This is a genomic window from Variovorax sp. VNK109 (assembly GCF_049445855.1).
In the GTDB taxonomy this organism is placed as follows: domain Bacteria; phylum Pseudomonadota; class Gammaproteobacteria; order Burkholderiales; family Burkholderiaceae_C; genus JAGOCV01.
The window spans coordinates 55,410-280,846 of record NZ_JBMSDV010000004.1 but is presented as its reverse complement, the minus strand read 5'-3'; the positions used below and the strand labels follow the sequence as shown (position 1 = coordinate 280,846).

The 225,437-nt window shown below is 65.5% G+C and carries 203 protein-coding genes, 1 pseudogene and 1 riboswitch (2 of these 205 cut by a window edge); of the genes and pseudogenes, 83 read left to right on the top strand and 121 right to left on the bottom strand.

The window, feature by feature from the left end; all coding sequences use genetic code 11:
• On the bottom strand, nucleotides 1–1,307 hold the 5' portion of the coding sequence (gene pyk, locus ACO2Q9_RS15675) for a pyruvate kinase (RefSeq protein WP_423312737.1). The gene continues 127 nt to the left of window position 1, outside the view; the window shows 1,307 of its 1,434 coding nt (coding positions 1–1,307); its start codon is at nucleotides 1,305–1,307; its stop codon lies off the left edge, out of view.
• 163 nt (nucleotides 1,308–1,470) lie between these two features.
• Between pyk and ACO2Q9_RS15670 the strand changes: the two genes are divergently transcribed.
• A complete protein-coding gene (locus tag ACO2Q9_RS15670) occupies nucleotides 1,471–2,598 on the top strand; it encodes a fatty acid desaturase (RefSeq protein ID WP_423312736.1) in 1,128 nt (375 codons plus the stop codon).
• Nucleotides 2,599–2,601: 3 nt separating this feature from the next.
• Here the strand turns inward: ACO2Q9_RS15670 and ACO2Q9_RS15665 are convergent, their stop codons facing one another.
• From ACO2Q9_RS15665 to def, 6 genes are read right to left on the bottom strand one after another with little or no spacing between them, the layout of a single operon-like run.
• Nucleotides 2,602–3,795: a phosphoglycerate kinase gene (locus tag ACO2Q9_RS15665; RefSeq protein ID WP_423312735.1), complete on the bottom strand. Its 1,194-nt coding sequence runs from the start codon at nucleotides 3,793–3,795 to the stop codon at nucleotides 2,602–2,604.
• A gap of 37 nt (nucleotides 3,796–3,832) precedes the next feature.
• Complete coding sequence (locus ACO2Q9_RS15660) at nucleotides 3,833–4,168, bottom strand: AzlD domain-containing protein (protein WP_423312734.1); 336 nt, start codon at nucleotides 4,166–4,168, stop codon at nucleotides 3,833–3,835.
• On the bottom strand, nucleotides 4,165–4,896 hold the full coding sequence (locus ACO2Q9_RS15655; RefSeq protein ID WP_423312733.1) for an AzlC family ABC transporter permease: 732 nt from the start codon (nucleotides 4,894–4,896) through the stop codon (nucleotides 4,165–4,167). The genes ACO2Q9_RS15660 and ACO2Q9_RS15655 overlap by 4 nt, the downstream gene beginning before the upstream one ends.
• A 3-nt stretch (nucleotides 4,897–4,899) precedes the next feature.
• Nucleotides 4,900–5,859 (bottom strand): methionyl-tRNA formyltransferase, encoded by a 960-nt coding sequence (gene fmt, locus ACO2Q9_RS15650; RefSeq protein ID WP_423312732.1) that lies wholly within the window; start codon nucleotides 5,857–5,859, stop codon nucleotides 4,900–4,902.
• A gap of 32 nt (nucleotides 5,860–5,891) precedes the next feature.
• Nucleotides 5,892–6,386 carry a hypothetical protein gene (locus ACO2Q9_RS15645; protein ID WP_423312731.1) on the bottom strand — a complete coding sequence of 165 codons (495 nt, stop codon included), beginning with the start codon at nucleotides 6,384–6,386 and terminating at the stop codon, nucleotides 5,892–5,894.
• A 1-nt stretch (nucleotide 6,387) separates the two neighbouring features.
• Complete coding sequence (gene def / locus ACO2Q9_RS15640) at nucleotides 6,388–6,897, bottom strand: peptide deformylase (protein WP_423312730.1); 510 nt, start codon at nucleotides 6,895–6,897, stop codon at nucleotides 6,388–6,390.
• A gap of 190 nt (nucleotides 6,898–7,087) precedes the next feature.
• On the opposite strand from def, the gene ACO2Q9_RS15635 reads away from it, so the two are divergent.
• From ACO2Q9_RS15635 to ACO2Q9_RS15625, 3 genes are all read left to right on the top strand, one after another.
• A complete protein-coding gene (locus tag ACO2Q9_RS15635) occupies nucleotides 7,088–8,287 on the top strand; it encodes a LysM peptidoglycan-binding domain-containing protein (protein WP_423312729.1) in 1,200 nt (399 codons plus the stop codon).
• An 83-nt stretch (nucleotides 8,288–8,370) separates the two neighbouring features.
• Entirely contained in the window at nucleotides 8,371–9,519 is a 1,149-nt protein-coding gene (gene dprA / locus ACO2Q9_RS15630) for a DNA-processing protein DprA (protein WP_423312884.1), read from the top strand.
• Between the two features lie 82 nt (nucleotides 9,520–9,601).
• A complete protein-coding gene (locus ACO2Q9_RS15625; RefSeq protein WP_423312728.1) occupies nucleotides 9,602–10,090 on the top strand; it encodes a DUF494 family protein in 489 nt (162 codons plus the stop codon).
• Nucleotides 10,091–10,137: 47 nt separating this feature from the next.
• Here ACO2Q9_RS15625 and ACO2Q9_RS15620 read toward each other — a convergent pair whose 3' ends face one another.
• The 5 genes from ACO2Q9_RS15620 to ACO2Q9_RS15600 form a co-directional block, all read right to left on the bottom strand.
• Nucleotides 10,138–12,489: a DUF1631 domain-containing protein gene (locus ACO2Q9_RS15620; protein ID WP_423312727.1), complete on the bottom strand. Its 2,352-nt coding sequence runs from the start codon at nucleotides 12,487–12,489 to the stop codon at nucleotides 10,138–10,140.
• An 18-nt stretch (nucleotides 12,490–12,507) separates the two neighbouring features.
• A complete protein-coding gene (gene secF / locus ACO2Q9_RS15615; protein ID WP_423312726.1) occupies nucleotides 12,508–13,461 on the bottom strand; it encodes a protein translocase subunit SecF in 954 nt (317 codons plus the stop codon).
• Nucleotides 13,462–13,472: 11 nt separating this feature from the next.
• The gene (secD, locus tag ACO2Q9_RS15610; protein ID WP_423312725.1) at nucleotides 13,473–15,350 is read right to left on the bottom strand and encodes a protein translocase subunit SecD; all 1,878 of its coding nucleotides are present in this window, start codon (nucleotides 15,348–15,350) and stop codon (nucleotides 13,473–13,475) included.
• 25 nt (nucleotides 15,351–15,375) lie between these two features.
• Nucleotides 15,376–15,711: a preprotein translocase subunit YajC gene (yajC, locus tag ACO2Q9_RS15605; protein WP_423312724.1), complete on the bottom strand. Its 336-nt coding sequence runs from the start codon at nucleotides 15,709–15,711 to the stop codon at nucleotides 15,376–15,378.
• A gap of 205 nt (nucleotides 15,712–15,916) precedes the next feature.
• Nucleotides 15,917–19,543, bottom strand: coding sequence for an indolepyruvate ferredoxin oxidoreductase family protein (locus ACO2Q9_RS15600; RefSeq protein ID WP_423312723.1), 3,627 nt, complete (start codon nucleotides 19,541–19,543; stop codon nucleotides 15,917–15,919).
• Between the two features lie 217 nt (nucleotides 19,544–19,760).
• On the opposite strand from ACO2Q9_RS15600, the gene ACO2Q9_RS15595 reads away from it, so the two are divergent.
• From ACO2Q9_RS15595 to ACO2Q9_RS15585, 3 genes are read left to right on the top strand one after another with little or no spacing between them, the layout of a single operon-like run.
• Nucleotides 19,761–20,246, top strand: coding sequence for an Lrp/AsnC family transcriptional regulator (locus ACO2Q9_RS15595; protein WP_423312722.1), 486 nt, complete (start codon nucleotides 19,761–19,763; stop codon nucleotides 20,244–20,246).
• A gap of 26 nt (nucleotides 20,247–20,272) precedes the next feature.
• On the top strand, nucleotides 20,273–20,911 hold the full coding sequence (locus ACO2Q9_RS15590; protein ID WP_423312721.1) for a hypothetical protein: 639 nt from the start codon (nucleotides 20,273–20,275) through the stop codon (nucleotides 20,909–20,911).
• A gap of 27 nt (nucleotides 20,912–20,938) precedes the next feature.
• Nucleotides 20,939–22,555, top strand: a complete 1,617-nt coding sequence (locus ACO2Q9_RS15585) for an MFS transporter (protein ID WP_423312720.1) — start codon at nucleotides 20,939–20,941, stop codon at nucleotides 22,553–22,555.
• A gap of 22 nt (nucleotides 22,556–22,577) precedes the next feature.
• Here the strand turns inward: ACO2Q9_RS15585 and ACO2Q9_RS15580 are convergent, their stop codons facing one another.
• A complete protein-coding gene (locus ACO2Q9_RS15580) occupies nucleotides 22,578–23,810 on the bottom strand; it encodes a murein transglycosylase A (RefSeq protein ID WP_423312719.1) in 1,233 nt (410 codons plus the stop codon).
• Between ACO2Q9_RS15580 and ACO2Q9_RS15575 the strand changes: the two genes are divergently transcribed.
• Together ACO2Q9_RS15575 and ACO2Q9_RS15570 are read left to right on the top strand one after the other, a co-directional pair.
• The gene (locus ACO2Q9_RS15575; RefSeq protein ID WP_423312718.1) at nucleotides 23,758–23,901 is read left to right on the top strand and encodes a hypothetical protein; all 144 of its coding nucleotides are present in this window, start codon (nucleotides 23,758–23,760) and stop codon (nucleotides 23,899–23,901) included. The genes ACO2Q9_RS15580 and ACO2Q9_RS15575 overlap by 53 nt on opposite strands.
• Nucleotides 23,902–24,046: 145 nt before the next feature.
• Nucleotides 24,047–24,691: an OmpA family protein gene (locus ACO2Q9_RS15570; protein ID WP_423312717.1), complete on the top strand. Its 645-nt coding sequence runs from the start codon at nucleotides 24,047–24,049 to the stop codon at nucleotides 24,689–24,691.
• Between the two features lie 13 nt (nucleotides 24,692–24,704).
• Here ACO2Q9_RS15570 and ACO2Q9_RS15565 read toward each other — a convergent pair whose 3' ends face one another.
• Genes ACO2Q9_RS15565 through ACO2Q9_RS15550 form a run of 4 tightly spaced genes read right to left on the bottom strand, consistent with a single transcriptional unit; the run spans nucleotide 24,705 to nucleotide 32,387 of the window.
• A complete protein-coding gene (locus ACO2Q9_RS15565; protein ID WP_423312716.1) occupies nucleotides 24,705–25,343 on the bottom strand; it encodes a response regulator transcription factor in 639 nt (212 codons plus the stop codon).
• A 13-nt stretch (nucleotides 25,344–25,356) separates the two neighbouring features.
• A complete protein-coding gene (locus ACO2Q9_RS15560; protein WP_423312715.1) occupies nucleotides 25,357–27,390 on the bottom strand; it encodes a sensor histidine kinase in 2,034 nt (677 codons plus the stop codon).
• A gap of 33 nt (nucleotides 27,391–27,423) precedes the next feature.
• Nucleotides 27,424–28,239 (bottom strand): carbon-nitrogen hydrolase family protein, encoded by an 816-nt coding sequence (locus ACO2Q9_RS15555; protein ID WP_423312714.1) that lies wholly within the window; start codon nucleotides 28,237–28,239, stop codon nucleotides 27,424–27,426.
• Nucleotides 28,236–32,387, bottom strand: a complete 4,152-nt coding sequence (locus ACO2Q9_RS15550; RefSeq protein WP_423312713.1) for a YhdP family protein — start codon at nucleotides 32,385–32,387, stop codon at nucleotides 28,236–28,238. The genes ACO2Q9_RS15555 and ACO2Q9_RS15550 overlap by 4 nt, the downstream gene beginning before the upstream one ends.
• Before the next feature lie 25 nt (nucleotides 32,388–32,412).
• Between ACO2Q9_RS15550 and glnE the strand changes: the two genes are divergently transcribed.
• The 4 genes from glnE to ACO2Q9_RS15530 all read left to right on the top strand — a co-directional run bounded on the left by glnE (nucleotide 32,413) and on the right by ACO2Q9_RS15530 (nucleotide 41,036).
• Nucleotides 32,413–35,208: a bifunctional [glutamate--ammonia ligase]-adenylyl-L-tyrosine phosphorylase/[glutamate--ammonia-ligase] adenylyltransferase gene (gene glnE / locus ACO2Q9_RS15545; RefSeq protein WP_423312712.1), complete on the top strand. Its 2,796-nt coding sequence runs from the start codon at nucleotides 32,413–32,415 to the stop codon at nucleotides 35,206–35,208.
• A gap of 125 nt (nucleotides 35,209–35,333) precedes the next feature.
• A complete protein-coding gene (locus ACO2Q9_RS15540; protein ID WP_423312711.1) occupies nucleotides 35,334–36,746 on the top strand; it encodes an efflux transporter outer membrane subunit in 1,413 nt (470 codons plus the stop codon).
• Between the two features lie 32 nt (nucleotides 36,747–36,778).
• The gene (locus ACO2Q9_RS15535; protein WP_423312883.1) at nucleotides 36,779–37,930 is read left to right on the top strand and encodes an efflux RND transporter periplasmic adaptor subunit; all 1,152 of its coding nucleotides are present in this window, start codon (nucleotides 36,779–36,781) and stop codon (nucleotides 37,928–37,930) included.
• Between the two features lie 13 nt (nucleotides 37,931–37,943).
• Entirely contained in the window at nucleotides 37,944–41,036 is a 3,093-nt protein-coding gene (locus ACO2Q9_RS15530) for an efflux RND transporter permease subunit (protein ID WP_423312882.1), read from the top strand.
• Here ACO2Q9_RS15530 and ACO2Q9_RS15525 read toward each other — a convergent pair.
• From ACO2Q9_RS15525 to ACO2Q9_RS15460, 14 genes are all read right to left on the bottom strand, one after another.
• Nucleotides 40,942–42,168 (bottom strand): acyltransferase family protein, encoded by a 1,227-nt coding sequence (locus tag ACO2Q9_RS15525; protein ID WP_423312710.1) that lies wholly within the window; start codon nucleotides 42,166–42,168, stop codon nucleotides 40,942–40,944. The two genes, ACO2Q9_RS15530 and ACO2Q9_RS15525, sit on opposite strands and share 95 nt — an antisense overlap.
• A complete protein-coding gene (locus ACO2Q9_RS15520; protein ID WP_423312709.1) occupies nucleotides 42,116–44,470 on the bottom strand; it encodes a VirB4 family type IV secretion/conjugal transfer ATPase in 2,355 nt (784 codons plus the stop codon). The genes ACO2Q9_RS15525 and ACO2Q9_RS15520 overlap by 53 nt, the downstream gene beginning before the upstream one ends.
• Before the next feature lie 48 nt (nucleotides 44,471–44,518).
• Entirely contained in the window at nucleotides 44,519–45,580 is a 1,062-nt protein-coding gene (gene virB11 / locus ACO2Q9_RS15515; protein WP_423312708.1) for a P-type DNA transfer ATPase VirB11, read from the bottom strand.
• A 7-nt stretch (nucleotides 45,581–45,587) separates the two neighbouring features.
• Nucleotides 45,588–46,793, bottom strand: a complete 1,206-nt coding sequence (gene virB10 / locus ACO2Q9_RS15510; protein ID WP_423312707.1) for a type IV secretion system protein VirB10 — start codon at nucleotides 46,791–46,793, stop codon at nucleotides 45,588–45,590.
• Nucleotides 46,794–46,824: 31 nt separating this feature from the next.
• Nucleotides 46,825–47,664, bottom strand: a complete 840-nt coding sequence (locus tag ACO2Q9_RS15505; protein ID WP_423312706.1) for a TrbG/VirB9 family P-type conjugative transfer protein — start codon at nucleotides 47,662–47,664, stop codon at nucleotides 46,825–46,827.
• Nucleotides 47,661–48,404, bottom strand: a complete 744-nt coding sequence (locus tag ACO2Q9_RS15500; protein ID WP_423312705.1) for a virB8 family protein — start codon at nucleotides 48,402–48,404, stop codon at nucleotides 47,661–47,663. The genes ACO2Q9_RS15505 and ACO2Q9_RS15500 overlap by 4 nt, the downstream gene beginning before the upstream one ends.
• 16 nt (nucleotides 48,405–48,420) lie before the next feature.
• The gene (locus tag ACO2Q9_RS15495) at nucleotides 48,421–49,281 is read right to left on the bottom strand and encodes a type IV secretion system protein (RefSeq protein WP_423312704.1); all 861 of its coding nucleotides are present in this window, start codon (nucleotides 49,279–49,281) and stop codon (nucleotides 48,421–48,423) included.
• Nucleotides 49,282–49,283: 2 nt separating this feature from the next.
• Nucleotides 49,284–49,643 carry a type IV secretion system protein VirB3 gene (locus tag ACO2Q9_RS15490; protein WP_423312703.1) on the bottom strand — a complete coding sequence of 120 codons (360 nt, stop codon included), beginning with the start codon at nucleotides 49,641–49,643 and terminating at the stop codon, nucleotides 49,284–49,286.
• A gap of 10 nt (nucleotides 49,644–49,653) precedes the next feature.
• Nucleotides 49,654–49,806: a hypothetical protein gene (locus ACO2Q9_RS15485; protein WP_423312702.1), complete on the bottom strand. Its 153-nt coding sequence runs from the start codon at nucleotides 49,804–49,806 to the stop codon at nucleotides 49,654–49,656.
• Between the two features lie 10 nt (nucleotides 49,807–49,816).
• The gene (locus tag ACO2Q9_RS15480; RefSeq protein WP_423312701.1) at nucleotides 49,817–50,206 is read right to left on the bottom strand and encodes a TrbC/VirB2 family protein; all 390 of its coding nucleotides are present in this window, start codon (nucleotides 50,204–50,206) and stop codon (nucleotides 49,817–49,819) included.
• Nucleotides 50,207–50,246: 40 nt separating this feature from the next.
• Nucleotides 50,247–51,068 (bottom strand): hypothetical protein, encoded by an 822-nt coding sequence (locus tag ACO2Q9_RS15475; RefSeq protein ID WP_423312700.1) that lies wholly within the window; start codon nucleotides 51,066–51,068, stop codon nucleotides 50,247–50,249.
• Nucleotides 51,069–51,106: 38 nt separating this feature from the next.
• A complete protein-coding gene (locus ACO2Q9_RS15470) occupies nucleotides 51,107–51,766 on the bottom strand; it encodes a lytic transglycosylase domain-containing protein (protein ID WP_423312699.1) in 660 nt (219 codons plus the stop codon).
• A gap of 201 nt (nucleotides 51,767–51,967) precedes the next feature.
• Nucleotides 51,968–52,909, bottom strand: a complete 942-nt coding sequence (locus ACO2Q9_RS15465; RefSeq protein WP_423312698.1) for a LysR substrate-binding domain-containing protein — start codon at nucleotides 52,907–52,909, stop codon at nucleotides 51,968–51,970.
• A gap of 129 nt (nucleotides 52,910–53,038) precedes the next feature.
• Nucleotides 53,039–53,896, bottom strand: coding sequence for a ferritin-like domain-containing protein (locus ACO2Q9_RS15460; RefSeq protein WP_423312697.1), 858 nt, complete (start codon nucleotides 53,894–53,896; stop codon nucleotides 53,039–53,041).
• Between the two features lie 104 nt (nucleotides 53,897–54,000).
• On the opposite strand from ACO2Q9_RS15460, the gene ACO2Q9_RS15455 reads away from it, so the two are divergent.
• The 7 genes from ACO2Q9_RS15455 (at nucleotide 54,001) to ACO2Q9_RS15425 (ending at nucleotide 60,932) form a co-directional block, all read left to right on the top strand.
• The gene (locus ACO2Q9_RS15455; RefSeq protein ID WP_423312696.1) at nucleotides 54,001–54,624 is read left to right on the top strand and encodes a glutathione peroxidase; all 624 of its coding nucleotides are present in this window, start codon (nucleotides 54,001–54,003) and stop codon (nucleotides 54,622–54,624) included.
• A gap of 287 nt (nucleotides 54,625–54,911) precedes the next feature.
• On the top strand, nucleotides 54,912–56,231 hold the full coding sequence (locus ACO2Q9_RS15450) for an NAD(P)/FAD-dependent oxidoreductase (protein WP_423312695.1): 1,320 nt from the start codon (nucleotides 54,912–54,914) through the stop codon (nucleotides 56,229–56,231).
• 11 nt (nucleotides 56,232–56,242) lie between these two features.
• Nucleotides 56,243–57,076: a DUF1365 domain-containing protein gene (locus tag ACO2Q9_RS15445; protein ID WP_423312881.1), complete on the top strand. Its 834-nt coding sequence runs from the start codon at nucleotides 56,243–56,245 to the stop codon at nucleotides 57,074–57,076.
• A 10-nt stretch (nucleotides 57,077–57,086) separates the two neighbouring features.
• Nucleotides 57,087–58,319, top strand: a complete 1,233-nt coding sequence (locus ACO2Q9_RS15440) for a class I SAM-dependent methyltransferase (RefSeq protein ID WP_423312694.1) — start codon at nucleotides 57,087–57,089, stop codon at nucleotides 58,317–58,319.
• A 7-nt stretch (nucleotides 58,320–58,326) separates the two neighbouring features.
• Complete coding sequence (locus ACO2Q9_RS15435) at nucleotides 58,327–58,887, top strand: chalcone isomerase family protein (protein WP_423312693.1); 561 nt, start codon at nucleotides 58,327–58,329, stop codon at nucleotides 58,885–58,887.
• 6 nt (nucleotides 58,888–58,893) lie between these two features.
• Entirely contained in the window at nucleotides 58,894–60,165 is a 1,272-nt protein-coding gene (locus ACO2Q9_RS15430) for an MFS transporter (protein WP_423312692.1), read from the top strand.
• The gene (locus ACO2Q9_RS15425) at nucleotides 60,162–60,932 is read left to right on the top strand and encodes an SDR family NAD(P)-dependent oxidoreductase (RefSeq protein WP_423312691.1); all 771 of its coding nucleotides are present in this window, start codon (nucleotides 60,162–60,164) and stop codon (nucleotides 60,930–60,932) included. The genes ACO2Q9_RS15430 and ACO2Q9_RS15425 overlap by 4 nt, the downstream gene beginning before the upstream one ends.
• A gap of 43 nt (nucleotides 60,933–60,975) precedes the next feature.
• Here the strand turns inward: ACO2Q9_RS15425 and ACO2Q9_RS15420 are convergent, their stop codons facing one another.
• On the bottom strand, nucleotides 60,976–61,590 hold the full coding sequence (locus tag ACO2Q9_RS15420; protein ID WP_423312690.1) for a glutathione S-transferase N-terminal domain-containing protein: 615 nt from the start codon (nucleotides 61,588–61,590) through the stop codon (nucleotides 60,976–60,978).
• An 82-nt stretch (nucleotides 61,591–61,672) separates the two neighbouring features.
• On the opposite strand from ACO2Q9_RS15420, the gene purB reads away from it, so the two are divergent.
• Together purB and ACO2Q9_RS15410 are read left to right on the top strand one after the other, a co-directional pair.
• Nucleotides 61,673–63,052 carry an adenylosuccinate lyase gene (gene purB, locus ACO2Q9_RS15415; protein ID WP_423312689.1) on the top strand — a complete coding sequence of 460 codons (1,380 nt, stop codon included), beginning with the start codon at nucleotides 61,673–61,675 and terminating at the stop codon, nucleotides 63,050–63,052.
• A gap of 19 nt (nucleotides 63,053–63,071) precedes the next feature.
• Entirely contained in the window at nucleotides 63,072–63,632 is a 561-nt protein-coding gene (locus ACO2Q9_RS15410) for a YaeQ family protein (protein ID WP_423312688.1), read from the top strand.
• Nucleotides 63,633–63,654: 22 nt separating this feature from the next.
• Here ACO2Q9_RS15410 and ACO2Q9_RS15405 read toward each other — a convergent pair whose 3' ends face one another.
• Together ACO2Q9_RS15405 and ACO2Q9_RS15400 are read right to left on the bottom strand one after the other, a co-directional pair.
• On the bottom strand, nucleotides 63,655–63,957 hold the full coding sequence (locus ACO2Q9_RS15405) for a DUF2007 domain-containing protein (RefSeq protein ID WP_423312687.1): 303 nt from the start codon (nucleotides 63,955–63,957) through the stop codon (nucleotides 63,655–63,657).
• Nucleotides 63,958–64,051: 94 nt separating this feature from the next.
• Nucleotides 64,052–64,495, bottom strand: a complete 444-nt coding sequence (locus ACO2Q9_RS15400) for a DUF3717 domain-containing protein (RefSeq protein WP_423312880.1) — start codon at nucleotides 64,493–64,495, stop codon at nucleotides 64,052–64,054.
• 513 nt (nucleotides 64,496–65,008) lie between these two features.
• On the opposite strand from ACO2Q9_RS15400, the gene ACO2Q9_RS15395 reads away from it, so the two are divergent.
• From ACO2Q9_RS15395 to ACO2Q9_RS15385, 3 genes are read left to right on the top strand one after another with little or no spacing between them, the layout of a single operon-like run.
• Nucleotides 65,009–65,725, top strand: coding sequence for a TerC family protein (locus tag ACO2Q9_RS15395; protein ID WP_423312686.1), 717 nt, complete (start codon nucleotides 65,009–65,011; stop codon nucleotides 65,723–65,725).
• Nucleotides 65,726–65,770: 45 nt separating this feature from the next.
• Nucleotides 65,771–66,226: a hypothetical protein gene (locus tag ACO2Q9_RS15390; RefSeq protein ID WP_423312685.1), complete on the top strand. Its 456-nt coding sequence runs from the start codon at nucleotides 65,771–65,773 to the stop codon at nucleotides 66,224–66,226.
• Between the two features lie 59 nt (nucleotides 66,227–66,285).
• Nucleotides 66,286–66,642, top strand: a complete 357-nt coding sequence (locus tag ACO2Q9_RS15385; RefSeq protein ID WP_423312684.1) for a phage holin family protein — start codon at nucleotides 66,286–66,288, stop codon at nucleotides 66,640–66,642.
• Here ACO2Q9_RS15385 and ACO2Q9_RS15380 read toward each other — a convergent pair.
• Both ACO2Q9_RS15380 and tfpZ read right to left on the bottom strand, forming a co-directional pair.
• Nucleotides 66,610–68,064 (bottom strand): M48 family metalloprotease, encoded by a 1,455-nt coding sequence (locus ACO2Q9_RS15380; protein ID WP_423312683.1) that lies wholly within the window; start codon nucleotides 68,062–68,064, stop codon nucleotides 66,610–66,612. The genes ACO2Q9_RS15385 and ACO2Q9_RS15380 overlap by 33 nt on opposite strands.
• Before the next feature lie 71 nt (nucleotides 68,065–68,135).
• Entirely contained in the window at nucleotides 68,136–68,894 is a 759-nt protein-coding gene (gene tfpZ / locus ACO2Q9_RS15375) for a TfpX/TfpZ family type IV pilin accessory protein (protein WP_423312682.1), read from the bottom strand.
• A gap of 39 nt (nucleotides 68,895–68,933) precedes the next feature.
• Here tfpZ and moaC point away from each other — a divergent pair, with 39 nt between their 5' ends.
• Complete coding sequence (gene moaC, locus ACO2Q9_RS15370) at nucleotides 68,934–69,428, top strand: cyclic pyranopterin monophosphate synthase MoaC (RefSeq protein ID WP_423312681.1); 495 nt, start codon at nucleotides 68,934–68,936, stop codon at nucleotides 69,426–69,428.
• A gap of 17 nt (nucleotides 69,429–69,445) precedes the next feature.
• On the opposite strand, the gene ACO2Q9_RS15365 is transcribed toward moaC, so the two are convergent.
• The 11 genes from ACO2Q9_RS15365 to sucC form a co-directional block, all read right to left on the bottom strand.
• On the bottom strand, nucleotides 69,446–70,999 hold the full coding sequence (locus ACO2Q9_RS15365) for a Wzy polymerase domain-containing protein (RefSeq protein WP_423312680.1): 1,554 nt from the start codon (nucleotides 70,997–70,999) through the stop codon (nucleotides 69,446–69,448).
• A 274-nt stretch (nucleotides 71,000–71,273) separates the two neighbouring features.
• Nucleotides 71,274–71,735 (bottom strand): pilin, encoded by a 462-nt coding sequence (locus tag ACO2Q9_RS15360; protein ID WP_423312679.1) that lies wholly within the window; start codon nucleotides 71,733–71,735, stop codon nucleotides 71,274–71,276.
• Between the two features lie 173 nt (nucleotides 71,736–71,908).
• On the bottom strand, nucleotides 71,909–74,344 hold the full coding sequence (locus ACO2Q9_RS15355; RefSeq protein ID WP_423312678.1) for an ATPase, T2SS/T4P/T4SS family: 2,436 nt from the start codon (nucleotides 74,342–74,344) through the stop codon (nucleotides 71,909–71,911).
• Nucleotides 74,341–75,132 carry a 3',5'-cyclic-nucleotide phosphodiesterase gene (locus tag ACO2Q9_RS15350; RefSeq protein ID WP_423312677.1) on the bottom strand — a complete coding sequence of 264 codons (792 nt, stop codon included), beginning with the start codon at nucleotides 75,130–75,132 and terminating at the stop codon, nucleotides 74,341–74,343. The genes ACO2Q9_RS15355 and ACO2Q9_RS15350 overlap by 4 nt, the downstream gene beginning before the upstream one ends.
• Nucleotides 75,133–75,141: 9 nt before the next feature.
• Nucleotides 75,142–77,391 (bottom strand): CHASE2 domain-containing protein, encoded by a 2,250-nt coding sequence (locus ACO2Q9_RS15345; RefSeq protein WP_423312676.1) that lies wholly within the window; start codon nucleotides 77,389–77,391, stop codon nucleotides 75,142–75,144.
• Between the two features lie 11 nt (nucleotides 77,392–77,402).
• Nucleotides 77,403–78,044: an FHA domain-containing protein gene (locus ACO2Q9_RS15340; protein ID WP_423312675.1), complete on the bottom strand. Its 642-nt coding sequence runs from the start codon at nucleotides 78,042–78,044 to the stop codon at nucleotides 77,403–77,405.
• Nucleotides 78,045–78,091: 47 nt separating this feature from the next.
• A complete protein-coding gene (locus tag ACO2Q9_RS15335; protein WP_423312674.1) occupies nucleotides 78,092–78,877 on the bottom strand; it encodes a Stp1/IreP family PP2C-type Ser/Thr phosphatase in 786 nt (261 codons plus the stop codon).
• A gap of 16 nt (nucleotides 78,878–78,893) precedes the next feature.
• On the bottom strand, nucleotides 78,894–81,704 hold the full coding sequence (locus tag ACO2Q9_RS15330) for a CHASE2 domain-containing serine/threonine-protein kinase (RefSeq protein ID WP_423312673.1): 2,811 nt from the start codon (nucleotides 81,702–81,704) through the stop codon (nucleotides 78,894–78,896).
• Nucleotides 81,705–81,960: 256 nt separating this feature from the next.
• A complete protein-coding gene (locus tag ACO2Q9_RS15325) occupies nucleotides 81,961–82,650 on the bottom strand; it encodes a TerC family protein (protein ID WP_423312672.1) in 690 nt (229 codons plus the stop codon).
• 144 nt (nucleotides 82,651–82,794) lie between these two features.
• Entirely contained in the window at nucleotides 82,795–83,688 is an 894-nt protein-coding gene (gene sucD / locus ACO2Q9_RS15320; RefSeq protein ID WP_423312671.1) for a succinate--CoA ligase subunit alpha, read from the bottom strand.
• 13 nt (nucleotides 83,689–83,701) lie between these two features.
• Entirely contained in the window at nucleotides 83,702–84,868 is a 1,167-nt protein-coding gene (gene sucC / locus ACO2Q9_RS15315; RefSeq protein ID WP_423312670.1) for an ADP-forming succinate--CoA ligase subunit beta, read from the bottom strand.
• A 167-nt stretch (nucleotides 84,869–85,035) separates the two neighbouring features.
• Between sucC and argC the strand changes: the two genes are divergently transcribed.
• Nucleotides 85,036–85,959 carry an N-acetyl-gamma-glutamyl-phosphate reductase gene (argC, locus tag ACO2Q9_RS15310; protein ID WP_423312669.1) on the top strand — a complete coding sequence of 308 codons (924 nt, stop codon included), beginning with the start codon at nucleotides 85,036–85,038 and terminating at the stop codon, nucleotides 85,957–85,959.
• Nucleotides 85,960–85,983: 24 nt separating this feature from the next.
• Here argC and recX read toward each other — a convergent pair whose 3' ends face one another.
• Nucleotides 85,984–86,481, bottom strand: coding sequence for a recombination regulator RecX (recX, locus tag ACO2Q9_RS15305; RefSeq protein ID WP_423312668.1), 498 nt, complete (start codon nucleotides 86,479–86,481; stop codon nucleotides 85,984–85,986).
• Nucleotides 86,478–87,527: a recombinase RecA gene (gene recA / locus ACO2Q9_RS15300; protein WP_423312667.1), complete on the bottom strand. Its 1,050-nt coding sequence runs from the start codon at nucleotides 87,525–87,527 to the stop codon at nucleotides 86,478–86,480. The genes recX and recA overlap by 4 nt, the downstream gene beginning before the upstream one ends.
• Before the next feature lie 141 nt (nucleotides 87,528–87,668).
• Between recA and ACO2Q9_RS15295 the strand changes: the two genes are divergently transcribed.
• The 6 genes from ACO2Q9_RS15295 to ACO2Q9_RS15270 all read left to right on the top strand — a co-directional run bounded on the left by ACO2Q9_RS15295 (nucleotide 87,669) and on the right by ACO2Q9_RS15270 (nucleotide 93,772).
• Complete coding sequence (locus tag ACO2Q9_RS15295) at nucleotides 87,669–88,184, top strand: MarR family winged helix-turn-helix transcriptional regulator (RefSeq protein ID WP_423312666.1); 516 nt, start codon at nucleotides 87,669–87,671, stop codon at nucleotides 88,182–88,184.
• Nucleotides 88,185–88,421: 237 nt separating this feature from the next.
• On the top strand, nucleotides 88,422–89,207 hold the full coding sequence (locus tag ACO2Q9_RS15290; RefSeq protein WP_423312665.1) for a lipopolysaccharide kinase InaA family protein: 786 nt from the start codon (nucleotides 88,422–88,424) through the stop codon (nucleotides 89,205–89,207).
• Between the two features lie 17 nt (nucleotides 89,208–89,224).
• Nucleotides 89,225–90,205, top strand: coding sequence for a VWA domain-containing protein (locus ACO2Q9_RS15285; RefSeq protein ID WP_423312664.1), 981 nt, complete (start codon nucleotides 89,225–89,227; stop codon nucleotides 90,203–90,205).
• 37 nt (nucleotides 90,206–90,242) lie between these two features.
• Nucleotides 90,243–91,595, top strand: coding sequence for an adenylosuccinate synthetase (locus ACO2Q9_RS15280; RefSeq protein ID WP_423312663.1), 1,353 nt, complete (start codon nucleotides 90,243–90,245; stop codon nucleotides 91,593–91,595).
• Between the two features lie 42 nt (nucleotides 91,596–91,637).
• Complete coding sequence (locus ACO2Q9_RS15275) at nucleotides 91,638–92,312, top strand: response regulator (protein ID WP_423312662.1); 675 nt, start codon at nucleotides 91,638–91,640, stop codon at nucleotides 92,310–92,312.
• Nucleotides 92,309–93,772 carry a sensor histidine kinase N-terminal domain-containing protein gene (locus ACO2Q9_RS15270; protein ID WP_423312661.1) on the top strand — a complete coding sequence of 488 codons (1,464 nt, stop codon included), beginning with the start codon at nucleotides 92,309–92,311 and terminating at the stop codon, nucleotides 93,770–93,772. The genes ACO2Q9_RS15275 and ACO2Q9_RS15270 overlap by 4 nt, the downstream gene beginning before the upstream one ends.
• A 17-nt stretch (nucleotides 93,773–93,789) precedes the next feature.
• Here the strand turns inward: ACO2Q9_RS15270 and ACO2Q9_RS15265 are convergent, their stop codons facing one another.
• The 4 genes and pseudogenes from ACO2Q9_RS15265 to ACO2Q9_RS15250 all read right to left on the bottom strand — a co-directional run.
• A complete protein-coding gene (locus ACO2Q9_RS15265) occupies nucleotides 93,790–94,458 on the bottom strand; it encodes a glutathione S-transferase family protein (RefSeq protein ID WP_423312660.1) in 669 nt (222 codons plus the stop codon).
• Between the two features lie 36 nt (nucleotides 94,459–94,494).
• Nucleotides 94,495–95,136, bottom strand: coding sequence for an SPOR domain-containing protein (locus ACO2Q9_RS15260; RefSeq protein WP_423312659.1), 642 nt, complete (start codon nucleotides 95,134–95,136; stop codon nucleotides 94,495–94,497).
• 3 nt (nucleotides 95,137–95,139) lie between these two features.
• Nucleotides 95,140–95,937 (bottom strand): biotin--[acetyl-CoA-carboxylase] ligase, encoded by a 798-nt coding sequence (locus ACO2Q9_RS15255; protein WP_423312658.1) that lies wholly within the window; start codon nucleotides 95,935–95,937, stop codon nucleotides 95,140–95,142.
• 15 nt (nucleotides 95,938–95,952) lie between these two features.
• Nucleotides 95,953–96,432: pseudogene (locus ACO2Q9_RS15250) on the bottom strand (SET domain-containing protein); the annotation flags it as partial.
• Between the two features lie 114 nt (nucleotides 96,433–96,546).
• Here ACO2Q9_RS15250 and ACO2Q9_RS15245 point away from each other — a divergent pair.
• Nucleotides 96,547–99,480 (top strand): DNA topoisomerase III, encoded by a 2,934-nt coding sequence (locus tag ACO2Q9_RS15245; RefSeq protein ID WP_423312657.1) that lies wholly within the window; start codon nucleotides 96,547–96,549, stop codon nucleotides 99,478–99,480.
• 24 nt (nucleotides 99,481–99,504) lie between these two features.
• Here ACO2Q9_RS15245 and ACO2Q9_RS15240 read toward each other — a convergent pair whose 3' ends face one another.
• The gene (locus ACO2Q9_RS15240; RefSeq protein ID WP_423312656.1) at nucleotides 99,505–99,771 is read right to left on the bottom strand and encodes a hypothetical protein; all 267 of its coding nucleotides are present in this window, start codon (nucleotides 99,769–99,771) and stop codon (nucleotides 99,505–99,507) included.
• Nucleotides 99,772–99,883: 112 nt separating this feature from the next.
• Nucleotides 99,884–101,203 carry a retron Ec67 family RNA-directed DNA polymerase/endonuclease gene (locus tag ACO2Q9_RS15235; protein WP_423312655.1) on the bottom strand — a complete coding sequence of 440 codons (1,320 nt, stop codon included), beginning with the start codon at nucleotides 101,201–101,203 and terminating at the stop codon, nucleotides 99,884–99,886.
• Between the two features lie 277 nt (nucleotides 101,204–101,480).
• On the opposite strand from ACO2Q9_RS15235, the gene ACO2Q9_RS15230 reads away from it, so the two are divergent.
• Nucleotides 101,481–101,918 carry a YciI family protein gene (locus tag ACO2Q9_RS15230; RefSeq protein WP_423312654.1) on the top strand — a complete coding sequence of 146 codons (438 nt, stop codon included), beginning with the start codon at nucleotides 101,481–101,483 and terminating at the stop codon, nucleotides 101,916–101,918.
• 13 nt (nucleotides 101,919–101,931) lie between these two features.
• Here ACO2Q9_RS15230 and ACO2Q9_RS15225 read toward each other — a convergent pair whose 3' ends face one another.
• Nucleotides 101,932–102,993 (bottom strand): LysR substrate-binding domain-containing protein, encoded by a 1,062-nt coding sequence (locus tag ACO2Q9_RS15225; RefSeq protein WP_423312653.1) that lies wholly within the window; start codon nucleotides 102,991–102,993, stop codon nucleotides 101,932–101,934.
• A gap of 124 nt (nucleotides 102,994–103,117) precedes the next feature.
• Here ACO2Q9_RS15225 and ACO2Q9_RS15220 point away from each other — a divergent pair, with 124 nt between their 5' ends.
• The 9 genes from ACO2Q9_RS15220 to gloA all read left to right on the top strand — a co-directional run bounded on the left by ACO2Q9_RS15220 (nucleotide 103,118) and on the right by gloA (nucleotide 111,981).
• Nucleotides 103,118–103,591 (top strand): (2Fe-2S)-binding protein, encoded by a 474-nt coding sequence (locus ACO2Q9_RS15220; protein ID WP_423312652.1) that lies wholly within the window; start codon nucleotides 103,118–103,120, stop codon nucleotides 103,589–103,591.
• The gene (locus ACO2Q9_RS15215; protein WP_423312651.1) at nucleotides 103,588–106,992 is read left to right on the top strand and encodes a molybdopterin cofactor-binding domain-containing protein; all 3,405 of its coding nucleotides are present in this window, start codon (nucleotides 103,588–103,590) and stop codon (nucleotides 106,990–106,992) included. The genes ACO2Q9_RS15220 and ACO2Q9_RS15215 overlap by 4 nt, the downstream gene beginning before the upstream one ends.
• 50 nt (nucleotides 106,993–107,042) lie before the next feature.
• Nucleotides 107,043–108,128, top strand: a complete 1,086-nt coding sequence (locus ACO2Q9_RS15210) for an ABC transporter substrate-binding protein (protein WP_423312650.1) — start codon at nucleotides 107,043–107,045, stop codon at nucleotides 108,126–108,128.
• Nucleotides 108,125–108,907: an ABC transporter ATP-binding protein gene (locus tag ACO2Q9_RS15205; protein ID WP_423312649.1), complete on the top strand. Its 783-nt coding sequence runs from the start codon at nucleotides 108,125–108,127 to the stop codon at nucleotides 108,905–108,907. The genes ACO2Q9_RS15210 and ACO2Q9_RS15205 overlap by 4 nt, the downstream gene beginning before the upstream one ends.
• Entirely contained in the window at nucleotides 108,904–109,698 is a 795-nt protein-coding gene (locus ACO2Q9_RS15200; protein WP_423312648.1) for an ABC transporter permease, read from the top strand. The genes ACO2Q9_RS15205 and ACO2Q9_RS15200 overlap by 4 nt, the downstream gene beginning before the upstream one ends.
• 2 nt (nucleotides 109,699–109,700) lie before the next feature.
• A complete protein-coding gene (locus ACO2Q9_RS15195; RefSeq protein ID WP_423312879.1) occupies nucleotides 109,701–110,024 on the top strand; it encodes a 2Fe-2S iron-sulfur cluster-binding protein in 324 nt (107 codons plus the stop codon).
• Nucleotides 110,025–110,056: 32 nt separating this feature from the next.
• Nucleotides 110,057–111,073: a Rieske 2Fe-2S domain-containing protein gene (locus ACO2Q9_RS15190; protein WP_423312647.1), complete on the top strand. Its 1,017-nt coding sequence runs from the start codon at nucleotides 110,057–110,059 to the stop codon at nucleotides 111,071–111,073.
• A gap of 51 nt (nucleotides 111,074–111,124) precedes the next feature.
• A complete protein-coding gene (locus tag ACO2Q9_RS15185) occupies nucleotides 111,125–111,511 on the top strand; it encodes a RidA family protein (protein WP_423312646.1) in 387 nt (128 codons plus the stop codon).
• Nucleotides 111,512–111,573: 62 nt separating this feature from the next.
• Nucleotides 111,574–111,981 carry a lactoylglutathione lyase gene (gene gloA / locus ACO2Q9_RS15180; protein WP_423312878.1) on the top strand — a complete coding sequence of 136 codons (408 nt, stop codon included), beginning with the start codon at nucleotides 111,574–111,576 and terminating at the stop codon, nucleotides 111,979–111,981.
• Here the strand turns inward: gloA and ACO2Q9_RS15175 are convergent.
• Genes ACO2Q9_RS15175 through cyoA form a run of 8 tightly spaced genes read right to left on the bottom strand, consistent with a single transcriptional unit; the run spans nucleotide 111,969 to nucleotide 119,382 of the window.
• On the bottom strand, nucleotides 111,969–112,496 hold the full coding sequence (locus ACO2Q9_RS15175; protein ID WP_423312645.1) for a nucleoside 2-deoxyribosyltransferase: 528 nt from the start codon (nucleotides 112,494–112,496) through the stop codon (nucleotides 111,969–111,971). The genes gloA and ACO2Q9_RS15175 overlap by 13 nt on opposite strands.
• 33 nt (nucleotides 112,497–112,529) lie before the next feature.
• The gene (locus tag ACO2Q9_RS15170) at nucleotides 112,530–113,087 is read right to left on the bottom strand and encodes a response regulator transcription factor (RefSeq protein WP_423312644.1); all 558 of its coding nucleotides are present in this window, start codon (nucleotides 113,085–113,087) and stop codon (nucleotides 112,530–112,532) included.
• Nucleotides 113,088–113,094: 7 nt separating this feature from the next.
• On the bottom strand, nucleotides 113,095–114,429 hold the full coding sequence (locus tag ACO2Q9_RS15165; protein ID WP_423312643.1) for an ATP-binding protein: 1,335 nt from the start codon (nucleotides 114,427–114,429) through the stop codon (nucleotides 113,095–113,097).
• Between the two features lie 13 nt (nucleotides 114,430–114,442).
• Complete coding sequence (locus ACO2Q9_RS15160; protein WP_423312642.1) at nucleotides 114,443–115,231, bottom strand: SURF1 family protein; 789 nt, start codon at nucleotides 115,229–115,231, stop codon at nucleotides 114,443–114,445.
• Nucleotides 115,228–115,671: a cytochrome o ubiquinol oxidase subunit IV gene (gene cyoD, locus ACO2Q9_RS15155; RefSeq protein WP_423312641.1), complete on the bottom strand. Its 444-nt coding sequence runs from the start codon at nucleotides 115,669–115,671 to the stop codon at nucleotides 115,228–115,230. The genes ACO2Q9_RS15160 and cyoD overlap by 4 nt, the downstream gene beginning before the upstream one ends.
• The gene (gene cyoC, locus ACO2Q9_RS15150) at nucleotides 115,671–116,300 is read right to left on the bottom strand and encodes a cytochrome o ubiquinol oxidase subunit III (protein ID WP_423312640.1); all 630 of its coding nucleotides are present in this window, start codon (nucleotides 116,298–116,300) and stop codon (nucleotides 115,671–115,673) included. The genes cyoD and cyoC overlap by 1 nt, the downstream gene beginning before the upstream one ends.
• A gap of 21 nt (nucleotides 116,301–116,321) precedes the next feature.
• Complete coding sequence (gene cyoB, locus ACO2Q9_RS15145; protein WP_423312639.1) at nucleotides 116,322–118,322, bottom strand: cytochrome o ubiquinol oxidase subunit I; 2,001 nt, start codon at nucleotides 118,320–118,322, stop codon at nucleotides 116,322–116,324.
• Between the two features lie 10 nt (nucleotides 118,323–118,332).
• Entirely contained in the window at nucleotides 118,333–119,382 is a 1,050-nt protein-coding gene (cyoA, locus tag ACO2Q9_RS15140) for a ubiquinol oxidase subunit II (RefSeq protein WP_423312638.1), read from the bottom strand.
• Between the two features lie 174 nt (nucleotides 119,383–119,556).
• Here cyoA and ACO2Q9_RS15135 point away from each other — a divergent pair, with 174 nt between their 5' ends.
• A complete protein-coding gene (locus ACO2Q9_RS15135; RefSeq protein WP_423312637.1) occupies nucleotides 119,557–120,909 on the top strand; it encodes an MFS transporter in 1,353 nt (450 codons plus the stop codon).
• A gap of 7 nt (nucleotides 120,910–120,916) precedes the next feature.
• Here ACO2Q9_RS15135 and ACO2Q9_RS15130 read toward each other — a convergent pair whose 3' ends face one another.
• Together ACO2Q9_RS15130 and ACO2Q9_RS15125 are read right to left on the bottom strand one after the other, a co-directional pair.
• Nucleotides 120,917–121,333 (bottom strand): YchJ family protein, encoded by a 417-nt coding sequence (locus tag ACO2Q9_RS15130; protein ID WP_423312636.1) that lies wholly within the window; start codon nucleotides 121,331–121,333, stop codon nucleotides 120,917–120,919.
• Nucleotides 121,330–122,313, bottom strand: coding sequence for a DMT family transporter (locus ACO2Q9_RS15125; RefSeq protein WP_423312635.1), 984 nt, complete (start codon nucleotides 122,311–122,313; stop codon nucleotides 121,330–121,332). Before ACO2Q9_RS15125 ends, ACO2Q9_RS15130 begins: the two co-directional genes overlap by 4 nt.
• A 102-nt stretch (nucleotides 122,314–122,415) precedes the next feature.
• Here ACO2Q9_RS15125 and ACO2Q9_RS15120 point away from each other — a divergent pair, with 102 nt between their 5' ends.
• A complete protein-coding gene (locus ACO2Q9_RS15120; protein ID WP_423312634.1) occupies nucleotides 122,416–122,862 on the top strand; it encodes a hypothetical protein in 447 nt (148 codons plus the stop codon).
• 111 nt (nucleotides 122,863–122,973) lie between these two features.
• On the opposite strand, the gene ACO2Q9_RS15115 is transcribed toward ACO2Q9_RS15120, so the two are convergent.
• Genes ACO2Q9_RS15115 through ACO2Q9_RS15090 form a run of 6 tightly spaced genes read right to left on the bottom strand, consistent with a single transcriptional unit; the run spans nucleotide 122,974 to nucleotide 129,458 of the window.
• Complete coding sequence (locus ACO2Q9_RS15115; RefSeq protein ID WP_423312633.1) at nucleotides 122,974–123,636, bottom strand: HAD family hydrolase; 663 nt, start codon at nucleotides 123,634–123,636, stop codon at nucleotides 122,974–122,976.
• The gene (locus tag ACO2Q9_RS15110; protein ID WP_423312632.1) at nucleotides 123,633–124,469 is read right to left on the bottom strand and encodes a gamma-glutamyl-gamma-aminobutyrate hydrolase family protein; all 837 of its coding nucleotides are present in this window, start codon (nucleotides 124,467–124,469) and stop codon (nucleotides 123,633–123,635) included. The genes ACO2Q9_RS15115 and ACO2Q9_RS15110 overlap by 4 nt, the downstream gene beginning before the upstream one ends.
• Before the next feature lie 32 nt (nucleotides 124,470–124,501).
• The gene (locus ACO2Q9_RS15105; protein WP_423312631.1) at nucleotides 124,502–125,617 is read right to left on the bottom strand and encodes a 2-aminoethylphosphonate--pyruvate transaminase; all 1,116 of its coding nucleotides are present in this window, start codon (nucleotides 125,615–125,617) and stop codon (nucleotides 124,502–124,504) included.
• Between the two features lie 13 nt (nucleotides 125,618–125,630).
• A complete protein-coding gene (locus ACO2Q9_RS15100; RefSeq protein ID WP_423312630.1) occupies nucleotides 125,631–127,349 on the bottom strand; it encodes a putative 2-aminoethylphosphonate ABC transporter permease subunit in 1,719 nt (572 codons plus the stop codon).
• Entirely contained in the window at nucleotides 127,349–128,413 is a 1,065-nt protein-coding gene (locus tag ACO2Q9_RS15095; protein WP_423312629.1) for a putative 2-aminoethylphosphonate ABC transporter ATP-binding protein, read from the bottom strand. Before ACO2Q9_RS15095 ends, ACO2Q9_RS15100 begins: the two co-directional genes overlap by 1 nt.
• A 7-nt stretch (nucleotides 128,414–128,420) precedes the next feature.
• Nucleotides 128,421–129,458 carry a putative 2-aminoethylphosphonate ABC transporter substrate-binding protein gene (locus ACO2Q9_RS15090; protein ID WP_423312628.1) on the bottom strand — a complete coding sequence of 346 codons (1,038 nt, stop codon included), beginning with the start codon at nucleotides 129,456–129,458 and terminating at the stop codon, nucleotides 128,421–128,423.
• A gap of 215 nt (nucleotides 129,459–129,673) precedes the next feature.
• Between ACO2Q9_RS15090 and ACO2Q9_RS15085 the strand changes: the two genes are divergently transcribed.
• Genes ACO2Q9_RS15085 through ACO2Q9_RS15060 form a run of 6 tightly spaced genes read left to right on the top strand, consistent with a single transcriptional unit; the run spans nucleotide 129,674 to nucleotide 137,013 of the window.
• Nucleotides 129,674–130,441, top strand: coding sequence for a phosphonate utilization associated transcriptional regulator (locus ACO2Q9_RS15085; RefSeq protein ID WP_423312627.1), 768 nt, complete (start codon nucleotides 129,674–129,676; stop codon nucleotides 130,439–130,441).
• Between the two features lies 1 nt (nucleotide 130,442).
• The gene (gene phnA, locus ACO2Q9_RS15080) at nucleotides 130,443–131,666 is read left to right on the top strand and encodes a phosphonoacetate hydrolase (protein WP_423312626.1); all 1,224 of its coding nucleotides are present in this window, start codon (nucleotides 130,443–130,445) and stop codon (nucleotides 131,664–131,666) included.
• A 34-nt stretch (nucleotides 131,667–131,700) separates the two neighbouring features.
• Nucleotides 131,701–133,152, top strand: coding sequence for a phosphonoacetaldehyde dehydrogenase (phnY, locus tag ACO2Q9_RS15075; RefSeq protein ID WP_423312625.1), 1,452 nt, complete (start codon nucleotides 131,701–131,703; stop codon nucleotides 133,150–133,152).
• Between the two features lie 4 nt (nucleotides 133,153–133,156).
• The gene (locus tag ACO2Q9_RS15070; protein WP_423312624.1) at nucleotides 133,157–133,705 is read left to right on the top strand and encodes a phosphonate degradation HD-domain oxygenase; all 549 of its coding nucleotides are present in this window, start codon (nucleotides 133,157–133,159) and stop codon (nucleotides 133,703–133,705) included.
• The gene (locus tag ACO2Q9_RS15065; RefSeq protein ID WP_423312623.1) at nucleotides 133,702–134,559 is read left to right on the top strand and encodes an EamA family transporter; all 858 of its coding nucleotides are present in this window, start codon (nucleotides 133,702–133,704) and stop codon (nucleotides 134,557–134,559) included. Before ACO2Q9_RS15070 ends, ACO2Q9_RS15065 begins: the two co-directional genes overlap by 4 nt.
• A 9-nt stretch (nucleotides 134,560–134,568) precedes the next feature.
• Nucleotides 134,569–137,013, top strand: a complete 2,445-nt coding sequence (locus tag ACO2Q9_RS15060) for a GcvT family protein (RefSeq protein ID WP_423312622.1) — start codon at nucleotides 134,569–134,571, stop codon at nucleotides 137,011–137,013.
• A 3-nt stretch (nucleotides 137,014–137,016) separates the two neighbouring features.
• Here the strand turns inward: ACO2Q9_RS15060 and ACO2Q9_RS15055 are convergent, their stop codons facing one another.
• Complete coding sequence (locus ACO2Q9_RS15055; protein ID WP_423312621.1) at nucleotides 137,017–137,625, bottom strand: FecR domain-containing protein; 609 nt, start codon at nucleotides 137,623–137,625, stop codon at nucleotides 137,017–137,019.
• A 34-nt stretch (nucleotides 137,626–137,659) separates the two neighbouring features.
• Nucleotides 137,660–138,352: a TetR/AcrR family transcriptional regulator gene (locus ACO2Q9_RS15050; RefSeq protein WP_423312620.1), complete on the bottom strand. Its 693-nt coding sequence runs from the start codon at nucleotides 138,350–138,352 to the stop codon at nucleotides 137,660–137,662.
• A gap of 77 nt (nucleotides 138,353–138,429) precedes the next feature.
• Between ACO2Q9_RS15050 and ACO2Q9_RS15045 the strand changes: the two genes are divergently transcribed.
• The 9 genes from ACO2Q9_RS15045 to ACO2Q9_RS15005 all read left to right on the top strand — a co-directional run bounded on the left by ACO2Q9_RS15045 (nucleotide 138,430) and on the right by ACO2Q9_RS15005 (nucleotide 147,889).
• A complete protein-coding gene (locus ACO2Q9_RS15045) occupies nucleotides 138,430–138,864 on the top strand; it encodes a VOC family protein (RefSeq protein WP_423312619.1) in 435 nt (144 codons plus the stop codon).
• Nucleotides 138,861–139,346 carry a DUF1579 domain-containing protein gene (locus ACO2Q9_RS15040; protein WP_423312618.1) on the top strand — a complete coding sequence of 162 codons (486 nt, stop codon included), beginning with the start codon at nucleotides 138,861–138,863 and terminating at the stop codon, nucleotides 139,344–139,346. Before ACO2Q9_RS15045 ends, ACO2Q9_RS15040 begins: the two co-directional genes overlap by 4 nt.
• 27 nt (nucleotides 139,347–139,373) lie before the next feature.
• A complete protein-coding gene (locus tag ACO2Q9_RS15035) occupies nucleotides 139,374–140,813 on the top strand; it encodes a DHA2 family efflux MFS transporter permease subunit (RefSeq protein ID WP_423312617.1) in 1,440 nt (479 codons plus the stop codon).
• Between the two features lie 228 nt (nucleotides 140,814–141,041).
• Nucleotides 141,042–142,745: an esterase/lipase family protein gene (locus ACO2Q9_RS15030; protein WP_423312616.1), complete on the top strand. Its 1,704-nt coding sequence runs from the start codon at nucleotides 141,042–141,044 to the stop codon at nucleotides 142,743–142,745.
• A gap of 19 nt (nucleotides 142,746–142,764) precedes the next feature.
• Entirely contained in the window at nucleotides 142,765–143,943 is a 1,179-nt protein-coding gene (locus ACO2Q9_RS15025) for a T6SS immunity protein Tli4 family protein (RefSeq protein WP_423312615.1), read from the top strand.
• A gap of 110 nt (nucleotides 143,944–144,053) precedes the next feature.
• Nucleotides 144,054–145,091: a T6SS immunity protein Tli4 family protein gene (locus ACO2Q9_RS15020; protein ID WP_423312614.1), complete on the top strand. Its 1,038-nt coding sequence runs from the start codon at nucleotides 144,054–144,056 to the stop codon at nucleotides 145,089–145,091.
• 47 nt (nucleotides 145,092–145,138) lie between these two features.
• Entirely contained in the window at nucleotides 145,139–146,257 is a 1,119-nt protein-coding gene (locus tag ACO2Q9_RS15015) for a T6SS immunity protein Tli4 family protein (protein WP_423312613.1), read from the top strand.
• Nucleotides 146,258–146,330: 73 nt separating this feature from the next.
• A complete protein-coding gene (locus ACO2Q9_RS15010; RefSeq protein ID WP_423312612.1) occupies nucleotides 146,331–147,416 on the top strand; it encodes a pirin family protein in 1,086 nt (361 codons plus the stop codon).
• On the top strand, nucleotides 147,413–147,889 hold the full coding sequence (locus ACO2Q9_RS15005) for an FKBP-type peptidyl-prolyl cis-trans isomerase (RefSeq protein ID WP_423312611.1): 477 nt from the start codon (nucleotides 147,413–147,415) through the stop codon (nucleotides 147,887–147,889). Before ACO2Q9_RS15010 ends, ACO2Q9_RS15005 begins: the two co-directional genes overlap by 4 nt.
• 68 nt (nucleotides 147,890–147,957) lie before the next feature.
• Here ACO2Q9_RS15005 and gap read toward each other — a convergent pair whose 3' ends face one another.
• The gene (gap, locus tag ACO2Q9_RS15000; RefSeq protein WP_423312610.1) at nucleotides 147,958–148,959 is read right to left on the bottom strand and encodes a type I glyceraldehyde-3-phosphate dehydrogenase; all 1,002 of its coding nucleotides are present in this window, start codon (nucleotides 148,957–148,959) and stop codon (nucleotides 147,958–147,960) included.
• A gap of 43 nt (nucleotides 148,960–149,002) precedes the next feature.
• Nucleotides 149,003–151,033, bottom strand: coding sequence for a transketolase (gene tkt / locus ACO2Q9_RS14995; protein ID WP_423312609.1), 2,031 nt, complete (start codon nucleotides 151,031–151,033; stop codon nucleotides 149,003–149,005).
• A 188-nt stretch (nucleotides 151,034–151,221) separates the two neighbouring features.
• Here tkt and speD point away from each other — a divergent pair, with 188 nt between their 5' ends.
• Genes speD through ACO2Q9_RS14980 form a run of 3 tightly spaced genes read left to right on the top strand, consistent with a single transcriptional unit; the run spans nucleotide 151,222 to nucleotide 153,828 of the window.
• Nucleotides 151,222–151,617 carry an adenosylmethionine decarboxylase gene (gene speD, locus ACO2Q9_RS14990; protein WP_423312608.1) on the top strand — a complete coding sequence of 132 codons (396 nt, stop codon included), beginning with the start codon at nucleotides 151,222–151,224 and terminating at the stop codon, nucleotides 151,615–151,617.
• Nucleotides 151,614–152,378: a nucleotidyltransferase family protein gene (locus ACO2Q9_RS14985; RefSeq protein ID WP_423312607.1), complete on the top strand. Its 765-nt coding sequence runs from the start codon at nucleotides 151,614–151,616 to the stop codon at nucleotides 152,376–152,378. Before speD ends, ACO2Q9_RS14985 begins: the two co-directional genes overlap by 4 nt.
• 16 nt (nucleotides 152,379–152,394) lie before the next feature.
• Nucleotides 152,395–153,828, top strand: a complete 1,434-nt coding sequence (locus tag ACO2Q9_RS14980) for an aminopeptidase P N-terminal domain-containing protein (protein WP_423312606.1) — start codon at nucleotides 152,395–152,397, stop codon at nucleotides 153,826–153,828.
• 63 nt (nucleotides 153,829–153,891) lie between these two features.
• On the opposite strand, the gene ACO2Q9_RS14975 is transcribed toward ACO2Q9_RS14980, so the two are convergent.
• The 6 genes from ACO2Q9_RS14975 to ACO2Q9_RS14950 form a co-directional block, all read right to left on the bottom strand.
• Complete coding sequence (locus ACO2Q9_RS14975) at nucleotides 153,892–155,268, bottom strand: esterase-like activity of phytase family protein (RefSeq protein ID WP_423312605.1); 1,377 nt, start codon at nucleotides 155,266–155,268, stop codon at nucleotides 153,892–153,894.
• Nucleotides 155,269–155,365: 97 nt separating this feature from the next.
• Entirely contained in the window at nucleotides 155,366–156,970 is a 1,605-nt protein-coding gene (locus tag ACO2Q9_RS14970; protein ID WP_423312604.1) for an FAD-dependent oxidoreductase, read from the bottom strand.
• Between the two features lie 4 nt (nucleotides 156,971–156,974).
• The gene (locus ACO2Q9_RS14965) at nucleotides 156,975–158,501 is read right to left on the bottom strand and encodes a polyamine aminopropyltransferase (RefSeq protein WP_423312877.1); all 1,527 of its coding nucleotides are present in this window, start codon (nucleotides 158,499–158,501) and stop codon (nucleotides 156,975–156,977) included.
• 57 nt (nucleotides 158,502–158,558) lie between these two features.
• Nucleotides 158,559–158,780: a DUF350 domain-containing protein gene (locus ACO2Q9_RS14960; RefSeq protein WP_423312603.1), complete on the bottom strand. Its 222-nt coding sequence runs from the start codon at nucleotides 158,778–158,780 to the stop codon at nucleotides 158,559–158,561.
• A gap of 35 nt (nucleotides 158,781–158,815) precedes the next feature.
• The gene (locus ACO2Q9_RS14955; protein WP_423312602.1) at nucleotides 158,816–160,312 is read right to left on the bottom strand and encodes a DUF4178 domain-containing protein; all 1,497 of its coding nucleotides are present in this window, start codon (nucleotides 160,310–160,312) and stop codon (nucleotides 158,816–158,818) included.
• Between the two features lie 20 nt (nucleotides 160,313–160,332).
• Nucleotides 160,333–161,388 (bottom strand): SPFH domain-containing protein, encoded by a 1,056-nt coding sequence (locus ACO2Q9_RS14950; protein WP_423312601.1) that lies wholly within the window; start codon nucleotides 161,386–161,388, stop codon nucleotides 160,333–160,335.
• Between the two features lie 165 nt (nucleotides 161,389–161,553).
• Here ACO2Q9_RS14950 and ACO2Q9_RS14945 point away from each other — a divergent pair, with 165 nt between their 5' ends.
• From ACO2Q9_RS14945 to ACO2Q9_RS14925, 5 genes are all read left to right on the top strand, one after another.
• Nucleotides 161,554–162,279 carry a response regulator gene (locus ACO2Q9_RS14945; RefSeq protein WP_423312600.1) on the top strand — a complete coding sequence of 242 codons (726 nt, stop codon included), beginning with the start codon at nucleotides 161,554–161,556 and terminating at the stop codon, nucleotides 162,277–162,279.
• A 73-nt stretch (nucleotides 162,280–162,352) separates the two neighbouring features.
• Nucleotides 162,353–164,212, top strand: coding sequence for a 7TM diverse intracellular signaling domain-containing protein (locus ACO2Q9_RS14940; protein ID WP_423312599.1), 1,860 nt, complete (start codon nucleotides 162,353–162,355; stop codon nucleotides 164,210–164,212).
• 169 nt (nucleotides 164,213–164,381) lie between these two features.
• A complete protein-coding gene (locus ACO2Q9_RS14935) occupies nucleotides 164,382–166,688 on the top strand; it encodes an NADP-dependent malic enzyme (protein WP_423312598.1) in 2,307 nt (768 codons plus the stop codon).
• A 156-nt stretch (nucleotides 166,689–166,844) separates the two neighbouring features.
• Nucleotides 166,845–167,249, top strand: a complete 405-nt coding sequence (locus ACO2Q9_RS14930) for a ribonuclease domain-containing protein (RefSeq protein WP_423312597.1) — start codon at nucleotides 166,845–166,847, stop codon at nucleotides 167,247–167,249.
• A 53-nt stretch (nucleotides 167,250–167,302) separates the two neighbouring features.
• Entirely contained in the window at nucleotides 167,303–167,728 is a 426-nt protein-coding gene (locus ACO2Q9_RS14925) for a barstar family protein (RefSeq protein WP_423312596.1), read from the top strand.
• A gap of 252 nt (nucleotides 167,729–167,980) precedes the next feature.
• Here ACO2Q9_RS14925 and rsmA read toward each other — a convergent pair whose 3' ends face one another.
• The 3 genes from rsmA to ACO2Q9_RS14910 form a co-directional block, all read right to left on the bottom strand.
• Nucleotides 167,981–168,778 carry a 16S rRNA (adenine(1518)-N(6)/adenine(1519)-N(6))-dimethyltransferase RsmA gene (gene rsmA / locus ACO2Q9_RS14920; protein ID WP_423312595.1) on the bottom strand — a complete coding sequence of 266 codons (798 nt, stop codon included), beginning with the start codon at nucleotides 168,776–168,778 and terminating at the stop codon, nucleotides 167,981–167,983.
• A gap of 70 nt (nucleotides 168,779–168,848) precedes the next feature.
• Nucleotides 168,849–170,237, bottom strand: a complete 1,389-nt coding sequence (locus tag ACO2Q9_RS14915) for a peptidylprolyl isomerase (RefSeq protein ID WP_423312594.1) — start codon at nucleotides 170,235–170,237, stop codon at nucleotides 168,849–168,851.
• 5 nt (nucleotides 170,238–170,242) lie between these two features.
• Nucleotides 170,243–172,669, bottom strand: a complete 2,427-nt coding sequence (locus ACO2Q9_RS14910; protein WP_423312593.1) for an LPS-assembly protein LptD — start codon at nucleotides 172,667–172,669, stop codon at nucleotides 170,243–170,245.
• 87 nt (nucleotides 172,670–172,756) lie between these two features.
• Here ACO2Q9_RS14910 and ACO2Q9_RS14905 point away from each other — a divergent pair, with 87 nt between their 5' ends.
• Genes ACO2Q9_RS14905 through ACO2Q9_RS14895 form a run of 3 tightly spaced genes read left to right on the top strand, consistent with a single transcriptional unit; the run spans nucleotide 172,757 to nucleotide 175,840 of the window.
• Entirely contained in the window at nucleotides 172,757–173,896 is a 1,140-nt protein-coding gene (locus ACO2Q9_RS14905; RefSeq protein ID WP_423312592.1) for an aminoglycoside phosphotransferase family protein, read from the top strand.
• A 6-nt stretch (nucleotides 173,897–173,902) separates the two neighbouring features.
• The gene (locus tag ACO2Q9_RS14900; RefSeq protein ID WP_423312591.1) at nucleotides 173,903–174,625 is read left to right on the top strand and encodes a 16S rRNA (uracil(1498)-N(3))-methyltransferase; all 723 of its coding nucleotides are present in this window, start codon (nucleotides 173,903–173,905) and stop codon (nucleotides 174,623–174,625) included.
• A 45-nt stretch (nucleotides 174,626–174,670) separates the two neighbouring features.
• The gene (locus ACO2Q9_RS14895) at nucleotides 174,671–175,840 is read left to right on the top strand and encodes an MFS transporter (RefSeq protein ID WP_423312590.1); all 1,170 of its coding nucleotides are present in this window, start codon (nucleotides 174,671–174,673) and stop codon (nucleotides 175,838–175,840) included.
• Here the strand turns inward: ACO2Q9_RS14895 and ACO2Q9_RS14890 are convergent.
• From ACO2Q9_RS14890 to ACO2Q9_RS14865, 6 genes are all read right to left on the bottom strand, one after another.
• On the bottom strand, nucleotides 175,806–176,645 hold the full coding sequence (locus ACO2Q9_RS14890) for a lysophospholipase (RefSeq protein ID WP_423312589.1): 840 nt from the start codon (nucleotides 176,643–176,645) through the stop codon (nucleotides 175,806–175,808). The two genes, ACO2Q9_RS14895 and ACO2Q9_RS14890, sit on opposite strands and share 35 nt — an antisense overlap.
• Before the next feature lie 7 nt (nucleotides 176,646–176,652).
• Nucleotides 176,653–178,161: a M20 family metallopeptidase gene (locus ACO2Q9_RS14885; RefSeq protein ID WP_423312588.1), complete on the bottom strand. Its 1,509-nt coding sequence runs from the start codon at nucleotides 178,159–178,161 to the stop codon at nucleotides 176,653–176,655.
• A 108-nt stretch (nucleotides 178,162–178,269) separates the two neighbouring features.
• Entirely contained in the window at nucleotides 178,270–179,100 is an 831-nt protein-coding gene (otnI, locus tag ACO2Q9_RS14880; protein WP_423312587.1) for a 2-oxo-tetronate isomerase, read from the bottom strand.
• A gap of 47 nt (nucleotides 179,101–179,147) precedes the next feature.
• Complete coding sequence (gene metW / locus ACO2Q9_RS14875) at nucleotides 179,148–179,729, bottom strand: methionine biosynthesis protein MetW (protein WP_423312586.1); 582 nt, start codon at nucleotides 179,727–179,729, stop codon at nucleotides 179,148–179,150.
• Nucleotides 179,726–180,850: a homoserine O-succinyltransferase MetX gene (gene metX, locus ACO2Q9_RS14870; protein WP_423312585.1), complete on the bottom strand. Its 1,125-nt coding sequence runs from the start codon at nucleotides 180,848–180,850 to the stop codon at nucleotides 179,726–179,728. Before metX ends, metW begins: the two co-directional genes overlap by 4 nt.
• A gap of 107 nt (nucleotides 180,851–180,957) precedes the next feature.
• Complete coding sequence (locus tag ACO2Q9_RS14865) at nucleotides 180,958–181,521, bottom strand: TMEM165/GDT1 family protein (RefSeq protein WP_423312584.1); 564 nt, start codon at nucleotides 181,519–181,521, stop codon at nucleotides 180,958–180,960.
• A gap of 17 nt (nucleotides 181,522–181,538) precedes the next feature.
• Nucleotides 181,539–181,730, bottom strand: a riboswitch (yybP-ykoY riboswitch).
• Between the two features lie 283 nt (nucleotides 181,731–182,013).
• On the opposite strand from ACO2Q9_RS14865, the gene ACO2Q9_RS14860 reads away from it, so the two are divergent.
• The gene (locus tag ACO2Q9_RS14860) at nucleotides 182,014–182,487 is read left to right on the top strand and encodes an RNA recognition motif domain-containing protein (protein WP_423312583.1); all 474 of its coding nucleotides are present in this window, start codon (nucleotides 182,014–182,016) and stop codon (nucleotides 182,485–182,487) included.
• Nucleotides 182,488–182,556: 69 nt separating this feature from the next.
• Here the strand turns inward: ACO2Q9_RS14860 and ACO2Q9_RS14855 are convergent, their stop codons facing one another.
• The 4 genes from ACO2Q9_RS14855 to ACO2Q9_RS14840 are packed head-to-tail and all read right to left on the bottom strand — an operon-like array spanning nucleotide 182,557 to nucleotide 185,600.
• Nucleotides 182,557–183,366: an SDR family oxidoreductase gene (locus ACO2Q9_RS14855; protein WP_423312582.1), complete on the bottom strand. Its 810-nt coding sequence runs from the start codon at nucleotides 183,364–183,366 to the stop codon at nucleotides 182,557–182,559.
• A 13-nt stretch (nucleotides 183,367–183,379) separates the two neighbouring features.
• The gene (gene lptC / locus ACO2Q9_RS14850) at nucleotides 183,380–184,009 is read right to left on the bottom strand and encodes an LPS export ABC transporter periplasmic protein LptC (protein ID WP_423312581.1); all 630 of its coding nucleotides are present in this window, start codon (nucleotides 184,007–184,009) and stop codon (nucleotides 183,380–183,382) included.
• The gene (locus ACO2Q9_RS14845) at nucleotides 184,006–184,620 is read right to left on the bottom strand and encodes a KdsC family phosphatase (RefSeq protein ID WP_423312580.1); all 615 of its coding nucleotides are present in this window, start codon (nucleotides 184,618–184,620) and stop codon (nucleotides 184,006–184,008) included. The genes lptC and ACO2Q9_RS14845 overlap by 4 nt, the downstream gene beginning before the upstream one ends.
• 2 nt (nucleotides 184,621–184,622) lie before the next feature.
• Entirely contained in the window at nucleotides 184,623–185,600 is a 978-nt protein-coding gene (locus tag ACO2Q9_RS14840) for a KpsF/GutQ family sugar-phosphate isomerase (RefSeq protein WP_423312579.1), read from the bottom strand.
• Nucleotides 185,601–185,667: 67 nt separating this feature from the next.
• On the opposite strand from ACO2Q9_RS14840, the gene ACO2Q9_RS14835 reads away from it, so the two are divergent.
• From ACO2Q9_RS14835 to ACO2Q9_RS14825, 3 genes are read left to right on the top strand one after another with little or no spacing between them, the layout of a single operon-like run.
• Nucleotides 185,668–187,653 carry a monovalent cation:proton antiporter-2 (CPA2) family protein gene (locus ACO2Q9_RS14835; protein WP_423312578.1) on the top strand — a complete coding sequence of 662 codons (1,986 nt, stop codon included), beginning with the start codon at nucleotides 185,668–185,670 and terminating at the stop codon, nucleotides 187,651–187,653.
• 29 nt (nucleotides 187,654–187,682) lie between these two features.
• On the top strand, nucleotides 187,683–188,240 hold the full coding sequence (locus ACO2Q9_RS14830) for a histidine phosphatase family protein (RefSeq protein ID WP_423312577.1): 558 nt from the start codon (nucleotides 187,683–187,685) through the stop codon (nucleotides 188,238–188,240).
• Between the two features lie 4 nt (nucleotides 188,241–188,244).
• Nucleotides 188,245–188,799: an adenine phosphoribosyltransferase gene (locus ACO2Q9_RS14825; RefSeq protein ID WP_423312576.1), complete on the top strand. Its 555-nt coding sequence runs from the start codon at nucleotides 188,245–188,247 to the stop codon at nucleotides 188,797–188,799.
• A gap of 35 nt (nucleotides 188,800–188,834) precedes the next feature.
• Here the strand turns inward: ACO2Q9_RS14825 and ACO2Q9_RS14820 are convergent, their stop codons facing one another.
• The 9 genes from ACO2Q9_RS14820 to rpmH form a co-directional block, all read right to left on the bottom strand.
• Nucleotides 188,835–189,695, bottom strand: coding sequence for a hypothetical protein (locus tag ACO2Q9_RS14820; RefSeq protein WP_423312575.1), 861 nt, complete (start codon nucleotides 189,693–189,695; stop codon nucleotides 188,835–188,837).
• 243 nt (nucleotides 189,696–189,938) lie between these two features.
• Complete coding sequence (locus ACO2Q9_RS14815) at nucleotides 189,939–191,153, bottom strand: hypothetical protein (RefSeq protein WP_423312574.1); 1,215 nt, start codon at nucleotides 191,151–191,153, stop codon at nucleotides 189,939–189,941.
• A gap of 66 nt (nucleotides 191,154–191,219) precedes the next feature.
• Complete coding sequence (locus ACO2Q9_RS14810) at nucleotides 191,220–191,783, bottom strand: hypothetical protein (protein ID WP_423312573.1); 564 nt, start codon at nucleotides 191,781–191,783, stop codon at nucleotides 191,220–191,222.
• A 417-nt stretch (nucleotides 191,784–192,200) separates the two neighbouring features.
• Nucleotides 192,201–192,683 (bottom strand): Crp/Fnr family transcriptional regulator, encoded by a 483-nt coding sequence (locus tag ACO2Q9_RS14805; RefSeq protein ID WP_423312572.1) that lies wholly within the window; start codon nucleotides 192,681–192,683, stop codon nucleotides 192,201–192,203.
• A gap of 159 nt (nucleotides 192,684–192,842) precedes the next feature.
• Nucleotides 192,843–194,219, bottom strand: coding sequence for a tRNA uridine-5-carboxymethylaminomethyl(34) synthesis GTPase MnmE (mnmE, locus tag ACO2Q9_RS14800; protein WP_423312571.1), 1,377 nt, complete (start codon nucleotides 194,217–194,219; stop codon nucleotides 192,843–192,845).
• Nucleotides 194,220–194,318: 99 nt separating this feature from the next.
• Nucleotides 194,319–196,061, bottom strand: a complete 1,743-nt coding sequence (yidC, locus tag ACO2Q9_RS14795) for a membrane protein insertase YidC (RefSeq protein WP_423312570.1) — start codon at nucleotides 196,059–196,061, stop codon at nucleotides 194,319–194,321.
• A gap of 6 nt (nucleotides 196,062–196,067) precedes the next feature.
• Nucleotides 196,068–196,322 carry a membrane protein insertion efficiency factor YidD gene (yidD, locus tag ACO2Q9_RS14790; RefSeq protein WP_423312569.1) on the bottom strand — a complete coding sequence of 85 codons (255 nt, stop codon included), beginning with the start codon at nucleotides 196,320–196,322 and terminating at the stop codon, nucleotides 196,068–196,070.
• Entirely contained in the window at nucleotides 196,319–196,780 is a 462-nt protein-coding gene (locus ACO2Q9_RS14785; protein ID WP_423312568.1) for a ribonuclease P protein component, read from the bottom strand. Before ACO2Q9_RS14785 ends, yidD begins: the two co-directional genes overlap by 4 nt.
• Before the next feature lie 16 nt (nucleotides 196,781–196,796).
• Nucleotides 196,797–196,931, bottom strand: a complete 135-nt coding sequence (rpmH, locus tag ACO2Q9_RS14780; protein WP_007834827.1) for a 50S ribosomal protein L34 — start codon at nucleotides 196,929–196,931, stop codon at nucleotides 196,797–196,799.
• Between the two features lie 196 nt (nucleotides 196,932–197,127).
• Here rpmH and dnaA point away from each other — a divergent pair, with 196 nt between their 5' ends.
• The 5 genes from dnaA (at nucleotide 197,128) to ACO2Q9_RS14755 (ending at nucleotide 204,176) form a co-directional block, all read left to right on the top strand.
• A complete protein-coding gene (gene dnaA, locus ACO2Q9_RS14775; RefSeq protein ID WP_423312567.1) occupies nucleotides 197,128–198,540 on the top strand; it encodes a chromosomal replication initiator protein DnaA in 1,413 nt (470 codons plus the stop codon).
• A gap of 241 nt (nucleotides 198,541–198,781) precedes the next feature.
• Nucleotides 198,782–199,888: a DNA polymerase III subunit beta gene (gene dnaN / locus ACO2Q9_RS14770; protein ID WP_423312566.1), complete on the top strand. Its 1,107-nt coding sequence runs from the start codon at nucleotides 198,782–198,784 to the stop codon at nucleotides 199,886–199,888.
• A 124-nt stretch (nucleotides 199,889–200,012) separates the two neighbouring features.
• Nucleotides 200,013–202,619, top strand: coding sequence for a DNA topoisomerase (ATP-hydrolyzing) subunit B (gene gyrB, locus ACO2Q9_RS14765; RefSeq protein ID WP_423312565.1), 2,607 nt, complete (start codon nucleotides 200,013–200,015; stop codon nucleotides 202,617–202,619).
• 244 nt (nucleotides 202,620–202,863) lie between these two features.
• A complete protein-coding gene (locus ACO2Q9_RS14760; RefSeq protein ID WP_423312564.1) occupies nucleotides 202,864–203,355 on the top strand; it encodes a hypothetical protein in 492 nt (163 codons plus the stop codon).
• Between the two features lie 185 nt (nucleotides 203,356–203,540).
• Nucleotides 203,541–204,176, top strand: coding sequence for an acyloxyacyl hydrolase (locus ACO2Q9_RS14755; protein ID WP_423312563.1), 636 nt, complete (start codon nucleotides 203,541–203,543; stop codon nucleotides 204,174–204,176).
• Here the strand turns inward: ACO2Q9_RS14755 and ACO2Q9_RS14750 are convergent.
• Genes ACO2Q9_RS14750 through ACO2Q9_RS14740 form a run of 3 tightly spaced genes read right to left on the bottom strand, consistent with a single transcriptional unit; the run spans nucleotide 204,118 to nucleotide 207,219 of the window.
• On the bottom strand, nucleotides 204,118–205,137 hold the full coding sequence (locus ACO2Q9_RS14750) for a lysylphosphatidylglycerol synthase domain-containing protein (RefSeq protein ID WP_423312562.1): 1,020 nt from the start codon (nucleotides 205,135–205,137) through the stop codon (nucleotides 204,118–204,120). The genes ACO2Q9_RS14755 and ACO2Q9_RS14750 overlap by 59 nt on opposite strands.
• Entirely contained in the window at nucleotides 205,137–206,384 is a 1,248-nt protein-coding gene (gene clsB, locus ACO2Q9_RS14745; protein ID WP_423312561.1) for a cardiolipin synthase ClsB, read from the bottom strand. Before clsB ends, ACO2Q9_RS14750 begins: the two co-directional genes overlap by 1 nt.
• A 43-nt stretch (nucleotides 206,385–206,427) precedes the next feature.
• Nucleotides 206,428–207,219, bottom strand: coding sequence for an endonuclease/exonuclease/phosphatase family protein (locus ACO2Q9_RS14740; RefSeq protein WP_423312876.1), 792 nt, complete (start codon nucleotides 207,217–207,219; stop codon nucleotides 206,428–206,430).
• Between the two features lie 283 nt (nucleotides 207,220–207,502).
• Between ACO2Q9_RS14740 and ACO2Q9_RS14735 the strand changes: the two genes are divergently transcribed.
• Nucleotides 207,503–207,922, top strand: a complete 420-nt coding sequence (locus ACO2Q9_RS14735; protein WP_423312560.1) for a hypothetical protein — start codon at nucleotides 207,503–207,505, stop codon at nucleotides 207,920–207,922.
• A 151-nt stretch (nucleotides 207,923–208,073) separates the two neighbouring features.
• Here ACO2Q9_RS14735 and ACO2Q9_RS14730 read toward each other — a convergent pair whose 3' ends face one another.
• From ACO2Q9_RS14730 to ACO2Q9_RS14665, 14 genes are all read right to left on the bottom strand, one after another.
• Nucleotides 208,074–208,646 carry a Spy/CpxP family protein refolding chaperone gene (locus ACO2Q9_RS14730; protein ID WP_423312559.1) on the bottom strand — a complete coding sequence of 191 codons (573 nt, stop codon included), beginning with the start codon at nucleotides 208,644–208,646 and terminating at the stop codon, nucleotides 208,074–208,076.
• A gap of 154 nt (nucleotides 208,647–208,800) precedes the next feature.
• Nucleotides 208,801–209,556 (bottom strand): aspartate/glutamate racemase family protein, encoded by a 756-nt coding sequence (locus ACO2Q9_RS14725; protein WP_423312875.1) that lies wholly within the window; start codon nucleotides 209,554–209,556, stop codon nucleotides 208,801–208,803.
• 55 nt (nucleotides 209,557–209,611) lie between these two features.
• Entirely contained in the window at nucleotides 209,612–210,937 is a 1,326-nt protein-coding gene (locus tag ACO2Q9_RS14720; RefSeq protein ID WP_423312558.1) for a biosynthetic peptidoglycan transglycosylase, read from the bottom strand.
• A 2-nt stretch (nucleotides 210,938–210,939) separates the two neighbouring features.
• On the bottom strand, nucleotides 210,940–211,530 hold the full coding sequence (locus tag ACO2Q9_RS14715) for a hypothetical protein (RefSeq protein WP_423312557.1): 591 nt from the start codon (nucleotides 211,528–211,530) through the stop codon (nucleotides 210,940–210,942).
• Nucleotides 211,517–212,404 carry an exosortase Q gene (xrtQ, locus tag ACO2Q9_RS14710; protein WP_423312556.1) on the bottom strand — a complete coding sequence of 296 codons (888 nt, stop codon included), beginning with the start codon at nucleotides 212,402–212,404 and terminating at the stop codon, nucleotides 211,517–211,519. The genes ACO2Q9_RS14715 and xrtQ overlap by 14 nt, the downstream gene beginning before the upstream one ends.
• Nucleotides 212,405–212,422: 18 nt before the next feature.
• Nucleotides 212,423–214,567, bottom strand: coding sequence for a VIT and vWA domain-containing protein (locus ACO2Q9_RS14705; protein ID WP_423312555.1), 2,145 nt, complete (start codon nucleotides 214,565–214,567; stop codon nucleotides 212,423–212,425).
• 157 nt (nucleotides 214,568–214,724) lie between these two features.
• Nucleotides 214,725–215,426 carry a substrate-binding domain-containing protein gene (locus ACO2Q9_RS14700; protein ID WP_423312554.1) on the bottom strand — a complete coding sequence of 234 codons (702 nt, stop codon included), beginning with the start codon at nucleotides 215,424–215,426 and terminating at the stop codon, nucleotides 214,725–214,727.
• Between the two features lie 46 nt (nucleotides 215,427–215,472).
• Nucleotides 215,473–216,654, bottom strand: a complete 1,182-nt coding sequence (locus ACO2Q9_RS14695) for a methyltransferase (RefSeq protein WP_423312553.1) — start codon at nucleotides 216,652–216,654, stop codon at nucleotides 215,473–215,475.
• Nucleotides 216,655–216,695: 41 nt separating this feature from the next.
• Nucleotides 216,696–217,874, bottom strand: coding sequence for an MFS transporter (locus tag ACO2Q9_RS14690; RefSeq protein ID WP_423312552.1), 1,179 nt, complete (start codon nucleotides 217,872–217,874; stop codon nucleotides 216,696–216,698).
• A gap of 142 nt (nucleotides 217,875–218,016) precedes the next feature.
• Nucleotides 218,017–219,483, bottom strand: coding sequence for a two-component system sensor histidine kinase CreC (creC, locus tag ACO2Q9_RS14685; protein ID WP_423312551.1), 1,467 nt, complete (start codon nucleotides 219,481–219,483; stop codon nucleotides 218,017–218,019).
• Nucleotides 219,484–219,507: 24 nt separating this feature from the next.
• A complete protein-coding gene (gene creB, locus ACO2Q9_RS14680; protein WP_423312550.1) occupies nucleotides 219,508–220,269 on the bottom strand; it encodes a two-component system response regulator CreB in 762 nt (253 codons plus the stop codon).
• Between the two features lie 10 nt (nucleotides 220,270–220,279).
• Nucleotides 220,280–222,562: an FUSC family membrane protein gene (locus tag ACO2Q9_RS14675; RefSeq protein WP_423312549.1), complete on the bottom strand. Its 2,283-nt coding sequence runs from the start codon at nucleotides 222,560–222,562 to the stop codon at nucleotides 220,280–220,282.
• Between the two features lie 17 nt (nucleotides 222,563–222,579).
• On the bottom strand, nucleotides 222,580–223,899 hold the full coding sequence (locus ACO2Q9_RS14670) for a sulfatase family protein (protein ID WP_423312548.1): 1,320 nt from the start codon (nucleotides 223,897–223,899) through the stop codon (nucleotides 222,580–222,582).
• A gap of 3 nt (nucleotides 223,900–223,902) precedes the next feature.
• Nucleotides 223,903–224,934, bottom strand: coding sequence for a Bug family tripartite tricarboxylate transporter substrate binding protein (locus ACO2Q9_RS14665; protein ID WP_423312547.1), 1,032 nt, complete (start codon nucleotides 224,932–224,934; stop codon nucleotides 223,903–223,905).
• A 135-nt stretch (nucleotides 224,935–225,069) separates the two neighbouring features.
• Between ACO2Q9_RS14665 and ACO2Q9_RS14660 the strand changes: the two genes are divergently transcribed.
• Nucleotides 225,070–225,437 carry the 5' portion of a MarR family winged helix-turn-helix transcriptional regulator gene (locus ACO2Q9_RS14660; RefSeq protein WP_423312546.1) on the top strand. It continues 157 nt past the right edge of the window, so 368 of the gene's 525 nt are visible here — the first part of the coding sequence; it begins with the start codon at nucleotides 225,070–225,072; the stop codon falls past the right edge of the window.

Sequence of the window (225,437 nt, the reverse complement as noted above, 5' to 3'; positions counted from 1 at the left end):
CTGAGCGCGGTGTCGCGGTCCACGCTCTGGTCCATGAGCAGCGGGCGCACGTTGCGATAGAGCGCCATCTTTCGCTGGGTCGCCAGCTTGGGCGTGAGCGCGTAGATCGGGATGTGGATGCGGTGGCGGCTCATCCACAGCGCGGTCGAGCCCGAGTCGGTCAGCGCCACGATGGCCTTCGCGCCCAGATGATGGGCAGTGAACAGCGCGCCCATGGCGATGGACTGGTCGATGCGGCCGAAAGTCTTGCCGGTGAAGTCAGCGTCCAGCTCCACGTCTTCCGCGGCTTCTGCGGCGCTGCAGATCTGCGCCATCTCGATCACCGTTTCCAGCGGATAGCGGCCGGCCGCCGTCTCGGCGCTCAGCATCACCGCATCGGTGCCGTCGAGCACGGCGTTGGCCACATCGCTGACCTCGGCGCGCGTGGGGACGGGGTTGGTGATCATGCTCTCCATCATCTGCGTGGCGGTGATGACGACCTTGTCGTTGTCGCGCGCGAGCTTGATCATGCGCTTTTGCAGCGCAGGCACGGCGGCGTTGCCGACCTCGACGGCCAGGTCGCCGCGCGCCACCATGATGCCGTCGCTGGCCATGAGGATTTCCTCCAGCCGGGGGATCGCCTCGGCGCGCTCGATCTTGGCGATCAGCGCGGGCCGGTGCCGGTATTCTGCTGCGGCCACATTGGCCAGCTGGCGGGCCATTTCCATGTCGGTCGCGTTCTTGGGAAAACTCACGGCCAGATAGTCGGCCTGGAAGCTCATCGCAGTCTTGATGTCGTCCATGTCCTTGGCGGTGAGCGCCGGCGCCGTAAGACCGCCGCCCTGCTTGTTGATGCCCTTGTTGTTGGACAGCTCGCCGCCCAGGCGCACCACGGTGTGCACCTGCTCGCCACGCACGGCTTCCACGGCCAGCACGATCAGCCCGTCGTTCAGCAGCAGGATGTCGCCCGCCTTCACGTCACGCGGCAGTTCCTTGTAGTCCAGGCCCACGCCGTGGATGTCGCCGGGCTCGGTGCGCGACGCATCCAGCACGAAGGGCGCGCCCGAGACCAGCATCACCTTGCCTTCGGCGAACTTGCCGACGCGGATCTTGGGCCCCTGCAGGTCGGCCATGATGGCCACCTCGCGGCCGGCACGCTGCGCGGCCTCGCGGACCAGCGTCGCCCGGTCGATGTGGTCCTGCGCCTTGCCGTGGCTGAAGTTCAGGCGCACGACGTTCACGCCGGCGCGGATCATCTGTTCCAGCAGGGCTGGGTCGCTGGAAGCGGGGCCGAGGGTGGCCACGATCTTGGTTGCACGGCTGACCATGTCTGTCTCCTGGGGGCTCTGGTTCGATGGCGCATTCTCACATGGCGCAATTGCTCCGGTAGTTGCCCGGGTTCCGACCCCGTTACATTCCTGGCGCCCCCAATTCCCCTACAGGTTGATCCCAGTCAGCGGGCTGTCACTGCGACTGTTTATCATCCGCGCCATGAATCAAACGCCCGAACTGACCTCCAGGCAGCCGTCCGACGGCCATCTGCCTGCCGCGCCGCTGTCTCCGGCCGAACCGCTTCCGCACCGCAAGATCCTGCGCGAATGGCTGATGCCGCTGTCCGAACGCAACACGCTGCGCGCTTTCCTGCTGCTCGCCTTCGACTACGCGTTGCTGCTGGGCCTGTACACCGCCGCCGTGCTGTTCGACCCGTGGTGGGCCAAGACGCTGTGCGGCCTGGCCGCCGGTTTCGTGATCGGCCGCCTGTTCATCATCGGCCATGACGCCTGCCACCAGAGCCTGACCGAGCACCGCAAACTCAACAAGTGGCTGGGCCGCATCGCCTTCCTGCCCTCGCTCACGCCCTACAGCCTGTGGGACGTCGGCCACAACGTGGTGCACCACGGCTTCACCAACCTCAAGGGCGTGGATTTCGTGTGGGCGCCGCTCACGCCCGAGGAATACGCCGCACTGCCCCTGCGCCAGCGCCTGATGCAACGCGTCTACCGCAGCGGCTGGGCGCCGGGCCTGTATTACATGATCGAGATCTGGTGGAACAAGATGTTCTTCCCGAGCCGTGAAGCCATGCCCACGCGCCGCGCCGCGTTCGTCTGGGACGGCGTGCTGGTGACCGCGTTCGCGGCCCTGTGGGCTGGCGCGCTGTGGGCCGCCGCGTACTTCACCGACCAGTCGGTGCTGACGCTGCTGGTCACGGCCGGTCTCGTGCCCTTCCTGTTCTGGTGCGCCATGATCGGCTTCGTGGTGTACGTGCACCACACGCACGTCAAGGTGTCCTGGCACGACGACAAGGCCAAGTGGCAACGCGCCCAGCCTTTCGTGTCTACCACCGTGCACCTGACCTTCCCGTGGCGCATCGGCTCGCTGATGCACCACATCATGGAGCACACGGCGCACCACGTGGACATGAGCGTGCCGCTCTACCGCCTGAAGAACGCGCAGAAGATGCTGGAAGACATGCTGCCCGGCCGCATCGTGATCCAGCGCTTCTCGTGGCGCTGGTATTTCGACACGGCGCGCCGTTGCAAGCTGTACGACTTCACGCAGCGCTGCTGGACCGACTTCAAGGGCCGCGCGACGAGCGAGCCCTCGCCGCAGCCGGCCTGACCCTCAACCCGCCGCGCGTTTCGAGAGAATCTCGAACGCCGGCAGCGTCTTGCCTTCCAGCACCTCGAGGAAGGCGCCGCCGCCGGTGGAGATGTAGCCCACGTCCTTCTCGATGCCGTACTTGGCAATGGCGGCCAGCGTGTCGCCGCCACCCGCGATGCTGAACGCGTCGCTGTCGGCAATCGCACGTGCGATTGCTTCGGTGCCCTTGGCGAACGCGTCGAACTCGAACACGCCGACGGGGCCGTTCCAGACGATGGTGCCGGCGGACTTGAGCGTCTGTGCCAGCTTTGCGGCCGTCTTCGGGCCGATGTCCAGGATCAGGTCATCCGCCGCCACGTCGGTCGCGGCCTTCACGGTCGCAGGCGCGTCGGCCGCGAAGGTCTTGGCCGTCACCACATCTTCGGGAATCGGCACCTGCGCGCCGCGCGCGGCCATGGCGTCGATCACCGCCTTCGCCTGATCCACGAGGTCCGGTTCGGCCAGGCTCTTGCCGATGGGCAGGCCAGCGGCCAGCATGAAGGTGTTGGCGATGCCGCCGCCGACGATGAGGCCGTCCACGTTGGCCGACAGGCTCTCGAGGATGGTGAGTTTGGTCGACACCTTGCTGCCCGCCACGATGGCGACCAGCGGCCGCTTCGGGTTGGCGAGCGCCTTGCCGATCGCGTCGATTTCGGCCGCGAGCAGCGGGCCGGCGGAGGCGATCCTGGCGAACTGTGCGATTCCGTAGGTGGACGCTTCCGCACGGTGCGCTGTGCCGAAGGCGTCGTGCACGAAGATGTCGCACAGCGCTGCGAGCTTGCGCGCCAATTCTTCGCTGTTCTTCTTCTCGCCCTTGTTCAGGCGGCAGTTCTCCAGCAGCACGACTTCGCCCGGCTTCACGTCGACACCGTCGACCCAGTCGGAAACCAGCTTCACCTCGCGGCCCAGCAGTTCGCCCAGGCGCTTCGCGACGGGCGCAAGCGAATCTTCGGGTTTGAATTCACCTTCGGTGGGGCGGCCGAGGTGGCTCGTGACCATGACTGCAGCGCCGGCTTTCAGCGCCATCGCGATGCAGGGCACCGAGGCGCGGATGCGCGTGTCTTCGGTGATGTTGCCGGCATCGTCCTGCGGGACGTTGAGGTCGGCCCGGATGAACACGCGCTGGCCGCTGGCCTTGCCCTGCGCGCACAGGTCGGAGAATCGGATGACATTCATAGGACACCGATTGTAGGGAAGCGACTCCCTGTTCCGGCTACCAGCCCAGCCCGATGTGCAAGGGCAGGTACACCGCCATGCCCACGATGATGGTGAGCAGCACATCACGCCGCCAGTAGTAGGCGGCAACGCCGGCCAGCGCACCGAACACGCGGGCATCGGCCAGGCTGCCGATCAGCACGCCTTGCGTGGCGATGACTTCGGGCGCCACCACCGCAGCCAGGGCGGCGATCGGTGCGTACTGCAGGCCACGCTCGGCCCAGTGCGGCAGCTTCCAGGCCTTGTTCGAGATCAGGAAGAAAGACCTCGCCAGCACGGTCACGCACCCCAGACCGACGATGACGAGCAACGTCCAGAGGTCCGTACCGCTCATGGCCCCGCCCTTTCCGCTGGCCGCAGTTTTTCCATGCCCAGGCACAGCAGCACGGCCGCGCCGATGGCAGCCACGATGTTCAGCCGCAATGGCAGCGAGTACGCGGCGATCGCCACGACGGCGGCCACACCTGCGGCAGCAATCCGCAGCCGCGTGGTCGCCAGCGAGCACATGATGCCGATGAGGCACAGGATGCCCGCGAAACCGAGGCCCCAGCTGGTAGGAATGAAATTGGCCAGCACCACACCGATCACGCTCGCCACCATCCAGCTCGCCCAGTTCACCCAGCTGTTGCCGGCAAGGTAGGCCTCCTGCGCGTCGCGGCCCGCGGTGTCCTGCGCCGGATCGGGAAAGCGCTTGACGAACAGCACGTACTGCAGGTCCGCGGTGAAATAACCATGACCCATCCGCATCCAGCGCGGCAGGTGCGCAAGGTAAGGCCGCATGTGCAGGCTGAAGACGACGAAACGCAGGTTCACGCAGAAGCCGGTCGCCAGGATCACCCAGACCGGCGCGCCGGCCACCAGCAACGGGATGGACGCGAGCTGCGAGCTGCCTGCGAAGACGATGAAGGTCATCGCGAGAGACTCGAACACCGTCATGCCCGACTTGACCATCGCCACGCCGGTCATCAGGCCCCATGCAGCCACGCCTGGGGCCTGGGGCCACATCTCGTTCTTGCCGATGGTGAATTCAGGATGGGCGCGCAGCGCGGGAAGGAAAAACACGGGCTACTTTTCTTCGAACGTCATGCCGGGCTTGAGATCGAAGCCCCGCAGGAAGTCTGCCACAGCCAGCCGCTTGCCGCCCGCGCGTTGCACCTGCAGGAGCTGCACGATGCCGTCGCCCGTGGCCACATCCACCGCGTCGGCGTGCACCGCAAGCACGGTGCCGGGCGCAGCCCCAGCCGTGCCGGGCAATGCACGCGCCGACCAGATCTTGAGCGCTTCCTCTGCCAGAACGGCCACGGCGCCGGGGAACGGGTTGAACGCGCGGACGCGTCTTGCGATCAGGGCGGCCGGGTTCGTCCAGTCGATGGCGGCCTCGTGCTTTTCGATCTTGTGCGCGTAGGTCACGCCATCGGCCGGTTGCGGCGTGCGCACGAGGCCGCCACAGGCCGCGAGCTCCAGCGCCTCGACGATCATGCGGCCACCGAGATTCGCCAGCCGGTCGTGCAGGCTCGCGGTGGTGTCGTCCTCACGGATCGGCCCGCGTTCCATGAGCAGCATGTCGCCCGTGTCCAGGCCCGCGTCCATCTGCATGATGGTGACGCCGGTCTCCGCGTCGCCCGCCTCGATGGCCCGGTGGATGGGGGCCGCGCCGCGCCAGCGCGGCAACAGGCTCGCATGGATGTTGAGGCAGCCCAGTCGCGGTGTGTCGAGCACCCATTGCGGCAGGATGAGGCCGTAGGCGGCAACGATCATCGCGTCGGCCTTCGCGGCAAGGATGGCCTCGCGCGCGGCGGTTGCGTCTTCCGGGTATTTGCCGTCCAGCCGCAGGCTGCGCGGCTGCGCAACGGCGATGTCCTTGTCCAGCGCGAACGCCTTGACGGGGGATGCCTGGAGCTTCATGCCGCGGCCTGCAGGCCGGTCGGGCTGGGTGAGGACGAGGACGATGTCGAAGCCCGCCGCGTGCAGGCGTTCCTGGGCCGCGCGGGCAAACTCGGGCGTACCCGCAAAGATCAGACGCATGGCGGAAGTTTAGTGGGGCCGGACTGTGTCGTTCAGAGGTCGGGCTCGAGGAACTGCTCGTCGGCTGTCTCGTAGCGGCGCACCACGCCTTGGGTGTCCACGAAGACGTGCAGCAGGCGCGGCGTGTTGTACCAGTGGTAGCGCCAGGTCCAGACATCGCCCTTGAAGCTGCTCACCTGCGAACGGAACGCAGGCTGGCCGTAGTGGCGCAGCAGGTCCTCGCGCGTCCATTCGTTGCTGCGGATGTCCTGGTGGAAACGTGCGTCTTCCAGCACCTGGGTGATCACGCGCACGCGGCCCTGCGCGTCCAGGTCGATGTTGCTGACGGCCGGCCCCATCGGCTGGCGGGAATACTGGAGGCGGGTGGTGCCGTCCGGCATGGCATAACGCCCGGTCGGCGCCCCGAGGCGCTGCACGACTTCGGCTTCAGGTGTTCCGAGTGGTACGCGGGTCGGCTCCCATGCGCAGCCCCACAGCAAGCCAGCGGCCACGACCGCCGCAACGCCACGGGACAGGAAGGCTGCCACGTCAGTCCTGCTCGACGCGCTGCTGCTTGAGCATCTTGGTCTTGATGCGGTTGCGCTTGAGCGGAGAGAGGTATTCGACGAACACCTTGCCCGCCAGATGGTCCATCTCGTGCTGGATGCACACGGCCAGCAGGCCTTCGGCCTCGATGGTGCGGAGCTGCCCGTCGCCATCCATTGCGTTCACGCGCACGGCCAGCGAACGCTCGACGCCATCGTAGATGCCGGGCACCGACAGGCAGCCTTCGTCACCCACGCGCTTTTCTTCGCTGGCCCAGACAATTTCCGGGTTGATCAGCACCATCGGCTCATCGCGCTCTTCCGACACGTCGATGACGATCAGCCGCTCGTGCACGTCCACCTGTGTGGCCGCCAGGCCAATGCCATTGGCGTCGTACATGGTCTCGAGCATGTCGGCGATCAGGGTGCGGATGCGCGCGTCCACCGCCTGCACAGGCCGGGCGACCGTGTGCAGCCGTGGGTCGGGAAAGCGAAGAATGCTCAGTTTGGCCATGGAATCGTGGGAAAGATGTCGCTATTTTCGCTACTTTTACCGCTCCCCGCAGCCGCCGAAGGTGATAAACATTGCCCAATCAAGGGCTTGAGCGCAAAATCAACAGTGATTTGTCAAGTTCTTCCGGGGGGTTGGGCGCCATGAACGCCGCCCGCCGGCGACCCCGGGGAAGCGCTTAATGCAACAAAAGATGACACAAACCATGAAAGTAACCGCCACCGCTGCAGCGCTGGCCGCCATGTTCGCCCTTCCGGCCCTGGCGCAGAACTTTCCCGTCACCCCGAACCAGAAGGCCACGGCCCAGCAGGTGGCCCAGGCCGGCGTCCCGCTCAGCGAGCTGTCGCCCAATGCGCCGGACGAATACACCGTCAAGAGCGGCGACACGCTCTGGGCCATTTCCGGCCTGTTCCTCAAGAGCCCGTGGCGCTGGCCCGAGCTGTGGGGCATGAACCTGGAAGAAATCCGCAATCCCCACCGCATCTACCCCGGCCAGCAGCTGTACCTGGACAAGAACGGCGGCCGTGCCACCCTGCGCATGCGCCAGGCCAATGCCAACGGCATCCCGACCGACACCGTGCGCGTTTCGCCGCGCACGCGCTATGAGTCGCTGTCCGACCTGGCCCTGCCCACGCTCAAGCCGAACCTGATCGAGCCGTTCCTGGCCGAGCCGATCATCGTCGACCAGAACGCGCTGCTTGCCGCACCGCGCATCGTTTCTGCTGCCGAGAACCGTGTGCTGATCTCCAAGGGCGATCGCGTCTACGCACGCGGTGCCGACGCCACGCCGCTTTCCACGGCCCAAGGCCAGCCGCGCGACTACCGCATCTTCCGCAATGCCGTTGCGCTGACTGACCCGGACACGGGTGAAGTGCTCGGCTACGAAGCCCAATACGTCGGCAAGGCCGACCTGGTGCGTGGCGAATCCCAGCGCGAGGCACCGGCCAAAAAGGACGAGAAGCCGCGCGTGGAACTCATCCCCGCGACCATCGACATCGTCGCCGCGAAGGAAGAAATCCGCGCCGGCGACCGTCTCCTGCCCGAGCCGCCGCGCCAGCTGGTGAGCTACACCCCGCGCGCGCCTGAAAAGGCCGTGACCGGCAGCATCGTCTCGGTGTACGGCAGTGCCGTGCGCTTCGCTGCCCAGAACCAGGTCGTGGTCATCAACCGTGGCACCCGCGACGGGCTGGAAAGCGGCCATGTGCTCGCCATCCTCAAGAGCGGTGAAGTCGTGACCGACCGCGTGGACGGCAAGAAGACCGAACTCAAGCTGCCCGACGAGCGCAACGGCCTGCTGATGGTGTTCCGTCCGTTCGAGAAGCTGTCTTACGCACTGATCCTCGAGATCACCGACGGCGTCAAGCCGGGCGACCGCATCACCAATCCGCGCTGATCCGGCGTCCCGGTCCGCGCGCTTGTTGCGCACGGTTTCGAAAGTTCGTCGATCCGGGGCTTTAGTATCGGTCGATGCTTTCCCTGCAACGAGACGAGCTCACCGCCTGGTTGCGGCTGCTCCTGTGCCCCGGTGTGGGCAATACAACGGCCCGGCGCCTGCTTGCAGCCTTCGGCCTTCCCCAATCCATTTTCGAGCAGGACACTGCGGCACTGGGCACCCTCGCCAGCGCGGCGCAGGTCACCTCATTGCAGACCCGACCGCCGGATCTGGAAATGCAGGTCGAAGCGACCTGGCGCTGGCTGCAGGAGGCGCCCATCGAGGGAACGCAACGGTGGCTGTGCACGCTGGGCGACGCAATGTACCCCGCCTCGCTGCTGGTCACCGAGGATCCGCCGCTCGTCCTCTTCATGCTGGGTCAGCCTGCGCTGCTTCCTTCGCTCGGGCGCAGCGTCGCGATCGTCGGCAGCCGGAATCCGACGCCGCAAGGCACTGCCAACGCAAAACAGTTCGCGCGCGCGTTCAGCGATGCCGGGCTGGCCGTGATATCCGGCATGGCGCTGGGCGTGGATGCCGCCGCGCACGAAGGCGCGCTGGAAGGACCGGGCGCCGACGGTCTTGCCACGGTCGCGGTCGTCGGCACCGGGCTCGATCGTGTCTATCCGGCACGGCATCGCGATCTGGCGCATCGCATCGCCCAACGCGGGTTGATCATGAGCGAGTTCCCGCTGGGTACGCCGCCGGTGCAAGCCAACTTTCCACGTCGCAACCGCATCATCTCGGGTCTTTCAGCCGGCACGCTGGTCGTCGAAGCGGCCCTGCAGTCCGGCTCGCTGATCACCGCGCGCTATGCGGGCGAGCAAGGCAAGGAGGTTTTTGCGATCCCGGGGTCGATCCATTCGCCGCAGTCACGCGGTTGCCATTCGCTCATCCGCCAGGGAGCCAAACTGGTCGAGTCTGCGCAGGATGTCCTCGAGGAACTGCGACTGCCCGAGACCCTTGCGCCAAACAGCCCCGGCCTGTTCCGCAGCGACGGGGCAGGCGAACCGGCCTCCGAGGACGACAGCGGCCTGCTGATCCACATGGGGCATGACCCGGTGAGTCTGGACGCGCTGTGTGCGCGGACAGGCCTGCCCACGGCAACCCTGCAAGCCAGACTCCTGGAACTCGAGCTGGATGGCCACGTCGGCCGCTTGCCCGGTGGCCTGTTCCAGCGCATGGCATCGGCATGACGGCTGATGCACGTGGGCAACAAAAAAGTGTGCGTTACAGGAGATTGCCGCAGCGCACGATTTCTGCGCTATATTGAAAGCCATGTTTGAAGTCCTCGTTTTCGTCTACGAAAACTACTGGAGAGGCGATGCGTGCCCCGAGCTTGAGCAACTGGGCCGCAAACTGACCGCCGTCGGCTTCGAAGCCGACGAGATCCGCGAGGCACTCACCTGGCTGGATGGTCTGAATTCCGCCACGCAGGCCGCACAGATCCTGCCCAACGCCCCCACCGAAGCACGGATCGCGAACCTGCAGTCGCCGCACAGCATGCGTGTGTACTCGGTCGCCGAGCAGGATCATCTGGGCGCCCAGTGCCTGGGCTTCGTCACCTTCCTGGAAAGCGCCGGCGTGTTGCCGGCCCACCTGCGGGAAATCGTCATCGACCGCGCCATGGCTGCGCGCGGCTCCCCGGTGTCGCTGGACGACCTGAAGATCATCGTGCTGATGGTGTACTGGAGCTCTGGCATGGAGCCCGATTCACTGGTGCTCGACGAGCTCTGCGACGACCCCGAAGACCGCGTCGCGCACTGATGGCGCACTGATCGCGCATCCCCCGGGCCGGCACCGGCCTCCCGACCTCAGTTCAACAGCCGTTCCGGGTTCGCATCCAGCTTGGCCATGGCCTCGCGCGTGGCGCGCACGGTCAGCGTTTCTTCTTCGGTCGGCGTCAGCAAACCCGCCTGCAGGTATGACGCCAGACGGCGCGCCTGGATGAGGTAGCTGCGGCCGGCCGAGGCGAACAGGTGCAACTGCTTGCGGTCGCTGCGCCACACGAACTGCACCTGCGTGAGCTTGCCATTGTGGTCGAGCGAAAACCAGTTGCCCAGTTGCAGTTCATGCACCCAGGCCAGCATGGCTTCGGTCGGGCGCGAGCCACCGTCGGCGATGACCTCGATGGAGGAAGCGTCGACGCCCAGCATCAGCTCCAGGCTTTCGGCATCGAGTGGCAGGTCGCCCATGGCTTCGTCGTTGACGAAGTCCTCGAGGTTGGACAGGCGCTTGGCCATGGCCTCGATCTGTGCGTGCGGGATCGCTTCGGTCTTGGACATGAAGGCATCGGCCAGCGTGTTGCCGATGGTCTTGATGTGGGCCTCCTGCGGCTCGCCCGTCATGCCCAGCAGGTTCATGCCCTGGCGCAGGCGCTGCAGCAGTTGCGGCAGGTCCTGGATGACGCGCGCGCGGTCGTTGCGGTTGGGCTTGGCGCTGGCGGCCCACACAAGGTCGGTGGCCGCGCGCTTGAGCAGCTTGGTCTGTTCGTTCTGCGGCCCGTTCTTGATGGCCGCCATGGCCAGCACCTCGGCCCAGACCTTGAACAGGAATTCGCGGATCTCGTCGCGTACCGGCACGTTGTCGAGCATCTTGCGCAGCTCGATCGTGTACTGGATCGCCATCGTCTCCTTCTGCTCGACCTGCTGCGCCACGCTGACAAGCCGCTTGGTCGCCTCGTTGCCGGTGAGGAACTTGGAAAGGAAGGTCTGGAATTCGTCGAGCACCAGCTGGAACACCCGGCGCCCGGTTTCGGGGTACTGCTCGATCACCTGAACGATGCGGCGGATCTCGCCCTCGAGCGCACCGCCGCCGACGGACGACGCGTCGAAGCCCATCACGCTCGAACCCATGCGGTCGATCAGCTGGCGTGCAGGGTGCTGCAGCGTGCCGAAGAACTCGGGCTCGGAAATCGCCACACGCAGGACCGGCATCTGCAGGCGCGCAAACCACACGCGTGCGCTGGCAGGAATTCGCTCTTCCGCCAGGATCGCCTGGAACATGAGCGCCACGATCTCGATGGTGGCCTTCTCGGCCGATGTCGAGGCCTTGGCCTTGAGGTCGCTGCTGCGCTGGCGCAAGGCCGACGCCGTCTGCTGCAGGGCAGCGATGTCGTAGGTACCGCCCGGCGGCGCATCGGCGACGGCCGGCTGCGCGTACTGCTGCATGGCCTGGGCCAGCATCGGCGTGGGACCGGTGATGCGCGTCTGCTCGAAGTCGCTGCCGACCCGGTCCGTCAGCATGCGCCTGAGCGAACCGAGCACGCCCTGCGCACGCATGCGCGCGCGCGCCAGCGGCGTGGTGGACGTCATCATGCGCGTCTCTTCCAGCGCGCCGCCCGTGGAATGGTTGTCGCCGGGCGACACGTGGCCCGTGTGGACCTCGTCGCGCCCTGACGGCGCGCCCCGGCCGGAACTCAGTTCGCCGCGATCCGACCCATAGGCACCCGAGGGCAGGGACGCCGGACCCGACAGTCCCGTCGGTGCCGGACGGGAAGCGGGCACGCCCGCAGAAGCGGCCCGGCGCAACTGCGGCCGCAAGTCGATCTCCGGCATGATCTCGCGCTGGATCAGGAACTGGTTGGCGTTGTGGTACCCCGACACCAGCTTCTCGGTGAGATGCTTGGGGATGAGATCCTGCACCTCGTTCCAGATGGGGCGCGACAAGCCAGTGCCCAGCCACTGCTCGACGATCAGCTGGCAGAACGCCTCCGGCCGGAAGATGTCGTAACTGGCCATCTCGCTGATGCCCTCGAGTTCCTGGATGCGCAGCTTGAGGTCGTTGAGTTCCCAGTTGAACTTGTCCTGCATCGACAGCACGAGGCGCGAGGAGAGGATCTTGTTCTCCACCACCTCGTCGCCCACGATCTCGAACTTCAGCGACTCCAGACGCACGCGACCCGTGGCCGTCGGCGGTATCAGTGCATTGCGCCACGCCTTGACGACGCCGGCCAGCCAGGTCTTGTAGAGCTTCTGGAATGCCATGAACGAGTCACGGCGGATCTGCATTTCACGCGCATTGCCCGTCTGGCTGGCCAGTTCCTGCAACCGCTCGTACATCGCGTTGCCGATGACCGGCAATGCCGATTCGATTTCCGCCACGAACCGCTCCCGCGCCTGCCGGGCGAGCAGGAGCTTCTGGTCCTGGGTGCGGATGGTGGTCATGGCGGGTGGCGACGGACCTTAGACTGCAGCCCCTGCGTTGGGGTCGTTGGGATCGCCTTCGCGCCTGGGAGCGCCCTTGATCAGGTCTTCGCGCTTGATGCCCAGCCACATCGCGATGGCCGCGGCCACGAACACGGAAGAATAGATGCCGAACAGGATGCCGATGGTCAGCGCCATGGCGAAGTAGTGCAGCGTGGCACCGCCGAACAGCAGCATGGACAGCACCATCACCTGGGTGGAACCATGGGTGATGATGGTGCGGCTGATGGTGGACGTGATCGCGTTGTCGATGATTTCCGTGGTGCCCATCTTGCGGTAGCGGCGGAAGTTCTCGCGGATCCGGTCGAAGATCACGACCGATTCGTTGACCGAATAGCCCAGCACGGCCAGCACGGCCGCCAGCACCGCCAGCGAAAACTCCCACTGGAAGAAGGCGAAGAAGCCCAGGATGATCACCACGTCGTGCAAGTTGGCGAGGATCGCCGCCACGGCGTACTTCCACTCGAAGCGGAAACCGAGGTAGACCATGATGCCCACCACCACCATGGCCAGCGCCATGAGGCCGTTGGTGACCAGTTCCTCGCCGACCTGCGGACCGACGAATTCGGTGCGGCGCAGGGTAACCGACGGGTCCAGCTGCTTCAGGCCGGCCAGCACGGTCTCGCTCTGCTGTGCGGAACTCACGCCCTTCTGCGCCGGCAGGCGGATCATCACGTCGCGCGAGGAACCGAAGTTCTGCACCTGCACGTCGTTGAAGCCCAGGCCCGAGACCGTGCCACGCACCTTCTCGAGATCGGCGGACTGGCTGTAACTCACTTCCATGAGCGTGCCGCCGGTGAATTCGACCGACAGGTGCAGGCCACGGGAGAACAGGAAGAAGACGGCGAGGGCGAACGTCACGAAGGAAATGACGTTGAAGATCAACGCATGCTTCATGAACGGGATGTCTTTTTTGATCTTGAAGAATTCCATCCGTAGCCCCCTTACTCAGCCTTCGCGGGCGCGGTACCCGTCGCGGGCCGCCAGACCGTGCCGATGGACACGGACTTGAGTTTCTTCTTCCGACCGTACCACAAATTCACCAGGCCCCGTGAGAAGAAGACCGCCGAGAACATGGAGGTCAGGATGCCTATGCAGTGCACGACCGCGAAGCCGCGAACCGGACCGGACCCGAAGGCCAGCAGGGCCAGGCCGGCGATCAGCGTGGAGATGTTGGAGTCCAGGATGGTGGCCCAGGCCCGCTCGTAACCCGCGTGGATCGCCGCCTGCGGCGCCACCCCGTTACGCAACTCTTCCCGTATGCGCTCGTTCACCAGCACGTTGGAGTCGATGGCCATGCCCAGCGCCAGTGCAGCGGCGGCGATGCCAGGCAGGGTGAGCGTGGCCTGCAGCATGGACAGGACGGACACCAGCAGCAGCAGGTTCACCGCCAGGGCAATGCCCGAGATCATGCCGAACAGCATGTAGTAAATGATCATGAAAACCACGATCGCCACGAAGCCCCAGGTCACGCTGTGGAAGCCCTTGCTGATGTTGTCGGCGCCGAGGCTGGGGCCGATGGTGCTTTCCTCGATGATTTCCATCGGCGCGGCCAGACCCCCGGCGCGCAGCAGCAATGCCAGTTCGCTGGCGGCCTCGGTCGTGCCCATGCCGGTGATCTGGAACTGGTTGGAAAACTCGCCCTGGATGCGCGCGACCGTCAGCACCTCGCCGCGGCCCTTTTCGAACAGGATGGCGGCCATGAAATTGCCCACGTTGGCACGCGTCATGTCACGCATCTGGCGGCCGCCTTTGCTGTCCAGCGTGACGGACACCGCCGGCTGGTTGTTCTGGTCGGGACGGGGTTGCGCGTCGGTCAGCATGTCGCCCGACGCCACCACTTCGCGATGCACCACCACAGGCGCGCCGCGGCCCTGCATGAACCGTTCGCGGCCGAAGGGCACCGGCGAGCGGCCGTCCAGCGAGGCACGCGCTTCGGCCGACATGTCAGCCAGGCGGAATTCCAGGTTGGCGGTGCGGCCCAGGATGTCCTTGGCCTTGGCCGTGTCCTGCACACCGGGCAGTTGCACGACGATGCGGTCCAGCCCCTGCTGCTGGATCACGGGTTCGGCCACGCCGAGCTCGTTGATCCGGTTGTGCAACGTGGTGATGTTCTGCTTGAGCGCCTGATCCTGGATCAGGCGCACCGCCTCAGGCTTGATGCGGGCGGTGAGTTTGTACTCGCCTCCATCAGGCGCGCCGACCAGTTGCAGGTCGGCCAGCTGGTCCTGGATGGCCCGGGTGGCCGCCTGCATCGTTTCGTTGTCGCGGAAGCGGACTTCGATGGTCTGGTCGTTGCGGCTGATGCCGCTGTGACGCACATTCTTCTCGCGCAGCGTGGTGCGGATGTCACCCGCGAAGCTCTCGGCCCGTTTGGCCAAGGCACCCTGCATGTCCACCTGCAACATGAAATGCACGCCGCCACGGAGGTCCAGGCCCAGATACATCGGATGGGCACGCAGTCTGGCCATCCATTCCGGCGAACGCGACACCAGGTTCAGCGCCACGACAAAAGACGCGTCGTTGGCGTCCGGCACGAGGGCGCGCTGGATCACGTCACGCGCCCGCAGCTGGGTGTCGGTGCTGTCGAAACGCGCGCGTACCGAAGTACCGTCGAACTGGATCAGCTCGGGCGTGATGCCGGCCGCCTTGAGCGCCTCCTCGACCCGCGCCTGAACGGCGGTGTCGACCTTGACGGTGGTCTTGGCAGCCGAGACCTGCACTGCCGGTGACTCGCCGAAGAAATTGGGGGCCGCATAAAGGGCCGACACGAGAAGCACCACGACGATGATCGCGTACTTCCAGACCGGGTAACGGTTCATGATTGCGTAGCTTGACTACCGGTTTTTATTTGATGGTGCCCTTGGGCAGGACCTGCACGACAGCCGAGCGCTGCAGTTGCACCTCCACGCCGGTGGCGACTTCGACGCTCACGTAGCTGTCGCCCAGCTTGGTCACCTTGCCCAGCAGACCGCCGGCGGTGGCGACTTCGTCGCCCTTGGCCAGCGCATCGATCATGGCGCGGTGCTCTTTCTGGCGCTTCATCTGGGGCCGGATCATCACGAAGTACAGCACCACGAACATCAGCACCAGCGGCAGCATGCCGCCCAGCTGCGACATGATGCCGCCGCCGGAGGCGGTGGCTGCGGGCGCGGTCTGGGCAAAGGCGGAAGAAATGAACACAGGTATCTCCAGGGTTGGAAGTATCAGAAGAAGGCGAAAGGCCGCAGCCAGCCCGGCCAAGGGCGGGAGAGCGCGGGGAAACCTTGGGATTGTATGCGGCGGCCCTCGGCGCGTGCCGTCTATATCCGGCTGCAGAACGGGCCTTTCAAGGGCTCCGGCCTCGACTGGAGCGCACCCCCGCCCGCAGTCGGCAGCCGGGCGCTGTTCAGGCAGCCTGGCGGGCAGGCGTAACCGGGGCCGAGTCCGGCGAGCGCCACCGGGCCATCAGGTCCTGCCAGCGCTGACGCGCCGCCGCCAGGTTGCGCTCCTTCACATGGCCATAGCCCTTGATCTGCTCGGGCAGGCGGGCGATCTCGACCGCCAGTGCGTGGTTTTCCGCATCCAGCGACCGGAGTACCTCTTCGACTGCCGCCTCGTACTCGCCGATCAGCGCGCGCTCGGTGCGGCGCTCTTCGGTGTAGCCAAAGACATCCAGCGCGGTGCCCCGCAGGCCCTTCAGGCCCGCCAGCACCCGGAAGCCCTGGAGCATGAATGGGCCGAATTTCGACTTCTGCAGCTCGCCCTTGGCATTGCGCCTGGCCAGCAGCGGCGGCGCCAGGTGATAGTTGAGCTTGAAGTCGCCCTCGAACATGCCATGGACGCGGGCCAGGAACGATTTGTCCGACTGCAGGCGTGCAACCTCGTATTCGTCCTTGTAGGCCATCAGTTTGAACAGGTAGCGCGCCACCGACTCGGCCAGCGCCGTCTTGCCCAAGGGCGCTTCCGCCTGCTGGACGCGCGCCACGAACGCGGCATAGCGCTTCGCGTACGCCGCGTTCTGGTAGCCGGTGAGGAATTCCACGCGGCGGGCCACCAGGCTCTCGACCGTCTCGCGCGTCCTGAACTCGATCACCTGGGCCGGGGCCATCAGCTTTTGCACGCCTGCCCAGTCGTGGGCGGCGCGGCGGCCCCATTCGAAAGCCGTCTTGTTGTTCTCCACGGCGACGGCATTGAGTTCGATCGCGCGATGCAGCGAGGCCAGCGCCAGCGGAATCCAGCCGCGCTGCCATGCGTAACCGAGGATCATCGGGTTCACGTAGATGCTGTCCCCCATGAGACGCGTGGCGGCAGCCTCCGCGTCAAACAGGCCCAGGCTTTCCGAACCGACGGCCTGCGAGATGGACGCCACACAGGCGTCCTGCGGGTTCTGCCATTCGGTGTTGCGCACGAACGCCGCTGTCGGCGTGCTGTGCGAATTGAGCGCCACGTGCGTGCGGCCCTGCAGCATGCGCAGCACGGTTTCCTTGCCCGCCGTGACGATCGGGTCGCAGCCCAGGATCAGGTCGGCCGCCGCCATCGACACGCGTGTGGTGCGGATGTCGTCCTGCGAATGGGCGATCAGCACGTGGCTCCAGGTCGCGCCACCCTTTTGCGCGAGGCCCGCCGCGTCCTGCGTGACGATGCCCTTGCCTTCAAGGTGCGCGGCCATGCCCAGCAACTGCCCGATGGTGATCACCCCCGTACCGCCCACGCCCGCAACCACGATGCCGTAAGCCGCCGACAGCGCAGGCAGCGCCGGCTCGGGCAACGCGCCCATCTCGAACGGTGACGGGTTCTTGCCCTTGGCCTTCTTGCGCAGTTGCCCGCCTTCGACGGTCACGAAGCTCGGACAGAAGCCCTTGAGGCAGCTCATGTCCTTGTTGCAAGTGCTCTGGTTGATCGTGCGCTTGCGGCCGAATTCGGTCTCGAGTGGCTCGACCGACAGGCAGTTGGACTGCACGCCACAGTCGCCGCAGCCTTCGCAGACCAGTTCGTTGATGACAACGCGCCTGGCCGGGTCGACCATGGTGCCGCGCTTGCGGCGGCGGCGCTTCTCGGTGGCGCAGGTCTGGTCATAGATGATGACCGTGGTGCCGGCGATCTCCCGGAACTCGCGCTGCACGTCATCGAGCTTGTCGCGGTGCAGGATGGCGATGCCTTCGGGCAGGCCCAGCGCGCCCTGCGCGCCGGGGTGTTTTGCGCCGGCGTATTTCTCCGGCTCGTCCGTCACGATGGTGATCTTCACCGCACCCTCGGCACGCATCGACTGCGCGATCTGGATCACCGAGTGCCCCTCGGGCCGCTCGCCGACCTGCTGGCCACCGGTCATGGCCACCGCGTCGTTGTAGAGCAGCTTGTAGGTGATGTTCACACCGGCCGCGATGCTTTGCCGCACTGCCAGCAGCCCGCTGTGGAAATACGTGCCGTCGCCCAGGTTGGCGAACACATGCTTCTCGTTGCTGAAGGGCTGCTGACCGACCCACGGCACGCCCTCACCGCCCATCTGCGTGAAGCCGATGGTTTCGCGGTCCATCCAGGTCGCCATGAAGTGGCAGCCGATGCCGGCCATGGCGCGCGAGCCTTCAGGCACGCGCGTGGACGTGTTGTGCGGGCAGCCCGAACAAAACCACGGCATGCGGTCCGCACCCTGTACGCCGCCGGCATCGAGCACCTGCATCGAGCGCTCTTTCGCTTCGAGGATGGCCAGTTGCGCGTCGACGCGCGCCACCATGTCGGCGCCGGCGGCTTCGAGCACGCCGGTCTTCTTCAGGCGCTTGGCGATCGCGCGGGCGATGAGTGCGGGCGACAGGTCCGCATTGGCGCGCAGCAGCGTGTCGGCCGTCGGGTTCGGCTTGGACCATTCCCCGCCGGAGAAGTCGCCCTCGCCTTCATTGAACTTGCCCAGCACGTTGGGCCGCACGTCGGCGCGCCAGTTGTAGAGCTCTTCCTTGAGCTGGTATTCGATGACCTGGCGCTTTTCCTCCACCACCAGGATTTCCTGCAGCCCGGTGGCGAACTCGCGCGTGAGCTGCGCTTCGAGCGGCCACACCACGCCCACCTTGTGCAGGCGGATGCCCATCTGGCGGCAGGCATCGTCGTCCAGGCCCAGGTCGAGCAGGGCCTGGCGCGTGTCGTTGTAGGCCTTGCCGCTGGCGATGAGGCCGAAGCGGTCGTTCTTTCCTTCGACCACGTTGTAGTTGAGCCGGTTGGCGCGGATGTACGCGAGCGCCGCGTACCACTTGTAGTCGAAGAGGCGCGCTTCCTGTTCCAGCGCATGGTCGGGCCAGCGGATGTGCACGCCGCCGGGCGGCATCTGGAAGTCCTGCGGGATGACGATCTGCACGCGCTCCGGATCGATCATCGCCGTCGCGCTGGACTCGACGATTTCCTGGATGGTCTTCATGCCGGCCCACACACCGGAGAAGCGGCTCATGGCGAAGGCGTGGACGCCGAGGTCCAGGATTTCCTGCACCGTTGCAGGGAAGAACACCGGCAGCCCGCAGGCCTTGAAGATGTGATCGCTCTGGTGTGCGGCGGTGGAGCTCTTGGAGACGTGGTCGTCTCCGGCCACCGCGATCACGCCGCCCCAGGGCGTGGTGCCGGCCATGTTGGCATGCTTGAAGACATCGGAGCAACGGTCCACACCGGGGCCCTTGCCGTACCAGATGCCGAAGACGCCGTCGAACTTGTTGCTGCCGGCGGGCGCGAAGCCCATCTGCTGCGTTCCCCAGAGCGCGGTGGCGGCGAGTTCTTCGTTCACGCCCGGCTGGAAGACGATGTTCTGCGCCTTGAGATATTTGCTGGCTTTCCAGAGCGCCTGGTCGTAGCCGCCGAGCGGTGAACCGCGGTAACCGCTGATGAACCCCGCCGTGTTCTTGCCGGCGAGCGCATCGCGCTGGCGCTGCAGCATGGGCAGCTTCACCAGCGCCTGCACGCCGCTCATGAAGGCGCGACCGTAGTCGAGGGAATACTTGTCGTCGAGGGTGACGGTTTCGAGCGCCTTGCGGATGTGCTCGGGCAGCGGGGCATTCATCGTGTCGGTCTCCTGGCCGCCGGCTTTTTTGCCGGCTCTTACTGCTCTGTCTGTTTGTCGGGCAGCTTCGTGGGCAGCCGGACGCTCCTTGCCGCACCGGGGTGGTGGCGCGGCCTGTCTGTCATGCAAAGTGTATGCCCGTTGGATGGATAAGTCTTTGCGTTTTATGCCCCCTATTCAGCGCTCTGAGAAAGAATCTTGCTCAATAATCCGGAAAATGGAAACACTCGACAAGTTCGACCTCGCCATCCTCACGGAACTGCAGGCCGACGCCCGGCTCACCAACGCAGAACTCGCCTCGCGCGTGGGCCTGTCGGCCGCGCCCTGCTGGCGGCGCGTACGGGCACTGGAAGAAGCGGGCTTCATCACGGGCTACCACGCGGAGATCAACCGCCGCAAGGTAGGCCTGGGCGTGCTGGCCTTCGTGCGCGTGGACGCCGAGCGCACCAATGGCGCCGAAACGAAGCGCCTGGAGGAAGCCATCAAGAAGCTGCCCGAGGTGATGGCCTGCCACTACATCAGCGGCGCAGGCACGTTCGAGCTGCAGGTGGTGGCACAGGATCTGGACGCGTTTTCGCGCTTTGCGCGGCAAAGCCTCATCAACCTGCCGAACGTGAAAGATTTGCACACCAGCTTTTCGCTGGGTGAGGTCAAATCGGGCGGGGCGCTGCCGCTGGGTCATCTGGTCAAGCCGGCCGGCTGACCCGCACGCCGTCCGAAGGAGTTTTCATGCGCAGACGTTCGCTTCACCTCATCGCCTTGCTGGCCCTGCTGCCGGCCATCACCGCAACCGCGCAGGTCTCGCCGCAACCGGCCGACCTGCCATTGAAGAACCTGCAGATCGAAGTGCGCCAGGAGCAGGCGGGCATGGCGTCGCGCAGCGGCTTCGGCGGGTCCGGCGCCATCGTGCTGCAACCGGGCAACTCGAGCGCCAACATCGGCCTGTCGGGCGGCGCGGGCCAGCGGCAGGAGATGCGCAACCTCACGCAGATGATGCTGGTGCTCAACGGCCGCGCCACGCAGGTCAACATGGGCAACACCGTGCCAGTGCGGCTGGTGCAGACTTTCGTGGTCAACGGCCAGGTGCGTGCGGTGCCGGGCACGGTGCTGCTCGATGCGAACAGCGGCTTCTCCGCACGGCCGGTCTGGCGCGGTGGCGATTCGGTGGAACTGGAGATCGGCACGGCGCTCGCGCGGCAGGGCCAGTCTGCATCGGCGGCCTCGACCATCGTTGCGCCGCTGGGCGAATGGTTCACGCTGGCCGAGTCGATGGACGCGGGCGATTCGCGCAGCAGCGGCACGCTGTCCCAAGGCCAGGGCAGTTCGCAGGCCAGCCTGAAAGTTCAACTGCGCATTTCCGTGCGATGAGGCCGGCAGCGGCGACAATAGCGGGCGATGTCCCTCACATCTGAACCCGGCACCCCCACGCCGGCTCCCGAAACCCCTTCCGCGCTGGCGCCACTCAGGCGCCCGGTCTTCCGCATGCTCTGGGCCACATGGCTCATCGCGAATTCGTGCATGTGGATGAACGACGTCGCGGCCGCGTGGCTGATGACCTCGCTGACCACGTCGCCCGCCTGGGTGGCCGCGGTGCAGACGGCGTCCACGCTGCCGGTGTTCCTGCTCGGGCTGCCCAGCGGCGCGCTGGCCGACATCCTCGACCGCCGCCGCTATTTCATGGCCACGCAATTCTGGGTGGCGGCCGTGGCCTTGCTGCTGTGCGTCGTGCTGATGTTCGACGGCATGTCGGCGCCGGTGCTTCTGTTCCTCGTGTTCCTCAATGGCGTGGGCCTGGCACTGCGCTGGCCGGTGTTCTCGGCCATCGTGCCTGAGCTGGTGCCGCGCAAGGAGTTGCCTGCCGCGCTGGCGCTCAACGGCGTGTCGATGAATGCGTCGCGCATCATCGGCCCGCTGCTGGCAGGCGCCATCATCGCGGCGGCGGGCAGCCTGTGGGTGTTCGCGCTCAACGCCGTCATGTCGATCATCGCGGGCATCACCGTGTGGCGCTGGAAGCGCGAGGCCACACCGCCCAACCCCCTGGGCCGCGAGCCACTGCTGTCGGCCATGCGTGTGGGCCTGCAGTACGTCGGCCAGTCGGCCCGGCTGCGCGGTGTGCTGCTGCGCATCGCCATCTTCTTCCTGCATTCCACGGCGCTGCTCGCGCTGCTGCCACTGGTGGCGCGCGCCATGCCGGGCGGCAATGCGGGCACCTTCACGCTGCTGCTGGCCGCCATGGGGGCCGGTGCGATCACCGCCGCATTGTCGATGCAGGTGTTGCGCCGCCACATGAGCTCGGAAGCGCTGGCCTTCCGCGGTGCGGCGCTGCAGGCGGTGGGCAGCGCGGTCATGGCGTTCTCGCCGCCGATCTATATCGGCGTACCGGTGATGTTCCTCGCCGGCGCAGCCTGGATCACCACGGCCAACACGCTCACGGTCTCGGCGCAGATGGCGCTGCCCGACTGGGTGCGCGCGCGCGGCATGTCGATGTACCAGATGTCCATCATGGGCGCGAGTGCGGCCGGCGCGGCGCTGTGGGGCCAGGTCGCCACCTACACGAGCATCCAGACCAGTCTGCTCGTCGCTGCGTTCACCGGTGCGAGCCTGATGCATGTGGCGCAGCGGCTGATGCCGGTGAACGACACGACCATGGACCTCACGCCGGCGCGTCCTCCGATCACCCATCCGCTGCCCGAGGCCGTGGATGCAGGGCGTGTGGTCGTGACGGTGGAATACCTGATCGACCCGGACCGCGCCAACGAATTCCGCGCGGTGATGGAAGAGAGCCGGCGCGTGCGCATCGGCCAGGGCGCGCTCGCCTGGTTCCTGCTGCACGACACGTCGAACCCGGCACGCTTCATCGAACAGGTGGTGGACGTTTCATGGACGGAACACCTGCGGCGTTTCGACCGCGTGACCGCCGCCGACCTGTCATTGCGCGAGCGGCGACTGGCCTTCCACGTCGGCGACGCGCCGCCGCTGATCACGCGCTACGTGGTCGACAACCACGATTGACGGAAAGCGCTGCGGGTCCAGGTCAGCGCTTCGGCCACAGCACCCACAGGCTGAGCGGCTGCTTCACGCGCGCCGCCAGCAGGCCGGCTTCATCGCCCGTGCCGGCAAAGTAGTCCGCACGCACCGCGCCGACGATGGCACTGCCCGTGTCCTGCGCCAGCACCAGCCGCTGCAGCGGCAGCACGCCCGTGCTCGCCAGCCAGACCGGCGTGCCGTAGGGAATGCTCTGCGGGTCCACCGCGATGGAGCGGCCCGGCGTCAACGGCACGCCCTGCGCACCGCGCGGCCCGAACGCCGCATCGAGATCGGACAACGCCTCTTCACGGAAGAACACGTAGCGCGGATTGCTCCACAGCAACTCGTTCACGCGCTGCGGGTTCTGCGCAGCCCAGGCCTTGGTTGCGTCGGGCCAGGGGTTGATGCGGGTGACGCCTTGCGACAGCAGCCACTGGTTGACGCTGCGGTAAGGCTGCTCGTTCGAGCCGGCGAACGCCACGCGCACGAAGCGCGTCGAACCGTCGGCTTCACGCACGCGCAGCCGGCCGGAGCCCTGGATCTGCAACACGAGCGCATCGATGGGGTCGGCCAGATAGGCGATCTCGCGGCCCTGGAGCGCCGCACGCGCCTGCGGCAACGTGTCGATTTCCTGCCGCGTGTACCAGGGCTTGCGTGACGCAAGGCCGGCGGGCGTCCGGTACAGCGGCGCGCTGAATCCGGCCACTGGCTGCCGGCTCGCTTCGAGCACCGGCTCGTAATAGCTCGTGAGCAAGCCGTCGCTGGCGCCCTGCAGCGGCTCGACACGGTAGGGCTGAAGACGCCGCACCATCCAGGCGCGCTGCTCGTCGCCTTCGCCGATGGCCAGCTGGCGGATTTCGGGGCACAGCGAAGCAAACGCAGGCGGGGGGCGTTCGCAGCTTTTCAGCCACGCGTTCCAGGCCTCGTGCAACGCATCGTCCGGAAAGCCGGGGAGCTCGGCCCAGCGCACCGGCACCCAGCGGCTCTTGCCTTGTGTGATGGCGGGCGGCAGCGCGGCGGTGTCGCCGGGCACATCCGCGCGGGACGACGGGACCGGTGTCGTGGACGCCGAAGGCCCCGCGACGGGGATATCCCCGCGCGGCGCAGGGGCGGGACCCGAGGCGCAGCCGGCGAGCATTCCTACAATCGCGCCACTGAGCAGCCACTGGTGGAGTTGATTCATGGGCATGGGACTGATTTTGCTTGAAGCCTTGGGCGCGCTGGTGCTGCTCGTGTTCATCGTCTGGTGGACGATGTTCTCCGGTCGCAAAGGCGGCGAGCTGCCGACGCAGTCCGATGACAGCGACAACCAGGACCGCAAGCAGCCCTGAAAAAGCCGGCGCAAGCGAGAACTACTGCACACGCAGCACAAGGCATTCGCGTCTTTTACATCGCGACACATCGAGGCCGCAGCGTCATTTCCATAATGCCCCGGTCGGGCGGCCTTCGCCGCCTGTGATGATCGAGGAGATCCCTATGAAGAAAACTGTCCTGACCCTGGCCGTCGTTGCCGTGCTCGCAGCCGGCTGCGCCGACATGAGCGACACACAACGCCGCACGGCCACCGGCGCCGGCATCGGTGCCGTCGCAGGCGCGGTACTCGGCTCCGCCACCGGCGGCAAGGCCGGCACAGGCGCCGCAGTGGGCGCTGCAGCTGGTGCACTTGGCGGCTACGTGTGGTCACAGCACATGGAAAAGCAGAAGCGCGAAATGGAAGCCGCCACGCGCGGCACGGGCGTCGGCGTCACGCAGACAGCAGACAACCAGCTCAAGCTGGACATCCCGAGCGACATTTCCTTCGACGTGGGCCGCTCGGCCGTGAAGTCGAACTTCATGCCCGTTCTCGATCAATTCGCCACCGGCGTGCGCGGCAACGCCAACACCGACGTCCGCATCGTCGGCCATACCGACAGCACGGGCTCTGCGGCCATCAACAACCCGCTGTCGGTGGACCGCGCTGCCAGCACGCGCGACTACCTGGTGATGCGTGGCGTGCCCGCCTCGCGCATCGCCATCGACGGCAAGGGCGCGACCCAGCCGATCGCCAGCAACGACACCACCGAGGGCCGCGCCAGGAACCGTCGCGTGGAAATCTTCGTGGGCGAGCGCAGCCCCGGCTGACGCCGGATTCGCTCTAGGGGCCGAGCAGGCCCCGGAGCAGGTTGGCCAGTTCGACGGCCGACTTCACTTCCATCTTGTCGAACACGCGCGAACGGTGGACCTCCACCGTTCGCACGCTGATGTCCAGCTCATCCGCGATCAGCTTGTTGGGCAGACCCTCCACCACCAGGCGCATCACGTCGCGCTCGCGATCGGTCAGTTCGGTCATGCGCGCCTGCAGCTGCGTCTGCTGCCCGCGTGCAGCCAGCAGACCGGACGAATGCCGCAGCGCCTGCTCGATGCGGTCCACCAGCGCGTTGTCCGAGAACGGCTTCTCGCAGAAATCGAATGCGCCGCGCTTCACCGCGTCCACCGCCGTCGGCACATCGGCATGGCCGGTGAGGAAGATCACCGGCAGCGTCTGCGCGATGCCCTGTTCGGCCAGTCTCTCGAAGAGGACGAGCCCGCTCATGCCAGGCATGCGCACATCCAGCAGCAGGCAACCGGGCCGCTGCAGCGCGCCCGTGTCTGAAGACAGGCGGCGCTCGAACGCTTCGGCACTGTCGAAGGTCTCGCTCACCAGATGACGCGAACGCAGCAGCCAGGCCAGCGCTTCGCGCACACCGGCGTCGTCGTCGACGATGAAGATGGTGGCGTCCAGGACGGGTTGCATGGCGTGGTGTGGATCAGGTGGTCTGTTCGGTTTCGGGCAGGGGCTCGGGTACGACGATGATGTGCACCGGCAGCGTGAAGCGGAAGATCGTACCCTGCGGCTGGTTCGGCTCGTGCACGAGCACGCCGCCGTGCTGCTCCACCACCGTGCGGCACATGCTCAGGCCCAGGCCCATGCCCTCCTCGCGCGTGGTGAAGAACGGCGTGAAGAGGCGCTCGGCCACATCGTCGGCGATGCCGCGGCCCCGGTCCGCCACCGAGAAGTCGAGCCACCGCCCACCCTGCGCTGCGCTCATGCGCTGCACACGCAGCAGCAACTCGCGCTGGTGCACCTGCGGGTGGTCCATGGCCTGCATCGCGTTGCGCGCGAGGTTCAGCAGCACCTGTTCGACCATCGTGCGGTCGCACAACACGGCGGGAAGGCCTGCCTCGATCTGCACGTGCACGCGCATCTGCAGCTTGCGCGCCTGCAGGCTCACCAGCGGCATGATCGCGTCGATCAGCGCCTGCGGCGCCACTGGCTCGCGCGCATGCTCGCGACGGCGCACGAAGTCGTGCACGCTCTTGATGACCTTGCCCGCGCGCTCGGCCTGCTCGGCAATGCGGCGGATGGCCTGGCCGATATTGGTGGTATCCCCACCGCTGTCCTTGAGCAGGTTCATCGAACCCGTTGCATAGCTGGCGATGGCGGCCAGCGGCTGGTTGAGCTCGTGGCTGAGCAGCGAGGCCATCTCGCCCACCGTGGCCAGTCGCGCCGTGGCCTGCAGGCGCTCCTGCGTGGCGCGCGAGAACTCTTCCACGCGGCGCTGCTCGCTCACATCGAGGATCGCGCCCATCCATCCTGTCTGCACGCCGGCTGCGTTGATCAGCGGTGCCTCGAAGATGAGCACCGGGAAACGCTCGCCGTTCTTGCGCATGAAGATGGATTCCGCCTCCACGCGCGGCGGCGAATCGCCGGCCATGCGCATCACCTGCCGTTCGCTGTATTCCGTCACTTTCTCGGGCGGCCAGTAGGGCGCAGGAATGGCCTGGCCGATGAGCTCCTTCGCCTCGTAGCCCACCATGTGGCAGAACGCCGGGTTCACGTAGCTGATGCGGCCTTCGAGGTCGCGCGCGCGCAGGCCGGTGACGAGCGAGTCCTCCATCGCCTTGCGGAAGGCCAGTGCCTCGGCGAGATCGTTCTCGGCGCGCATGCGCCGCCGCATGTCCTTGGCCAGCAGGATCAGCACCGAGACCAACGCGATCGACATGCCGGTGACCAGCGCCGTCAGCACGTTGGGGAACAGGTCGGGCGCGCTGCGCCAGCCATCGATGCGCAGCACCAGCGTGTTGCCCGGCAGGTCGAGCAATTGCTGCGCGGTGAACACGCGGTTGCCGCGCCGGGCCGAGCCGTGCATGGCCAGGCGCGTGCCATCCGCCTCGGTGAACGACACTTCCTGGCTGCGCGTGAGCGGCTTGCTGATCATTTCGGTCAGCACATCCTGCAGGGAATAGGTGGCGATGAGGAAGCCGCCGCTGCGGCCGGCCTGCATCAGCGGCAGGCACAGGTCCATCACCTCCAGGCCCTGGCCGTCGTGCTGCGGCAGGAAATAGCTCGTCGAGTACGAAGGCCCTGCCAGCTTCAGTGCAGACGCACAGGTCAGCGCCACTTCCTGCTGCGTGCTTTCCCGGCTGAGCCGGTCGAAAGGCGCGGGGCGGTAGGGCGTGTCCGCGTGACTGAGCAGCCTCAGGTTGCTGTCACGCCATTCGACGCGCAGCCATTCGCGACGTTCGCGCAACGTGGTCGACGCCGTGATCTCCCACTCGCCCGGGGTGGCGTGCGACGAATGCAGGGCCTGCAGGCTCTGCACGTTGCGTGACAGCGCGGTGCGCAATTCGACGACTGCATCGGCGGTGTCGCGGTCCAGCTGCCCCTGCACCTGCGAGACCTCGTGCCGCCCCGCCAGCCAGACCAGCGTGACCAGCATGCCCACCACCAGCACGGCGAGCAGCAGCCACAGCGACCAACGCTGCCACAGCAGACGGGAATGGGGATCGATCGGTCGCACGGAATGGAGATCGGCGGCTTGGAAACTGCAGTTTCAGAGAACGCAATGGCTGAGCGCGGGCAACTGCGTCCGGCACTGCTGCAGGCGCTCCCGGGAGAGTTCTGCCAGCACGACGCCTTCGCCTTCCTCGCGCACCGCCACCACGCTGCCCCAGGGGTCGGCCACGAGGCTGTGTCCCCAGGTACGCCTGCCATTTTCGTGCAAACCGCCCTGTGCGGGGGCAATGACCCACGCCAGGTTCTCCACCGCGCGGGCGCGCAGCAGCACGTCCCAATGGGCGCGACCGGTCGTCTGTGTGAAAGCAGCGGGCACCAGCAGCACATCGGCTCCCTGTCGCGAAAGCGCGCGGTAGAGCTCCGGGAAGCGCAGGTCGTAGCAGACGCTCAGGCCGATGCGCCAGCTGCTGCCGTCGCGCGCAGCCAGATCGAACAGCACGGGCTCGCGGCCGGCCTCGATCACGCGGGCCTCGTCGTAGCTTTCCGTGCCGTTGCTGAAGCGGAAGAGATGGATCTTGTCGTAGCGCGCCACGCATTCGCCGGACGGTGAGAAGACCAAGGTGGTGTTGCGCACGTGCGCGTCGTCCCCGGCCACGAGGGGCAGCGTCCCGCCGACGATCCACAGCTGGAGTTCGCGCGCGGCGTCGGCGAGAAAGCGCTGGATCGGTCCGTCGCCCGGGGTTTCGCGCACGGCGAGCTTGTCGGTATCGCGCATGCCCATGATGCAGAAATATTCGGGCAGTACGGCAAGCTCGGCACCGGCCTGCGCGGCCTCCTGCAGCAACACACGTGCGTGCGCGAGGTTCTCCCCGACACGCGGGCCGGAGACCATCTGGATCGCGGCCACCCTCATTGCAGCACTCCCGGTTTCGTTTCTTCGGCCGCGGTCGCCGGCGAATCGGCCGGCTTCCCGGTCTGGCGGGGCTCCGTTGTGGCCGGCAAGCCCTTCTTCTCGATGCGCGTGATGCGCGGATCTGTCCACGTGCCGTCGATGTGGAATTCCTGTGTGGTCGCCTGGATCAGCGGGCGACGCAACACCCATTGCGCGAGGAAGGTGCCCAGGCCGATGGCCGGGTTGATGGCCGTCGCCACCAGCGACGCCGTACCCGCGTTGATCTCGGGAACGACGACGACGCGGATGTCCTGCGTCTCTGCCGCCAGGCTCGCACGGCCTTCCATCAGCACGGCAGCATTCACGCCCTTCATCTGCAGGTTGTTGGTGGACGCGATGCCCTGGTCGATCTTCACGTCCCCGCGCACGAAGTCGAAACCGAAGCCTTCGCTGAACACGTCGCGGAAGTCGAGCGTCAGCCGGCGCGGCAGGGACTGCAGGCTCAGCACCCCCAGCAGCTTGGCAAGGCCCGGGTCGGCCTTGAGGAACTGGCCTTCTTCCACATTCACATTGAACTGCCCGCTCATGCTCGGGTAGTCCGGGGTCAACGGCGAGCCCAGCCACGCGACCTGGCCTTCCATGCGTCCCTTGCCACGGCGCACCACGTCCTTCATGCCAAAGCGGCCGAGCAGGTCCCCGGCATTGGCGATGTCGAGCCGGAAGTTCATCACCGTGCGCCGGCGCTCGGCTGCGGGCCGGCCGGTGCGCACACTGGAGGGCTGCACGCCCTGCGCGTTGATGGCGGTCCAGTTGCCGGTGGCCGAGAAGATCGCATCCGGCGTAGTGAGGTTGAGCTTGCTCAGACGCCACTCACGCACCGTGCCATCGCGCGGGCCGCCGACGCGATTGACGGCCTCCACCTCCACACGGCCGAGCTTCTTGCCGCGCAACTCGAAGTCATCGACAACGATGTCCAGCGCCGGGATGTTGGCCGGCTGTTCGTTGAGCAAGGCCTCCACATCGCTGGTCGCGCCCTGCGCGATGTTCATGCGTGCGAGCCGCGCATACAGGCGTCCAGGCGTCGCGCCGCTGCCCTGGCGGTATTCGACGTAGCCGTTGAGCTCGTTCGCGTCCAGGTTGGCGCGCCACGTCGTGCCTTCGCGCGATCCGCCGACGACCACGTTGTTGAGCTTGCGCCCTTCAAGGACGAGCTCCCTTGCGCGTACCGCCACCTGCGTGGGCAGATAGCCCTGTGCGGCCTGGCTTTCGGCGGTCGCTGCGGGGGCCGACGCGGTGTTGATGCTCGCGCCAGCTGCCTTCGACAGCGCATCCTCCCACGCGTCGATGTCCACGCTCGTGAGGTTGATGTTGGCCAGCACGCCGTCGTCCGGCATGGGCGCGAACTCGTTCGGCGCCAGACCGATGCCAATGCCGCCGCGCAGCACGCGCGTCTGCGCACCGGAGACGTCCCGTACATAGGTGACGTTGGCAACGCGCCCCAGATCCAGCACCAGCTGGTCGAGCAGCGGACCGGAGGTCAACGACTCGCGCACCAGCGTGTTCTCGAAGCGCAACGGCAACGCCGACTCCGCCGTCTTGTTCAGCGGTGCGGGCAGGCTCAGCCCCAGGCCCTGGAGGTTGCTGCTGACCTGCAGCTCCGGCATGCCGCGGCGGAAACCGAGCACGGCGTTGTAGCTCGCGCCGCCACTGGCGTTCTGCGCCAGCCGCGACAGGAAGCCGAGTTCGCGTGCCTGCCGCAGGCCGTCGGCCGTGGCCGTTCCCTGCGCGCGCAACTGCACCACCGATTCCCCCGCGACCATGCGCGAGCCGCCTTCGATCCGCAGGTCGCCGCCCAGCATGCGCGCCTGGCCGTTGCTGACGGTGAACCCGCCTTCGTTGAAACTCACCACGCCGCGCGCACGCGCCAGTTGCGGTGTGTCCGGCGTGAACTGGATGTCGTTGCCCTGCAGCGTGACCGAGCCGCTGACTTTCGACTTGTCGATGGTGTGCACCGGCAGGATGAGGCCGAGCTGCACGTCGGCATTGCCGGTGCCGGTGGACTTGCTGAGCACCCCGCCAGTGAGCGCACCGAGCGGCGAGTTGCCGACGACCTTCAATGCGTCGCCGAGCGGCCCCTTGATCGTGCCGTCCACCTGCACCGTGGTGTTGTGCGAGAGGTCGGGAATGGTGGCGTCCGCCTGTGTGACCTGCAGCGCAGGCGCACCTTGCAGCCGCGCGGTGGCGCCCTTCACGCGCATCGAGAGGCGGTCGAAGACGAGCTCGCCCGACAGCTGGTTCAGCGCGGGCCACTGCAGCGAATCCTTGGGCAGGCTGCTGCGCGGCACATAGGCGAAGTTGACGTTGCGCACCTGCGCCGAGATATGGAAATCACCCTTCTTCGGATCGGCGAAGGGCATGTCGTGCAGGTCCCCCTTCACGCGGAATTTCACATCGCTGGCGGTGCCGGTGGTCACGGCTTCCTGCACGTAGCTGCGCACATCCTTGGGGATGTGTGCCGGCAAGTAGCGGTACACGCGCGTGCCGTCGGCGCGCGACAGGGTGCCCGACAGATCGAGCACTCCGGGAAAGCGCGAGCGCGACGAAGACGTCGCCGCATCGCTCGTGTGCCAGCTGGCGCGCGCTTCCCCCTGTGCGTCCGCGTTGGCGAAGACGAGGTTGCCTACCTGCACGTCGATCTTCGGGCCGTCGAGCTTCCACGTGGCGTTGCCGCTCAACTGATCCACTGGCACCAGCGGGTCTTCGAAAACTCCCGGCAGGTCGAGCGCGCCGCGCGTGATCGACAGCCCCGCCTTGCCGCCGGCCTGCGTGAACTCGAAGTCGATGGTCGCACCGCGTATGCCCGGCGTGCCGGAACCGGTCCGGCTGCTGCTGGCCGCGATCTCGAGCCCCGCGACGCGGCCCTTGGCTTCGTAGCGCGTGGGCGAACCGATCGGGCCCGTCCACGTCGACTGGACCGTTTCGACAAGGCCGCGTGGCGCATGCCGATCCAGCACGTCATGGGCCGCATCGCCCAAGGGCAGTCGATGGGCAATCTGGGCCAGCGCCGCCAGATCCAGCCGGTCCGCGCGGAATTCACCCGAAGGCGTGCCGGCGGCAGGCTCGGTGTAGCGCATGAACACGTTGCCGCCCGGCCAGTGCAGGCCGTCGTCGGCATCGAACTGCAAGCCTGTCGTGGAGAACTCGAAGCCGCCCGGCAGCCTGCGGCCGCCGACGCGCCCGCTGACGGAGCGCAGCATCAGCGGCTGGAGTTCCTTGCCAAGCTGGACATTGACTTGCGCCAGGGCGGCGTCGGCCGTGGCGCCGAGCAGTTCGCCCCGCGCGACGTCCACCCAGACCCGCAGCGCGCCCAGGCCCTCGCGCAGGTCGGCACCGATGTCGGCGTGCCGGCGCAGTTGCGAGACATCCACCCGCGCGAAGTCGGCATGCAGCTGGCCATCCCATTCCTGCCACTGGCCGGCGCGACGCACCAGCAGCGGCTGGCGGAACTGCCCCATCAGCGTGAAGCGGTCGCCCCATTCGACGGGTGGCGTCGCGTCCAGCCGCAAGCTGTGCCGGCGTGCGCTGTTGCGCGCGACAAAGTCCACGTCCGCCAGCGACAGCGTGCCGGCGGCCCGCTGCTCGTCCGTCCAGCGAACGGTACCGCCGCGGATGACGAACTCGGACTGGGAAAAGAACCAGTCCTGTGCCTCGGTGTTGTCGCCGTCGCTGCGCGAGAAATCGAGCCCGGCGATGGTCAGCCGCCCCGCCGCGGTGCGCCGGATGTCCAGTTCGGGCTTGTCTATATAGAGTTGCTCGAAGCCCAGGTGGAGCGCCGAACGGGGAGAGACGGAGGCGAGTACCCGCGGCAGGCGAAGGGCTTCCCGGCCTTCGGGGTCGAGCAGCACGACGTCGTGGAGCTCCACCATGGGGAACAGACTGGACGAGCGGGCCTCGATGGCACCGATGCGCACCGGAACACCGAGCACGCGACTTGCTTGCTTTTCCAGCGTCGGGCGGTACTCGTCGATTCGCGGCACAATCCAGCCGTGCAAAAGACCGAGGGCGAGCCCGAAGAGGAGCCAGGCCGATAGCAGCAGGAAAAGCAGCCATCGCGCCACGGCTGCCGTGATCTTCAGCAGTCGGGTGGGAGCTGGCGCGAGGTGATTCATCGATGAATGCGAAGTGGCAGGAATTATGACTGGCAGCGTGGACACAGGTTCAGCACAGGCCGGTGAAGTTTTGTTACCCCGGGATGGCCAGGCCGCCCCGGCTTCGCTGCTCTCGTCGTATTCGCGTTTCGCCCAGCGTCTGCGCAACCGCTACGCGACCGAATTGGCCCTGCTGCCCGCCGGTGCACCCCTTCGCCCCCACATGCTCCAGGCGTTCAACGCCTTGAGGGCGCGCGGTGCCGACACTGGCGCCGCCCTGCGCATGACGCGCCAGCTGGTGATGGAGCGCCTCATCGCCCTCGACTGCGACGCACAGGCCCCCCTGTCGGACGTGACCACGGCGGTGACGCAACTGGCCGAATTCGCGCTGGACATGGCCTGCGCCAAAGCCGAGGCCGAACTCGACGCACGCCACGGTGCGCCGGTCGGCGTGGACGGAAAACGTGCCCGCCTGTGGATCATCGGCATGGGCAAGCTCGGGGCGCGCGAACTCAACGTCTCCAGCGACATCGACCTGATCTACGTCTACGACCAGGACGGCGAGACCGCCGGGCTGGAAGACGGCCGCGGCCAGATCACCAACCAGGAATACTTCGCCCGCGCCGTCAAGCGCATCTACACACTGGTGGGTGACACCACCGAGCACGGCTTCGTGTTCCGCATGGACCTGGCGCTGCGCCCCAATGGCAACTCCGGGCCGAGCGTGGTGTCGCTCGACGCGCTGGAGGAATACTTCCAGGCGCAGGGCCGCGAGTGGGAGCGCTTCGCCTGGCTCAAGAGCCGCGTGGTCGCACCGCGCCAGTGCGTGCAGGACGCGTCGGCGCAGGCGCTGCGCAGCGTGGTGCTGCCCTTCGTCTTCCGTCGCTACCTCGACTACGGGGTATTCGAGGCCTTGCGTACGCTGCACCGCCAGATCCGCGAGCACGCGACCAAGCGCACCGCCGGCCGGCCCGAACGCGCCAACGACGTGAAGATCTCGCGCGGCGGCATCCGCGAAATCGAATTCACGGTGCAATTGCTGCAGGTGGTGCGCGGTGGCCAGTTCCCCGAGCTGCGCACACGGCCGACGCTCGACGCGTTGCAGCGCGTCGCCGCCGCCGGACTGATGCCGCAGGACACGGCCGACGCACTGGCAAAGGCCTACGAATTCCTGCGTCGCGTGGAGCACCGCATCCAGTACCTGGACGACCAGCAGACGCACGTGCTGCCCACGCAGGACGAAGACCTCGCGTGGATCGCGCACACCATGGGCTATGCGAGTTGCTGCCCTTTCCTGCACGAACTCGACGCGCACCGCGAATTCGTCGCGCAGGAGTTCGACAAGCTGCTGGCGGGCGCGAGCGCGGGCGGCAACTGCAAGAGTTGCGTCGGCCCCAAGGCGAAAGCCGCCGCGCCCGACCTGGACACGCTGCTCGCCGAACTGCCCGAAGGCTTCCGACAGCGCGTGGCCGCGTGGCGCGAACATCCGCGCGTTCTGGCCCTTCGCGAAGACACACGCAACCGGCTGGCGCGGGTGGTCCAGCGTACGGCGCAATGGCTGCGCGAAGGTCGTGTGAGCGAGGAAGCAGCCGTGCGCATCGCCGACTGGATCGAGCCGCTGCTGCGCCGCGAAAGTTATCTCGCGCTGCTGCTGGAGCGGCCTGCGGTGCATGAGCGCCTGCTGCGCCTGCTGGGCGCGGCGAAGTGGCCCGCGCGATATCTGCTGCGGCATCCGGGCGTGATCGACGAACTCGCCAGCGACGCGCTGTTGTCCGAACGCTTCAATGCCGCCGAATTCGAAGGCGAACTCGCCGCACGCCGTGCCGCGCTGGTGCGCACCGGTGAAGACGACGACGAGGCGCTGCTGAACCTGCTGCGCCGCGCGCACCATGCCGAAATGTTCCGCACGCTCGCGCGTGACGTCGAAGGCCGCCTGACCGTGGAGCAGGTCGCCGACGACCTCTCTGCGCTGGCCGACAGTGTGCTGCGCGTCACGGCGCAGTGGTGCTGGGAACGCCTGAAGAACCGCCACCGCGAGACGCCGCAGTTCGCCATCATCGGCTACGGCAAGCTCGGCGGAAAAGAGCTGAGCTACGGCAGCGACCTGGACATCGTGTTCGTGCACGACGACCCGGATGAGGGCGCGGCCGACACCTACGCAGCCTTCGTGCGCAAGCTGATCAACTGGCTCACGGTGAAGACCGGCGAAGGCGACCTGTTCGAGATCGACACCGCGCTGCGCCCCAACGGCAACTCGGGCCTGCTCATCACCACGTTCTCGGCGTACGCCGACTACCAGCAGCAGCGCGGCAGCAACACCGCGTGGACCTGGGAACACCAGGCGATGACGCGCGCGCGCTTCGTGCTCGGCGAAGAAGCCCTGCGCGCGCGTTTCGACGCGGTTCGCGAAGCCGTGATCACCGCGCCGCGCGATGCCGACGCACTGCGTGCCGAGATCGTCGCGATGCGCGAGAAAGTGCGCGCTGCTCACCCCATCAAGGGCGAGAGCACCGGTGAGAAGTTCGATGTGAAGCACAGCCCGGGCGGCATGGTGGATGCGGAGTTCGCCGTGCAATACCTGGTGCTCGCGCAGGCCGCGCAGCACCGCGAGCTGATTCCCAACGTCGGCAACATCGCGCTGCTGCAACGCGCAGAGAGTGCCGGTCTGCTTCCCCCCGGCACCGGGCACGCAGCAGCCAGTGCCTACCGTGCGTTGCGCCGCGTGCAGCACCACGCGCGCCTCAACGAATCGCCCACGCAGGTCGCGCCGGCCAGTGTCGAGGGCGAACGCAGCGCGGTTCTCGCGTTGTGGAATGCGGTGTTCGGCGCCGGTCACGGCTAGAACTTAATTTTTCATTAAACAGCCACGGCACGGGTTTTCCCATGCTGTAATTCTTTGCGCCGGTCCCGGGGCACCCTCGCTGCCTGTGGCGCTGCCCCGTCCTGGCGGACCGCAAGAAAGTACGCATGAAGATTCCCCTGCTCATCGCGGCCTGCCTGCTGGTGGCGGGCTGCGCCACCGGGATGCCCCCCGCATCCGTCACGCCGACGCTCGCATCACAATGGAAGGAACCGCTGCCCCCGGTTCCGCACGGCGGCACGCTCGCCGACCTCTCACGCTGGTGGCAGCAGTACGACGACCCGCTTCTCGTGCGCCTGATCGACGCCGCGCAGGAGGCCAGCCCGACGCTCGCCTCGGCGCGTTCGCAGCTCGAGCAGGCGCGCGCCACGCGTGTCGCTGCCGGCGCTGCACTGCTGCCATCGCTCGACGCATCGGCGAGCGTGTCGCGCGGCTTCTCCGAACAGACGCTCAGCACCGCGACCACGATGCAGGGTGCGTTGCAGGCGTCGTGGGAAATCGACCTGTTCGGCGGCAACCGCGCGCGGCGCGATGCGGCGCAGGCACGCTTCGAGGGCGCGCAGGCGCAGTGGCACGACGCACGGGTGTCGGTGGCGGCCGAAGTCGCCAACCAGTATTTCGCGCTGCGCAGTTGCCGAGACCTGCTGGAAGTGACGCGGCAGGACGCGACTTCGCGCGCCGAGACCGCACGCCTGTCCGGCCTCAGCGCCAATGCCGGTTTCACCGCACCGGCCACCGCCGCGCTGGCACGCGCCAGCAGCGCCGAGGCTGCGGGCCGGCTCACGCAACAGGGTGCACTGTGCGATGTGGACGTGAAAGTGCTGGTTGCCCTCACCGCGATCGATGAAGACGAGCTGCGGCGTGCACTCGACACCACGCCAGCGAACAAGGCCGACCCGGCGGCGATCCGCGTGCCGGCCGTGCCTGCGGGCCTTCTCACGCAGCGGCCCGACCTGCACAGCGCCGCACTGCAGGTGGCATCGGCCAGCGCAGAAGTCGGCGGCGCCCAGGCCGCGCGTTACCCACGCCTCACGCTGAACGGATCGGTCGGCACCCTGGCTTTCCGCACTGGCGGCGCGACCACGGACTTCAACACGTGGTCGATCGGCCCGCTTGCGCTCAGCGTGCCGCTCTTCGACGGGGGCCGCCGCGCCGCCGACGTGGACGCAGCCAAGGCGCGTTACGAAGAAGCCGCCGCGCTCTACCGCGCCCGCGCCCGCCAGGCCGTGAGCGAGGTCGAGCAGGCGCTCGTCAACCTTGCGGCCACGCAGGCGCGCGGTGTCAACGCGCGCACGGCCGTCGATGGTTACCGTGCTTCCTTCAAGGCCACGGAAGATCGCTATCGCGGTGGCCTGGCCAGCCTGGTCGAACTGGAGGATGCGCGCCGCACGGCGCTCGCGGCAGAGACGAACCTCGTCACGCTCGAGCGCGAGCGCAAGGCCGCGTGGATCGCGCTGTACCGCGCCGTGGGTGGTGGGTGGAGCGTGGCAGAGCCCGTCGCGGCCAGGAATCCCTCATGAATCGCACAGACAACGGAAACGACAACATGAACATGACTCCGAAACTCTTCCCGTTCCGCATGACCCGGACTCATGCGGCCGTGCTGGGCGCCCTGCTGGTTCTGGGCACCAGCACGCTCATCGGCGTTCAATCGCGTGCTGCCGACACACCCACCGCCGCTGCGCCGCGGCCCGCGCTCACCATCACCACGGCAAAGCCCGAAACCACCAAGCTGCCCGTGCGGCTGGCCGCCAACGGCAATATCGCCGCGTGGCAGGAAGCCAGCGTCGGCACCGAAGCGAACGGGCTGCGCCTCACCGACGTGCGCGTGAATGTCGGTGACGTGGTGCGCGCCGGTCAGGTGCTGGCCACGTTCGCCCCCGAGACCATCCAGGCCGACGTGGGCCAGGCCCGCGCGGGCCTGATGGAAGCCGAAGCCAATGCCGCCGACGCCACGGCCAACGCCGACCGCGCGCGCGGGCTGCAGCAATCCGGCGCGTTGAGCGCACAGCAGATCAACCAGTACCTCACCGCCGAGCAGACCGCACGTGCGCGCGTGGAGGCCGCACGCGCCACACTGGCTGCGCAGCAACTGCGCATGAAGAACACGCAGGTGCTCGCGCCGGACAGCGGCGTCATCTCCGCACGCAGCGCCACCGTCGGTGCGGTGCTGCCTGCGGGCACGGAACTGTTCCGCATGATCCGCCAGGGCAGGCTGGAGTGGCGCGGCGAAGTGACGTCCGCCGAACTCGGCCGCATCCCGCCCGGCACGACGGTCACCGTCACCATCGCGAGCGGCGCGCAGGTGAAGGGCAAGGTCCGCATGATCGCGCCGACGGTGGACCCGCAGACGCGCAACGCGCTCGTCTACGTGGACCTCGCGCCCAACGTGCAGGCGCGCGCCGGCATGTTCGCGCGTGGCGAGTTCGACCTGGGCGCGAGCGATGCACTCACCGTTCCGCAGCAGGCCGTGGTGGTGCGTGATGCGTTCAGCTATGTGTTCCGCCTCGGCGAAGGCCAGCGCGTGAGCCAGGTCAAGGTGGACACGGGCCGGCGCATCGGTGACCGCGTGGAAATCCTGCGTGGCGTGGATGCCGGCGCGACAGTCGCGGTGAATGGCGCGGGCTTCCTGAACGACGGCGACGTGGTGCGCGTGACGACCGGTGCCGCACCGGCGGCCGGCAACACGCCCGCGAAGAAATGAGGGCCGCCTCATGATGAACGTTTCCTCCTGGTCGATCCGCAACCCGATACCGGCCGTGATGCTGTTCGTGCTGCTGTCGTTCGCGGGCCTGCTGTCCTTCAATGCAATGAAGGTGCAGAACTTCCCCGACATCGACCTCCCCACCGTCACTGTCACCGCGCAGCTGCCCGGCGCTTCGCCCTCGCAGATGGAGAACGACGTTGCGCGCAAGCTCGAGAACTCCATCGCCACACTGCAAGGCCTCAAGCACATCTACACCAAGGTGCAGGACGGTTCGGCCGTCCTGACCGTCGAATTCCGGCTGGAGAAGCCACCGCAGGAAGCGGTGGACGACGTGCGCTCTGCCGTGCAGCGCGTGCGCGCCGACCTGCCCGCCGACGTGCGTGACCCGGTCGTCAACAAGGTGGACCTTGCGGGCCAGCCAGTGCTGGCGTTCACCATCCGTTCGGACCGTATGGACGACGAGGCGCTCTCCTGGTTCGTCGACAACGAGGTGTCGCGCAAGCTGCTGGCCGTGCGCGGCGTCGGCGCGGTCAACCGCGTGGGTGGCGTCACGCGTGAAGTGAGTGTGGCGCTCGACCCGCTGCGCCTGCAGGCACTGGGCGCGTCCGCCGCCGACATCTCGCGTCAATTGCGCAACGTTCAGACCGAAAGCGCCGGCGGCCGCACAGACCTGGGCGGCAGCGAACAGCCGGTGCGCACGCTCGCCACCGTGCAGACGGCCGAAGAACTGGGCAAGCTGCAACTGGCGTTGTCCGATGGACGACGCATCCGCCTCGACCAGATCGCGACGGTGAAGGACACCATCGCCGAGCCGCGTGCAGCGGCGATGCTCAACGGCAAGCCCGTCGTCGGCTTCGAAGTCGCGCGCAGCCGCGGCGAGAGTGAAGTGGCCGTGGGCGCTGCGATCCACAAGGCGCTGGACGAGCTGCGCGCTGCGCGGCCTGACGTGCAGATCACCGAGGCTTTCGACTTCGTGACACCGGTGCAGGAAGAGTACGACGGCTCGATGCACCTTCTGTATGAAGGCGCGCTGCTGGCCGTGCTGGTGGTGTGGCTTTTCCTGCGCGACTGGCGCGCGACCTTCGTCTCGGCTGTGGCGCTGCCGCTGTCGGTGATTCCCGCGTTCATCGGCATGTACCTGCTGGGCTTCTCGATCAACGTGATCACGCTGCTTGCGCTGTCGCTGGTGGTCGGCATCCTGGTGGACGACGCGATCGTGGAGGTGGAAAACATCGTGCGCCATCTGCGCATGGGCAAGTCGCCGTACGAAGCCGCGATGGAAGCGGCCGACGAGATCGGCCTGGCGGTAATCGCGACCACGTTCACGCTGATCGCGGTGTTCCTGCCCACGGCCTTCATGAGCGGCGTGGCGGGCAAGTTCTTCAAGCAGTTCGGCTGGACGGCGTCACTCGCGGTGTTCGCCTCGCTGGTGGTGGCGCGCGTGCTCACACCGATGATGGCGGCCTACATGCTCAAGCCCGTCGTGGGCGAGCACGCCGATCCGAAGTGGATGAATCTCTACATGCGCTGCGTGAAGTGGACGACGCGCCATCGCTGGGTGACGATCATCGCATCGGGCCTGTTCTTCATCGGCTCGCTCGCGCTGATCCCGCTGCTGCCGACCGGCTTCATCCCCCCGGACGACAACTCGCAGACGCAGGTGTACCTGGAGCTCGCGCCGGGTGCGACGCTCGCGCAGACGCGCGACACGGCCGAGCACGCGCGCTCGCTGATCAGCGGCGTGGAGCATGTGCAAAGCGTGTACACGACCATCGGCGGCGGCTCGGCGGGCGGCGACCCGTTCGCCCCGCAGGGTGCGGCCGAAACACGCAAGGCGACCCTCACCATCCTGCTGGCCAAGCGCGGCGACCGGCCGCGCAAGCAGGTGATCGAGAACCGCATCCGCACGGCGCTGGAACAGTTGCCTGGCGTGCGCTCCAAGGTCGGCCTGGGTGGCTCGGGCGAGAAGTACATCCTCGTGCTGACCGGCGAGGACCCGAAGGCGCTGCAGACCGCAGCGCTGGAAGTCGAGAAGGACCTGCGTACGATCCCGGGGCTGGGCAGTGTGGCATCCACCGCCAGCCTGGTGCGGCCCGAGATCGCCGTGCGCCCCGACTTCGCGCGCGCTGCGGACCTGGGGGTGACGAGTGCCGCAATCGCCGAAACGCTGCGCGTCGCCACCGTCGGCGACTACGACGTGTCACTGCCCAAGCTCAACCTGTCGCAGCGCCAGGTGCCCATCGTCGTGAAGCTGGAAGACGCGGCGCGGCAGGACCTCTCGCTGCTCGGCCGCCTGATGGTGCCCGGCGCGCGCGGACCGGTGATGCTGAGCGAAGTGGCGTCGCTCGAAGTGACAGGCGGCCCGGCGGTGATCGACCGCTACGACCGTTCACGCAACATCAACTTCGAGATCGAACTCTCCGGCCTGCCGCTGGGTGACGTCGCCACGGCCGTTCAGCAATTGCCCTCCGTGAAAAACCTCCCGCCCGGCGTGCGTGTGGTGGAAGTGGGTGACGCCGAGGTGATGGGCGAACTCTTCGCAAGCTTCGGCCTGGCCATGCTGACCGGCGTGCTGTGCATCTACATCGTGCTGGTGCTGCTGTTCAAGGACTTCCTGCATCCGTTCACCATCCTTGCCGCATTGCCGCTGTCGCTGGGCGGCGCGTTCGTCGGCCTGCTGCTCGCGCAGAAGAGCTTCTCGATGCCCTCGCTCATCGGCCTCATCATGCTGATGGGTATCGCGACGAAGAACTCGATCCTGCTGGTGGAATACGCGATCCTTGCGCGTCGCGAACGCGGCCTCTCGCGCTGGGACGCACTGATGGACGCCTGCCACAAGCGCGCACGGCCCATCATCATGACCACGCTGGCCATGGGCGCCGGGATGATGCCGATCGCCATCGGCCTCGGGGCAGCGGATTCGAGCTTCCGCTCGCCGATGGCCATCGCGGTGATCGGCGGGCTCATCACGTCCACCGTGCTGAGCCTGCTGGTGATTCCTGTGGTGTTCACCGTGGTCGATGACGCGGAGCACTGGATGCGGCGGATGTTCGGAAAATTGCGTCGCGCGCCGCGCGAAGAGCCGGCTGCTCCACGTAGCTGAAGACGATGCCGGCCAGGCATGCGGCCAATGGCAGCGCCAGCACCGCAGCGCCCAGCATGACAGGCAGCGGAGTGGATTGCATCCACTCCGCAGGCACGAACCGCACCACCAGCCCGCAAACGACATACAGCACCGCAAAGTGCAGCAGGTAGAAGCTGAACGAAATCCGGCCCAGCCAGCGCAGGGATCGGTGCTGCAGCAGTCGCGGCGCGGCCTCCCCCGCCAGGATCGACAGCACACAGATCACCAGTGCTGCGCCCAGACCGGACACGGCGTCAACTGCAACCTCATGTGCCAGTGTCCACGCACCTGGCAGCAGGACGAGGGCCGCTCCCACGCAGAGCGCAGCACGTGCCAGACGCGGAGATGGTGACAGCAGGCGCAGCGCCTGGCATCCCCAGCGGTCGCACGCCAACCCGAGTGCGAACAGGTACGCATACCGTCCGACGTGTTCGACCGGGCATGCGACAGAGAAGACCAGCAGTGCCGCCAACAACACCATGAACGTCGCCGGCGCCGCACGCGCGAGAAGGTACAGGCCCGCCAGCATCACGAAAGCGAACATTTCGATGCGCAGCGTCCATGCGACCGGATTGAGATCCACCCGCAGAAGCAGAAGGTTGCTCCCGAATGTCGCCAGATCCGGCGGCAGGAAGCGGAACCACGCGAGCCAGCCGGCGGCGGACGCAGGGGCCGGGATTGCGCCGACGCCCCGGAGAACAACCACCATGACGATCAGCGACACCGCGTAGGCGGGCATGAGGCGCACCACGCGCAAGGCCATGAATGCGGAAATGGCCCGCAAGGCATTGCGTTCGCGAAACGCGCGTTGGAGTGATGCATGCAGCACGAATCCGCTGAGCACGAAAAACAGGGTGACCGCTGCGCCACCGTTGAAGATGACGAGCAGCCAACGCGTGACGAAAGCCTGCCACCCGCCGTCCAGGCACCACGCGGGTGTGACCAGAAATTGGGGTCCGCCGCCTGCATCGAGCCAGATCAGCGCGTGGAAGCCGGCCACCATGAAGGCGGCCAGGCCACGCAACGATTCAATGGCTGGAACGAAGCCATCGCGCGCTTCAGGCTGGCGCGATCCGTTGCCAGAACGGCTCAAGCCATTGGCCGGGTGCATCGCCGGACTCCTTCATGATGCCGGTGGCCAGCGCCACATTGGCCGTCGTGCCTGACAGCACCGCGAGCTCACGCGCCATGCCGTTGAGATCGAGTTCGCACATCGCCGCCTCGTGACCCTGCTTCACGAGAAAGCGACGCGACTTTTCGGGCGTGCTGGCGATCAGCTCGAACTCACGGCGCGTGCATTTGAAACCTTCCATGTAATCGCGCGCATCTGCGAACGGATTAGGCAGGAAGATCTTGGTCGCCGACTGCTCGATGATGGAGGCAGAGAACGGGCTTCTCAGCACGTCCACCGGGCTCTGCGTGCCGGCGATGACGAAGCCGTTCATCTTGCGGATGGTCTTGTTCTTCGCATGCACGCGATGCGCAAGGAAATCATCCTCCAGCATCTTCCAGAACTCGTCGTAGCCCTCGTAATGCCGATGGCCCAGCATGCTCGAGTCGCCCCGGTGCGCGATGTAGCGCAGGATGGGCACACGCAAGTCCGGGTCCTCCAGGAAGGCCGTGGTATCGAAGCCGTTGGGCAGGCCGGGCGCGAAGCGCAGCACGTCTTCTTCGTTGTCGAAGACCCACGCATTCGCGCCGGCCCCGCACCACTTCTGCAGCCGTGCATGCATGCCATCGGCTTCGGTCGGGTCAAGGAATTGCAGCACGGAAGAGATGCGCCGCAGCTTCGCCGGCAACGAGAAGACGCCTGTGACGGCGTCATACAGCGTCTTGTCTTCCATGGCCTTGAAATGCCGCTGCTCGCGTCCCGAGATCAAGGTCTTGAGCAGGCTCTGGATGAAGAGGATGTTGTCCTCGTTCTCCGTCATCGCAAACGGGTTGAAGCCGGTGCGCTCGCCCTTCTTCAGCGAAAGGTAGGTGCCGCCCAGCGCGCGGATGGTCAGGTGCATGCCCTCGTCCTTGTCGAAGTACAGGCCCGTGGCACCGAAGCGCGAAAGCATCGCCAGCATGAAGCCTTGCAGCACCGTCTTGCCCGAGCCCGAGGGTCCGATGATGATGGTGTTGCCCAGGCTTTCCTGGTGGAAGTTGAAGTGGTATGGCGCGCCCGCCACCGTCTTGAGCAGCGCGACAGCTTCACCCCAATGATTGCCGGTTTTGCGCCCGACCGCGTAGTTGTAGAACGGGCTGAGCGATGCGAAGTTCCGGCTGGTGATGGGCGCCACGCGAGGGCGGTAGGAGAAGTTGGCCGGCAACTGCGCCCAGAAAGCCCCTTCGAGCGCGATGTCCTCGCGCGCCACCACCATGCCGCTGTCAGACAGCACGGCGCGCGCCATGGACAGGTTGTCGGTCAGTTGCCGCTGGCTCGCGCCGCGCACGAAGAGGCTCATGTGGTGGTCGCCGACGGCATAGCGACCTGATGTCAGGTCGTCCAGCGCCGTGTCGATCTCGGCGATCTGCGACTTGGCCAGGTCACCTGCATTGACCATGCGGCCCTGCTGCCGGCTGAACATCCCGATAGCGACCGGCCGGCTCAGGAACGTGAAGCTCTGCGTGAGCACAAACTCGCAGGGCAACGACAGCAAGCCATTGAGGATGCCGGGCGACGTGTGGGCCGGATACTCCTTGATGCACAGGACGCCCATGCAGATCGTCTCGACCGGCGTGCGCAACTCCATGGCATCGCCTGCAAAAAGCGGGCGGCTGGTGGCCAGCACTTCGTTGATGGGTGCGCGCGTGAGCGGAAAAGGCTGTGGCTCGCCATTCACGAGGCGGCCCAGGAATTCCTGCAGCGAGGAATGGAGCCGGTCTTCCTTCGTGTACGAACCCAGCACTTGCGGGCTGTAACGCGCCAGACCTTCCCTGCTGATCGAGAGGATGTTGTTCAGCGCTTCGATCGCGCGCATTTGTTCCTGCACGAGCGTCTGTGGGTCGAAGCGATCGAGCCAGGAAAACATCTTTCCCACAGGCGACGCATTGCGATAGACGAAGGTGATGTACAGCTCGTTGGTGTACATGCTCACCTGGGTGAGGCGTTCGTAGTACTTGCCGGCCAGTTGCTGCGCAAATGCGTTGCCGAACGGCGGCGTGCGGTCGGCGGCAGTCCGCGAGCGGATCACATGGACCCACAGCGCAAGCTCGGGTGCCGCAATGTTGCGCAGGAACACGTTGAGCTGTTCGTGCCATGCATTGCGCGCCTCGGTGTCCGCGCTCTCGAACGGTATGCCGCGCAGGCGCATCGTCATCAGGTAGTTGCCGTCGAGCGTCTTGACGATGTGCTCGGTGATGTGCGCACCATAGGGAATGCATTCGGCGCAAGGGGTTTCGCGGGCGAGGTTCTGGGCGTTGCTCATGTCGATTTCGTGTCGGTGTCGGAACGTGGTCGTGGATCGCCGGACCGGCTATTGCGCGAAGGAATCCGAGGTCTTGAACCACGGATCGAAATAGATGCCCGTCACCCGGCGGCGACGTTCAATGACGTGGAGCTGCACGATCACGTCGACGTTGCAACGCAGGAGATAGAGGATGTCCTTGCGGTCGAGGCTGCGGCCCTCCGGGCTTTCCTTCACGCGGAGCATCAGCATCTCGAACGCCTCGCGATAACTTCCGGCATGCACCGTGGTGATCGAGCCGGGGTGGCCGGAGCCCACGTTCACCAGATACTCGTAGGCCTCCTCGCCGCGTATCTCGGCCAGGAGGATCCGGTCCGGCTTCATGCGAAGGCACGACTGCAGGAGTTGCTTGGCCGTCACACGCGCAAGGCCCTGTGCGTCCTTGGAATAGAGCAGGTTGACCTGGTTGAGATGACGCGGCAGGAAGATTTCGCGCGTGTCCTCGATCGTGATGATCCGCTCATCCAGCGGAATCTCGCGCGCCATGCTCTTGCCGAGCGTGGTCTTGCCGGAGCCGGTCTTGCCCGCAATCACGATGTTCCTGTTCGACTGCACCGCAGCCCGGAAGAAGCCGGGCCAGTCGGCCTGCGCGGCGAGCTCACACAAGGCGCGGTCCACTGCCGGGAGCGTGACGGTACCGGCGTCGTCGCCCTGCGGACCCCTGGTCGGCCGGTGCCAGATGGCCTGCTCGAAGGTACCGCCGAGCGCCGAGTCCTCCAGCGGGATGTCGCGCAGCGACGGCTTGCGGATGGTGATGCTGATCTGCCCGGTTTCGCAGGCCGGTGACATCACCACCTGAACGCGCTCCTGCCCCGGCAGGCTGGACGACAGCAGCGGCGTGGTCACATCGACCTTCTGGTTCGAGTAGGTAGCGATCAGCCGCGCGAGCTTCTGGCAGTAGTCGTAGGTGAGTTCCGCGCTCTCGTATCGCGTCCAGCCGTCACCGTCCTCCACGAACACTTCGTGCGGCCTGTTGATGCACAGCTCGGTGACATTGGGCAAGGCCAGCCAGCTGCCGAACGGCTGCAGCCATTGCAGGAGTGCACCGTCGGCTTTCAACCCGTCCTGCATGGCCAGCTCACTTCAACCGGAGCGAGTAGATGGAACTGAAGTCGAGATCGCGCGCCACCATCACGCTGACGATGTCTCCCTGGTTCTTGCGGAGCAGTGGAGGCACGAGCGCGTTCTGGCGCAACACCTCGCTGCCCATCTGCTGGCCGGTGGAGCCCGTCATCTGCATCTCGATGTTCTGGCCTTCTGTCGCCTTGTTGACATTGGCTTCGATGACAGCCGGGATGGCGTCCGCGACGATCGACACAAGCAGCGCCATGCCGAATCGCTCGAAGTAGCGGTTCTCCAGGAAACCATCCACGCCGGCGCGACCCAGCGGGTCGATGCCGGGGGAATTGAGGCGGATGGCTACGCCCTGCGGTGTGACGATGCGCGACCAGATCAGGAACAGGCGACGCTGTCCATTGCGCATGCTGCCACGGTACTCACCCGTGAGCTTGCTGCCTTTCTCGAGCAGCAGTACGCGTGCATTGTCGCCGTAGATGTCACGGCTGAGGATGCAGTTCACAAGGCCCGGCAATGACGTGTCGATGGCCGTTTCGAGCACGCACTCGAGCGATGAGCCTTTGGCGAGCAGAAAATTGCGGTTGGGCATCTTCGCGGCCGACTCCCCCTGCAGTACGGAAGGCTTGAGCAGATCGCCGACGCCGTCGACGTCACCCGATGCCGGGGCGTTGGCACCGGGCATCGCAAACCCTGCACCCGCCTGGCGGGCATCGGGGCCCACAGCCTGGGCGCCGTCAGGCATCGATGCGGAGAAGCCTGGCGGGGGGCGCGACGACATGCCCGCGCTGTAGATCACCGATTCCAGCGGCTTGGCGGGTGCAGCGCCGGTGGGCTTTCCAGCCAGCAATTTGTCGTAGATCGCGAAGCGCTCCTGCAGCATGGCCATGAGCTGCGCGTACTTTGCGTCGCCCGCAGATCCTTCTTTCAAGGGAATGGGCTTGGCCGCCGTTTCGATCCTGAACGTGGGCACCGGTGCACCCGAGGCGGCGGGCGCCGGACGCGGCGTTTCGGTGCGGCGCATGTTCTTCGAGGCGGCATAGGCCAGCCAGATCACCGCGCCGAGCACCAGCATCAGGACGACGAGGTAGATCATGCGGCGGCTGCTTCCGCCGTCCGTCCGGCGGAATTTTTCGCGCGGTTGCCAGGTCGCTTCGTGTGATGACCCGTAAGGGCTGGCAGCGTCTTCGGGAAGAGGGGGATGACTCATGAGCGCTCCTGGCGGTCAGCCGGTCGATGGATCAATGGGTCACGCGCTTGACGTCGTCGGAGACCGTCCCGCTGCGTTCCAGCTGGAACTCGTATCGGAGTTCGGCTTCGTTGAAGATGCAGACCACATCGGAGCCACGGCGCAGCCGGAACTGCCGGCCGATGGAGCGGACGATCGTCAGGTTGCCTTCGATCGTGAAGTTCACCAACGACTCGTTGCCCTGCTTGTCCACGGCATAGATGGCCGGCATGTCCTGGTTGTCCGCGAAACGCAAGTAGGTGAACCGCCCGTCATCCCACGCTTCGAACGGCGCCACATCCGCCGAACCCTGAAAGGTGTAATTGCGATTCGCCCCGCGTTCCTGCAGGCCCTGTTCGAGCCGGGTGATGACGGCCTGCTGCGCCGCGATCTGCTGCAGCAGACCGAGCTGGCGCGACAAGTCCTCGGCTGCCGGTGCATAGCTGAAGCGGATCGCGTGGCGCACCTCGCCGAGGTTCTTTCCCTGCGCGATGTCGAGTTCGAAGTAGTAGGTGTGCAGGTCGGTCACCACGGTGAGGTTGGTCTGCCCGTTGCGGGACCGCGGCTTGATGACCAACCGGTTGACGAGCTGCGTCACCTCCCAGGCTTCCGGGTAACCGATGGCCACGCTCCGGATCTTTTCTTCCGCGCCAAACACCACCGATGTGGTGTAGCCGAACCGGCCCCAGATCTTCACGACCTGATTCTCCTGATAGGGCAGCGTCAGGAGCCGGTCTTCCGTGGAGACATTGGGGGTCGGCGTCTTCGGCTCCATCTTCTGCCCCGCCTTCTGCGCCACAGCCACCGGACAGGCCATGGCGGCCATCAGCCACACCATGCAAAGCTTCTTCACTTGTTCACCTCCACCATGCTTTCGGGGTCCGTGCGATACGACAGCACCTGGAAGCCGAGCGGGTTGTGCTGTCGCGCGTCCTCCGATTCGGGTGCGTTGAGATAGCGGAATTCCACCGTGGCCACCCAGTGCGTCGTCGTCTCTCGGTCGCCAACCGTCGCGCGTTTGAGGTAGCGAACCGAGGCGATGTTCGGCTTCAGGAACGAAATCGTCTTGATCTGCACCACCGCCTCGCCCTGCCCGTACACGTTCATGGGTGAGCCAGGGTTCTTCGGATTGAGTTCGTTGAACAGGGTCGCGCGCATCGGCGTCGAAGCCAGGTACCCGGCCTCCTGGTAGGTCAGGCCGAAGGTGCTGGGCGTGTAGCCTTCGCGTGCGCGCAGGAAGCGACCGAGAAAGTACTTGCTGACCGCCTCTTCATAGGTGTTGCTCGATGTGCGCAGCGTATTGACGACGTCGACGATGCCCGTGGTGTTATCCACGCGGATGACGAACGGCTCGACGGTCTTGAGCGGTAGCATCAGCGCAATGGCTGCCATGCTGCACGCCGCAATACCGGCGAACACGGCAGTGAACGTCCAGGCCTTGCGCTCGGACTGACGGATGCGCGTCATGCGGTCGAGGTCCCAGGCCGAAGCCTCGCGGAAGTAATCCGCTTCCGGCGCGGGTTCCTTCGAAACGGACGCGCCAGTGGACAGATCAACCGGCTGTTTCTTGGGGGTTGGCAGCTTCTTGAACATTCGCTTCTTTCAGGTATCAACCCAGTTGTCTGCGCACGACGACATGCGCGGTCTGCGCGATCTCGCGGATGCCGTTGGCCAGACGCACGGCCAGCAGGGGCGCCCCCGCCGTGAAAATTAACGCCAGGCAGGACGCGCCAAGCACGTGGACAAGGTTGAAGAGACGGATGTCATCGGCCGCGAAGTCGCAAGCCCGTATCCAGTAGCTGAATACGATCCGCGTGAATGCGATCAGTAGCGCGCAAGTCAGCACTGCATTCAGGATCTGTGATGCCCAGGCCCAGAACAGCCCCGCAGTCGCGCGGAACAGCAGCGACAACGCAAACAGCGGGCCCATGAACAGGAGCAGCCGAACCGCGAGTTCGGAGACAAGGATGAGCCCGCCGGCGACCGCGGTCGGGATCACCGTTCCCAGAAGCACGAGGAATCCCCACCAGGTTGCGCCTTGGTCTTCGGTGAAGGGAACGCCCCGATCCATCAGCCGTTTGGTCAGCAGGTTTCCGTGACTCACAACGTCGTCCAGGTACTTGAGAAAGGCATCGTTCTGCGACGGGGTCGCCACGATGGAAGGGCTGACAAGCTGCGTCACGCCGTTCATCCACTGCTCGACCCCGTCGGTGGCGTCACCCAGGCTGAACTGCAGGAACGACGTGACCACGAGGATCAATGTCACCTGCAGCGCACGATGGATCACCTCCACGAACCGGAACTCTTCCTTGCGGACCAACAGGGTGAATCCATAGAAAGCCACGTAAACCAGCAATGCACTGCGGACCAGCTCGTCGATCTGATAGCCGAGAGGTTCCGAGAGGACGGTGCGAAAATAAGTGTGGACGTAACTGGCGACGTCCACGAAAAGAAAGCTCGTCTGCTCCATGATCAGACGCTTCGCACGCTTGCCCGCGCTTTGGGCAGGTACCGGGCTTTGGCGGCAGCCGCGCGGCAGGAAGTCGGCGACAGCGAGGTGGCCCCCCAAAACATCCGGCTGCGGCTGCGCCCACCTGTCTTGAGCCAGAGTGCAATCAGCCCGAAGTACCGGACATCCCGCGCGCACACCGCAAAGCAAACCGCATGGATGGGCAAACAGATCACCAGCATGGCGAGACTGCCTGTTCCAAGGAAGCCGATGGAGGTGAACAGGAAGTTGAACACTGCCGCCTCGTAGGTCACGCCCATCAACATGGCAGGACGAGTAACGCCCTGGAACAACGGGTCCTTGATCAGCGTCACTTTGTCCATACAGACGTCGTCATTTTTGCGGGGTCAACGGCACCGTCGCCGCACCGCCGCGCCCGTTGATGGGCAAACGCGGGCCGTCTCCACAGCCGGTGATGGGCTGCGACGAAGCGCAGCCAGCCAGCACGCACGAGACGATCAGCACCAGTGGAAGCAGTCGCGACACGGTGCTTGCCTCAGACTCGATTGAAACGCTCTGGCGGCTGGTGCGCAGCCGAATAGACCGGCTGGCTCTGCCCGATCTGGGAATCGGGCCCTTGGCCGCCCGTCAACAACTTCACCACCGATGCGGCGCCAAAGATCAGCACGATACCCACGATCACGCGTATGGCGGCGGTCCATGTCAGGCGCCCGATCATCGCGGCCAGGCCCAGCCCGATGACCGCGAGCGTCGCGAGGGACCGCGCAAATACGCCTGTGAACAGATTGATGATCGAGTTCATCAGCGTGACAAACGGCGCCTGGAATTCTGCGCCGTCTTGCGCATAGGCAGCAGGCAGGCATGCGAGCAATGCAATGCATACGATGACGCTTGGACGGATGGAATTTAGGTTTTGGTTGTTCATGTCAGTGGTTCTGTTTCAAAAAATCGGAGATGGGCCACGGCTACCGCACGCGAGGTATCGGCTTTGTGAAGTCAAAGCCCGACAGACGCGGGTCCGAGAATTCGGCTTGCCGCTTCAGCGCCATCATTTCCCGCCGGACTTCCGCGTTCTCCTGCAACGCAACGCGGGAGAGCTCGAAAGAAGATTGTTCTGTTGCAAAGCGGGCCTGCTCGAAGGCGAGCAGCGTGCGCACGGTTTCGTAGTCCCGCTGGAACTCCGCGCGGTTCAGCAAGTCCTCGATCTGGGCCATGCGGGCCTGCCGATCACGGTTGCCGTCCTGATACCGCGCAAGCAACGCCGACCGTTGCGCCATTTCTTCCTGGCGAATCCGCAGGAGGTCGACATACACCTTGTTGGGCTCGATCTGCGCGCCAGACTTGTCTGTTGAAGCGCCATACGCTTTCAGCGCTTGTTCGATGGACAACTGGATCTCCGTCGGCGTGAGCGCCCCGGTCGCCGACGCCGTGGCGGAGTCCGCGGGCTTGGGCCAACCCTGGGCAATCGTGGCGTAGTCCTTGACCGTCTTGGCCCACTCCACCGGAATCTTGGCGAAGAAGTGCGCCTGGTCCATGATGTCCTTGGCGTTCTTGATCGCCTCCTGAATCTGCTTGGCGGAGTTCGCGTTGGCGGTCGCCTGCTCCTTCTCCGAGTTGGTTTTGGCCGCCGCCGTCATCTGCGAAGCAGCAGCCATCGTCGCGTTCGCGGTAACCTGCGCCGCCGGCAGCGCCATGACATCCAGTGTCACGAAGAACGCGTGCGATGCCTGCGAGCCCAGAGCCAGGATGCCCAGTAGCATCCAGCGCATTTCCTTGATTCCCTTCATGGTTTTCTCCTGTTGATGATGTGTTTGCCTGATGCGCCTCAGGGCGCGGTGAAGATCACGGACGAACCGCTGCCGGTACGGTCCGGGATTCGGCGCGGCGCGGATTGCGGTACCGCGGTGGATTTCTGCTCTTCCGGCCGCGGTGCTGCCTGCCCGGCTTCGGGCTCGGCGGTTGCGCTTGGCTGTTTGTCCGCCCGTCTTTCGATGGCGGGCACCACGCGGATGGGCTGGGTGTCTTCGCGTTGCAGCGTCACCGCGTTGGCCGCCACCTTCTGGACATAGCCGTGGCGAAAGCCTGTCGAGAAGTTGCCGCTGTAGTACGCCGAGAGCGCTGCCTGCAATGCCGACTGCTCATCGCGATAGACCCTGGATGCCCGGCCGTAGGCCTCACTGAGGATGGCCGACGCTGCCGACAGGTTGCGGCACGGCTCGAACACCGTGGTCAGGTCCAGCGCGTACTTTTCGAGGTTGCTGAGGTTGATCTGCCCCAGACCGAAGCTTGCGTTGTAGCCCGCCTCGACGAGAGCCTTCGCGGTCGCAACTGCCTCGGACTGGTTCTTCGGTTGCCGCTCGAGCCGTCCGTTCACGACGCCGATGGCCCAGGGGTTGAAGCCCGATTCGGTCTGGACGATCGCAGCCAGCGTCTGCGGATGTACCGCAGGTGCGCATTCGCGAGCCAGTTCCAGGAATTCGAGCATGTGTCCTTTCGCAACTGCCTTGATGACGTAGGGGAATGGGCAGTTGTCCGGGACGCATCTTCTGGTCAAGGCCGGTCACGACAAATAGGAGTCCTGCTATGTATGTCGAGACTCCATGGGTCAATTCCAATTTGGAATGAAACTTTGCGCAAGAAAGCAGGTCGCCATCATGCGATGGCGTCGATCCGCGTATGGAGGGAATCAGGAATTGGCGAGGCCGGCCAGCATCTCGCTGCTCAGGCCGCTGATTTCGGTGCGCCGCAGGTGCTGCCAGAGCTCGTCGAGGAGCCGATGCCGGGAGCCCGCCATCCGGTAGAGACGGATGTCGAGCGGAAGACGCCAGTGCTGGCCATTGATGATGGCGAGCCTGGAGGGTGCGATGTCGTTCTCGACGCAGCCGCGCGGCAGCCATGCGACGCCTGCCCCCTGCAATGCCATGCGCTTGAGCACTTCGGCCATCGAGGACTCGGCGTTGCGCACGAACTTCGGTTGCGACGGGGCGAGGGCGAGCATGAAGTCCACGGCCCGGGCAAGGAAGGTGTCCTGTGTGTAGGCCAGATAGGGTACCGCCTCGTCGAGTTCCAGCGAGAAGATCGGTTGTCCCCGTGCATTCGAGCGGCAGACCGGCACCAGGCGATCGTGCCCGAGTGTGACGTGCTGGAACCGGTCTGTCGAAAGCGCATTCGACAGGCGCGAATGTGCGTAGCAGGCAAGCACGTGGCTGCGGCCACGCATCAGGTCATCGATGGCACCTTCGAGGTTGACGGCGTCGAGGCGCGCATGGAGTTCGGGGAATACATGCCGCATCTCCTTGATCCAACGCGGCATCAGGTCGATGCACAGCGCATGCACGGCTGAAATGCTCAGCGTCCCGGCTTCGCCGCCCTTGTTGCGAAGCGATGCACAGACATGGTTGAGTTCATGAAGCAGCGGGATGACCTCGTCGCGGAACATCTTGCCTTCCGGCGTCAGGTCGATCGGACTTTGCTGGCGGTCAATGAGCTCGAGGCCGAGCCAGTTTTCGAGCCCCTGGATGCGGCGGCTGATGGCCGATTGCGTGATGTACCTCGCGTCCGCCGCCCGCGAGAAGCTGCGGCATTGCGCAACGGCGTTGAAGTCTTCGAGAGCCTTGATGATGTCCATGTCCGCTGCACGCAAACCGGATGGCCAGCGCGCAGGAGGCCGATTCTAGGGAGCGGCTTCGAATGCACAACGGTCATTGAACATTCTTCACAATGTTCAATGACCGTCGGCCGGGGGACGCTGTTGCGCTCAGGCAGCGCTCGGGGCTGCAGGCGCGCCCGCCAGCGCCGTCACTTCCTTGCGGTAGCGGTTGAGTTCCTGGACGCTCTTGAAGCTGCGATCCATCAACAGGCTCATGTTGTGCAGGATTCGATCGACAACCTTGCTTTCCCACACCGCGTCGAAATTGATCTGCTTGTCGAGCCAGTGCTCCAGCCACTCCGGGTTGGGCAGCCGGCTCTGGATGGTGTCGTTCGGGAACAGCGTCTTGTTCACATGCAGGTTGGTCGGATGCAGCGCCTGCGCCGTGCGACGCGCACTGGCCATCAGCACGCCGACCTTGGCGAAGGCAACTTTCGCTTCGTTGCCGAACTTGCCGATCGCACGCTTCATGTAGCGCAGGTAGGCACCGCCGTGGCGTGCCTCGTCCTGGCTGAGCGTGCTGTAGATCTGCTTGATGACCGGCTCCGTGTGCCACTCGGCAGCGCGGCGGTACCAGTGGTTCAGGCGGATTTCGCCGCAGAAATGCAGCATCAGCGTCTCGAGCGCTGGGGCAGGGTCGAACTCGAAGCGGATCTCGTGCAGTTCCTTCTCGGTCGGCGCGAGTTCCGGTCGGAAGCGCCTGAGGTATTCCATGAGGACCAGCGAATGCTTCTGCTCCTCGAAGAACCAGATCGACATGAACGCCGAGAAATCGGAATCGTCGCGGTTGTCACGCAGGAACATCTCGGTGGCCGGCAACGCCGCCCATTCCGTGATGGCGTTCATCTTGATGGTCTGGGCCTGCTCGTCCGACAGCTTGGTGGCGTCGAACGACTGCCACGGGATGTCGCGGTCCATATCCCAGCGCACGGCTTCCAGTTGTTTGAACAATTCGGGGTAGAGCATGCAAGTCCTTGAAGGGCAAGGAATTTTAAAAGGTTTGCAGCGGATTCCTGTATGAAGCGGCATACTTCACCGCAGATTCCAGGCCGATCCTGGCGGAGGCATTCATGGACGGACAGCAGCGCAGCAACATGAAGGCGGTTTGGGCCGCAGCGATTCTGGGGGCAGCAGGCATGATCCATGACCTGCCGGCCGCAGCTCAGGTCCAGACGGCGGCGCCCGCCTCGCCGCCTTCGCAGCAGTCCGCCTGCGCCCCACTGCTGCAGCATACCTTCGCGCGCCTGCAGGACGAGAAGCCGCAGTCGCTTTGCCAGTACAGCGGCAAGGTCATCCTGGTCGTGAACACCGCCAGCTTCTGCGGCTTCACCCCCCAGTACAAGGGGCTCGAAGCGCTGCACGCGCAATACAAGGACAGGGGGCTCGTCGTCCTTGGCTTCCCCTCCAACGATTTCTCGCAGGAAAAAGGCAGCAACAAGGAGATCGCCGACTTCTGCGAAAGCACCTTCGGCGTCAAATTCCCGATGTTCGTGAAGAGCAGCGTCCGCGGCCCGGACGCCAGCGCCTTCTACAAACAGTTGGCTGCGCAGGCCGGCGGCAAGGCCCCTGCCTGGAATTTCCACAAGTACCTGCTGTCGCGCGACGGGAAGGTAGTGGACAGCTACACCAGCATGGTGGCGCCAGACAATCCCTCCTTCATCAGGGATTTGGAAAAGCAGCTCGCTGCAAAATAAATACTGATTAGTCACAAATAGACTGATTGGTACTATACTTGCCTGATGCGTGCAGGCTGGTTCACATTTTTTTACGTATCGACAGCGCCCGTTCCCGGGAACTGCGCCGGTCCGCGCGCGCTCCAACACCGCATTGCAGGGGGAAACCAGACACACAGTTTGCTGTCGCGAAGCCTGCCCAGGCCCTACGGTCGGGCTGTAATCCCGGGACGACTCTTCTCCTCCTCCCTCCCTCCCTCCTTCGTCCAGGGGCGCTTCGCGACATTTTTCTTTCCGGGGCCGGCCTGATGGGTGCGCCCCTCAAAGTCGCCATCATCGGCTCGGGAATCTCCGGGCTGGCGGTCGCGCACACCCTGCACGGCCAGGCGGAAATCACCCTTTTCGAGTCGGCCGACTATTTCGGCGGTCACACCCACACGGTCGACGTCACGTTGCCCGGTCCGCAAGGCAACGTCACCTGCGGCGTCGATACGGGTTTCCTGGTCTACAACGAGCGCACGTATCCGAACCTGATCAACCTGCTGGGCGAGCTGCAGGTGGAGACGGCGAAGTCGGACATGTCTTTTTCCGTGCGTGTGCCGGATGCCTACGGGCCAGGCCAGTCGCTCGAGTGGAGCGGCACCAGCCTGTCCACGGTGTTCGCGCAGCGTGGCAATCTCGTCAACGGCCGCTTCCTGCGCATGCTGGCGGATTTGATCCGCTTCAATGCCCTGACCACGCGTATCGCGAAAGCGCAGCGTGAAGTCGAACTCGCGCAACCGCTGGTCGATTTTCTGGACCGCCACCGCTTCAGCCAGGAGTTTCGCGACTGGTACTTCCTGCCGATGCTCGGCTGTATCTGGAGTTGCCCAACCGACCAGATGCTGCAGTTCCCCGTCGCCACCATGATCCGCTTCTGCCACAACCATGGCCTGCTGCAGATCGTCGACCGGCCGCAGTGGTACACGGTGCGCGGCGGCGCGCGCCACTACGTCGACAAGATCGTCTCGCGCATCGCAGACGCCCGCCTGTCGACGCCTGTGCTGCGCGTCGAGCGCGACGAAGCCGGCGCGCGCGTGTTGACCGAAGGGAAGGTGGAGCGTTTCGACAAGGTCGTCTTCGCCACCCATTCTGATCAGGCACTGGCGTTGCTCGGGCAACCGACCGAACGCGAACGCGCGTTGTTGTCGGCCATCCGCTATCAAGCCAATCGGGCGGTGCTGCACACGGACGCGTCCGTGCTGCCGTCGAAGAAGAGCGCATGGGCCGCGTGGAACTACGAGCGCGCCGCAGCCGGCGACCGCGAATCCGCGCGCGTCTGCCTGCACTATCTCATCAACCAGCTGCAGCCTTTGCCCTTCACGCAGCCGGTCGTCGTGTCGCTCAACCCGGTGCGCGAAATCCCGGCGGCCACCGTCATTGGCGCGTTCGAATATGCGCACCCGGTGTTCGACCTGCCTGCCATCCGTGCACAGGCGCAACTACCGCAGTTGCAGGGCCAGCAGCACACCTACTTCTGCGGTGCATGGACGGGCTACGGTTTTCACGAGGACGGATTGAAGTCAGGCCTGGCGACAGCGCGCGAACTGCTCGTCGCCGCGAACGCGCAACGCGAGGCAGTCGCATGACCACGGTCACCATGCCCCGCCTGCAGACGCGATCATCCGGCGGCTCGCCAGCAGATGTGCCCATCGGTCCGCAGATCGGCATCGGGCAGGTGCGACACACCCGCCTTCGCCCGGCACGCAACGCGTTCGCCTACCCCACGTATTTCCTGCTGCTGCCGATGCGGCAACTGAAGGCCGGGCAGCATGGTGAGCTGGCGGTGAACCGCTGGGCGCCGCTGAGTTTCCACGACCGCGACCACGGTGACGGTCGCAGTGCGCAAGCAGGTGGCGCCCTCGCGTGGCTCGACGAATTGCTCGCACGCGAAGGCATAAACGACGCGAGCGGCGAAGTCTGGCTTCATTGCTATCCGCGCGTGCTGGGCTACGCATTCAAGCCCGTGAGTTTCTGGTATTGCCATCGCACCGACGGCACGCTGCGCGCCGTCGTCGTCGAGGTGAACAACACGTTCGGCGAGCGGCATTGCTATCTGCTCGACACGCCTCGCTGGGGCGCAGAGCTGCGCGCCGACAAGGTCTTCCATGTCTCGCCGTTCTGCAGCCTGGATGGCGGCTACCGCTTCCGCTTCCTCATGAGCGAAGGGTGGCAACGCACTGTCGTGCGCATCGACTACGACGACGCCGACGGTCCTCTCATCCAGACCAGCGTGAGCGGCTCGCTGCAGCCGCTCACCGCAGCTTCCGCGCGGCACGCGCTCTGGCATCACCCGGCCATGACACTGGGTGTCATCGCACGCATTCACTGGCAGGCGCTGAAGCTCTGGCTCAAGCGCGTCCGCTTCTTCCGAAAACCACCTTTGCCCGACACCTTCGTCACGCGACAGGACGCGCCCGGCAATCAGGCCTGAGGACACACACATGGACTCCACCACCACGGCTCCCGGTTTTGCGATTCCCGATTCGGCGCCCCCCGCCGCACATGCCGTCCTGCGCCTGCTGCGGCAACTCACGCACGGTACGCTCGTCGTTCAGTTGCCCGGTGGCGCGCTGATGCGCTTCGGGCACGGCGACGCACCCGTGGCGGCCATCACGCTGCACAACTGGAATGTATGCGGCGCTGCGCTGAAGTCCGGCGACATCGGCTTCGCGGAAAGCTACATTGCCGGCGACTGGACGACTCCCAGTCTCACAGATCTGCTCAAGGTGTTCATTGCCAACCGCGATCAGGTGGAGTCGGTGATCTACGGCAGTTGGGCCGGGCGCCTGCTCTATCGCATGAAGCACCTGCTCAACCGCAATACGCGCGGCGGTAGCCAGAAGAACATCCATGCGCACTACGACCTGGGCAACGCGTTCTACGAACTCTGGCTCGACGACACGATGAACTATTCGTCGGCGTGGTTCGACGGCGACACGAACCAGCCGATGCGCGAGGCACAGTCCGCCAAGGTGCGTCGGGCCCTGCGCATGGCCGGCGTGAAGCCGGGCGACCGGGTGCTGGAGATCGGTTGCGGCTGGGGCGCGCTGGCCGAAATGGCCACCACCGAGTTCAAGGCGCACCTGACCGGCGTGACACTGTCGACCGAGCAACTCGCTTTCGCCGACACACGCCTGGCGCGCCTGGACCAGACGCTCAACAGCGACCTGCGCCTGCAGGACTACCGCGATCTCGAGCGCACCGATGGAGACGGCGCGTTCGATGCCATCCTGTCCATCGAGATGGTCGAGGCGGTGGGGCGCGAGTACTGGCCCACATACTTCCGCACCGTGAGCCGCCTGCTCAAGCCGGGTGGTCGCGCATGCCTGCAAAGCATCGTGATCGACGACGCGCTGTTCGAGCGTTATGTCGGCTCGACCGACTTCATCCAGCAATACATCTTCCCCGGCGGCTGTCTGCCGTGCCCACGCGAATTCCGCCGCGAAGCCGAAGCTGCCGGACTGCACGTGGTGGACGAATTCGCATTCGGCCAGGACTACGCGGAGACGCTGCGCCGCTGGCGCGAGAAGTTCCTGGCGGAACGTCCGCGCATCCTGCAGCTCGGTTTCGACGAGCGCTTCATGCGCATCTGGGAGTTCTACCTCGCCTATTGCGAGGCAGCGTTTGCCAAGAACAACATCAACGTCGTCCAGTACACGCTCGGGAAGGCATGAGAGGGCCATGAGATCCGCGGCGCTGCTCCTGGCCTGCGTGTTGCAAGCGTGCCCGTCGTGGGCCGTCGCGCAGGCGATGACCGGAGTCACGACTGTGCCGCCGGAAGTGCAGCAAGCCCTGCCCCAGGCGCAGCGGATCGGCAGTGGCCGGCTGACAGTCTGGGGCTTTCAGGCCTACGACGCGAGCCTGTGGGCCGCGCCCGGCTTTCGCGCAGACAACTATGGCGACCACACGTTCGTCCTCGAGCTCGGCTACCTGCGCGACTTCAGCGGCGAATCCATCGCCGAGCGCTCGATCCTCGAGATGCGGCGCATCGGCAGCTTCAGCGACGCGCAGGCAACCGAGTGGACGCGCAGCATGCGCGCCGCTTTCCCCGATGTCCGGCGCGGTGATCGCATCTCGGGCATCCACCAGCCCGGTGGCAAGGTCAGGTTCGTCACCAACGGACGCGCTACCGGCGAAATCCATGACGAAACCTTTGCCCGTCTGTTCTTCGGCATCTGGCTCGCGCCGCAGACGTCCGAGCCCGCCCTGCGCCGCGCGTTGCTCGGGCAGGCACAGCCCTGATACGCCATGCGCGCCACCACATCGTTCAGCACGACCGACGGACTGTCGTACGGCTTGCTCGGCCTGCCGCTGGCGTTCGTGGCCCTGCCCTTGTATGTGGTGCTGCCCAACCACTACGCCACCGAGTTCGGACTGCCGCTCGCAACACTCGGCGTGCTGCTGCTGGTCGCACGGTTGTTCGACGCGTTCATCGATCCGCTCATCGGCAAGTTCAGCGACCGCCTCTTCGCACGATCGCCGAAGCGGGTACTGAATGTCGGTGTTGCGGCGGCGCTCGCGCTCTGGCTCGGGTTCGTGTTGCTGTTCTTCCCGCCACTGAAGAGCGGCTATCCGCTGCTTGCTTGGGCAAGCCTCCTTCTTGTCCTCACGTATACGGCGTACAGCCTGCTCAGCGTCATGCACCAGTCATGGGGTGCCATGCTCGGCGGTGATGCCGCGCAGCGCAGCCGCATCGTCGGCTGGCGCGAAGGCCTCGGCCTGGTCGGCGTCGTGCTTGCAGCCGTGCTGCCGGTGCTGGCCGGTCTGCATGTGACAGCGGCCGTGCTGCTCGTCGCGCTGGTGGCGGGCTGCCGGGCCTGGCGTCACACGGCCGCACCGACACCGGAAGCCGCGACGCATGCCGGAAGCGTCTGGCATCCCTGGCGTGCGCCGGAGTTCCGGCAGCTGCTGCTTGTCTTCATGCCCAATGGCATCGCGAGTGCCGTGCCGGCGACACTGGTGCTGTTCTTCGTGCAGGACCGCCTGCAGGCGCCACCGGCGATGCAGCCGGCGTTCCTGGGTCTGTATTTCATCAGCGCGGCGCTGTCGATCCCGTGTTGGTTGCGCGTTGTCCGCAGGCTTGGCATTGCACGGGCCTGGCTCATCGGGATGGTGGGCAGCATTGCGGCGTTCGGCTGCGCCTGGCAGCTCGGCGCAGGCGATACGACGGCGTTCCTCATCGTCTGCGCGCTCTCGGGTGCCATGCTGGGCAGCGACCTTGCACTGCCAGGTGCCTTGCTCGCAGGCGTCATCGCGCGGGCGGGCGACCAGGGTCGCGCCGAAGGCGCGTACTTCGGCTGGTGGAATTTCGCGACCAAGCTCAACCTCGCATTGGCCGCCGGTCTCGCCCTGCCGTTGCTCGCACTGCTCGGCTACACGCCGGGCACTCGTGATGCGCAAGGCCTGGCGGCACTGTCGATGGCGTACTGCCTCCTGCCCTGCGCCCTGAAGACCTGCGCAGCGGTCATCCTTTACCTGCAACTCCGGCGTTTGCCGACTTACGGAAGCCCCACATCATGAGCCTCAACCCACGCCTGCACAACTGGCAGGGCCGCAAGGCCTGGATCATCGGCGCCTCCAGCGGCATCGGCCGTGCGACTGCGGAACTGCTGCATGCGCAGGGCGCGCATGTGTTCGCATCCGCGCGCAACGAGCACGCGCTGCAGCAAGCCGCGGCGCGCCACGAAAGGATCGTGCCATTGCCCATGGACGTGACCGACCCCGGCAGCGTGCAAGCAGCCGCCACGGTCGCACTCGCAGCCGGCGCGCCCGATCTGGTGATGTATTGCGCCGGCCACTACAGGGCCGTTCGCGCCACGAGCTTCGACATCGGCGAGATGCTGCGGCATGAGCAGGTCAACTATGTGGGCGCACTGCACGTGCTCGACGCCTGCCTGCCGACCTTGCTGCGCGAGCGTCATGGCCACCTGAGCCTGACAGGCAGCGTGGCCGGCTATCGCGGCCTGCCCAACAGCCTTGCCTACGGGCCGACGAAAGCGGCCCTGATCAACCTTGCCGAGACGCTGTATGCCGATCTGCATCCCCTCGGCGTGGGTGTGAGCATCGTGAATCCGGGCTTTGTGGAGACGCCGCTCACCGCACAGAACAACTTCCCGATGCCTGCATTGATGACGCCTGCCCAGGCGGCTCAAGCCATCGTGCGCGGCTGGGCACGGGGCGACTTCGAGATTCATTTCCCGCACCGGTTCACGCGCTGGATGAAAGCGCTGCACCTGCTGCCGTATGGCGCGTACTTCCCGGCAGTGCGCCGGTTCACCGGTCTCTGAAGCCTGCGGGCGCGCACCGGCGCGCCAGTTACCCGGCAGCCGGTCAGCCCGGGCGCGAGTCCTGGAAGCTCTGGCGCTGCATCAGCTTTTCATACAGCTTCGTGAGGTTCGGGTTGTCGCTGCGCCAGTCCAGTTGGGGGAACCGGAAGTCCAGGTAACCGAGCGCACAGCCGACGGCAATGTCTGACAGGCTCAGGTGAATGCCGCTGCAGAAGGGCTTCTCGTCCAGCCCGCGGCTCATGGCCTTCAGGCTGTGCCCGATCTTGAGCATCTGGCGATCGATCCACGCCTGGCTGCGCTGCTCGGCCGTTCGACCCACCCACGTGCTTTCGAGACGGGCCAGCAGTGCGGCGTCGAGCAGGCCGTCAGCCAGTGCTTCCCAGGTTTTCACTTCGGCACGCTCGCGCCCTTGCGTTGGAATGAGCTTGCCGACGGGAGAGAGCGTGTCCAGGTACTCGACGATGACACGCGAATCGAACACGGCTTCGCCGCCTTCCATGACGAGGCAAGGCACCTTGCCCAGCGGATTGGATTCGTGGATGGTGGTCTGAGCCGCCCAGACGTCTTCCTGGATGAACTGGTAGTCCAGTTTCTTTTCGGCCATGACGACGCGGACTTTGCGCACGTACGGGCTGGTAACGGCACCGATCAGCTTCATGACCATCTCCCGGGGCTTTCACGTTTTTGCATGGAATCATTTTAGGGGAAGGGCTCCGGGGCACCCGCCTACAATTCGGGCCATGCCTTTCTCGACCATTTCCGCCCTTTCGCCGCTGGACGGCCGCTACGCCGCCAAGCTGGCCGCCTTGCGCCCGCTGATGAGCGAGCAGGGCTACATGCACCGCCGCGTCCAGGTCGAAGTCTCCTGGTTCATTTCGCTCAGCGATGCCGGTTTCGCCGAGTTCAAGCCGCTCACGCCGGGTGCCCGCACGTACCTGCTCGGCCTCGTGAAGAATTTTTCCGAGGCCGACGCGCTGGCCATCAAGGAAATCGAGAAAACCACCAACCACGACGTGAAGGCCGTGGAGTACTGGATCAAGTCGAAGTTCGAGGCCCGGCCTGAACTCGAGAGCGCGAGCGAGTTCGTGCACTTCGCCTGCACCAGCGAAGACATCAACAACACCAGCCACGCGCTGCAGATCAAGGCCGCACGCGACAACGTGCTGCTGCCCGCGCTGGACGCGGTGATCGCCAAGCTGCGCGACATGGCGCATGCGCATGCAGCCGTGCCCATGCTCAGCCGCACGCACGGCCAGACCGCCAGCCCGACGACGGTGGGCAAGGAGGTCGCCAACGTGGTGGTGCGCCTGGTTACCGCGCGCGAACGCATCGCCAGCGTCAAGTTGATGGGCAAGATGAACGGTGCGGTGGGCAACTACAACGCACACATGTCCGCCTGGCCCGATTTCGACTGGGAAGCGTTCAGCCGCAAGGTCGTGGAGACACCCGAGCCGCTGGGCCTGGGCCTGACCTTCCAGCCCTACAGCATCCAGATCGAGCCGCACGATTACATGGCCGAGTTCTTCGACGCGGTGGCCCGCGCCGACACCATCCTGGTGGACTGGGCGCGCGACGTCTGGGGCTACGTGAGCCTGGGCTATTTCAAGCAGCGCCTGAAGGCGGGCGAGATCGGCTCGTCCACCATGCCGCACAAGGTCAACCCCATCGACTTCGAGAACGCCGAAGGCAACCTCGGCCTGGCCAATGCCCTGTTGCGCCATCTGTCGGAAAAACTGCCCGTCAGCCGCTGGCAACGCGACCTGACCGACTCCACCGTGTTGCGCAACGTCGGCGTGGCGCTCGGTTATGCCGTGCTGGCCTACCAGTCGCTGCTGACCGGTCTGAACAAGCTGGAACTCAATGAAGAAGCGCTGTCTGCCGATCTGGACGCTGCCTGGGAAGTGCTGGCCGAGCCGATCCAGACCGTGATGCGCCGCTACGGCGTGCAGGGCGCCTACGAGAAGCTCAAGGAAGTGACGCGCGGCAAAACCGTGGCTGCAACTGACCTGCATGGACTGATCCGTTCGCTGGAAATTCCCGACGCCGAGAAACAGCGCCTGCTGGAAATGACGCCGGCCACCTACATCGGCCGGGCGGCGGAACTTGCCCGCCGCGTCTGAGCATCGCACGGCTTCATCGATGGCCCTCAAATCCACGGTCTTCAAGGCCAACCTGTCCGTCGCCGACATCGACCACGGCTACTACGCCGACCACACGCTCACCCTCGCACGGCATCCCAGCGAGACCGACGAGCGCATGATGATCCGCCTGGCCGCGCTCGCGCTGCAGGCGCATTCCCTGCAGACCGTCTGCAATGGCGATGGCACGCTGACTTTCGGTGCCGGCCTGTCCAGCCCCGACGAACCTGACGTGGTGCTCACCGACTTCACCGGCCAGAAGCGCCTGTGGATCGAGGTCGGCCAGCCCGAAGACAAACCCCTGGCCAAGGCGTGCTCGCGTGCCGACCAGGTGCTGGTCTACGCGTTCAATCACGCCGCCGAAGTGTGGTGGCGCGGCATCGAGGGGAAGCTCTCGCGGCTGGACAGGCTGCAGGTCTGGCGCGTTCCGACCGAGGCGTCGCAAGCGCTGGCTGCCCTGGCCGAACGCAGCATGCAGTTGCAGGCCACCATCCAGGACGGCGCGTTGCTGCTGGGCAGCGACCGGGGAAGCGTGAACGTGGAGTGCGTGCGCTGGAAATAGCGCCGCTGGTGGCCACGAGGCGTCAGACAGGCATCAGCGTGCCGCAACTCCAGCACTGCTCGAAGCCGCCTTCGACACTTTCGCCACAACGGCAGAACCAGCGCCGCTGCGGAACATGCTGGAGATCGTCAAGTAGCTGACGGGCCTGCGGTTCCTGCTGCTCGTGCGTGAGCCAGACTTCGGGCAGGCACTGGTCGGGCGGAAGATGCCCGGCGGCAGCCAGCAGGTATTGGCGCTGCACCGAAGCAGCAATCCCTGCCTCGCACAGCGTATCCACCCACAGCGTCGCTATGGCGATGTTGGGAGCCTGGGTCAGACGCAGCATGGCAGCATGGATACCGGAGGCAAAAGGACGTCCCCAAGATAACGCGCACGGCAATGCTTGTAAAGGCGCGTGCGTTGCAAAGCGGTTGAAGCGCTCAGCCCGCCTGCACTTCGGGATCGGCCGGCGAGCGAGGCCCTTCGGCCGCGCGTTCCGCGTAGCGGTTGAAACGCCACGCATCGCCCTCGATCGTGATGCGCCGCCAGGTGGAGCGCTTCTCGGCGGGTGTCATTTCAGGCCAGCGCTGGACTTCGCCGAACGTGCGGCCGCATCCCTTGCAGACGGCGTCGCCCTGGCTGGTCGAACAGATGGCGATGCAGGGCGTGTCGGGCGTTGTGTCGTACCAGGTGCGCCAGGCAGCCAGTGCCTGAGGCGGGAACGAGCGCTCGTCGGCCTCGTCCTCGTGATAGAAAACCATGAGCGCATACACCTCTGCCAACGCCCGGATTTCGGGCGCAAGCGTGATGCCATCGGGCGAGGGCTTTTTCTCCCGCCAGTAGTTGATGGCGGCTTCGACGTCGGTGATGTGTATGGCGGGCATGGCAGGGCGGACGGGCATCATAGCGCCGTCTCCGGCGCGCCGCCGGCCGCGTTCTGCGATTCTTCGGCGGTTCTGTCAACAGCCTGGTTTCAATTTGTTTTGCTCTTTTTTCAGGAGCACCCGAACCAGAATGCAGGCCGGTCTTGAAGGCAAAACGCTTGAAGCCGAAGCTGACGGGCGGACAAACCCGCACTTGCACGCAGCGCAACAGCCATGCTCTAATCCGCTCACGAAGGGGAGTAGCTCCCGCTTCCTGCAGCACAGGGAGGTGTCCAGAGGACATCGTTGCAGGAGGTATCAACAAGTCGTCAATACGAAGCATATCTTCCGGCTTGTTGGGCACATATCGCATGATTTCAATGCCGAGCAAGACCTTCGATTGGAACCTTGAAGCAGGTTTGGTCGAAGTGCGCTTGTGCGGTACCGGTTGTGTTCAGAACACACCGCGCACCAGTGTTCCGGATACCGTGCCTGCTTCGGGTTGTTGATCGATACGACTCGGAGCTTTTTTGCATGGAATTCATGTCCCCCGCATGGTGGTCGGCGCTGCTGGCCATCGTCCTCATTGACCTCGTCCTCGCAGGCGACAACGCGATCGTGATCGCGCTGGCGGCACGCAGCCTGCCCAAAGATCTTCAGAAGAAGGCCATCGTCTGGGGCACTGTCGGCGCCATTGTCGTCCGATCCGCCATGACGATCATCGTCGTCTGGCTGCTCAAGATTCCCGGCCTCATGCTGGCCGGCGGCCTCGGGCTGCTGTGGATCGCTTACAAGCTGCTCGACAGCCACGACAGTGGGGACGAAGAACACGGCCCGGCGGCCACCACTTTCTGGGGTGCCATGAAGACGATCATCATCGCCGACGCGCTGATGGGCATCGACAACGTGCTCGGTGTGGCTGGCGCGGCGCAGGGCTCGTTCGACCTCGTGGTCATCGGCCTGCTGATCAGCATCCCGATCGTCGTTTTCGGCAGCACGATTGTGCTCAAGCTGGTGGAGCGTTTCCCGGCCATCATGTACATCGGCGCGGGCGTCCTGGCGTTCACTGCCGGCAAGATGATCGTCAACGAGAACATGCTTGCGGGCGTGTTCAAGGGCCCGGAGCCGTCGCACCAGTTCGCATACTGGGGCGTCTGCGCGCTGGCCGTGGTGGGCGTACTGCTGGCTGGCTGGCTGAAGAACCGCCGCCCGGCAGGTGGAGGCACCCCTCCCGGTCCAAATCCCGCCTGATGCACTGATCGCAGGTCAATTTCAATTCACAACAGGAGAGCGAACATGGAAAGAATCATTGTGTACGTGGACGACGCCGCCTACGCAGAACAACAACTCACACCCATGACGAGCCCCGCCGCGAACGCCACACCCACGCATTGGGTGGTGGTGGCGTGCGCGCCGCGCATGACGCACCGGATCAGCAAATGGGTCAGCCACAGCGCGCGCGAGAACTGGCGCGCCAAGTGGTCCGACAAGCTGTTCGGCCAGGTCGTGCCGCTGCTCACCGCCCGTGGCGACAAGGTCACGCCGGTGCTGGCCAAGGGCCCGCTCTCCGAGCTGACCACGCGCCTGCTGTCCGAGCACGGCGCGGCGCGCGTGCTTGACGCACGTCGCCCGAAGTTCGGCCAGGACATGGAACCCGTCACCAAGGACCAGCCCGAAGGCGGGCAGGCCCGCTGGACGGTGCCCGGTGCCGTGGCCGGCATGGGCGCGATCCTGCTGCTTGCCGCCGATTGATCTGACTTGACCACATGCACCGCCGCCACCGGGCGACGGTCCGGTGCTATGCTCCCGCCATGCGACTCATCCTCAAATGGCTCCTGAGCGCGGCAGCCCTGCTGACCGTCGCCTACCTGTACAGCGGTGTCGAGGTCAAGAGCTTCACGGCAGCGTTGATCGCCGCCTTCGTCATCGGGCTGCTCAACACCGTCGTGCGACCGATCCTGGTCGTGCTCACGCTGCCGGTGACACTCGTCACGCTCGGCCTCTTCCTCTTCATCATCAATGCCGCCATGTTCTGGGCCGCCGCCCATCTGATGGGCGACGGTTTCGGCGTGCGCAGCTTCGGCGCGGCGCTGATCGGCTCGCTGATCTACTCCGTGCTGAGCATGATCATCGACTCAGCGCTCGAGGCGCTGCTCTCGAAGAAGTGATTCGACTTCGCGCAGGCGCGTGTCGATGATCGACGCGTCGATATAAGCCTCCGGACCTCGCCCGGCCTCACCGCGGCGGATCATGTCCTGTGCGGCCTTGAATCGGTCCACTGCGGCGGCGTAGTCCAGGCGGACGTATTGCGCTTCCGCCTCGGCACGGATCGCTCTCAGCGGTTGTCCCGATCCATTCAGCGCTACCGCCGACAGTTGCCAGGCGGTCGCATCGCGCGGATGCGCCGCGATCCAGGTCTGTAGCGAGGAAGACATCTCGCCCGCACGCCCGGCACGCGCGTACGCCTGCGCAGCCAGAAACAGCTCCGGCCGGTCAGCCGCCGATGCGTCGAGGCGCGCGATGGCACGCTGCGTCTCACCGGCAGCGAGATCCACTTCCACCTCGAGCAGGCGCGCAAGGCGCGCCGCGCGCGCATCGGCGGCCACGAGCGGGACGAGCCGGCCGGCAAATTCACGCGCACGATCGAACTCGCGCAGGCGCGTTGAAGCCAGCACGGCGGCGTACAGGTCGCCACTCTGGCGGGCTGTGTTCAGGGGCGAACTGCCTGCGTTCTGCGCCTGCGTGATCGCCGCGCGCAACACGTCCACCGAGGGATTGGCGAGGATGCGCGCCCGCGCGGACAGCATCGCGTGCTCCATCAGCAACGGTTGCGCAAGAGTTGTGCGCGACTCCAGCTGCTGGCGCAACTGCATGTCGGCAATGCGCTCGCTCGTCAACGGGTGCGAACGAAGGTAAGGAAACGAGCCGTTGTCGTTGAGACGCGAGGCCTGCTGAAGCTTCTCGAACATCGTCACGAAGCCGAAGGTCTGGAAACCCGCCTGCCCCATCACGCCATAGCCGATGCGGTCGGCCTCGCGTTCCATGTCACGCGAGAAATTCAGCTGGCTCTGCGCCGCCAGTGCCTGCCCACCGACGATGGCCGCATTGCCGACGTCGGCATTCTTTCCCGCCGCCAGCACGCCCAGGATCATCGCGCCGATCAACCAAGGCGTCTGCTTGCCCTGCTGCGTGAGCATGCGTGCGATGTGACGCTGCGTCACGTGGCTCAACTCGTGCGCGAGCACAGAGGCCAACTCGTCGCGATTGGCCACCACGCCGATGAGCCCCAGATGCACGCCGAGATAGCCGCCCGGCAGTGCGAACGCGTTGACCGTGCGGTCGCGGATCAGCATCACCTCCCACGCAAAACGCTCCTCGATCTCCGGCGTGAGTTCACCGCGCGCGCGCGATGCGGCCATCAAGGGCTGCCAGATCTGCTGGATGTACTCGGACAGCAGCGGGTCGTCGATGTAGTCGGGATCGCGGTAGATCTGCCGCACGATCTGGTCCCCGAGCCTGCGCTCGGCGGAGACGGTCATGTCGCTGCTGTCGCCGAGTGTGGGGAGTTGGGCTTGGGCGGGGAACATCATTGCAACCGTCAATGCCGCGACCAGCAGCGACGCCACACTTTGTCGGAAATGGGTCTTCAAATTCGATCGCATCAGAATGGGTCTACCTTCAGATAGATCACTGGCTCGGCCGTTTGGCCATCCAGTATGACCGTCCAGAATTCATCCCTGCCTGCCAACGGCAACGCCACCAATCCTGCGGCGTTCAACCCCGTTGCCTTGACTTCGGCGTCGATGGTGGTTGCATGTTCAGGTTTGCGGCGCTTCAAGCTCTCCAGAGGTTCGGCTGCCTTCAGCACACGGCGTCTCGCACTGTCATAGGACATCCAGAGCTCGGGTTGCTGGCTGAGCTCCAATACGCCAGTCACGTTCTGTACCGTGTACTTCGCCCTGTCTTGCTCGGTGAGTTCACGTAAGGCGACCAGCGTCGGGCCGCTCCGGGCTGACTGCGGAAAATCCTTGGCGATACTGCCAGCCACGCCAGAATCCATATCCGCTGCGTGAACCACCCGGAACCTGTCGTACTCGAACACCAGATGGACAGGCCGGGCAGCGTGGACTGTCCAGATCCCATAACAAAGTGCCAGCAGTTGAACCGCCACGACCATCGCAAGATCCTTGCGCAATACGGGCCAGCCCTTTCGCAGATCAAAGATCATCAGTGTGATGAACGGACCCAGGATCACGTCTACAGCGACCACTATAAAAAATAGCTGCCGCCCTCCCGAGATTTCGCGGTAGGGGTACGGATACCAGACGAGGAATATGACGCCCGCCAAGGCACATGCAATCAGCGCGCTGAATGCGAGTCGGATTGACGTCGCACGCAGCCGGTTTTTCAGCACGGACATGCTTTTATGATGCACCGATCAGGTAAAGGTTTTGTAACCATGACATCCAGCCAGAAACTGACGCATTTCGACGGACAAGGACAAGCTCACATGGTCGACGTGGGCGGTAAGCCCGTCACGCACCGCATTGCGGTCGCATCGGGGCGGATAGAAATGTTGCCGGCAACATTGGCCATTGTCCAGAACGGCACGGCCAAGAAGGGTGACGTGCTGGGGATCGCTCGCATTGCGGCCATCCAGGGAGCGAAGAAGACGAGTGACCTGATTCCGCTTTGCCATCCACTCACGCTCACGCGCGTGGCCGTCGATTTCGAGCTTCTTCCGGAGCCCGTGGCTGCCATTGTCTGCAAGGCCACTGTGGAGACGACCGGCCAAACGGGCGTCGAGATGGAGGCGCTGACCGCGGTGCAGATTGCGCTACTGACCATCTACGACATGTGCAAAGCCATCGACAAGCAGATGCTCATGACAAATGTCCGTCTGCTCGAAAAGCGCGGCGGACGATCGGGCACCTTCACCGCCGACGCTCACTAGCACCCGGCCTATTCGACTTATTTACGCTTTGAGCTGCCCGAGTCCAGCGTCTCCATGCGCGCGATGGCCGGCGCCAGGACTTCCTGCTCAGGCACAGAGAGTTTTGCCCAGATTTCCTCTATCGCTGTTGGCGAAATCTCCTGCAGTCGCCTGAGGTACAAGGCTGCCTCATCCGTCTTGCCGATCATCTGGCTCGCCATTGCGAGGTTCAGCACCGTGAATGGCTGGATGACCGCCGTATGCAAGCGCTTGGTGAGTCGATAGTAAGTCGCCGCATTTTCTGGGGTCACAGCAACGTTGGCAACCGCGGCATAGTCCACGCAATACGTGAAGAGCAGAGTCTTGTAACCCTCCTCCAGATGACTGAGCGCCTGTGCGCTACTCCCTTTGAATACAGGAAGAATTTTGCGATAGTCCCAAGCAACACCGATCAGCAGCACTGCGGCGGCTGCGCCTCCGATCAACAGGCGCTTGAAGTTCGCAGGGTTCGCCTCCTGGATCGCAGAATCGGTGGGTGACGCCGCCAAGCTGCAAAGTGCGCCGAGAAAAAAAGCACAGGGCAACAGGAAATACAGATACCAGAGCGGATACTCCAGAGTGCTATGTACGGCAAAAGCCAGCAGCAGCAAAAAGAGCCCTCGCCCGATGGGATCAAACCAAGCCTTCCGCACTGCCCAGATGACATAAATCAGTATGCCAAGCCAGGCAATGACAAATGGCCCGCCCTGCTCAACGAATATCTGTAGAGCGAGGTTATGAGCGTTCTGCATGTTGACGTCAAAACGGCCTTGCACGTCCTGCAAAAAATACGCGTGTCCTGCACCTCCGGTGCCTACACCTGTCCAGAAATTACTCTGGGCCACCTGGAGCATGCCCATCCAGATTTCCTGGCGGAATGAAGAGAAATTTCCTTGCCCAGGCACCAGTTGAATAGTCGACGTGGGCGCATAAACCTTCCACGACATGGTGGACAGCGCACTGTACAAACCCCATGCCAACGCGTGCGAAATGGTGGCAACTGCGACAAATCTTCTGGAGGGCAAAGACAATCCCTTGCCCGCCCACGCCCCGATGCACACCAGCCAGATCATGACAGCGCCGGTTCTGGAGAGCGACAACGCGCAGGCAGCCCCCAGGAGAATGGCAAAACCGTCTAGCTTCCAGCTTTTCTGCCGCTGTGCAAACAACATGGCTGCACAGATGATGCCGAGAACGAGAAGCAACGAGAAAAGATTGGCCTGCCGCAGGTTGCCAAACACACGTCCGCCAGTCGGGAGACGCACAGCAAGCCATGTCGGCAGCGACAACCCCAGATACTGGGCAAATCCAATGACTGCATTTGCAGTTGCAGCCAGCAGCACGGCCCATGCAACCAGATCAATTGTTGAGAGATTTCTCGTCTTATCGCCTTTGGCCCCCGACTGCCAGCCAGTCTGCCACCCCAGCCATATTGCACCCGCCGCCGAGCTCATATACAGGAGATAAAGATAAGTGCGGCCAGCGTAGGCCGTACGACCCATGAGCTGATTCGCAAGCGCGGCAAGCAGAAGCAAGCCCGGCAGCAACAGCACCAGACGGAGTACCCGTGGTACGTCGGTTCGTCTTGTATGGGTAAGCAACCCATGAGAAACGGACAAGAACAACCACCCTGCTGCAGCTACCCATTCGAGATGAAACGTTGTAAGCGGCCCATCGCTATATGGCAAGAGAAAGCCCGTTGCGACAAGCAGAACGGGAAATGCAGCAGTTACGGATACGCTCATTCTGTCTTACGCAAAAATAAAGAGGCTCCCGGAGGAGCCCCTTTTTCAGGATGCCAGTCTCAATTAGAGACCAAGCACCCGATTAAGCACCAGAACGGCATGCTGCCGGGCGGAACTTATCAACCAGAGTGCCGGTCGTGCAATTCCAAGAAATAGCGCCGCCTGTCGGGGGAACACCTGAGGCAAGAGCTGCGCCGTTGCTTGTCGGAACGATCAAGATCGTCGGCGTTTCGCCGGCTGCTTGCCCACCTGCGCGCGTCGTGTAGGTGACGGTCACCGTGCCCACATCAGGATCGATCGCAATGCTACTCACGTTCGTCGTTGCGGAAGGTGCAGTCCAGCCAGACGCAAAGGGAGCACCGTTAGCAGCGTTTTCAGCCACTGCTGTCTTGGCACCACCAGCCAGCGACAGACCTTCCGTCACACGTGCGCGCACGGTGTAGTCTTGGTAAGCCGGCAGGGCGACGGCGGCCAGAATACCGATGATCGCGACAACGATCATCAGTTCGATCAGGGTAAAACCCTTTTGCATAGAACGCTTCATGAGGAGCTCCTGTTAAAAAAAGTTAGGCTGGGTAACCGGTGCAGATTCTATGCCAGCGCGATGACAGCTTCGAGGCCTGCAATATCGAGAACTATCGCACGCGGAATCGGGACTCGCCTGTCAAAATCGCGCTTGCAGACGACGCCCGATGACAAATTTGTCAGTCACTCGCGTCACTTGATACAAACCTGACGGACCATCTTCAGATCGGTCAGCCCCATCATGATCTTCTCCATGCCGTCCATCTTGAGCGTGCGCATGCCGCCTTCGACGCATTGGGCGAAGAGTTCGGCGACACGGGCACGTTCCTGCACGAGCTTTTTGACGGCGTCGTCGGCAATCAGCAGTTCATGCAGGCCGACGCGACCCTTGTAGCCGCTGTTGCCGCACTTCTCGCAGCCCTTGGAGCGGTAGAAGGTCAGTTTGCCTTCCTTGCCGTAGAGCTTGACCCAGTTCTCGTAGAGCTTGCGGGCTTCACCCGCGTAGTCGGCTTTCCAGGCGCTGGAGTGCCGCAGTTCTTCGGCGTATTCGGCCAGGAAGGTCTTGATTTCTTCCTGATCGGGCACGTAGGCTTCCTTGCAGTCGCACAGCTTCTTGGCCAGGCGCTGCGCGAGGATGCCGAGCAGCGCATCGGCAAAGTTGAACGGGTCCATGCCCATGTCCAGCAGGCGGGTGATGGACTCGGGCGCGGAGTTCGTGTGCAGCGTCGAGAACACCAGGTGGCCCGTGAGCGAGGCTTCCACGCCCATGGACACGGTTTCCTTGTCGCGCGATTCGCCGACCATGATGATGTCCGGGTCGGCACGCAGGAAGGCACGCATGACGAGCGCGAAGTCGATGCCGGCCTTCTTGTTGATCTGCACCTGTCGCAAACCCTTTTGCGTGATTTCGACCGGGTCTTCCGCCGTCCAGATCTTGGTGTCCGGCGTATTCAGGAACTTCAGGATGGAGTGCAGCGTGGTCGTCTTGCCCGAGCCCGTGGGGCCGCAGACATAGAACAGGCCATAGGGCTTGCTGACCGTCTTCTCCAGCCGCTCCTTGTTGTGTGGCGTGAGGCCGAGCTTCTCCAGCGGGATCGGCTCGCCGGCCGCCAGGATACGCATCACCACGTCTTCCACGCCACCGGCAGACGGGATGGTGGCCACACGAAGCTCGATGTCCAGCGGGCCGAACTTCTTGAACTTGATCTTGCCGTCCTGCGGCTTGCGCTTCTCGGAAATGTCCAGGTCGCACATGATCTTCAGGCGCGTGACCATGGCCTGGCGGAAGTGAGACGGCACTTCGATGTACGGCACGAGCGAGCCGTCGATGCGGAAGCGGATGCCGGTCTTGGCCTTGCCCGGCAAGGGCTCGATGTGGATGTCCGAGACCTTCTGGTTGTAGGCGTCGATGATCACCTTGTTCACGAACTTCACCAGTTCGTTGTCGGCCGCCGCGGATTCGAGCGAGTCGTCGCCGCTGCCGGATTCGTCGTCCAGCGGCCCGCCGCCCAGGTCGGCCAGCATCTGGTCGATGGAGCCGCCGGTATCGCCGGTGCTGCCGAACAGCTGGTTCAGCGTTTCGTCGAACTCCTTCTGCGTGGTCACCCGGTAGGTGAACTTGCCCATGCGCGAGAACACCTGCGGCACCACGCGCGAACCGCGCACGGCTTCCGGGTCCAGGCACATGACGACCAGGCCTTCGGGCGAATCCTCCAGCGGCACCCAGCGCTGTTCTTCCAGGAACTCGCGCTTGAGCTGGCCGTGCAGGCCTTCGGAGCGCATGCGCGGCTGCGCCGTTGCGGGCTCATAAGGCACACCGAAGAACTTGGAGAGCGAGGCGCCGATCTGCGCCGCCTTGACGCTGAAGTCGGCCATCAGCACCTGCTCGACCGGCACGCCTTCCTCGCGCGCCTTGAGCACGCAGTCCTGCAGTTCGTCGGAGGTGAGCACACCCTCGGAGATCAGGCCGTCGTACTTGGTGGCCTTGACCATCGCCCCGTCGCTCACGACCTTGCGCGTGCGCTGGCGGATGGCGGTGGCCAGCGTCTTGCACAGTTGCTGCGCGCCATCGACCTCGAGATCGCCGAACGGCTGATCGCTCTTGTTGTTGATGACCTGCATCACGCCGTAGAGCGTGTCGCCGTCCATGATGGGCGCGGCCAGCATCTGCTTGGTGCGGTAGCCCGAGCGCTTGTCGACTTCCTTCAGGAAGGTCAGTGTCGGGTGGATCTTGCGCAGCGCGTCGTCGTCGTAGACATCGGAAATATTCACCAGCTTGCGACTGAACGCGGCGTAGCCCGCGATGCTCTGCGCGCTGATGGGCAGCTTGAGCGCACGCGCGGTGTTCAGCCCCGTCTTCACCTTGGAGATGATGGCCGTGCCGTCTTCGGTGATCGCATAGACCGTGAGACGGTCCGCGTTGAACAGCTTGCAGATGTCCTGGCTCGAATCCAGCATGAGCTGGTCGAGGTTCTCGGTCTCGTGGATGCGCGTGCTGACCGCCTGCAATTGCTTGAAGAACAGTGCAGCAAAGGTCACGCCGCGCTTCTCGGGCGGCAGTGTCTGCGAGTCGAAAAAAGCCTGCTCGGCGTCCCTCTCGGAGCCGGGTGGCTTCATTACAGCGCTCATATCTCGAACTCCTGGCCCGCGCGCAGCCAGCGGATGTCATGCATGAAGTTCAGTCCGAACGTCCGGGTCTGGTCCAGCCCCTGGATTTCGGACATGATCAGGTCGGTCTCGGCGGGCTTGGTATGTGTAATGTAGATCGGAAACTGCTTGCCCTTGGCAATATTCTTCAATTCCGACGCCAGCGCCATGGGTGAGAGGTGCAGGCTGATTTCCGCCAGCTCCTTCTCGCGGTTGCTGAAGGCAGTTTCGATGACCAGCATGGCCACGTTCAATTCGTTCACCCGCTTCCAGAAGGCGGGGTTGCGCTCCGTGTCGCCGCTGAAGACCCAGCAACCGGAGCCGGACGTCGCCGCATAGCCCACCGCCGGCACCGTGTGCACGGCCGGCAGCACTTCGATCAGCTTGCCGGTGATCGACAGGGTCTGGCCGATCTGGATTTCGCTGAACCGGATGAACGGCGCTTCAGGGGTCGGGATCCGGCTGAAATCGGGCCAGATGACGTTGTTGAAGACATGGTTGCGCAGCGCGTCCAGCGTGCCGGGCAGGGCGTGGACCATGAGCGGCTTGCTGCGCTGGCCAGCCACGGCGTCCACCATCAGGGGCAGCGCGGCAATGTGGTCCAGGTGGGAATGGGTGAGCAGCACGTGGTCGACCGCGCGCATCTCATCCAGCGTGAGATCACCCACGCCGGTGCCGGCATCGATGAGGACGTCCCGGTCCAGCAGAAAGGACGTGGTGCGGCAATCCTTGGCGATCGCTCCCGAGCACCCCAACACACGAACTTTCATCCCACCGCCTTACTTGGTTTCGAAATTCGTCGCCCCGTCCCAGGAGGGATCGAATGGCAACAGCCTCATCGAGGCTACCCTTTCCGAGTAAAGCTGGTAAAGGTACTTTTTGGCATTCATGCGCTGCAGGTTGAGCATGTGGACGTCGCAACGGTCCCAGTCCTGGCCGCGATACGCCTTGAGGAATTCGGACCAGAGCTTGAGTTCGGAGCTGGTGTCCGACTCCAGCCGGTTCATCGGCGTGACCGGCCAGAAGATGCCGACCGCCTGCTCCTTGCCCTTCACACGCACGCGGTCGAGTTCCTGCCAGGCAAAGTCCGGCGACTGCTTGCGGGTGGATTCGCTCACCACGATGTCCACGCCATAGGACTTCGACAAGCCCTCGAGCCGGCTGCCCAGGTTCACCGCATCGCCGATCACGGTGTAGCTGCGGCGGATGTCCGATCCCATGTCGCCCACGCACATCGTGCCGGTGTTCAGCCCGATGCCGATGCCGATCTCGGGCAGGCCCTTCTCGCGGTGTTCCTCGTTGATGCGGCGGATCGCGTTGGACATTTCCATCGAGGACTTGACGGCCAGATGCGCGTGCTCGGAGGTGTCCACCGGCGCGCCCCAGAAGGCCATGACGCAATCGCCCATGTACTTGTCGATGGTGCCCCGGTTGCCGCGGATGATCTGCGTGAGCTTGCTGAACACGTCGTTCAAGAGTGCCTGCAACTGCGTCGGCTCCATCTTTTCCGACATCTTGGTGAAGCCGCGCATGTCGCAGAACATCACCGTCAGTTCCTTGGACGTGGCCTGCATGTTGTAGGCGTCCGGGTCCTTCACCATCTCGTCCACGAGTTCGGGCGGCACGTAGGTGCCGAACAGGTTGGCCAGTTCGCGCTTGGAACGGCTTTCCACAAAATAGCCGTAACTCATGTTCAACGCGAAGGCGGTGAGTGCCATCAGGATGGCGGAGCCGAGCGGCAGCACCAGCCCGAAGCCGAGATACAGCCAGAAGTTGAGCGCCACCAGAACGGCCACCACCGCCACGCTGAGCAGCACCGCGCGCACCGCGCTCAGCAACGGCAGCGCGAACGCCAGCAGCATGCCCGCGATGACCAGCAACGAGACTTCATAACCCACCGCATAGTCCGGCTTCACGAGGGTTTTGCCGTCCAGCAAACCGCCGATCACGTTGGCGTGGGTTTCGACGCCAGGGTAGGTTTCACCCACGGGCGTGACGCGCAAGTCCAGCAGGCCTGGTGCCGTGGTGCCGACCAGCACGATCTTGTCCTTCAGGCTGCCAGCAGGCAGGCGCTTGGAAAGCAAATCGGACGCAGGGATGTATCTGAACGAGCCCCCGGCCGGGCCGCCCGGGCCACGGTAGGGAACCAGCGTGGCGACCCGGTCATCGACCGGGATGGCCAGCGTCTTGCCGCCCTGTCTGAGCAAAATACTCTCCAGGCCCTGATAGCTGCGGCCGATGAAGCGCTCCTGCGGGAACCCGGGAGCCACCTCCGGCATGCCCACCAGCATGCGGAACATGGCCAGCGCCATCGATTCGTAGTGCTCGCCCTTGTATTCGGCGATCAGCGGGATCGAGCGCACCACGCCGTCGCCGTCGGTGATGGAATTGAAGAAGCCGCCCACCGGAGCCGCCTTGGCCAGTTGCGGCAGGTTCGAGCCGTAGCCGTTCCACGTGGTGAACTTGATGGGGCGGCCCTGCAGCATGGCCTTGTCCATCACCGGCGCCGGCAGGGCGCCTGAGGTCAGACCCTCGCGGTCGCTGGTGAAGTAATAGCCCATGACCGCCGGCTTGCGCTCGAGTGACTTGGCGAACAGCGCGTCGTAGTCCAGCGAAGTCTGCAACTGCGAGAGCTTTTCGTTGAAAGCGGCCTGATCCTTCAGTTCATTCTGGGCCAGCTGGCGAAGCTGCTTGAGGCCGGACGAATCGTCGGGCTCGGCAAACACCACGTCGAACCCGACCAGGGCGGCCTGCTGGCGGCCGAACATTTCGTCGGTGAGCTCGGCCATGCGGTTGCGGCTCCAGGGCCAGCGGCCCACTTCACCCAGGCTCTTCTCGTCGATGTCCACGATGACGATGCGATCGTCCATCGTGCGCGGCATGGTGGCCTGCAGCCGTGCGTCGTAGATGATGTCGTCCAGCCGCTGGACCACGCCCAGGCGCATGACGCCCGCCGCGTGCAGCAGCGCGAACAGGAGGGGGATCAGGGTGACCGCGATGCGGGGCCAGTGACGGATCAACGCCCCCATGTCACCCCTGATCAGCCCTGCACGAATTGCATCTGCGTGCCCGCCAGCTCCAGCAGGTCGCCGTTCTTCAACAGGACCGGCTCTGCGCTGATGGCCGAGCCATTGAGCAGCGCGCGGTTGTCGCCTTCCACGTGCGCGACGACGAATCCCTGCGGACGCTTGGTGATCGCGGCCACGGCCACACCGGGCTTGCCGATCGTGGTGACCACCTTGAGCAGCGGCACTTCGCGCCCGGCCGCAGCGCCGGACAGCACCTTGATCGCCGCATTGCCACCGGCGTCGGCAGCCGCAGCAGGCGCTGCAGCGGGCGGCGAAGCAACCGCGCCGGCCTTGATGACCATGGTCTTTTCGTACGTCGCGCCACCGGCTTCGTTGACGTACTTGATTTTGTACTTGCCGATCTCGACAGTGTCGTTGTTTTGCAACAATTGCTTCTTCACAGCCTTGCCGTTCACGTACGTGCCGTTGGTGCTGTTCAGATCTTCGAGGTGGACTTCGTTGCCCACCATCTGCAAAACGGCGTGCTCGCCGCTGACCGCGAGGTTGTCGATCACGATGTCGTTATAGGGCCTGCGCCCCAGCGTCGTGCGGTCCTTCGTGAGCTGGACTTCCTTAATCACAACACCGTCGATCGAAACGATCATCTTCGGCATGATCGGGCTCCTGTCTATTCCAAATCGTTACAAAAACACAGTTTGGTCTATTTTCCCAGCAATCGGGAAATCAGACCTCGTTTTGAGGAGCCGGCCTCGGCTTTTGCCAGCAACACGGAAATGTTATCGCGGCCACCATTGGCATTGGCCTTGTCGATCAGTTGTGTCGCCAGTTCTTCCAGTGACGCGCCGCTGACCAGCAGCTCTGCGATGCCGGCATCGTCCACCATGTCGGACAGCCCGTCCGAGCACATGAGGTACAGGTCACCGACCTCGACCTTGTGTTCATTCACTTCCAGCTGCACGGAGTCCTCGACGCCGAGGGCGCGCGTCACCAGGTTCTTGTTCATCGATGTCGCAGCCTGTTCGGGGGTAATCAGGCCGGCGTCGATCTGCTCCTGCAGCAGCGAGTGGTCACGCGTGATCTGCGTGAACGCCCCGGCGCGCAGGCGATAGCACCGCGAGTCGCCGATGTGGCCGAGCGTGAGCTTCTCATCCTGGAACACGCCGACCACCAGCGTGGTGCCCATGCCCGTGTACTGCGGGTTGGAATTCGCCGCATTGAAGATGGATCGGTTGGCGTTGTCCACGCAGATCTCGAGCGCACGGCGCACTTCGCGGGCGTTCGCATTGCGGCCGGCCTGGGCCAGCCAGCGCGACAGCTCGGACTTGATGAAGGTCGTGGCCATGCCGCTGGCGATCTCGCCGGCGTTGTACCCCCCCATGCCGTCGGCGAGGATGCCCAGCCGGGTTGGCTCGTCGAACGTCACCGAATCTTCGTTGTTGCCCCGTGCAAGGCCGGGGTTTGTATTTGTACAGAACTCGTAAATCATCGCGCTTCCGGGCTGCTCAGAGGTCCAGGTCGAGGTTGCCAGCTCCGGCTGGGGGCGGGGTGCCGGCCGGCGGAGGGCTGGCAACCACGGTTTTCCCGAATGCATCATCGGCAGGCGCTGCGGGCTTGTCCTGCCCGGCCGTCGGCGCGGGCACGCCGCCGATCACGGTTGCCGCGAATTCCGTGTTGTTTCCGACGCCGCCAATCACGGTGGCTTCGAAATTGCCGGTGGCTGCCGCAGCAGCGCCGGTCGCGCCTGCAGCCACCGCACCCGTGGCCATGGCAGCGCCCGGCGCACCGCCTGCGACTTCCGAGATGACGGAGCGGAGGTCGGCGGCAAATTCGTCGCCCGTCTGGTAGCGCGTCTCGGGGCGCTTGCTCAGGGACAGCGCCACGATGTTGGCCAGCCGCTCGGAGAGCTGCGGGCGGATGATGCGGATGTCCGGTGCTTCTTCATTGGCGATCTTGTACATCAGCTCGGCCATGGAGTCGCCACGGAAAGGCAACACGCCGGCCAGCATCTGGAACAGCATCACACCCAGCGAATAGAGGTCGGAGCGGCCGTCCACCTTCTTGCCGGCAATCTGTTCGGGCGACATGAAGCTGGGCGTGCCCAGCACCAGACCCGTCTTGGTCTTGCTCGAATCGGTGATGCGCGCGATGCCGAAGTCGGTCACCTTGACGGTGTCGGACGCCGGTTCGTACATGATGTTGGCCGGCTTGATGTCGCGGTGGACCACGTTCTGGCGGTGCGCGTAGGCCAGCGCTTCTGCCACGCGGGCCACGATCGACAGCACCTGTTGCGGCGGCAGGAGATTGGCTTCCTTGCAGAAATCGGCCAGGTCCTTGCCCTTGAGGAATTCCATGGCGATGTAGGCCAGGTCGTGTTCCTCGCCCGCATCGAAGATGGTCACGATGTTCTGGTGCTGCAGGCGGCCCGCCGTCTCGGCTTCGCGGAAGAAGCGTTCGCGGGCGTCGTCCAGCTCCTCGCCGTCGAACTCCTGCGCCAGCGCCATCGTCTTGATGGCCACGACGCGTCCGATCTTCGGGTCCTTGCCGAGGTACACGACACCCATCGCGCCCTTGCCCAGTTCCTTCTCGACCTGGTAGCGGCCCAGCATCGGCTTCTCGACCGCGCCGCCGTCCAGCAGCATGGTGCCGCCGGGGTGTGCGCCGCCACCGCCCAGGATGACGGTTTCCGACAGGTTCTTGGCCCGGTTGAGCTTGGACTGCAGGTCCTTGTAGTTCTTGTTGTACGTGGCCATGTGCTCGTACACGGCCTGCGCCTTGTTGAACTGGCGCTTGCGCTCGAAGTCCAGCGCGAGGTTGTAGAGGTTGTCCATCACCGCATCGCTCATGGGCACGCGGCGGAAGCGGTCGAAGGCCATGTCCAGCTGACCCTGGCCTTGCAGCGCCAGGCCCATCATGCGGTTGGTTTCGGCCGATTCCTCGTCGGACCGGAGCTTGCCCGCTTCCGTCATGAGGAAGCGCTTGGTGGTCAGCGCCAGATGGCCGATGACCAGCAGCGTCGCCGGCAGCACGAACTTGAGCCACAGGGCCGAGCCCGAGAGCAGGCCGAATTCGGTGCCGATGAGCAACACGAACAGCACCAGCGTCGCGATGGCGGCGAGCCCCGCCGACAGGCGCGGCAGCAGCGCGATGAGGTACGCCGCCACCAGCAGGAAGGCGCCCAGCGCAGCCCACACGCCCCAGGTCGGCTGCACGATGAAGTGCTCGCTCAGGATGCTGGAGGTGATGTGCGCGATGGTCTCGGCAGGCGACAGGCCGGCGTAGCCCGGCGTCGGGAACTGGATGCCCACGCCAGCCGCCGTCGCACCGATGATCACGATCTTGTCGGTGTATTTGGACGCGGGAATCTTGCCATTGAGCACGTCGTAGAACGAATCCACGGCGAATGCCGGGCGGCCGTCATGGCCCTTGTAGAACTGCGGCAGCATCAGCGCCGCCTCGTCGGTGCGGATGCGCAGCTTGCCCAGCTGTACCGATTCACCCACATTGAGCTTGATGTCACCGGGCTGCAGGTTCAGGCTCTTGGAAGCAGCCAGCAGGGCCATCGAGGGCACGGCCTTGCCGAAGTAGTTGACCAGGAGGGGCTCCATGCGCAGCGCGCCGTCCACGTCGTTGAGCTGGTTCAGGTGGCCGATGCCGCTGGCTGCGGTTCCCAGGATTTCGATGGGCTGCTGGCCACGCATGACCGGCAGGGAGAAACCGCTGTTCTCGTCGATGGCGCTCTTGAGCGCGTAGGCCGGCAGGTCCTGGTCCGGACGGCCCTGGGGTTCGCCGAACACGAAGAACGAGGGCAGCAGCACGTTGCCGGCCTTGGACAGGCTGGCCGCGAACTTGGCGTCGGTGTCCAGCGCCACCTCGGCTTCGGCGATCACGCTGGCGAGCTGGCCATAGCCCGCGCCGCCCTGTGCCGGGTCGGGCGACTGTGTGGCGAGCGCCTCCTTCATCTTGCGGATGAACACGAGGCCGCGGTCGGTCTGCGGTTCGAAGAAGAAGGTGGTGTGGACGATGGTCTTGGCCTTCGCCTGCGCCAGCTGGTCGATCAGTTGCGCATGGATGTCCCGCGGCCAGGGCCAGCGGCCGATGTTGGCAATGCTCTGGTCGTCGATGGCGATCACCGCGACCCGGTCGGAGGGCTGGCGCGAGGTGCTGGTGCTGGCGAAGTCATAGAACCGCCGCTCCATCGTCCCGATGATGTCGGTGGCCTGATAAAGAATCATGACGGCCACCACGACGAGGACGGCCACAAACCAGTCTGCACGCCAGAACTGACCGCGTTTACCAGATGACGATTTGCTCAATTCCCGCCCCTTGCCAACCAGGCTTTACGTATGTGCCGACTTGCGCGATTGCCCGCGCCAGGCGGGGCCCACCCCTGCCGACACGGCCTCTCTACCGGACGCACATTATCAGGGGGCTTGCAGGCAGGCAAGACAGTTAGTTACGGTCTTTCCCGGGATTTGTTGCAAATAAGTTCTCGTATCCCGCAAAAACAAAGCCCCCTGGCGCAGGGCCTGAGGGCTTCATCCATTGAATTGCAGACAGGTCGCGCGCGGGTCAGTTTGCCTCGGCCGTCGTGTGGGCGCGGCTCCCGAGGTATTTGCCCAGCCCCACCACAAAGGCGGCGCCGGCCGCTGCGGCCGTGTAGTGCAGCCATGGGGCGGCAGCGACGGCGTCCTTGAGCACGATGTCGCTCACGATGGTCTCGCCGCCCACCCAGCCGATGAGCGCGGCGCCCAGCGTCACGATGATCGGGAAGCGCTCCATCAGCTTGATCATCAGCGTGCTGCCGAAAATCACCAGCGGGATGCTGATGGCCAGACCCAGGATCAGCAGCAGCATGCTGCCCTTGGCCGCCGCCGCCACGGCGATCACGTTGTCCAGGCTCATCACCAGGTCGGCGATGAGGATGGTGCGCACGGCGGTCATCAGGCCCGCCTGTTCGGCGGTGCCGCCCTCTTCCTCTTCTTCCTGGCCGAGCAACTGCACGCCGATCCACAGCAGCAGACATCCGCCCACGATCTGCAGGAACGACAGTCCCAGCAGCCACGCGGCGATGACGGTGAGCGCAATGCGCAGCACGACGGCCGCGCCCGAGCCCCAGAAGATGGCCTTTTTCTGCTGGTGCGGCGGCAGCGAACGGGCCGCCAGCGCGATGACCACGGCGTTGTCGCCGGAGAGGATGATGTTGATCCAGATGATCTTGACCAGACCAATCCAGAAGTCAGGGTTGTTGACGAATTCCACGTTCGATCTCCAGTGTTATGTATTGAAAAAGCGCCCGGAGCAGTGCTTCGGGCGCTTTTCTTGTATTGGAGCCGACAGTGTAACGAGCCGGGCCGGGCCGGGCGTTCGTAGTTCTGCGTACGAACCGCCCGCCGGCGGCCGTTGTTACAGCAGCGACTTGAGCAGCTTGCCCATCTCGGACGGGTTGCGCGTCACGGTGAAGCCGCACTCTTCCATGATGGCGAGCTTGGCATCGGCCGTGTCGGCGCCGCCGGAGATCAGCGCACCGGCGTGGCCCATGCGCTTGCCGGGGGGCGCCGTGACGCCTGCGATGAAGCCGACGATGGGCTTCTTCATGTTGTCCTTGCACCAGCGGGCGGCGTCCGCCTCGTCCGGGCCGCCGATTTCACCGATCATGATGACGGCGTCCGTGTCCGGATCGTCGTTGAAGGCCTTCATCACGTCGATGTGCTTGAGGCCGTTGATCGGGTCACCGCCGATGCCGACCGCCGACGACTGGCCGATGCCCAGTTCCGTCAATTGCGCCACGGCTTCGTAGGTCAGCGTGCCGGAGCGGCTGACCACGCCTACGCGGCCCTTCTTGTGGATGTGGCCGGGCATGATGCCGATCTTGATTTCGTCGGGCGTGATGAGGCCGGGGCAGTTGGGGCCCAGCAGCAGCGTCTTCTTGCCGCCGGCGGCTTCCTTGGCCTTCATCTTGTTGCGCACTTCGAGCATGTCACGGACCGGGATGCCTTCGGTGATGCAGATGGCCATGTCCAGGTCGGCCTCGACGGCTTCCCAGATGGCGGCGGCAGCGCCTGCGGGCGGCACGTAGATCACCGAAACGGTGGCGCCGGTCTGCGTGGCTGCTTCCTTGACCGATGCGTAGATCGGGATATTGAAGATCGACTCGCCGGCCTTCTTCGGGTTCACGCCCGCGACGAAGCAGTTCTTGCCGTTCGCGTATTCCTGGCACTTTTCCGTGTGGAACTGGCCGGTCTTGCCGGTGATGCCCTGGGTGATGACCTTGGTGTCTTTGTTGATGTAGATCGACATGACGCTGTGTTCCTTACTTGGCCTTGACTGCTGCAACCACTTTTTGGGCCGCTTCGGCCATGGAGTCGGCGCTGATGATGGGAAGGCCGGATTCGGCCAGCATCTTCTTGCCGAGTTCTTCGTTCGTGCCCTTCATGCGCACGACCAGCGGGACGTTCAGGTTCACGGCCTTGCAGGCGGTGATGACGCCGGTGGCGATGGTGTCGCACTTCATGATGCCGCCGAAGATGTTGACCATGATGGCCTCGACCTTGGGGTTCTTGAGCATGATCTTGAACGCTTCGGTGACCTTCTCGGGGGTGGCGCCGCCGCCCACGTCCAGGAAGTTGGCCGGCTCGGCGCCGTACAGCTTGATGGTGTCCATGGTGGCCATGGCCAGACCGGCACCGTTCACCAGGCAGCCGATGTTGCCGTCCAGGCTGATGTAGGCCAGGTCGAACTTGGAAGCCTCGATTTCAGCCGGGTCTTCCTCGTCGAGGTCGCGCAGGGCGACGATTTCCGGCAGGCGGAACAGGGCGTTGGAGTCGAAGTTGAACTTGGCGTCCAGTGCGGTGACCACGCCCTTGCCGTCGACGTTCAGCGGGTTGATTTCAACCAGCGACGCGTCTGTTTCCATGTAGCAGGTGTAGAGCTTCTGGAAGATGTCGACGGCTTGTGCCGTCGAACCGGCCGGGATGCCGATGGCGTCGGCGATCTTCTTGGCCTGCTCGGCGGAGAGGCCGGTCAGCGGGTCGATGTATTCGGTGACGATCTTCTCGGGCGTGGAATGGGCCACTTCCTCGATGTCCATGCCGCCTTCGCTGGACGCGATGAACGCCAGCTTCTGGGTGGCGCGGTCGGTCACGATGGACACGTAGAGTTCGTTCTTGATGTCCGCGCCGTCCTCGATGTACAGGCGGCGGACCTTCTGGCCTTCAGGACCGGTCTGGTGCGTCTTGAGCTGCATGCCCAGGATCTGCTCGGAAAGCTTCTTCACGTCGTCGATGGTCTTGGCGACCTTCACGCCGCCGCCCTTGCCGCGACCACCTGCGTGGATCTGGGCCTTGACCACCCACACCGGGCCGCCGAGCTTCTGCGCGGCTTCCACCGCTTCCTGCACCGTGAACGCGGGAATGCCGCGCGGCACCGGTACACCAAACTTGCGCAAGATTTCCTTGGCCTGGTATTCGTGAATCTTCATGAAGTCTCTCTTAGGGTCGGGGATGACTGCGAGGACCACTGCAACAGGACCGGCGCGCGGGCTGGCAGGGCCGGGACGAACTGTAGCATGCTGCTACGCACAACTTCCGGGCATGTCGTAAAGTCGGGGTTTCCCTCCCCACTACTCTTTTCCACGGATTTTTCCAGATGGCCAAGGTCTTCATCGACGGCGAAGCCGGCACCACCGGTCTTCAGATTCGCGAACGCCTCGCGGGCATGGCCGGCATCGAGCTGGTCAGCATTGCGCCGGAACTGCGCAAGGACCCGGAAGCCAAGCGATCGCTGATGGCCGGCGTCGACCTGGTCATCCTGTGCCTGCACGACGATGCGGCGCGCGAATCCGTGGCCATGATCGACGGCCTGCCGGGCAAGAAGCCGCGCATCATCGATGCGTCCACCGCACACCGCGTGGCCCCGGATTGGGTATTCGGCTTTCCCGAACTCACCGCCGGCCAGAAGGACGCCGTGGCCAAGGCCGACCGCGTGGCCAACCCCGGCTGCTATGCCACGGGCGCCATCGCCCTCCTGCGCCCGCTGGTGGATGCCGGCATCCTGCCCACAGATTTCCCCGTCGCACTGCCTTCGGTGAGCGGCTACTCGGGCGGCGGGCGCACGATGATCGAGGCCTACGAGAAGAACGAAGCCCCGTTGTTCGAGACCTACGCGCTGGGCCTCAAGCACAAACACATTCCCGAGATCATGAAGTACACCGGCATGACGCGCCGGCCCATCTTCATCCCCTCGGTGGGCAATTTCAAACAGGGCATGCTGGTCGAGTTGCCGCTGCATCTGGACGACCTGCCCGGCAAGCCCAAGGCGGCCGACCTGCAGGCCGCCTATGAGAAGCACTACGCTGCAACCAACACGGCGCAGCAGTATGTGAAGGTCCTGCCGCCCACCGCCGATGGCAAGCTCGACGCGCTCGCGCTCAACGACACGAACAACCTCGAAATCCGCGTCTTCCCCAACGAGGACCATCGCCATGCCGTGGTGATCGCGCGCCTGGACAACCTGGGCAAGGGCGCGAGCGGCGCTGCGGTGCAGAACCTGCAACTGATGCTGGGGCTGTAAGCCCCAGCATCGGCGCGGCGCGGCTCAGGTTTCGTCGTCCCCGCCCGTCACGACGCGCCGGATCACTTCGGGCGCGAACCCTCGTGCGGCCAGAAAGCGCATCTGCTTCGCCCGGCCTGCAGCATCGGGGGCCGGTCCGCCGAATCTCTTTCTCCAGACCTCGCGCGCGCGCTGCGCCTCGGTGCCGCGCAACGACTGCACGGTGTCGGCCACCGTCTGCGCGTCCAGCCCCCTGGCGATGAGTTCCTGCCGGATGCGTGCCGTGCCCAGGCGCGAAGCGCGCCGGTTCACCACCGACTCGGCCACGCGCTCCTGGCTGATGAAGCCCCGCGCCTGCAACTCGTCGAGGACGCGCGCGAGCTCGCCCGGTGTCTGCTCATGCTCCCGCAGCTTGCGCTCCAGCTCCAGCCGCGAGTGTTCGCGCTGGCTCAGGTAGCGCAGGGCGCGGCCCTTGAGCGAGAGTTGTGGCCGTGCACGGTTGCCGCGGGCCGCAGGCCGTTCCTCCTGTGAGGAAACGCTCACTCTTGCACGTCTGCCGCATCGGGCAGCAGCGCGATGTTCAGCGATTCGCGGACCTTGTTCTCGATCTCGCGGGCGAGGTCGGGGTTCTCGCGCAGGAATTCGCGCGCGTTGTCGCGGCCCTGGCCGATCTTCTCGCCGCCGTAGGCATACCAGGCGCCGGACTTCTCGATGATGTGCGCCTGCACGCCCATGTCGATGATCTCGCCTTCGCGGCTGATGCCTTCGCCGAACAGGATGTCGAATTCCGCCGTCTTGAACGGGGGCGACACCTTGTTCTTCACGACCTTGACCTTGGTCTCGTTGCCGATGGCTTCTTCGCCCTTCTTGATCGTGCCGGTGCGGCGGATGTCCAGGCGGACCGAGGCGTAGAACTTCAGCGCATTGCCGCCGGTGGTGGTTTCGGGCGAACCGAACATCACGCCGATCTTCATGCGGATCTGGTTGATGAAGATGACCGTGCAGTTGGTCTTCTTGATGGTGGCCGTGAGCTTGCGCAGCGCCTGGCTCATCAGGCGGGCCTGCAGGCCGGGCAGCGAATCGCCCATTTCGCCTTCGATTTCGGCCTTGGGCGTGAGCGCGGCCACCGAGTCGATCACGATCAGGTCCACCGCGCCGGAGCGCACCAGGCTGTCGACGATCTCGAGCGCCTGCTCGCCGGTGTCGGGCTGGCTGATCAGCAGGTCGGGCAGGTTGACGCCCAGTTTCTGCGCGTACTGAACGTCCAGCGCATGTTCGGCATCGACAAAGGCGCAGGTGCCATTCAGGCGCTGCATCTCGGCGATGACCTGCAGCGTGAGCGTGGTCTTGCCGGACGATTCCGGGCCGTAGATCTCGATGACGCGGCCGCGCGGCAGGCCGCCGACGCCCAGCGCGATGTCCAGGCCGAGCGAGCCGGTGGAGACCACCTGGATGTCCTCGATCACTTCGCCTTCGCCCAGGCGCATGATCGTGCCCTTGCCGAACTGCTTCTCGATCTGGGCCAGTGCGGCTTGCAGTGCCTTGGCCTTTTCACTGTTGGGGCCGAGACCCTTGACCGGTGCGTCCATGAAAATCTCCTTGAAAATCAATAAGTTGGCTTCTCATCCGGGCCTGTTTCCAATCACAGGCTGGATGCTTGACCAGTACTGTAAGCGTCGCATACGTCGAAGTAAACCCGATATTTGGTCAGTTTGCTTTACCATCTGGTGATGCCAGAAACTGCCTTTCCAGCCCCGGCCACCGGCACCGCCGCCACGCCCGGCAACGACGACTGGCGTCAGATCCACCTCGGCCGCCTGCTCGGCCACGCCATGCGTCGCTTCGACGCACGCGTGCTCTACCTGATGGCGCACAACGTGCACGTACCGCTCGCGCTGTCCAACCTCGCCGCGCGCGACCAGGTGAGCGCGGCGCACGTCCACATCACCCGGCACCTGGCACTCGGCGGCTCGCGCCTGACCGACCTGGCCGAGCGCGCGGGCATGACCAAGCAGGCCATGGGACAGCTGGTGGACCAGTGCGAGGCATGGGGCCTCGTGCGCCGGGAGCAGGACGCGCACGACGCGCGTTCGCGCAAGGTCGTCTTCACCGAAGCCGGCCTCGCGTGGGTGCAGGCCTTCCACGACGCGGTGACGCAGGCCGAGGCCGAGTTCCGCGCGGAAGTGGGCAACGAGGTGGCGACGGTGGTGATGATCGGCCTGGAAACGTACGCCAGTGGCGCGTGACGAACAGCGCAACCCTAGAATGCGCGGTACCTGACAACTCCCATTCCGATGTCGATACTGGTTGCCCTGGCTTGCCCGCAATGTGCGGCTCCGCTTCCCCGGCTTGCACGCTGGCGAACTGTCCAGTGCAGCTATTGCGGTGCCACCATCGTGCGCAGCGGGCAACCACCGGTCCTGCGTGAGCCTTTCCATGCAGCATGGCTCAGGGCCCGCGGATCATCTGGCGGATCGTCCACCTTGGTCTGGAAAGGGCAGCGCTTTGCACAACTCGCACACCTTGGCACGGGCGAACACAGCGACGTCGTACTCGCGGAGCGCGTAGACGGGCCCGCCTGGCGTCTGAAGTTCAAGCTGGCAACGTCCGACGACTCGGCAAAAGCCCTGGAGCACGAAGCCACCGCTCTTTCAGTGCTGCGTGCCAGCACGCTGCCGGGCTCCGCTTATTTTTCCCTGCGATTGCCACACGCACTGGACTTCGGGTCGGTCAAGTCGGATGCACATGCAGCACGGGCAACGCTTGTCATGCGGCAGGCCAACGGCTACTGGGGCAGCGGTGCCGATGTGCTCATCCACCAGCGCGACGGCATCGATCCCCGCCATGCGGTCTGGATCTGGCGTCGCCTGCTCGAAACACTCCAGTTCGTCCATACCAACCAATGGCTGCACGGCGATATACGCCCAGGACACTTGCTGCTGCATCCGCGCGATCACGGCGTCATGTTGATCGGCTGGTCCCGCGCGAGGCAATTCGACCCGCGCGAAAGAATTGCAGCGACCGGGAAGGATCTCGCGCAAGCTGCATGGTCCATCCGGACACTTCTGCACGGCAAGCTGGACGAACAGCCAGGCTACGGAAGTCGCACACCCGCGCCTTTGCGTGAACTGCTGCAGTCGTGCTGCGAAGAGCCTGCAGGCGTGGCATCACGCGGCGCAGAAGCGCTCGCGGTTGCGGTGTCGCAGGCGGCCATTGCCGCATTCGGGCAACCCCGCTTCATCCATTTCGACCCCTTATCACCGACTTGACCTGACAGGAGCCATCGATGGGTTACGGAAACTATTCACACGCCGCGCACGTTGCGCTGATCGCCGACCGCGCAACCAGACCGGGTTCCGAAGTCTTCCAGCAGACGAGCACCCATCCGCTGATGGACCCTCGTGGCCTGACCATGCGCGAATCGCGTGACGGCCCCGATCACCCCAACTCACTGGCCATCGCCTTCGCGCTCGATGTGACCGGTTCGATGGGCGACATCCCGCACATCCTCGCGACGCGCGAACTTCCCACCTTCATGAAACTGCTGACGGACTTCGGCGTGACCGATCCACAGCTGATGTTCATGGCCATCGGCGATGCCAATTCCGACCGGGCCGCGCTCCAGGTCGGCCAGTTCGAGTCCACCGCCGAACTGATGGACCAGTGGCTCACCCGCAGCTACATCGAAAGCGGCGGGGGCGGCACCGGTGAGGAAAGCTATGAACTGGCCTTCTACGTGCTGGCCCAGCACACCGACACCGACTGCTGGGTCAAGCGCAAGAAACGCGGCTACCTCTTCATGACCGGCGACGAACTGCCGTACCCGGCCGTATCCCGACGCAACATCGACGCCCTCATCGGCGAAAAGCTCGACGAGGACATCCCCATCGAGGAAGTAATCGCTGCAGCCGCGGAGACCTACCACCTGTTCTTCCTGATCCCGGACGCGCAACGCCGTGGCCGCTGCGAGGCGCGCTGGCGCGAGTTGCTGGGTGACCAGGTCATCTGCATGGAGTCGCCCGACGACGCCTGCGCGGTGGCCGCAGCGATCGTGGCGCTGACCGAGAAAGTCAGCCCTGATGTAGATGCGCTCGCAAAGTCCATGGCATCGCACGGCGTCGAAGCGGATCGCATCGGCCGCGTCGTCCGCGCGGTGGATGACTATGCCGCCACGCTCGTGCCCGGTGCGCCACGCCGACCGCACAAGCTGGCAGCCGTCGGCACGGGCGCGCAGCGTCCCTCATGGTGGAAACGACTGTTCGGCTGAGCCACGCGAATCGGGCGCGGCACCCGCGCCCCTGCGCATGACGACACGCTACACGTCGCTGCTCGGTCTCGGATTCGGTGACTGTGGCAAGGGCCTCTTCACGGATTACGTTTGCCGTGCGCAGCGCGGGCACACGGTCGTTCGCTTCAACGGCGGCGCACAGGCCGGGCACAACGTCGTGTTGCCGGACGGCCGTCACCACACGTTTTCGCAGTTCGGTGCCGGCAGCTTCATGGACGGTGTTGCCACGGTGTTGAGCGCGCCGTTCATCATCCACCCCCACGCCTTGCTGTTCGAGGCGGAAGCCCTCGCTGCAAAGGGCGTCCCGGACATCCTTGATCGCCTTCTGATCGACGGGCGTTGTCGCGTGACGACACCGCTGCATCAGGCTGCTGGTCGCCTGCGCGAATGGGCCCGCGCCAGTGGAGCCAGCGGCCCGCACGGCAGTTGCGGCGTCGGCGTGGGCGAGACCGTGCTGCAGGAACTGAGCGACCCGCAGACTGCGATCCGGTACGCCGATCTCACGCAACGCAAACGGACGCTGGACAAACTCGCCATGCTGCGCGAGCGGCTGCGTGCCGATGCCGGACTCCAGTGGCCCGGCATGGCGTCCAACGCGGCTGCACAGACCGAGTGGAAGGTCCTCAACGACGAAAGCATTGGCAGCCGCTGGCTCGATGCCATCCAGCCGTGCCTGCGCGCCGCGCCCTCCGCGTCGCCCGAACTGCTGGCGCAGCGACTCACTATGCCGGGTGCCGTGGTCTTCGAAGGCGCACAAGGCGTTCTGCTGGACGAGCGGCATGGCTTCCATCCCCACACGACCTGGAGCAGTATCAGCACGGACGCGGTCGAGTCGGTGCTCCTGGATCTGGGGCTCCATGCCGAGGTCACGCACCTGGGCGTTATGCGCAGCTACCTCACGCGCCATGGTGCCGGCCCCCTTCCCACGCAGGATGCGGCACTGGACGTCCTGGCCGAGCCGCACAACAGCAACGAGGGCTGGCAGGGCGCGTTCCGGCGTGGCCACCCGGACTCTGTGCTGCTGGAATACGCCGTATCGGCAGTCGGCCGGCTCGATGGCATCGTCGCGACCCATCTGGACGTTTTCGACCGTTTCGGCCCGCTGCAATGGTGCATCGGCTACGGCCATGAACCTGGCGGTCTGACCGACCACCTGCCGCTGGGCACACCGGGTGATGTGGCGCACGCAGAGCGAATCATGGAACTACTCGACATGGCGCGTCCGGTCTATGCGGCCACGCCACTGAGGAACGCATCAAGCTGGTGCGCGGCCGTGGAGGCCGTGGCAGGCGTGCCGGTCACACACACCGCTTCCGGGCCCCTGCACGTCAATGTGGATGTACGCCGGCCCTTCGCAAAACTAGAATGACCGTCAAACAGCGCTGCTTCTGCAGCGACAAAGGAGACGGGCATGAGGATCCTGATTGCCGAAGATGACCAGGTGCTGGCCGACGGGCTGTTGCGCAGCCTTCGCACGTCCGGCGCGGCGGTGGACCATGTGGCCAGCGGCACCGAAGCCGACGCCGCGCTCATGGCCAACAACGAATTCGACCTGCTGATCCTCGACCTGGGCCTGCCGCGCCTGCACGGCCTGGAAGTGCTGCGCAAACTGCGCGGGCGTGGCTCGTCGCTGCCGGTGCTCATCCTTACCGCCGCCGACAGCGTGGAAGAGCGCGTCAAGGGCCTGGACTACGGTGCCGACGACTACATGGCCAAGCCCTTCTCGCTGCAGGAGCTCGAAGCCCGCGTGCGCGCCCTCACGCGGCGCGGCATGGGCGGCACGAGCAGCGCCATCAAGCACGGCCCGCTGGTGTACGACCAGGCCGGCCGCGTGGCGACCATCGACGGCCGCATGGTCGAACTCTCGGCGCGCGAGCTCGGGCTGCTCGAAGTGCTGCTGCAACGCGCGGGCCGCCTCGTCAGCAAGGACCAGCTGGTCGAGCGCCTGTGCGAGTGGGGCGAGGAGGTGAGCAACAACGCCATCGAGGTGTACATCCACCGCCTGCGCAAGAAGATCGAGAAAGGCCCGATCCGCATCGCCACGGTGCGCGGCCTCGGTTACTGCCTCGAGAAAATTCCTGGATGAAGATTTTCCAGCGTGAGCAGCGTTCGCTTTTCGGCGAAATCCTCGACTGGATGCTCACGCCGCTGCTGCTGCTGTGGCCGGTGAGCCTTGCGCTCACGTGGCTCGTGGCGCAGGGCATCGCCAACAAGCCGTTCGACCGCGCGCTCGAATACAACGTGCAGACGCTCGCGCAGCTCGTGGTGGTGAACAACAACCGCGTGCAGTTCTTCCTGCCGCAGCCCGCGCGCGAAATCCTGCGCGCCGACGAGTCCGACCAGGTCTACTACCAGGTGCTCGACGGCAACGGCAATTTCCTGAGCGGCGAGCGCGACCTGCCGCACCCGTCCGCCAGCCAGCGGCACACGGGTGAGGTCCGCCTGCGCGACGACGAAATGCGCGGCCTGGACGTGCGCGTGGCCTACATCTGGGTGTCGGCCGGTCCGGTGGAAGCGCCGCCCGTGCTGGTGCAAGTGGCGGAGACGCGCAGCAAGCGCTCCGTGCTGGCGACCGAAATCATCAAGGGCGTGATGCTGCCGCAGTTCGTCATCCTGCCACTGGCGGTGCTGCTGGTGTGGCTCGCGCTGGTGCGTGGCATCAAGCCGCTGTCGCAGCTGGAAGCACGCATCCGCGCGCGCAAGCCCGACGACCTCAGCCCGCTGGACGACAAGGCAGTGCCGATGGAAGTGGCGCCGCTCGTGAGTTCGGTCAACGGCCTGCTCACGCGCCTGAAGGATTCGATCGCCACGCAGAAGCGCTTTCTTGCCGACGCGGCGCACCAGCTCAAGACGCCGCTCGCGGGCCTGCGCATGCAGGCCGACCTGGCGCAGCGCGAAGGCTCCAGCGCCGAGGAACTCAAGCAATCGCTCAAGCTCATCGGCCGCTCCAGCGTGCGCGCCACGCACACGGTGAACCAGCTGCTCGCGCTCGCCCGCGCGGAAAGCAGTGGCGCGACCATCGGCCGCCAGCCGTGCGACCTGGCGCTGCTCACCATGGAGACGGTGCAGGACAGCGTGCCGCGCGCGCTCGAAAAACGCATCGACCTCGGCTACGACGGCGCACAACCCGGCAGCCCCGGCGTGACAGTGGACGGCAACCCCACGCTGCTCAAGGAACTGCTGCGCAACCTGCTGGACAACGCGATCAACTACACGCCGTCCAGCGACGAGCGCCCGGGCATCATCACCGCGCGCGTACTGGCCGACCCGTTCGGCCATGTGCTGGTGCTGCAGGTGGAAGACTCGGGCCCCGGCATCCCGGTGGCCGAACGCGAGCTCGTGTTCCAGCCGTTCTACCGCGCGCTCGGCACGGAGGCGGACGGCTCGGGCCTGGGCCTGCCCATCGTGCTGGAGATCGCGCGCCACCACGGCGCGCAGGTGACGGTGGAAGAAACGCACCCCGGCCAGACGCCGCCGGGCGCGCGCTTCACCGTGCGCTTCTCGACGGCAGACGCCGGCGACGGCGGCCAGGCCGGGTATGCCTAGCCGGGACTCGGGGCCGATCAGCCCTGGGCGGGTTCGCGGTAGAAGCTGAGCTGCAGCCGCTCGCGCTCGATGGCGCGCGCCACTGCCGGCAGCAGCGCGACCTGCTGCACGTGCGCCCACAGCAGCGGATAGTCCGCCGGGTTGATGCCGGCGATCGTGCCCCAGCGCAGCAGCGTGAGCGAGTACACATCCAGCGGGCCGACCGACGTGCCCGACAGGTAGGGCTTGCCGGCGGCTTGCGCCTTTTCCAGCAGCGCTTCCATCTCGGCCAGCATGCCGCGGAACAGTTGCGTGTTGTAGGCCTTCAGGTCGCCGTGGATCGCCGCGTTGTCGGTGAACTTGTGCGGCATGAAGATGTGGGTGAACGTCGGGTGCACCGTGTTGTTCATCCACGCCAGCGTCTCGAGCACGCGCGCCTTGGCCAGCGGCTCGGCCGGCAGGAAGCCCATCTGCGGGAAGCGGTCGTGCAGGTAGTTCACGATGGCCACGATCTGCGTGATGACCGCGTCGCCGTCCACCAGCACCGGCACCTGGCTGCGCGGGTTGATGACCTTGTACTCGGGCGTGTAGTTCTCGCCCTTGTGCAGCTTCACCATCACCGGTTCGAAGGCCTCGCCGGTGGCTTCGAGCAGCGCGTGCGGCACGAAGGAACATGCGCCGGGCGCGAAATAGAGTTTGAGTGTCATGCGATGTCTCCTGTCTTTTTATCGGGATGCCGCTTCTCAGCGGCAGGCCTGCAGCGGCTTGTTGCCCAGCACGGCGCGCACTTCGTTCAGGCGCGCGCGCAGCGCATCGTCCAGCGACGTGAGGCGCAACGTCTGCCCCTTCACCTCGGGGCGCTCCTGCATCACGCGCGCGGTGCGCACGCCGCGCTGCGCGAGCGATGCCAGTTGCTGGTTGGCCTTGTCCTGCGAGTCGAAGCTGCCCAGCGACACGCCCGGTTCCAGCTGCGGGTTGGGCAGCGTCTGGAACAGCACGCGCAACTGGCGCAGCTCGGCCTTCTTGCGGTTGAGCGTTTCCACGTCGGGATAGCGGCCCATGTAGATCATCCAGCGGGCGGGCTCGGTGCCGGGTTCGAGCGTCCAGTTGGCGGCCGGCCAGGTCTCGAGCGTCTGGCGCACGGTGGTGGCCTGGGTGTCGTCGAGAAGGCCGGCCTGCAGGCACTCGGGGCCGCGCGAAGGCGTGTCGCGCTTCGCCTCGGCCTCGCTGATCACGCGCACCGCTTCAGGCCTGACTTGCGCGGCCATGCGTTCGGGTTCGGTCTGGCGCACCGGCATCATTCCCATCTCACGCAGGAAGCCCTGCGTCCATGCGTAGTACACGCCATTGGCGAGCAGCAGGAGCAGGAACAGCAGCCTCAGCATCGCTCAGGCCTCTGACGATGCCGACGGGTTGGACGGTGTGGGGCGCACGCTGATCTCGGCGCTCGTGACGTGTTTCATGCCAGCGGCAGTATGCACCAGCATCGCGCCGTCCGGGGCGGCGCCGTGTGCCGTACCGGAGGTGCCGTCGCTCAGCGTCACGGCGCGGCCGAGCAGCACGTCGCGGGCGTTGAAACGGGCCTGGAAGGGCGCGAAGCCGGTGTGCTCGAAAGCCTTGACCGTTTGCGCCAGCGGTAATGCCAGCCGGGCCAGGGCCTGCGGCGCGTCCACGCCGGGCAGCAGGTCCTGCAGCGCGGCGGGCGGGGTGGACATGCCGTCGCCGTCATTCGGCGCGATGTTGATGCCGATGCCGATGACCGCGTAGCGCGTGTCGCCGAAGCTCGCCGTCTCGATGAGGATGCCGCCCAGCTTGCGGAAACCCGCCGGCGTGGACACCCACAGGTCGTTGGGCCACTTCAGCCCCGCCTGCGGATGCAGGCTCTCGGCCACCGCCACGCCCACGGCCAGCGACAGGCCGGACCAGTCGGCCGGCGCAAGCGGCACGCCGAAGGAAAAAGTCAGGGAATCGACCGTGCCATCGGTCTGGCTGCGCCAGATGCGACCCAGACGGCCGCGGCCTGCGGTCTGCCGCTCGGCCACGAGCAGCGCGGGTTCGAGTTCGCCGGCACGGGCCCGGCGCATGAGTTCGGTGTTGGTGGAGCCGATCTCGGGCAGCACCTCGACGGTGAAACCCGGCAGCAGCGGCACGATGGCTTCCCAGATCGCCTCTGCGCCCCACCGCATGCCCGGCTCCGTTCAGCGCTTGGGCGCGAGCAGCGTGCCCCGGCAGTTTTTCGAACCGCACCAGCACGGGTATTGGGCCTTGAGCTTGGGCGTGTAGCGCTCGTCGATGATCAGGCCGTAGTCGTAGTTCAGTTCTTCGCCGGCCTTGATGTTGCGCAGCGCCTTGATGAACACGCGGCCTTCTTCCTCGTCGGCCTCGCAGTTCGGGTCGCAGGAATGATTGATCCAGCGCGACGAATTGCCGCCGTGCTTGGCGTCGATCACACGGCCGTCATCGATGTGGAAGTAAAAGGTGTGATTCGGATCCTTCGGGTCGTGCGGGTGTCGGCGCAGCGCTTCCTTCCAGGTGATGATCTCGCCCACGTACTCGATGAGGGTTTCTCCCTCGGCGATATCCTGCACGGCGAAGACGCCATTGCCATGAACGCCGGAGCGCCGTGTCTGGATGCGGCGGCCGTCAGCGGGACGACGGATGTAACCGGGTTTTTTTGGCATGTCGAGAACTTCTGATAACTTGAATATGCACACGTGTGCGCGCGTGCGCGTACGCGCGAGAAGCGCAGATTGTAGATTGCAGTTCAAGACAGCCCCATTCCGACAGCCATTCCTATGAGCGAAAAGACACTGATCATTGCCGAGAAGCCTTCCGTCGCCCAGGACATCGTCCGCGCGCTGACGCCCGAGTCCGGCAAGTTCGACAAACACGACGAGTACTTCGAGAACGAGAAGTACGTCGTCACCAGCGCGGTGGGTCACCTCGTGGAGATCCAGGCGCCCGAGGAGTTCGACGTCAAGCGCGGCAAGTGGAGCTTCGCGCACCTGCCGGTCATCCCGCCCTTCTTCGACCTGAAGCCGGTGGACAAGACCAAGGGCCGCCTGAACGCCGTGGTGAAGCTGGCCAAGCGCAAGGACGTGAGCGCCCTGGTGAACGCCTGTGACGCGGGCCGCGAGGGTGAACTCATCTTCCGGCTGATCGAGCAGTACGCCGGTGGCCACAAAAACGGCAAATTTCAGCCGCTGGACAAGCCCGTCACCCGCCTGTGGCTGCAGTCGATGACGCCGCAGGCCATCCGCGACGGCTTCCAGAACCTGCGTTCGGACAAGCAGATGCAGGGCCTGGCCGATGCTGCCCGCAGCCGCTCCGAGGCCGACTGGCTGGTCGGCATCAACGGCACGCGCGCCATGACGGCGTTCAACTCGCGCGACGGCGGCTTCTTCCTCACCACCGTGGGCCGGGTGCAGACGCCCACGCTCGCCGTGGTGGTGGAGCGCGAAGAGCAGATCCGCAAGTTCGTCAGCCGCGACTACTGGGAAATCCACGCCAGCTTCCTCGCCGAAGCCGGCGAGTACACGGGCAAGTGGTTCGACCCCAAGTGGAAGAAAACCGAAGGCGACGCCGAGATCAAGGCCGACCGCGTCTGGACGCAGAAGGAAGCGCAGGCCATCGCCGACGCTGTCAGGGGCAAAGCGGCCACAGTTACCGAGGAAAGCAAGCCCACCACGCAGGCCAGCCCCGCGCTGTTCGACCTGACCTCGCTGCAGCGCGAGGCCAACGGCCGCTTCGGCTTCTCGGCCAAGACCACGCTGGCGCTGGCGCAGTCGCTCTACGAACGCCACAAGGCCCTCACCTACCCGCGTACCGATTCGCGCGCGCTGCCCGAGGACTACCTGCCCGTGGTCAAGGACACGTTCAAGATGCTGGCCGACAGCGGCATGAAGCACCTCGCGCCGCACGCCGCGCTGGCCATCAAGGACGGCTACATCAAGCCGTCCAAACGCATCTTCGACAACGCGAAGGTCAGCGATCACTTTGCCATCATCCCCACCACGCAGGCACCCAGCGGCCTGTCGGATGCCGAGCAGAAGCTGTACGACCTGGTCGTGCGCCGCTTCATGGCGGTGTTCTACCCGAGCGCCGAATACCTCGTCACCACACGCATCAGCCAGGTGGTGGGCCACAGCTTCCGTTCCGACGGCAAGGTGCTGGTCAAGGCCGGCTGGCTCGCCATCTTCGGCAAGGAAGCGCAAGACGAGGACGACAAGGACAACAAGGATGGCAAGACCCTCGTGCCGGTGAAGCCCGGCGAGATGGTGCGCACCGAAACCGCCGAGCCCAAGGGCCTCAAGACGCGCCCGCCCGCACGCTATTCCGAAGCCACGCTGCTCGGCGCGATGGAAGGCGCCGGCAAGATGGTGGAAGACGACGAACTGCGCGAAGCCATGCAGGAAAAGGGCCTGGGCACGCCGGCCACGCGCGCCGCCATCATCGAAGGCCTGATCAACGAGAAGTACATGCTGCGCGACGGTCGCGAGCTCATCCCCACTGCCAAGGCGTTCCAGCTCATGACGCTGCTGCGCGGGCTGGAAGTGGACGAACTCTCGCGCCCCGAACTCACCGGCGAATGGGAATACAAGCTCTCGCAGATGGAACGCGGCAAGCTCAGCCGCGACGCGTTCATGCGCGAGATCGCCGAGATGACGCAGCACATCGTGCGCAAGGCCAAGGAGTACGACCGCGACACCGTGCCCGGCGACTACGCCACACTCGCGACGCCCTGCCCCAACTGCGGCGGCATCGTGAAAGAAAACTACCGCCGCTTCGCCTGCACCGGCAAGAGTGGCAGCGGCACCGACGCGTGCGGCTTCTCGTTCACCAAATCACCCGCAGGCCGCACCTTCGAAACCGCCGAGGCCGAGCAGTTCCTGGCCGACAAGAAGATCGGCCCGCTCGAAGGCTTCCGCTCCAAGGCCGGCTGGCCCTTCACCGCAGAACTGGCCCTCAAGTTCAGCGACGAAGACAAGAACTGGAAACTGGAATTCGACTTCGGCAACGATGCGGCCGACGAAGAGACCGGCGAGATCGTCGACTTCTCGGCGCAGCAGTCACTCGGCGTCTGCCCCAAGTGCGGCGGCAACGTGTTCGAACACGGCAGCAACTACGTGTGCGAGAAATCCGTGCCCACCCAGGCACAGCCCACGCCCACCTGCGACTTCAAGACCGGCAAGATCATCCTGCAGCAACCCATCTCGCACGAACAGGTGAGCAAACTGCTGGAAACCGGCAAGACGGATTTGCTGGACAAGTTCATCTCCAACAAGACGCGGCGCGCCTTCAAGGCCTTCCTGGCCTACGACAAGGAAAACGGCAAGGTCGGCTTCGAGTTCGAACCGAGAACGTCCAAGTTCCCGCCGCGCAAGACGGCTGCGACGAAGACACCGGCAGCGAAGAAGGTTGCAGCCAAGAAAGCTGCACCCGCGAAGAAAGCACCCGCCGCCAAAAAGGCAGCAGCCCCCAAGGCCCCGCGCAAATCGTCCGGCCCCGGCCTGACGCCGAGCGCCGAGTTGGCCGCAGTCATCGGCAGCGAACCCGTGGCCCGCACCGAAGTCATCAAGAAACTGTGGGACTACATCAAGGCCAACGGCCTGCAGGACGCGACCAACAAGCGGAACATCAATGCGGATGCGAAGCTGCTACCAGTGTTCGGGAAGCCGCAGGTGACGATGTTTGAGCTGGCGGGGGTGGTGGGGAAGCATTTGGGTTGAACACTTCAGAGCCTGCTATCCAAGCTAATAGTAGTTCGAAAGCAGTCCAGCGATTCGATCTAGGATTGGCGCGAAGCTATTGAAATCAATCGTCGGCGCTTTCTTGTCAACTACATCTCTCGCAAATGCGCTCTTTCCATAGTGTTTACTTTCATCAATTTTCTTTTCTCGAGAAAATGACTTGCCGTTCAGCTTTTCTGCAAGAGTTTGCGCACTAAAGAAATCTTCAATTGCTGTCTTCGTTCCATTTGGCCCTAACGGGGTTGGTACGACGTAAAGATTTCCAGTCACGTGTATATATGGCTCCGTCCCGCTTGGTCTAGGTTTTTTTGTTATTCCTGCTATCGCACCATAAACATCACTCGCACCAGAATCGTTGTCAATTAAGACAACCACAGGATGCTTAGGCGTGGGGGCATGAATTTTCGTGGTCAGATCCGCGTGATAGTTTTTGATAAGGTGACATATTCCGCCAACTCCGCCCTTGAGTTGCGTAATCTCCTCTACGCTCGCTGTACTTGAACATCCGCAACTTAATCTGAATAGATGAGTTGACGCTTTGAACAAGGGATGGGTACGCAGGCGCTAGGCGCCGAATTGCATGACGCATATAAATGTTGTCAGTAGGTCCTTCACAAACCAGAAGCGGGCGCGACAAGTCATAAAAAAGACTGTAGTAAAGAAATTGCCGGAAAATTTCGATTCGCGCAGACGTATCTGCTGGTTCAAGATCGTTCTTTCTCGACTCACTGTCATTAAATCGATCCACTTGATCTATGTAGGCAAGCATGCCTATAACTTTGGCGTTTCTTTCTTGCCCTCCAGAAGGCTCTTCGTCTACATCACTCGGCAGAGAGAACTTTCCTGTTCGTAGCGCGGTGTGCACGATAGCTCGAACTGTTCGTCGGTAAGGCGTCGGAACGTTGACCTTTCTATTGACCGTCAAGCCCGTGACTTCCTGGCGAGAGTCGCGGTACTGCATCCGTGTTTTTTTGGGGTTGAATTCAAAACCCGCTTGCTTGACGAGTCTTTCTAAGGAGCTGCCTGGAATCCACTTGTGCATCTCCTCTGCTTGAACGGCCACCTTCATAGGAAAGGGGGACTTGTTTGAGCTAAAGGTGAGGTCGTCTGCGTATCGCGTGTACGTACATCCCGTTGATGCAGCCAATTTTGCGAGATGGATATCTAGTATGTGTGCGACCAGATTAGAGATGATGGGTGAACATGGGCTGCCCTGAGGTAAAGAGTTATCAGTGCAGGCGATCTGGGCAAGTATGGTCGCGACTTTGTCATTTAACAGAAAATTCTTGTCTTTTAGAAAGAATCCTCTGACTCGACCAAAATTCAGTGTGCCGAAGAAGTCGTGAATGTCTGCATTAAAGACGTAGCGCCGAGTAATGTGACGACGTGCATTAGTCATCGTTGAATGCTTGGGCTTGAAGCCGTGCGAAATTCCGAGCCCAACTTGTCCGTGCGAAAGCGCGATTTCGTCTGAGCAAGCTTGAAGAAGTTCTGCCAAGCGATGCTGAACTAATTTCAGATCCTTTGCGGGTGCAGATATCTCTCTTTGACCTCCGCTTTTTTTTGCAATGCTGAACTTCGAATAGAGGTCGGCCTTCGGTTTCACGTACAGGATGTATGAAAGCATCCCTGACTTAAGGCCTAATAATTCGGCGACTTTAGCCAGCGTTGTTGCACTTCTCAATTTGGCGAGTTGCGACATGAGAGGTAGAAAAGTGACCTGCGGACACTCCTATGCGGCGCTAAGAGGCCTAGCAAGCTACATAAGGTAACTCGAGGTACGCCGAGGAGCATATCCCCGGACTTTGTTTTCACATGCCACCGAAACATGGCAAAAAATCTGTCCGCAGGTCAGGCACAACTTTACATGTAATTGGAACTTTTGAATCAATATTTTTGTACGTGTCGATTTCACGGCCCGTGATTCGTCGTAGAAGCAGAACTCGACATTTCTGACTACAAACTCCAAGGAGCAACACATGCGATTCATGATTCTGGTCAAGGCCACCAAGGACAGCGAAGCGGGCGTGATGCCCAGCGAGGAGCTGATTGCCGCGATGGGCGCGTTCAACGAGGCGCTGGTGAAGGCCGGCGTGATGCAGGCGGGCGAGGGGTTGCACCCCAGTTCCAAGGGCGCGCGGGTGCAGTTCTCGGGCAAGAACCGTACGGTGGTCGATGGGCCGTTTGCCGAGACGAAGGAGCTGGTGGCGGGCTACTGGATCTGGGAGTGCGCGTCGCTTCAGGAAGCCATCGACTGGGTGAAGCGGTGCCCGAACCCGATGCTGACGGACTCGGACATCGAGATCCGGCAGGTGTACACGGCGGAGGATTTCGGCGAGGCGTTCACGCCGGAGTTGCGCGAGCAGGAAGACCGGCTGCGCGCGGAGATCGAAGCGCAGCAGGCGAAGAAGGGCTGACGCCCGGCCCCGTTTACGACTCTGCCGGCTCGGCTTCGACAACGCCTCTGGCGTTGAAGCCGCCCGCCGCTTCGCGCGCGGCGATTTCGAGCAGCCATTCGCGGAAGACGGTCACGCGTTCGAGTCTGGATTTCTCGACGGTGCTCACGACGTAGTAGGACGACAGGATGGGTTTCACCCAGTCAGGGAAGGGCGCGACGAGCCGGCCCGACTGCAGGTGGTCGCGCACGAGCATGCTGCGGCCGAGTGCCATGCCGCGGCCGGCGATGGCGGTGCGCAGGATGAGCAGCGGGTCGGAAAAGCGCGGCCCGGTGGCGGCGTCCATGGGTTCGACGCCCACTTCCTCGAGCCACAGGTCCCACGACATCCAGGGTTCGTGGACCATGCGAACGGATGAATTGAGCAGCACGAAGTCATGCGCGACTTCGCTGGGCTCGTAGTCGCCGGGCTGGCGTTTGAGCAGCGACGGGCTGCACACCGGCGTGACGGTTTCGGTGGAAAGCAGATCTGCACGCAGGTCTTCGCCGAAGCCGCCGCGTCCAAAGCGGATGGCGACGTCGGCCGTGCCGCCGGCAAGGTCGGCCATCTTGTAGTCGGTCTCGATGAGCACATCGATGTCGGGCCAGCGCGCACGGAAATCCACCAGGCGCGGAATGAGCCATTCCTGCGAGAACGAAGGCAGCGCGCTCACCACCAGTACTTGCGCAGCCACCTTGGCGGGGCGCGGCAGCAGCGTCATGGCCGCCTCGAAATGTTCGAAGCCCGCCGCGATGGAGGGATAGATGGCCTGGCCCTGCGGTGTGAGCGCCAGCCCCGAAGGCAGCCGCTCGAACAGCAGGCCACCCAGATGTTCTTCGAGCAACTTGATCTGGTGGCTCACGGCTGTCTGCGTGACGAAGAGTTCCTGCGCGGCACGCGCGAAGCTGCCCAGGCGCGCAGCGGACTCGAACGCTTTCAATGCCTTGAGTGGCGGCAATCGCTTGCGCCGTGCAGCGCGCGGGGGCGGAGCGCCGTCCCTGCGCGCTTCGCCCTTGCCCTCTGCATGAGGCCAAGTTTTTTGATTGTCCAGACTCATTTTTTGTCAGCTCCTTGGATGCCTTTTGCGCACGCTTTCTGCAGACAATGAAAAAGCGAGAAGCGAGCCAGTCCGCACGCACCAATGTGGAATGCACGCCGTCTTCAGTCAAGGGGAACTTTCGATGGACACACACGGGGTTGAATTCGTTGTCAATGGATCTGCACGGCGCGTGCAGGTGCATGGCAGTGACAGCCTCGCGCATGTGCTGCGTGAACAGCTACAGCTCACGGGTACGAAAATAGGCTGCAACGCGGGCGAGTGCGGCGCATGCACGGTGGTGATGGACGGGCGCGCCGTGTGTTCGTGCCTGGTGCCTGCGGCCCGTGCAGATGGCGCACAGGTGTGCACCATCGAAGGTGCCGGCGGGGTCGGGGACATCTCGCCGATCCAGCGGGCGTTGATCGAGCACGGCGCGTTCCAGTGCGGCTTCTGCACGCCGGGCGTCGTGATGTCGCTCACCGCGCTGTTCGCACAAGCGCCCGCACCCACCGAGCAGCAGATCCGCATCGCACTGCAGGGCAACATATGCCGCTGCAGCGGCTACGTGAAGATCATCGAAGCGGCCAACGCGCTCGCTCGCCAGGCGATGCAATGAGCTTGACCGACACGCCCACCGTGCAGACCTACCGGCACATCGGCAAGGCCGTCGCGCCGCAGAAGGAAGCGCTTGCGAAGGTGACGGGCCAGGCCATCTACACGCACGACTTCACGCTGCCGGACATGCTCCACGGCGCGATCCTGCGCAGCCCGCACGCACATGCGCGCATCGTGTCCATCGACGTGTCGCGCGCTTCGGCCATGCCAGGCGTGCAGGCCGTGCTCTTGCCGCTGGACGCGCCGGACCGCTACATCCACCTCGGGCCGCGCTATGCGGACCGCTTTCCGCTGGCGCACGATGTGGTGCGCTTCGTGGGCGAAGAAGTGGCGGCCGTTGCTGCCGACACACTGGCGCAGGCACTCGACGCAGTGGCCGCCATCGACGTGACGTACGAAGTGCTGCCGGCCGTGTTCGATGCGGCAGAAGCGCTCGAACCCGGCGCTCCCGTACTCCACCAGCGCGAGGCCTTGCCGCCCAACGTCGCGCAGCACAGCCATGCGGACTGGGGTGGCGCTGCACAGGGCTTTGCTCAATCGGTGCACACCGTGGAGGGCACGTACTCGCATGGCATCGTCGCGCCGGTCTGCATGGAGACCAATGCCGTCGTCGCGTCGTATGACGAAGCGGCGCAGAAGCTCGACGTGTGGGCCGGCACGCAGGCGCCGTTCTTCGTGCGCAAGGAAATGGCCGGCATCCTGGGTCTGCCGACACGACAGGTGCGTGTGCACGCCATCGAGATCGGCGGCGGCTTCGGCGGCAAGTCGCAGGCGCCGGAGCCCATCGGCATCGCCGCGCTGCTTTCGCGCAAGGCCAAGCGGCCGGTGAAGATCGTGCTCACACGACGCGAAGAATTCATCAGCGGCAAGACCGACCACGCCAAGCGCATGACCCTCAGCACGGGTGTGGATGCGCAGGGCAACATCCTCGCGCGGCGCAGCCGCTATGTCGTGGACAACGGCGCGTTCACGCACATGGGCCCGGCCTATGTGTCCGCCGTGCGCCAGCGCTCCGCCAACCTGTACCGCGTCGGCGCGGTCGAGTTCGACGGGCGATTGGTCTACACCAACAAGGTGCCCGGCGGCTCGTACCGCGGCATGGGTGTGCCGCAGATCATCTGGGCGCTGGAGACCCAGGTGGACGAACTCGCCGAGCTGCTGGGCAAAGACCCGCTCGACTACCGCGTGGGCATTGCCAACCAGCCGGGCGACGTGACGCCGCAGGGCTTCGAGATTTCCACCTGCGCCATGGCCGAGTGTCTGCAGGAAGCGGGCCGCCGTATCGGTTGGGCCGAGAAGCGCCGCAACCCGAGGCCATGGCGCGGCGTGGGTGTGGCGGCCATGATCAACCCGAGCGTGGGCATCCTCTACGCCGAGGGCAACTTCGCCAACGTGAGCCTGGAGCTGCGCGAGGACGGCCGATTCCTGCTGGCCACGCAGAACGCCGACTGCGGCACCTGGCAGAACACGACGTTGGCGCAGTTCGTCTCGCAGACGCTGGACGTCGACCTGACGGCCATCGATGTGATCCACATGGACACGGAAGAAGCGCCCGACGATCTGGGCAGCGCCGCGTCGCGCGTGACTTTCATGACGGGCGCAGCGGCCATCGATGCATCCAACGTGCTGATGGCGCAGGTGCGCAGCATCCTGTCGCAGCGCCTGGGCGTCGAGGTCGACACCATCCGGTTTGCGGACGATGGCGTGTCCGCGCCCGGAAAGATGGGTTGGCAGGAAGTCGCGGCGATCACCGGGCCGCTGAAAGTCAACGGCCATCACAAGCTCGACCAGCCGTACCCCGACCCCAAGACCGGCTACGGCAATTACTCCGCCACCTATGCGTTCGGCGCGCAGGCGGTGGAGGTGGAAGTCGACCCGGACACCGGCCATGTGAAGGTGCTCAAGGTCGTGGTGGTGCAGGACGTGGGTCGCGTCATCAACGAGGCCTCGCTGGACGGGCAGATGCACGGCGGCGTGGTGCAGGGCATCGGCATGGCGCTGGCGGAAGACCTGGTGTTCGACCACGGCCGGCCGGTGAACACGTCACTCATCAACTACCGCGTGCCGCGCATCTTCGAAGCGACAGAGATAGAGACGGCTTACATCGAGACGGCCGACCCGCGCGGCCCGCTCGGCGCGAAGTCGAGCGGCGAGACCTCGATCAACCCGACCGTGGCGGCCATCGCGAATGCGGTGGCGCACGCCACCGGCATCCGCTTCCGCACGCTGCCGCTGACGCCGCACAAGGTGCTGGCGGAGATCCGGCGCAAGCAAAAGCGCACACTGGCGCTACAACCGTGGCGCCGGCCGTTCAACCTCGAAGTGGCCGTGGCACGCAGCCTCTATCCCAAGGGCCTGTTCCCTGCCATGAAGATGCTGGGCGCCGCCGTGTCGCAACCCAGGCCGCGCGTGTCGAACCCCGACTACCTCAAGGCCGCAAGCATCGAGGATGCCGCGCTGCTGCTTGCCACGCATCAGCACCGCCGGGCGAAGCTGATCGCCGGTGGCAGCGACCTGCTGCCGGGCACGAGGCAAGGCGTGTATGCGCCGGAGTTGCTCATCGACATCTCGCGCCTGGCTGCGCTGCAGGACATCGACATCGATGCGGCCCAAGGCATCGCCCGCATCGGCGCGGGTGTGACGCTGGCCACACTCACCGAGCACGACGACCTGCGACGCCTGCTGCCGGGCCTGGTGGAGGCAGCAGACCTGATCGCCACGCGGCAGATCCGCAATGTGGCGACCGTCGCCGGAGACCTGTGCCAGGAAAAGCGCTGCTGGTTCTTCCGCAGTGGCCTGCCCTGCTACAAGAACGGCGGCGCATCGTGCCCGTGCTATGCCGTCATGGGCGACAACCGGCATCACGCGATCATGGGCGCAGGCCGTTGCGCCGCGCCGTGCGTGGCCGACCTGGCACCTGCGCTCACCGCACTCGACGCCACCGTGATCGTGCATGGCCAGGCGGGCAAGCGCCGCATCGCCATGGCGGATTTCTACCGCTGGTCGGGCGAAACCACGGTGTCGCCGCAGGAGCTGATCCTGTCCATCGAAGTGCCGCTGGCCACCGGCAGCACACAGGTCTACGAGAAGTACGCGCAGTGGCGGGGTGACTTCCCCGAAGCATCGGCAGGTGTGCGCCTGACATGGGACGGCGACCGGCTCGCTTCGGTACGGATCTCGCTTGGTGGCGTCTCCCCGCTGCCGATGCGCGCGACGCACGCCGAACGCGCGCTCATGACGCAGGCCCATCGCCTCATGAACGACGACAGCATCCGTACCTGCGCGCAGAAGGTCGTGTATGGCGCGCTGCCGCTGCGCGACAACGCCGCCAAGGCCGACATGATCGTCGCCGTCACCGAACGCGCGCTGCGCCGCGCAAGGGACGCGCGGCACGCGCACTGAACCCTCCCATGCCTTTTCCTTCACCCACCATCCCCAACAGGAGCTCCATGATGTCCTCGCGTTCTTTCGGCTCTCTCGGCCGTCTTGCGGCGGTTGCCGTTCTCTCCACACTTGCCTTTCCCGCACTCGCCAAGGACAAGTTCGTCTACGGCGTGCCGTCCGCCATCAGTTCCGCCATCGCCAACTTCGTATTCGCCAAGGAACTCGGCTACTTCGATGAAGAAAACCTCGAGGTCGAACTGGTGCCGCTGGCCGGTTCGAGCGTGATCATCCCGCAACTGCTGTCGGGCCAGATCCATGCCGCCGGCGCGAGCATGGAGCCGCTGGTGATCGCGCGCCAGCCCGGCAAGCAGAACTTCCCGCTGAAGTTCGTCTACAACTACCTGCGCAATTCGGTGTGGGAATTCGCCGTCCCTGCGGACAGCCCCGTGAAGTCGCTCGCCGATCTGAAGGGCAAGAGCATCGGCGTGGTGTCGCTCGGCTCGGGCAACGTCTACACGACGCGCGCCATCCTCGCAGCCTCCGGTGTGGACTGGAAGACGGTGAACCTGCAGCCCGTGGGCTTCGGCGGCCAGGCCTTCCAGGCCCTCAGGACCAACCAGATCCAGGCGCTGAACCTCTGGGAAAGCGCACACGCCGCACTGGAAGTGAGCGGCACGCCCATCCGCCGCCTCGACCTGCCCAAGGAATTCCAGGGCATGTCCAGCCACGGTTTCGAAGTGACCGACAAGCTGCTCAAGGACAACCCGCAGTTGATCGCCCGCTTCGGCCGTGCGGTGTCCAAGGGCGCCGTGGCCTGTGAAGCCAACATGACCGGCTGCCTGCAGGCCTTCTGGAAGCACTACCCCGAGCAGAAGCCCAAGACCGGCACTGAAGAGGAAATCCTGCGCAAGGAAATGATGGTGATGAAGCCGCGCATCGACAACGTCACCTACTTCCGTCCCGGCGAGCCGCGCCAGTGGGGTGCCTACGCCGACCGCGACTGGAAGTTGCTGATCGCCGCGCTGAAGGAAGGCGGCGAAGTCACCAACGAGAACGTCCCGATGGCATCGCTCTACACCAACGTGCTCGTGCCCGAGTACAACAAGTTCGACCCGATGGTGGTGATGCGCCAGGCCAAGGCGTGGAAGCCGTGACACCGCGTCTGTCCATCGAGAACCTGAGCGTCACCTACGCGTCGGCGCGCGGTCGCCTGACGGCGGTGCGTGACCTCAACCTCCAGGTGGCCGACGGTGAGTTCGTCGCCGTGCTCGGCCCCTCGGGGTGCGGCAAGTCGACGCTGCTGAACATCGCATCGGGCCTGCTCAAGCCATCCAGCGGCAAGGTGCAGATCCAGGGCCAGCCGGTGGCGGGCCCGCGTCGCGACGTGGGCATCGTCTTCCAGCAGCCGACGCTGCTGCCGTGGAAAACGGTGCTGCAGAACGTGCTGGTTCCCGTCGAGGCGATGGGCCTGCGCGTGGAAGACCACATGGACCGCGCACGCGCACTCATCAGGCTCGTGCGCCTGGAAGGCTTCGAAGGCCACTACCCGAACGAACTGTCGGGCGGCATGCAGCAGCGCGTGGGTATCGCGCGCGGCTTCATGCACGACCCGCAACTTCTTCTGATGGACGAGCCGTTCGCCGCACTCGACGCCATGACCCGCGAACACATGTCCGACGAACTGCAGGACATGTGGCGCCAGTCGGGCAAGTCCGTGCTGTTCATCACGCACTCGATTCCCGAAGCCGTCTACCTCGCCGACCGCGTGGTCGTGCTGTCCGAACGTCCGGGCACGGTGGTGGACGTGATCGACGTGCCGCTGCCCCGCCCGCGCACGATTGCGACGCTGGGCTCCGCCGAGTTCAACGCCATCTGCAACCGGCTGCGGCTTTTCTTCCGCACGCCCGCCCCCGGCAAAGGAGAACCCGAATGAAAGACCGCGTCCTCTCCGTCGTTCTTCCGCTGGCCGCACTGGCCGCGCTGCTCATCGTCTGGGACCGTGCCGTCGTGCTGCTGGAGGTGCCGACGTATCTGCTGCCACGGCCGGGCGATGTCGGCGTGTCGCTGTGGAGCGGCTACGTGACCAGCGGTACGTACTGGAAGCACCTGGCCACCACGCTGTACGAAATGGTGGTCGGCTACGCCATCGGCTGCTCGGTGGCGCTGGTGGCCGGCGCCATCGTCGCCGAGTCGCGCTGGATCGAGCGCACGCTGATGCCGCTCGTGATCGCGATCCAGTCCATCCCCAAGGTCGCGCTCGCGCCGCTGCTCATCGTGTGGTTCGGGTTCGGCGTGAGTTCCAAGATGGTGCTGGTCGCGCTGATCTGCTTCTTCCCCGTGTTCATCAACTGTTTCTACGGATTCCGCTCGGCCAACCCGGACCTGCTGCGTCTGTACCGCGCATTCGGTTCGTCGCGCCTGCATGTGTTCCGGCAGGTGAAGCTCCCGTCGGCTGCGGCGTCCATCTTTGCCGGCTTGCAGATCGCGGTGGTGCTTGCGCTCATCGGCGCGATCGTCGGCGAGTTCGTCTCCGCCAAGGAAGGGCTCGGCTATCTCATCCAGTCGTCCACGCTGAGCTTCGACGTGGCGACGATGTTCGCGTCCGTCGTGTCGCTGTCGGCCATCGGCATCACGGCCAGCAGCCTCGTGCGCTTCGTGCATGCACGCGTCGTTTTCTGGGAACGCCGCGACACGGCGGGCACCACCTTGTCGGAGGCCGCGTGACCATGACCGGAAACGACACCACCGCCATGCTCCGCTGCGAAGCCGACGGCTTCGAGTTCGAGGCCGCACCCGGCACCACGCTGATGGTGGCGCTGCGCAGCACCGGCTTCGACATCGAGGCCTCGTGCGACGGCAGCCTCGCCTGCGGCACCTGCCATGTGAAGGTGGCGCCCGGGTGGGCGAGCCGCCTTCCACCTGCCGCCGATGACGAGCGCGCCATGCTGGACTACCTGCCGGGCGCAACCGCAGCGTCACGCCTGTCCTGCCAGATCCGGCTGACGCCCGAGCTCGACGGGCTGTCGGTCGAAATCGCACGTCCCGCCTGAACCATTCCACCGACATCACCACGAGAGACACCATGGAACAGACCGTCCGCATGCCGACCAATGCCACGCGCTCGCGCCCCACGCCCGCGCGGCCGCACTTCCTGCCGATGCCTGCCGAGGGCGACGGCGGTGTCTTCACGCAGTCGTGGTTTCCGGTGGCCCTGTCCACCGAAGTCGTGGCGGACCAGGTGCTCGGCTGCGACTTCCTGGACGGCAAGATCGTGCTGTTCCGCGCACCGGACGGATCAGCGCGCGCGATGAGCGCGTACTGCCCACACGTCGGCGCGGACCTGTCGGTCGGCCGCGTGGTGGATGGCCGCGTGCAATGCGCCTTCCACCACTGGGAGTACGACGCCGACGGCGTGTGTGTGAAGACCGGCATCGGCGACCCGCCGCCGAAGTCGGCCTGCCTGTTCGTGTTCCCGGTGCAGGAGCGCTTCGGCATCGTCTGGGTGTTCAACGGCGAAGAGCCGCTGTTCGACCTGCCGCAACTGCCCTACGCAGACGACGCGCTGCTCATGTCGGCCTACCGCTTCGGCCAGACGCTGAACTGCGACCCCTGGGTGTTCGCAGCCAACACGCCGGACATGCAGCACCTGAAGGTGGTCCACAAGATCAAGTTCGAAGCCGACGAGCCGCACGAGCTCGTGCAGTGGCATGACTTCGGCCTGGAGTTCAGCTACCGCGGGCTGCACCAGGGCGACGTGCCGATTGCCAACACGGCGGGCATCCTGGGCACGAGCGTGTTCTACCGCTGGGGCATGTACGACGGTTTCTGGCGCTGCAACGTCACGGGCTACGGCCTGCCCAGGCCCGGGCAGCACAACGTGTTCAGCTGCAGCATCGTGCTGGCCGGACCCGACGCGCAGGAGCAGCTCGAGTCCGTGCTGGCGGTGAGCCGCCGCACCGTCGGCGAGGACAAGGACATCCTCAACACCATCCACTACCGCCAGGGCCTGTTGACCCGTGCGGACAAGTCGCTCGCGCGCTTCCTGACCTACATCCGGAAGTATCCGCGTGCGCATCCCTCGGCCGGCTTCATCAACTGAGACAGCCGCGCTTCATTTCATCCATCCATCGGTTCACAGCAAAGGAAAAGCATGACCACCTCCCGCATCAACCCCGCAGCCATGGGCGGCGAACCCGGCGCGTACTCCAACGGCATCCTGGTCGAAGCGCCGGCTGCCACGCTCTATGTGGCAGGCCAGATCGGCATCGACGCCAAGGGCGTGGCTTCTGCCGACTTCGTCGAGCAGACCCAGCAGGCGTGGAAGAACGTCGAAACCATCCTGGCCGATGCCGGCATGAAGCTCAGCAACATCGTCAAGACAACCATCTACCTGACAGACGCCAAGGACTACCCGGACTTCGTGAAAGTTCGCACCGGGGTGCTCGCCGGTCACAAACCGGCGTCCACGCTGGTGTATGTGTCCGCACTCGTCAAGCCCGAGTGGAAGGTCGAGATCGACGTCGTTGCGGTCCGCTGAACCGTCGCACCGGATCCCCCATGGATTACGAGCTTGACGCCAACGCCGATTCGGACCGGCGCATGGACCTGGCCGAGCGGCCGACGCGCATCCTGCACACCATGATGCGCGTCATGGACCTGCAACGTTCTCTGGACTTCTACATCGGGGCCCTGGGAATGCAGCTGGTACGTCGGCAGGACTATCCGTCCGGCCGCTTCACGCTCGCTTTCCTCGGCTACGGTACGGAAGAAGCCAGCACGGTGCTGGAACTCACGCACAACTGGGACCAGGTCGAGCCGTATGTGCACGGCACCGCGTGGGGACACATTGCCATCGCTGTCAACGACATCCATGCGAGCTGTTCCGAACTGGCCGAAAGCGGCGTGCAGATCACGCGGGCACCCGGCCCGATGAAGCACAGCCCGACGCTGATCGCCTTCATCGAGGACCCGGACGGCTACAAGATCGAGTTGATTCAGCGAAGCTGAACAGCCAGCCGCTGCAAGGCAGCTTCGACCGTGTCTTCAATGGTGGCGGAGCCGGTGAGCATGAGGTTGAGCCTTTGCCCGAGGCCTTCGACCATCATCCCGCTGGCCGTCTCGCGCAGGGTGCCGATGGCGTCGGGCGTGCACGGCGTGACAGCGCTCACGCGTTCGGCATAGCTGCCCGGCGGCACACCATAGGCAGCGACGGGCTTGCCCAACGCTGCGGCGTAGCCCACTTCGAACACGGTGCCCGAGTCGGGCTCCAGGCCGCGGAAGCTGCACAGGTTGGCGAGCACGGCGTCGGCTTCGTGGATGCGCTGGATGTTGCCTTCGTAGATGCGCAGGGCGCGTTCGTCGTCGGTGCCGTTGAAATCAGCGGGGATGTCGCCGTCGGAAGGCTCCAGGCCTTCGAGGCCGAGCCGCGCGCACGCGGCCTTCAATTGCGCGAAGCGCTGGGTGCTGTCGGAGAAGAAAACGTCGGGGCCGGCGAGATAGATTCTGGGAGAACGTGCAGTCATTCCTGCATTGTCGTCGTCACCGGGCCGGTGGTGTCACTTGACGCGCTGCTTCTCCAGCTTGCGCGCCAGCGTGCGGCGGTGCATGCCCAGCCGCCTTGCCGCTTCGGAGATGTTGAAGTCGGTTTCGGCGAGTACGGCGTGGATGTGTTCCCACTCCAGCGTCTTGATGGAGGTGGTGCGCTGTGTGAGGTCGACGCCTGCGTCGCCTTCGGCCTTGTCGAACGCGGCTTCGATGTCGTCGGTGTTGGCGGGCTTGGCCAGGTAGTGCCGCGCGCCGAGCTTGATGGCTTCGACCGCCGTGGCGATGCTGGCGTAGCCGGTGAGCACGACGATGATCATGCCGTCGTCGATGCCCTGAAGGTACTGCACCACGGCCAGGCCCGAGTCGCCGGATGAGAGCTTGAGGTCCACCAGCGCGTATTGCGGCAACGCGTCCTGCGCCACGCCTTCCGTGAGGTGGCGCACGCCTGCAAGGTCGGCCGCACGCACGACTTCATAGCCGCGCCGCTCGAACGAGCGGGTGAGCGTATGGGCGAGCGCATCGTCGTCCTCGACGATGAGCAGGGTGCGGGTGTCTTCCTCTTCGGTCATGCGGGCATCACTTTGGCATCAATGCACGCATCGGCAGCACGATGCTCACTTCAGCCCCGACAGGATCGAGGTTTCTGGCTTCGAGCCGGCCGCCCAGCGTGCGTGCGACGTTGACCGAGAGGAACAGGCCCAGCCCGCTGCCGGGCCGGCCCTTGGTGGACTGGTAGGGCTTGCCGAGTTGTTCGAGCATGGCCGGCGGAAAGCCCGGGCCCTCGTCCAGCACGCGGATGACGAGCTGGTCGTCCGCGCTGCTCACCAGCACGCGGATTTCGCCGTCGGCATTGGCTTCGAGCGCGTTGTCGAGCACGTTGTCCACCATCTGGCGCAGCGTGCCGTCGGCCATGATGGGTGTGTCCAGTCCGTCGTCCAGCACGGCCTGCAGCGAGCGGCAGGCGCGGGTCTGCCGCCAGTTGGCGAGCACGTCTTCGAGCAGTTCGCGCACGGTCATCTGCTCCAGCGTTTCGGCGCGTGCTTCGCCCGCCGTCTGAAGGATGCCGGTGACGATGCGCTTGCAGCGATCCACCTGCACCTGCATGCGCTCGATTTCCTCGCGCAGTTCCGGCTCGGCAGCAAAGGGCGCCATGCGTGCCCAGTCGCCCAGGATGACGGAGAGCGTGGCCAGCGGCGTGCTGAGTTCGTGCGCCGCGCCGGACGCGAGCAGGCCCATGCGCAGGATGTGTTCGGCCTCGGCCGCCTGCTGGCGCATGCGGGCGAGCGCGTCGTCGCGCTGGCGGTTGTTGCTGGCAATGCGGCCGACGAAGATGACGAGCAACGCCGCATTGATCAGGAAGCAGATGACCAGCCCTTCGAAGTAGTAGGGAATGAGCCCGACGCCTTCGCTGCCTTCGCCTCCGGGCATGGCCAGCGGCCAGTGCCACAGGTGCAGCGCCACGGCGCACAGCGACGTCACCGCCACCAGCGCCCAGCCGTAGGGCGCGCTCATCAGCACCGCGCCCAGCACCACCTGCAGCAGGTACAGGTACACGAAGGGATTGGCGCTGCCGCCTGCAAAGTAGAGCTGCCCCGTGAGCACGGCCACGTCGATCAGCAGGATGCCGAACAGCTCCGAGTCAGCGAGTTCGCTGGCCGTGCGCGCGCGCCATGTGCTGACGAGGTTGACCACGCTGAGCACGCCGAGCAGCGTGAGCATCTGCACCATCGGCAGCGCGATGCCCAGGCCGTACTGCACGACGAGGATGGTGAGCACCTGGCCGAGCACGGCCATCCAGCGCATCTGCACCAGCTGCAGCAGGTTGCGCGCACGCGTGAGCCGTTCGAGCGCGACGGCTTCTTCGCCGTAGGCCGGGCGGACGGCAGACGCAGCGAACGCGGTGTTGGGCATCAGGAAAGTTGCATCAGGAATTTCTGGCACGCAGCAGGAGCCAGCAGCCACCGGCGCACAGCGCGGCCAGGGCGAACCAGGTCAATGCATACGATAGGTGATTGTTGCTGAAGCGGACGACGGTGAGACCGGGGCGCGGCCACTCGGGCCGGGCGGTTGCCGTTGTTGCGGTTTCCGCGGATGCGTCGACAAAGAAGGGCGCAACCTGCCCGGCACCGAGGCCCATCGCCTGCGCCATGACAGGTACGTCGCGTGCGGCCCAGCGGCCTTGTTCGAGATCATTGGCGCGCAACAGGCGCGATGCCTCGCTCATGCGCAGCAGGCCGGTGATGCGCACGTCACCCGGCGCTGCGGCCTGCACTGTGTTCTGCATTTGTGCGGCGACCGCACTGCGCTGTTCGGCCGGCACGAAGCCGCGGTTCACGATCACCCAGAAGCCTTCGCTCGTCTGCAGCGGACTCATGAGCCAGTAACCCCACCCGAGCTCGCTGCCGGTGCGCACCCAGATGTCGGCCGGCTTGCCACCAGCAGGCGTCTGCTTCCATTGGCCCTGCAACTGCACGCGCAGGTATTCATGTGCAGCGGCGTTGACCGTGGGCCACAGTGCGGGCGCGGGCACCGCAACGGGTTGCGCGCGCGTGCGGGCTTCGACGCGTTCGATGAGGTCCGTCTTCCACGACAGGCGTTGCACCTGCCAGATGCCCAGCGCGGCAAAACCTGCGGATGACAGCCCGAGCAGGGCGAGGAACAGCCACCCCCAGCGCCCGATGGCACGCGGGCGGAGGGTGGTCGCGTCCGTCACGGGGTCTTGCTGGCCGGTGCCTGTGTGGGCGGTGCGGCTGCCGGCGCAACTGCATCGGGCTGCCTTGCCGCAGGAACACCGGGCATGTTCTCGTGCTCCATGGCCGGCATCATGTTGGTGTTCATGTTGTACATGACCCAGGTGGTACCCGCCATCATGATGACGAGGATGCCGACCGTGAACCCTGCGGCCAGCAGGTTCCAGCCACCTTCTGCCGTCGTGTTCAGGTGCAGGAAGTACACGAGGTGCACCACCATCTGCACGACCGCGAACAGCAGGATGCCGGCTGCCAGCAGACGCGGCGACACGGGCACTTTCAGCATCACCAGCGCGAACGGGATGATGGTGAGGATGGCCGCGAGGATGAAACCCTTGATGTAGCCGCCCAGCGTGGCGTGATAGCCGCTGTCGTCGTGGTCGAGTTCGTGTGCGTGCGCCATCACAGCACCCCCATGAGATAGACGAAGCTGAAGACGCCGATCCAGATCAGGTCCAGGAAGTGCCAGAACATCGACAGGCACACCAGACGGCGCTTGTTGGCCGACGTGAGGCCGGTCTTGCGCAGCTGCAGCATCAGCGTGACGAGCCAGACGATGCCGAAGCTCACGTGCAGGCCGTGCGTGCCCACCAGCGTGAAGAACGACGAGAGGAACGCACTGCGGCCCGGGCCGGCACCCTCGTGGATGAGCTCGACGAACTCGTAGATTTCGAGCGAGACGAAGCCGAGGCCCAGCACGCCGGTGACGGCCAGCCAGCCCAGCACCTGCGGCAAGCGGTTCTTCAGCATGGCCAGCATCGCGAAGCCGTAGGTGATGGAAGACAGCAGCAGCAATCCGGTGTTGACCGCGACGATCTTCAGGTTGAACAGGTCGGCACCCGACGGCCCGGCGGCATACGAGCGGCCGAGCACCGCATACACCGCGAACAGCACGGCGAAGATGAGGCAGTCGCTCATCAGGTAGAGCCAGAAGCCCAGGTAGGTGCTGCTGGGCGGGTGGTGGTCACCCGTGTCGTAGAACACCGGCGGTGCGCCGTTGCCCTGCGGGTCGAGAGTGGCGGTTGGGTTCATGGAATTCTTCTTCTGCGCGGATCAGGCAGCCTGGGCCGCGAGCGCGGCCTGGCGTGCACGCTCGGTGCTCTCGACGTCTGCCGCCGGGATGTGATAGTCGCGGTTGTAGTTGAACGTGTGGATGATCGACGCGACCACGGTGGCGATGAACAGCAGCACGACCGGCACCCACATGTGCCAGATGAGCGCGAAGCCGAGCGCCGTGGACAGCCCGGCGATGACGACACCCGCCGCCGTGTTCTTCGGCATGTGGATCGGTCTGAAGCCGGTCATGGGCTGCACTGCGCCGTTGTCCTTCATGTCGCGCCAGGCGTCGAGGTCACGCACGACGGGCGTGAAGGCGAAGTTGTAGTCGGGCGGCGGCGAGCTGGTGGACCATTCGAGCGTGCGGCCGTCCCAGATGTCGCCGGTGGTGTCGCGCAGCTGGTCGCGGCGGAGGTAGCTCACCACGAACTGCACCAGCATCGCGGCGATGCCCAGGGCAATGATGAACGCGCCGAGCGCGGCGATCTGGAACCAGATCTGCAGCGAATGGTCTTCGAAATGGCTGACGCGGCGCGTCACCCCCATCAGGCCCAGCACGTACAGCGGCATGAACGCGACCCAGAAGCCCACGAGCCACAGCCAGAACGACAGCTTGCCCCAGAACGGATCGAGCCGGAAACCGAAGGCCTTGGGGAACCAGTAGTTGATGCCGGCCAGCAGGCCGAACAGCACGCCGCCGATGATCACGTTGTGGAAGTGCGCGACGAGGAACAGGCTGTTGTGCAGCACGAAGTCGGCAGCCGGCACGGCGAGCAGCACGCCCGTCATGCCGCCGACGACGAAGGTCACCATGAAGCCGACGGTCCACATCATGGGCAGCTCGAACTTGATGCGGCCCTTGTACATGGTGAAGAGCCAGTTGAACATCTTCGCCCCGGTCGGTATGGAGATGATCATCGTCGTGATGCCGAAGAAGGCGTTCACGCTCGCGCCCGAACCCATGGTGAAGAAGTGGTGCAGCCACACGAGGTACGACAGGATGGTGATCACCACCGTCGCGTAGACCATCGACGCGTAGCCGAACAGGCGCTTGCGGCTGAAGGTGGAGACGACTTCCGAGAAGATGCCGAACACCGGCAGCACGAGGATGTACACCTCGGGGTGGCCCCAGATCCAGATGAGGTTCACGTACATCATCGGGTTGCCGCCGAGATCGTTCGTGAAGAAGTTGGTGCCGAGATACCGGTCGGCCGTGAGCAGTGCGAGCGTCGCGGTGAGCACGGGGAAGGTGGCGACGATCAGCACGTTGGTGCACAGCGACGTCCAGGTGAAGACGGGCATCTTCATGAACGACATGCCGGGCGCGCGCATCTTCACAATCGTGGCGATCAGGTTGATGCCCGAGAGCGTCGTCCCGACCCCCGCGACCTGCAGCGCCCAGAGGTAGTAGTCGACCCCGACCCCCGGACTGCTGAGGATGCCCGAGAGCGGCGGGTACGCCAGCCAGCCGGTGCGCGCGAATTCGCCGACGAACAGCGACATCATCACCAGCACGGCACCGCCCACGGTCATCCAGAAACTGAAGTTGTTGAGGAAGGGGAAGGCGACGTCGCGCGCTCCGATCTGCAGCGGTACCACGTAGTTCATGAAACCCGTCACCAGCGGCATGGCGACGAAGAAGATCATGATCACGCCGTGCGCGGTGAAGATCTGGTCGTAGTGGTGCGGCGGCAGGTAGCCGAGGTTGTCGCCGAAGGCGATGGCCTGCTGCAGCCGCATCATGATCGCGTCGGCAAAGCCGCGCAGCAGCATCACCAGCCCGAGGATGATGTACATGATGCCGATGCGCTTGTGGTCGATGGAGCAGATCCAGTCGCGCCACAGCGTGCCCCACCAGCCCATCTTCGTGACGAAGCCGAGTACGAAAAGGCCGCCGAGCACCACGCCGGCGAAGGTCGCGACGAGGATGGGGTCGTGGTACGGAATGGCCTCGAGCGTGAGCCGCCCGAAGATGAGGTGCTGGAGATCGGCAGTCATGGCGTTCTTCTTATCGGATGAGGGTGGCGACGGGCGTGCCGCTCGGGTTTTCAGGCGTGCACAGCGCAGCGACGACCATGCGGTCCTTCAGGCCGTAGAGGGTGGAAGCCGGACGGTTGGTCAGGCCGGCCACCGCGCCCTTGCCGCCGCCGCCACGTTCGTCGATGGCCATCATGTCGGCCGCGCACATGCGGGCGGTGTCGACACAGCGGTTGACGATGGCGTCGTACAGGCCCTTGTCGACCGAGGCGTAGTGCGCCACGGGCACGCGATGGCTCGGCTTTTCGAGTTCGAGGTAGCCGGCGCGGCTGAGCATGCCGGCTTCGGCCTTGCGCGCGGTGTCGATCCAGCGCCTGAAGTCTTCGTCGGCCAGGCTTTTCACGGCGAAGTTCATGCCGGAGAAGCCGTCGCCGCTGAAGTTGGCCGAGATGCCGCGGAATTCACCCGTCCGGTTGAGCACGCCGTGGAGTTTGGTTTCCATGGCGGGCATGGCGTAGATCATGCCGGCCATTTCGGGGATGTAGAACGCATTCATCACCGTGGAGGAAGTGATGCGGAACTGCACCGGCCGGTCCACCGGCAGCGCGAGTTCGTTGACCGAGGCGACGCCCTGCTCGGGGTAGAGGAACAGCCACTTCCAGTCGAGCGCGACGACCTGCACCACGAGCGGCTTCACTTCGGCGGGTACTTCGCGCTTCGCGTCGATGCGTTCGAGCGGCCGGTACGGGTCGAGCTTGTGGGTGCTGACCCAGGTGATGGCGCCCAGCACGATGATGATGAGCAGCGGCGCGCCCCAGATGAGGAGTTCGAGCCGGGTGGAGTGGTCCCATTCGGGCTGGTAGTCGGCTTCGGTGTTGGAGGCGCGATAGCGCCAAGCGAAGAAAAGCGTCAGCAGGATGACAGGGATGATGATGATCAACATCAGCACCGTGGCCTGTACGATCAGGTTGGCCTGCTGCTGGGCGATGTAACCGGACGGTTTCATCACCACCATATTGCAACCGGACAGCACGGCTGCAGCCAGCGCGAGCATAGTGAGCCGCAGCAGCGGAGACCGCATTACAGCCTGTTGATGTCGAGGGTGAGCCATGATTTCTGCCTCTAGCCGGGGTAAACGAGAATTGCCGGAGCCTGAAAACTGTACTTACATTGACCGCTATCAACGATTGGACATTTTGTCCCAGGGCTTAGCTTGTAACTGCCTGGACCCGCTTTACCTAGGGGTGAAAAGTAAATGAGTACGACAGAGATGGCAATGCCCACAAGCCCTTCCGCAGTACCCCCCGTACTGCGCAACAGCGAGTCCAACCCGTCGGTGGCCCCGAGCGAAATCGCCGTCGGCGTGGTGATCGGGCGCTCCTCCGAGTATTTCGACTTCTTTGTCTACGGGATCGCCTCGGTCCTGGTCTTCCCGGCGGCCTTCTTCCCGTACCTCAGCCCGCTCGAAGGACAGCTCATGTCCTTTGCGCTGGTGGCGCTCGCGTTCTGCGTGCGCCCCATCGGCACGCTGGCAGGCATGGAGATCCAGCGCCGCTGGGGTCGCGGCGCCAAGCTGACCGTCGCGCTGATGATGCTGGGTACATCCACAGTGGGTATCGGCATCCTGCCCGTTCACACAGAAGCGACGCCCTGGGCCGGCCTGCTGCTCGCGCTGCTGCGCATCGGTCAGGGCCTGGCGCTCGGCGGTTCCTGGGACGGCCTGCCTTCGCTGCTGGCGCTGAATGCGCCGCGCCACAAGCGCGGCTGGTACGCCATGCTGGGCCAGCTGGGAGCACCGCTGGGCCTGCTGGTGGCAGCCGGCCTGTACGCGTACCTGTGGTTCACCATCAGCCCCGAAGAGTTCATCACCTGGGGCTGGCGCTATCCGTTCTTTGCGGCGTTCGCCATCAACGTGGTGGCGCTGTTCGCACGGCTGCGCCTCGTCGTCACGCACGAATACGACCGTGAACTGCAGGCCCGCGAACTCGAACCCTGCAAGCCTGCCGAACTCTTGCGCGAGCAGGGCAGCAACCTGCTGCTGGGTGCGTTCGCGCCGCTGGCCAGCTATGCGTTGTTCCACCTCGTCACGTTCTTCCCGCTGTCGTGGATCCTGCTGGAAGGGGGCCGGCCGATCGGCCCGCTGCTCGTGGTCGAGGTGATCGCCGCGCTGCTGTGCGCCGCCGCCATGCCGATCTCGGGCTGGCTGTCGGACCGCTACAGCCGCCTGCGCCTGCTGGGCAGCCTGTCCATCGCGATCGGCGTGTGGAGCCTGGCCGCACCCTTCCTGCTGGAGCGCAGCATCGCGGGGCAGAACGTGTTCATCCTGAGCGGCGCCATCCTGCTGGGACTGTCTTACGCGCAGGCGGCAGGCCCGCTCACATCGAACTTCCTGCCGCGCTTCCGCTACACGGGCGCAGCGTTGTCCACCGATCTGGCGTGGTTGTTCGGCGCGGCGTTCGCGCCGCTGGTGGTGCTGTGGCTGTCGGAGCGCTTCGGCCTCGTGTCGGTCACGTTCTACCTGCTGTCGGGCGTGGTCGTGACGATGCTCACGCTGCTCTTCAACCGCGCGCGCCGCCGCGCGGCGACATCGGCAGCGGGCAAGCACTGACGGCGGCTCACTCCCCGGCGAACTGCCCGTCGATGTAATACCAGCGCCCGTGCTCGCGCACGAAGCGGCTGGTCTCGTGCAGCCGTTCCGCGCGCCCGTTCGTGGTGCGCAGGCGGGCCACGAACTCCACCACCCCCGCATCGGCCGTGCTCTCGGCGTGACGCACCTCGAGGCCCAGCCACTTGATGGGCTGCAGTTCCAGATCACCCGGTGCGGTGCCCGGGTGCCAGGTGGCCATGAGGTAGTCGATCAGCCCCAGCACATACGCGCTGTAGCGCGAACGCATGAGTGCTTCGGGCGTATCGGCATGCACGCCTTCCTTCAGCCCCGCATGCCAGCGGCCGCAACACGCGCCGTATTCGCGGTCGCTGCCGCACGGGCAGGCGGCCGTGGGCGAGAGGCCGACGCGCCTGGACGGCGTCATGCCACCGGCTCCGGCTTGATGCGCACGGGTTTGATGCGCACTGCCGCGATGACGCCGGCGATCAGCAGCACGATGCCCGCGAGTGTGAGCGCGCCGGGCCAGCTGCCGCGCAGCAGGAAGGCATAGAGCAGCGCGGCCAGCGTCTCGAACACGATGAGCTGGCCGACCAGCGCCGTCGGCAGGCGCTGGCTCGCCGCGTTCCAGCACAGCGTGCCCAGCCATGACGCGAACAGGCCGATGGCCACCATGAGCCCGATGAAATGCAGGGGCCGCGGCCCGAGCGGCAGCGGGAACGTGTCCGTGCTGGCAGAAGGCGACAGCACGCCTGTCCACAGCAGGAAGCCGGCATACCCGACGAGCGCGAGCGGCAGTGTGGTGAGGCCCTGCGCCGTCGCCCACGCGCGCGGGTTGCGGTCCGGGTGCGCGCGCATCCAGCGGCCATTGCGGATGGGGTACCAGGTCCAGCAGATCACCGCGCCCACGGCAAGCAGCGCGCCGACAGCGTACCGCGCGCCGCCGCTTTCGCTGCCGTGCCTGCGCAACTCGTCCACCTCGGCCTGGTTCACGCACGCGATGCCTGCGAGGATGATGCCAAGCGGCAAGGCCAGCTTGCCCCACGGCAGCCGGCCATCGCGCTGGTGGCTCACGAGGTTGGCGGTGATGGCGATCACGACGGGCAGCGTGCCGATGATCATGGTCGGCAGCGGCGCACCCGCGCGCTGGATGGCACTGGAGAGGAACAGGTAATAGAAGATGTTGCCGACGGCGGCCAGCTTCAGCGCCTCGACCCAATCGTCACGCGAAAGCCGCCGGAGCTCCGTGCGATCGAACCACGCCAGCGGCAGCGCAATGAGCCCGAAGGCCAGATAACGACCGAAGGTGTGCAAGGCCGCCGGGTATTCCGGCAGCAGCAACGGGCCCACGAACACCAGCCCCCACATCAGCCCCGCCATCAGCGCGAAGGCAACCCCTGACCACATTTCTTCATTCCGTTTCTCTGTGCACCCGCAGTGTGCAACACGTTGTCACGTTCTTTCGGCGTCTTCCCGTGGCCCAATTCGCGCCCAGGGAGAAGGTCATTCATGCCAAGCGCTTTCCAGACCGCCGTGAAACTGATTCTTGCGGCGGCCAATACAGATCAACCACACCATGAAGCCGTACTCAACATCGGGGCCACGCCTGAATACCTGCGAAAGCACGCAGCATTTCCCGAGCTGGACCTGATCGTCACCGGCAAGACCATCGATAAGGTCCACTTCGAGCATGGCATCACGAGAAGTCAGCTGGCAAGGCTTCCGGCACTGCTTGAAGCGCCCAAGGCGCTGTACCGCTCGGACACCGTCGGCGGCGCGATTGTCGTGACGTTCGAATTGAAGAACAGCAACCCGATCATCATCGCGGTCCATCCCGCAAAGCTCGTCGGACGCCAGCGATTCAACGTCATCGCCAGCATCTACGACAAACCTGCGGAAATCACGCTGCGCTGGCAGCAAAAAGGCTTGTTGCTATGGAAATCGCCGACACAATGAAAATGTCCCGCTGGCTACACGACATTTCGGCTCTGATTGCCTGGTGTGGGACGTAGCGAACGGGACAGGTCGTAGTTTATCAGGCCTACCGCCGACAGCCAACCCCACTACTCAACGCAAAAGCTTCAGCACTTTCCACCCGGCGGACTGCGCATGTGCCAGCAGCTTCGCGTCCGGGTCCACGACGACCGCGCGCTTCGCAGCGTTGAGCAGCGGCAGGTCGTTGATGGAGTCGCTGTAGGCAGTGCTGTCGAAGTCCTTCAGCTTGTGGCCGCGCGCTTTCAGCCAGTGGTGCAGCCGCTCGACCTTGCCGTCGCGCATGTTCAGCGTTCCTTCTGTGCGGCCGGTGAACAGGCCGCCCACGATCTCGGCTTCCGTCGCGATGAGGTGTTCGATGTCCAGGTACATCGCCGTGAGTTCGGTGATGAAGCGGTTGGTGGCCGTGGTCAGCACCACGAGGTCGCCGGCGTCCAGATGGCTGCGCACGAGTTCCGCCGCGTCCCGCGGGACGCGCGGCACGACGCATTGCGCCAGGAACTCCTGGCGCAGCGGCTCCCATTGCGCAGGGGTGCGGCCCGCCAGGGTGCTCACGTAGAAGTTCGCGTATTCGGCCACGCCGACCGTGCCGGCCTTGTAGCGCGCGTCCATGTCGGCATTGCGCGCGGCGAACGCCTCGCGCGGCAGCACACCGCGGTCCATGAGGAAGTCGCACCACAGCACGTCACTGTCGCCGGACAGCAGCGTGTGGTCGAGGTCGAACAGCGCGAGCTTCACGCGGTGGCCGGCACCGGGGAGACGGCGCTCGCGCGCGCGTCGGTGATCTTTTTGGCGGCGAGCACGGCAGCCAGGAAGTCGTCCAGGATGGCGGTGTCGTCGATGGTGTCCGATCCGGGTTTGTGGAACTCCGGGTGCCACTGCACGGCCGCGATGTAGCCCTTGCCCGTGTCGCGCCGGCGGATGGCCTCGACCAGCCCGTCGGTGACGCTGAAGGCTTCGGCATCGAATTCGGGCGACAGGTCCTTGATGGCCTGGTGATGGATGCTGTTCACGCGCACGCGCTCCACGCCCGGGTACATGGCCGACAGGCGGGAGCCCTGGCGGATGTCCACGCTGTGGTAGTTGAGGTCGTAGGTGGTCGCGTCGCGGTGGACGAAGGACTCGGGCACCTGCGTGTTGATGTCCTGGTAGAGCGTGCCGCCGAAGGCGACGTTGAGCAACTGCAACCCGCGGCACACGCCGAAGATGGGTTTGCCGCGCACCTCGAAGGCGGCGACCAGGGCCTTGTCGTATTCGTCGCGGATGCGGTCGCCGCTCCAGCGTTCTTCCAGCGGCTCCTCGCCGTAGCTGCCGGGCCAGACGTCGGCACCGCCATGCAGCACGAGGCCGTCGAGCCATTCGGCGTAGTGGTCGAAGGTGACGTCGCCGCGCTGCGTCACGCCCGTCGGGCAGGGCACCATGACGACCATGGCGCCGGAGGACATGAGCCAGTGGGCGATGGTCTGCTCCACATACTGGAGCGTCTTGCCGGTGAACAGGGACCGTTGTGGATCGGCGTGCGAGAAGCAGGCGGACAGACCGATTTTCAGGCGGCTCGCTGCGGGAATCATGGAATGCACATCTCCTTGCGTGGGGTGGATCTTCAGGCCGGCTCGCCGGAGGCGATGCCCAGATCCTTCAGTGTCAACCCGACGGCGCGGACGGCTTGTTCCATTTCGTTACGGCCAATGGCGCCGATGCAGCCCACGCGGAAGGTTTCGACCTGCGTGAGCTTACCCGGATAGAGCACGAAACCGCGCGCCCTGGCGCCTTCATAGAACTTCCGGAAGTCGTACTTCGTGTCACCGGGTGCATGGAATGTCACGATGATCGGCGCCTGCACGGACGGATCGAGGAAGGGCCTGAACCCGAGTTCCGCCATGCCGTTCACCAGCGCCACGCAGTTGTCGGCATAGCGCGCCAGACGTGCGGGCTGGCCGCCCTCCGCCTCGAACTGCGCGATGGCTTCGGCCAGCGCAGCCACCACGTGCGTAGGCGGCGTGAAGCGCCACTGGCCGGTCTTCTCCATGTAGACGTACTGGTCGTGCAGGTCCATGGCGAGCGACTGGCTGTTGCCCGCGCAACTGTCGAGCACGGCCTTGCGGATGAACACGAAGCCCATGCCCGGTACGCCTTCGAGGCACTTGCCGCTGGCGGCGACGAGCGCGTCGAACTTCATGCGGCGCGCATCGATGGGCAACGCCGCGAACGAGCTCATGGCATCGACGATGAGGCCCTTGCCCTGCGCAGCGCAGACCTCGGACACTTCCTGCAGCGGGTTGAGCACGCCTGCGCCGGTCTCGCAGTGGATCATCAGCACGTGCGTGATGCTCGCGTCTTCCTTGAGCTTCTCGCTCAAGGCGGCGGGCGAGACGGGTTCGTCGTCGCCGAAGCTGACCACCGTGCACCGGCGGCCCATCATGCCGGTGAGCTTCGCGGCGCGCTTGCAGTACGCGCCGTTGTCCAGCACCAGCACGTGGCCGTCGCGCGGCACGACAGTCGCCACGGCGGCTTCCACACTGAAGGTGCCGCTGCCCTGCAGCGGCACGACGACGTGCGTCTCCTCGCCGTGCACGATGGCCAGAAGGCTCTTGCGCACGCGCGCGGTCAGCTCGTTGAAGCTCGTGTCCCACGAACCCCAGTCGCGCAGCATGGCGAGCTTGGTGCGCAGCGTGGTGGTGAGCGGGCCGGGGGTGAGGAGGATGTTGTCTCTGTCCATATGTCAGTCTCTTTTATCGTGATGCGTGCCGCCAGGCCTGCGTGCGGCGGTCGACCCAGCGACCCAGCAGCATGAAGAGCACGGTGGCCACGCCCGACACTGCCGTCACCAGCACGGCCATGGCTGCGGCGGGGCTGAGCTCGCCGGCCTCGTCCATGTTGAGGATGGCCAGCGACGCCAGACGTGTCTCGGGCGAGTAGAGGAACACCACCGCCGAGATGGTGGTCATGGCGTTGATGAAGAAGTAGCGCGCGATGTCCACCAGCGCCGGTGTGCAGATGGGCAGCGTGACACGCCAGAACGTCTTGAAGAACGGCACCTTGAGCGAGGCGCTCACGGCTTCGAATTCGCCGTCCAGGCTCTTGAGCGCCGTCACTGCGGTGAGATGGCTCGTCGTGTAGAAGTGGACGATGGTGCAGATCGTCATGATGGTGAGCGTGTGGTACAGCCCGTTGAGCGGGTTGTCCGGTGCGTTGAAGAAGAAGATGTAGCCCAGGCCCAGCACGAGACCGGGCACCGCCATCGGCAGCATGACCATCAGCCGCACCAGGCCGCGCAGGCCGCCCATGCCGCGGGTCTTCTCCAGCAGGTAGGCGCCGGTGAAGACGATCAAGGTGCCGAAAACCGCCGCGCCTGCCGCCATCTTGATGCTGTTGATGAAGCCCACACCCACCTCGTTGTCCACCAGGCCATAGATGTAGTGGCGCAAGCTCGGCGTGAGGTTGTAGGGCCAGAAGGTCACGAAGGACGCGAACACCGCCATGCCCAGCATCGCGAGCATGAATGCGGCGATGACACTGCAATAACCGGTCATGGCGAGGTCGAAGCCGCGTGACGGGCTCGGGTTGTAAGGCACGGCGCGCGCGGTGAGCATGGCCGTCTGCTTGCGCTGCACGATGAAGTCGGCCCCGAAAGTCACCACCGCCGGCAGCAGCAGCAGGATAGCGACCACCGAGCCCTTGGCGAAGTCCTGCTGGCCGATGACGAGCTTGAACACGTCGGTGGCAAGCATGTTGAAACTGCCGCCGATGACCTTCGGGATGCCGAAGTCGGTGATGACCAGTGTGAAGGTGACGAGCGCCGCCGAGATGAGCCCGTACTTCGCGCCCGGCAGCGTGATGGTGAAGAACTTGCGCGCGGCCGACGTGCCCATGGCATCGGCCGCTTCGTACAGGCGCGCGTCCGAAAGTGTGAGTGCGGTCACGAGGATCATGAGCGCATGCGGGAACACCGCCAGGCACTCGGCCAGCACGATGCCCGGCGCGCCGTAGATCTCGTCGAACCCGAGGGTCTGCAGGAAGCCCTTGGCCACGCCCTGGTTGCCGAACCAGTAGATCAGCGAGATGGCCGAGAGCAGCGAGGGCGACAGCAGCGGGATGAGGGTGATCGCGCGGAACACGCCCTTGGCCGGCATGCACGAGCGCGTGAGCGCGTAAGCGAAGCCGAAAGCCAGCGGCACGGCGATGGCCGTGACCAGCGCCGACACCCACAGGCTGTTCCACAGGCTCTGCAGCAGCACCGGCGACTGCGCATACTCGATGAAGTTGGTGAGGCCGACGAACTCGCCCTGCTTGCCCTCGACCGCCTGGCTCAGGATGGCAAAGAGCGGCATCGCGAGGAACGCGACCAGCAGCAGCGCAATGATCGCGATGCCCGCATGCGCGATGCGGTCGGTCCAGTGCGCGCGCTGGCGCAGTTCCGCGCCGGGCTGATTCAGGACGGTGGCAGCCATCAGAACACCCGCACGCGTTCCTGCAGCAGGCGCAGGCGCAGGCTGGAGCCCACTTCGAGGGACTGCTCGGCCAGGAAGTTGAGCGAGAGGTACACGACCAGCGGCTGCGCGGGCAGCACATCCGAGGTCACATGCACGTGGCAGTAGGAACCGAGGAACTCGATCTTCTCGATGCGCGAATCGAACACGTGGGCGTCCCCTTCGGCAATCGGGCGCGCGAGCACGTCCTCGGGCCGCAGGTAGATGCGCACCTCACGATCTGTCGGGCTTTCGCCCGCCGCATGTGGAATGCGCAGACCACCGGCCTCGAGCATGCCGGCCGTCAGCCGCCCCGGCAGCACGTTGGCCTTGCCCACGAAGTCGGCCACGAACGGCGAGGCCGGTTCACGGTACACCTCCTGCGGTGTGCCGACCTGTTCGATGACGCCATGGTTCATCACCACGATGCGGTCGGCCACGGCGAGCGCTTCCTCCTGGTCGTGCGTGACCATGATGGTCGTCACGCCCAGCGTCTGCTGCAACGCGCGGATTTCCCCGCGCAGGCGAACGCGCTCCAGCGCATCGAGCGCCGACAGCGGTTCGTCCAGCAACAGCAGGCCCGGCGACGTGGCGAGCGCGCGCGCCAGCGCGATGCGCTGCTGCTGCCCGCCTGACAACTGGCTCGGGTATTTCGGTTCGCTGCCCGGCAGGCCGACCAGCTTCACGAGTTCGCTCACGCGCTTGCCGATCTCGGCCCGCGGTGTCTTGCGGTTCACGAGGCCGTAGGCCACGTTGTCCGCCACGCTCAGGTTGGGAAACAGCGCGTAGCTCTGGAACACGATGCCATAGTCGCGCTGGGCGGGCGGCAACACCGAGATGTCGCGCCCGTTCTGCCACACCTCGCCGCTGGTGTGCATCTCCAGCCCGGCGATGATCCGCAACAGCGTCGTCTTGCCACAGCCCGAAGGGCCGAGGAAGCAGACGAACTCGCCCTTGCGGATGCCGAGGTTGATGTCCTTCAGCGCGGTGAACGCGCCGAATTCCTTGCGGACACGGCGCAGGTCGAGGTAGTTGTCCTGGCTCACCGGAGGATCAGCGCTTCTCGGATTTGGCGTTGTAGCGCTTGGTCCACTCGGCGAGGACACGCTCGCGGCTGGAAGCGGACTTCTCGAAGTCCATCTTCACCAGACGCGACTCGTAATCGGCCGGGATGTTGGCCAGCTTCGGCGCCACGCCCGGCTGCGCGGTGATGGCGAAGTTCTTGCCGTACAGGATCATCGCGTCCTTGCTGGAAGCCCAGTCGGCCAGCTTCTTGGCGGCTTCGAGCTTCTTGGTGCCCTTGTGGATGGCGAATGCTTCCAGGTCCCAGCCCAGGCCTTCCTTGGGGAACACGAGTTCGATCGGTGCGCCCTTGGCCTTGTTGCTGTGCGCGCGGTATTCGAAGGAGATGCCCGCGACGAATTCACCGGCAGCAGCCATGTTGCAGGGCTTGGAGCCGGAGTGCGTGTACTGCGCGATGTTCTCGTGCAGTGCGTCCATGTACTTCCAGCCGCCGCCCTTGCCGTTGTCGTCACCCCAGAGGGTGAGCCACGCCACCACGTCGAAGTAGCCGGTGCCCGACGACGCCGGGTTGGGCATCACGACCTGGCCCTTGAACTCGGGCTTGAGCAGGTCCTTCCAGGTGGTGGGCAGGGGGATGTTGCGCTTCTTGGCCTCGACGGTGTTGAAGCAGACGGTGGCACCGTACACGTCCATGCCCCACCAGGCGGGCGGGTTCTTCTTGTCACGGTACTGACTCATGATCGCATCAAGATTCAGCGGTGCATACGGTTCGAGCATGCCTTGCTGGGCGAACAGTGCGAGGCCCGAAGCGGCAACGCCCCAGATCACGTCGGCCTGCGGATTGGCCTTCTCGGCGAGCAGCTTGGCGATGACGACACCGGTCGAGTCGCGGACCCACTTGATCTCGATGTTGGGCTCGACCTTGTTGAAGGCTTCCTGGTAGGCCTTGAGCTGGTCGGTCTCCAGCGCGGTGTAGACGAGCAGCTGGGTTTTCTGCGCGAGTGCGGCGCCGGCGGACGCGGCGAGCACGAGTGCGGCCACGGATTTCAAGAGAGAGGACAAACGCATGAGGGCTCCTTCATCAGGGGGAAATTGCAGTTTGCGAACCATCGGTGACGTCGCGGTGACGGCTTTGCCCTTGGGTCGCGCGGTCTGACGCCAACGCTTTGCAAGAAGCAAGCCACCCCGGCCGCTTGACTGGATTTAACGTCTGCTCACTGTATGTTGTCAATTGTTTTTCGTAGATTGTTGACAATTTTGACGGATGTGCTCCAATCGGGGCCATGAGTGCAGTGCCCAATCCGACCATCGCCCTGTTGCAGAGCAGTTCACTCACCACAGTGGTGCAACAGGAAATCGAACGCGCCATCCTGGCTGGTGAATACGAACCCGGGAGCAAGCTGATCGAAGCCACGCTCGCCGAGAAGATGGGCGTTTCGCGCGGTCCCGTGCGCGAGGCCTTCCGCATGCTCGAGGAAGCCGGGCTCGTGCGCACCGAGAAGAACCGCGGTGTGTTCGTACGCGACATCCCCATCGACGAAGCCATCGAGATCTTCGACCTGCGCGCCGCCATGGACGAGCTCGTCGGCCGTCAGCTCGCCAGGAACATCACGCCCGCGCAGATCAAGGAGCTGCGCGGCATGGTGGACGCCATGGAAAAGGCCGTGAAGACCGAGGACGCGCATGGCTATCACCTGATCAACCTGAAGTTCCACGACCGGCTGGTGGAGATGGCAGGCAACCGCAAGCTCAACGCGATCTACCGCAAGCTGATCAAGGAAATCTCTCTTTTCCGCCGGCTCAATCTGGCCGACGGCTGGCTCATGCCCATTTCGGCCAACGAACACCGGCAAATCCTCAAGGCCATCGCCTCCGGCGATGCCAACGCGGCCGGCCGTGCGATGTACGAGCACGTGATGGAGAGCAAGGAGCGCACGATCGAGAACGACGTGCGCCGCCAGTCGGGCGCGCCGGGCGATGGCCTTGCGCCCAGAAAACGCCTGTCGGCCGCCAAGGCCCCAACCGGAAAGGCCAAACGTGGCAACCCCTGACATGACAGACAAACTCTCGGTCAACGACCGCACCTATCGGCAGCCGCAGGCACCCACTGTCGTGGTGTGCGTGGACGGTTGCGAACCCGACTACCTCGCGCAGGCCGTGGCGACCGGCCACATGCCCTGGCTGAAGAAGACGCTGGCCGAAGGCAGCGCCCTCGTCGCCGAGTGCGTGGTGCCGAGCTTCACCAATCCCAACAACCTGTCCATCGTGACCGGCGCGCCGCCCTCGGTGCACGGCATCTGCGGCAACTACCTCTACGACACCGCCTCGGGCACCGAGGTGATGATGAACGACCCGAAGTGGCTGCGCGCGCCCACACTGCTGGCCGCATTGGCCGACTCGGGCAAGTCGGTCGCCGTGGTCACCGCCAAGGACAAGCTGCGCCGCCTGCTCGGCCACAAGATGAAGGGCATCTGCTTCTCGTCGGAAAAGTCGGACCAGGTGACGATGGAAGAGAACGGCATCGACGACGTGCTGGGCCTCGTCGGCCTGCCCGTGCCGAGTGTCTACAGCGCAGACCTGTCGGAATTCGTCTTCGCCGCCGGCGTGAAGCTGATGGAGAAGCACCGCCCCGACGTGATGTACCTCTCCACCACCGACTACGTGCAGCACAAGCACGCACCGGGCACGGACGGCGCCAACAGCTTCTACACCATGATGGACGGCTACCTCGCGCAACTCGACGCGATGGGCTGCGTGATCGCGCTCACCGCCGACCATGGCATGAACGCCAAGGTGGCCATGGACGGCCAGCCCGACGTGATCTACCTGCAGGACTGGTTCGACCAGGCCATCGGAACGGGCAAGGCACGCGTGATCCTGCCCATCACCGACCCTTACGTGGTGCACCACGGCGCGCTCGGTTCGTTCGCCACGGTCTACCTGCCCGAAGGCACGGACGTGGAAGCCACGCGCGCGCGCCTGGCCGCACAGAAGGGCATGGAGACCGTGCTCACCCGTGAGCAGGCTGCCGAACGCTTCGAGTTGCCGACCGATCGCATCGGCGACATCGTGGCCGTGTCCGAGCGATTCACCGTCGTCGGTACCTCGGCGTCCAGGCACGACCTCTCGGGCCTGGATGCGCCGCTGCGTTCGCACGGCGGCATCAGCGAGCAGCGCGTGCCGCTGATCGTCAACCGCAAGCTGCCGGGGCTGGACCTGAACCGGCGCTTCCGCAATTTCGATGCATTCGACCTGGCGCTGAACTATGCGCAGTGAACCCGGTACCGCAAAAGTCGAGACAGGCTTCCCCATGATCGAACAGTACATCCGCGACCATCAGCTCGACGCGATGCGCATCGCCGGCCGCGTGGTCGGCGCAGGTCGCGAGCGCGCCATCAGCGTCGAGAACCCGTTCACCGGCCGGCCGATCGGCCAGGTGCCCAAGGCCACGCTGGAAGAAGTGCGCGAAGCCTATACCATCGCCCATGCGTACCAGCCGAAGCTCACGCGATTCGAACGCGCGGCCATCCTGAACAAGGCAGCCGCGATCATCCGTGACCGGCTGGACGAGGTGGCGAACCTCATCACCGCCGAAGCGGGTCTTTCGATCAAGGACGCGATCTACGAAGCCGGCCGCGTGAGCGACGTGCTGCTGTTCGGCGCCAACGAGGTGCTGAAGGACGACGGACAGATTTTCAGCTGCGACCTGACGCCTCATGGCAAGAAGCGGCGCGTGTACACGCAGCGCTCGCCGCTGCTCGGTGTCATCACCGCCATCACGCCGTTCAACCACCCCATGAATCAGGTGGCGCACAAGGTCGTGCCCAGCATCGCGACCAACAACCGCATGGTGCTCAAGCCCTCGGAGAAGGTGCCGTTCTCGGCCATCCTGTTCACGTGCATCCTGTATGAAGCGGGGTTGCCGCCGGAGATGCTGAGCGTCATCACCGGCGACCCGCGCGAAATTGCCGACGAGCTGATCACCAACCCGCACGTGGACCTGGTCACGTTCACCGGCGGTGTGTCCATCGGCAAGTACATCGCGTCGAAGGCAGGCTACCGCCGCATGGTGCTGGAGCTCGGCGGCAACGACCCGATCATCGTGATGGAAGACGCGGACCTCGACGAAGCCTCGTCGCTCGCGGTGCAGGGCAGCTACAAGAATTCTGGCCAGCGCTGCACGGCCATCAAGCGCATGCTGGTGCACGAGAGCGTGGCTTCGCGCTTCACCGAGATGGTGGTCGAGAAGACGCGCGCCTGGAAGCACGGCGACCCGATGGACAAGGCCAACGACATGGGCACCGTGATCGACGCACAGGCGGCGACGCTGTTCGAGTCGCGCGTGAACGAAGCGGTGTCGCAAGGCGCGCGCCTGCTCGTGGGCAACCAGCGCGACGGCGCGCTTTATGCCCCTACCGTGCTCGACAACGTGCAGCCCACCATGGCCGTGGCACTGGAAGAGACTTTCGGACCGGTGTCGCCGATCATCCGCTTCAGGGATATCGACGACGCCATCCGCATCTCCAACGGCACGGCCTATGGCCTGTCGAGCTCGGTGTGCACGAATCGCCTCGACTACATCACGCGCTTCATCAACGAGCTGCACGTGGGCACGGTCAACGTGCGAGAAGTGCCGGGCTATCGCCTGGAACTCACGCCCTTCGGCGGCATCAAGGACTCGGGCCTGGGCTACAAGGAAGGCGTGCAGGAAGCGATCAAGAGCTTCACCAATCTCAAGACCTACTCCCTTCCCTGGGTCTGATCACATGGCACTCACGCTCGACGACATCGAACGCCTCTTCGCCGAACGCGGCGGCGAGCAGTACAGCGGCGAGCCGGTGACGCAGCTGGAGCACGCGTTGCAGAGCGCCGCGCTGGCTGAAGCCGAAGGCGCGGACGACGCGCTGGTGACCGCCGCGCTGCTGCACGACCTGGGCCACCTGCTGCACGACTTCGGCGAGTCGCCCACCATGCGCGGCATCGACGACGTCCACCAGTACCGTGCGCTGCCCTTCCTGCGCGGCCTGTTCGACGACGCCGTGCTCTCGCCCATCAAGTTGCATGTGGACGCCAAGCGCTACCTGTGCGCATCGCGGCCCGGCTACTACGAGAGCCTGTCCGCCGATTCGAAGCGGTCGCTCGCATTGCAGGGCGGCATCTACAGCAGCGACGAAGCCGGTGCCTTCATCGCACAGCCCGGGGCCGAAGCCGCGGTGCGCCTTCGCATCTGGGACGACCTGGCCAAGGTCGAAGGTCTTCCGACGCCGCCGCTTTCGTACTACATCGACCGCGCGCGGCGCTGCATGGCCGCATGAGCCTGACCTGGCCGATCGTGGGCGCCGTGCTGTTCGGCGCGCTGCTGCATGCGAGCTGGAACGCGCTGGTGAAGTCCAGCACCGACAAGGCGATGGACACGGCGCTGATCCACCTGCTGGGCTCGCTCGTCGCCATTCCCATCATCGTGTTCACGGGTTGGCCGCCAGCGGCTGCGTGGCCGTACATCGCCGCTTCGGCGACGGTCCACATCGGCTACTACATCGCGCTCACCAAGGCCTACAAGCACGGCGACCTGGGGCTGACCTATCCTCTCATGCGCGGCACCGCGCCGTTGCTGGTGGCGCTGTCGGCCGCTTTCACGCTGGGCGAACATCTCTCGCCGTTCGCCTGGGCGGGTGTGGCGGGCATCTGCTGCGGCGTGTTGTCACTGGGCCTGTCGCGCCATGCCCTCGATTCGCGGCGTGCCGTGGGCTTCGCGCTCATCAACGCGGTGATCATCGCGGTCTACACCATCGTCGACGCGCTGGGTGCGCGCGCCAGCGTGGCCGCAGGCGGCACGGTCGGGCAATACATCGTCGCGCTGTTCGTGCTGGACGGCTGGCCGTTCGCGCTGATCGTGCTGGCCCGGCGCAGCGGTGCGGTCGTGTGGCCCTATGCACGCGCACGCTGGCCGGTGGCGCTGGGTGGTGCGCTGGCTTCGTTCGGCTCGTACGGCATCGCGCTGTGGGCCATGACGCGTGCACCGGTCGCGCTGGTGGCTGCGCTGCGCGAGACCTCGGTGCTGTTCGCGGCACTGCTGGGCACTTTCTTCCTCAAGGAAGCATTCACCGTGCGGCGTGCCATGGGTACCGCCGCCATCGTCGCGGGCGTGATGGCGCTGCGGCTCGGCTAGGAACCCGCCATGCCCATTCCCTCCCAAGCGCAGATCGTCATCGTGGGCGGCGGCATTGCCGGCTGTTCGGTGGCCTATCACCTCGCGAAGCTCGGGCGCACCGACGTGCTGCTGCTGGAACAAGGCAAGCTCACGAGCGGCACCACCTGGCACGCCGCGGGCCTGGTCGGGCAGATGCGGCCCAACCGCAACATGACGCAGATGAGCAAGTACGGCATCGAGCTGTACGCGACGCTCGAAGCAGAGACCGGTCTTGCCACTGGCTGGAAGCAGTGCGGCAGCGTCAACGTGGCGCGCACACCCGAGCGCATGAAGGTGCTGAAGAAGCAGGTGGCGCTGGCGCGCAGCTTCGGTGTCGAGTGCCATCTCATCACGCCCGATGAAGCAGGCGAAAAGTATCCGGTGATGCGCACCGACGACCTGCAGGGCGCGATCTGGCTGCCGGGTGACGGCAAGGCCAATCCGGCAGACCTGTGCATGTCGCTGGCCAAGGGTGCACGCAACCGCGGCGTGAAGATCGTCGAGGACATCGAGGTCACGGGGGTCATCACGGAGAGGGGGCCAGACGGCCCACGCGCCGTCGGCGTGAAGACATCGCAGGGCGACGTGCGCTGTGAAGTCATCGTGAACTGCGCAGGCCAGTGGGCGCGTCAGTTCGGCGCGCTGGCGGGGGTGAACGTGCCGCTGTTCTCGGCGGAACATTTCTACATCGTCACCGGCAGGATCGACGGCGTGCACCCGATGCTGCCGGTGATGCGCGACCCCGACGGCTACATCTACTACAAGGAAGAAGTCGGCGGCCTGGTGATGGGCGGCTTCGAACCGCAGGCCAAGCCGTGGAAGGTCGACCCGGTTCCACGCGACTTCCAGTTCCAGCTGCTCGGCGAGGACTGGGATCAGTTCGAGATCCTCATGACGAACGCGATGCATCGCACGCCGTGCCTGGAGACGGCCGAGGTCAAGATGCTGCTCAACGGCCCGGAGAGTTTCACGCCGGACGGCAACTTCATCCTGGGCGAAGCGCCGGAACTGCGCAACTATTTCGTCTGCGCGGGCTTCAATTCGGCGGGCATTGCCAACAGCGGTGGCGCAGGCCGCCTGATGGCCGAATGGATCGTCGGCGGCGAGCCGAGCGCTGACCTGTGGGACGTGGACATCCGCCGCTTCGGCGCGTTCACCGGCAACCGGCGCGCGTTGTCGGAACGCACGGGCGAAACGCTGGGTCTGCACTATGCGATGCGCTGGCCGCGCCAGGAACTCGTCACCGCGCGTCCGCTGCGCACTTCGCCGCTGTACGACCTGCTCGCCGCGAAGGGCGCGGAGTTCGGCAGCAGGAACGGCTGGGAACGGGCGAACTATTTCAAGGGCACTGACCCGGTCAAGGGCATTGACCCGGCGCCGCCGTACACGCTCGGCATGCCCGGCTGGCTGCCGTTCGTGCAGGCCGAGCAGAAGGCCACGCGCGAAACCGTTGCCGTCTACGACCAGACCTCGTTTTCCAAACTGCTGTTGCAGGGCCGCGATGCACTCGCGGTACTTCAGCGCCTGTGCGCGAACGAGATGGATGTGCCCGTCGGCAAGATGGTCTACACGCCGATGCTCAACGAGCGCGGCGGCTTCGAGAGTGACCTCACCGTCATCCGCGAAGCGCCCGACCGCAACGGCGAGCGCTTCCTCATCGTGACCGGCTCGGCGCAGACGGTACGCGACATGGACTGGATAGGCCGGCACATCGAGGCGCATGAGCACGCGGTGCTCACCGATGTCACGGCGCTGTACAGCGTCATCTCGGTGATGGGTCCGAGGGCGCGCGAGCTTCTGGCGCGCGTGAGCCCCGACGACCTGTCGCCGCAGGCGCTGAAGTTCTCGTGGACCCGCATGATCGACCTCGGCTTTGCCCGCGTGCGCGCCGCGCGCATGAGCTATGTCGGCGGACCGGGCTTCGAGCTCTATGTGCCGGTGGAGATGGCGCGGCACGTGTATCTTGCTTTGCACGAAGCCGGCCAGGACCTGGGCATGAAGGACGCCGGCTACTACGCGCTCGATGCATTGCGCATCGAACAGGGCCGCCGTGCCTGGGGCGCCGAGATCGGGCCGGACGAAACGCCGTGGGAAGCGGGCCTCTCGTTCGCGGTGAAGCTGGACAAACCCGCTCCGTTCAACGGCCGCGATGCCTTGCTGCAGAAAAAGGATGCGCCGCTGCGCAAGAAGCTCGTGACGCTGGTGTTCGACTCGCCCGACGTGTACGCATGGGGCGGCGAGTCCATCATGATGGACGGGCACACGGTCGGCGAGATCACCTCCGTCGGCTGGAGTCCGCTGGCGAATGCGTGCGTGGCGCTGGGTTACGTGCGCGCTGCAACGGCTGCCGTGGCGCACGCCGGCACCTTGGCGCACATCGACCTGTGGGGCGAGCCCGTCGGCGTGAAGCTGTTCGACCGCTGGCCGGTCTGATCGTCAGCGGAAGGTCGCGCGCGCATTGGTCTGCGTCGGCACCACATCGTCGGACCGCACGCGGACCGCGCCGTCGTCGGTGAGCGTGATGCAGCCCGCGCGCGTGCAGATCTGCAGCGGATCGCGCTCCGTGGCGATGTTCACGCTGCCATCGGCGTTGTAGGCTGCACTGAACGTCGCACCGCGGACCTCGATGACTGCGCGCTGGGTGTGCAACTCGATGCCCGGCACATCGGGCGGCAGGGCCTTGCCTGTCCATCGCAGCGTGCCCGCGCCGAACAGGAGGCGCAGCGGCTGCCGCGCCGCGCGTGCGGAGGTCAGTTCGAACTGCGAACCCGGCTGAAGCGAGAGCATCGCGCCTTCCGACAGGCGCATCTGCAGTTTGCCGTCGGCGCCGGTGACGATGGCGTCGCCCCAGCCGATCGGCGCACCGCGCGTGAGCGGCGCAGCACCGGTGGCGCGGTGGACGCGTGCGTCGCCAGAGGCGAAGAGCACCGAAGCAGCCGGAGATGAAGACGCAGACGTCTCCGGATTCTGTGCGTGTGCAGCTGCAACGGCACACGCCAGACCGAGCATTGCGAGCAGGCGGGAAGGGCACGCGCGGCGGACCATGGATGCAGTATGCCGCGCCATCGTCAATCTTCCGTCAAAGCCCCTTGTCCACCATGTCGAGCAGTCGCTGGCCGACCTTGTCGATCTGCGGGCCGACCACCGGGCCGAGGGGGCCGTCAATCACCAGCATGGCCAGCCCGTGCACCGCAGACCAGGCCACGAACTCGGCGCCCGGCCGGCGCGCTGCGGGCATCGCGCCGGCCGCGACCATGTCGTCGAGCGCGGCGCACAGCAGTTCGAGCGGGTTGAGGCCCGAGTCGCCCGCCCGCGCGAGGTCGGGTTGCCGGGCTTCGTCGGCGAGGTCTTCCGATTTGGAGAAGGCGGTGCGGAACAGGCCCGGTTCCGTGAGCGCAAATTTCAGGTACCCCGTGCCGACGGCAGACACGCGCGCTCGCGCGCGGTCAGCGGCCTTGAGCTTCGGCGGGACCGCCGCGAGTTCGGCCTCCATCGCACGCGCAACGGCAGAAAGCGCCTCGGCACGCACGGCCTGCAGCAGGGCCTCGCGATTGGCGAAATGCCGGTACGCCGCGTTGGGCACCACACCCGCGCGACGCGTGGCCTCTCGCAGCACCACGGCTTCGGGGCCGCCGCCGCGCGCGAGCGCCACGCCGGCGTCCAGCAATGCACGCCGCAGGTCACCGTGGCGGTAGGTGCTGCGCGGTTTCGGGCTGCGCGGCCGTGACACGGGTTTGACGGCAGCAGTTCTGTCAGCAGGTTTGCGAGGCATTACAAATCGGATGTGGACACTGTCCATTATGTCTGATATGGTTTGTGGACGGTGTACACAAATGAAAGGAGACCCGTATGATCGTTCAGCCCTACCTCTCGTTCGAGGGGCGTTGTGAGGAGGCGCTCGAGTTCTACAAGAAGGCCATCGGCGCGCGCGTGACCATGCTCATGCGCATGAAGGACATGCCCGACCAGCCGCCGCCCGGCACCTTTCCCGCCGGGGCGGAAGACAAGATCGCCCACTCGTCCTTCATGATCGGCGACAGCGAAGTCATGGCCTCCGACGGCATGATGAACAGCCAGATGGAGTTCAAGGGGGTGACGCTCTCGATCGGCTGCAAGGACGAGGCAGAGTCGAAGAAGTTCTTCAACGCGCTCGCCGACGGCGGCCAGGTGCAGATGCCGCTGGGCAAGACCTTCTTCTCGCCGTCATTTGGCTGCGTGTTCGACAAGTTCGGCGTGTCGTGGATGGTCATCGTGCCCAGCCCGGAATACGGAGGCCCGCAATGAAGGCCGAAGCCACATCCCACCACCAGTGGTTGCGCCGTCTCATCGGCGAGTGGACATTCGAAGGTGAAGCCGACATGGGCGACGGCCAGCCCGCGGTGAAAAGCCGCGGCACCGAGACCGTCCGCGCGCTCGGCGACGTGTGGGTCATCTGCGAGGGGCAAACCACCATGCCCGACGACGGCGGTACTGGGTACATGGTCATGACCATCGGCTACTCTGCGGACAAGGGCGCGTATGTCGGCAACTGGGTCGGGTCCATGATGACGCACCAGTTCGTCTACGAAGGCCAGATCAACGGCTGCGGCGACGCACTGCCGCTCATGACCGAGGGCCCGAGCTTCGCAGCTGACGGCAAGACAGTGCGGTACTGCGACACCATCACCTTCGTGAACGACGACGAGCGTTGGCTCACGTCTTCCGTCAGGCAGGAAGACGGCAGCTGGAAGCAGTTCATGAAGATGGTCTACAAACGCAGGAAGTGAACGCCCATGAGGGAGACAACGAGGCACATGACACGCGACATCGAACACAACAAACGCTGGACGGCCCTCGTCCTCCTGTGCCTGGGCGAACTGATGATCGTGCTGGACACGACCATCGTGAACGTGGCGCTTCCCTCCATCCGCAGCGACCTCGGTTTCAGCGAAACCTCGCTCGTGTGGGTGATCAATGCCTACATGCTCACCTATGGCGGCTTCCTGCTGCTGGGCGGGCGGCTGGGCGACCTGTACGGGCAGAAGCGCCTGTTCCTCGGTGGGCTCGCGTTCTTCACGCTGGCATCGGCCGCGTGCGGCTTCGCGAATTCGCAGGGGCTGCTGATCACCGCGCGTGCCGTGCAGGGCCTGGGTGGTGCGGTGGTGTCAGCCGTGGCGCTGTCGCTCATCATGAACCTCTTCACTGAAGCCGGCGAACGTGCCAAGGCCATGGGCTTCTACGGATTCGTGTGCGCAGGCGGCGGCAGCGTGGGCGTGTTGCTGGGCGGCGTGCTCACCAGCGCGCTCAGCTGGCACTGGATCTTCCTCGTCAACCTGCCGCTGGGCGTGGCCATCTACGCGGCCTGCGTGCGCATGCTGCCGCAGGACAGGTTGCAGGGCAGCAACCAGAAGCTCGACGTTGCCGGTGCGCTCACCATCACGCTCTCGCTCATGATGGCCGTGTACGCCATCGTCGGCGGCAACGAGGCGGGATGGACATCGCTTCAATCGGTCGGATTGCTCGGCGGCGCTGTCGTGCTGCTTGTCGCTTTCATCGTCATCGAATCGCGTGTGGCGGCACCGCTCGTGCCGCTCGGCCTCTTCAAGCTGCGCAACCTCACGCTCGCCAACATCGTCGGCGTGCTGTGGGCCGCGTCGATGTTCGCGTGGTTCTTCATGTCCGCGCTCTACCTGCAACTGGTGCTGGGATACGACGCCATGCTCGTCGGCCTCGCGTTCCTGCCATCCAACCTGGTCATGGCCGCGTTCTCGCTCGGCCTGTCCGCGAAGATGGTGATGCGCTGGGGCATCCGCGTGCCTCTGTCACTCGGTCTCGCACTCGTGGCTGCGGGTCTTGCGTTGTTCGCACGTGCGCCGGTCGACGGCACGTTCTGGATGGATGTGCAGCCCGGCATGCTGCTGCTCGGCCTGGGTGTCGGCATGGCGCTCAACCCGGTGCTGCTGGTGGCGATGGGCGATGTGGAGCCGAGCGAATCGGGGCTGGCGTCGGGCGTGGTGAACACCGCGTTCATGATGGGCGGCGCTCTCGGCCTCGCGATCCTCGTGGCCGTGGCCGATGCGCGCACGGCCGTGCTCACGGCAGCCGGGGCGGCGACGCCTGTTGCGCTCAACGGTGGCTATCAGCTGGCATTCCTGATCGGTGCGATAGCAGCAGGTGCGGCGGCGGTCATCGGCGGGGTGTGGCTGCGGCCGAAGCCGATGAAAGCTGGCCATGAAACAACGTTGCACGCATAGGGTGGGAGGATTTGTCGCGAGTCGACGACATACCGGGTGCGCGTTTCCAACTCTTACTTCTATGCTTGAAGCACGGTGAAACCTGCGCGGAATCTCGGTTGTCTTTAGCACATGTCGTAACACACACTGTTTCCGGGAGTCTGATTGCCATCTTCTCTGCGTCCGACGAAGTGACGACGATGAACGTCTCTGGCAGCCTTGCGGCTTTTGTTCGCCAGGGAGCCGGAGATGACAGAACTTGAAGAGGCGCCTTTCCCCTACGAAAGGCGTCTGTACGCCAACCTCGATGTGGACGGAAGCGCGGCGTTCGTTCCGACGCTCACACATGCGAGCCGTACCGACTGTGTGGCGCTGGTCCTGAGGGAGGTGAACTGCCTGCCGATCGTGTTCGTGCCCGGCATCATGGGCAGCAACCTGCGCATCAAGGCTGGAGAGAAGGGCGCTGGCAATCAGGCGTGGCGGCTCGACAGCAAAGGAGGTCTGGCCAAGGGGCAGGCCCTTAAAGAGGCGGGCGAGCGCCAGAGCATCCTGCACCCCGCCCGCACCGAAGTCGACCCCGGAGGAGACGTGCCCTCGGACCCGGTGGGGCTGCTGAGGAACGAGAAGGAGTTCCGCATGCGAGGTTGGGGCGAGGTGGCGGCGGCCAGTTACCAGGCGCTGCTGATCTGGCTGGAGCAGAACTTCAACAGCCAGCAGTCCGAAGGGGTGGACGACCCGACGCACAACCGCCTGAAGCAACTGCTCAGGCAGATCAGGGGCACAAGCTGGGACGCGCAGAAGCCCTTTGAGCCCATCACCGAGCAGGAAGAGGCGGCAGCGGTGCGCTGGAGCTACCCGGTGTATGCCTGCGGCTACAACTGGCTGGACAGCAATGAAGAGGCGGCCAAGCGGCTGGCCGCACGGATCGGGGAGATCATCGGCGGCTGCCAGAGCAAGTGGGGCCGCTGCGAGCAGGTGATATTGCTCACGCACAGCATGGGCGGTCTGGTGGCCCGGCGGTGTGCGGCGCTGGCGGGCATGGCGGGCAAGATCGCGGGCGTGGTGCACGGGGTGATGCCGGCCATCGGCGCGGCAGTGGCCTACCGGCGCTGCAAGGTGGGGATGATGGATGAGACCCCGTCGAACCTCATCGGCTGGGGCGCGGCCAAGACGATCGGTGCGACAGGGCGGGAGGTGACGGCGGTGTTCGCGCAGGCGCCGGGGGCGCTGCAGTTGCTGCCCACGCAGCAGTACCGAAGGGGCTGGTTCGAGATCCGGGACTCGGACGGACAGCTGATGCCGGGGCTGCCCGAGACGGACAACCCGTACGACACGATCTACGCGGAGCGCAACCGCTGGTGGGGGCTGATCAAGGAAGAGTGGCTCGCGCCCAAGGATGGGGTGCCGATCAAATGGATCGACTATGAGTCGGCCAGAACGAAGGCCAGAGATTTCCATTTGAAGATCAAGGACGCATATCACGCTACGACATATGGGTTCTACGGCACCGCACTGCCCAGCTTTGAGAAGGTGTGCTGGCGCTTGGGTCTGGGTGTCACGAAAGAAGTGGGCGTCACGCAGCCACCCCCGGATGCTTCGGCCGTCCTCAACCGCCATCGCAGTGACGTCGTCCTGGATGGAACCAACCCCGAACATCTGCCCGGACCGCGCTTGAGCCGCCAGGTCGGAATGCGCCCTGTCGAGACGCAGTCGTTCTATGAACTCCGATTGATGACTGCCGCCGACACCGGGGATGGCACCGTCCCCGAGTCCAGCGGACGCGCACCGCTGCCCCATGTGAAGCAGCTCTTTGCTGTGCGCAACATCGAGCACGAGTCTGCGTACCAGAACGCCCAGGTGCAGCAGATCACGGCCTATGCCATCGCCAGGATTGCCGCACAGACCCGGCTGCCTGCCGGCAAACCTGCATCCGGCCACACGCGCAGCGCCTGACCGACGGTCGACCCAGCCGATGAAGCCGATCTCCCGTCGCACCAAGCTGCTGGCGCTGGCCCTCTTCCTCGCCAACGTGGCGTTGGGGGGCTGGTACTGGCGCTTCCACCACATTCCCGAATACACCCCCAAGCAAATGGACACCTTCTCCACCCACATGCGCACGCACTGCGTGGGCCGCTACCTGATCGATCTTCCGGAGGACATGGGCTCGCCCAGGCTGGCCTATTCGACGTTCTATTTTGGACTCGATGCGGACTTCGAATCTGTGGAGGTGCAGATGCCGGAGCGGGAGTTGATCGATCACGACCGCTTCTCGGTATTGGTCACCCAGCGAAGGAATGAGTTGCGTGATGCCACAAATGACGACATGAAGATCTCCATGCTTCTGAAGCAGGAGATCGTCGCAACCGAGAATGGCGATGCATTGCTCTTGCGATATCTTGAAGACAGGAACTATCGAAGTTCCGGCATCCAGAGCGAGTTGCACGTCTTCGTGAAAGGGCGATATCTTGTTCTTCAGGCCAACTCGTATGTGAACTACGACAAGTTGCCCGGCGGGCGCTCGAACACCAGCTCTGACTACTACAAATTCACCGATCCCGAGCCCGCTGAGGCGCACCTCAAGAAGATGGGCCGCGCGCTCGAGCATGTTGCGGAAGCGGATCGTGCCGGCCCCGGCTTCTGCATCGGCAACGTGCTCTTCCCCCAGCCAGCCATCGGCTATGACGAGGAGAAGGCGACGTTCACGTTTGGCAAGAATGTGGGAGAGTCCGCTTCGCTGCGTCTTACCGTATCCATGAAAGGAAAGTACGGCTATCCGAAGCGTCCTCTCTTCGAGCGCATGGACACCGCCGCCAGTCTGCCTGACGCAGATGACGCGGATGATTTCCAGTTCCGCGAAGTGTTCAGGCGCCGCATCACGCGCGACGGAGTGAGTTTTCAGGAGGGTGCTGCCCAAGGCTATTGGCGCAGGGACCGGGAAAGCCAGTTCAATTTCCAGTTGCAGAACACCCGGCCTGAAGACGAGTCGATGCTGTCCTTCGAGCGGCCTGCCATTCTTCTGGAGATGGAAGCGGGTTCCTTTGGCGCTCGGCATAGTCCATCACCGTACCGCCAGGACGATCTGCAACGGGCGTGGAACCAGTGGGTGGGTAGCCTGAGACTGTCACCGGGCAATGGGGGAGCGCGCCGGTGAGCAGGCGGGGACGTATCTACGGATGGGCTGCAGTACTGCTGCTTGCGCTTGGCGCAACTGGCTGCTGGTACTGGCGCTTCCACCACATCCCCGAATACACCCCCAAGCACATGGACACCTTCTCCACCCACATGCGCACGCACTGCGTGGGCCGCTACCTGATCGATCTTTCGGAGGACATGGGTTCGCCCAGGCTGGCCTATTCGACGTTCTATTTTGGACTCGATGCGGATTTCAAGAAGGTCGAGGTACAGATGCCTGAGCGGGAGCTGATCGATCACGACCGCTTCTCGGTATTGGTCACGCAACGAAGGAATGAGCTCAGGGACAACAAGAACGAGGAAATGAAAATCCCGTTACTTCTGGCGGAGGAAATAGTCCCGACTCCCAATGGAGAAGGACTGTTGCTGAGGTACCTTGAGAATCGAAACTTCAACATTTCAGATATCGACTCGGAGTTGCATGTCTATGTGAGAGGCGTTTATCTGGTTCTTCGAGCGAGTTCGTTCGTTCCGGGAAATCCGTTCCGTATCCAAGGCGATCATTACAAGGCGATTGATCCGGTGCCTTCCGAGAACCGGTTGAAGCACTTTGCTCAGCATCTGACCGGAACTGAGAACCCCGGCACCGCAGGCCCCGGCTTCTGCATCGGCAACGTGCTCTTCCCCCAGCCAGCCATCGGCTATGACGAGGAGAAGGCGACGTTCACGTTCAGAAAGAAGTGGGGAGAGTCCGTATCGCTGAACCTTGATGTGTCAATGGGTGGCAAGTATGGGTACGAGAGAACGAGTCTTTTTGAGCTATGGGACCGGGGGTTGCGGGAGATGAGCAACTTTGAGGACCCGATGGTCAGGCAGCTCTATCGCAGGGAAAGAACACTTGAAGGCGGTGTCTTTCAGGAAGCTGCTTTGCAGGCTTACTGGAGCCGCAGTCGCAAGGCGGACTTCAAGTTTCATCTTCAGAACCTGAGGCCCGAAGAGGAGGCGAAGCTTGCCTTCGAGAGGCCGGCGATTTCCGTGCAACTGGAGACGGATTCGCCTGAGAAAGGGACTGAATCGGTGCCGTACCGCCAGGACGATCTGCAACGGGCGTGGAACCAGTGGGTGGGTAGCCTGAGACTGTCGCCGGGCAATGGGGGTGCTCGTTGATGAACCGAGGGCGGGCATTTGCTTGGGGTGTTGCGGTACTGGCTTCGATGTTGATCGTCGCAGGAGCCTGGTACTGGCGCTTCCACCACATTCCCGAATACACCCCCAAGCAAATGGACACCTTCTCCACCCACATGCGCACGCACTGCGTGGGCCGCTACCTGATCGATCTTCCGGAGGACATGGGCTCGCCCAGGCTGGCCTATTCGACGTTCTATTTTGGACTCGATGCGGACTTCGAATCTGTGGAGGTACAGATGCCGGAGCGGGAGTTGATCGATCACGACCGCTTCTCGGTATTGGTCACCCAGCGCAGGAATGAGTTGCGTGATGCCACAAATGACGACATGAAGATCTCCATGCTTCTGAAGCAGGAGATCGTCGCAACCGAGAATGGCGATGCATTGCTCTTGCGATATCTTGAAGACAGGAACTATCGAAGTTCCGGCATCCAGAGCGAGTTGCACGTCTTCGTGAAAGGGCGATATCTTGTTCTTCAGGCCAACTCGTATGTGAACTACGACAAGTTGCCCGGCGGGCGCTCGAACACCAGCTCTGACTACTACAAATTCACCGATCCCGAGCCCGCTGAGGCGCACCTCAAGAAGATGGGCCGCGCGCTCGAGCATGTTGCGGAAGCGGATCGTGCCGGCCCCGGCTTCTGCATCGGCAACGTGCTCTTCCCCCAGCCAGCCATCGGCTATGACGAGGAGAAGGCGACGTTCACGTTTGGCAAGAACACCGGTGAGTCTTTTTCGCTGCGTCTCACCGTATCCATGGACGGCAAGTACGGCTACGAGAGCATGAAGCTGTTCGATCGATGGGATCTGACCCTGAAGGAACTGGATGATCCCCTGGAAGTCATCGTCAGGCAGCTCTTTCGCAAGACCCGGACACTTGAAGGTGGCGACTTTCAGGAAGCGGCCGTGCAGGCTTACTGGGTCCGCAGTCGCGGATCGGACTTCAAATTCCATTTGCAGAACTTGCGCCCGCAAGACGAGGCAAAGCTTTCCTTCGAGCGACCTGCGATCTTCGTCGGGCTGGAAACGGGCTCGTCCGGGCGCAGAGGGGGACCGATACCGTACCGCCAGGACGATCTGCAACGGGCGTGGAACCAGTGGACGGGAACTCTGAGGCTGTCACCGGGCAATGGGGGTCGTCGCTGAGTTTCAACCCCACACCCCACGGTTGAAACTCCGGAGCATTACCCTCACCTATCTGGCCAGGAGAAAACGCCCCATGTCCAATTCCAGCAACCCCACCACCAGTCCCATCCTCGCCGTCGTACCACTCGGCTTCCCGTGGCAGACGGTCGATCCGTTCCTGTTCTGCGCGTACCACGACGATGCCTACCCCACTGCCAATGCCGACATGGGGCCGGCGACCTCGCTCGCGGGTCGCGACATCGGGCAGGACTTCAGTCGCAAGGATGGGTGGAGCATGTACCACGGTGACACGGTGCCGGGATTTCCAGCGCATCCGCACCGCGGCTTCGAGACGGTGACCATCGTGCGCAAGGGCCTGATCGACCACTCCGACTCACTCGGCGCGAAGGCGCGCTTCGGCGGTGGCGATGTGCAGTGGGTAACGGCCGGCAAAGGCATCGTGCACTCGGAAATGTTCCCGCTGCTGGACACTGCCGGCCCGAACCCGGTCGAGCTGTTCCAGATCTGGCTGAACCTGCCGGCCGCGCGCAAGATGGCCGAGCCGCACTTCACCATGCTGTGGGCCGACGAGATTCCGCACCGCGTCGAGACCGATGCCAGCGGCCGCAAGGCGACGATCGCCGTCGTGGCCGGCAAGCTTGCCGACACCGACGCACCGCCTTCGCCGCCGCCGGATTCGTGGGCCGCGCAGGCCGATGCCGACGTGTCGATCTGGACGCTGCGCCTGGACGCCGGCGCTTCATGGACGCTGCCGGCCGCCGCCGGCGCGGACACGCAACGCGTGCTGTACTTCTTCAAGGGCACGAAGGCGACCATCGCCGGGCAGGCCATCGACGGCCCGAAGGCGATCCAGCTGCGTGGCGACGCGCAGGTGCAGATCACCGGTGGCGACACCAAGACCGAGTTCCTGCTGCTGCAGGGTCGCCCGATCGGTGAGCCGGTGGCGCAGTACGGCCCGTTCGTGATGAACACGCAGGCCGAAATCCAGCAGGCCATGCAGGACTACCGCCGCACCGAGTTCGGCGGCTGGCCGTGGCCGGCGCAGGACCCGTCGCACGGGCGTGACCCGGCGCGCTTTGCCGTGCACCCCGGCGGGCGCGAGGAACGCCCCGCAGGCGACAATGCGGGTTCTGAAGACAGAGAGGAAAGCACCGCATGAAGATCACCAAGGACACCGTCGTCACCCTGCAATTCAAGGTGGCTGACGCCAAGGGCATGCTGATCGAACAGACGAAGGAACCGATGGCCTACCTGCACGGCGGCTATGGAAACACGCTGCCCAAGATCGAGGAAGCGCTGGATGGCCAGGAGAAGGGCTTCCAGACCACGCTCGCGCTCGAACCCGCAGACGCCTTCGGCGAGCGTGACGAGAGCCTGATCCGCGTGATCCCGAAAAGCGAATTCCCGCCCGGCGTGAAGGTTGGCGGCCAGCTCGAAGGCCGCAACGAAGACGGCTCACCGCGCGTGTTCAACGTGGTCAAGATCAAGGGCCCCGAAGTGCATCTGGACGGCAACCATCCGCTGGCCGGCAAAGCGCTGCGCTTCACGCTCAAGGTGGTGGACGTGCGCACCGCATCGCAAGAGGAAATCTCTCACGGCCATGTGCATGGCGAGCATGGACACCACCACTGATCTGTGGTGACCATGAAAAAGGGCGCCTCCCGGCGCCCTTTTTGTTGGCGGTGTGCCCCGCGAGGCGATTACTTCTTCGCCACGACCTGGACCATCTCCAGGCACTTGTTCGAGTAGCCCCACTCATTGTCGTACCAGCTCACCAGCTTGATGAACGTACCGTCCAGCGCGATGCTGGCTTCGGCGTCGAAGATCGAGGTGCGTGCATCGCCGCGGAAGTCCGTCGCGACGACCTTGTCTTCGGTGTAGCCCAGGATGCCCTTGAGCTTGCCTTCGGACTGAGCCTTCATCTCGGCCTTGATCTCGTCAAACGTGGCAGGCTTCTCCAGCTCGGCCGTCAGGTCGACCACCGACACGTCGGAGGTCGGCACGCGGAAGCTCATGCCAGTCAGCTTCTTGTTGAGCGAGGGGATCACCACGCCCACGGCCTTGGCAGCGCCGGTGCTGGAGGGGATGATGTTTTCCAGGATGCCGCGGCCGCCGCGCCAGTCCTTGTTGGACGGGCCGTCCACCGTCTTCTGCGTGGCAGTGGCAGCGTGCACCGTCGTCATCAGGCCGCGCTTGATGCCCCACTTGTCATGCAGCACCTTGGCCAGCGGAGCCAGGCAGTTGGTGGTGCAGGACGCGTTGGAGATGATGTCCTCGCCCTTGTAGGTGTCGTCGTTCACGCCGAACACGAACATCGGCGTGTCGTCCTTCGACGGAGCGGACATGATGACCTTTTTCGCGCCGGCAGCGATGTGCTTGGCGGCGGTTTCCTTGGTGAGGAAGAGGCCGGTCGATTCGATGACGATGTCGGCACCGACCTCGCCCCACTTGAGTTCGGCCGGGTCCTTCACGGCGGTGAGGCGGATCTTCTTCCCGTTGACCACCAGCGTGTTGCCTTCGACGGCAATACTGCCGTCGAAGCGGCCATGCACCGAGTCGTACTGGAGCATGTAGGCCAGGTAATCGGGCTCCAGCAGGTCGTTGATGCCGACGACTTCGATGTCCTTGAAGTTCTTCACCGCAGCGCGGAACACCATGCGTCCGATACGTCCGAAACCGTTGATGCCGATCTTGATGGTCATTGCAGAAATCTCCTGGGATTGTTGAAAACTGGATGCGTGCGATTCACTTGCGCAGGGCGGCCTGCACCGTGTCGGCCACGTTCTCGGGCGTGAAGCCGAAGTGCTTGAACAGCACCGGGGCCGGGGCCGATTCGCCGTAGGTGTCGATGCCGACGACGGCGGCGCAGCCGTACTTCCACCAGCCGTCGGTGACGCCCATTTCCACGGCGATGCGCGGCAGGCCCTGGGGCAGCACGGCGTTCTTGTAGGCGACGTCCTGGCGGTCGAACGCGGTCGTGCTGGGCATGGAGACCACGCGCACGGCGATCTTGCGTTCGGCCAGCAGCGCCTGCGCCTTGAGCGCCAGATGCACTTCCGAGCCGGTGGCGATGATCACGGCCTGCGCCTTCTTCGACAGGCCCACTTCGGCGGGCTCGGCCAGCACGTAGGCGCCACGGCTGATGTCGCCGAGGTCCTTCTTGGGCAGGTAGGGCAGGTTCTGGCGCGACAGCAGCAGCGCGGTCGGCTTGTTGCGGTGCTCGAGCGCGACGGCCCAGGCCACCGCCGTTTCAGCCGTGTCGGCCGGACGCCAGACTTCGAGGCCGGGGATCAGGCGCAGGCTGGCCGCGTGCTCGATGGACTGGTGCGTCGGGCCGTCTTCGCCGAGGCCGATGGAGTCGTGCGTGAACACGTGCACCACGCGCTGCTTCATCAGCGCAGCCATGCGGATGGCGTTGCGGCTGTAGTCGCTGAACGTGAGGAAGGTGCCGCCGTAGGGAATGTAGCCGCCGTGCAGCGCCACGCCGTTCATGATGGCGGCCATGCCGAATTCGCGCACGCCGTAGTTGATGTGGCGACCGGTTTGCCCCTCGGCGTTGCGCACCACATCGCCCGCCTGGTCGAAGCGAAGGTTGGGCGTGCTCTTGGTGTTGGTGAGGTTGGAGCCGGTCAGGTCGGCGCTGCCGCCCAGCATTTCGGGCAGCGCAGCGGTGAATGCTTCGAGCGCGAGCTGCGAAGCCTTGCGCGATGCGACGGTCTCGGCCTTGGTGTGCGCGCCGATGACGGTGTCCACCGCCACTTGCGAGAAGTTCTTCGGCAGGTCGCCCTTCATGCGGCGGGTGAATTCGCGTGCCAGTTCGGGAAAGGCGGTCTTGTAGGCGGCGAACTTCGCGTCCCACGACTTCTCGCTCTCGGCGCCCTTGGCCTTGGCGCTCCAGTCGTCGTACACGGCCTTCGGCACTTCGAACGGCGCGTGGCTCCAGCCCAGCGCTTCGCGGGTGAGCCTGATCTCGTCGGCACCCAGCGGCTCGCCGTGGGCCTTGGCGGTGTTGGCGCGGTTGGGGCTGCCTTTGCCGATGTGCGTCTTGCAGATCACGAGCGTGGGCTTGTCCACGCTGTTCTTCGCGTCGGCGATGGCGCGGTCCACGGCGTCGACGTCGTGGCCATCGACGGGGCCGATGACGTTCCAGCCGCAGGCGGTGAAGCGCTGCGCGGTGTTGTCGATGAACCAGGGCGTGACCTGCCCGTCGATGGAAATGCCGTTGTCGTCGTACAGCGCGACGAGCTTGTTGAGCTTCCACGCACCGGCCAGCGCCACGGCTTCATGGCTGATCCCTTCCATCAGGCAGCCGTCGCCCATGAACACATAGGTGTGGTGGTCGACGATGGCGTGGCCGTCACGGTTGAACTCGGCGGCCAGCAGCTTCTCGGCCAGTGCCATGCCCACCGCGTTGGTGATGCCCTGGCCCAGCGGACCGGTGGTGGTTTCGACGCCGGGGGTGATGCCCACTTCGGGGTGACCGGCCGTCTTGCTGTGCAGCTGGCGGAAGTTCTTCAGCTCGCCGATAGGCAGCTTGTAGCCGGTCAGGTGCAGCAGTGCGTAGATCAGCATCGAGCCGTGGCCGTTGGAGAGCACGAAGCGGTCGCGGTTGGCCCATTGCGGGTTGGCCGGGTTGTGGCTCAGGTGACGGCTCCACAGCGCGACGGCCATGTCGGCCATGCCCATCGGGGCGCCGGGGTGGCCGGAGTTGGCTTGTTGTACGGCGTCCATCGCGAGCGCGCGGATTGCGTTCGCCATTGCTTGGGTGTTGGCCATCGGGAAGCGGCTTTCGGAGAGTTCTGGAGGTGGGTGCCCGCTCCGGCAGACGCCGCAGCGGGGAAACCCGGCATTTTACCGGGCGGCCATCCGCCCTGCGGGCAGGCGGGGCGGGGCCGCGGCGGGATGGCGTCCCCGGTCCGCCGCCGCCACTGGCGCTGCCGCCGGCATGCACTACAGTGCGGAGCATGCATGGCCTCCACCTCACCGCCGACCTGATGGGCTGTCGTTGTGACCCGCTCTGGCTGACCGATGCCGACCGCCTGGCCGAACGCTGCGAAGCCGCCGTGATGCAGGCCGGGCTTAGCGCTGTCGCGAAGCTGGCGCACACCTTCCCGGCCAGCGACAGCGGACCCGGCGGGGTGACCGCCACGGTCCTGCTCGCCGAGAGCCACCTCTGCGTGCACACCTGGCCCGAGATCGGCGCGGCCACGCTGGATGTGTACGTCTGCAACTACGGCGCGGACCACTCGGTGCGCGCCGAGGCGCTGATGGCCTCGCTGCTCGCGCTGTTCGACGCGGCTCAGGTGGAGCGCCGAGCCATCGAACGGGGCGCCATCGGTCTGGCAGCGGCGTCACCATGACGGCGCCGACGACAAATGCGGCGGCACTGATCCTGGCCGCCGGACGCGGCGAACGCATGCGCCCGCTGACCGACGTGCATCCCAAGCCGCTGCTGCATGTGCGCGGCAAGCCGCTCATCCAGTGGCATCTGGAAGCACTGGAGACGGGTGGCTTCCACGACGTGGTGATCAACACCGCCTGGCTCGGCGAGCAGATTCCAGAACGCTTCGGCGAGCACTGGCCTGGTGGCAACGTGCGGCCGCTGCACATCCGCTATTCGCATGAGGGGCGCGATTTCGGCGGTGCGCTGGAAACGTCGGGCGGCATCGTGCGCGCGCTGCCGTGGCTGGGTGAGGTCAGCGATGTCTTCTGGGTCATGGCGGGCGATGTCTACACACCCGGCTTCCGTTTTACGCAGGATGCCGTGGCGCGCTTCGCCGCGAGCGGGCGTCTCGCGCACCTCTGGCTGGTGCCGAACCCGCCGCACAACCCGAACGGCGATTTCGGGCTGTCGGCCGACGGGCGGGCGCTCAACCTGCCGGCCGGTGCAACGGGCCCGCGTTACACCTATTCCACGATCGGCCTGTTCCGCGCCGCGCTTTTCACCGAGGCGCGCACCGGCATTGCCCCGGGAAACCCGCAGGGAATACATGGAAAGCTGGCCCCCGTTTTGCGCGCAGGCATGGACAATGGGGACATCTCCGCCGAGCTGTACACCGGCGCCTGGACTGATGTGGGCACGCCGGCCCGGCTGGAAGAATTGAATTCATCGCAGACGTAACCACGCTGACCCGACCATGAACGCCACCGCTCCCGCCGCTCCCGCCGCATCCGCTGCCACCGCCATCGCCAACAAGGCCGTCTACTCGCGCCGCCGCGCACGCCTGGCCGCCAAGCTCGGCACCACCGGCATCGCCATCATCCCCACCGCGCCCGAGCGTCCGCGCAACCGCGACAGCGACTTCCTGTACCGGCACGACAGCTACTTCTATTACCTGACCGGTTTCACCGAGCCCAATTCGTGGCTCGTGATCACGGGCGAAGGTTTGTCGGCGCTGTTCTGCCCACCCAAGGACCTGGAGCGAGAGATCTGGGACGGCTACCGCCTCGGCCCCGAGGCCGCGCCTGCCGCGCTCGGCGTGGACGCCGCGTCGCCCGTGACCGAGCTCGACGCGAAGATGCCCAAGCTGCTGGAGAACCGCACCGTCGTCTGGTATCCGTTCGCCACGCATGAAGGGCTGGAGACGCGCATCGACAGCTGGCTGTCCAAGGTGCGCGCGCGCGTGCGCTTCGGCGCGGTGTGCGCGGACCAGCAGCGCGACCTGTGCTCGCTGCTCGACGAAATGCGCCTCATCAAGGACCTGCACGAGCAGGGCATCATGCGCCGCGCCGCGCAGATCAGCGCACAGGCGCACGTGCGTGCGATGCAGACCTGTTCGCAGATGATCCGCGCCGGCAAGGACGTGCGCGAATTCACGCTCGACGCCGAGCTGTCGCACGAATTCCGCATGTGGGGCTCGCAATACCCGGCGTACCCGTCCATCGTCGCCACCGGCGCGAACGCGTGCGTGCTGCACTACCGCGCCGCCGACGCGCAGGTGAAGAAGGGCGACCTGGTGCTCATCGATGCCGGCTGTGAACTCGACGGCTACGCCAGCGACATCACCCGTACCTTCCCCGCCAGCGGGAAGTTCAGCGGCCCGCAACGCGAGCTGTACGACCTGGTGCTCGCCAGCCAGGACGCCGCCGTCGCCGCCACGAAGCCCGGCGCGCGCTTCGTCGACCCGCACGACGCCACCGTGCGCGTGCTCGCGCAAGGCATGCTCGACGTCGGCCTGCTCGACAAGAAGAAGGTCGGCACCGTGGACGATGTGATCGAGAAGCGCGCCTACTTCCAGTTCTACATGCACCGCACCGGCCACTGGCTCGGCATGGACGTGCACGACTGCGGCAGCTACATCGAACCCAGCGAGATGGGCACCGTGAGTGAACGCCGCGACCCGCTCTCCAACGAAATCATCCGCGACCGGCCCAGCCGCGTCTTGAAGCCCGGCATGGTCCTCACCATCGAGCCCGGCATCTACGTGCGCCCCGCGCCCGGCGTGCCCGAGAAGTTCCACAACATCGGCATCCGCATCGAGGACGATGCGCTCGTCACAGAGACCGGCTGCGAACTCATCACGCGCGGCGTGCCGGTGAAGGCGGCGGAGATCGAGGCGTTGATGGCCTGAGCTTGTCGCGCCGTCAACGAAAAGGCCGGCATACGCCGGCCTTTTTACTGTGCGCCCCGGAGATCAGCGTGCGCGCAGGAAGTCACCCACTTCGAGCAGGATGAGTTCGTTGTCGTCCGCCTTGTTCGGATCGCGGCTGGAGGAGAACGGCAGGTTGTTGTCGTTGCCGACGACGATGTGCGTGGCGTCCACGACGTCGACGTTCTCGATGGTGAAGAACGGGAAGGTGAGCACGCCGTTGTCCAGCGGCTTCTTCGCGAGCTTGTCCGGGTCCTGGATGTTCATCAGGTCGATGTAGCCGATCTTGCGCAGCGGGCCGTTCACGTTGGCGTCGGTCATCTCGACCTTGTAGATGCGCTTGAACTTGGCGAGATCATGGAAGCAGTCGGTGCGCTTCTGGCCTTCCGGGCAAGCCTTCGCGGCCGTGCCTTCGCCGTTGTCGCGTTCGATGATGAGGCCCATGACGCTCGTGTCATTCGGATTCTTGTCGTCAATCACGATGTTGAAGTCGCCGATGGCGTGGTGGTTGGCTTCCATCACGTACTTCCAGTGGCGGCCGGTCCATTGTTCGGACTTCACGTCGAACTCGAGCACGCGCAGGTATTGCTTGCCGTCGATGGCTTCTGCGGCCTTGGCCGCTTCGTCGTACAGCGCGCCTTCGAGCAGCGCATACAGCTTGCTGCCGTCTTTTGACGCCGCCATGCCTTCATAGCCCTTGGAGCGGCGGACCTGGAACTTCACTTCACCGCCTGGCGCGCCGGGCGTGGTCACCGCCGGATGATCGGGCGAGCGCACGACCTTGCCATCGACCTGCGTCTCGAACACGGCCTGCACCTTGCCGTTCATGTCGGCCTTGATGAGGTAGGGGCCGAATTCTTCGCCGATCCAGATGGAGCCGCCGGCGAACTGGAAGCTTTCGAGGTCGAAATCCGAGCCGGTGAGGTAGCGCTTCTTCGTGCCTTCATGCACCACGCGGAAGGGCACCTTCTTGTCGGGGTCGTGCAGGAACACGGTCTTCAGGCGCGTGAACTTGCCGCTCTTGAAATCCACCTTGTAGTGGTTCAGGTAGAGCGCGAAGTCGGGCGAGTTGGCCTTGGAGCCGGCGCCGTTGTCGGTGAGGATCCAGAACGTGCCGTCGGGCATTTTCTTGATGCCGGAGTGGCCCTGGATCGGCTGGCCCTTGAACGGCAGCGACATGCCGGTGGGGCGCCCGCCCGAAAAGCCTTCGACGCTGCCGATCTTCTCGACCAGCTTGCCGGTGGTGAACTTGCCGCTGACCTGCAGGTCGGCCGGCGCGTCCTTGGGTGCGGGGATCATGGTCTGCGCGGGCAGCAGCGCGTGACCGGCGAGCGTGGCCGGGTAGGCGTTCTGTGCGGCGGCGTTGAACGAGCAGAGCGTGGCGGCGGCGAATGCCACCGCCGCGAGGGCGTGTCGATTCATGATGAGTGAGTCTTTGTGGATGGGAACGAAGACCCGCACGATGCCCACCGCAGATGACGTGCGCATGAACGGACGGTGACAACGGCGTGTCAGCGGGTCATGCAGCCACTGCCGCGCCGGCCAGATGTCCGCGCGTGAACGCTTCCTCGAAGATCGAATAGCCCGACCAGTCGCTGTGCGCGAACAGCAGCCGGTCCGCGCGCACGACGGCGGGTGCCTGCCACGGCCTCGGGTGCGGCACCGGCGTGGCCATCGCGTGGCCGTAGCGCGTGATCTCCATGCGTGCGGCCTTGGCCGCGATGTCGGGGTGCACGACCGACAGCTCCGCCATGATTTCGTCGCGCCAGGCCTCGAACGGCTTCATGAGCAGTTCGCGCCGCAGCTCGGGTGCGATGCCGAGTGCGCGGTACCAGGTCAGCACCGTCGGGCCGGGACGCGGGTCGAGCGACTGGTGGCGCGCATCGACATAGCCGAGACCGGCCGAGCCGTAGAGCACGTTGTCCCAGCTCGGCGGTGCGCCGGGCCGGTCGCGCAGCGGCTCGCGCAGCAGCAGGTTTGCGACGAGCCACGACGCGTGCGGCGTGGCGGCGTTTGCGTCGCGCAGCGTTTGCGGCGCGTTCTCCACCACGCGTGCCGCGACGTGCAGCGGCAACGCGACGATGCAGCGCGCAGCCTGCCAGCGCTCGATGCGCTGCGCGGCGTGGTCGAACGCATCGACCTCCACACCATGCCGGCTTGCTGCGATGCGCAAGACCGTGCGCGCAGGCTTGATGCGCTCGCCGATCGGTCGCGCCATCTGCTGCGTGAGCCAGCCGTTGCCCTCGGGCCAGGTGAGCACGGCGCTTTCGCCAGAGTCGTGTGCATGCAGCAAATCAGCGGCATCGCCCGGCGCATGGAAGCCATGGCGGCTGGCAAAGTAGTGCAGCCCGGCCCAGGCGGAGACCACGCCGATGCCCGCGCCGAAATCGTCGCGGCAGCAGTAGTCGAGGTACCAGCGCAGATGCGTGTCGTGCACGCCCTGCGCATCGAGCCATGCCACGAATGTCTGGCTGGCGAGCGCGGCATGTGCAGGCGTGAACGGCACGCGCAAGGCGGGCACAGTGAAGCGCGCGCTGCGTTGCACGTCGCGCACCCTGGCCGCGAACAAGCGGTATTGCGCGAGCGTGGCGTCGCTGACGCCTTGCACCGGCAACAGGCCTTCCTGCCATTCGCCTTCAAAGTACAAACGCTCCTGCGGGCTGTGGCAGAGCATGCGCTCGTCGTAAGTCCAGCGCCCGCCCACGCGCTGGCGCACGCCGAGTTCTTCCAGCAGGTCCTGCACCTCGCGCGCGTCGTCGCCGGGCACTGGCAGGTAATGCGCGCCCAGGGGACAGGGCAGGCCGCCGACGCGTGCGGCGCGGCTGTTGCCGCCCGCCGTATCTTCCAGCTCGAAGATGGCGAAGTCTTCCTGTCCACGTTGGCGCAGGGCACGCGCCGCCGCGAGTCCCGCCACACCACCGCCGGCGATGAGCACGCCCGTGCGATGCGTCACCGCAGGTGTCTGCCGGAGAACCTTCGAAGGGTCGCGCAGCAGATGACCACGCTCCACCTGAACACCCGAGAAGCCGCCCTCCACCGCAGACAGCGGCCGGCCGCAGCCCCACAGCGGCACGGCGGCTGCGGCAACGATGGCTGCGCGGCGTGTGAGCTTCACCGTCTTCACGGCATCACCGCGGCAGGGCCTGGCCCCACTCGCGTTCGTACGTGGTGACCAACAACTGGTTGGACAACCGGTTCGGTTCAGCGGGAACACGTGCCATGTCCAGCGGAAAGTCGAACAGCAGCGGCAGCGACTGCTGGCTCAGGAAGCGCAGGCCTTCGGGCAGCTTCAGCGGCAGCGCGTAGGGCCGGCGGCTCGCGATGATGAAGCCCCATTCGCCGAAGCTTGGCACATGCGCGTGGTAGGGCGCCGTGCGCAGGCCGACGGCTTCGATGGTGGCAGCGACCGTCCAGTAGCTCTGGCGCGCCACGAGTGGCGACGTCGTCTGCACCACCGCATAGCCACTGGCCGACAGGCGACGGTCGAGCAGCGCGTAGAACGACGTGGTGTAGAGCTTGCCGATGGAAAAGTTCGTCGGGTCCGGAAAGTCCACGACGATCACGTCGAAGCTCTCGTCCGTTTCTTCGAGCCACTTGAACGCATCGGTGTTGACGATCTTCAGCTTGCCCGAATGCAACGCGTCGCCGTTGAGTTTGCGCAGGATGGGGTGTGTGGAAAACAGCTGCGTCATCGCCGGATCGAGCTCCACCAGCGTGACCGATTCGACGCCCGGGTACTTCAGGATCTCGCGCACCGCCATGCCGTCGCCGCCGCCGAGCACGGCCACCTTACGCGGCGCGCCCTGCGCGGAGAACGCGGCCATCGCCGGGTGCACCAGCGCTTCGTGATAGCGGTATTCGTCGCGCTCGGCGAATTGCAGGTTGCCGTTGAGGAAGAGGCGATGCCCCGTCGGCCCGTTGGTGAGCACGATGCGCTGCCAGCGCGAGGTCTCCGCCACGACCACCTTGTCCTGGTAGAACTTGTCTTCCGCCAGCGTGGTCACCTGGTCCGCCGCGATGAAGCAGCCGCCGAGCACGCCGATGACGGCCACACAGGCCACGACGTGCTCCGTCATCCGCCGCAACTCGTGCCTGAAGATCCACAGCGCCCACACGGCAACGGCTGCGTTCATCAACCCGAAGAGCAGGCCGGTGCGGATGAGCCCCAGCTGCGGCACCAGCACCAGCGGAAACGCCACCGACACCGCGAGCGCACCGAGGTAGTCGAAGGTGAGCACCTGCGACACCAGGTCGCGCAACGCCACGTTGCGCTTCAGGATGCGCATGACGAGCGGGATTTCCAGCCCGACGAGCGTGCCGACCAGCAGCACCAGCGCATAGAGCGTGAAGCGGAATGCGCCCGGCAGCCATGCGCTGGTGATGAACAGCACGATGGGCAGCAGCCCGCCCGTCAGCGCGACCATCAGCTCGATGCGCAGGAAGTGCCCCGGCAACTGCCGCTCGAAATAACGCGACAGCCACGAGCCGATGCCCATGGCGAAGAGGTAGCTGCCGATGATGGTGGAGAACTGGAGGACCGAGTCGCCCAGCACATAGGACGCGAGCGCACCTGCGGCCAGTTCATAGACGAGGCCGCACGCCGCGACGACGAACACGCTGGCCAGCAGCGCGACTTCGAGCGGTTGCGCGGGCATGGCGGGCGCGTCAGCCGCGCCCGCGTCGGGCTTGTCCTGCGCCACCAAGGCCTGTGACTAGCCGTGGATGGCCGCAGCCACGATGATCGAGATGCCCAGCGACATGGAGGCCACGACAAGGCCGAGCGCCATGTTCTGCTTCTCCACGATCTCCTCCCACAGGTTGTAGGGCGTGAGCTTGTCGATGATGACGAAGCTCAGCCAGAACACGATCACGCCGATCAGCGCGAACACGATGGAGCCGATGAATGCCCCTGGTCTCAGCCATTCGAATCCCATGATGATCTCCATGTCAAAGGTAGTTGGGCGCGGCGCTACTTGTGACCGCCGCCGGTGGAAAAGCCGCCCCAGGAACCGCCCGAACTGCGGTAGCTGGTGGAACTGCAGTTCTCGTAGCGCGGGTCGCAACTGGAGCAACTGCGCGACATGCTGAGCAGGATCAGCATCACAATGACGATGATCACGATGGTGCGGATGCTCATGCCCGAGGCCGCGCTCACCGCACCGGCGTCGCGCTTGAAGAGCTCCTTGCGTCCGTCGAGCCGGAACGCGCGCGCCACGGTGTCTCCCGCCACCCGGTTGCCGGACGACCAGCTCACTTCGTTGGCTGTCTGCTCCATCGACAGCAGGCTGCTGCCTGCCGCGAAGTCGCGGTTGAAGCTTTTCTGGCCGCGCCTGACCGGCCAGTAGAACTCGCCCGCGACGTAGCCGGTTTCGGCGTTGTAGGCGTACTGCAGCTGGTAACGCGTACCGAGGTACGTGGCTGCGCGGCCGCCCGGCGCCATCATCGGCGCACCGGTGGTCGGCTTCACGAGACTCCAGCCGTCTTCGGCATCGACCAGGAAGGTGAAGCCGCGCTTCTGGTTGAACAGCAGGTATTCGCTCCAGCCGAAATGCTCGTCGTCGCCGGGCTCCACGCCCATGCGGTGCTGGAAGCCCACCACCTGCCAGGCCGTGCCCTGCAGCTGGCCTGACGTGCCCAGCGGGATGAGCAGTTGCACCGGCTCGTCCTGCACGGCGTGACGCAACTCGCCGCCGATGCCCTGCGACAGGTCGATCAGCGAATTGCATGAACGGCAGGTGATGCTCTTCGTGTTGGCCAGCTTCACGTCCACCGACGCACCGCAGTGCGGGCAGGTGAAGCTGCGGCCTTTGTCGTCACGCGCCGATTCGTCTTTCAAGCCCGTGAGCGCAAGCTCGTCGAGCATGACCGCGCGGCCAGCCTCGATGGCGGGTGGCGTCGAGCCGTAGTCGATGCCGAGCACTTCGCCGTCGGAACTGCGCAGCTCCACCATCGGGAATGCGGTGCCCAGCGGCGGCAGATGGCCGAGCTCGCCCTGCGCGGAAGCGAGCGCGACGGGCTCGTTGAACGACACGCTGTAGGGCTTGCCGTTGATCGCCGTCGTCGAGCCGACGCGGAAGCGTTCGGCTGGCGGCATCTCGCGCTGCGTGTTGACGGGTGTCGAGAAGACGAAAGCCCCGTTGTCCTCGCTCAGCGTGCCGGCGCTGCCGTCGTCGAAGGCGGCGCGCCATTCGCTCCAGGTGGTGTCGCCGTACTTGTATTGCAGGCGGCCGACGATGGTGAAGCCCTTGCCGTTCCACTTGCCGCTGGCCATGAGCTGCAGCGGGCTGTAGTCGGAAAAGACATCGGCCATCTTGCCGATGCGCGTGAGCCGGTCGCCGTCGCGCACGACGGTGGACTGGCAATACGCGCAGATGGCGTGCGTGGACTGCGCGCTGCGGAACTCGACCGGCGCGCCACAGCCCGGGCAGGGTGCCCGGTATGCGCGTTGGGGGCTCGGCTCAGCCACTGAAGACGCGCGCCGTCAGTTCAGCTGAGCTTCTTGAGCAGTTCGGCCTTCTTGGCGTCGAACTCTTCCTGCGTGAGGATGCCTTTGGACTTGAGGTCGCCGAGTTTCTCGAGCGTGGCCATCACGTCTTCGGGCTTGACCGACCCTGCGGCCTGGGCCGCAGCGGCAGCGCCTGCCGCACCGCTTCCGCCCTGCAATCCCTGCGACAGGTTCTGCGCCAGCACCTGGCCGAGCGCAACGCCCGCGCCCAGGCCCATCGCGTCGCCTGCGATGCCGCTACCACCGCCACCCGCACCGCCGCCTTCGGCGAACTTCGGAATGGCCTGCGCCGTCTGGTATTGCATGAACTTGCCCATGTCGTTGCCGACCATGCCCATGCCGATCTTCTGGTCGAGGATCTTCTGCAGTTCCTCGGGCAGCGACACGCTCTGCACCGTGAGGCCTTCGAGCTTCAGGCCGACCTTCGCGAACTCGGGCTGCAATTGCGTGGCCAGCGCCTGCGAGAAGGCGATCTGGTTGGCCGCGAGGTCGAGGAACGGCAATCCGCTGGAGGCGATGGCGTTGCTGATGTTCTGCAGCACCAGACCGCGCAACTGGCCGTCGAGGTCGGACACGGTGTATTCGTCACGCGTGCCGGAAATCTCGGTGTGGAACAGCTTGGCGTCGGCGACGCGGAAGCTGTAGTTGCCGAAGGCGCGCAGGCGCACCGCGCCGAAGTCCTTGTCGCGGATGGTGATGGGCTGGGGCGTGCCCCATTTCTGGTCGACCTGCTGGCGCGTGCTGAAGAAGTAGACATCGCTCTTGAAGGGCGACTCGAAAAGCTTGTCCCAGTTCTTGAGGTACGTGAGGATCGGCAGCGTCTGCGTGGTCAGCTTGTAGGTGCCGGGCGTGAAGACGTCGGCCACCTTGCCTTCGTTCACGAACACGGCCACCTGCGATTCGCGCACGGTGAGCGAGGCGCCGTTCTGGATTTCCATCTCGGCCATGGGGAAGCGCCAGACGAGCGTGCCGTCGCCGTCCTCCGTCCACTGGATGATGTCAATGAACTGTTTCTTGATGAAGTCCATCAGCGCCATGGCTCGTTCCTCCGCCGGTTGATATGAGCGGATGATGATACCCCCCGGACATGGCGGATCAATCAGCGCGGCATGGCGAGATGCAGGCCGCCGTCGCCACCCGGCGCTCTCATATTCATGGGACAGCACCGGCCGGGGCGTGTGTCCTAATACGGATCTCCCACCATGCAGCCCCTGCCATCCGACCCGGTCCTGAGCGTCGTCGTCATCGAGGACGACGCGTTCCTGCGCGAGACGCTGTGCAAGGCGATTGCCGCGCAGCCGGGCATGCGCGTCGCGGCGGCGTTCGGTGCCGTCGGACCGGCCATCGAATGGCTGGCCGGCCATGCACCCGATGTGCTGCTGACGGATCTCGGTCTGCCCGACGGCAGCGGCATCGATGCCATCCGTGCTTGCGTCCGCCAGCATCCGGATTGCGACATCCTCGTCATCAGCCTGTTCGGCGACGAGACCAACGTGCTCGCCGCCATCGACGCGGGAGCGATGGGCTACATCCTGAAGGATGCGGAAGACCTGGACGTGGCGCGATTCATCGCCGACCTGCGGCAGGGCGGCTCGCCGATGAGCCCGATGGTCGCGCGCAAGCTGCTCACGCGCGTGCAGCAGCCGCCGCGCGGAATGCCTCCGCCCGCACGATCGACGGGCCCGGACACCGTCGCAGTCGCAGCGTCGGGCCTGACCGCACGCGAACTCGAAGCGCTGGACCTCATCGCGCGCGGCTACACCTACCGCGAGATCGCCGCGCTGCTGGCACTGTCCGTCGGCACGGTGCAGACGCACATCAAGCACATCTACGCCAAGCTGTCGGTGCACACGCGCGGCGAGGCGGTGTTCGAGGCGCACAAGCTGGGCATCCTGCAAAGCGGTTTGCTGGCGCCCGACCGGGATTGACCTGACGCGCCGTGCAGCTCCTTCGGCTAGAGTCCTGACATCGGACTTGCGTCGTCCGGCCTTTCGTTGTCCCATGCTGTCGTGTCTGTGCGGTCGCGGTTTGCGCGCGGCCCTGTTTGCGGTCTTTTCTGTTTCATTCCTGTCCTGCCTGCTGGCGGCTTCCGGCCATGCACATGCCGGGCCGCAGGTCATCGATCGCGCCGAAGTTTTCACGACACTCGCGGGCGAAACCTCCCCGTCCATTTCAGCGCAGGTTTCGCTGCCTTACCAATGGGACCGGCTGCATCCTGCCACCGACGGGCAAGCCGTGTTCCGCCTTCATGTTGCAGTGCCGGACCTGACCGCGCCGCTCGCCCTGTACATCCCCCGCCTGGGCAACAGCTTCGTGATCCGCGTGAATGGCAAGGACCTCGCCAGCTTCGGCACGTTGCCGCCCGACCCCTACGATGACTCGGTCACCGAGCCGCAGTATTTCGTGATCCCGCCGCAACTGCTGGCAGCGGACACGCGGGTCGAGATCACTGTCGGCACGCAGGCTGGCCGGCTGGGCGGGCTCTCGCCCGTCATCGTCGGCACGGAGGGCGAGGTGCGCCCCATGTACCGGCGCACGCATCTGTGGAACGTCGAAGGTTCACGCTTCGTCGTGATCGTGAGCGCCGTGCTCGGGCTGCTGGCCATGCTGCTGTGGTGGCGCCAGCGCGATCCGGCGTACCTGTACTACGGGCTGGGCGAATTGCTCTGGTCGGTGCAGACCCTGCGCGCGCTTCTGCCCCATTCGCCGCTGCCCTGGCCGTGGTGGGGCGTGATCCCGCTCGCGTCTTTCTTCTGCGCGCCGTTCCTGCTTTGCCGTTTCGCGCTGACGGTGATGGGCCACGGCCGCGAGCGTCTGGCGCAGGCCTGTGGCGTGTTCGCACTGGTGGCGCCCTTCGTGGCCACGTTCGCGATCCTCGGCCATGCGCCATGGATGATCCCGGCCTGGCAGGCCGTGATCCTCGTGGTGAGCATCTCGATGGCAGTGATTGTCGTGCGCGGCGCGGTGCGCAGCGTGGTGTGGGAGCAGCGCATCCTGGGTTTCGCGGTGGCGTTCATCGTGGCCTGCGCCACGCGCGACGTGCTGGTGCTGCGCCTGTCCGCGCGGGCTTACGAAATGGTGCCGTGGACGCGCTTCGCGTGGGTGGCGTTCGGCGTTTCGCTGGCATGGATCATCGCCGAGCGCATGCGCGAGGACCGCGCCGCCATCGCGCGCATGAACATGTCGCTCAACGACCAGCTGGCCGCGCGCAATGCCGAGCTCACGGCCGCTTTCGAACGCGAACGCCGCAACGAAAAGGAGCGCGGCGCGCTCGAGGAACGCCAGCGTCTGATGCGCGACCTGCATGACGGCCTGGGCAGCCAGCTCGTGGGCGCGCTGCGCGTGGCGCAGCAGGCCAGCTCGTCACGCGAGGACATCACGCTGCAGCTGCGCGAGGCCGTGGACCAGCTCAAGATCACCGTGGACGCCATGCAGGAAACCGACGGGGACATTCCGTCCGTACTCGGCGCGGTGCGTTACCGGTTGACGCCGCGCCTGCAGGCTGCCGGCATCGACCTGCACTGGGATGTGGGCCGCCTGCCGCCGGTGCCGGGCTGGGGCGTGCGTGAGGCGTACCAGCTGCAGATGCTTCTGTTCGAGGCGTTCACCAACATGGTGGTGCACTCGGGCGCCCGCAACGCGAGCCTGTCCGCGCGCGTGATGCCGGACGCTGCTGGCGGGCCGGACGCCATCGAGATCGGCATTTCCGATGACGGCCGCGGCTTCGACGTGCAGGCGGCCAGCGCAGGCAACGGCAAGGGTCTGGCAAACATGCGCATGCGCGCGCAGGCACTGCGCGCGGGGCTGGAGATCCGGTCCGCGCCGGGCCAGACGCGCATCGTCATCGCACTCTGGCCGTGAAAGTCAAAAGTCCTTCAACCGGTCCGGGCCGCAATTGACCCCGATTGACCCCTTTACGCACATCCACCTACTAGGGTTTCCCCGTGTGATGGCCGTACAATCCCACACCCCATAAGACCCGCCGGGCACGTCCATCAACGCGTGCCGCGTGGCAGCAGGAGACCCTCAGATGTCGATCACCCCGGCGCAAGCCGAAGAAAAGCGCGCCGAACTCCGGCGCCAGGCCCTCGAATACCACGAGTTCCCGACGCCCGGCAAGGTCGCCATCGCGGCCACCAAGCAACTCACCAACCAGCGCGACCTGGCCCTGGCCTATTCGCCCGGCGTGGCAGCGCCCTGCGAGGAAATCGTCAAGGACCCGTCGGCTGCGTTCCGCTACACGAGCCGTGGCAACCTCGTGGCCGTCATCTCCAACGGCACCGCCGTGCTGGGCCTGGGCGACATCGGCCCGCTGGCCTCCAAGCCGGTGATGGAAGGCAAGGGCGTCCTGTTCAAGAAGTTCGCCGGCGTCGACGTGTTCGACATCGAGATCGACCAGAAGGACCCGGCCAAGCTGGTGGAAGTCATCGCTGCGCTGGAGCCCACTTTCGGCGCGATCAACCTCGAGGACATCAAGGCACCGGACTGCTTCTACGTCGAGCGCGAGTTGCGCAAGCGCATGAAGATCCCGGTGTTCCATGACGACCAGCACGGCACCGCCATCACCGTCGCGGCCGCCATGCTCAACGGCCTGAAAGTCGTGGGCAAGGACATCGGCGCGGTGAAGCTCGTCACGTCCGGTGCGGGTGCAGCGGCGCTGGCCTGCCTGAACCTGCTGTTGAAGGTGGGCCTCAAGCGCGAGAACGTGTTCGTCACCGACCTGGCCGGTGTGGTCTACGAAGGCCGCACCGAGCTGATGGACGAGGACAAGATCCAGTACGCGCAGAAGACCGAGGCACGCACGCTGACCGACGTGATCGAAGGCGCGGACGTGTTCCTCGGTCTGTCGGCCGGCGGCGTGCTCAAGCCCGCCATGGTGGCTAGGATGGCGGCGCGCCCGGTCATCTTCGCGCTGGCGAATCCGAACCCCGAGATCACACCCGAAGACGCGCATGCCGTGCGCGGCGATGTGATCATGGCCACCGGTCGCACCGACTATCCGAACCAGGTCAACAACGTCCTGTGCTTCCCCTACATCTTCCGCGGCGCACTCGATTGCGGCGCGACGACGATCACGGACGAGATGGAAATTGCCGCCGTCCACGCCATCGCCGAACTGGCCCAGGCCGAGCAGAGCGAAGTGGTGGCCGCGGCCTACGCGGGCGAAGCCCTGGCCTTCGGCCCCGACTACCTGATTCCCAAGCCGTTCGATCCCCGTCTCATGATGAAGATCGCGCCTGCCGTCGCCAAGGCTGCAGCAGAAAGCGGCGTGGCGCTGCGCCCGATCCAGGACATGGACGCTTACCGCGACAAGCTGCAAAGCTTCGTCTACGCGTCGGGCACGACGATGAAGCCGATCTTCCAGGCCGCGAAAGTGGCGGGCAAGAAGCGCGTGGCGTATTCCGAAGGCGAGGAAGAGCGCGTCCTGCGCGCCGCGCAGATCGTGGTGGACGAAGGGCTGGCGCGCCCCACGCTCATCGGCCGCCCCGCGATCATCGCCCAGCGCATCGAGAAGTTCGGCCTGCGCCTGAAGGAAGAACTGGACTACGACATCGTCAACGTCGAGCAGGACCACCGCTACCGGGACTTCTGGCAGACCTACCACCGCATGACCGAGCGAAAGGGCGTGACGGCCCAGGTGGCCAAGATCGAGATGCGCCGGCGCCTGTCGCTGATCGGCGCGATGCTGCTGCACAAGGGTGAGGTCGATGGCCTGATCTGCGGCACCTGGGGCAACACGTCGATGCACCTGCACTACATCGACCAGGTCATCGGCAAGCGTAGCGGCGTCTGCACCTATGCCTGCATGAACGGCCTGCTCCTGCCGGACCGCCAGGTCTTCCTGGTCGACACGCACGTGAACTACGACCCGACGGCCGAACAGCTCGCGGAAATCACCGTGATGGCCGCCGAGGAAATGATGCGCTTCGGCCTCAAGCCGAAGGCCGCGCTGCTGTCGCACTCCAACTTCGGCAGCAGCAACCAGCCCAGCGCCCTGAAGATGCGCCATACGCTGGAGCTGCTGCGCACGCAGGCCCCCTGGCTCGAAGTGGACGGCGAAATGCACGGCGACGTGGCGCTGGACGGCAAGGCGCGCGCGGCGATCATGCCGCACAGCACCCTGGCGGGCGACGCCAACCTGCTGGTCCTGCCCAACATTGATGCAGCCAACATTTCCTACAACCTGCTCAAGACGGCGGCTGGCGGCAACATCGCCATCGGCCCGGTCCTGCTGGGTGCGGCCAAGCCGCTCCATATCCTGACGGCCAGCACCACGGTCCGCCGCATCGTGAACATGACAGCCCTTACCGTGGCGGACGCCAACGTCAGTCGATAAGAGCTGGAGCGCAAGCCTGCGCTCACTTCAGCCACCCGGTAAAACCGTCGCGGCTGCTCAAAATTTGAGCAGCCGCTTGCTTTTTCAGGGGGTTTGAGTCACACTAGCGCGCTTAGATTTTCGGGTTTTCCCGGGGATTGTTGAAGGCGTATTCCCATGTTGCGAACCGCAGCCATCAAGACAAGCAAGTCCGTACTTGCTTGGGTATTACTGGCTTCGGTGGTAACCGGCCCCACGCTGGTGCATTCGCGAGAACCCATGCCTGCGCAGGGTTCGGCCACCATCGCCGTGGCGCAGTTGCCCGAATCGGGCCGCGAAACGTACCGCCTGATCCGTCAGGGTGGCCCGTTCCCTTACGACAAGGACGGCTCGGTGTTCGGCAACCGTGAGCGTTTGCTGCCCGCCCAGGCCCGCGGTTATTACCGCGAATACACCGTCAGCACGCCAGGCGTGCGTCACCGGGGTGCCCGGCGCATCGTGTGTGGTGGTCAACCCCGGACGCCCACAGCCTGTTACTACACGGCCGATCATTACGCGAGCTTTCGCCGGATCGTCGAGTAGGGTCCGTTGTCCTGGAGTGACGTGAAGTTTTTATGAAAGAAAGAGAAGCGGAGATGGATACACCACTTCGTGTGGAAGGCGAGGCGATCCTGCGCGGCGTCCGGCCGAATATCGTGCAATCGATCCGGGCATATCGCGTCAGCGACCTGCAATCGGCTGCGCACAGCGTCAACCAGCACTTCCTGTACGCCAACCTGGCCAACGCCCAGAGCAAGCAGGACGTCCTGGACATGATCGCCCAGCAGTTCACCTTCCCGACCCACTTCGGCAAGAATTTCGACGCGCTGTACGACTGCATGACGGATCCGTTGCATAAATCGGGCCCGCAGCCCGGTTTCGTCGTCGTGCTGGAGCAGATCCCGGCGAACGCCAAGTTCGACAAGGAAGCGCGCGAGCAGTTGCTGGACATCTTCCGCGACGCGGCCGACTACTGGGCAGACCGGAAAATACCGTTCCGCTGTTTCTATTCTTTTCTGTAGCCCGTTCTGCACAATCAGGCCAAGCAGAACGGGCCAACGAGGCCAAGGTTGCCGACACCGGCACCGAAGCGATTGCCGGCATCGAGCTGGCATCCGACGCCGGCGAGAAAATGCCGACGGACAAGCTGGTGGACGTGTCGCCGCTGGCGCTGCGCATGAGCAGCCCGTTCAACGCCGGCTACTGGCTGTCAGCCGCCTGATCGATTTTCCGATCCCGCGTCCTGCAATAAAAAACCCGCTCCGGCGGGTTTTTTATTGGGCGGAAGCAACCGTCGAGGTCGGCCCCAGCGCCTGGGTGAGGGCTACGTACTGCTCGACAGGCACTTCCTCCGCACGGCGCTGCAGGTCGAACGCACCGGAGAAGTCGCGCGCGTCCAGCCATTTACCCAGCGAATGCCGCAACAGCTTGCGACGCTGGCTGAACGCCACCTGCACCAGTTCTTCGAGCAACCCGACATCGACGTCGGCAGGTCGCGCGCGCGGCACCATGCGCACGACGGCGCTGTCCACGCGCGGCGGCGGGTCGAACGACTCCGGCGGCACGAACAGGATGTTTTCCATCTCATAGCGCCACTGCAGCATCACGCTCAGGCGTCCGTAATCAGAAGTCGCCGGACTTCCGACCATGCGGTCGATCACTTCCTTCTGCAGCATGAAATGCTGGTCTTCGACGAGGCCGGCGAATCCGAGCAGGTGGAAGAGGATGGGTGAGGAAATGTTGTAGGGCAGGTTGCCCACCACGCGCAGCTTCGATCCGGGTGCAGCGCCCGGTACGACGAGCGATGCGAAATCCACCTTGAGGACATCGGACTCCACGACATCCAGATGCGGATGCTTGCGCAGGCGTGCAGCGAGGTCGCGATCGAGTTCGATGACCGTGAGCCGGCCGACGCGCTCGACCAGGGGCTGCGTGAGCGCGGCCAGACCCGGGCCGATCTCGACCATGGCCTGACCGGGTCGCGGTGAAATCCCGCGCACGATCGCGTCGATGATCGCGCCGTCCGACAGGAAGTGCTGGCCGAAGCGTTTGCGGGGAATGTGCGAGGCCATCGTGGGGGCAACCGGATCGCGGGGTGGTCTCGGCTGCCTGCTCCGGGTCTGTATGCGAAGTGGCCTGGGTTTACTGCGGCGACTCGCGCATTTCAACGTAAGCGCGCGCACGGATGTCCTGCGCCCAGTTCGCATACGTTTCGTCGAGCCGCTTCTCGCGCAGCATGTTGCGCGCGATCTCGCGCTGCTCGCGCTGCGTGAGCCGGGCTTCGCGGCGTTCCAGCAACTGGATGAGGTGGACGCCGAAACGCGAAAGGACCGGATCGCTCACCTGGCCCACGGCGAGTTTTTCCAGAGCTTCCTCGAATTCGGGCACGAACTGACCGGGGCGGCTCCAGCCGAGGTCGCCGCCGTCCTTTGCGCTGCCATCCTGGGAAGTCTCGCGCGCCAGCGCCGCAAAGTCACCGCCTGCCTGCACGCGCCTCTTGATGGCGGCCAGACGCTCCACGGCCTGTGCCTGGGTCATCTGCGCGCCGATGCGCAGGAGGATGTGCCTGGCATGGTTCTCGACGACCGTGCTGTCGATGCCCCCGCCCTGGCGCTTCTCGACCAGTTTGAGGACATGGAAGCCCGCACCCGAACGGATGGGCGCGGCCACGCCGCCGGTGGACAGCGTGCGCACGGCATCCGTGAAGAGCTCGGGGTAGCGATCGATCGTGCGCAGGCCCATGGCGCCGCCGGATTCCCGCGCGTCCGGCGCGCTGGAGAGTTCGCGCGCCAATGCGGCGAAGTCTTCGCCGGCACGCGCACGCTCATAGGCGCGTTGCGCCCTGGCCTGCAGTTCGGTCACTTGCGCCGGCGTTGCCGTCTCGGGAACGGCAATGAGGATCTGCGCGATGTTCAGTTCAAGCCTGGTGGCATCCACTGTGGCGTTCTGCTCCAGCAGGAACTGGTCGGCCTCCGTATCGCTGATCTTCACGCGTTGCTCGAAGTCGCGCTCGCGCAGGCGTTGCAGGATCAACTGGCCCCGCAGGTCTTCGCGGAAACGCGTCGAATCGATCCCCTCGCTGCTGAGGCGGCGGCGGAAGTCGGCAACGGAAAGCTGGTTCTGTGCTGCGATGTTCGCTTCGGCGTTGTCGACTTGCGAATCGTCGATCTTGATGCCGATCTCGCGCGCATACTGCAGTTGCGCTTTCTCCGAGATGAGGCGTTCCATCACCTGGCCCAGGAAAATGTCGCGGGGCGGCAGCTGCGCCGCCTGGCCTTGCTGTGCCGCCTGTTGCTGGAAACGCAATGCACGCGCGCGCACTTCGTTGTTGGTGAGCGGTTCGGAGTTGACGACCGCCACGATGTAGTCGGCCTGCCGTTGCGACGCGGTCGAGCTGGTGGTTGCAGCAGAGGCGGGCGGCAGCATCAGGCTGGGGCCACTGCCCGATCCGGGGATGCGCAGGCCCTGCGCGTGCAGGGGCAGGGCGGCGGATCCGAGGCAGGCGACGAGGACCAGGGCAGGTTTGATCATGAGGGTCAATCGTAGTTGCTGAAGCGGCTGGGCGTGGTGATTTCCTCGCGCAGGTACTGGTAACGGGGGATGTTTTCCTTGAGGGTGCGCAGCGGGTTCGAGCCCACGCGCGTGAAGCCGACGAACTCGATCTGGAACATGATGCGCTTGTTCGAGGTGCTGGTGCCATTCTGCAGACGCTCGACAACGACACGACCGATCCAGCAGCAGGCATCGTATTCGAGGCCGACGACCGCATCGACCACCTTGCTGTCGCGCATGCTGTAGTTGACGCGGCCGACGCTGTACCAGCGGCCGCCGCCTTGCCCACGACCCGGGCCGAGGTTCTGGCCCTTGTCGCCCCACAGGTCGTTCAACGGCCATTGCCAGCCGATGTCGATCTGTTCACTGCCCACGAGCAGCGGCGCCACGTTTTCCTTCTGCAGGCGGTATGCCGCGCTGACGACACGGTAGTCGCTCGGGCTGTAGCGCGCGCCAATGGTCGAGCGGATCGAGCGGCGCGTCTTCGGATTGAACTGAACCGTCGAATCGACCGACCACTGCGGCGTCCAGTTGACGGACGCACCGAGCAGCACGTCGCTCAGGCGCTCGCTCACCGGCGCGCCGCCGGGCAGCGTCACGTTCTGGTCGCGGAAGCGGAACCGCTGGGCGATGCCGACGCGTGCCGCCTCGGCGCCGGTGTCCGGGTCGAGCAGTCGCGATGACAGGCCGAGCGTCAGCAGGTTGTTGTCCGAGATGCGGTCGTTGCCGCCGAAGGCGTTCTCGGTGTAGATGGTGGCGAAGTTGAAGTCATTGGCGCCGGTGTCATACACAGGCAGCATGCTCTGGTCGCGATAGGGCGTGTAGACATAGAACGCGCGCGGTTCGAGTGTCTGGCGGAAGGCCCGGCCGAAATAGGACGCGTCGCGCTCGAACACCAGGCCACTGTCCACGCTGAACGTCGGTACCGCGCGGCTGGCCGATGTGGCACCGTTGGCCAGCGGTGTATCGAACTGGTAGTTGGTGGCGTGCAGTTGCACCTTTGGCGTGATGAAGCCCGCAGGGAAGATCCACGGGCGGCTCAGTTGCGCGAGTGCATACGCGCGATCTGCGTTGGCCTGGCGCGTGTAGAAGCGGTCCGCCTGGAAACGTGTGAAGTCGCCGGTGAGCGAGTAATCGAAGCCCCCCACGTTCGCGCGCGACCATGTGGCGGCGATTTGCGGCAACTTGTCGTATGGCGGCGTAATGGGCGAGAGCGGGTCCTGCAGCGTCTGCCACTTGAGCGTCCGTGCCTGCAAGCTCACGTCGCCCCGGGCCCACGACACGTTCACATCGCTGGCCAGGAGGCGCTGCGTGAGCGAGGCGGAGCTGCGAGAGAAGTCGCGCCAGTAGTTGTCGTCGCTGACGCGGTTGATATTGACGTTCGTCAACAGCGTTCCATAGCCTACCGCGAACCGGCCTTCCTGCGTCGCTGCCAAGCCCCAGCGCGAGCGATCACGCAGCTTGTCGTCGGGCATCAGGTCCAGCCGGAGCTGCCCGCGGTAGTCACGCTCGAGGAAGCGGAATTCGCCGCCCACGTTGACGCCGCGTCGCGACATCAGAGTCGGATAGATGGTCGCATCGCGGTTGGGCGCGATGTCCCAGTAGTAAGGCAGCGTCAGGTCGAGGCCGTTGACGTTGTCCAGCCCGATGGTGGGCGGCAGCACACCGGACTTGCGCTTCTCGCTCAGCGGAAAGCTGATGGACGGGATCGGCAGCACCGGCACGCCCTTGAAGGTGAGCAGCGCGCCGTCGGCTTCGCCGGTTTCCTCTTCGTTGTCGATGCGGATCCGCGCCGCGCGCAGGATCCAGTCCGGCATCCAGCCCGGGCCGGGTTCGGCCAGGCAGGTGGTGTAGCTCGCGTCCTGGATGATCGCGCGCTGGTCGTCGATGAAGTCGATGCGCGATGCTTCACCGTAGGCACCGTTGCGCAGGAAGCGGTAACGCGGGTTCAGGAAGAAGCCCTCGAAGGACTCGACCTTCAGTTCCAGCACTGGGCCTTCGTAGATGTTGCCGGCCTGGTTGATGCGGATGTTGCCGCGTGCCTTGGCCAGATCGTCGGGCTGGTAGTACTCGAGCCGGTCGGCCTTGATGACGGTGTCGCCGCGACGGATTTCGGCATTGCCTTCCAGCACGGTTTCCAGGTCGGTTCGGCCGGACAGGCGATCGCCGCGGATGAAGCTCACCGTCTCGTTGCGCTTCATGCCGGTCTTCTCGGCGAGCATGGGGCTGGTCTTGAGGACCAGGGGCGCACGCTCTGCGGATGGCCCCGCAGCCTGGGCCTGCGCCCAAGCCGCGGCAGGCGTGAGCGACGTCAACGCCGCCACCAGCCACGCCAGCGGCGCGACAGGCAGGCCCGCAACCGCGGCAGCGCCGCCGAAGCGGCGTTCAAAGGAAATCAGCTCACAGGGCATGCAAACGGCGGGACGGATGGTCGGGACTGGTTGGACGGGCGCAGGCAGGGGCCAGGGCCGCAACCGCGTTTGTAGAATGGATTATCCATGAGTACACCGCCCTCTCCCGGCTCGCCGGCCCCAGCCTCCGTCCCCGTTGCAAACATGCCCGTCAGCTGGGATGACCCGGTCCGCGCGCAGGCGTTCGCCCGTTGGCTCGAATCGGTGACCGGACCACACCGGCTGCTGCCGGACACCCTGCGGACGGCTTCGGCCGACGCCAGCTTCCGGCGCTATCTGCGCATCGACTCCGCCACTGCCACCGGCAGCCTGATCATCATGGACGCGCCACCGCAGCACGAGAACTGTGCCCCGTTCGTCAAGGTTGCCAGTCTCATGGAGCAGGCCGGCATGAAGGTGCCGCACGTGCTGGCCTGGGACGAGCCGCTGGGCTTCATGCTGCTGACCGATCTGGGTTCGCGCACGATGATGGAAGTCATCGACCGCGAGCAGCCGCACGCCAATCTGGACCTGTATCTCGCGGCGGTCGATGCGCTGGTGGACTGGCAGAAAGCCTCGCTGCCGAACGTGTTGCCGCCGTACGACCACGCGTTGCTGCAGCGCGAGCTGTCGCTGTTTCCTGACTGGTACCTCGCGCGTCATCGCGGCGTGACACTGTCCGACGCGCAGCGCGCCACGCTGGACAAGACGTTCGCGCTCATCATCGAGCGCAACCTCGCCGCGCCACAGGTGTACGTGCACCGCGACTTCATGCCGCGCAACCTGATGGTGAATCCGGATGGCGGCCGCGCCCCGCTGGGCGTGCTCGATTTCCAGGACGCCGTGTACGGCCCCATCACCTACGACATCGCCAGCCTGATGCGCGATGCCTTCCTGAGCTGGGAAGAGGAGTTCGTGCTCGACGTGACCGTTCGCTACTGGCAGAAGGCACGCGCGGCAGGGCTCTTCGGCACCGGGGACGATGCGCATGCATGGGCCGATGATTTCGGCGAGTTCTATCGCGGCGTCGAATGGATGGGCCTGCAGCGGCACCTCAAGGTGGCGGGCATCTTCGCGCGGCTCACACTGCGCGATGGCAAGGCGAAATACCTTGCGGACGCACCGCGCTTCATCGGCTACATCCGCTCCACCGCCAGCCGCTACCGGGAGCTCACGCCGCTGCTGCGGCTGGTGGACGAGATCGAGGGCACGCAGGCAGCCACCGGTTTCGCATTCGGCCGCGTGTGACCGGCCATGCCCCGTTTCCACTGTCCCGTTCCCCTTGCCGAAGGCACCGAATTGCCATTGCCTGCGACAGCGGCGCGGCATGTGCAGGTGCTGCGCCTGCAGCCCGGGGATGAGGTGACGTTGTTCAACGGCGAAGGCGGCGAGTTCACGGCCGAAGTGCTGCGCATGGGGCGCAGCGATGTCAGCGTGAAGGTGCTCGCCCACCGCGGCGTCGAACGCGAAGCGTCGCGACAGGTGCACCTTGCCATCGGCATGCCGGCCAACGAGCGCATGGACTGGCTGGTCGAGAAAGCCACCGAACTCGGCGTGGCGAGCATCCAGCCCTTGCACACGGCGCACAGCGTGTTGCGGCTGTCGGGCGAACGCGCGGCCAGGAAACAGGCGCATTGGCAATCCATTGCCGCCGCGGCGTGCGAGCAGTGCGGGCGCAATCGCGTGCCGCTCATCCATGCGGTCAGCGACCTTCCCGTCTGGCTGGTCGCGCCGAAATCTATGCCTTCGTTCGTGCTGTCGCTGCAGGACAGCGCTGCCGATCCATCGCCGCTCGCGCAGCGCCTGGAACCGCCTGCATTCGTGTGCCTCGTCGGCCCTGAAGGCGGCCTGAGCGCACAGGAAGAAGCGGCGGCACTGGCCAGCGGCATGCTGCCGCTTTCCCTCGGTTCGCGCGTGTTGCGCTCGGAGACGGCCGGCATCGCCGTCGTGGCCGCGGCCACGCTGCAAGCGCTGTAAGCAACGCTGTGTAGACTGGGCCGCTCCTCCACGCTACGCTGCGTCATGAACCGCAACCTCTGGCTCCTGGCCGTCTGCCAGGGTCTCTTCCTCACCAACAACGTCACTTTCATCGCCATCAACGGACTGGTGGGCCTGAGTCTCGCCCCGCTGGGCTGGATGGCGACGCTGCCGGTCATGGGCTACGTGGTCGGCGGCGCCTTGTCCACCGGCGTGGTGGCGCGCGTGCAGTCGCGCCTGGGCCGGCAGCGGTCGTTCCAGCTCGGGTTGCTGGTGGCCTTTGCCTCTGCGCTGCTGTGCGCGTATGCCGCATCCAGCAGGAACTTCTGGCTGCTGTGCCTTGCCACATTGCTGGCCGGCTACTACAGCGCCAACGCCAGTCTCTATCGCTTTGCCGCTGCCGAGCTTGCCGAACCTTCCGCGAAGGAAAAGGCCATCTCGCTGGTCATGGCCGGAGGCCTGATCGGCGCCATTGTCGGGCCGAATCTCGCGACCTATACGCGCACGCTTCTCGACGCGCCGTTCGCCGGCGCGTATCTCGCACTCGCCTGTGTCGCATTGCTCGCGTCCGCGTTGCTGGCCTTCGTGAACTTCCCGCCACCGCCTGCGCGCAGCGCCGCAGGCACAGGCCGGCCGCTGGGCGTCATCATGCGCCAGCCGGTGTTCATCGTGTCCACCGCATGCGGTGCGCTGGGCTACGGCGTGATGAATCTGCTGATGGCTTCGACCCCCATCGCCATGCAGCAGTGCGGCCTGCCTTTCTCGAATGCGGCGCTGGTGCTCGAATGGCACGTCATCGGCATGTTCGCGCCGGGCTTCTTCACCGGACACCTCATCCGCAAGTTCGGCGCGCCGGTCATCATGGCGGTGGGCATCGCGCTCAACCTCGCGTGCATCGCGGTCGCGCTGTCGGGCGTGAACCTCCACCAGTTCCTGATTGCGCTGTTCCTGCTCGGCGTGGGCTGGAATTTCCTCTTCACCGGCAGCACGACGCTGTCGCTGCAGGCCTACCGCCCGGAAGAACGCGACGCCGCGCAGGGCGCCATCAACTTCTTCCTGTTTTCGACGCTGGGCGTGACCTCGTTCGCGTCCGGCGCACTGGTGACGACGCAGGGCTGGACGCTGCTGAACTGGGGCTCGCTGGTGCCCGTGCTGGCGATCGCCGGGCTGCTGTTCTGGTTCACGCGGCGCAGCGTGCGTCCAGCCACTGCCTGAGCATCGCGAACACCGGCTCGCGGTCCACTTCGTTGAAGATCTCGTGATAGTGCTGCTCGAAGCAGTGTGAGGTCACCACTTCCTTCGGCGCGGCGGCGGCGAACGCCCGGCTGCCGGCCGGATTCACCAGCCGGTCGCTGCCCGCATACATGAGCAGCGTGGGCACCCGCCACTTCGGGGCGCGTGCCACCGTTTCGGGCCCCGCCTTCGCGATGAAACTCGCCAGCCGCCCGCAGATGCGGTCATGGCAGAGCGGATCTTCCTTGTAGGCCTTGACGACGGCGGCGTCATGCGAGAGGTATTGCGGATCGAGCCCGTTGCCCACGCACAGGTCGGGTGCGATGCGCGGCACGACGGCAAGCATGAGTTTCTGCAGGACGCCCAGGCCCGGGTCGAGCGCCGGCGAGGACATGATGAGGCCTTCCACCCGGCGTATGCCGCGCGCAACGAAGTTGCCCGCCACAAGGCCGCCCATGCTGTGTCCCAGAAGGAAGAGCGGCGTCTCGTCGCGCAGGCGGTGGCGTGTGGTGTCCACCACGTCCGCCAGGTCTTCGAGCAGGCGCATCGTCGTGGGCAAGGCACCCCGCGCGCCGCCCGATTCACCATGGCCGTACTGGTCGTAGCTGCGCACCGCAAAACCCCAGCCGTTGAGCTGTTCGGCCACATGGTCATAGCGTCCCGCGTATTCACCGAGGCCGTGCACGATCAGCACCACACCGCGCAGGCGGACGTTGTCCGGCAAGGGCCAGTCCTGCAGGGCGAGGTTTTCGCCGTCCAGGGCGGTGAAGGTGGAGAGCCTGGTCACGCGGGCGTCAGGCCGTGGCGGTCTGCGCCTGCGCGTCGGCAGTCGATGGCAGCTGCGCGATCACCTGTGCCACGGCGGCCGTGAGGCGCTTGGCGTAAGGCACATGCAGGAATTCGTTCGGGCCGTGCGCGTTGCTGCGCGGCCCGAGCACGCCGCAGACCATCATCTGCGCGGTGGGGAAGCCTTCGCTCAGCATGTTCATCAGCGGGATGGTGCCGCCCTGGCCGATGTAGCCGCACGGCGCGCCGAAATGCGCTTGCGACGCGTCGTTGAGCGCGCGCTCGAACCACGACGTCATCGACGGCGCGTTCCAGCCGGTCGCGCCGCCCTGGCTGTCGAACGTGACCCTGGCCTGGTAAGGCGCATTGTCTTCGAGCAGCTTCTTGATGTCTTGCACCGCCTGGCCGGCATCGACCAGCGGCGGCAGGCGCAGCGACAGCTTGAACGCGGTGTAGGGCCGCAGCACGTTGCCGGCGTCCTTGAGCGCGGGGAATCCCTCGGCACCGGTGACGCTCAGCGTCGGCGTCCAGGTGCGGTTGATGAGCGCCTGCACCGGGTCGGTGGTGGTGGGCAGTGCGAAAGCCGTGGAGCCGCCGCAGTCGTAGTGCGCCCAGGGGAACCGCTTGTACACCTCGTCACCGAGGATGGCCGCCGTCGCACGCGCCTGCGCGAGCCGGTCAGGCGGCACTTCGCAGTGCAGGCTGGCCGGCAGCAGGCGGCCGGTTGCGCTGTCTTCGAGGCGGTCGAGCACATGACGCAGGATGCGGAAGCTCGAAGGCACGAGGCCGGACGCATCGCCCGAGTGCACACCTTCGGTGAGGATCTCGACGCGCAGCATGCCGCTGGCCATGCCACGCAGGCTGGTGGTGAGCCAGAGCTGGTCGTAGTTGCCCGCGCCGCTGTCCAGGCAGATGACGAGCTCGACTTCGCCCAGGCGCGGACGCAGCGCGTCCACGTAGGGCAGCAGATCGTACGAACCCGACTCTTCACAGGTCTCGATGATGCCGACGATGCGCGGATGCGGCACCTTCTGCGCCTTGAGCGCCTGCACGGCGGCGATGCTCGCGTAGACCGCGTAGCCGTCGTCCGCGCCGCCGCGGCCGAAGAGCTTGCCGTCTTCGTATTTGGGCGTCCACGGGCCGAGGTCGTTACGCCAGCCGGTGAACTCGGGCTGCTTGTCCAGGTGGCCGTACATCAGCACGGTCTGCGGCGACGCGGCACGCGTGGCCGCGATCTCGAAGAACAGCACCGGCGTGCGGCCGGGCAAGCGCACGATCTCCAGCTTCAGGCCTTCGACCTTCTGCGCTTCCACCCACGCGGCGGCATTGCGCAACACGGTCTCCAGATAGCCATGCTCGGACCATTCCTTGTCGAAGGACGGCGACTTGGCCGGGATCTGGATGTAGTCGGTGAGCTGCCTCACGATGTCGCGGTCCCATTGCTGGGTGGCGTGCGAGAGGGCTTGTGCGGCGTCGAGCACGCCGGAAGGAATTTCTTTGTGCAGGGGAGCGTTCATGGGTGGGCACTCGCTGGAGAACCCGGCAACTTTACTCCGCGCCCCGGCAGCGCGCCAGTGCTTCGGCGCAAAGGCCCTGTAACAGCGCCGGCGCGCTGTACGGCCCTGTCAGCGCCGCATCCAGCCGAGACCGGCGGACGTGCCGCCGGGCGCCATGCCGCGCGCAGGACGGTATTCGCAGCCGACCCAACCCTGCCATCCGCATGCCTGCGACACCTCGTCGATCACATGGAACAGGTAGGTGTAATTCATTTCGCCGACATCCGGTTCATGCCGCTCGGGCACCCCCGCGATCTGGAAATGCCCGACGCGACCGGTCGGCAGGTACTTGCGGATCTTCATCGCCACGTCGCCCTCGACGATCTGGCAGTGGTAGAGGTCCATCTGCACCTTGAGGTTGGGCTCGCCGACGGCGTCGACGATCTCGTGCGCGTGATCCTGCCGGTTGAGGAAGAAGCGCGGGATATCGCGCGTGTTGATCGGCTCGATCAGCACGTCGACGCCGACGGCTGCCGCCTGCTGCGCGGCCCAGCGCAGGTTCGCGATGTACGTGGGCTGCACCGATTCGCGCGTGCGGCCTTCGGGGATCTGCCCGCCCATCAGGTGGATGCGCGGGCAGCCCAGCGCCTGCGCATACTCCAGCGCGAGCGTCACGCCGTCGCGGAATTCGGCTTCGCGTCCCGGCACGCAGGCAATGCCCTTGTCGCCCGCTTCCCACGCACGCGCGATGGAGTCCGCATCCGTTCCGCCGGGCGGGGAATTGAACAGCACCTGCTGCAGGCCCGCATGGTCGAGCCGCGCACGCAACTCATGCGCCGGCCAGGCGTAGGGAAACAGGAATTCCACCGCGTCGAATCCATCCCGCGCAGCCGCCTCGAAGCGGTCGAGGAAATGGATTTCGGGGTAGAGCAGCGACAGGTTGGCGGCAAATCGTGGCATGCGGCAAGCATAGCGCCGCCCGCAACGCTGCGGTCACGCCGCCGGGTTCATCGGCTGAACTTGAAGACCGCCGTGCTGGCGCGCAGATTCGGCGCGAAGCGCACTTCCTGGCCTTCGTTCAGGCCGAAGCTGTCTTCGATCTTCAACCCGTTGCGCTCGGCCAGCACGGCGAAGTCGGCATGCGTGCCGACGCGGATGTTGGGTGTGTCGTACCACTGGTAGGGCAGCGTCTTCGTGACAGGCATGCGGCCCATCGCGATCTGCAGCCGGTTAGGCCAGTGGCCGAAGTTGGGGAAGGTGACGATGCCCGTGCGCCCCACGCGCGCGGTTTCGCGCAACATGGTCTCGACGTTGCGCAAGTGCTGCAGCGCGTCGATCTGCAGCACCACGTCGAACGACGCATCGTCGAATACCGACAGGCCTTTGTCGAGGTTGAGCTGGATGACGTTCACGCCGCGCTGCACGCAGGCCAGCACGTTGGCATCGTCGATCTCGATGCCGTAGCCGGTGCAGCCGCGCTCGGTCTGCAGGTAGTCGAGCATCGCGCCATCGCCGCAGCCCAGGTCGAGCACGCGGGAGCCGTGCGGCACGAGCCGCGCGAGGATTTCGAGACGTGCGCGTTCGCTCATTGCCCGCACTCCTTCGCGATGCGCTCGAAATACGACTTCACGACGCCGAGGTAGCGCGCATCGTCGAGCAGGAAAGCGTCGTGCCCGTGCGGCGCGTCGATCTCCGCATAGGCCACGTCGCGCTCGTTGTCCAGCAACGCCTTGACGATCTCGCGGCTGCGTTGCGGCGAGAAACGCCAGTCGGTGGTGAAGCTCACCAGCAGGAATTTCGCCGTGGCCGCTGCCAGCGCCTTGTTCAGGCGGCCTTCGTGCGCACGCGCCGGGTCGAAATAGTCGAGGGCGCGCGTGATCAGCAGGTAGGTGTTGGCGTCGAAGTACTCGCTGAACTTGTCGCCCTGGTAGCGCAGGTAGCTTTCGATCTGGAACTCGATGTCCTGCGTGGTGTAGCGCAGGTCGATGCCCTCGCGCAGCTGGCGGCCGAACTTCTCGTTCATCACATCGTCCGACAGGTACGTGATGTGGCCGATCATCCGCGCGATGCGCAGGCCGCGCTTGGGGATCACGCCGTGCTGGTAGAAGTGGCCGCCGTGGAAGTCCGGGTCGGTCACGATCGCACGGCGTGCCACCTCATTGAACGCGATGTTCTCGGCATTGAGGTTGGGCGCGCTCGCGATCACCGCCGCATGGCGCATGCGCTGCGGATACTGAAGCGTCCACGACAGCGCCTGCATGCCGCCGAGGCTTCCGCCCATCACCGCAGCCAGCGTGTCGATGCCCAGTGCGTCGAGCAGCCGCGCCTGCGCGTTGACCCAGTCTTCCACCGTCACCACAGGAAAGTCGGCGCCGTAGATGCGGCCGGTATCGGGGTTGGTGTGCATCGGGCCGGTGGAGCCGAAGCATGAGCCCAGGTTGTTGATGCCGATGACGAAGAAGCGGTCGGTGTCCACCGCCTTGCCGGGGCCGATCATGTTGTCCCACCAGCCTTCGCTCTTGTCCTGACCGGCATAGACGCCCGCGACGTGGTGCGACGCGTTGAGCGCGTGGCAGACCAGCACTGCATTCGAGCGATCGGCATTGAGCGCGCCGTACGTCTCGTAGGCGAGCGTGTAGTCGCGGATGCTCGCGCCGCTCTGCAGCGGGAGCGGCTCGGCGAACTGCATGGATTGGGGAACGACGACCATAAAAAAACCCGGCTCGCCAAAAACGATGCCGGGTCGGGCTGCCGTCTTTAGCTGAACTTGTTAAGCGCCCGCAAGCTGGAGCAAATCGGCGCTGGACGGCCAGTATATCAACCCACGCCGGCCAGTGCCAGCACGCCCAGCGCCGCGAACACGATGGCCGACACCGTGTGCACGACCTTCAGTGGCACGCGTTTCACGATGCGCTCGCCCAACCAGACCACCGGCGCGTTGGCCAGCATCATGCCCAAGGTGGTGCCGGCAACGACCCAGATGTATTCGCTGTAGCGCGCTGCCAGCATGACGGTGGCGATTTGCGTCTTGTCGCCCATTTCGGCCAGGAAGAACACGATCACGGTCGTGACGAAGACGCCCAGACGCGGGTTGTCTTTCGTGTCCTCGTCATCGAGCTTGTCCGGGATGAGCATCCAGCCTGCCATGGCAATGAAGGACGCCCCCAGCACCCAGCGCAGGACGTCCGGGCCGAGTTGCGTCGTCACCCAGGCGCCCAGTGCGCCGGCAAGGGCGTGATTGACCAGCGTGGCGACGAGGATGCCCAGCACGATGGGCCAGGGTTTGCGGAACCGGGCGGCGAGAACGAGTGAAAGCAACTGCGTCTTGTCGCCCATTTCAGCGAGCGCGACGATGCCGGTGGAGACGAAAAAGGCTTCCATGATGTGGGGCTTCCGGCCGGAGCGTTGAACAAAACCATTGACTGCACAACTCCCTCCGGCCGTTGTTATCGGAGGATGTGCAGTCAAAGGTCTCGCCAAGTCCGTGAACCGTTTGCGCCATGCCCGCACTGCTGCTGCAGGCCGGCAAGTCTGTTGACGCAAGCCCCTCTCGGAAAACCGGAGGGAGGCTACTCCCCAATGACCACGCGATTGTAGTGTGATCAGGGGACAGCGACCCTGACAATGCCCCAAATACGGGCACGAGAACGGATCGGAGTGATTACTAACTCGTCTTTTTTTGCATCAGCGTAGGGGTTTTGCCTCACAAAACGCTTGCGTATTGAGGATCGTTCCGGCTCATAATGAGACCGCGCATGCCCGTAGGGGCAGGCGCGTTTTTCGGTGATCGGTCAGTTTCGCGCCCCAGCTGTTATTTGCGCTGTGAATTCGGGACTCCATCGCTTCTATTCAGTGTTTATTAGGAGTCCCTTCATGGGCAACAAACTGTACGTCGGCAACCTGCCTTATTCGGTGCGCGACGGCGATCTGGAGCAAGCCTTCGGTCAATTCGGCTCTGTGACCAGCGCCAAGGTGATGATGGAGCGCGACACCGGCCGCTCCAAGGGTTTCGGCTTTGTGGAAATGGGCAGCGATGCCGAAGCACAAGCTGCAATCAACGGCATGAACGGCCAACCCCTGGGTGGCCGTAGCGTCGTCGTCAACGAAGCACGTCCCATGGAAGCCCGTCCTCCCCGTAGCGGGGGTTTCGGTGGCGGTGGTGGCGGCGGCTACGGCGGCGGTGGCGGTGGCCGTCGTGAAGGCGGCGGCGGTGGTTACGGCGGCGGCCGCAGCGGCGGTGGCGGCGACGGCGGTTTCCGCAGCCCGTACGGCGCTGGCCCGCGTGGCGGCGGCGGCGGTGGTGGCCGCAGCGGTGGCGGCGGCTACGGCGGTGGCAACAGCTACTGATCTCCGCTGACGGGCGTTGCTCCCGTCTCGTGCAAAAGGCTCCTCACGGAGCCTTTTTCGTTTCCGGGCTCAGCTTCCGCCGTTACCCTGGACGCCTTCGCCCTTGCGATGCTTGCGCGCCCGGCCACTGAGCACCTTGTCGAACAGCGCGTTGGGCAGCACGCGCAGCAACCTGGCTACCACACCCATCTGCCATGGAATGACGCGGTAGCTCATCCCCGCCTCGATGGCCTTGAAGGCTTCATCTGCAAAAGCTTCCGCTGTCATGAGGAAAGGCATGCTGTAGCGGTTTTCCCGCGTGAGCGGCGTGTCGATGTAGCCCGGGAGCAGTGTGACGACGCGCACACCATCGCGGCCGGTTGCACGACGCATGTCGCCGCGCAGGCTCTCGCAGTAGCTGATGACAGCCGCTTTGCTCGAACAGTACGCGCCATGTCCCGGCAGGCCACGGATGCCGGCGACACTTGCAATGCCGACCAGCGCGCCACTGCGTCGCGCCACCATGCCCTCGATGAACGGATGGAACGTGGCAGCCATGCCGATGTTGTTGGTCGCGAAAGTCTGCGCCATCACGTCGATGTCTTCACGCATGGCCGTGTCCATGCCGATGCTGATGCCCGCGTTGGCGATGACCACATCGGGCACACCCTGCTGCCGGATGCACAGCCGGCCCGCTTCGACAATGCTGTCGGCGACCGCGACATCCGCACCGTAGACGCGCCAGCGCGCAGCATCCAGGCCCTGCGCGACAGCCCACGCCTCGGTTTCGGTCGTGCGGCGTGCCACCAGTGCAACGTTGTAGCCCGCGCGGTGGAAGCGCAGCGCCAGCGCCTGGCCGATACCACTGGACGCACCGGTGATGAAAGCAAGTCGGTTCATGTGGAAGCAGCTTTCAGCGTTGCGCCGCACGCGGCATCAGCACGCCCCGCACGCGGCCTTGCAGGTTCATCATGCGCTCGATGTTGTCGTAATCGAGACTGTTGGCGGTGAACTGGTCGGCGCCTCGCGTGAGCGTGACAGGCTTGTGCGACTTGACGCGCTCCGTGTCGAGGAACGCGTGCAGGAACTCGCCCCGGAACTCCAGCCGCGGCAGCGGTTTGCCGGCCGCGTCCACCGTTGCGTCGCGCACGACGATGGCATTGCCGAAGAGTTGCACCTCACTGCCATCCGCATTGGTCAGCGCACGGTCCGCCGTTGCGGTGGTCACGTAGCCCTGCTTGCTCATGGAGCGGATGCGCACCTTGTCGATCTCCAGCGTGTCCGTGTCCGGGAAGTGCCGGGCTTCTGTGCCCTGGACCTCGCTGCGCAGCTGGCCGTCGGCAGTGAAGGTCTTCACCGCGAAACGGCGCATGAAGTAGTCGGGTTCATGCTTCGCCTCGCGCTGCGCGACGGGCTCCTGCGGCAACGGCGCATTGCGCGCGAGCCAGTAGGTGCCCAAGGCCAGCAGGCCCATGAGAAGGATCGGCAGGTAGATGGACAGGCGGTCCAGTGTCTGGCGGACAAGGCGCAGGCCGTTGCTCATGCAGAAGCCCTCGTTGCTCCTGGCTTTTCTGAATCCGGGGCCTTGCCCTGCAGTGAGTCGTCGAGCAGTCGGCGGTAGTGGCCGCCAGCCACCAGCAACAGGTCGCAGAACTCGCGCCCTGCACCTTCGCCGCCACGGGCCTGCGTCACGTAGCTGGCTGCAGCTTTCGCCTGCGCATGCGCATTGGCAGGCGCAGCAGAGAAGGCACTATGCGCGAGCAATGGCAGATCGGGCCAGTCATCGCCGATGGCGGCCGCCTGTTGCCATGTGAAGCCGAGTATCGCAAGCAACTCCTGTGCGGCGGGAAACTTGTCTTCCGTGCCGAAGCGCGCATGCGTGATACCCAATGCAGCCAGTCTCGCGCGCAGTGGCATGGAGTCGCGCCCGGTGATGACGACCGGCGTGATGCCCGCACGCTGCAGCAGCTTGAGGCCGTGGCCGTCGAGCGTGTTGAAGCGTTTGAGCGTCTCGCCGGATTCGGAGAAATAGAGGCCGCCATCCGTCAGCACGCCGTCCACGTCGAAGAAGGCAACGCGCACGCCCTGCGCCTTGAGCAGCAGTTCGGGCGCGAAGTCCAGGGCCGGAGCGAGCGAAGACAGCGGCGTGGCCATGTTCAGATGACCTTGGCGCGCATCAGGTCGTTGGAGTTGAGCGCGCCACACAGCACGCCGGCGTCGTCCACGACCAGCACGCTGGTGATGCGGTGCTGCTCCATCAGCGCAGCCGCGTCGACTGCCAGCGCATCGCGCTGAACCGTTTGCGGATTGGCGTGCATCACGTCGGCTGCGACACACGCCCGCAGGTCCGCGCCCTGCTCGATCAGGCGGCGCAAGTCGCCGTCGGTGAAGATGCCCAGTACCTTGCCCGCATCGTCCACCACGGCCGACGAACCCAGGCCCTTGGCGCTCATTTCGCGCATCAGTTCGCTGAAGCTGGCCTGCGGTCCCACGGACGGCGCCTTGTCGCCGGCGCGCATGACGTCGCTGACGTGCGTGAGAAGCCGGCGGCCCAGCGAGCCGCCCGGGTGCGAGCGTGCGAAGTCTTCGGGCTTGAAACCACGCGCTTCCAGCAGGCACACGGCCAACGCGTCGCCCATGGCGAGCTGCGCAGTCGTGCTGGCCGTAGGGGCGAGATTGAGCGGGCAGGCTTCCTTCTCGACACCGCTGTCCAGCACCAGATCCGCGTGGCGGGCCAGCGTGGACTGGAGGCCCCCGGTGATGGCGATCAGCGGCGCACCCAGGCGCTTGAGCACAGGCAGGATCGCCGTCAGCTCGTCGCTCTCGCCGCTGTTGGAGATCGCCAGCACCACATCGACCGGTTTGATCATGCCGAGATCACCGTGGCTCGCCTCGGCCGGGTGCACGAACATGGAGGGCGTGCCGGTGGACGACAGCGTGGCCGCCACCTTGCGGCCGATGTGGCCGCTCTTGCCCATGCCCATGACGACCACGCGCCCGCGCACGTCGAGCATGAGTTCTATGGCACGCGCGAAATCCGCATTCACCCGGCGCTTGAGGCCGAGGATGGCAGCCGCTTCGATGTCGAATGTCTCCTGGGCCAGGCGCAGCGCCTGTGCGGTGTCAAATGTCATGCCGAGATTCTACGGGGGCGTTGCGGCACCGCACTTGCTAGTATCAGTCGCCCATGATTTGTCGCCCATGAGTTCACTCGCCCTCACGCTCCTGTACCTGCTGGCCGCCGTGCTGGGCGTGGTGGCCTGCCGCTCGCTCAAGCTTCCGCCCATCCTGGGCTACCTGGCGGTGGGCATCCTGATCGGGCCGCATGCGCTGGCGCTGGCGCAGAACTCCGCAGCCGTGCAGCACCTGGGCGAATTCGGCGTGGTGTTCCTGATGTTCGTGATCGGGCTCGAATTCAACCTGCCCAAGCTGCGCGCCATGCGCCGGCACGTGTTCGGCCTGGGGCTGGCGCAGGTGGTGCTCACCATGCTGGCGGTCACGCTGGGCTCGCTGTTCCTCGCCGCGCTGGCACCCACGCTGTGGCACATGCGCTGGCAGACGGCGCTGGCGCTTTCTGGCGCGATGGCGATGAGCAGCACGGCCATCGTCGTCAAGCTCATGGCGGACAGGCTGGAGCTCGAAAGCGAGCATGGCAAGCGCGTCATGGGCATCCTGCTGCTGCAAGATCTGGCCGTGGTGCCCCTGCTGGTGCTGATCCCGGCCCTCAGTGCCAGCGCCGAACAGCTCGCCACCGCGCTGGCCCTGGCCACGGCCAAGGCCATCGTGCTGATCACCGTGTTGCTGGTCGGTGGCCAGCGCGTGATGCGCTGGTGGCTGACGATCGTGGCGCGGCGCAAGAGCGAAGAACTGTTCGTGCTGAACCTGTTGCTGATCACACTGGGCCTGGCCTGGCTGACCGAACTCGCGGGCCTGAGTCTCGCGCTCGGCGCATTCATTGCCGGAATGCTCGTCTCGGAAACCGAATACAAGCACCAGGTGGAAACCGACATCCGGCCGTTCCACAACGTATTGCTGGGCCTGTTCTTCATCACCGTCGGCATGACGCTCGACTGGCACGTCGTGGTCGAGCGTTGGGGCCTCGTGCTCACGTTGCTGGTGCTGCCCGTGCTGTTCAAGCTGGTGCTGGTGACGGTGCTCGCGCACGCGCTGGGCGCGACCATGGGCGTATCGATGCGCACCGGCCTCTACCTCGCGCAGGCTGGCGAATTCGGCCTCGTGCTGCTCGCGCTCGCCAACGACAACGGCCTGGTTTCGCGCGAGCTGCTCAACCCCATCCTCGCGAGCATGGTGCTGTCCATGCTGGCCACGCCGTTCATCATCCAGTACAGCAACCGCATCGTCATGAAGCTGGTGGCCAGCGAGTGGCTGCAGCAGTCGCTGCAGATGACCACCATCGCGCGCAAGTCGATCAACGCCAACAAGCACGTGATCATCTGCGGCTACGGCCGTTGCGGCCAGAACCTTGCGCGCATGCTGGAAACCGAAGGCATTCCTTACATGGCGCTCGACCTCGACCCCGACCGCGTGCGGCAAGCCGCTGCGGCGGGCGATTCCGTCGTGTTCGGCGACGCTGCGCGCCTTCAGTCGCTGGTGGCCGCGGGCCTGGCACGCGCCAGCGCGGTGGTGGTGACCTACCTGGACGTACCCGGCGCACTCAAGGTGCTCGCCAATACGCGCGAGCACGCCCCGCATGTGCCGGTGATCGTGCGCACGCAGGACGACCACGACCTGGAAAAACTGCAGGAAGCCGGCGCTACCGAAGTCGTGCCCGAAGCCATCGAGGGTTCGCTCATGCTTGCCAGCCACGCGCTCGCGCTGGTCGGCGTGCCGATGCGCCGCGTGATCCGCCTCGTGCAGGACCAGCGTGACGCACGCTACAACCTGCTGCGCGGCTACTTCCACGGCACCGACGACGACACGGTCAACGAACGCGACCACGAGCGCCTGGCAACGGTCACCTTGCCCTACGGCGCGAAGTCGCTCGGCAGGACGCTGGAGCACTTTGCGCTGCATGCGCTCAATGTGCGCGTGGTGAGCCTGCGCCGGGCGAATGGCAAACTGGCCACAGAAGGCGACGACGCCACGCTGCAGGACGGGGACACGCTCGTGCTCAGCGGCAAGGCGGAAACCCTCGCGATTGCGGAGGAAAAGCTGCTGCGCGGATGATTCGCCATCACTGGCCAAGGAGTCTGGCGATGGCACTGACACGACGCTCTGTCCTTCTGGCGGGACTGGTTCCTGCCACTTCCGCATTGCACCCGGCAAATGCCACGGCCGATGCGGCCGCCTTGCTGAAGGCTGGCGGCTGCATCGCGCTCGTGCGGCATGCGCAGACCGAGCCGGGCGTCGGCGACCCGCCCGGATTCCGCCTCGGCGACTGCTCGACGCAGCGCAACCTCAGTGACGCGGGCCGCGCGCAGGCGCGTCGCATGGGCCAGTGGTTCGCGTCGCAGCAGCTGGTGCCGGCGGCGGTGCGAAGCAGTGCGTGGTGCCGCTGTGTCGACACGGCGCAGCTGGCCTTCGGAAAGAACGAGGTATGGCCCGTGCTCAATTCGTTCTTCGGTACCGAAGGACGCGACGCCCAGACAGCGCGCCTGCGCAGCGCGCTCGCCGGGCTGCCCGCCCAGGGCTTCCAGGTCTGGATCACGCACCAGGTCAACATGACGGCGCTGACCGGCGAGCACATGGCGATGGGTGAGGCCTTCATCGTGGACCGTCAGGGCAGAATGCTGGGTCGCACCACTTTCGCTTGAGACCATGCCGCACTTCGACGTCAACCAGTACCTCAAGGACAACATCCGCACCGTGCCGGACTGGCCTGCGCCGGGCGTGCAGTTCCGCGACATCACGCCGCTGCTGCAGAACCCCAAGGTGTTCCGCGTGCTGATCGACGCGTTCGTGCACCGCTACATGGACCCGGACCTGCGCCCCGACGTGGTGGCCGGGCTGGACGCGCGTGGCTTCATCCTCGGCGCCGTGGTGGCCTATGAGCTCAACGTGGGTTTCGTGCCGATCCGGAAGAAAGGCAAGCTGCCGTTCACGACCGTCGAGGAAACCTACGAACTCGAGTACGGCAGCGCCACGGTCGAACTGCACACCGATGCGATCAAGCCGGGCCACCGCGTGCTGCTGATCGACGACCTCATCGCCACGGGCGGCACGATGATGGCCGGCAAGAAGTTGCTTGAAAAGCTCGGCGGCACCGTGATGGAGGGCGCTGCCATTGTCGACCTGCCCGAACTCGGCGGCTCGGACCGGTTGCGCGAGAGCGGTCTGCCGCTCTTCACGCTCGTGGACTTCGCGGGGCACTGACGACCATCGACCATCGCGACCAGCGGAATGCGCGCTCAGTGCAGTTCGCCGAACTGCGTGGCACTCAGACCGGGGCTGCGCTCACCTTCTTCCGTGCTGTGGTCGAACGGCTCCATCGCCTCGGTGTCTTCGTAGCCGGTGAGCCGCGCCGTGCTGCGGCCGCGCCATGAAATGCCCTTGGCCTTGATCTGCGTCAGCTCCTCCTCGCGGCGCAAGGCCTGTTCGGTCTGGGCTTCCATGCGCGCCGCCGCTTCGGCGCGTTTGTTGTTGATGGACTCCATGAGCGCACGCTTGAAAGCCTCGATCTCATCGGGCTGCAGCGGCTCGTGCCGATTGCCGGATTTCGGCGTGGGCACCGCAACGCGCGCAGCCGCAGGCTCGGCATGCACCTGCGGGGCCGCTCGGCCGGCATTGACGGGCTGCTCGATGACAGGGACCGCTACCGCTGCTGCTGTCGCCGGCACGACCGGTTGGGGACGCGCCGTCGGCACACCGATGGCCACGTGGTCGTTCATGCGCCAGTACACCGCCGATACGAGGATGTTGAACCGCATCTTGGCGGTCTGCGCAACCATGACTTCGATCTCGCTCAGGCGCATGGAATCGCGGCCGTAATCGCGCGCGAGATCCATCATCACGATGAACTGGCCGCCGCGCGGGTCGAGCGACAGCACCTTGAACTTGTAGCTGGACGACAGGACACCGGCCCGCACCATCGCTTCGCGCACCACGCCATACAGGCGCTCGCGCTGCTCCATGCGGTCGGTGCGGCGCTTGCCGGGCTCCGGCGGATTGACGCGGGCCGTGCCGGCCAGATCGTCCGCGTGCGCATTCGCGCCCTGGCGCACGGGTCGCGTCGCCTCCTGGCGGGAAAACCCCGTCGAATCTTCATCCATCGTCCCGGCGGAACGTGCCCTGCGCGAAAACCAACCCATCAACGACATATCCGGACCTCTCAACGTCTGTTTTTTCACCGCGCACCCGTGAGGCAACGCGATGGAACACCGTACTCCTGATGTTTTATGCCGGGCACACAGCAAGTTTCGCGCCGTCCGGCGGCACGCGTGCGCCGCCCGGCGGGCAAATGTTTCAGGGGCCTTTCAGACGACTGAAAAGCCCCCGACTGCGATGCTTTTGACTTACGCGAGCTTGTGCCCGCACTCTCCGCAGAAGGCGTCGCCCGGGACAAACGGCGCGCCGCACTGGGCGCATTTGTAGACGGGCGCGGGCTCCGACGGGGCGATGGCCGGTGCCGGCGGCACGGGCAGGTCAGCCACGGAAGCCGGTGGCGACGAGGGCGCAGGCGGCGTCACAGGAGCCGCCACAGGAGACGGTGGCGGCGATGCAGTTGCCGGGGAGGAAGCCGAAGCCTGGGCGGCCGCTGCAGCAGCTGTGGCCTGCGCGCGCAGGTCCTCGGCTTTGCGCTTGGCCGCATCCACCTTCTCACGCAACTGCGCTTCCATGCCCTCGACATCGACGCCCTGCAGATTGCCCAGATAGACCTGGCAGCAGCCGCGCAAGTAGACCAGCGCCGGCAGGCTGAACGCGATCGCATAGACGACGCCGCCGCCGATGCCTGCGGCCAGCATGTAGCTGCCGCTGCGTCCACCGCCGTAGTCACCCATGCCACCGAGGCCGCCCATCATTCCCATCATGCCGCCCATGTCCAGGATGGCGGCAGACATGCCGCCGGTGACCAGCGTGCCGCTCACCATGATGAGCGCGATGAAACCGCCGACGACGCCAACGAGGAAGAACAGCAACGCCATCATGATCAGCACGTTGACGATGCGGCTGCGCGCGATGGCCAGCAACCGCGACACGGTCTGCATCGTGCCCGCGCCGTCCCAAACCGCAGGCGCGGAAAGCGGGAACACCACGGCATAGAGCGCGAAGATCGCCACCCCGACGATCACCACGCTCACGGGGAACACCACCGTGTACAGCAGCGGCCCGATGAACGGGATCTTGCAGATGAGCAACACGATCGCCAGCGCCAGCAGGCCCAGCAGGTAGATCGCCGCAAACAACAGCAGGGCCAGCAGCAACCTGTGGCTCGTGGCCAGCGACGTCACCAGCGCCGCCACGATCGGGCGGGAACGCAGGCCTTTGGCCTCGTCCATGATCATGATGCCAGCCGCGTTGGCGCCGTAGAACGCCACGCCAGCACCCGCCAGGAAGAACAGTGCGCCCGCGAGGAAGCCGATCTTCACCGCAAGCAGTGCGCCCAGGCCCCACACCAGCGCGCCTGCCACCAGGGCACCCAGCATCACCAGCAAGGCGCGCACATTGCGCACCGCGTCCACCGCCGACAGCAGGCTGCCGGCACTTGAGAGTTGTTGGCTGATCGACATGAAATTCCTTCCTGCTACTGCTTGCTTTCCGGGGTTTGCTCGAATCCGTTGCGGTGCGGACGCTGCCTAGTTCGCCTGTTGCTCACGCTCGCGCCGGGCCTTCTCTTCTTCACGCAGTTGCACGCACTGCGGATGGTTGGTGAATTGGGGTGAGCGGCATTGCTCGGCCATGCACAGGGCCATCGCCAGGAACACGCGCTTGCCGCACGCCTCACGCGGGCTGGCAGGGCCCGCCGGCTGCGGGACGGGCGTTGCCAGCTGCGGCGGCGGAAGCGGCGCGGGCCTGGGCGGCGGAACTGCCGCCGCGGGCGCAGGCGATGTCACTACCGGTGCGCTGTTCTGTGAGGCTTTCGGCGCCGGTTTCGGCTCGGGACGCGGAGCGGGCGCAGGGGCAGGTCTGGGGGCTGCCGGTGCGGCCGCCTTGGCCGCCGGTGGTACCGGCCCGGCGGGTGGCACAGGGGGCGGCGGGGGCGCGGCGGGCTCCGCTGCCGGAGCCGGCACAACGGGCGCGGGGGTCGGAGGCGTCACAGGAACCGGCGCTGCCGGGGCCGTCACCGGCTCGGTGGTCGGCTTGCCCTTGCCGCCCACAAAGAACCATACAGCCCCGGCGATCACGAGGATCGCCAGCACGATGCCCACAATGAGCCCGGCGTTGCCGGACGATTTCGGCGGCTCTTCCGGCCAGAGGGGCGGCGGCGACGGCGGGGACTGGGGAAACAGTGGCGGAAGGGCCGGAGGGGGCAGTGGTGTCGGGGCGGCCACCGGGGACGGCGTCGGGCTTGGGCTTGGGCTTGGGGGTAGGGACGCGGGCACCTCCGGAGCCTGGGGCGCTGGCACCACGAGCCGTGTGCCACAGGATTTGCAGAATTTCGTGCCTTCGGCGTTGATCGCCTGGCAGGCAGTGCAGACAAGACTCATCGATCCCTCCCGTACAACGTTCCCATCCCGGTTGCGGCCGGATATCTGGAGTATGTGGGGAAGGCCGGGCTCGCGCAATCCGCGAGGCTCGGCGCGCGCGGGACGCTGTCTGGTTCTGTGCCCGGTCGCTCAGGTCACCGTCACGCGCTTGGGCTTGTTCGCCAGACGCTTGGCGATGACGGAGCCCAGGCCCATCACGATTTCGAGTGCGATCACGGGCTGGCGGTTGGCCAGTTCGGTGAACCGGATCGGCGTGAGGCTCCAGAGCTTGCAGGGGCCGGTGGCGATCACGCTGGCCGTGCGCGGCAAACGCGAGAAGAAGGCGCCTTCGCCGACCACCGAGCCGGGGTTGATCAGCGCGAGCTTCATGTTGCCGTCCTCGTCTTCCACGTGCACGCTGAGCGAGCCGCTTTCGATGAGGTAGAGCGTGCGGTCGGGCGAGCCCTGATCGATCAGCACCTGCCCCGCGGCCAGCGTGAACGGTTGCATGTACGCGGCCACCACTTCCCATTGCTGAGGTGTGAGGTTGACGTTGAAGGCGTCATACACGTTGTTGCGCGACACCGCCTGGATCAGGTCCTGGATATTGAACTTCGAAGAAGCAGGCAGCATGGCGAATGGAGGGGCTAAAAAGCTCATGGCGGGCCGGTCAAACGATCGGTAACAAATAGGTTAACACGCTTTGCGACACGGGGTGTCGGCCCCTGCGACGCAATTTGTTGCCGGAGGATACAAAAATGTCACGCCACGCCCATCCGGCTTTGCGCGCCGCTATTTCCCGATGCAGAAGCTGGAGAAGATCACGCCCAGCAGATCGTCGGACGTGAACTCGCCGGTGATTTCGTTCAATGCATTCTGGGCCAGGCGGAGTTCCTCGGCGAGCAGGTCGAGTGGGAGGCCCGGCGCACCCAAGTGCGATGCCGCGCCGTCCAGATGTGCACCGACCGCGCGCAATGCCTGCAGGTGCCGCTCGCGTGCGATGTAGATGCCTTCGGGCGCGGACTGCCAGCCCACCACATCCAGCAACTGGCGGCGCAACGCGTCCAGCCCCGTGCCGGCCTTGGCCGAAATGCGCACGCCGCTGCGCGGCGCATGGGCAGGCGCGGCATCCTGCTTGTTCCAGACGTGGATGACGGGCACCTGCTGCGGCAGCAGTTCCGACAAGCGGCGCGCAATGGCAGCGTCTGCCTCGGTGTAGTCGGCCGCATCGATGCGCGTGAGGTCGTGCAGGAAGAGCACGGCATCGGCGTCTTCGATCTGGCTCCATGCGCGCGTGATGCCGATGCGCTCCACTTCGTCGTCGCTCTCGCGCAGGCCGGCCGTGTCCACCACGTGGATGGGCACACCTTCGATCTGGATGGTCTGGCCGAGCACGTCGCGCGTGGTGCCGGCGACGGCCGTGACGATGGCGAGCTCCGCACCGGCCAGCGCATTGAGCAGTGAGCTCTTGCCCGCGTTCGGCTGCCCCGCGATGACGACCTTGATGCCCTCGCGCAGCAGCGCCCCTTGGCGCGCGCGGTGCATCACGGCTGTCACGGATTGCTGGAGCTTGAGCAACTGCCCGTTCGCGTCGGCTTTCTGCAGGAAGTCGATTTCCTCGTCGGGGAAGTCGAGCGTGGCTTCGACCAGCATGCGCAGGTGCACGAGCGCGTCGCGCAGCCCATGGATTTCCTGCGAGAACGCGCCCGAGAGCGAACGCCCCGCAGAGCGGGCTGCGGCTTCGGTGCTCGCGTCGATCAGGTCGGCGATGGCCTCGGCTTGCGCAAGGTCGATCTTGCCGTTGAGGAACGCGCGTTCGGTGAATTCGCCCGGCCGCGCGGGCCGTATTCCGATGGCGGCGCCCGCTTCGAGGCAGCGCGCCAGCAGCAGTTGCAGCACGACCGGCCCGCCGTGCGCCTGCAGCTCGAGCACGTCTTCGCCGGTGTAGCTGTTCGGGCCCGGGAAGTGGATCGCCAGGCCATGATCGATGGCTTCGCCGCGTGCATCACGGAAGGGCAGGTAGGTCGCCTCGCGCGGCTTGAGGCTGCGGCCGCACAAGGCCTGCGCCACCGACGACACGTCCTTGCCAGACACGCGCACGATGCCGACGGCCCCGCGCCCGGGAGCGGTGGCGATGGCAGCGATGGTGTCGGAGTGGTGGGCCAGCATGGTGGTGGCGTCTAGCTTACGTCAGTCAGATGAGGGGCCGGTGAGCCCATGAACGAAAAAGACCGCCGCAGCGGTCTTTTTGCGAAGGTTTGTCCGGGTTCAGGACGAGAACTTCGGCAGGTTGAACTGCGGCGGCACGCCCATGCGCGTGTTGATGATCCATTGCTGCGCGATCGACAGCACGTTGTTCGTGATCCAGTACAGCACCAGGCCGGCCGGGAAGAAGAAGAACATCACGCTGAAGACGAGCGGCATCAGCCACATCAGCTTGGCCTGCATCGGGTCCGGCGGCGCGGGATTGAGCGCTGTCTGCAGCAGCGTGGTGAGCGTCATGAACACCGGCAGGATGAAGAACGGGTCGGGCGTGGACAGGTCCTTGATCCAGAGGATCCAGGGCGCGTTGCGCATCTCGACACTGGCCAGCAGCACCCAATACAGCGCGATGAACACGGGAATCTGGATCATGATGGGGAAGCAGCCGCCCATCGGATTGACCTTCTCCTCGCGGTAGATGCGCATCATCTCCTGCTGCATCTGCTGCGGTTTGTCCTTCAGCCGCTCGCGCATTTCCATGATCTTCGGGTTGATGGCCTTCATCTTGGCCATGCTGGCGTACGCCTTCGCGTTGAGCCAGTAGAACAGGATCTTGAGCACGAGCACCAGCGCCACGATGGACCAGCCCCAATTGCCGATGAAGCCGTGCAGCTTGTCGAGCAACCAGTACAGCGGTTTGGCCAGGATCGTCAGCCAGCCGTAGTCCTTCACGAGTTCGAGTCCGGGCGTGAGTGATTCGAGCAGCTTCTCTTCCTGCGGGCCCGCGAAGAGACGCGCTTCAACCGTCTTCGTCGCGCCGGGCGCGATCGGTTCGAGCGGCGCGATCATGCCGACGGAGTAGAGGTTCGTGTCCACCTTGCGCATGAACAGGTCGCGCTTGATGCCGTCGGCCAGCAGCCAGGCGCTTGCGAAGTAGTGCTGCACCATGGCGACGTAGCCGTCGGAAGACGACTTCACGAAATCGGCCTTGCCTTTCTCGATGTCGGAGAACTCGATCTTCTGGAATTTCTTCTCGGCGGTATAGACGGCCGGGCCGGTGAAGGTCGAATAGAACGACGACTCGCCCGGCGGCTTGTTGCCGTCGCGCACGAGCTGCAGATACAGCTGGGCGGCCAGCGGTGCGCTGCCGGTGTTGACGATGTCGTGGCGCACGGCGATGTCGTAGGCGCCACGCCGCAGCGTGTAGGTCTTCACCAGTTTCGCGCCGCCCTGCTCGGGCGATTCGAAGCGCAGCACCAGTTCGTCCTGGCCGTCCTTCAGGGCACGATCGCCGGTGAACGTCATGAGCGTCTTGTGCGTGGGCAGCGGTGACGCGCCGCCGATGAGACCGGTCTGCGCGAGGTACACGCGATCGCGGCTTTCGTCGAACAACACGAAGTCGCGCGTCTTGTCGTTCATGTCGACGTGCTTGAGCAACTCGCCGCGCACCAGCGCCCCGCCTTCGGTGTCGAAGCTCAGCTTGAGCACGTCGGTGGTGACCTCGATGCGTTCACGCGCGGGCGCGCTCGGCGTCGGCGCGACCGGGCTGCCGCCGGGAACCGCCGCAGCGCCCGTGGCACCGGCAGCGGGCGTGGAGGTCGCCGAGGGAACCGATGAACTGCTGCTCGAGGCACTGGCCACCGGCGCGCTGGGCGTTTCGGGCGTCGACGTGGTGGCCACAGCTTCGGCCTTGGGGGGCGAGGGAAAAAAGGTCGCGGCGCGGCCGTTGTGGACCTGCCACTGGTCCCACAGCAGCACCATGGAGAAACCAAAGATCACCCACAGGATGGTTCGGCGAATATCGTTCATGAAAACTTACTTTGGGGAAATTAACCGGGAGAAAAGGCGCGGACGGTCTGCAGGCACGGGATCGTGGCCACCTTCGCACCAGGGATGGCAGCGCACCAGGCGTGCCAGGGTGAGATAACTGCCCATCGCCGCGCCATGGCGTTCGAGGGCTTGCAGCGAGTAGGCGGAACAGGTGGGCTCGAACCGGCAGGCGCTGCCCAGCCAGGGACTCAGCAACAGCCGGTAGCCCTTGACCCCACCGATGAGCAGCATGCGCATCATGCGGCAGCCCTTTGGGTGGCGTCCACACGCAGCGGTCCGGCGACGCGCGAAAACAGCTGCTGCAACTCTTCGCGCACAGCCTGCTTAAGACGATCCGACGTGGCGCTCGCAAACTGCTGTCGATCGAAAGTCGAACGCAGCCGCACCACATGGGCGGCCTGCGGAAGACGCGATTCGAAAGACGCGCTCACGTTGTAGATCTGGCGCTTGATGGCATTGCGTGTCACGGCCCGCTTGGCCCAGCGCTTGGGAACGACTGCACCGATCCAGACATCCTGCACGGCAAACAGGGCCTGCGGTCTCGGAGACCCAGGCCCTGCGGCTTGTTGCATGGCTTGCTGCTCGACGGCTTCCACGGTGGGAAGCGCCACGCGGTGCAGCGCGAAGTGCACTGTGCGCGATACCGTGCTGCCTGACATGACCGCCTCGAACTGCGGGCGCGTTTTCAGACGCTGCACGGTGGGCCCGTGGGCCTCAGACGGCCAGGCGCTTGCGGCCCTTGGCGCGGCGGGCGTTGATCACGGCGCGGCCGCCACGGGTCTTCATGCGAACGAGAAAGCCGTGGGTGCGAGCGCGGCGAACCTTGGATGCTTGATAGGTGCGTTTCATTTCTAACTTCCTTTGGGGAACCCGCGATTATCGCAAAATTCCTGTGGTCCGGCAATGTCTTGCGCGGCTTTTGCAATGCGCTGCTCCAACTTTTCAGGATCCGGAACGGATGGTCCTCCAACTTGTGGATAAATCCTTGAAAAGGCTACAATCCGGGGTACTTCCCATAAAGAATATCCACAAAGCGACAGCATTCATGACCGAGGGACAAAACCCCAGCCTGGCGGCTGGCAACGGGCAGGACGTGGGCCTCAGCCTGTGGCAGGCCTGCGTTGACCAGCTGGCTCAGGAACTGTCGGAACAGCAGTTCAACACCTGGATCAAGCCCCTGGCTGCGCAAGTAGCTGGCGACCTCTCCAAGGTCACGATTTTCGTGGCCAACCGCTTCAAGCTCGACTGGATCCGTGCCCAGTATGCCGGCCGCATCTCCAGCCTGCTCGAAAAGCTCTACGGCCAACCCATCCAGGTCGAGTTGGCGCTCACCCCCCGTGAAACGCCCGTCCGTACTTATTCACCGCCCATTGCTTCCGAGGTTTCGTCTGTGGCTGAACCGGCGGGTCTGGGTGACGATGGCAGCCTGCAGCCATTCAAGTCTCGCCTGAATTCGGCCCTGACCTTCGACACCCTGGTCGAAGGTACGGCCAACCGGATGGCCCGTGCCGCAGCCATGCACGTGGCAGGTACCCCCGGCCAGCTCTACAACCCGCTGTTCATCTACGGTGGCGTCGGTCTGGGCAAGACCCACCTGATGCACGCTGTGGGTAACCGGCTGCTGGCCGACCGGGCAGACGCCAAAGTTCTCTACATCCATGCCGAACAGTTCGTCTCGGATGTGGTTAAGGCCTACCAGCGCAAGACTTTCGACGAGTTCAAGGAGCGCTACCACTCGCTGGACCTGCTGCTCATCGATGACGTGCAGTTCTTCGCCAACAAGGACCGGACGCAGGAAGAGTTCTTCAACGCGTTCGAGGCGCTGCTGGCCAAGAAGTCGCACATCGTGATGACGAGTGACACGTATCCCAAGGGTCTGGTGGACATCCACGAGCGGCTGGTTTCGCGTTTCGACTCCGGGCTGACCGTGGCCATCGAGCCGCCCGAGCTCGAGATGCGCGTGGCCATCCTGATCAACAAGGCGCGGGCCGAAGCGTCGGAGATGCCCGAAGAAGTGGCATTCTTCGTTGCGAAGAACGTCCGCTCCAACGTGCGCGAACTCGAAGGCGCGCTGCGCAAGATCCTGGCGTACTCGCGCTTCAACCAGAAGGACGTGTCGATCCAGCTGGCACGCGAAGCGCTGCGTGACCTGCTGTCCATCCAGAACCGGCAGATCAGCGTCGAGAACATCCAGAAGACGGTGGCCGACTATTACAAGATCAAGGTCGCCGACATGTATTCGAAGAAGCGGCCGACCAGCATCGCGCGGCCGCGCCAGATTGCCATGTATCTGGCCAAGGAACTCACCCAGAAAAGCCTGCCCGAGATCGGTGAACTCTTCGGCGGCCGTGACCACACGACCGTGCTTCATGCCGTGCGCAAGATCTCGGCTGAACGCCAGCAACTCACCGAGCTGAACCAGCAGTTGCACGTGCTGGAACAGACACTCAAGGGCTGAAGGAATGAACTGGATAACAACTCTGGGGATAGTTCTGGAACAAGTGCCTGCTTATCCACAGGGGCCGGCTTTCCGGCCAGGTTGTCCCCATTCGCGGTACGGCGCGAAAGCACGGCTGCACACAGGCAAAGCCAGATGGCAAGTGCTTGATAAAAAAGGCGAAAATGCTGTTTTCCCCAGCGCCCTGCGTTCCTTATCTACTACTACTAATTTGATTTAAAGAATTAAAGAAGAGGTTGACATGATCGTCCTGAAGGCAACACAAGACAAAGTCCTCTCGGTTCTGCAGTCGGTCGCTGGCATCGTGGAGCGCAGGCATACACTGCCCATCCTTGCCAATGTGCTCATACGCAAGACGGGCAGTTCATTGCAGCTGACAACCAGCGACCTGGAGATCCAGATCCGCACCACGGCCGAACTCGATGGCGATAGCGGCAGCTTCACCACCACGGTCGGTGCCCGCAAGCTCATCGACATCCTGCGCACCATGCCTGCAGACCAGACGGTGTCGCTGGAATCCTCGCAGTCCAAGCTGATCCTCAAGGGCGGCAAGAGCAAGTTCACGCTGCAGACGCTGCCGGCCGAGGACTTCCCGCTGGTGCAGGAAGCCGCCAACTTCGGTCCTGCCTTCAGCGTGCCGCAGAAGACGCTGAAGGACCTGCTCAACCAGGTCTCGTTCGCGATGGCCGTGCACGACATCCGCTACTACCTCAACGGCATCCTGTTCGTGGCCGAAGGCAAGCAGTTGAGCCTGGTGGCCACGGACGGCCACCGCCTCGCGTTCGCATCGGCCACACTCGACGTCGAAGTGCCGCGCCAGGAAGTGATCCTGCCGCGCAAGACGGTGCTCGAGCTGCAGCGCCTGCTGAGCGATGCCGAAGGCGCGATCGAGATGCAGTTCGCGAACAACCAGGCCAAGTTCAGCTTTGACGGCATGGAGTTCGTCACCAAGCTGGTCGAGGGCAAGTTCCCCGACTACAACCGCGTGATCCCGAAGAACCACAAGAACAGCATCACGCTGGGCCGTGCGCCGCTGCTGGCCAGCCTGCAACGTACCGCCATCCTGACCAGCGAGAAGTTCAAGGGCGTGCGCCTGAACATCGAGCCGGGCACGCTGCGCGTGGCGAGCAACAACGCCGAGCAGGAAGAGGCCGTGGACGAACTCGACATCGACTATGGCGGCGACGCCATCGAGATCGGCTTCAACGTCACATACCTCATCGACGCGCTGGCCAACATGGACCAGGAGATGGTGAAGGTCGAACTCGCGGATTCGAACAGTTCTGCGCTGCTCACCATCCCTGAGAACGCGAACTTCAAGTACGTCGTGATGCCCATGCGGATTTGATCCACACCGAAGCGGCCTGGCGGCCGTCTCCCCTCAGGGGGCCACACCGACGGCCTGGCAAAGCCGGTTCCGTGGTGTTCTGGAATAAAGAGTTCCTTGCCAAGAAATTTTGAATCGATCGAACATGTCCGAAGAGAATCAGCAGCAGAACACCGGCGAGGGCTACACCACCCAGCCCAAGATCGACGCGAACCAGGCAGGCGCTTCGGAGGGTTACGGCGAAGGCGCGATCCAGATCCTCGAAGGCCTGGAAGCTGTGCGCAAGCGGCCTGGCATGTACATCGGCGATACGTCGGACGGCACCGGCCTGCATCACCTGGTGTTCGAGGTGGTGGACAACTCCATCGACGAAGCGCTCGCTGGTCATTGCGACGACATCGTCGTCACGATCCACACCGACAACTCGATCAGTGTGGTGGACAACGGCCGGGGCATCCCGACCGGCGTGAAGATGGACGACAAGCACGAGCCCAAGCGCTCGGCGGCCGAGATCGCGCTGACCGAACTGCACGCGGGCGGCAAGTTCAACCAGAACAGCTACAAGGTGTCGGGTGGCCTGCACGGCGTGGGCGTGTCCTGCGTGAACGCGCTGTCCAAGTGGCTGCGCCTGACGGTGCGCCGCGAAGGCAAGGTTCATCTGCTCGAATTCGCCAAGGGCGCAGTGCAGGGCCGTCTGCTCGAGACGGTGAGCGGCGCGGAAGTCTCGCCCATGAAGGTCACGGGTGAGACCGAGAAGCGCGGCACCGAAGTGCACTTCCTGCCGGACACCGAAATCTTCCAGCAGAACAACGACTTCCATTACGAAATCCTCAGCAAGCGCCTGCGTGAACTGAGCTTCCTGAACAACGGCGTGCGCATCCGCCTGCTCGACGAACGCAGCGGCAAGAGCGATGACTTCTCCGGTGCGGGCGGTGTGAAGGGCTTCGTGGACTTCATCAATGCCGGCAAGCGCGTGCTGCACCCGACGGTGTTCCATGCGATCGGTGAGCGGCCTGCGGACAGTTACGGCGGCATCGCCGGCACCAGCATCGGCGTCGAAGTGGCGATGCAGTGGAACGACGGCTACAACGAGAGCGTGCTCTGCTTCACCAACAACATCCCGCAGCGTGACGGCGGTACCCACCTGACCGGCCTGCGTGCGGCGATGACGCGTGTCATCAACAAGTACATCGAAGAGCAGGAATTCGCGAAGAAGGCCAAGGTCGAGATCAGCGGCGACGACATGCGCGAAGGCCTGTGCTGCGTGCTGTCGGTGAAGGTGCCCGAGCCGAAGTTCTCGAGCCAGACGAAAGACAAGCTGGTGTCCAGCGAAGTGCGTGCGCCGGTGGAAGACATCGTGGCCCGCGCACTCAACGACTACCTGCAGGAGCGCCCCAACGACGCGAAGATCATCTGCGGCAAGATCGTCGAAGCTGCCAAGGCACGCGAAGCCGCACGCAAGGCGCGTGAAATGACACGCCGCAAGGGCGTGCTCGACGGCATGGGCCTGCCGGGCAAGCTGGCGGATTGCCAGGAAAAAGATCCGGCGATGTGCGAGATCTACATCGTCGAGGGTGACTCTGCCGGTGGTTCCGCCAAGCAGGGCCGCGACCGGAAGTTCCAGGCCATCCTGCCGCTGCGCGGCAAGATCCTGAACGTGGAGAAGGCGCGCTACGAGAAGCTGCTGACCTCCAACGAAATCCTCACGCTCATCACGGCGCTGGGTACCGGCATCGGCAAGGCTGGTGGCGGTGGTGGAACTGGCGGTGCCGACGACTTCAACGTCGACAAGTTGCGCTACCACCGCATCATCATCATGACCGACGCCGACGTGGACGGCGCGCACATCCGCACGCTGCTGCTGACCTTCTTCTACCGCCAGATGCCCGAGCTGGTGGAACGTGGCCACATCTACATCGCGCAGCCGCCGCTCTACAAGGTGAAGGCCGGCAAGGAAGAGCTGTACCTCAAGGACGCTTCCGCGCTCGACGGCTTCCTGCTGCGCGTGGCGCTCAACGGCGCATCGGTCTTCACTGGTGGCGCTGCCGCGCAGACGATCAGCGGCGAAACGCTGGCCGAACTCGCGCGCAAGCACCAGATTTCCGAGGCGGTGATCGCGCGCCTGGGCGGCTTCATGGATGCCGAGGCGCTGCGTGCGATTGCCGACGGCGTGTCGCTCAACCTCGACTCGGTGGCCGAAGCCGAAGCCTCCGCCGTGGCGCTGCAGGCCAAGCTGCGGGAGCTGTCGGTCAGCGGTGTGCCTGCCGAAGTGGCGGGTGAGTTCGACGTGCGCACCGACAAGCCCATCCTGCGCATCAGCCGGCGCCATCACGGCAACGTGAAGAGCAGCGTCATCACGCAGGACTTCGTGCACGGCGCGGACTACGCGGCGCTGGCCGAGGCGGCGCAGACCTTCCGCGGCCTGCTGGGCGACGGCGCGAAGGTGATGCGCGGCGAAGGCGAGAAGCAGAAGGACGAGAAGGTCAGCGACTTCCGCCAGGCCATGAGCTGGCTGATCGGCCAGGCCGAGAACGGCACTTCGCGCCAACGCTACAAGGGTCTGGGCGAAATGAACCCCGAGCAGCTCTGGGAAACGACGATGGACCCCGAAGTGCGCCGCCTGCTCAAGGTGCAGATCGACGACGCCATCGAAGCCGACCGGGTGTTCACCATGCTGATGGGCGACGAGGTGGAGCCGCGCCGCGACTTCATCGAGTCCAATGCCCTGCGGGCGGCCAACATCGACGTCTGAGCCAGGCAGTTGTTACCCGGCGCGGCCCGGTCCTGCAAACGCAGCGCCGGGCCGTCCTACATGCGCGGGCTGCAGACGCCGGCAAAGTAACCCGGATGTGAGTACACGCCCTCGAAAGAACCATTGAAGCGGGGGCATCTTCAACTCGTTACGGGCCCAACATTTCAGACGGCCATGTAACGCGATCGCCCGGCACACTGGTCATGTGTTCAACACGCTGCAAGAAGCAGCCAAGGAGATCAACATGTCCCATAGCCACACGAACAGGCGCTTGATGCGCACGCTTCCCCGGATCGCCGCCATCACCGGCGCGCTGGCCATCGGTCTGAGCGCACAGGCGGCGGGGCTCGGGGTTGGCGCGCAGACGGGCGTGGGTGTTGGTGTGAACGCCGGTAATGCGGTGGGCGCCAACGTCGGCGTCTCGACAGGTGCCAATGTGGGCATCGGTGCAGAGACCCGCTCGCGAGCCCAAGGCCAGGTGAGCGGCGGTGCCAATGCCCAGGGCAACGCAACCGGCAATGCGAACGTGAGCGCCAGCGACCGCGGCGTGGTAGATGGCGCGCGCAACGCCGGCCAGAAAGCCACCGAAGGCGTGAAGCGCGCGGGCCGTGCGACGCGGGATGCCGCGGGCGACGCCGCCAGTTCCGTGGGCAACACGGTGGGTGGTGCAGCCGGCAGCGTCGATGCCGACGTGAACGCCCGTGCGCGTAGCAGCGGTTCGGTTCGCACCCAGTAAGCTGAGTCGATAGCCGCATCGGCTGAGTCGATCGGCACCTGAGCCGGCCCTCCATCAGGAGGGCCGGCTTTCGTCTGGGGGCGCATTCTGTTGTTTCTGCGCGATGCCGTCCTACATTGGAATGCAGCAAAGGGCGACAGAAACGGTTTTGCCACCAAGGAAAACTGTTCTTGCAGAAAATACAAGTGCAAGGACGCATCATGAAAACCCAAGAAACAAACAAAGACTTCCCACGCAAGCAAACACGACTCAGCCGCTCTTTCCATTTGTCTGCTGTCTCGGTGGCATTGTTCGCCGGCCTGACGGCCGGCAACATCGCGCATGCGCAGAATCAGGACCACGCCTGGGGCATCTACGGCCAGGTTGGTGCGGGCTTCTACGGCAACGCCAATCCGCACCAGAACACCATCGGCGTGATCGGCCCCCTGCCATGGACTTCGCAATTCGCTGGAACGAAGGTCACGACCTATTGGGATGGCTACATCAGCCAATGGCGCGCAGCGAGCGTCGCAGGGGGTGACAGCAGCTATACCCAGCTGGCGTTTGTGCCGTCAGCACGGTTCCGCTTCGACGATGGCGCATCGCGCTGGTTCATGGACGCAGGTATCGGCCTGAGCTATCTGGACGGCATTTACGCGACGCCGCGCCACAGCTTCAGCACACGCTTCAATTTCACGGAGTTCATCTCGCTCGGCCGCAGCTTCGGCGACGACAACCGGCATGAGGTGTCGCTGCGTGTGCAGCACTACTCCAATGCCGGCATCAAGAAGCCGAACCCCGGTGAAAACTTTGTCCAGCTGCGTTACGCGGTGAAGTTCTGAACGCACCCTCCCGGGGTTTGACTTCTGGCGGCGCCTGCCTGCGGGCACGTGCCTCCATCAGCGTGTAGCCCACCGTTGCCACGGCCAGGGGAACGAGGTAGTAAAGGCCTCGGTACGCCAGCAATGCCGCGAGCAGTTCGCCTTGCGCCATCTGGCTCGACAGCAAAGCGATGAACACCGTCTCGAGCACGCCCAGGCCTGCGGGCACATGGGTGATGACGCCGGCCATGGCGGCAATCAGCAGCACGGCTACCACGTCGGGATAGGCGATGCGGCCTTGCAGCAGCGTCCACACCATGGCGGCCATGATGAGCCAGTTGGTGCACGACATGACGACTTGCAGTAGCGCCATGCGCCAGCCCGGCACCACCAGCGCATGGCCGCGCAGTTGCCATGCGTGGCCGGGGCGCCAGAAGCACAGGCCGACGTAGCACAGGGCCACGGCGACCATGACCGCTCCGAGGTACGGCAGCACGTCGTTGCCGACCTTCCAGGCCTCGGGCAATGCCGGCGGCCACACCATGAAGATGACACCGGCCAGCAGCAGGTAGCCGAGCCAGTTGGTCAGCATGCTGAGCGACATGACACGTGTGATGGTTCCGTTGGAAAGACCGAGTCTCGAATACAGCCGGTAGCGGAACGCCACGCCGCCGACCAGCGAGCCCAGGTTGAGGTTGAACGCGTAGCTGATTGCATTTACCCCCATCACCGTGCGCACCGGCAACCGGTGACCCGTGTAGCGGCGGCCAATCAAATCGAAGCAACTGAAGAGCGTGTGACTGGCGATGGCGAGCGCGGCGGCAGCCACGAGGATGTGCAGCGGCAACGCCTGCATGCCAGCCCCTACGTCGCGCCAGTCGATCTCGCGGGCATGGCTGGCCAGAAGCCACGCGACGCCCGCGAAAAACGCCACGGTCAGCACGCGCCTGACCCGAGGCCACGCGGCGTGCGCCGGCTTCATCAGGCCTCCACCGTGCGATCGGGCGAGCGGTCCAGGTTACGGGGCGGCGTGGCGCTGGTCACGGCTTCTGCAGCCATGACGCGCGGCGTGTGCGTCGGCAACCAGCTCGCCCATGACGGGTACCAGCGCATCAGGTGGAACACGAAGAAACTGCGCACCATGCGCCATGTCCCCGGCTCTTCCACGTCCTGCACCTGAACCTGGTTGCAGGCGTTGCACATCAGGTGCTCGAGCCGTTCGTACAGATGCTGGTTGAATTCGCGGTCACGCAGCACGACGTTCGCCTCGAGATTCAGCGACAGACTCAGCGGGTCGAGGTTGCTCGATCCGACGGTCGCCCATTCGTCATCGGCCAGCGCGACCTTGCCATGCAGCGGGCGCTCGCAGTATTCGTAGATCTTCACGCCCGCGTGCATGAGGTGGTGGTACAGCATGCGGGCGGCGGTCTTCACGATCGGCATGTCGGGTTCGCCCTGCAGGATGAGCCGTACATCCACGCCGCGCCGCGCCGCGCGCCGCAGTTCGCGGATGAGACGGTAGCCGGGGAAGAAGTAAGCATTGGCGATCACCAGACGATGCCGTGCTGCGCGGATGGTCGCACGGTAGTGCCGTTCGATGTCGTTGGTATGGCGGCGGTTGTCGCGCGTGACGAACTGGGCGGCCACGCTGCCGGATTCGGGCAGCGAGTCGAACTGCACGGCAGGCACGCGACGTCGCAGCCAGCTGCGGCCGGCGCCACCCGCGGCGATGGCGTGCAGTACGAAGCGATGGATCTGCGCGACCAGCGGGCCTTCGATTTCCACCGCGTAGTCCTGCTTGGCCTGCGGACCGAAATCCGCGAGGTGGTCCGCCGAATAGTTGATGCCGCCGACGAACGCGCGCTCACCGTCCACCACCACGATCTTGCGGTGCATGCGGCGCAGCATCTTGAGGCGCCAGCCCCACAGCCGCGGGCCGGGGTCGAACACGCGCAGGCGCACACCGGCACTGGTCAGGCGGCCGATGTATGCATCGCTCAGGTCCGGACTGCCGAAGCCGTCGACCAGCACATCCACCTTGGCGCCCTTGTTGGCGGCGGCGATCAGCGCTTCGGCGAGTTGCTGCCCGACCTTGTCCTCGAAGAGGATGAAAGTCTCGACGATCACCTCACGTTGCGCGTTCGCAATGCATTCGAACACGCGGGGAAAGTATTCCTCGCCGTTTTCGAGCAACACGACCTTGTTGCCGGGAATCCAGTTTGCACTCATGGGTCACCTGCGACTTGGTTGAAGTAGGTTGAATAGGTTGGAATTACAGAACGATGTCGGCAGCCAGCGGCGCATGGTCGGACAGATGCGACCAGGGCTTGCGCGGCAGTACCTTGGGCGAATGCACGTTGGCATTGCGCACATAGATGCGGTCGAGTGACAGCAGCGGGAAGCGAGAGGGAAACGTCTTCGCGCATTCGCCGGTGGCCTGGACGAAGACTTCGTGCAGGCCGATTTCGTCTTCGAGCAGGCGATTGGCGCGTCGACGCCAGTCGTTGAAGTCACCCGCGACCACGAGCACGGCGTCGTCGGGAACCTCGCCGCGAACCAGATGGCACAGCAGTTCCAGCTGTTCCTGGCGATGCGATTCCTGCAGGCCCAGATGCACGCAGATCGCATGCACGTCGGTGGCCTGGCCCGGCACACGCAGCACACAGTGCAGCAGTCCGCGCTTCTCGGGCCCGCGGATGCTCACGTCGTGATTCTGGAAGTGCACGATGGGAAACTTGGACAGCACGGCATTGCCATGGTGACCATTGGGATAGACAGAGTTGCGGCCGTAGGCGAACTGGGGCCACATCGTGTCGGCCAGGAATTCGTAGTGGGGTGCTTCCGGCCAGTTGTCCAGCCGGCCCGCGTGGCGCGCATGCGTGCCCAGCACTTCCTGCAGGAACAGCACGTCCGCGCCCACGCTGCGCACGGCATCGCGCAACTCGGGCAGGATGAACTTGCGATTGAAGACGGTGAATCCCTTGTGGATGTTCACCGTCATGACGGTCAGGGCTGACACGGGCGGCACCGACGCCAGCGGCATCGGCTGTTCCTGTGGTGGCATGACGGTCTGTTCCAGCACGTCCGCCATCGCCTGCACTTCGGGGAGCACGTTTGCGTTCATGGTGGAATTTGACGCCGACGGCTTTGCGCGCGCTGTAGGACACAAGGCAAAAGCGGCATCGGAATGGCGGAAATGCGGCAATGCCGCCCGGGATGTGAAGCAGCCTCGGCTCCACGTCCTACGTCCGGCACCGCAACACGCCCACAGCGGCAGCCTGCCAGCGCGCATACCTTTGAGTGGCCCGCAAACACGGGCTCATTGCAAACCCAAGGAAGGAAATGAAATGAAGACAAACGCACTCCGCAATTCGTTGCTGCTGGCCGGCCTGGTGGCCGTCGGCGGTGTTGCAACCGCGCAGACCCCGGCACCGGTCGTTCCCGCTGGCGAGGCCAGCACCATGATCCGTGGGAAGCCCAACGCGCAGGTCAAGCCTGACGCCAACTCGGGCACCTCCCGCGCCGCCGTGAAGGCGGAAGGCACGATGGCTGCGCGCGATCCGGCCAACTCCACCACCGGCAAGGGCGAAGCCAGCACCACCGGCCCGTATGGCCAGCCGAACGTCGAGCCGTCGACCACCGCCACGAGTCGTTCCACGGCCATGACGCCGCAGGAGCGCCGGGCCAAGCGCGATGACGAAGTCGCGATGGATCGCCAGAACAAGAAGATCAAGAACGGCAACCCCGCCATCGGCACGCCGCAGTAAAAGTTCGCCGCTGCAAGGCGGACCGATCACAGAGAGCCGCCAGAGCTCACCGCGTCACGCGATTGACGCACGCACGTGAAGAAGAAAAAGGCCCCGCGAGGGGCCTTTTTGCATGGGTGGACGGAAAAGACCGGCCGTCTTGGCGGCGTACTCAGCCCTTGGCAGGCGGACGCGGCGCGTCCTTGCCGGGGCCGCGATCGCCACCGGGGCGGTGGTCATGGCGACCGTCGCGGCCCGCATGGGGACGGCGGAACGCTTCGGCATCGAACACCTTCTGCTGCTCGGGCGACAGCGCCGCGTAGAACGACTTCGTCGCGTCGGCGCGCTTGGTCATCTCGGCGTCGCGTTGCGCCTTCATGGCCTGCATGCGGTCGATGCGTTGCGGCGTCGTCAGCTTTTCGAGCTCGGCGCGGTCCGCACGGGCAGGGCGCTGCGCCGGCGGTTTGAGTGCGCTGGTGTAGCTGGTCCACGCGCCTTCCTGGGCGGCCGTGATCTTGAGCTTGTCCTTCAGCGCGGCCTGCCGCTTGGCCATGAACTCGGCGAACTTCGCCGGATCCGGCTTGTGCGCCGTATGCTTGCCACCGTGTTGCGGTCCGCGGTGCATGCGTTCATGCGGGGGCGGGCCACCGGCGGGCGGTGCGGGCGGCGTGGCCTGGGCGAAGACTGCGGCGCTCATGCCGGCCAGCAGACCGGCGACCCACAGATGTTTGCGACCTTGTTTCATGAGAGCTTCCTTTCGTGAAGCGCCGGTACCGGGAATCGGTGTTGGCGTGAAGGGAAGTGTGGTGGCCCCGTGTTTCCGCCCCGTTGCCTCGTGACAAGGTTTTGTAAAGTTGGGTGACGCTTTGATTTCGGGCTGGCCGCTCGCGTTGCGGCCTTCAGGCGCGCTTCGGCCCGAGGGCCGTGAGCTCGGGCGACAGGTGTTCCCAAGGCACGTCGAAGCCGGGTTCTGCACGCGGAGGCGGCGGTGCATCGCTGCGCAATGCCCAGCGCGCACCGGCCTGCACGCTGTCGATGACCGGCACATCCACGCCTGGCTGGATGTCCGCCGCCATGCCGGCCAGGCCTGCGCCACCGAGGATGACGGCTTCGGCGTCGAGCTGCCTCGCGGCGTCGCGGCAGGCCTGTGCCAGCAAGGTGCGAGCGGCGGCAGGGTCGGCGGCGAGCTGCGCGCCCGTGGGCGTGACGGTGTGGATGCCCGCGAGGCTCTGCCCGTGCCCCAGCGCATGGGCGAGCCGCTGCAGCATGGGGCCCCAACGCGCACCGCCAGTCACGATGGCGAAGCGCCCGTGGTGCGCGGCCTCGATGAACGCGGCTTCCGCGAGACCGGTGACGGGTGCGGGGCTGCTTTCGCGCAGGGCGATCAGGCCCGGGTCGCCGAAGCAGCCGATCAGCACGGCATCTGGAGCAGGACGGCCCGACGCCTTGCCTTCGACGATGGCGGCGGCCCATGCATCCAGCGTGGCGTGGGAGGCGACGGCGTAGCCCGCTTCGTCGGAGATGTAGGGCGCGCCGAACCGGGCGGTGACCGTGCGTACCTGCACGTCCGGGCCCGCAGCGGCCTGTGCATGCATCTGCAGCAGCGCACTCACGGACGCAGACGTGTTGGGGTTGATGACGAGCAGGTGGCGCATGGTGTGGACGGGAGTTTGCACCATGCATGCAAAGCCTGCGCCAGTTTCGGCGCGCTCAGTGCCGTACGGGAATGATCCACAACGGCGCGAGCCGCATGTCCTCGGCCAGCGCGATGCGCTCGCGCCGCGTGATGCCCCGCACCCCCTGTGCGACCCACCGGGCGCGCACCAGGTCGATCTGCCCGCGCCCGGCCCAGCGTTGCGCTTCCACGCCGGGGTTGTGCAGCATGGCGGCCAGCCACACGGCCTGTGCGGGGGTGAGTTGCTTCACGCTGCGGCCGAAGTAGTGCCGCGCCGCCGCCTGCGCCCCGCAGATGCCCGGGCCCCAGGGCGCGTTCTCCATGTACAGGTGCAGGATGCGCGCCTTGCCCAGCGACTGTTCCATGTCGGCGGCGTACAGCAGTTCGCGCAGCTTGCGCGCAGGACTGCGCTCGTCGCCGGTGACGAGCAGCTTGGCGAGTTGTTGCGGCAATGTGCTGCCGCCGCGCGTGCTGGCGTTGCGCAGTGCCTGTTCGGCGTTGGCCTGGCGTGTCGACTGGTTCGCGGTGAAGGCCGCATGGATTTCGCGCAGGTCGTAGCCGGTGTGCTCCCAGAAGCGCTGGTCTTCGGCAGCGATCACCGCGCGTGCCAGCCAGCCGTCGGTCGACAGACGCTCGCCGCGCGGTGCGGGGCCGCAGGTGCTGCGGGCACCCGCGAGCTCGCCGGTACCCAGGCCCGAGACGGCGAAGCCCTCCATGCGCGGTGTGATCTGCAGTTCGCCGTTGGGCAGGGTGACTTCGGCCTTGAGCGAAAAGCGCCCTTCGATGCGCGCCTGTGCGAGCTCGGGGATGTTGGCGGCGAACAGCGCATAGCCATCCGCCACGGGCGTGGACGGGATGTCCAGCGCCACGCGCAAGCGCTCGGGCGTGAGTCGCCCCTGCCAGCTGCCGCGCACCGCGCCGGCTTCCACCAGGCCCTGCAGCTCGGAGAAGTCGCGCTGCACGGTGAGGTTGACCTCGGGCAGGCGCAGCGGTGCATCGCCCAGGCCGCGCACACGCAGCGTGCATGGCGCGCAGCGCACGGCCAGCGCGTCGCTGTCATCGAGCCACTGGAATTGCAGCACGCCGGCGCGCGTGGGCCAGCTCAGGCCATCGAGGCGTGGCGCGATCCAGTGCGACGTGGCCAGGCGCACGAGCGACGGCACGCCCGCGCGGAATTCGAGCGGGCCGATGCGCACGTCGGTCGTCCATTCGCCGGGCAGCGGCATGAGGAGCGCGCGCAGGACGAAGTAGGCCGCCAGCGGCAATAGCAACGAGGCCATGCCGAGCCAGGCCAGGACGTGCCATGCGAGGTGCATGCGCCTCGCGCCCCGATGCACCTGCGTGGGTGAAGGATGGTTCATGTTCACAGCGCCCTCGCCACGGTGACGGCCTGCCACGGCCCTTGTGATTGCCCCAGCACGGCGGCCCAGTACCAGGCGGACGTGTCGGTCCAGCCCTGGCCGCTCGCGTCCTCGATGCGTTCGCACACACGCAGACGGGTGCCGTCCGCATGCATGGCTTCGAAGCAGCGCCACAGGCGTTGCTGCGCGTCCTGCTCGAGTTGCGCATCCGCGATGCGGTAGCCCAGGCCCTGGTAGCAGTCGACGGCCGGATGCAGCATGCGTGTGGGCTGGTTCACGCGGCGCAGCACCAGCACCTGTTCGCCGTCGGTCATGCGCGCCATGGCGCCGGGGAAGCGGCGTGCGAAGCGCAGCTCCACGTCGGTGAGCGCAAGCGGGCGCAGCGGCTGCCCCTGCCATTGCATCGGCCACTCGACGGCGGAGGTGGTTGCAGGCAGGTCGGCGCCGCGTGGCTGCATCGCCGTGACGGCGGCACCTCCCAGCGCGCAGGCCGGCAGCACCACCGCGCACGCCGTCTTGAACAGCACGCGATGGATGAAGAAGTTGGTGAAGAGATGCGAGACGGGTTGTGTGATGCGTTCAAGCCAGTTCATGACGGCCTCCCTTGAACATGCCGGGCCGGCCCGCGAGACCCATGCGGCCCACGAGACCCATCACCCACGCGATCGATCCGCAGACTGCGGCCAGCGTCAGCAGGCCCACGGCTTCGTGCGCCCATTGCGGCAGCGCGTGGCCCGCACCGGCGAACGCGACGAGCACGGTGTTGCGAGCCACGTTGCCCGCGAGCACGAGCGCGCCGACGAAGGGCAGGCGTGCGAGGAAGCGGGCGTTGCTGCGCCGTACATGCAGCGCCACCACGCATGCGGTGAAGTACCCGAGCCATGCCATCTGCACGCCGGAGCACGGTGCGTCGACGATGATCAGCTGGCCGTCCACGCGCAAGCTCGCACCGCTACGCACGACTTCGTAGCCACCGGACAGCAACCACGCACTGGCTTCTGCGGTGATCACGCGCAGCGGATAGCCGGCATAGAACTGCAGCGATGCCAGCAACGGCAGCGCCAGAACGGCAAGCCCGAGCACCGGCAGCGTGGGCACCGACGCAGGCAGCCACGCCGCGAGCGCTGCGGCCACGGCCAGCACGGCAAGCAATGCACTGGCCAATGGCGGCAGCAGCGCCACGCCGACAGTGGCGCAGAGCGCCAGCCCCAGCGCGATGGCGAGCCACGCGAGCTTCGGCGCGGGACGCAGCACGCGGCGCTGTTGCCACACCAGGCCGCAGAGCACGGCCAGCGCGAGCAGGCCCAGCGGATCGTCGGAGCCGTCGAGCATGCGACGCGCCATCCACCACCAGGCCGGCCAGAGCGCGGTGGCGAACAGCGCGAGCCAGATCCATTCGGGTGCGGTGTCCACACGCACGCCGTAGCGCACGAAGCGCGCGTTGTTGAGCAGGCGGGGCAGGGCCATGTGCATTGCTCCTACTGCTCAGGCCGTGAACGCGGCGGCCTTGCGACGCCGCGAACGGCGCGCCACCATCGCCAGCACCGACAGCGTGACCAGCATTGCGCCCCACGCGGCGGGTTCCGGCGTGCCAGGCACCTCCGCCCCGACCACGGGTGCGCTGCTGCTGCCGACCGCGAGGTTGCCCACACCCTGCGGCAGCGGCGACGGCTGGTCGACACCGGCGGCGTCGTGCGGCGCGGGGTTGCGCACGACGCGGTCGACTGCGAGGAAGCTCGTGTACTGGGTCAACAGGCCATAGCGCAGGCCGAGCGCGGTGATCTCCTCGCGCTGGGCGCCACGACCGTCGAGCGCCTCCTGGTCGCTCAGCGTGGCGATGCGATGGCGGGCCCACAGATAGCGAAGTGCCTGGGTGTCCTTCGCTGCCGCGATGCCGGGCGTGCTGGCCGTGGGGACGGGGAGCACCTGGCGATGCGCGCCTTCCGCACTGCGTCCTTCGATGACGAGCTGCCCACGCGGCTCGCCGCGCCACTTGCCGAATACGATGACGGGCCGCTCGCCCAGCACATCGGGCAGTTGCAGCGGTTCCACGTCGTACACGTCCAGCCCTTCGAAGCGCGCCTTCACGCTGGTCAGCACCGGTGACTCGATCATGCGGCGGAAGCGCGCCGCTTCGGCCGGTGCCTGCGACGCGTTGGTGATGATGAAGGGTTCGCCCATGCCGGCGCGCGCCAGGCCTTCCATCAGGTGGCGGTTCACCGCGCTGCCGATGCCGAAGGCAAACACATTGGCCTTCGACAGGTTCCTGCGCACGAGCGCGAAGGCCTCGGACTCCACCGTCACGTAGCCGTCCGTCACCACGACCACGGTGCGCGACAGGTCCGCGTGGCGCGGTTCGTCGTACACGCGGCGCAATGCGGGCATGAGCTCGGTGCTGCCGCTGCCCTGGTACTGGTCGATGGTGCGTAGCGCCTGGTTGATGTTGGCGCGTGTGGCCGGCACGGACTGCGGTGACAGCATGCGGCTGCTCCCTGCGAACAGCATCACGTTGAACGTGTCGCTCGGTTTCAGGCCACCGATCAGTTCCGCGAGCATCGCCTTCGCCGTGTCGAGCGGGAAGCCGTGCATCGACCCCGAGATGTCCACGACGAAGATGTAGTCGCGCGGCGTGATGACGCTGGACGGCACGGCTTTGGGCGGCTCGATCATCGCGAGGAAGAAGTTCTCGCCGAGCGGGCTCCCCTCGGGTCCGCCACCCTGGCCGCGATGCAGCAGCAGGCCCGACTCCACCGTGTCGCCCGCAAGCCGGTAGTCGAGGATGAAGTCGCGGTTGTTCTCATTCCAGCCGGTGGTCTTGAGCGTGACGGCGGCGCGGTCGCCTTCACCATTGCCCTCGCGTGACACGCGAACGTCGTGCGACGGCGATGCGACTTCCTTGATGCCGATGGGCGTGCTCATGAACACGCGCAGGTCGAAGGCGGCGCTCGACTGCCGGCCTTCTGGCAGGTAAGGCTGCGCGACCCAGTCCGCCTTGCCACCGGCATTGAGTTGCGACTGCGGGCTGTTGTAGCGCGGCCCGACCACCGTAGGGAACACGAACTGGTACTGGCCCGACTGCGGCACCAGCAGCTCGGTGTAGCGCAGCTCCACGCGCACTTCGTCGCCCGGCAGGATGTTGGCGACGTTCATCTGGAACACGTTGGGCAGGTGCTGCTCCAGCAGCGCGGCGGTCTTGCCTTCGCGCTTCGCGGCGTCGTACTCGATGCGTGCGCGCTGCTTCTCCCTGATGTCGGCTGTGATCACCCGGTCGGCCAGGCGCACCGTCATGCCGTGGACGGCGGCACGCGTGGAGCCGGGGAACACGTAGCGCGCTTCGATGGAACGCTGGCCTTCGTTGCGGTAGACCTGCGTGACCGTGACATCGGCGATCACGCCGGTGATCTGCACCGTCACGTCGGTGGACTTGAGTGGCAACGCATCGGCCGACGGATCGTCGCTCTTCACGAAGAAGTAGGGGCTCTCGGTCTTCAGGCGTGGCGCCGCGTCGTCGCGCGTCTGCGCCTGCACGGGGCGCGTGCTGAGGATGATGAAACAGGCGGTCGCCGCGCCGGCCGTGGCCAGCCAGAGCCAGCGGCCGAAGGCAGATGCGATGGCGGATTGCTGCTGCATGTGAAAGTCCTTTTCCCGTGTGTCCGTGCGTCGATGCACGGGAGGGACTTTCGCGGGCCGGCGCGTAGCCGGTTTGAAGCCTGTGTGAGGCGGATCGCGGGTTTGTGAAGCCGGCGTGAAGCCGCGGGGCGTGGCGGCCGGCCTTGCAGCCGGAGGCTCAGGCGGCCGCGTCCATGCCGTTGCGTTGTTTCACCGGCGTGGCCTGCGGCGACGCCATGAAGGCCAGCAGCGCACGCACGGCATCGGGCCGCTGGCTGGTGGCCGCCACGCCGCCCGAGAAGGTGGTGATACTCTGGATGTCCGCCGGCAGCGGTCCGAGGATGTCGATGCCCTCGAGCGGCAGCAGTTCACTCAGTTGCTGGAAGCCCAGCGCGATCTCACCCCTGGCGACCAGGCTGCCCACCGGAATGCCGGGCGGCGCCTGCACGATGCGCGGCTTGATCTCTTCCGCGATGCCCCAGCGCTCGAACAGCTTCATCAGGTAGACGCCGCTCGGTCCCGTGGAATAGCCCAGCGTGGCGGCATCCTTCACGGCCTGGCGGACGGCGGCTTCGTCGGCGATGGAAGGATGCGGCGCGCCTGCGCGCACGGCGATGGCGATGCCCGACTTCACGATGTCCACCCGGCTGCCGGCGAGCACCTTGGCGTCGGCGATGAGCTGGTCGATGGCATTGGACGCGAGGATCACGCCGTCGAACGGTTCACCGGCCTGCACGCGCTTGGCGGCGTCGACACCACCGACCGATTCGAGCTTCACCTCGGGCCCGCCGGCCGCGCGGTACTGCTCCGCGAGTCCGGAGAGCACCTGGCGCGTGGCCATGGACGAGATGATGTGCAGCGGTGGCGTGGCGTCGGTCATGGGGATCGGTGCTCCGGATGTTCGTGAAGGCGCGTGGTGCAAGGCACTAATTGTGGACCAGCCGCCAGAGCGACGTGACCTCGGCCGCGCGTGCGGCCGCGAGCGGGTCGGCCGAGTCCTGCGCCTTGCCGTGGCGAGGGCGGATGTCATGGCGCTCGATCACACGCAGCTTCGCGTCTGCAATCCAGCCGAGCAGTTGTTCGCGCGTGCGCAGGCCCAGGTGTTCGGCGAAGTCGGACATGATGAGCCAGCCTTCGCCATCGGGCGCCAGATGCCCGGCCAGCCCCGAGAGGAAACCGCGCAGCATGCGGCTGTCTTCGTCGTAGATGGCGTGTTCGATCGGTGTGGCTGCGCGCGCGGGCAGCCAGGGCGGGTTGCACACGGCGAGCGCCGCGCGGCCGGGCGGGAAGAGATCGGCTTCGATGACCTCGACGGGATTCGGCAGCTGCAGTCTTTCGAGGTTTTCGCGCGCACAGGCCAGCGCACGCGGGTCCTGGTCGGTGGCGATGACGCGTGCCACGCCGCGCCGCGAGAGCACGGCCGACAGCACGCCGGTACCCACACCGATGTCGAAGGCGACACCGGTCTTCGTACCGGCAGGCAATGGCACCATCGCGACCAGATCCACATACTCGCCGCGCACCGGCGAGAACACGCCGTAGTGCGGATGGATGCGGTTGAGCGGCGGCTCGCCGAGCGCGGGGATCTCCACGCCCTTCTTGCGCCACTCGTGCGCGCCCACGAGGCCGAGCAGCTCGCGCAGCGACACGACGGAGGTGAAACCATCGGCCGGTCCCCAGGCCTCGGTGCACGCGGCGGTGAAGTCGGGCGCACGGCGCAGCGGCACGCTGTAGTCGCCGTTCACCGGTACCAGCACCATGCCGAGCGTGCGTGCGCGTTGCGCCTGCGCCTGGCGGTGCAGATGAAACACCTGCGACGGCGGAGCCTCTGCACGTTGCGCGGCCTTCGCGTTCTGCTCGCGCGCCTTCTTGCTGGCGCTGCGCGGTTTGCGCTCGGTGCGCCGGGCGAGTGCCTGCAGCAACTGGCGCGCGTTCTGGAAGTCGCCCTGCCACAGCATCGCCGTGCCTTCGCTCGCGAGGCTGAACGCCGCGTCGGCGGTGAGGGCGTCGTCCACCAACTGCACGCGCTTCGGTGCGGCGCTGCCATTCTCGGAACGCCAGCGCGCCTGATGCGACATGCCCGTGGCGGGCTCGGTCCATTCGATCATCGGGCGATCTTAAGCCTCGCCCGGGCGAGGGCTCGTGCAGCTCAGCAGTTCTGCGCGCCGTCCGGCAGCGCGTGCGTCGGTGCGGCCGGTTTGCGGAAGTACAGCAGCGTGAGCGCCAGCGCCACGACGGCCATGGCCGCGGCCCACAACGTGACCGGCCGGAGGCCCAGGCCCGAGGCAATCACCGCGCTGCCCAGCCATGCACCCAGCGCGTTGCCCGCATTGAACGCGCCGATGTTGAGGGTGGAGATCAGGCTCGGCGCAGCCGCGCCGGCACGCATCGCATTGAGCTGCAGTGCTGCGCAGGCGGCGAAGCTGGCTGCGCCCCACAGCAGCAGCGTCAATTCGGCGGGAATCAGCCATGCAGATGTCCAGTAGAACGCCGCCTGCAGCAGCGCGATGAGTACCGCCAGACCGATCAGGCTGGTGGAAAGACGCCAGTCCGCGAGCCGCCCGCCGATCACGTTGCCGATGGTCAGGCCCACACCGATCAGCAGCAGCGTCCAGGTCACGCCTTGAGGCGAGACGCCCGTGATCTCGCCCAGGATCGGCGCGATGTAGGTGAAGAGCGCGAACATCGACGCGGAGAACAGCACCGTCATGCCCAGCGCCATCCATACGCGGGCGTTGGCGAGGCTGCGCAGTTCGCTACGCACATCGGCGGGTTCGGTTGCGCCGTCCTTCGGCAGGAAGCGCGACAGCGCGATGAAGGCAATCACGCCGATGACGGTGACCGTCCAGAACGTCATGCGCCAGCCGGCCGCCTGGCCGAGCGCGGTGCCCGCCGGCACGCCCAGCACGTTGGCCAGCGTGAGGCCGGTGAACATCATGGCGACGGCCGACGCGCTGCGGTTGGGCGGCACCAGGCTCGCGGCCGTGACCGCGCCGATGCCGAAGAACGCGCCGTGGCACAGCGCCGTCACCACGCGCGCCACCATCAGCAGCCAGTAGCTGTCCGACAGCGCGCAGAACGCGTTGCCGACGATGAACACGAGCATCAGGGCGAGCAGCGCACGCTTGCGCGGCAGCCGCGCCGTGAGCATCGCCATGATCGGCGCGCCAATGGCGACACCCAGCGCATAGCCGGTGATGAGCAGCCCCGCGGAAGAGATGGAGACTTGCAGGTCGCGCGCCACTTCGGGCAGCAGACCCATGATGACGAATTCGGTGGTGCCGATGCCGAAGGCAGAGATCGCCAGCGCGAGCAGGGGAAGATTCATGGGGAGACTTCAGTTTCAACGCGGGCCCATGGCGGCCACGCAACCTTGTCTCCGGCCTTTTTGTCGTTTTCGTTGAGAGCCCCGTTTATCCGCCAGAACGAGAGACCTGATGGGGATGAGGGTTGGCGGCCGGCGCCGCTTTTCAGGCCGTATCGCGCGGCAACGTCAGCGTTGCGACAGCCCCGCCGCCCGGCGCGTTCGCCAGCTTGATGCTGCCGTGGTGCAGCGATGCGATCTCGTGCACGAACGCGAGGCCGAGACCGGTGCTCTTTTTCTGTGTCGCGGGGCGCGCGAGTGAATAGAACTTCTCGAACACCTTGTCCTGCGCGTACGCAGGAATGCCAGGACCCTGGTCCTTCACCGAGACGTGCAGCAGCTGGCGGCCTGCGGCCTGCAGGCCGATGACGACCTCGCCACCATCGGGTGAGAAAGCGACGGCGTTGTCCACCAGGTTGGCGATGGCGCGGCGCAGCAGGAAGGCGTCGCCGTCGACCGCGAGGATGTCGGCATTGCCCCCGGGCGCATTGATCTTCACGTGGATGCCGCGCGGCGCGGCGGCGGCGCCAGCGCTGGCGGCCACGTCTTCGAGCAATGGCAACAGCGCGACGGTGGCGACGCGGTTGAGCGTGCGTTGTGTCTCGAGCGCGGTGAGCTCCATCATGCGGTCCACGGTCTCCTGGATGCGCTGCGTCTCGCGCATGATGTTGTCCAGGAACAGTTTGCGCTGCTGCTCGTTCATCTGCGGCGCGTCACCGCCTTCGGCATCCTGCAGCAGTTCGGCGGCACCGCGGATCGCGGACAGCGGGCTCTTCACTTCATGCGTGAGCGTCTGAACATAGTCGGCGACGTAGTTGCGGCCCGACAGCGCATCGCGCAGTTCGGCGACGGTGCCGCGCAGCTGGTCGCGCAGGCGGCGCAGCAGGCGCATCGGATGCAGCGTGCGTTGCTGGCGCAGCCATCGCACGTAGTCCCGCACGAAGCCGAAGGGCCGGATGAGCCACACCGACACGATGGCGGCAAGCAACAGCACGGCGCTCGCGGCGAGCACGCCGATGCGCAGCGTGTTCTGCCGTGCAGCCTCGACGAACTGGCCGAAGCTCTGCACCGGCTTGCCCGCGCTCACCACGCCGATGATGCGGCCGTCGTGCAGGATGGGCGCGCCCACGTACATCACCGCCGAAAGCGGATCGCTTTCCACGTCGCGCGTGGTGCGGGCGCCGTAGCGTCCGGCCAGCGTCTGGCTCACGTCGAGCCATGCCGAGTAGTCCGCCTCCAGGTCGCGTCCGAGTGAATTGAAGATGACGAGGCCCTGCGAGTCGGTGACGTACACGCGCAACTCGACGCGCGTCTTGTGCACGCTGAAGATCTGCGCCTCGAACGGGCGCGCGTACACACGGCGGAACAGCGCCTCCAGGCGCGGCGTGTCGATCTCGCCGTATTCGTCCAGGTCCTGCTCGATCACGCTGGCCAGCATGTGCGAGGTCTCGACCAGCGACTCCTCGGCCGACTCGCGGTAGCGCGGGTCGATGTCCATCATCGCGCGGTAGACGAAGAACGCGAGGCCCGCCGCGTAGATCAGCAGGATGCCGATGAAGATGCGGTTTCTCATCGGAACATGCGGCGATGTGCCCGCTCAGCGCGGCAGCGATGCAGGAAGATCATCCGCCAGCGCATACCCCGTGCCGCGCAACGTGCGGATCGGGTCGATGTCGGGCGCGACGGCGCGCAGCTTGGCGCGCAGGGTCTTGATGTGCGCGTCCACCGTGCGGTCGATGCTGTCGGTGGCGTCGTCCCACACGCGGTCGAGCAGTTCGTCGCGTGTGTAGACGCGGCCGGGCTTCTGGGCGAGCAGGCGCAGCAGGCCGTATTCGTAGCGCGAGAGTTCGAGCGGCTGGCCGTAGTAGCGGATGCGGCGGCGCTCGTCGTCGACTTCGACGGGGGACAGCGGTGTGTTGATGGCGGGCTTCGGTGTTGGCGCAGTAGCCGGTTCTGCCGCAGCACCCGTGCGCGTCGCGCGCCGCAGGATGGTCCGCACGCGCGCCACCAGTTCACGCGGCGAGAAGGGTTTGGCGATGTAGTCGTCCGCGCCGAGCTCCAGGCCGACGACGCGGTCGATCTCGTCGCTGCGCGCGGTGAGGAAGAGCATCGGCACCTGCGCGCCGCCGGGCAGGGCTTGCAGCCGCTTGAAGAGGTCGAAGCCGTTGATGTCGGGCAGGCCGACATCCAGGATGGCGAGCGCGGGCGGCTGCTGCGCGAACGCCGCGAGCGCTTCGGCGCCGCTGGTGCACCACACGGGCTCGAAGCCGTCGGCGGCGAGCACGTAGCGCAACGTGTCGGCGATGCCCGACTCGTCCTCCACGACGAGGATGCGGGGTTTGACAGCGGGAAGGTTCATGACCGCCATGTTAGTGGCTGCGGCGCAGGGCTTCGAGCGCCACGTCGGCTTCCTGCCGTAACTGCACGGCGATGTCTTCGCACAGCGAGAGGCGGCGCAGCAACGCAAATTCGAGTTCGGACGCGGGCGTTTCGATGGCGGCGGGCTGGTCAGGCGCGGCAGCGGCCGGCGTCGGGATGCCGGGTGCGATGCCTTGCTCGGGCATCGGCGAACCCGTCGGGGCGGGGCTTGCCATCGTCGCTGGCTTTGGAGCCGGCACGGCGAGCGTGGTTTCGATCCGCGCGCTGGCGGCTGCGAGGGGCGGACCCATCGCCGCGATGCGTAAGTGATCGCGCCGCAGCAGCAGGATGGATTTCGCCGCAGACATCTGCGCGAGCAACTGGTAGCTGCGCGCCTGCAGGCGCTCCAGCGGCACGAGTGGCGGGCGCACGGCACGCGGCTCGGCCAGCGAACGTTGGGTGGCCTGCACGAGCGCCGAGAGGCTGTCGTACGCCTCACGCCGTGCCAGCCGCCAGCGCAGTTCGAAACCGTTGTCCACCGCGCTGAGCTGGCCGAGTGCGAGGGCCTCGCGTGCGTGGCGCGCCTGCGCGAGCACGGTGCGCTGCACCAGCGCGGGAATCTGCCCGCGTTCCCACGAGGGCAGCAGGTAGCTGAAAGCCCAGGCGATGCCTGCGCCGAGCACCGTATCCGCGACGCGTTCCATCAGTGCAAGCGTGGTGCTTGCGCCGGTGTTGAGCAAATGCGCCTGCACCAGGCCGAGGATGGTGGCGGCCACGGCCGTGATGATGTAACGGCGGATCGCGAAGCCGTGCGCGATGGCCTGCGACACCGTCATCACCGCGAGGATGCCGGCGTGCGTAAGGTGCGCGCGCAGCACCAGCACGGCCAGCACCGAACCGAGCAGCGTGCCGGCCACACGTGCGTCGCGCCGCTCCACCGTCTGCGCGAAGCTGCCGCGCAGCACCAGCACGATGGTGAGGAAGATCCAGTAGGGGTGCGACTTCCACGGCAGCACCAGCGAGATGATGTAACCCGCCGCGATGGCCAGCGCCGCGCGGATGGCGTGGCGCAGTGGTGGCGCGTCCCAGCGCCAGAGCGCGAGGAAGGGCGCGATCGACCAGGCGGCCGGGCTCACGAACATCTGCCAGCTGGCGCGCACGACGGCCAGGTCAGGCGTGGTGTCGCCGCGCGCAAGGGCGACCATGCGCTGCACCTCGTCGTTGATGTGGCCCATGCGGTCGGCCAGGCCGCGCAGCAGTTGGAGCGTGGCGGCGTCGGTGTTGCCGCTGCCGTCACCGACATCACCTGCTGCGGCGCGCAAGGCATCCAGGCGTGGTCGCAGGTCGGTCTCGCGTGCGGGCTTGCGCAGCATCAGCATCGAATCGGCCATGCGCTCCACCTGTTCGGCCAGTTCGGGCAGCGTGGCGCCGATGCTCGCGAGCGCGCTGGCGTGCGTGGTGTGCGCGTGCAGCAGGTCCACGTCGAGCTCGCTCGCCACGAGATGGTCGCGCAACTCCAGCACCATCATGAGCAGCGCGGCGAGCTGCTGGCGGCGTGGTGTGCCGGGCGTTTCGAGCACCAGGTCGCGCGCGGCCTGCAACTGGTCGGCCAGTGCCGCCTGTCGCGCCAGCAAGGCGCTGGTGACGGCGTCAGCGCGCGCGATGCGTTCTTCGGTCGTGGCGGCATGGATCGGCTCGAATCGCGCGGCCTGCGCGCGCATGAGCGATGCCACCGACAGCAGCGTGTCGGCGATGAACTGCACACGGTAACGGCCGTTGAGCAGTGCATTCGTCGCCACGGCCCAGACCACGCCCGCGAACGCGCCAATGGCGAAGTGCCCGGTGGTACGCAGCACGCCGTGCCAGTCGTCCTGCGCGGGCACGGCCATGGAAAAGATCATCGCGAACATCACCGCGATGGCGATGGGAATGCCGCGCTTGCCCCAGGCCATGGCGAGGAACGCCAGGAAGGTGCACGGCACCAGCAGCAGGCCCAATTGCGCAGGGTCGTCCGATAGCCATTGCACGGCGAAGAACAGCGGCAGGCCGAACAGGGGCGCGGGCAGCATCTGCCGCAGCTTGATCCGGCGCGGCGAAGGCAGGTCGGGAGGCGAGACGACGATGGCCCCGATGCCGGCTGCCGCCGCGGCTTCAGCGCCCAGCCACATGTGCACGATGGCCGAGATGACGAGCAAGCCCACCGCCACCGACGCGCCGTTGGCGACGTAGTAGCTCAGTGCCACGCGCAGGGCGGGGCGGAAGCGGTCGAATGAGAAAGGCACGGCAAGGGCCATTGTGCCCCCGCTGTGCCTCAGCGCTGCGGCATGTCCGCGTTCGAATAGCCCAGGCTCACCGTCGCATCGGCGGGAATCGCCGGCACGGTTTCGTTCCACGCCTCCCACGCCTCGCGCATGCGCGTGAGCCGTTCGGGCTCGCGTGGCGCGAGGTTGGCGCGTTCGCGCGCGTCGGCGTCGATGTCGAACAGGTAGTCGTGGCCGTCCACGCGCAGGTACTTCCAGCGGCCGTGGCGGTAGGCGCGCTGGCCGCGGTGGTTCATGCGCCAGTAGAGCGGCCGGGCAAAACCCTGCGATGCATCGCGCAGCACCGGCATGAGTGACAGGCCGTCGAGCGGGTGGCTGGGCGCAGCTTCCACGCCCGCCGCATCAAGCACGGTGGCGGTCCAGTCCATGGTGAGACAGTGTTGCTCGCTCGTGCTGCCCGGCGCGATGACGGCGGGCCAGTGCGCGATCCATGGCACACGGATGCCGCCTTCGGTGAGGTCCATCTTGCCGCCCACGAGCGGCCAGTTGTCCGAGAAGCGTTCGCCGCCGTTGTCGCTGGTGAAGATGATCAGCGTGTCCTTGTCCACGCCGTGCTTCTTGAGCGTGTCGTGGATGCGGCCGATGCCTTCGTCCATGTGGTGGATCATGCGGCGGTAGGTGTCCACGTTGCCGCCGTGCAGGTGGAACAGGTTGTCCTTCACGTCGGCGGCGACGGCTTCGTCGTCACGCGTTTCCCATGGCCAGTGCGGTGCGGTGTAGTGCAGGCTCAGGAAGAAGGGTGCTTCGCTTTTCGCCACGCGGTCGATGTAGCCGATGGCGCGGTCGGAAATCAGGTCGGTGAGGTAGCCCGTTTCCTTCGACTCCTCTTCGCCGAACCACAGGTCGTGCGTGCCGCGGCTGTCGCAGTGGGTGAAGTAGTCCACGCCGCCCGACATGGGGCCGAAGAATTCGTCGTAGCCCGAGCGCAGCGGGCCGAAATGCGGCGGGTAGCCCAGATGCCACTTGCCGATGAGCGCGGTGGCGTAGCCGCTTTGCTGGAGCAGCGAGGCCATCGTCGGGTGCTCGGGCGGCAGGCCGAGCGTGGCGCTGCCCCGGCTCTTGCTGTTGATGGGTTCGTCGGCCGCGCCGCGCAGGCGGTATTGCCAGCGGCCGGTCATGAGTGCGAAGCGCGTGGGCGAGCACACGGGCGAGTTCGCATAGCCCTGTGTGAAGCGGATACCGTTGGCCGCCAGCGCATCGAGGTTCGGCGAGACGGCGCCGAATTTCGCAGGCCGGCCGCCGTAGCAGCCGAGGTCTGCGAAGCCGAGGTCGTCGGCGACGATGAAGATGATGTTGGGACGGCGGGACATAAATCAGTCGGTGGCCTGGAAGCCCACGGCGCGCATGATCTTGCCCCAGCGCGCGGTGTCTTCCGTCATGGTTTTCCTGAGCGCATCCGGCCCGTCGCCCACGGGGTACATGCCGTTGACCAGCAGTTGCTGCCGCACCTCGCGCGTGTTGACGGCCTTGAGGAACTCCGCACGCAGCTTGCGCAGCACCGGCTCGGGCGTCTTCACCGGCGCATAGAACGAGAACCAGGCCGAGGCGATCACGTCGGGGTAGCCCAGTTCGGTGAAGGTGGGGATGGCGGGCATCGGCGGCGAGCGGCGCGCACCGCTGGTGGCCAGCACCTTGATGCGGCCGGTGGGCTGCATGGTGATCGCGCCGCCCACGGTGTCGAAGTACACCGGCACGGTGCCGCCCATCACGTCCTGCCGCGCGGGCGTGGAGCCGCGATAGGGCACGTGGACCATCTTCAGGCCCGCTGCGCGGTTGAGCATTTCACCGAGGAAGTGAGAAGGCGTGCCCGCGCCGTAGGACGCGAAGCTCACCTTGTCGCCCTGCGTCTTCGCCCAGGCGATGAACTCGGGCAGCGTGTTGGCCGGTACGTTCTGGTTGACCACCATGGCCAGCTCGAAGCTCGCGGCGTTGACGATGGGCGCGAAGTCCTTCATCGGGTCGTAGCTGAGTTTGGGGTAGGCGTTGGGGAACATGGTCATCATGCCCGCCGTGCCCAGCAGCAGCGTGTGGCCGTCGGGCTCTGCGTTCTTCACCACGTCCACCGCAATGCGGCCGGCCGCGCCGCCCCGGTTGTCGAGGATCACGGTGCCGAGCGAATCGCGCATCGAATCGGCCAGTGCGCGCGTCAGCACGTCCTGCGTGCCACCGGCCGGCACGCCGATGAGCACGCGGATGGGTTTGCTGGGGAAGTCCTGCGCCCGTGCGGACGGCGAGGCGAGTGCGCCGAGGGCGCCAACCGCGCCCAAGGCCCCGAGTCCGCCGAGGAAATCGCGCCGTGCGAAACCCGGCTCCTGCGCCACCTTGGCGCTATGCTGCTTGTCCATGTCTGTTGTCTCCATGTCGTGCGGCCGCCCGTGGCGGCCCGCATCTCATCCCGACTCTACGGACATGGCGGTGATTGTTCTAATCAACCATCCTCCGCAATTACCCTGACCGCGATGCCGACCAAGGAGACCGACATGACGCAGAACGCCGCACTGGCCGCGCCCGCCGCCGTCGAGGACATGCTGCTGCTGCGCATCTCGCGGTTGCTCGGCACCGGCGGCGGCATGGTCATCCGCCTGTGCGAGGGGCGTTTCGGGATCACCCGGCGCGAGTGGCGCATCATCGGCCAGCTGGCCACACTGGCGCCCGGTGAATGGCGGCGACCGTCGGACCTGGCGGTGTGGGCCCAGCTGGACCGCGCACGCACTTCGCGCGCGCTGTCCTCGCTGGCCGCCAAGCAGCTGGTGAGCCGCGACACCATGCCCGGCGACCGGCGGCAGGCCGGCGTGAAGCTGACAGAGCGCGGCTGGGCGCTGCACGCGGAACTGTTCCCGCTTGTGAA

Bases quoted from the DNA above. Each gene is read 5' to 3' on its own strand.
- ACO2Q9_RS15670 (WP_423312736.1), top strand. From the start codon at position 1,471: ATGAATCAAACGCCCGAACTGACCTCCAGGCAGCCGTCCGACGGCCAT.
- ACO2Q9_RS15665 (WP_423312735.1), bottom strand. From the start codon at position 3,795: ATGAATGTCATCCGATTCTCCGACCTGTGCGCGCAGGGCAAGGCCAGC.
- ACO2Q9_RS15660 (WP_423312734.1), bottom strand. From the start codon at position 4,168: ATGAGCGGTACGGACCTCTGGACGTTGCTCGTCATCGTCGGTCTGGGG.
- fmt (WP_423312732.1), bottom strand. From the start codon at position 5,859: ATGCGTCTGATCTTTGCGGGTACGCCCGAGTTTGCCCGCGCGGCCCAG.
- def (WP_423312730.1), bottom strand. From the start codon at position 6,897: ATGGCCAAACTGAGCATTCTTCGCTTTCCCGACCCACGGCTGCACACG.
- ACO2Q9_RS15635 (WP_423312729.1), top strand. From the start codon at position 7,088: ATGACACAAACCATGAAAGTAACCGCCACCGCTGCAGCGCTGGCCGCC.
- ACO2Q9_RS15625 (WP_423312728.1), top strand. From the start codon at position 9,602: ATGTTTGAAGTCCTCGTTTTCGTCTACGAAAACTACTGGAGAGGCGAT.
- ACO2Q9_RS15620 (WP_423312727.1), bottom strand. From the start codon at position 12,489: ATGACCACCATCCGCACCCAGGACCAGAAGCTCCTGCTCGCCCGGCAG.
- secF (WP_423312726.1), bottom strand. From the start codon at position 13,461: ATGGAATTCTTCAAGATCAAAAAAGACATCCCGTTCATGAAGCATGCG.
- secD (WP_423312725.1), bottom strand. From the start codon at position 15,350: ATGAACCGTTACCCGGTCTGGAAGTACGCGATCATCGTCGTGGTGCTT.
- ACO2Q9_RS15600 (WP_423312723.1), bottom strand. From the start codon at position 19,543: ATGAATGCCCCGCTGCCCGAGCACATCCGCAAGGCGCTCGAAACCGTC.
- ACO2Q9_RS15595 (WP_423312722.1), top strand. From the start codon at position 19,761: ATGGAAACACTCGACAAGTTCGACCTCGCCATCCTCACGGAACTGCAG.
- ACO2Q9_RS15590 (WP_423312721.1), top strand. From the start codon at position 20,273: ATGCGCAGACGTTCGCTTCACCTCATCGCCTTGCTGGCCCTGCTGCCG.
- ACO2Q9_RS15585 (WP_423312720.1), top strand. From the start codon at position 20,939: ATGTCCCTCACATCTGAACCCGGCACCCCCACGCCGGCTCCCGAAACC.
- ACO2Q9_RS15575 (WP_423312718.1), top strand. From the start codon at position 23,758: ATGGGACTGATTTTGCTTGAAGCCTTGGGCGCGCTGGTGCTGCTCGTG.
- ACO2Q9_RS15580 (WP_423312719.1), bottom strand. From the start codon at position 23,810: ATGAACACGAGCAGCACCAGCGCGCCCAAGGCTTCAAGCAAAATCAGT.
- ACO2Q9_RS15570 (WP_423312717.1), top strand. From the start codon at position 24,047: ATGAAGAAAACTGTCCTGACCCTGGCCGTCGTTGCCGTGCTCGCAGCC.
- ACO2Q9_RS15565 (WP_423312716.1), bottom strand. From the start codon at position 25,343: ATGCAACCCGTCCTGGACGCCACCATCTTCATCGTCGACGACGACGCC.
- ACO2Q9_RS15555 (WP_423312714.1), bottom strand. From the start codon at position 28,239: ATGAGGGTGGCCGCGATCCAGATGGTCTCCGGCCCGCGTGTCGGGGAG.
- ACO2Q9_RS15550 (WP_423312713.1), bottom strand. From the start codon at position 32,387: ATGAATCACCTCGCGCCAGCTCCCACCCGACTGCTGAAGATCACGGCA.
- glnE (WP_423312712.1), top strand. From the start codon at position 32,413: ATGACTGGCAGCGTGGACACAGGTTCAGCACAGGCCGGTGAAGTTTTG.
- ACO2Q9_RS15540 (WP_423312711.1), top strand. From the start codon at position 35,334: ATGAAGATTCCCCTGCTCATCGCGGCCTGCCTGCTGGTGGCGGGCTGC.
- ACO2Q9_RS15535 (WP_423312883.1), top strand. From the start codon at position 36,779: ATGACTCCGAAACTCTTCCCGTTCCGCATGACCCGGACTCATGCGGCC.
- ACO2Q9_RS15530 (WP_423312882.1), top strand. From the start codon at position 37,944: ATGAACGTTTCCTCCTGGTCGATCCGCAACCCGATACCGGCCGTGATG.
- ACO2Q9_RS15525 (WP_423312710.1), bottom strand. From the start codon at position 42,168: ATGCACCCGGCCAATGGCTTGAGCCGTTCTGGCAACGGATCGCGCCAG.
- ACO2Q9_RS15520 (WP_423312709.1), bottom strand. From the start codon at position 44,470: ATGAGCAACGCCCAGAACCTCGCCCGCGAAACCCCTTGCGCCGAATGC.
- virB11 (WP_423312708.1), bottom strand. From the start codon at position 45,580: ATGCAGGACGGGTTGAAAGCCGACGGTGCACTCCTGCAATGGCTGCAG.
- virB10 (WP_423312707.1), bottom strand. From the start codon at position 46,793: ATGAGTCATCCCCCTCTTCCCGAAGACGCTGCCAGCCCTTACGGGTCA.
- ACO2Q9_RS15500 (WP_423312705.1), bottom strand. From the start codon at position 48,404: ATGTTCAAGAAGCTGCCAACCCCCAAGAAACAGCCGGTTGATCTGTCC.
- ACO2Q9_RS15495 (WP_423312704.1), bottom strand. From the start codon at position 49,281: ATGGAGCAGACGAGCTTTCTTTTCGTGGACGTCGCCAGTTACGTCCAC.
- ACO2Q9_RS15490 (WP_423312703.1), bottom strand. From the start codon at position 49,643: ATGGACAAAGTGACGCTGATCAAGGACCCGTTGTTCCAGGGCGTTACT.
- ACO2Q9_RS15480 (WP_423312701.1), bottom strand. From the start codon at position 50,206: ATGAACAACCAAAACCTAAATTCCATCCGTCCAAGCGTCATCGTATGC.
- ACO2Q9_RS15475 (WP_423312700.1), bottom strand. From the start codon at position 51,068: ATGAAGGGAATCAAGGAAATGCGCTGGATGCTACTGGGCATCCTGGCT.
- ACO2Q9_RS15470 (WP_423312699.1), bottom strand. From the start codon at position 51,766: ATGCTCGAATTCCTGGAACTGGCTCGCGAATGCGCACCTGCGGTACAT.
- ACO2Q9_RS15465 (WP_423312698.1), bottom strand. From the start codon at position 52,909: ATGGACATCATCAAGGCTCTCGAAGACTTCAACGCCGTTGCGCAATGC.
- ACO2Q9_RS15460 (WP_423312697.1), bottom strand. From the start codon at position 53,896: ATGCTCTACCCCGAATTGTTCAAACAACTGGAAGCCGTGCGCTGGGAT.
- ACO2Q9_RS15455 (WP_423312696.1), top strand. From the start codon at position 54,001: ATGGACGGACAGCAGCGCAGCAACATGAAGGCGGTTTGGGCCGCAGCG.
- ACO2Q9_RS15450 (WP_423312695.1), top strand. From the start codon at position 54,912: ATGGGTGCGCCCCTCAAAGTCGCCATCATCGGCTCGGGAATCTCCGGG.
- ACO2Q9_RS15445 (WP_423312881.1), top strand. From the start codon at position 56,243: ATGCCCCGCCTGCAGACGCGATCATCCGGCGGCTCGCCAGCAGATGTG.
- ACO2Q9_RS15440 (WP_423312694.1), top strand. From the start codon at position 57,087: ATGGACTCCACCACCACGGCTCCCGGTTTTGCGATTCCCGATTCGGCG.
- ACO2Q9_RS15435 (WP_423312693.1), top strand. From the start codon at position 58,327: ATGAGATCCGCGGCGCTGCTCCTGGCCTGCGTGTTGCAAGCGTGCCCG.
- ACO2Q9_RS15430 (WP_423312692.1), top strand. From the start codon at position 58,894: ATGCGCGCCACCACATCGTTCAGCACGACCGACGGACTGTCGTACGGC.
- ACO2Q9_RS15425 (WP_423312691.1), top strand. From the start codon at position 60,162: ATGAGCCTCAACCCACGCCTGCACAACTGGCAGGGCCGCAAGGCCTGG.
- ACO2Q9_RS15420 (WP_423312690.1), bottom strand. From the start codon at position 61,590: ATGAAGCTGATCGGTGCCGTTACCAGCCCGTACGTGCGCAAAGTCCGC.
- purB (WP_423312689.1), top strand. From the start codon at position 61,673: ATGCCTTTCTCGACCATTTCCGCCCTTTCGCCGCTGGACGGCCGCTAC.
- ACO2Q9_RS15410 (WP_423312688.1), top strand. From the start codon at position 63,072: ATGGCCCTCAAATCCACGGTCTTCAAGGCCAACCTGTCCGTCGCCGAC.
- ACO2Q9_RS15405 (WP_423312687.1), bottom strand. From the start codon at position 63,957: ATGCTGCGTCTGACCCAGGCTCCCAACATCGCCATAGCGACGCTGTGG.
- ACO2Q9_RS15400 (WP_423312880.1), bottom strand. From the start codon at position 64,495: ATGCCCGCCATACACATCACCGACGTCGAAGCCGCCATCAACTACTGG.
- ACO2Q9_RS15395 (WP_423312686.1), top strand. From the start codon at position 65,009: ATGGAATTCATGTCCCCCGCATGGTGGTCGGCGCTGCTGGCCATCGTC.
- ACO2Q9_RS15390 (WP_423312685.1), top strand. From the start codon at position 65,771: ATGGAAAGAATCATTGTGTACGTGGACGACGCCGCCTACGCAGAACAA.
- ACO2Q9_RS15385 (WP_423312684.1), top strand. From the start codon at position 66,286: ATGCGACTCATCCTCAAATGGCTCCTGAGCGCGGCAGCCCTGCTGACC.
- ACO2Q9_RS15380 (WP_423312683.1), bottom strand. From the start codon at position 68,064: ATGATGTTCCCCGCCCAAGCCCAACTCCCCACACTCGGCGACAGCAGC.
- tfpZ (WP_423312682.1), bottom strand. From the start codon at position 68,894: ATGTCCGTGCTGAAAAACCGGCTGCGTGCGACGTCAATCCGACTCGCA.
- moaC (WP_423312681.1), top strand. From the start codon at position 68,934: ATGACATCCAGCCAGAAACTGACGCATTTCGACGGACAAGGACAAGCT.
- ACO2Q9_RS15360 (WP_423312679.1), bottom strand. From the start codon at position 71,735: ATGAAGCGTTCTATGCAAAAGGGTTTTACCCTGATCGAACTGATGATC.
- ACO2Q9_RS15355 (WP_423312678.1), bottom strand. From the start codon at position 74,344: ATGAGCGCTGTAATGAAGCCACCCGGCTCCGAGAGGGACGCCGAGCAG.
- ACO2Q9_RS15350 (WP_423312677.1), bottom strand. From the start codon at position 75,132: ATGAAAGTTCGTGTGTTGGGGTGCTCGGGAGCGATCGCCAAGGATTGC.
- ACO2Q9_RS15345 (WP_423312676.1), bottom strand. From the start codon at position 77,391: ATGGGGGCGTTGATCCGTCACTGGCCCCGCATCGCGGTCACCCTGATC.
- ACO2Q9_RS15340 (WP_423312675.1), bottom strand. From the start codon at position 78,044: ATGCCGAAGATGATCGTTTCGATCGACGGTGTTGTGATTAAGGAAGTC.
- ACO2Q9_RS15335 (WP_423312674.1), bottom strand. From the start codon at position 78,877: ATGATTTACGAGTTCTGTACAAATACAAACCCCGGCCTTGCACGGGGC.
- sucD (WP_423312671.1), bottom strand. From the start codon at position 83,688: ATGTCGATCTACATCAACAAAGACACCAAGGTCATCACCCAGGGCATC.
- sucC (WP_423312670.1), bottom strand. From the start codon at position 84,868: ATGAAGATTCACGAATACCAGGCCAAGGAAATCTTGCGCAAGTTTGGT.
- argC (WP_423312669.1), top strand. From the start codon at position 85,036: ATGGCCAAGGTCTTCATCGACGGCGAAGCCGGCACCACCGGTCTTCAG.
- recA (WP_423312667.1), bottom strand. From the start codon at position 87,527: ATGGACGCACCGGTCAAGGGTCTCGGCCCCAACAGTGAAAAGGCCAAG.
- ACO2Q9_RS15295 (WP_423312666.1), top strand. From the start codon at position 87,669: ATGCCAGAAACTGCCTTTCCAGCCCCGGCCACCGGCACCGCCGCCACG.
- ACO2Q9_RS15285 (WP_423312664.1), top strand. From the start codon at position 89,225: ATGGGTTACGGAAACTATTCACACGCCGCGCACGTTGCGCTGATCGCC.
- ACO2Q9_RS15280 (WP_423312663.1), top strand. From the start codon at position 90,243: ATGACGACACGCTACACGTCGCTGCTCGGTCTCGGATTCGGTGACTGT.
- ACO2Q9_RS15275 (WP_423312662.1), top strand. From the start codon at position 91,638: ATGAGGATCCTGATTGCCGAAGATGACCAGGTGCTGGCCGACGGGCTG.
- ACO2Q9_RS15270 (WP_423312661.1), top strand. From the start codon at position 92,309: ATGAAGATTTTCCAGCGTGAGCAGCGTTCGCTTTTCGGCGAAATCCTC.
- ACO2Q9_RS15265 (WP_423312660.1), bottom strand. From the start codon at position 94,458: ATGACACTCAAACTCTATTTCGCGCCCGGCGCATGTTCCTTCGTGCCG.
- ACO2Q9_RS15260 (WP_423312659.1), bottom strand. From the start codon at position 95,136: ATGCTGAGGCTGCTGTTCCTGCTCCTGCTGCTCGCCAATGGCGTGTAC.
- ACO2Q9_RS15255 (WP_423312658.1), bottom strand. From the start codon at position 95,937: ATGCGGTGGGGCGCAGAGGCGATCTGGGAAGCCATCGTGCCGCTGCTG.
- ACO2Q9_RS15245 (WP_423312657.1), top strand. From the start codon at position 96,547: ATGAGCGAAAAGACACTGATCATTGCCGAGAAGCCTTCCGTCGCCCAG.
- ACO2Q9_RS15235 (WP_423312655.1), bottom strand. From the start codon at position 101,203: ATGTCGCAACTCGCCAAATTGAGAAGTGCAACAACGCTGGCTAAAGTC.
- ACO2Q9_RS15230 (WP_423312654.1), top strand. From the start codon at position 101,481: ATGCGATTCATGATTCTGGTCAAGGCCACCAAGGACAGCGAAGCGGGC.
- ACO2Q9_RS15225 (WP_423312653.1), bottom strand. From the start codon at position 102,993: ATGAGTCTGGACAATCAAAAAACTTGGCCTCATGCAGAGGGCAAGGGC.
- ACO2Q9_RS15220 (WP_423312652.1), top strand. From the start codon at position 103,118: ATGGACACACACGGGGTTGAATTCGTTGTCAATGGATCTGCACGGCGC.
- ACO2Q9_RS15215 (WP_423312651.1), top strand. From the start codon at position 103,588: ATGAGCTTGACCGACACGCCCACCGTGCAGACCTACCGGCACATCGGC.
- ACO2Q9_RS15210 (WP_423312650.1), top strand. From the start codon at position 107,043: ATGTCCTCGCGTTCTTTCGGCTCTCTCGGCCGTCTTGCGGCGGTTGCC.
- ACO2Q9_RS15200 (WP_423312648.1), top strand. From the start codon at position 108,904: ATGAAAGACCGCGTCCTCTCCGTCGTTCTTCCGCTGGCCGCACTGGCC.
- ACO2Q9_RS15195 (WP_423312879.1), top strand. From the start codon at position 109,701: ATGACCGGAAACGACACCACCGCCATGCTCCGCTGCGAAGCCGACGGC.
- ACO2Q9_RS15190 (WP_423312647.1), top strand. From the start codon at position 110,057: ATGGAACAGACCGTCCGCATGCCGACCAATGCCACGCGCTCGCGCCCC.
- ACO2Q9_RS15185 (WP_423312646.1), top strand. From the start codon at position 111,125: ATGACCACCTCCCGCATCAACCCCGCAGCCATGGGCGGCGAACCCGGC.
- gloA (WP_423312878.1), top strand. From the start codon at position 111,574: ATGGACCTGGCCGAGCGGCCGACGCGCATCCTGCACACCATGATGCGC.
- ACO2Q9_RS15175 (WP_423312645.1), bottom strand. From the start codon at position 112,496: ATGACTGCACGTTCTCCCAGAATCTATCTCGCCGGCCCCGACGTTTTC.
- ACO2Q9_RS15170 (WP_423312644.1), bottom strand. From the start codon at position 113,087: ATGACCGAAGAGGAAGACACCCGCACCCTGCTCATCGTCGAGGACGAC.
- ACO2Q9_RS15165 (WP_423312643.1), bottom strand. From the start codon at position 114,429: ATGCCCAACACCGCGTTCGCTGCGTCTGCCGTCCGCCCGGCCTACGGC.
- cyoD (WP_423312641.1), bottom strand. From the start codon at position 115,671: ATGGCGCACGCACACGAACTCGACCACGACGACAGCGGCTATCACGCC.
- cyoC (WP_423312640.1), bottom strand. From the start codon at position 116,300: ATGAACCCAACCGCCACTCTCGACCCGCAGGGCAACGGCGCACCGCCG.
- cyoB (WP_423312639.1), bottom strand. From the start codon at position 118,322: ATGACTGCCGATCTCCAGCACCTCATCTTCGGGCGGCTCACGCTCGAG.
- cyoA (WP_423312638.1), bottom strand. From the start codon at position 119,382: ATGCGGTCTCCGCTGCTGCGGCTCACTATGCTCGCGCTGGCTGCAGCC.
- ACO2Q9_RS15135 (WP_423312637.1), top strand. From the start codon at position 119,557: ATGAGTACGACAGAGATGGCAATGCCCACAAGCCCTTCCGCAGTACCC.
- ACO2Q9_RS15130 (WP_423312636.1), bottom strand. From the start codon at position 121,333: ATGACGCCGTCCAGGCGCGTCGGCCTCTCGCCCACGGCCGCCTGCCCG.
- ACO2Q9_RS15125 (WP_423312635.1), bottom strand. From the start codon at position 122,313: ATGTGGTCAGGGGTTGCCTTCGCGCTGATGGCGGGGCTGATGTGGGGG.
- ACO2Q9_RS15120 (WP_423312634.1), top strand. From the start codon at position 122,416: ATGCCAAGCGCTTTCCAGACCGCCGTGAAACTGATTCTTGCGGCGGCC.
- ACO2Q9_RS15110 (WP_423312632.1), bottom strand. From the start codon at position 124,469: ATGATTCCCGCAGCGAGCCGCCTGAAAATCGGTCTGTCCGCCTGCTTC.
- ACO2Q9_RS15105 (WP_423312631.1), bottom strand. From the start codon at position 125,617: ATGGACAGAGACAACATCCTCCTCACCCCCGGCCCGCTCACCACCACG.
- ACO2Q9_RS15100 (WP_423312630.1), bottom strand. From the start codon at position 127,349: ATGGCTGCCACCGTCCTGAATCAGCCCGGCGCGGAACTGCGCCAGCGC.
- ACO2Q9_RS15090 (WP_423312628.1), bottom strand. From the start codon at position 129,458: ATGCGTTTGTCCTCTCTCTTGAAATCCGTGGCCGCACTCGTGCTCGCC.
- ACO2Q9_RS15085 (WP_423312627.1), top strand. From the start codon at position 129,674: ATGAGTGCAGTGCCCAATCCGACCATCGCCCTGTTGCAGAGCAGTTCA.
- phnA (WP_423312626.1), top strand. From the start codon at position 130,443: ATGACAGACAAACTCTCGGTCAACGACCGCACCTATCGGCAGCCGCAG.
- phnY (WP_423312625.1), top strand. From the start codon at position 131,701: ATGATCGAACAGTACATCCGCGACCATCAGCTCGACGCGATGCGCATC.
- ACO2Q9_RS15070 (WP_423312624.1), top strand. From the start codon at position 133,157: ATGGCACTCACGCTCGACGACATCGAACGCCTCTTCGCCGAACGCGGC.
- ACO2Q9_RS15065 (WP_423312623.1), top strand. From the start codon at position 133,702: ATGAGCCTGACCTGGCCGATCGTGGGCGCCGTGCTGTTCGGCGCGCTG.
- ACO2Q9_RS15060 (WP_423312622.1), top strand. From the start codon at position 134,569: ATGCCCATTCCCTCCCAAGCGCAGATCGTCATCGTGGGCGGCGGCATT.
- ACO2Q9_RS15055 (WP_423312621.1), bottom strand. From the start codon at position 137,625: ATGGTCCGCCGCGCGTGCCCTTCCCGCCTGCTCGCAATGCTCGGTCTG.
- ACO2Q9_RS15050 (WP_423312620.1), bottom strand. From the start codon at position 138,352: ATGCCTCGCAAACCTGCTGACAGAACTGCTGCCGTCAAACCCGTGTCA.
- ACO2Q9_RS15045 (WP_423312619.1), top strand. From the start codon at position 138,430: ATGATCGTTCAGCCCTACCTCTCGTTCGAGGGGCGTTGTGAGGAGGCG.
- ACO2Q9_RS15040 (WP_423312618.1), top strand. From the start codon at position 138,861: ATGAAGGCCGAAGCCACATCCCACCACCAGTGGTTGCGCCGTCTCATC.
- ACO2Q9_RS15035 (WP_423312617.1), top strand. From the start codon at position 139,374: ATGACACGCGACATCGAACACAACAAACGCTGGACGGCCCTCGTCCTC.
- ACO2Q9_RS15030 (WP_423312616.1), top strand. From the start codon at position 141,042: ATGACAGAACTTGAAGAGGCGCCTTTCCCCTACGAAAGGCGTCTGTAC.
- ACO2Q9_RS15025 (WP_423312615.1), top strand. From the start codon at position 142,765: ATGAAGCCGATCTCCCGTCGCACCAAGCTGCTGGCGCTGGCCCTCTTC.
- ACO2Q9_RS15020 (WP_423312614.1), top strand. From the start codon at position 144,054: ATGGACACCTTCTCCACCCACATGCGCACGCACTGCGTGGGCCGCTAC.
- ACO2Q9_RS15015 (WP_423312613.1), top strand. From the start codon at position 145,139: ATGTTGATCGTCGCAGGAGCCTGGTACTGGCGCTTCCACCACATTCCC.
- ACO2Q9_RS15010 (WP_423312612.1), top strand. From the start codon at position 146,331: ATGTCCAATTCCAGCAACCCCACCACCAGTCCCATCCTCGCCGTCGTA.
- ACO2Q9_RS15005 (WP_423312611.1), top strand. From the start codon at position 147,413: ATGAAGATCACCAAGGACACCGTCGTCACCCTGCAATTCAAGGTGGCT.
- gap (WP_423312610.1), bottom strand. From the start codon at position 148,959: ATGACCATCAAGATCGGCATCAACGGTTTCGGACGTATCGGACGCATG.
- tkt (WP_423312609.1), bottom strand. From the start codon at position 151,033: ATGGCCAACACCCAAGCAATGGCGAACGCAATCCGCGCGCTCGCGATG.
- speD (WP_423312608.1), top strand. From the start codon at position 151,222: ATGCATGGCCTCCACCTCACCGCCGACCTGATGGGCTGTCGTTGTGAC.
- ACO2Q9_RS14985 (WP_423312607.1), top strand. From the start codon at position 151,614: ATGACGGCGCCGACGACAAATGCGGCGGCACTGATCCTGGCCGCCGGA.
- ACO2Q9_RS14980 (WP_423312606.1), top strand. From the start codon at position 152,395: ATGAACGCCACCGCTCCCGCCGCTCCCGCCGCATCCGCTGCCACCGCC.
- ACO2Q9_RS14975 (WP_423312605.1), bottom strand. From the start codon at position 155,268: ATGAATCGACACGCCCTCGCGGCGGTGGCATTCGCCGCCGCCACGCTC.
- ACO2Q9_RS14965 (WP_423312877.1), bottom strand. From the start codon at position 158,501: ATGCCCGCGCAACCGCTCGAAGTCGCGCTGCTGGCCAGCGTGTTCGTC.
- ACO2Q9_RS14960 (WP_423312603.1), bottom strand. From the start codon at position 158,780: ATGGGATTCGAATGGCTGAGACCAGGGGCATTCATCGGCTCCATCGTG.
- ACO2Q9_RS14950 (WP_423312601.1), bottom strand. From the start codon at position 161,388: ATGGCGCTGATGGACTTCATCAAGAAACAGTTCATTGACATCATCCAG.
- ACO2Q9_RS14945 (WP_423312600.1), top strand. From the start codon at position 161,554: ATGCAGCCCCTGCCATCCGACCCGGTCCTGAGCGTCGTCGTCATCGAG.
- ACO2Q9_RS14940 (WP_423312599.1), top strand. From the start codon at position 162,353: ATGCTGTCGTGTCTGTGCGGTCGCGGTTTGCGCGCGGCCCTGTTTGCG.
- ACO2Q9_RS14935 (WP_423312598.1), top strand. From the start codon at position 164,382: ATGTCGATCACCCCGGCGCAAGCCGAAGAAAAGCGCGCCGAACTCCGG.
- ACO2Q9_RS14930 (WP_423312597.1), top strand. From the start codon at position 166,845: ATGTTGCGAACCGCAGCCATCAAGACAAGCAAGTCCGTACTTGCTTGG.
- ACO2Q9_RS14925 (WP_423312596.1), top strand. From the start codon at position 167,303: ATGGATACACCACTTCGTGTGGAAGGCGAGGCGATCCTGCGCGGCGTC.
- rsmA (WP_423312595.1), bottom strand. From the start codon at position 168,778: ATGGCCTCGCACATTCCCCGCAAACGCTTCGGCCAGCACTTCCTGTCG.
- ACO2Q9_RS14915 (WP_423312594.1), bottom strand. From the start codon at position 170,237: ATGATCAAACCTGCCCTGGTCCTCGTCGCCTGCCTCGGATCCGCCGCC.
- ACO2Q9_RS14910 (WP_423312593.1), bottom strand. From the start codon at position 172,669: ATGCCCTGTGAGCTGATTTCCTTTGAACGCCGCTTCGGCGGCGCTGCC.
- ACO2Q9_RS14905 (WP_423312592.1), top strand. From the start codon at position 172,757: ATGAGTACACCGCCCTCTCCCGGCTCGCCGGCCCCAGCCTCCGTCCCC.
- ACO2Q9_RS14900 (WP_423312591.1), top strand. From the start codon at position 173,903: ATGCCCCGTTTCCACTGTCCCGTTCCCCTTGCCGAAGGCACCGAATTG.
- ACO2Q9_RS14895 (WP_423312590.1), top strand. From the start codon at position 174,671: ATGAACCGCAACCTCTGGCTCCTGGCCGTCTGCCAGGGTCTCTTCCTC.
- ACO2Q9_RS14885 (WP_423312588.1), bottom strand. From the start codon at position 178,161: ATGAACGCTCCCCTGCACAAAGAAATTCCTTCCGGCGTGCTCGACGCC.
- otnI (WP_423312587.1), bottom strand. From the start codon at position 179,100: ATGCCACGATTTGCCGCCAACCTGTCGCTGCTCTACCCCGAAATCCAT.
- metW (WP_423312586.1), bottom strand. From the start codon at position 179,729: ATGAGCGAACGCGCACGTCTCGAAATCCTCGCGCGGCTCGTGCCGCAC.
- metX (WP_423312585.1), bottom strand. From the start codon at position 180,850: ATGGTCGTCGTTCCCCAATCCATGCAGTTCGCCGAGCCGCTCCCGCTG.
- ACO2Q9_RS14865 (WP_423312584.1), bottom strand. From the start codon at position 181,521: ATGGAAGCCTTTTTCGTCTCCACCGGCATCGTCGCGCTCGCTGAAATG.
- ACO2Q9_RS14860 (WP_423312583.1), top strand. From the start codon at position 182,014: ATGGGCAACAAACTGTACGTCGGCAACCTGCCTTATTCGGTGCGCGAC.
- ACO2Q9_RS14855 (WP_423312582.1), bottom strand. From the start codon at position 183,366: ATGAACCGACTTGCTTTCATCACCGGTGCGTCCAGTGGTATCGGCCAG.
- lptC (WP_423312581.1), bottom strand. From the start codon at position 184,009: ATGAGCAACGGCCTGCGCCTTGTCCGCCAGACACTGGACCGCCTGTCC.
- ACO2Q9_RS14845 (WP_423312580.1), bottom strand. From the start codon at position 184,620: ATGGCCACGCCGCTGTCTTCGCTCGCTCCGGCCCTGGACTTCGCGCCC.
- ACO2Q9_RS14840 (WP_423312579.1), bottom strand. From the start codon at position 185,600: ATGACATTTGACACCGCACAGGCGCTGCGCCTGGCCCAGGAGACATTC.
- ACO2Q9_RS14835 (WP_423312578.1), top strand. From the start codon at position 185,668: ATGAGTTCACTCGCCCTCACGCTCCTGTACCTGCTGGCCGCCGTGCTG.
- ACO2Q9_RS14830 (WP_423312577.1), top strand. From the start codon at position 187,683: ATGGCACTGACACGACGCTCTGTCCTTCTGGCGGGACTGGTTCCTGCC.
- ACO2Q9_RS14825 (WP_423312576.1), top strand. From the start codon at position 188,245: ATGCCGCACTTCGACGTCAACCAGTACCTCAAGGACAACATCCGCACC.
- ACO2Q9_RS14820 (WP_423312575.1), bottom strand. From the start codon at position 189,695: ATGGATGAAGATTCGACGGGGTTTTCCCGCCAGGAGGCGACGCGACCC.
- ACO2Q9_RS14815 (WP_423312574.1), bottom strand. From the start codon at position 191,153: ATGTCGATCAGCCAACAACTCTCAAGTGCCGGCAGCCTGCTGTCGGCG.
- ACO2Q9_RS14805 (WP_423312572.1), bottom strand. From the start codon at position 192,683: ATGCTGCCTGCTTCTTCGAAGTTCAATATCCAGGACCTGATCCAGGCG.
- mnmE (WP_423312571.1), bottom strand. From the start codon at position 194,219: ATGCTGGCCCACCACTCCGACACCATCGCTGCCATCGCCACCGCTCCC.
- yidC (WP_423312570.1), bottom strand. From the start codon at position 196,061: ATGAACGATATTCGCCGAACCATCCTGTGGGTGATCTTTGGTTTCTCC.
- yidD (WP_423312569.1), bottom strand. From the start codon at position 196,322: ATGATGCGCATGCTGCTCATCGGTGGGGTCAAGGGCTACCGGCTGTTG.
- rpmH (WP_007834827.1), bottom strand. From the start codon at position 196,931: ATGAAACGCACCTATCAAGCATCCAAGGTTCGCCGCGCTCGCACCCAC.
- dnaA (WP_423312567.1), top strand. From the start codon at position 197,128: ATGACCGAGGGACAAAACCCCAGCCTGGCGGCTGGCAACGGGCAGGAC.
- dnaN (WP_423312566.1), top strand. From the start codon at position 198,782: ATGATCGTCCTGAAGGCAACACAAGACAAAGTCCTCTCGGTTCTGCAG.
- gyrB (WP_423312565.1), top strand. From the start codon at position 200,013: ATGTCCGAAGAGAATCAGCAGCAGAACACCGGCGAGGGCTACACCACC.
- ACO2Q9_RS14760 (WP_423312564.1), top strand. From the start codon at position 202,864: ATGTCCCATAGCCACACGAACAGGCGCTTGATGCGCACGCTTCCCCGG.
- ACO2Q9_RS14750 (WP_423312562.1), bottom strand. From the start codon at position 205,137: ATGAAGCCGGCGCACGCCGCGTGGCCTCGGGTCAGGCGCGTGCTGACC.
- clsB (WP_423312561.1), bottom strand. From the start codon at position 206,384: ATGAGTGCAAACTGGATTCCCGGCAACAAGGTCGTGTTGCTCGAAAAC.
- ACO2Q9_RS14740 (WP_423312876.1), bottom strand. From the start codon at position 207,219: ATGCCACCACAGGAACAGCCGATGCCGCTGGCGTCGGTGCCGCCCGTG.
- ACO2Q9_RS14735 (WP_423312560.1), top strand. From the start codon at position 207,503: ATGAAGACAAACGCACTCCGCAATTCGTTGCTGCTGGCCGGCCTGGTG.
- ACO2Q9_RS14730 (WP_423312559.1), bottom strand. From the start codon at position 208,646: ATGAAACAAGGTCGCAAACATCTGTGGGTCGCCGGTCTGCTGGCCGGC.
- ACO2Q9_RS14725 (WP_423312875.1), bottom strand. From the start codon at position 209,556: ATGCGCCACCTGCTCGTCATCAACCCCAACACGTCTGCGTCCGTGAGT.
- ACO2Q9_RS14720 (WP_423312558.1), bottom strand. From the start codon at position 210,937: ATGAACCATCCTTCACCCACGCAGGTGCATCGGGGCGCGAGGCGCATG.
- ACO2Q9_RS14715 (WP_423312557.1), bottom strand. From the start codon at position 211,530: ATGAACTGGCTTGAACGCATCACACAACCCGTCTCGCATCTCTTCACC.
- xrtQ (WP_423312556.1), bottom strand. From the start codon at position 212,404: ATGGCCCTGCCCCGCCTGCTCAACAACGCGCGCTTCGTGCGCTACGGC.
- ACO2Q9_RS14705 (WP_423312555.1), bottom strand. From the start codon at position 214,567: ATGCAGCAGCAATCCGCCATCGCATCTGCCTTCGGCCGCTGGCTCTGG.
- ACO2Q9_RS14700 (WP_423312554.1), bottom strand. From the start codon at position 215,426: ATGACCGACGCCACGCCACCGCTGCACATCATCTCGTCCATGGCCACG.
- ACO2Q9_RS14695 (WP_423312553.1), bottom strand. From the start codon at position 216,654: ATGATCGAATGGACCGAGCCCGCCACGGGCATGTCGCATCAGGCGCGC.
- ACO2Q9_RS14690 (WP_423312552.1), bottom strand. From the start codon at position 217,874: ATGAATCTTCCCCTGCTCGCGCTGGCGATCTCTGCCTTCGGCATCGGC.
- creC (WP_423312551.1), bottom strand. From the start codon at position 219,483: ATGAGAAACCGCATCTTCATCGGCATCCTGCTGATCTACGCGGCGGGC.
- creB (WP_423312550.1), bottom strand. From the start codon at position 220,269: ATGAACCTTCCCGCTGTCAAACCCCGCATCCTCGTCGTGGAGGACGAG.
- ACO2Q9_RS14675 (WP_423312549.1), bottom strand. From the start codon at position 222,562: ATGGCCCTTGCCGTGCCTTTCTCATTCGACCGCTTCCGCCCCGCCCTG.
- ACO2Q9_RS14670 (WP_423312548.1), bottom strand. From the start codon at position 223,899: ATGTCCCGCCGTCCCAACATCATCTTCATCGTCGCCGACGACCTCGGC.
- ACO2Q9_RS14665 (WP_423312547.1), bottom strand. From the start codon at position 224,934: ATGGACAAGCAGCATAGCGCCAAGGTGGCGCAGGAGCCGGGTTTCGCA.